218 protein-coding genes, 1 pseudogene, 2 CRISPR repeat arrays and 1 riboswitch (2 of these 222 running past the window's edge) are annotated in these 230,686 nt (G+C 35.5%); of the genes and pseudogenes, 199 read left to right on the forward strand and 20 right to left on the reverse strand.

The features are described 5' to 3' along the window. The 5 genes from glyA to P3F81_RS01160 all read left to right on the forward strand — a co-directional run. On the forward strand, positions 1 to 305 hold the final stretch of the coding sequence (gene glyA / locus P3F81_RS01140) for a serine hydroxymethyltransferase (protein ID WP_147667143.1). It extends 940 nt beyond the left edge of the window; only the last 305 of its 1,245 coding nucleotides appear in the window; its start codon lies off the left edge, out of view; the stop codon is at positions 303 to 305. Positions 306 to 318: 13 nt separating this feature from the next. Further along, positions 319 to 954, forward strand: a complete 636-nt coding sequence (upp, locus tag P3F81_RS01145) for a uracil phosphoribosyltransferase (protein ID WP_147667141.1) — start codon at positions 319 to 321, stop codon at positions 952 to 954. Between the two features lie 202 nt (positions 955 to 1,156). Beyond that, positions 1,157 to 1,609 (forward strand): deoxycytidylate deaminase, encoded by a 453-nt coding sequence (locus tag P3F81_RS01150; protein ID WP_147667139.1) that lies wholly within the window; start codon positions 1,157 to 1,159, stop codon positions 1,607 to 1,609. A 95-nt stretch (positions 1,610 to 1,704) separates the two neighbouring features. Further along, on the forward strand, positions 1,705 to 2,511 hold the full coding sequence (locus P3F81_RS01155) for an undecaprenyl-diphosphate phosphatase (RefSeq protein ID WP_309320774.1): 807 nt from the start codon (positions 1,705 to 1,707) through the stop codon (positions 2,509 to 2,511). Positions 2,512 to 2,762: 251 nt separating this feature from the next. Next, complete coding sequence (locus tag P3F81_RS01160) at positions 2,763 to 5,030, forward strand: bifunctional diguanylate cyclase/phosphodiesterase (protein ID WP_147667135.1); 2,268 nt, start codon at positions 2,763 to 2,765, stop codon at positions 5,028 to 5,030. Between the two features lie 74 nt (positions 5,031 to 5,104). On the opposite strand, the gene P3F81_RS01165 is transcribed toward P3F81_RS01160, so the two are convergent. After that, entirely contained in the window at positions 5,105 to 5,977 is an 873-nt protein-coding gene (locus P3F81_RS01165) for an NAD(P)-dependent oxidoreductase (RefSeq protein WP_309320545.1), read from the reverse strand. A 414-nt stretch (positions 5,978 to 6,391) separates the two neighbouring features. Between P3F81_RS01165 and P3F81_RS01170 the strand changes: the two genes are divergently transcribed. From P3F81_RS01170 to P3F81_RS01250, 17 genes are all read left to right on the forward strand, one after another. Beyond that, a complete protein-coding gene (locus tag P3F81_RS01170) occupies positions 6,392 to 7,426 on the forward strand; it encodes an MraY family glycosyltransferase (RefSeq protein WP_147667498.1) in 1,035 nt (344 codons plus the stop codon). Positions 7,427 to 7,479: 53 nt separating this feature from the next. Next, entirely contained in the window at positions 7,480 to 8,628 is a 1,149-nt protein-coding gene (gene wecB, locus P3F81_RS01175) for a non-hydrolyzing UDP-N-acetylglucosamine 2-epimerase (protein ID WP_147667131.1), read from the forward strand. Positions 8,629 to 8,698: 70 nt separating this feature from the next. Further along, positions 8,699 to 8,917: an AtpZ/AtpI family protein gene (locus tag P3F81_RS01180; protein ID WP_147667129.1), complete on the forward strand. Its 219-nt coding sequence runs from the start codon at positions 8,699 to 8,701 to the stop codon at positions 8,915 to 8,917. 325 nt (positions 8,918 to 9,242) lie between these two features. Further along, complete coding sequence (locus tag P3F81_RS01185) at positions 9,243 to 9,632, forward strand: hypothetical protein (protein ID WP_147667127.1); 390 nt, start codon at positions 9,243 to 9,245, stop codon at positions 9,630 to 9,632. 96 nt (positions 9,633 to 9,728) lie between these two features. Then, positions 9,729 to 10,403 (forward strand): F0F1 ATP synthase subunit A, encoded by a 675-nt coding sequence (atpB, locus tag P3F81_RS01190; RefSeq protein WP_147667496.1) that lies wholly within the window; start codon positions 9,729 to 9,731, stop codon positions 10,401 to 10,403. A gap of 50 nt (positions 10,404 to 10,453) precedes the next feature. Then, positions 10,454 to 10,705 carry a F0F1 ATP synthase subunit C gene (gene atpE / locus P3F81_RS01195; protein ID WP_147667125.1) on the forward strand — a complete coding sequence of 84 codons (252 nt, stop codon included), beginning with the start codon at positions 10,454 to 10,456 and terminating at the stop codon, positions 10,703 to 10,705. A gap of 73 nt (positions 10,706 to 10,778) precedes the next feature. Then, positions 10,779 to 11,282 carry a F0F1 ATP synthase subunit B gene (atpF, locus tag P3F81_RS01200; protein ID WP_147667123.1) on the forward strand — a complete coding sequence of 168 codons (504 nt, stop codon included), beginning with the start codon at positions 10,779 to 10,781 and terminating at the stop codon, positions 11,280 to 11,282. Beyond that, positions 11,276 to 11,842, forward strand: a complete 567-nt coding sequence (locus tag P3F81_RS01205; protein WP_147667121.1) for a F0F1 ATP synthase subunit delta — start codon at positions 11,276 to 11,278, stop codon at positions 11,840 to 11,842. The genes atpF and P3F81_RS01205 overlap by 7 nt, the downstream gene beginning before the upstream one ends. Positions 11,843 to 11,844: 2 nt before the next feature. Next, the gene (atpA, locus tag P3F81_RS01210; RefSeq protein WP_147667118.1) at positions 11,845 to 13,365 is read left to right on the forward strand and encodes a F0F1 ATP synthase subunit alpha; all 1,521 of its coding nucleotides are present in this window, start codon (positions 11,845 to 11,847) and stop codon (positions 13,363 to 13,365) included. A 20-nt stretch (positions 13,366 to 13,385) separates the two neighbouring features. Further along, positions 13,386 to 14,237 carry an ATP synthase F1 subunit gamma gene (gene atpG, locus P3F81_RS01215; RefSeq protein WP_147667116.1) on the forward strand — a complete coding sequence of 284 codons (852 nt, stop codon included), beginning with the start codon at positions 13,386 to 13,388 and terminating at the stop codon, positions 14,235 to 14,237. A 14-nt stretch (positions 14,238 to 14,251) separates the two neighbouring features. Continuing rightward, a complete protein-coding gene (gene atpD / locus P3F81_RS01220) occupies positions 14,252 to 15,661 on the forward strand; it encodes a F0F1 ATP synthase subunit beta (protein ID WP_147667113.1) in 1,410 nt (469 codons plus the stop codon). 3 nt (positions 15,662 to 15,664) lie between these two features. Continuing rightward, positions 15,665 to 16,075, forward strand: coding sequence for a F0F1 ATP synthase subunit epsilon (locus P3F81_RS01225; protein ID WP_147667111.1), 411 nt, complete (start codon positions 15,665 to 15,667; stop codon positions 16,073 to 16,075). 124 nt (positions 16,076 to 16,199) lie between these two features. Next, entirely contained in the window at positions 16,200 to 16,958 is a 759-nt protein-coding gene (locus P3F81_RS01230; RefSeq protein WP_147667109.1) for a YwmB family TATA-box binding protein, read from the forward strand. Between the two features lie 39 nt (positions 16,959 to 16,997). Continuing rightward, entirely contained in the window at positions 16,998 to 18,257 is a 1,260-nt protein-coding gene (gene murA / locus P3F81_RS01235) for a UDP-N-acetylglucosamine 1-carboxyvinyltransferase (RefSeq protein WP_147667106.1), read from the forward strand. 69 nt (positions 18,258 to 18,326) lie between these two features. Further along, positions 18,327 to 18,974 carry an L-fuculose-phosphate aldolase gene (locus tag P3F81_RS01240; protein ID WP_147667104.1) on the forward strand — a complete coding sequence of 216 codons (648 nt, stop codon included), beginning with the start codon at positions 18,327 to 18,329 and terminating at the stop codon, positions 18,972 to 18,974. A gap of 120 nt (positions 18,975 to 19,094) precedes the next feature. After that, the gene (spoIID, locus tag P3F81_RS01245; protein WP_147667102.1) at positions 19,095 to 20,078 is read left to right on the forward strand and encodes a stage II sporulation protein D; all 984 of its coding nucleotides are present in this window, start codon (positions 19,095 to 19,097) and stop codon (positions 20,076 to 20,078) included. 95 nt (positions 20,079 to 20,173) lie between these two features. Next, a complete protein-coding gene (locus tag P3F81_RS01250; RefSeq protein WP_147667100.1) occupies positions 20,174 to 20,563 on the forward strand; it encodes a hypothetical protein in 390 nt (129 codons plus the stop codon). 56 nt (positions 20,564 to 20,619) lie between these two features. Here P3F81_RS01250 and P3F81_RS01255 read toward each other — a convergent pair whose 3' ends face one another. Next, positions 20,620 to 21,066 (reverse strand): RrF2 family transcriptional regulator, encoded by a 447-nt coding sequence (locus P3F81_RS01255; protein ID WP_147667098.1) that lies wholly within the window; start codon positions 21,064 to 21,066, stop codon positions 20,620 to 20,622. Between the two features lie 240 nt (positions 21,067 to 21,306). On the opposite strand from P3F81_RS01255, the gene cysK reads away from it, so the two are divergent. The 5 genes from cysK to P3F81_RS01280 all read left to right on the forward strand — a co-directional run bounded on the left by cysK (position 21,307) and on the right by P3F81_RS01280 (position 25,517). Next, positions 21,307 to 22,236: a cysteine synthase A gene (gene cysK, locus P3F81_RS01260; protein ID WP_147667096.1), complete on the forward strand. Its 930-nt coding sequence runs from the start codon at positions 21,307 to 21,309 to the stop codon at positions 22,234 to 22,236. Positions 22,237 to 22,372: 136 nt separating this feature from the next. Further along, positions 22,373 to 22,822 carry a hypothetical protein gene (locus tag P3F81_RS01265; RefSeq protein ID WP_147667094.1) on the forward strand — a complete coding sequence of 150 codons (450 nt, stop codon included), beginning with the start codon at positions 22,373 to 22,375 and terminating at the stop codon, positions 22,820 to 22,822. A 104-nt stretch (positions 22,823 to 22,926) separates the two neighbouring features. Then, a complete protein-coding gene (locus P3F81_RS01270; protein WP_309320548.1) occupies positions 22,927 to 23,223 on the forward strand; it encodes a Dabb family protein in 297 nt (98 codons plus the stop codon). Between the two features lie 106 nt (positions 23,224 to 23,329). Continuing rightward, the gene (locus P3F81_RS01275; RefSeq protein WP_309320549.1) at positions 23,330 to 24,556 is read left to right on the forward strand and encodes a M20 family metallo-hydrolase; all 1,227 of its coding nucleotides are present in this window, start codon (positions 23,330 to 23,332) and stop codon (positions 24,554 to 24,556) included. A 109-nt stretch (positions 24,557 to 24,665) separates the two neighbouring features. Beyond that, the gene (locus P3F81_RS01280) at positions 24,666 to 25,517 is read left to right on the forward strand and encodes a pyridoxamine kinase (RefSeq protein WP_147667090.1); all 852 of its coding nucleotides are present in this window, start codon (positions 24,666 to 24,668) and stop codon (positions 25,515 to 25,517) included. A gap of 69 nt (positions 25,518 to 25,586) precedes the next feature. Here the strand turns inward: P3F81_RS01280 and P3F81_RS01285 are convergent, their stop codons facing one another. Further along, complete coding sequence (locus P3F81_RS01285) at positions 25,587 to 26,807, reverse strand: MalY/PatB family protein (protein ID WP_309320550.1); 1,221 nt, start codon at positions 26,805 to 26,807, stop codon at positions 25,587 to 25,589. Between the two features lie 181 nt (positions 26,808 to 26,988). Then, positions 26,989 to 28,200 carry a MalY/PatB family protein gene (locus P3F81_RS01290; RefSeq protein WP_147667088.1) on the reverse strand — a complete coding sequence of 404 codons (1,212 nt, stop codon included), beginning with the start codon at positions 28,198 to 28,200 and terminating at the stop codon, positions 26,989 to 26,991. A gap of 248 nt (positions 28,201 to 28,448) precedes the next feature. Here P3F81_RS01290 and P3F81_RS01295 point away from each other — a divergent pair, with 248 nt between their 5' ends. The 4 genes from P3F81_RS01295 to P3F81_RS01310 are packed head-to-tail and all read left to right on the forward strand — an operon-like array spanning position 28,449 to position 31,429. Continuing rightward, positions 28,449 to 29,108 carry an amino acid ABC transporter permease gene (locus P3F81_RS01295; RefSeq protein WP_147667086.1) on the forward strand — a complete coding sequence of 220 codons (660 nt, stop codon included), beginning with the start codon at positions 28,449 to 28,451 and terminating at the stop codon, positions 29,106 to 29,108. Beyond that, on the forward strand, positions 29,089 to 29,769 hold the full coding sequence (locus P3F81_RS01300; RefSeq protein ID WP_147667084.1) for an amino acid ABC transporter permease: 681 nt from the start codon (positions 29,089 to 29,091) through the stop codon (positions 29,767 to 29,769). The genes P3F81_RS01295 and P3F81_RS01300 overlap by 20 nt, the downstream gene beginning before the upstream one ends. Before the next feature lie 20 nt (positions 29,770 to 29,789). Continuing rightward, a complete protein-coding gene (locus tag P3F81_RS01305; protein WP_147667082.1) occupies positions 29,790 to 30,560 on the forward strand; it encodes an amino acid ABC transporter ATP-binding protein in 771 nt (256 codons plus the stop codon). After that, positions 30,557 to 31,429, forward strand: coding sequence for a cysteine ABC transporter substrate-binding protein (locus P3F81_RS01310; protein ID WP_147667081.1), 873 nt, complete (start codon positions 30,557 to 30,559; stop codon positions 31,427 to 31,429). The genes P3F81_RS01305 and P3F81_RS01310 overlap by 4 nt, the downstream gene beginning before the upstream one ends. Before the next feature lie 82 nt (positions 31,430 to 31,511). On the opposite strand, the gene P3F81_RS01315 is transcribed toward P3F81_RS01310, so the two are convergent. After that, positions 31,512 to 32,759: a multidrug effflux MFS transporter gene (locus P3F81_RS01315; RefSeq protein WP_147667079.1), complete on the reverse strand. Its 1,248-nt coding sequence runs from the start codon at positions 32,757 to 32,759 to the stop codon at positions 31,512 to 31,514. Between the two features lie 208 nt (positions 32,760 to 32,967). On the opposite strand from P3F81_RS01315, the gene P3F81_RS01320 reads away from it, so the two are divergent. The 7 genes from P3F81_RS01320 to P3F81_RS01350 all read left to right on the forward strand — a co-directional run bounded on the left by P3F81_RS01320 (position 32,968) and on the right by P3F81_RS01350 (position 40,890). After that, positions 32,968 to 33,405: an RrF2 family transcriptional regulator gene (locus tag P3F81_RS01320; RefSeq protein WP_147667077.1), complete on the forward strand. Its 438-nt coding sequence runs from the start codon at positions 32,968 to 32,970 to the stop codon at positions 33,403 to 33,405. 350 nt (positions 33,406 to 33,755) lie between these two features. Further along, positions 33,756 to 35,051 carry an O-acetylhomoserine aminocarboxypropyltransferase/cysteine synthase family protein gene (locus tag P3F81_RS01325; protein WP_147667074.1) on the forward strand — a complete coding sequence of 432 codons (1,296 nt, stop codon included), beginning with the start codon at positions 33,756 to 33,758 and terminating at the stop codon, positions 35,049 to 35,051. 227 nt (positions 35,052 to 35,278) lie between these two features. Further along, positions 35,279 to 36,361 (forward strand): iron-containing alcohol dehydrogenase family protein, encoded by a 1,083-nt coding sequence (locus tag P3F81_RS01330; RefSeq protein WP_147667072.1) that lies wholly within the window; start codon positions 35,279 to 35,281, stop codon positions 36,359 to 36,361. A gap of 415 nt (positions 36,362 to 36,776) precedes the next feature. Continuing rightward, positions 36,777 to 37,274 carry an NADH-quinone oxidoreductase subunit NuoE family protein gene (locus P3F81_RS01335; protein WP_147667070.1) on the forward strand — a complete coding sequence of 166 codons (498 nt, stop codon included), beginning with the start codon at positions 36,777 to 36,779 and terminating at the stop codon, positions 37,272 to 37,274. 18 nt (positions 37,275 to 37,292) lie between these two features. After that, the gene (locus P3F81_RS01340) at positions 37,293 to 38,534 is read left to right on the forward strand and encodes a complex I 51 kDa subunit family protein (protein WP_147667068.1); all 1,242 of its coding nucleotides are present in this window, start codon (positions 37,293 to 37,295) and stop codon (positions 38,532 to 38,534) included. A gap of 13 nt (positions 38,535 to 38,547) precedes the next feature. Then, positions 38,548 to 40,317: an NADH-dependent [FeFe] hydrogenase, group A6 gene (locus tag P3F81_RS01345; protein ID WP_147667066.1), complete on the forward strand. Its 1,770-nt coding sequence runs from the start codon at positions 38,548 to 38,550 to the stop codon at positions 40,315 to 40,317. Positions 40,318 to 40,449: 132 nt separating this feature from the next. After that, the gene (locus P3F81_RS01350) at positions 40,450 to 40,890 is read left to right on the forward strand and encodes a hypothetical protein (protein WP_147667064.1); all 441 of its coding nucleotides are present in this window, start codon (positions 40,450 to 40,452) and stop codon (positions 40,888 to 40,890) included. Between the two features lie 114 nt (positions 40,891 to 41,004). Here P3F81_RS01350 and P3F81_RS01355 read toward each other — a convergent pair whose 3' ends face one another. Together P3F81_RS01355 and P3F81_RS01360 are read right to left on the reverse strand one after the other, a co-directional pair. Continuing rightward, positions 41,005 to 42,369, reverse strand: a complete 1,365-nt coding sequence (locus tag P3F81_RS01355) for a TrkH family potassium uptake protein (protein ID WP_147667062.1) — start codon at positions 42,367 to 42,369, stop codon at positions 41,005 to 41,007. A 225-nt stretch (positions 42,370 to 42,594) separates the two neighbouring features. Continuing rightward, positions 42,595 to 44,631 (reverse strand): methyl-accepting chemotaxis protein, encoded by a 2,037-nt coding sequence (locus P3F81_RS01360; RefSeq protein ID WP_147667060.1) that lies wholly within the window; start codon positions 44,629 to 44,631, stop codon positions 42,595 to 42,597. Positions 44,632 to 44,966: 335 nt separating this feature from the next. Here P3F81_RS01360 and P3F81_RS01365 point away from each other — a divergent pair, with 335 nt between their 5' ends. From P3F81_RS01365 to P3F81_RS01380, 4 genes are all read left to right on the forward strand, one after another. After that, positions 44,967 to 45,443 carry a hypothetical protein gene (locus tag P3F81_RS01365; RefSeq protein ID WP_147667058.1) on the forward strand — a complete coding sequence of 159 codons (477 nt, stop codon included), beginning with the start codon at positions 44,967 to 44,969 and terminating at the stop codon, positions 45,441 to 45,443. Between the two features lie 142 nt (positions 45,444 to 45,585). Beyond that, positions 45,586 to 45,726 (forward strand): sporulation transcriptional regulator SpoIIID, encoded by a 141-nt coding sequence (locus tag P3F81_RS01370; RefSeq protein WP_309320551.1) that lies wholly within the window; start codon positions 45,586 to 45,588, stop codon positions 45,724 to 45,726. Between the two features lie 160 nt (positions 45,727 to 45,886). Then, positions 45,887 to 46,027: a hypothetical protein gene (locus P3F81_RS01375; protein ID WP_177503729.1), complete on the forward strand. Its 141-nt coding sequence runs from the start codon at positions 45,887 to 45,889 to the stop codon at positions 46,025 to 46,027. Positions 46,028 to 46,063: 36 nt separating this feature from the next. Beyond that, a complete protein-coding gene (locus tag P3F81_RS01380; protein ID WP_147667056.1) occupies positions 46,064 to 47,599 on the forward strand; it encodes a recombinase family protein in 1,536 nt (511 codons plus the stop codon). A 58-nt stretch (positions 47,600 to 47,657) separates the two neighbouring features. Here the strand turns inward: P3F81_RS01380 and P3F81_RS01385 are convergent, their stop codons facing one another. Genes P3F81_RS01385 through P3F81_RS01405 form a run of 5 tightly spaced genes read right to left on the reverse strand, consistent with a single transcriptional unit; the run spans position 47,658 to position 53,162 of the window. Beyond that, entirely contained in the window at positions 47,658 to 48,662 is a 1,005-nt protein-coding gene (locus P3F81_RS01385) for a tripartite tricarboxylate transporter substrate binding protein (protein ID WP_309320552.1), read from the reverse strand. Positions 48,663 to 48,713: 51 nt separating this feature from the next. Beyond that, on the reverse strand, positions 48,714 to 49,718 hold the full coding sequence (locus P3F81_RS01390) for a tripartite tricarboxylate transporter substrate binding protein (protein WP_309320553.1): 1,005 nt from the start codon (positions 49,716 to 49,718) through the stop codon (positions 48,714 to 48,716). Between the two features lie 4 nt (positions 49,719 to 49,722). After that, on the reverse strand, positions 49,723 to 51,237 hold the full coding sequence (locus tag P3F81_RS01395; RefSeq protein ID WP_309320554.1) for a tripartite tricarboxylate transporter permease: 1,515 nt from the start codon (positions 51,235 to 51,237) through the stop codon (positions 49,723 to 49,725). A 40-nt stretch (positions 51,238 to 51,277) separates the two neighbouring features. Further along, positions 51,278 to 51,700, reverse strand: coding sequence for a tripartite tricarboxylate transporter TctB family protein (locus P3F81_RS01400; protein WP_147667051.1), 423 nt, complete (start codon positions 51,698 to 51,700; stop codon positions 51,278 to 51,280). Between the two features lie 13 nt (positions 51,701 to 51,713). Then, positions 51,714 to 53,162 (reverse strand): ATP-binding protein, encoded by a 1,449-nt coding sequence (locus P3F81_RS01405; RefSeq protein ID WP_309320555.1) that lies wholly within the window; start codon positions 53,160 to 53,162, stop codon positions 51,714 to 51,716. Positions 53,163 to 53,409: 247 nt separating this feature from the next. On the opposite strand from P3F81_RS01405, the gene P3F81_RS01410 reads away from it, so the two are divergent. From P3F81_RS01410 to P3F81_RS01730, 65 genes are all read left to right on the forward strand, one after another. Then, positions 53,410 to 53,973, forward strand: a complete 564-nt coding sequence (locus tag P3F81_RS01410; RefSeq protein WP_309320556.1) for a phosphatase PAP2 family protein — start codon at positions 53,410 to 53,412, stop codon at positions 53,971 to 53,973. An 82-nt stretch (positions 53,974 to 54,055) separates the two neighbouring features. Beyond that, positions 54,056 to 54,178 (forward strand): sporulation transcriptional regulator SpoIIID, encoded by a 123-nt coding sequence (locus P3F81_RS01415; RefSeq protein WP_309320557.1) that lies wholly within the window; start codon positions 54,056 to 54,058, stop codon positions 54,176 to 54,178. A 119-nt stretch (positions 54,179 to 54,297) separates the two neighbouring features. Further along, a complete protein-coding gene (locus P3F81_RS01420) occupies positions 54,298 to 55,326 on the forward strand; it encodes a rod shape-determining protein (RefSeq protein WP_147667047.1) in 1,029 nt (342 codons plus the stop codon). 19 nt (positions 55,327 to 55,345) lie between these two features. Beyond that, a complete protein-coding gene (flgF, locus tag P3F81_RS01425; protein WP_147667045.1) occupies positions 55,346 to 56,092 on the forward strand; it encodes a flagellar basal-body rod protein FlgF in 747 nt (248 codons plus the stop codon). Positions 56,093 to 56,192: 100 nt separating this feature from the next. Further along, on the forward strand, positions 56,193 to 56,981 hold the full coding sequence (flgG, locus tag P3F81_RS01430; protein WP_147667043.1) for a flagellar basal-body rod protein FlgG: 789 nt from the start codon (positions 56,193 to 56,195) through the stop codon (positions 56,979 to 56,981). A 9-nt stretch (positions 56,982 to 56,990) separates the two neighbouring features. Next, positions 56,991 to 57,968 carry a flagellar basal body P-ring formation chaperone FlgA gene (flgA, locus tag P3F81_RS01435; RefSeq protein ID WP_147667041.1) on the forward strand — a complete coding sequence of 326 codons (978 nt, stop codon included), beginning with the start codon at positions 56,991 to 56,993 and terminating at the stop codon, positions 57,966 to 57,968. Between the two features lie 16 nt (positions 57,969 to 57,984). Beyond that, positions 57,985 to 58,581: a flagellar basal body L-ring protein FlgH gene (locus P3F81_RS01440; protein WP_147667039.1), complete on the forward strand. Its 597-nt coding sequence runs from the start codon at positions 57,985 to 57,987 to the stop codon at positions 58,579 to 58,581. A 14-nt stretch (positions 58,582 to 58,595) separates the two neighbouring features. Further along, entirely contained in the window at positions 58,596 to 59,711 is a 1,116-nt protein-coding gene (locus P3F81_RS01445) for a flagellar basal body P-ring protein FlgI (protein WP_147667037.1), read from the forward strand. Positions 59,712 to 59,729: 18 nt separating this feature from the next. Beyond that, positions 59,730 to 60,083 (forward strand): rod-binding protein, encoded by a 354-nt coding sequence (locus P3F81_RS01450; RefSeq protein WP_147667034.1) that lies wholly within the window; start codon positions 59,730 to 59,732, stop codon positions 60,081 to 60,083. A 58-nt stretch (positions 60,084 to 60,141) separates the two neighbouring features. After that, positions 60,142 to 61,545 (forward strand): phosphodiester glycosidase family protein, encoded by a 1,404-nt coding sequence (locus P3F81_RS01455; protein WP_147667032.1) that lies wholly within the window; start codon positions 60,142 to 60,144, stop codon positions 61,543 to 61,545. Positions 61,546 to 61,620: 75 nt separating this feature from the next. Beyond that, entirely contained in the window at positions 61,621 to 61,920 is a 300-nt protein-coding gene (locus P3F81_RS01460) for a biotin/lipoyl-containing protein (protein WP_147667030.1), read from the forward strand. 16 nt (positions 61,921 to 61,936) lie between these two features. Next, positions 61,937 to 63,841 carry a SpoIVB peptidase S55 domain-containing protein gene (locus tag P3F81_RS01465; RefSeq protein WP_309320558.1) on the forward strand — a complete coding sequence of 635 codons (1,905 nt, stop codon included), beginning with the start codon at positions 61,937 to 61,939 and terminating at the stop codon, positions 63,839 to 63,841. A gap of 329 nt (positions 63,842 to 64,170) precedes the next feature. After that, positions 64,171 to 64,944, forward strand: a complete 774-nt coding sequence (locus tag P3F81_RS01470; protein ID WP_147667025.1) for an MlaE family ABC transporter permease — start codon at positions 64,171 to 64,173, stop codon at positions 64,942 to 64,944. A gap of 10 nt (positions 64,945 to 64,954) precedes the next feature. Then, positions 64,955 to 65,719, forward strand: coding sequence for an ABC transporter ATP-binding protein (locus tag P3F81_RS01475; RefSeq protein WP_147667023.1), 765 nt, complete (start codon positions 64,955 to 64,957; stop codon positions 65,717 to 65,719). After that, entirely contained in the window at positions 65,703 to 66,974 is a 1,272-nt protein-coding gene (locus P3F81_RS01480; RefSeq protein WP_147667021.1) for an MlaD family protein, read from the forward strand. Before P3F81_RS01475 ends, P3F81_RS01480 begins: the two co-directional genes overlap by 17 nt. 104 nt (positions 66,975 to 67,078) lie before the next feature. After that, complete coding sequence (locus tag P3F81_RS01485; protein ID WP_177503767.1) at positions 67,079 to 68,368, forward strand: TolC family protein; 1,290 nt, start codon at positions 67,079 to 67,081, stop codon at positions 68,366 to 68,368. A gap of 202 nt (positions 68,369 to 68,570) precedes the next feature. Continuing rightward, positions 68,571 to 72,845 carry a translocation/assembly module TamB domain-containing protein gene (locus P3F81_RS01490; RefSeq protein WP_309320559.1) on the forward strand — a complete coding sequence of 1,425 codons (4,275 nt, stop codon included), beginning with the start codon at positions 68,571 to 68,573 and terminating at the stop codon, positions 72,843 to 72,845. 16 nt (positions 72,846 to 72,861) lie between these two features. Continuing rightward, positions 72,862 to 73,503, forward strand: coding sequence for a sigma-70 family RNA polymerase sigma factor (locus tag P3F81_RS01495; protein WP_147667014.1), 642 nt, complete (start codon positions 72,862 to 72,864; stop codon positions 73,501 to 73,503). Positions 73,504 to 73,666: 163 nt separating this feature from the next. Continuing rightward, the gene (locus P3F81_RS01500) at positions 73,667 to 74,257 is read left to right on the forward strand and encodes a hypothetical protein (protein WP_147667011.1); all 591 of its coding nucleotides are present in this window, start codon (positions 73,667 to 73,669) and stop codon (positions 74,255 to 74,257) included. Between the two features lie 21 nt (positions 74,258 to 74,278). After that, the gene (locus tag P3F81_RS01505) at positions 74,279 to 76,057 is read left to right on the forward strand and encodes a BamA/OMP85 family outer membrane protein (protein WP_147667009.1); all 1,779 of its coding nucleotides are present in this window, start codon (positions 74,279 to 74,281) and stop codon (positions 76,055 to 76,057) included. Positions 76,058 to 76,141: 84 nt separating this feature from the next. After that, complete coding sequence (locus P3F81_RS01510) at positions 76,142 to 77,398, forward strand: hypothetical protein (protein ID WP_147667007.1); 1,257 nt, start codon at positions 76,142 to 76,144, stop codon at positions 77,396 to 77,398. A 148-nt stretch (positions 77,399 to 77,546) separates the two neighbouring features. After that, positions 77,547 to 78,014: an OmpH/Skp family outer membrane protein gene (locus P3F81_RS01515; protein ID WP_147667005.1), complete on the forward strand. Its 468-nt coding sequence runs from the start codon at positions 77,547 to 77,549 to the stop codon at positions 78,012 to 78,014. Between the two features lie 81 nt (positions 78,015 to 78,095). After that, positions 78,096 to 79,055: a coiled-coil domain-containing protein gene (locus tag P3F81_RS01520; RefSeq protein WP_147667003.1), complete on the forward strand. Its 960-nt coding sequence runs from the start codon at positions 78,096 to 78,098 to the stop codon at positions 79,053 to 79,055. A 63-nt stretch (positions 79,056 to 79,118) separates the two neighbouring features. Continuing rightward, the gene (locus P3F81_RS01525) at positions 79,119 to 79,544 is read left to right on the forward strand and encodes an OmpH/Skp family outer membrane protein (RefSeq protein ID WP_309320560.1); all 426 of its coding nucleotides are present in this window, start codon (positions 79,119 to 79,121) and stop codon (positions 79,542 to 79,544) included. A gap of 15 nt (positions 79,545 to 79,559) precedes the next feature. After that, positions 79,560 to 80,582, forward strand: coding sequence for a UDP-3-O-(3-hydroxymyristoyl)glucosamine N-acyltransferase (gene lpxD / locus P3F81_RS01530; RefSeq protein WP_147666998.1), 1,023 nt, complete (start codon positions 79,560 to 79,562; stop codon positions 80,580 to 80,582). A 94-nt stretch (positions 80,583 to 80,676) separates the two neighbouring features. Continuing rightward, on the forward strand, positions 80,677 to 81,558 hold the full coding sequence (locus P3F81_RS01535; protein WP_309320562.1) for a lysophospholipid acyltransferase family protein: 882 nt from the start codon (positions 80,677 to 80,679) through the stop codon (positions 81,556 to 81,558). Between the two features lie 269 nt (positions 81,559 to 81,827). After that, on the forward strand, positions 81,828 to 84,104 hold the full coding sequence (locus P3F81_RS01540) for a hypothetical protein (RefSeq protein ID WP_147666996.1): 2,277 nt from the start codon (positions 81,828 to 81,830) through the stop codon (positions 84,102 to 84,104). 13 nt (positions 84,105 to 84,117) lie between these two features. Then, positions 84,118 to 84,861: an amino acid ABC transporter ATP-binding protein gene (locus P3F81_RS01545; protein WP_147666994.1), complete on the forward strand. Its 744-nt coding sequence runs from the start codon at positions 84,118 to 84,120 to the stop codon at positions 84,859 to 84,861. Between the two features lie 123 nt (positions 84,862 to 84,984). Beyond that, on the forward strand, positions 84,985 to 85,809 hold the full coding sequence (gene lpxC, locus P3F81_RS01550; protein ID WP_147666992.1) for a UDP-3-O-acyl-N-acetylglucosamine deacetylase: 825 nt from the start codon (positions 84,985 to 84,987) through the stop codon (positions 85,807 to 85,809). A gap of 14 nt (positions 85,810 to 85,823) precedes the next feature. Then, entirely contained in the window at positions 85,824 to 86,264 is a 441-nt protein-coding gene (gene fabZ, locus P3F81_RS01555) for a 3-hydroxyacyl-ACP dehydratase FabZ (protein WP_177503798.1), read from the forward strand. Between the two features lie 183 nt (positions 86,265 to 86,447). Next, positions 86,448 to 87,266 (forward strand): acyl-ACP--UDP-N-acetylglucosamine O-acyltransferase, encoded by an 819-nt coding sequence (gene lpxA / locus P3F81_RS01560; protein ID WP_147666990.1) that lies wholly within the window; start codon positions 86,448 to 86,450, stop codon positions 87,264 to 87,266. Positions 87,267 to 87,293: 27 nt separating this feature from the next. Next, positions 87,294 to 88,097 carry an LpxI family protein gene (locus tag P3F81_RS01565; RefSeq protein ID WP_147666988.1) on the forward strand — a complete coding sequence of 268 codons (804 nt, stop codon included), beginning with the start codon at positions 87,294 to 87,296 and terminating at the stop codon, positions 88,095 to 88,097. Between the two features lie 97 nt (positions 88,098 to 88,194). Further along, positions 88,195 to 89,331 carry a lipid-A-disaccharide synthase gene (lpxB, locus tag P3F81_RS01570; RefSeq protein ID WP_147666986.1) on the forward strand — a complete coding sequence of 379 codons (1,137 nt, stop codon included), beginning with the start codon at positions 88,195 to 88,197 and terminating at the stop codon, positions 89,329 to 89,331. Between the two features lie 9 nt (positions 89,332 to 89,340). Then, positions 89,341 to 91,068 (forward strand): lipid A export permease/ATP-binding protein MsbA, encoded by a 1,728-nt coding sequence (gene msbA / locus P3F81_RS01575; RefSeq protein ID WP_147666984.1) that lies wholly within the window; start codon positions 89,341 to 89,343, stop codon positions 91,066 to 91,068. 26 nt (positions 91,069 to 91,094) lie between these two features. Next, complete coding sequence (gene lpxK / locus P3F81_RS01580; RefSeq protein WP_147666982.1) at positions 91,095 to 93,575, forward strand: tetraacyldisaccharide 4'-kinase; 2,481 nt, start codon at positions 91,095 to 91,097, stop codon at positions 93,573 to 93,575. Between the two features lie 24 nt (positions 93,576 to 93,599). Continuing rightward, the gene (kdsB, locus tag P3F81_RS01585; protein ID WP_147666980.1) at positions 93,600 to 94,340 is read left to right on the forward strand and encodes a 3-deoxy-manno-octulosonate cytidylyltransferase; all 741 of its coding nucleotides are present in this window, start codon (positions 93,600 to 93,602) and stop codon (positions 94,338 to 94,340) included. Continuing rightward, positions 94,340 to 95,164, forward strand: coding sequence for a 3-deoxy-8-phosphooctulonate synthase (kdsA, locus tag P3F81_RS01590; RefSeq protein WP_147666978.1), 825 nt, complete (start codon positions 94,340 to 94,342; stop codon positions 95,162 to 95,164). Before kdsB ends, kdsA begins: the two co-directional genes overlap by 1 nt. A 36-nt stretch (positions 95,165 to 95,200) precedes the next feature. Next, a complete protein-coding gene (locus P3F81_RS01595) occupies positions 95,201 to 96,169 on the forward strand; it encodes a KpsF/GutQ family sugar-phosphate isomerase (protein WP_147666976.1) in 969 nt (322 codons plus the stop codon). Next, positions 96,169 to 96,717 carry a KdsC family phosphatase gene (locus P3F81_RS01600; RefSeq protein ID WP_147666974.1) on the forward strand — a complete coding sequence of 183 codons (549 nt, stop codon included), beginning with the start codon at positions 96,169 to 96,171 and terminating at the stop codon, positions 96,715 to 96,717. Before P3F81_RS01595 ends, P3F81_RS01600 begins: the two co-directional genes overlap by 1 nt. A gap of 93 nt (positions 96,718 to 96,810) precedes the next feature. After that, positions 96,811 to 97,728, forward strand: coding sequence for a lysophospholipid acyltransferase family protein (locus P3F81_RS01605; RefSeq protein WP_147666971.1), 918 nt, complete (start codon positions 96,811 to 96,813; stop codon positions 97,726 to 97,728). After that, positions 97,721 to 98,269, forward strand: a complete 549-nt coding sequence (gene lptC, locus P3F81_RS01610; RefSeq protein ID WP_309320563.1) for an LPS export ABC transporter periplasmic protein LptC — start codon at positions 97,721 to 97,723, stop codon at positions 98,267 to 98,269. Before P3F81_RS01605 ends, lptC begins: the two co-directional genes overlap by 8 nt. Beyond that, positions 98,269 to 98,982 (forward strand): LptA/OstA family protein, encoded by a 714-nt coding sequence (locus P3F81_RS01615; RefSeq protein WP_147666966.1) that lies wholly within the window; start codon positions 98,269 to 98,271, stop codon positions 98,980 to 98,982. Before lptC ends, P3F81_RS01615 begins: the two co-directional genes overlap by 1 nt. Before the next feature lie 20 nt (positions 98,983 to 99,002). Next, entirely contained in the window at positions 99,003 to 99,722 is a 720-nt protein-coding gene (gene lptB, locus P3F81_RS01620; RefSeq protein WP_147666964.1) for an LPS export ABC transporter ATP-binding protein, read from the forward strand. 217 nt (positions 99,723 to 99,939) lie between these two features. Next, positions 99,940 to 101,028, forward strand: coding sequence for an LptF/LptG family permease (locus tag P3F81_RS01625; protein WP_147666962.1), 1,089 nt, complete (start codon positions 99,940 to 99,942; stop codon positions 101,026 to 101,028). A gap of 25 nt (positions 101,029 to 101,053) precedes the next feature. Further along, the gene (locus P3F81_RS01630) at positions 101,054 to 102,217 is read left to right on the forward strand and encodes a DUF3084 family protein (RefSeq protein WP_147666960.1); all 1,164 of its coding nucleotides are present in this window, start codon (positions 101,054 to 101,056) and stop codon (positions 102,215 to 102,217) included. A gap of 701 nt (positions 102,218 to 102,918) precedes the next feature. Then, positions 102,919 to 104,055, forward strand: coding sequence for an S-layer homology domain-containing protein (locus P3F81_RS01635; RefSeq protein WP_147666957.1), 1,137 nt, complete (start codon positions 102,919 to 102,921; stop codon positions 104,053 to 104,055). 85 nt (positions 104,056 to 104,140) lie between these two features. Continuing rightward, positions 104,141 to 104,545, forward strand: coding sequence for a RuvC family protein (locus tag P3F81_RS01640; protein WP_147666955.1), 405 nt, complete (start codon positions 104,141 to 104,143; stop codon positions 104,543 to 104,545). A 476-nt stretch (positions 104,546 to 105,021) separates the two neighbouring features. Further along, positions 105,022 to 106,368, forward strand: a complete 1,347-nt coding sequence (locus P3F81_RS01645; protein ID WP_147666953.1) for an S-layer homology domain-containing protein — start codon at positions 105,022 to 105,024, stop codon at positions 106,366 to 106,368. A 796-nt stretch (positions 106,369 to 107,164) separates the two neighbouring features. Beyond that, a complete protein-coding gene (locus tag P3F81_RS01650) occupies positions 107,165 to 108,427 on the forward strand; it encodes an S-layer homology domain-containing protein (RefSeq protein ID WP_309320564.1) in 1,263 nt (420 codons plus the stop codon). Positions 108,428 to 108,567: 140 nt separating this feature from the next. After that, positions 108,568 to 109,491, forward strand: coding sequence for a hypothetical protein (locus tag P3F81_RS01655; protein WP_147666950.1), 924 nt, complete (start codon positions 108,568 to 108,570; stop codon positions 109,489 to 109,491). Between the two features lie 181 nt (positions 109,492 to 109,672). Further along, positions 109,673 to 111,193, forward strand: a complete 1,521-nt coding sequence (locus tag P3F81_RS01660; protein ID WP_147666948.1) for an LPS-assembly protein LptD — start codon at positions 109,673 to 109,675, stop codon at positions 111,191 to 111,193. A 24-nt stretch (positions 111,194 to 111,217) separates the two neighbouring features. Beyond that, on the forward strand, positions 111,218 to 112,210 hold the full coding sequence (locus P3F81_RS01665; protein ID WP_147666946.1) for a bifunctional heptose 7-phosphate kinase/heptose 1-phosphate adenyltransferase: 993 nt from the start codon (positions 111,218 to 111,220) through the stop codon (positions 112,208 to 112,210). A 3-nt stretch (positions 112,211 to 112,213) separates the two neighbouring features. Continuing rightward, positions 112,214 to 112,681, forward strand: a complete 468-nt coding sequence (rfaE2, locus tag P3F81_RS01670) for a D-glycero-beta-D-manno-heptose 1-phosphate adenylyltransferase (protein ID WP_147666944.1) — start codon at positions 112,214 to 112,216, stop codon at positions 112,679 to 112,681. Positions 112,682 to 112,729: 48 nt separating this feature from the next. Continuing rightward, on the forward strand, positions 112,730 to 113,752 hold the full coding sequence (locus P3F81_RS01675) for a glycosyltransferase family 9 protein (protein WP_147666942.1): 1,023 nt from the start codon (positions 112,730 to 112,732) through the stop codon (positions 113,750 to 113,752). 14 nt (positions 113,753 to 113,766) lie between these two features. After that, a complete protein-coding gene (locus tag P3F81_RS01680; RefSeq protein ID WP_147666940.1) occupies positions 113,767 to 114,342 on the forward strand; it encodes a hypothetical protein in 576 nt (191 codons plus the stop codon). A gap of 13 nt (positions 114,343 to 114,355) precedes the next feature. Next, on the forward strand, positions 114,356 to 115,465 hold the full coding sequence (locus P3F81_RS01685; RefSeq protein WP_147666938.1) for a glycosyltransferase: 1,110 nt from the start codon (positions 114,356 to 114,358) through the stop codon (positions 115,463 to 115,465). 29 nt (positions 115,466 to 115,494) lie between these two features. Continuing rightward, a complete protein-coding gene (locus tag P3F81_RS01690) occupies positions 115,495 to 116,469 on the forward strand; it encodes a glycosyltransferase family 9 protein (RefSeq protein WP_147666936.1) in 975 nt (324 codons plus the stop codon). Positions 116,470 to 116,477: 8 nt separating this feature from the next. Next, a complete protein-coding gene (locus P3F81_RS01695; RefSeq protein ID WP_147666934.1) occupies positions 116,478 to 117,557 on the forward strand; it encodes a glycosyltransferase family 4 protein in 1,080 nt (359 codons plus the stop codon). A gap of 15 nt (positions 117,558 to 117,572) precedes the next feature. Then, positions 117,573 to 118,589, forward strand: a complete 1,017-nt coding sequence (locus P3F81_RS01700) for a glycosyltransferase (protein ID WP_147666932.1) — start codon at positions 117,573 to 117,575, stop codon at positions 118,587 to 118,589. A 23-nt stretch (positions 118,590 to 118,612) separates the two neighbouring features. Beyond that, positions 118,613 to 119,824 carry an O-antigen ligase family protein gene (locus P3F81_RS01705; protein WP_147666930.1) on the forward strand — a complete coding sequence of 404 codons (1,212 nt, stop codon included), beginning with the start codon at positions 118,613 to 118,615 and terminating at the stop codon, positions 119,822 to 119,824. Positions 119,825 to 119,856: 32 nt separating this feature from the next. Then, positions 119,857 to 120,426, forward strand: coding sequence for a D-sedoheptulose-7-phosphate isomerase (locus P3F81_RS01710; protein ID WP_147666928.1), 570 nt, complete (start codon positions 119,857 to 119,859; stop codon positions 120,424 to 120,426). Next, a complete protein-coding gene (rfaE1, locus tag P3F81_RS01715; RefSeq protein WP_147666926.1) occupies positions 120,416 to 121,429 on the forward strand; it encodes a D-glycero-beta-D-manno-heptose-7-phosphate kinase in 1,014 nt (337 codons plus the stop codon). The genes P3F81_RS01710 and rfaE1 overlap by 11 nt, the downstream gene beginning before the upstream one ends. Before the next feature lies 1 nt (position 121,430). Then, the gene (locus tag P3F81_RS01720) at positions 121,431 to 122,435 is read left to right on the forward strand and encodes a glycosyltransferase family 8 protein (protein WP_147666924.1); all 1,005 of its coding nucleotides are present in this window, start codon (positions 121,431 to 121,433) and stop codon (positions 122,433 to 122,435) included. Between the two features lie 22 nt (positions 122,436 to 122,457). Next, positions 122,458 to 123,342 carry a WlaTC/HtrL family glycosyltransferase gene (locus P3F81_RS01725; RefSeq protein WP_309320566.1) on the forward strand — a complete coding sequence of 295 codons (885 nt, stop codon included), beginning with the start codon at positions 122,458 to 122,460 and terminating at the stop codon, positions 123,340 to 123,342. 156 nt (positions 123,343 to 123,498) lie between these two features. Beyond that, positions 123,499 to 125,469, forward strand: a complete 1,971-nt coding sequence (locus tag P3F81_RS01730) for an LTA synthase family protein (protein WP_309320567.1) — start codon at positions 123,499 to 123,501, stop codon at positions 125,467 to 125,469. Between the two features lie 34 nt (positions 125,470 to 125,503). Here P3F81_RS01730 and P3F81_RS01735 read toward each other — a convergent pair whose 3' ends face one another. Then, positions 125,504 to 126,316, reverse strand: a complete 813-nt coding sequence (locus P3F81_RS01735; RefSeq protein ID WP_309320568.1) for a polysaccharide deacetylase family protein — start codon at positions 126,314 to 126,316, stop codon at positions 125,504 to 125,506. Positions 126,317 to 126,474: 158 nt separating this feature from the next. On the opposite strand from P3F81_RS01735, the gene rfaD reads away from it, so the two are divergent. The 44 genes from rfaD (at position 126,475) to hemL (ending at position 170,707) form a co-directional block, all read left to right on the forward strand. Continuing rightward, the gene (gene rfaD / locus P3F81_RS01740; RefSeq protein ID WP_147666918.1) at positions 126,475 to 127,440 is read left to right on the forward strand and encodes an ADP-glyceromanno-heptose 6-epimerase; all 966 of its coding nucleotides are present in this window, start codon (positions 126,475 to 126,477) and stop codon (positions 127,438 to 127,440) included. Continuing rightward, positions 127,437 to 127,952, forward strand: a complete 516-nt coding sequence (locus P3F81_RS01745) for a D-glycero-alpha-D-manno-heptose-1,7-bisphosphate 7-phosphatase (RefSeq protein WP_147666916.1) — start codon at positions 127,437 to 127,439, stop codon at positions 127,950 to 127,952. Before rfaD ends, P3F81_RS01745 begins: the two co-directional genes overlap by 4 nt. A 41-nt stretch (positions 127,953 to 127,993) precedes the next feature. Next, entirely contained in the window at positions 127,994 to 128,131 is a 138-nt protein-coding gene (locus P3F81_RS01750) for a YvrJ family protein (protein ID WP_434064758.1), read from the forward strand. A 190-nt stretch (positions 128,132 to 128,321) separates the two neighbouring features. Beyond that, positions 128,322 to 129,719, forward strand: coding sequence for a sugar transferase (locus P3F81_RS01755; protein WP_309320569.1), 1,398 nt, complete (start codon positions 128,322 to 128,324; stop codon positions 129,717 to 129,719). Between the two features lie 18 nt (positions 129,720 to 129,737). Beyond that, positions 129,738 to 130,826 (forward strand): GDP-mannose 4,6-dehydratase, encoded by a 1,089-nt coding sequence (gmd, locus tag P3F81_RS01760; RefSeq protein WP_147666910.1) that lies wholly within the window; start codon positions 129,738 to 129,740, stop codon positions 130,824 to 130,826. Positions 130,827 to 130,843: 17 nt separating this feature from the next. Further along, entirely contained in the window at positions 130,844 to 132,580 is a 1,737-nt protein-coding gene (locus P3F81_RS01765; RefSeq protein ID WP_147666908.1) for an ABC transporter ATP-binding protein, read from the forward strand. Positions 132,581 to 132,599: 19 nt separating this feature from the next. Beyond that, the gene (pseB, locus tag P3F81_RS01770) at positions 132,600 to 133,586 is read left to right on the forward strand and encodes a UDP-N-acetylglucosamine 4,6-dehydratase (inverting) (RefSeq protein WP_147666906.1); all 987 of its coding nucleotides are present in this window, start codon (positions 132,600 to 132,602) and stop codon (positions 133,584 to 133,586) included. Next, on the forward strand, positions 133,586 to 134,740 hold the full coding sequence (gene pseC, locus P3F81_RS01775) for a UDP-4-amino-4,6-dideoxy-N-acetyl-beta-L-altrosamine transaminase (protein ID WP_147667467.1): 1,155 nt from the start codon (positions 133,586 to 133,588) through the stop codon (positions 134,738 to 134,740). Before pseB ends, pseC begins: the two co-directional genes overlap by 1 nt. Continuing rightward, positions 134,733 to 135,611 carry an aldo/keto reductase gene (locus P3F81_RS01780; RefSeq protein WP_147666904.1) on the forward strand — a complete coding sequence of 293 codons (879 nt, stop codon included), beginning with the start codon at positions 134,733 to 134,735 and terminating at the stop codon, positions 135,609 to 135,611. Before pseC ends, P3F81_RS01780 begins: the two co-directional genes overlap by 8 nt. A gap of 15 nt (positions 135,612 to 135,626) precedes the next feature. Then, positions 135,627 to 136,418, forward strand: coding sequence for an SDR family oxidoreductase (locus tag P3F81_RS01785; protein ID WP_147666902.1), 792 nt, complete (start codon positions 135,627 to 135,629; stop codon positions 136,416 to 136,418). Then, entirely contained in the window at positions 136,412 to 137,167 is a 756-nt protein-coding gene (locus tag P3F81_RS01790) for a cytidylyltransferase domain-containing protein (protein ID WP_147666899.1), read from the forward strand. Before P3F81_RS01785 ends, P3F81_RS01790 begins: the two co-directional genes overlap by 7 nt. 6 nt (positions 137,168 to 137,173) lie before the next feature. Next, on the forward strand, positions 137,174 to 138,253 hold the full coding sequence (pseG, locus tag P3F81_RS01795) for a UDP-2,4-diacetamido-2,4,6-trideoxy-beta-L-altropyranose hydrolase (RefSeq protein ID WP_147666897.1): 1,080 nt from the start codon (positions 137,174 to 137,176) through the stop codon (positions 138,251 to 138,253). Beyond that, a complete protein-coding gene (locus tag P3F81_RS01800) occupies positions 138,210 to 138,674 on the forward strand; it encodes a GNAT family N-acetyltransferase (protein WP_309320570.1) in 465 nt (154 codons plus the stop codon). Before pseG ends, P3F81_RS01800 begins: the two co-directional genes overlap by 44 nt. A 113-nt stretch (positions 138,675 to 138,787) precedes the next feature. After that, positions 138,788 to 139,771 carry a pseudaminic acid synthase gene (pseI, locus tag P3F81_RS01805; RefSeq protein ID WP_434064763.1) on the forward strand — a complete coding sequence of 328 codons (984 nt, stop codon included), beginning with the start codon at positions 138,788 to 138,790 and terminating at the stop codon, positions 139,769 to 139,771. 16 nt (positions 139,772 to 139,787) lie between these two features. Then, positions 139,788 to 141,068 carry a DUF4910 domain-containing protein gene (locus P3F81_RS01810; RefSeq protein WP_147666891.1) on the forward strand — a complete coding sequence of 427 codons (1,281 nt, stop codon included), beginning with the start codon at positions 139,788 to 139,790 and terminating at the stop codon, positions 141,066 to 141,068. A gap of 9 nt (positions 141,069 to 141,077) precedes the next feature. Beyond that, positions 141,078 to 141,941: a class I SAM-dependent methyltransferase gene (locus P3F81_RS01815; protein WP_147666889.1), complete on the forward strand. Its 864-nt coding sequence runs from the start codon at positions 141,078 to 141,080 to the stop codon at positions 141,939 to 141,941. A 156-nt stretch (positions 141,942 to 142,097) separates the two neighbouring features. After that, entirely contained in the window at positions 142,098 to 142,868 is a 771-nt protein-coding gene (locus P3F81_RS01820; protein WP_309320571.1) for a hypothetical protein, read from the forward strand. Positions 142,869 to 142,881: 13 nt separating this feature from the next. Continuing rightward, positions 142,882 to 144,021: a radical SAM protein gene (locus P3F81_RS01825; protein ID WP_147666885.1), complete on the forward strand. Its 1,140-nt coding sequence runs from the start codon at positions 142,882 to 142,884 to the stop codon at positions 144,019 to 144,021. Position 144,022: 1 nt separating this feature from the next. Continuing rightward, positions 144,023 to 145,186, forward strand: coding sequence for a polysaccharide pyruvyl transferase family protein (locus tag P3F81_RS01830; protein WP_147666883.1), 1,164 nt, complete (start codon positions 144,023 to 144,025; stop codon positions 145,184 to 145,186). Between the two features lie 12 nt (positions 145,187 to 145,198). Then, on the forward strand, positions 145,199 to 146,473 hold the full coding sequence (locus P3F81_RS01835) for a glycosyltransferase family 4 protein (protein WP_147666881.1): 1,275 nt from the start codon (positions 145,199 to 145,201) through the stop codon (positions 146,471 to 146,473). 48 nt (positions 146,474 to 146,521) lie between these two features. Further along, complete coding sequence (locus P3F81_RS01840; protein WP_147666879.1) at positions 146,522 to 147,340, forward strand: glycosyltransferase family 2 protein; 819 nt, start codon at positions 146,522 to 146,524, stop codon at positions 147,338 to 147,340. After that, on the forward strand, positions 147,337 to 148,122 hold the full coding sequence (locus P3F81_RS01845) for a hypothetical protein (protein ID WP_309320572.1): 786 nt from the start codon (positions 147,337 to 147,339) through the stop codon (positions 148,120 to 148,122). Before P3F81_RS01840 ends, P3F81_RS01845 begins: the two co-directional genes overlap by 4 nt. Before the next feature lie 13 nt (positions 148,123 to 148,135). Then, the gene (locus tag P3F81_RS01850) at positions 148,136 to 148,894 is read left to right on the forward strand and encodes a glycosyltransferase family 2 protein (protein ID WP_147666874.1); all 759 of its coding nucleotides are present in this window, start codon (positions 148,136 to 148,138) and stop codon (positions 148,892 to 148,894) included. 48 nt (positions 148,895 to 148,942) lie between these two features. Next, positions 148,943 to 149,869: a GDP-L-fucose synthase gene (gene fcl, locus P3F81_RS01855; RefSeq protein WP_147666872.1), complete on the forward strand. Its 927-nt coding sequence runs from the start codon at positions 148,943 to 148,945 to the stop codon at positions 149,867 to 149,869. Positions 149,870 to 149,967: 98 nt separating this feature from the next. Further along, entirely contained in the window at positions 149,968 to 151,332 is a 1,365-nt protein-coding gene (locus P3F81_RS01860; RefSeq protein WP_147667464.1) for a mannose-1-phosphate guanylyltransferase/mannose-6-phosphate isomerase, read from the forward strand. A gap of 20 nt (positions 151,333 to 151,352) precedes the next feature. Then, complete coding sequence (gene rfbB / locus P3F81_RS01865) at positions 151,353 to 152,414, forward strand: dTDP-glucose 4,6-dehydratase (protein ID WP_147666870.1); 1,062 nt, start codon at positions 151,353 to 151,355, stop codon at positions 152,412 to 152,414. Between the two features lie 12 nt (positions 152,415 to 152,426). Beyond that, positions 152,427 to 153,302: a glucose-1-phosphate thymidylyltransferase RfbA gene (gene rfbA / locus P3F81_RS01870; protein WP_147666868.1), complete on the forward strand. Its 876-nt coding sequence runs from the start codon at positions 152,427 to 152,429 to the stop codon at positions 153,300 to 153,302. A gap of 12 nt (positions 153,303 to 153,314) precedes the next feature. Beyond that, positions 153,315 to 153,887: a dTDP-4-dehydrorhamnose 3,5-epimerase gene (gene rfbC / locus P3F81_RS01875; RefSeq protein WP_147666866.1), complete on the forward strand. Its 573-nt coding sequence runs from the start codon at positions 153,315 to 153,317 to the stop codon at positions 153,885 to 153,887. Next, on the forward strand, positions 153,884 to 154,732 hold the full coding sequence (rfbD, locus tag P3F81_RS01880) for a dTDP-4-dehydrorhamnose reductase (protein ID WP_147666864.1): 849 nt from the start codon (positions 153,884 to 153,886) through the stop codon (positions 154,730 to 154,732). Before rfbC ends, rfbD begins: the two co-directional genes overlap by 4 nt. Before the next feature lie 131 nt (positions 154,733 to 154,863). After that, a complete protein-coding gene (locus P3F81_RS01885; protein WP_147666862.1) occupies positions 154,864 to 155,247 on the forward strand; it encodes a GtrA family protein in 384 nt (127 codons plus the stop codon). Positions 155,248 to 155,389: 142 nt separating this feature from the next. Continuing rightward, positions 155,390 to 156,313 (forward strand): NAD-dependent epimerase/dehydratase family protein, encoded by a 924-nt coding sequence (locus tag P3F81_RS01890; protein WP_147666860.1) that lies wholly within the window; start codon positions 155,390 to 155,392, stop codon positions 156,311 to 156,313. Between the two features lie 122 nt (positions 156,314 to 156,435). After that, complete coding sequence (locus P3F81_RS01895; RefSeq protein ID WP_147666858.1) at positions 156,436 to 156,963, forward strand: N-acetylmuramoyl-L-alanine amidase family protein; 528 nt, start codon at positions 156,436 to 156,438, stop codon at positions 156,961 to 156,963. A 258-nt stretch (positions 156,964 to 157,221) separates the two neighbouring features. Then, a complete protein-coding gene (locus P3F81_RS01900; protein WP_147666855.1) occupies positions 157,222 to 158,577 on the forward strand; it encodes a phosphohexomutase domain-containing protein in 1,356 nt (451 codons plus the stop codon). 15 nt (positions 158,578 to 158,592) lie between these two features. Next, complete coding sequence (gene galU, locus P3F81_RS01905; protein WP_147666853.1) at positions 158,593 to 159,468, forward strand: UTP--glucose-1-phosphate uridylyltransferase GalU; 876 nt, start codon at positions 158,593 to 158,595, stop codon at positions 159,466 to 159,468. A 21-nt stretch (positions 159,469 to 159,489) separates the two neighbouring features. After that, entirely contained in the window at positions 159,490 to 160,959 is a 1,470-nt protein-coding gene (locus P3F81_RS01910) for a phosphoglucose isomerase-related protein (protein WP_147666851.1), read from the forward strand. Between the two features lie 103 nt (positions 160,960 to 161,062). Continuing rightward, positions 161,063 to 161,623, forward strand: coding sequence for a hypothetical protein (locus P3F81_RS01915; protein WP_147666848.1), 561 nt, complete (start codon positions 161,063 to 161,065; stop codon positions 161,621 to 161,623). Next, positions 161,623 to 163,050 (forward strand): secretin GspD/PilQ domain-containing protein, encoded by a 1,428-nt coding sequence (locus tag P3F81_RS01920; RefSeq protein WP_309320574.1) that lies wholly within the window; start codon positions 161,623 to 161,625, stop codon positions 163,048 to 163,050. Before P3F81_RS01915 ends, P3F81_RS01920 begins: the two co-directional genes overlap by 1 nt. Positions 163,051 to 163,064: 14 nt before the next feature. Beyond that, on the forward strand, positions 163,065 to 163,736 hold the full coding sequence (locus P3F81_RS01925) for a response regulator (protein WP_147666843.1): 672 nt from the start codon (positions 163,065 to 163,067) through the stop codon (positions 163,734 to 163,736). Positions 163,737 to 163,891: 155 nt separating this feature from the next. Beyond that, the gene (locus P3F81_RS01930) at positions 163,892 to 164,539 is read left to right on the forward strand and encodes a precorrin-2 dehydrogenase/sirohydrochlorin ferrochelatase family protein (protein ID WP_147666841.1); all 648 of its coding nucleotides are present in this window, start codon (positions 163,892 to 163,894) and stop codon (positions 164,537 to 164,539) included. After that, positions 164,508 to 165,824 carry a glutamyl-tRNA reductase gene (gene hemA / locus P3F81_RS01935; RefSeq protein ID WP_147666839.1) on the forward strand — a complete coding sequence of 439 codons (1,317 nt, stop codon included), beginning with the start codon at positions 164,508 to 164,510 and terminating at the stop codon, positions 165,822 to 165,824. The genes P3F81_RS01930 and hemA overlap by 32 nt, the downstream gene beginning before the upstream one ends. After that, positions 165,787 to 166,719, forward strand: a complete 933-nt coding sequence (gene hemC, locus P3F81_RS01940) for a hydroxymethylbilane synthase (RefSeq protein WP_147666837.1) — start codon at positions 165,787 to 165,789, stop codon at positions 166,717 to 166,719. The genes hemA and hemC overlap by 38 nt, the downstream gene beginning before the upstream one ends. 28 nt (positions 166,720 to 166,747) lie before the next feature. Next, complete coding sequence (gene cobA, locus P3F81_RS01945) at positions 166,748 to 168,259, forward strand: uroporphyrinogen-III C-methyltransferase (RefSeq protein WP_147666835.1); 1,512 nt, start codon at positions 166,748 to 166,750, stop codon at positions 168,257 to 168,259. 136 nt (positions 168,260 to 168,395) lie between these two features. Beyond that, positions 168,396 to 169,370, forward strand: coding sequence for a porphobilinogen synthase (hemB, locus tag P3F81_RS01950; protein WP_147666834.1), 975 nt, complete (start codon positions 168,396 to 168,398; stop codon positions 169,368 to 169,370). A 14-nt stretch (positions 169,371 to 169,384) separates the two neighbouring features. Then, positions 169,385 to 170,707, forward strand: coding sequence for a glutamate-1-semialdehyde 2,1-aminomutase (hemL, locus tag P3F81_RS01955; protein ID WP_147666833.1), 1,323 nt, complete (start codon positions 169,385 to 169,387; stop codon positions 170,705 to 170,707). A 45-nt stretch (positions 170,708 to 170,752) separates the two neighbouring features. Here the strand turns inward: hemL and P3F81_RS01960 are convergent, their stop codons facing one another. After that, positions 170,753 to 172,894 carry a cell division FtsA domain-containing protein gene (locus P3F81_RS01960; RefSeq protein ID WP_147666832.1) on the reverse strand — a complete coding sequence of 714 codons (2,142 nt, stop codon included), beginning with the start codon at positions 172,892 to 172,894 and terminating at the stop codon, positions 170,753 to 170,755. A gap of 349 nt (positions 172,895 to 173,243) precedes the next feature. On the opposite strand from P3F81_RS01960, the gene P3F81_RS01965 reads away from it, so the two are divergent. The 3 genes from P3F81_RS01965 to P3F81_RS01975 all read left to right on the forward strand — a co-directional run bounded on the left by P3F81_RS01965 (position 173,244) and on the right by P3F81_RS01975 (position 176,430). Then, positions 173,244 to 174,086 carry a DegV family protein gene (locus tag P3F81_RS01965; RefSeq protein WP_309320576.1) on the forward strand — a complete coding sequence of 281 codons (843 nt, stop codon included), beginning with the start codon at positions 173,244 to 173,246 and terminating at the stop codon, positions 174,084 to 174,086. A gap of 16 nt (positions 174,087 to 174,102) precedes the next feature. Beyond that, positions 174,103 to 175,722, forward strand: coding sequence for a DAK2 domain-containing protein (locus P3F81_RS01970; RefSeq protein ID WP_147666830.1), 1,620 nt, complete (start codon positions 174,103 to 174,105; stop codon positions 175,720 to 175,722). A gap of 126 nt (positions 175,723 to 175,848) precedes the next feature. After that, complete coding sequence (locus P3F81_RS01975; protein WP_147666828.1) at positions 175,849 to 176,430, forward strand: cyclodeaminase/cyclohydrolase family protein; 582 nt, start codon at positions 175,849 to 175,851, stop codon at positions 176,428 to 176,430. Between the two features lie 52 nt (positions 176,431 to 176,482). On the opposite strand, the gene cobT is transcribed toward P3F81_RS01975, so the two are convergent. Beyond that, a complete protein-coding gene (gene cobT / locus P3F81_RS01980; protein ID WP_147666826.1) occupies positions 176,483 to 178,363 on the reverse strand; it encodes a nicotinate-nucleotide--dimethylbenzimidazole phosphoribosyltransferase in 1,881 nt (626 codons plus the stop codon). 346 nt (positions 178,364 to 178,709) lie between these two features. Here cobT and P3F81_RS01985 point away from each other — a divergent pair, with 346 nt between their 5' ends. The 4 genes from P3F81_RS01985 to P3F81_RS02000 are packed head-to-tail and all read left to right on the forward strand — an operon-like array spanning position 178,710 to position 183,103. Then, a complete protein-coding gene (locus tag P3F81_RS01985; RefSeq protein ID WP_147666824.1) occupies positions 178,710 to 180,587 on the forward strand; it encodes a spore germination protein in 1,878 nt (625 codons plus the stop codon). Continuing rightward, positions 180,587 to 181,723 (forward strand): GerAB/ArcD/ProY family transporter, encoded by a 1,137-nt coding sequence (locus P3F81_RS01990; RefSeq protein WP_309320577.1) that lies wholly within the window; start codon positions 180,587 to 180,589, stop codon positions 181,721 to 181,723. The genes P3F81_RS01985 and P3F81_RS01990 overlap by 1 nt, the downstream gene beginning before the upstream one ends. Beyond that, a complete protein-coding gene (locus tag P3F81_RS01995) occupies positions 181,699 to 182,955 on the forward strand; it encodes a Ger(x)C family spore germination protein (RefSeq protein ID WP_309320579.1) in 1,257 nt (418 codons plus the stop codon). The genes P3F81_RS01990 and P3F81_RS01995 overlap by 25 nt, the downstream gene beginning before the upstream one ends. Further along, positions 182,948 to 183,103 (forward strand): hypothetical protein, encoded by a 156-nt coding sequence (locus P3F81_RS02000; protein WP_177506108.1) that lies wholly within the window; start codon positions 182,948 to 182,950, stop codon positions 183,101 to 183,103. Before P3F81_RS01995 ends, P3F81_RS02000 begins: the two co-directional genes overlap by 8 nt. Positions 183,104 to 183,216: 113 nt before the next feature. Here P3F81_RS02000 and P3F81_RS02005 read toward each other — a convergent pair whose 3' ends face one another. Beyond that, complete coding sequence (locus tag P3F81_RS02005; RefSeq protein ID WP_147666818.1) at positions 183,217 to 185,403, reverse strand: Tex family protein; 2,187 nt, start codon at positions 185,401 to 185,403, stop codon at positions 183,217 to 183,219. A 166-nt stretch (positions 185,404 to 185,569) separates the two neighbouring features. Here P3F81_RS02005 and P3F81_RS02010 point away from each other — a divergent pair, with 166 nt between their 5' ends. The 3 genes from P3F81_RS02010 (at position 185,570) to perR (ending at position 186,684) form a co-directional block, all read left to right on the forward strand. After that, positions 185,570 to 185,767, forward strand: a complete 198-nt coding sequence (locus tag P3F81_RS02010) for a ferritin-like domain-containing protein (RefSeq protein WP_147666816.1) — start codon at positions 185,570 to 185,572, stop codon at positions 185,765 to 185,767. 15 nt (positions 185,768 to 185,782) lie between these two features. Continuing rightward, positions 185,783 to 186,067 (forward strand): spore coat protein, encoded by a 285-nt coding sequence (locus P3F81_RS02015; RefSeq protein WP_147666814.1) that lies wholly within the window; start codon positions 185,783 to 185,785, stop codon positions 186,065 to 186,067. 194 nt (positions 186,068 to 186,261) lie between these two features. Continuing rightward, the gene (gene perR / locus P3F81_RS02020) at positions 186,262 to 186,684 is read left to right on the forward strand and encodes a transcriptional regulator PerR (RefSeq protein WP_147666812.1); all 423 of its coding nucleotides are present in this window, start codon (positions 186,262 to 186,264) and stop codon (positions 186,682 to 186,684) included. 126 nt (positions 186,685 to 186,810) lie between these two features. On the opposite strand, the gene P3F81_RS02025 is transcribed toward perR, so the two are convergent. Further along, positions 186,811 to 186,999, reverse strand: coding sequence for a hypothetical protein (locus tag P3F81_RS02025; RefSeq protein WP_147666810.1), 189 nt, complete (start codon positions 186,997 to 186,999; stop codon positions 186,811 to 186,813). A 275-nt stretch (positions 187,000 to 187,274) separates the two neighbouring features. Between P3F81_RS02025 and P3F81_RS02030 the strand changes: the two genes are divergently transcribed. From P3F81_RS02030 to P3F81_RS02125, 21 genes and pseudogenes are all read left to right on the forward strand, one after another. Then, a complete protein-coding gene (locus tag P3F81_RS02030; protein WP_147666808.1) occupies positions 187,275 to 188,630 on the forward strand; it encodes a phosphomannomutase/phosphoglucomutase in 1,356 nt (451 codons plus the stop codon). A 3-nt stretch (positions 188,631 to 188,633) separates the two neighbouring features. Continuing rightward, the gene (locus P3F81_RS02035; RefSeq protein WP_147666806.1) at positions 188,634 to 189,443 is read left to right on the forward strand and encodes an MBL fold metallo-hydrolase; all 810 of its coding nucleotides are present in this window, start codon (positions 188,634 to 188,636) and stop codon (positions 189,441 to 189,443) included. 2 nt (positions 189,444 to 189,445) lie between these two features. Continuing rightward, positions 189,446 to 190,555, forward strand: coding sequence for a S1C family serine protease (locus tag P3F81_RS02040; protein WP_309320580.1), 1,110 nt, complete (start codon positions 189,446 to 189,448; stop codon positions 190,553 to 190,555). Positions 190,556 to 190,560: 5 nt separating this feature from the next. Further along, positions 190,561 to 191,040 carry a 23S rRNA (pseudouridine(1915)-N(3))-methyltransferase RlmH gene (gene rlmH / locus P3F81_RS02045; RefSeq protein ID WP_147666804.1) on the forward strand — a complete coding sequence of 160 codons (480 nt, stop codon included), beginning with the start codon at positions 190,561 to 190,563 and terminating at the stop codon, positions 191,038 to 191,040. A gap of 349 nt (positions 191,041 to 191,389) precedes the next feature. After that, positions 191,390 to 191,914, forward strand: a complete 525-nt coding sequence (locus P3F81_RS02050) for a helix-turn-helix domain-containing protein (RefSeq protein ID WP_147666802.1) — start codon at positions 191,390 to 191,392, stop codon at positions 191,912 to 191,914. A 217-nt stretch (positions 191,915 to 192,131) separates the two neighbouring features. Further along, positions 192,132 to 192,521 (forward strand): CoA-binding protein, encoded by a 390-nt coding sequence (locus tag P3F81_RS02055; protein ID WP_147666800.1) that lies wholly within the window; start codon positions 192,132 to 192,134, stop codon positions 192,519 to 192,521. Positions 192,522 to 192,840: 319 nt separating this feature from the next. Next, positions 192,841 to 193,965, forward strand: coding sequence for a radical SAM protein (locus P3F81_RS02060; RefSeq protein ID WP_147666798.1), 1,125 nt, complete (start codon positions 192,841 to 192,843; stop codon positions 193,963 to 193,965). A 186-nt stretch (positions 193,966 to 194,151) separates the two neighbouring features. Then, positions 194,152 to 194,778 carry a TraR/DksA C4-type zinc finger protein gene (locus tag P3F81_RS02065; RefSeq protein WP_147666796.1) on the forward strand — a complete coding sequence of 209 codons (627 nt, stop codon included), beginning with the start codon at positions 194,152 to 194,154 and terminating at the stop codon, positions 194,776 to 194,778. A gap of 287 nt (positions 194,779 to 195,065) precedes the next feature. After that, the gene (locus P3F81_RS02070; protein ID WP_147666794.1) at positions 195,066 to 196,130 is read left to right on the forward strand and encodes an HD-GYP domain-containing protein; all 1,065 of its coding nucleotides are present in this window, start codon (positions 195,066 to 195,068) and stop codon (positions 196,128 to 196,130) included. A 136-nt stretch (positions 196,131 to 196,266) separates the two neighbouring features. Further along, a pseudogene (locus P3F81_RS12875) lies at positions 196,267 to 196,404 on the forward strand (hypothetical protein); the annotation flags it as partial. A gap of 281 nt (positions 196,405 to 196,685) precedes the next feature. Next, a CRISPR array of direct repeats spans positions 196,686 to 197,986; the repeat unit is 30 nt; unit sequence ATTACTAGCTTACCTATAAGGAATTGAAAC. Positions 197,987 to 198,098: 112 nt separating this feature from the next. Next, positions 198,099 to 198,824, forward strand: coding sequence for a Fic family protein (locus tag P3F81_RS02075; RefSeq protein ID WP_147666792.1), 726 nt, complete (start codon positions 198,099 to 198,101; stop codon positions 198,822 to 198,824). A 248-nt stretch (positions 198,825 to 199,072) separates the two neighbouring features. Then, positions 199,073 to 199,438 carry a hypothetical protein gene (locus P3F81_RS02080; protein WP_147666790.1) on the forward strand — a complete coding sequence of 122 codons (366 nt, stop codon included), beginning with the start codon at positions 199,073 to 199,075 and terminating at the stop codon, positions 199,436 to 199,438. A gap of 156 nt (positions 199,439 to 199,594) precedes the next feature. Beyond that, positions 199,595 to 200,341, forward strand: a complete 747-nt coding sequence (gene cas6 / locus P3F81_RS02085) for a CRISPR-associated endoribonuclease Cas6 (RefSeq protein ID WP_147666788.1) — start codon at positions 199,595 to 199,597, stop codon at positions 200,339 to 200,341. A gap of 58 nt (positions 200,342 to 200,399) precedes the next feature. Further along, a complete protein-coding gene (locus P3F81_RS02090) occupies positions 200,400 to 202,430 on the forward strand; it encodes a TM1802 family CRISPR-associated protein (protein ID WP_147666786.1) in 2,031 nt (676 codons plus the stop codon). Next, entirely contained in the window at positions 202,411 to 203,325 is a 915-nt protein-coding gene (gene cas7b, locus P3F81_RS02095) for a type I-B CRISPR-associated protein Cas7/Csh2 (RefSeq protein ID WP_147666784.1), read from the forward strand. The genes P3F81_RS02090 and cas7b overlap by 20 nt, the downstream gene beginning before the upstream one ends. 13 nt (positions 203,326 to 203,338) lie before the next feature. Next, positions 203,339 to 204,106 carry a CRISPR-associated protein Cas5 gene (cas5, locus tag P3F81_RS02100; RefSeq protein ID WP_147666782.1) on the forward strand — a complete coding sequence of 256 codons (768 nt, stop codon included), beginning with the start codon at positions 203,339 to 203,341 and terminating at the stop codon, positions 204,104 to 204,106. A gap of 5 nt (positions 204,107 to 204,111) precedes the next feature. Next, positions 204,112 to 206,439, forward strand: a complete 2,328-nt coding sequence (gene cas3, locus P3F81_RS02105; protein ID WP_147666780.1) for a CRISPR-associated helicase Cas3' — start codon at positions 204,112 to 204,114, stop codon at positions 206,437 to 206,439. A 57-nt stretch (positions 206,440 to 206,496) separates the two neighbouring features. Further along, entirely contained in the window at positions 206,497 to 206,994 is a 498-nt protein-coding gene (gene cas4 / locus P3F81_RS02110) for a CRISPR-associated protein Cas4 (RefSeq protein WP_147666778.1), read from the forward strand. Positions 206,995 to 207,007: 13 nt separating this feature from the next. After that, on the forward strand, positions 207,008 to 208,000 hold the full coding sequence (gene cas1b, locus P3F81_RS02115; RefSeq protein WP_147666776.1) for a type I-B CRISPR-associated endonuclease Cas1b: 993 nt from the start codon (positions 207,008 to 207,010) through the stop codon (positions 207,998 to 208,000). A gap of 8 nt (positions 208,001 to 208,008) precedes the next feature. Next, positions 208,009 to 208,275, forward strand: a complete 267-nt coding sequence (gene cas2 / locus P3F81_RS02120; protein WP_309320781.1) for a CRISPR-associated endonuclease Cas2 — start codon at positions 208,009 to 208,011, stop codon at positions 208,273 to 208,275. Between the two features lie 194 nt (positions 208,276 to 208,469). Next, positions 208,470 to 209,445: direct repeats of the CRISPR family, unit length 30 nt; unit sequence GTTATTAGATTACCTATAAGGAATTGAAAC. A gap of 176 nt (positions 209,446 to 209,621) precedes the next feature. Further along, positions 209,622 to 210,554, forward strand: coding sequence for an alpha/beta hydrolase (locus P3F81_RS02125; RefSeq protein WP_147666774.1), 933 nt, complete (start codon positions 209,622 to 209,624; stop codon positions 210,552 to 210,554). 127 nt (positions 210,555 to 210,681) lie between these two features. Here P3F81_RS02125 and P3F81_RS02130 read toward each other — a convergent pair whose 3' ends face one another. Then, a complete protein-coding gene (locus tag P3F81_RS02130) occupies positions 210,682 to 211,161 on the reverse strand; it encodes a spore coat protein (protein ID WP_309320581.1) in 480 nt (159 codons plus the stop codon). A gap of 207 nt (positions 211,162 to 211,368) precedes the next feature. Between P3F81_RS02130 and P3F81_RS02135 the strand changes: the two genes are divergently transcribed. The 3 genes from P3F81_RS02135 (at position 211,369) to P3F81_RS02145 (ending at position 214,134) form a co-directional block, all read left to right on the forward strand. Next, on the forward strand, positions 211,369 to 211,956 hold the full coding sequence (locus P3F81_RS02135) for a cob(I)yrinic acid a,c-diamide adenosyltransferase (protein WP_147666772.1): 588 nt from the start codon (positions 211,369 to 211,371) through the stop codon (positions 211,954 to 211,956). A 245-nt stretch (positions 211,957 to 212,201) separates the two neighbouring features. Further along, positions 212,202 to 213,545, forward strand: a complete 1,344-nt coding sequence (locus tag P3F81_RS02140; RefSeq protein ID WP_147666770.1) for an acetyl-CoA hydrolase/transferase family protein — start codon at positions 212,202 to 212,204, stop codon at positions 213,543 to 213,545. A 196-nt stretch (positions 213,546 to 213,741) separates the two neighbouring features. After that, complete coding sequence (locus P3F81_RS02145) at positions 213,742 to 214,134, forward strand: bacteriohemerythrin (RefSeq protein WP_147666768.1); 393 nt, start codon at positions 213,742 to 213,744, stop codon at positions 214,132 to 214,134. 179 nt (positions 214,135 to 214,313) lie between these two features. Here the strand turns inward: P3F81_RS02145 and P3F81_RS02150 are convergent, their stop codons facing one another. Then, on the reverse strand, positions 214,314 to 216,092 hold the full coding sequence (locus P3F81_RS02150; RefSeq protein ID WP_147666766.1) for a carbon starvation CstA family protein: 1,779 nt from the start codon (positions 216,090 to 216,092) through the stop codon (positions 214,314 to 214,316). A gap of 385 nt (positions 216,093 to 216,477) precedes the next feature. On the opposite strand from P3F81_RS02150, the gene P3F81_RS02155 reads away from it, so the two are divergent. From P3F81_RS02155 to P3F81_RS02210, 12 genes are all read left to right on the forward strand, one after another. After that, a complete protein-coding gene (locus P3F81_RS02155) occupies positions 216,478 to 217,017 on the forward strand; it encodes a V4R domain-containing protein (protein WP_147666764.1) in 540 nt (179 codons plus the stop codon). Positions 217,018 to 217,025: 8 nt separating this feature from the next. After that, positions 217,026 to 218,243 carry a sensor domain-containing diguanylate cyclase gene (locus P3F81_RS02160; protein ID WP_309320582.1) on the forward strand — a complete coding sequence of 406 codons (1,218 nt, stop codon included), beginning with the start codon at positions 217,026 to 217,028 and terminating at the stop codon, positions 218,241 to 218,243. A 179-nt stretch (positions 218,244 to 218,422) separates the two neighbouring features. Then, positions 218,423 to 218,525, forward strand: a riboswitch (THF riboswitch). Between the two features lie 82 nt (positions 218,526 to 218,607). Then, positions 218,608 to 219,123, forward strand: a complete 516-nt coding sequence (locus P3F81_RS02165; RefSeq protein ID WP_147666760.1) for a folate family ECF transporter S component — start codon at positions 218,608 to 218,610, stop codon at positions 219,121 to 219,123. An 85-nt stretch (positions 219,124 to 219,208) separates the two neighbouring features. Continuing rightward, complete coding sequence (locus P3F81_RS02170) at positions 219,209 to 219,550, forward strand: zinc ribbon domain-containing protein YjdM (protein ID WP_147666758.1); 342 nt, start codon at positions 219,209 to 219,211, stop codon at positions 219,548 to 219,550. Positions 219,551 to 219,753: 203 nt separating this feature from the next. Further along, positions 219,754 to 220,701, forward strand: a complete 948-nt coding sequence (locus P3F81_RS02175; protein WP_147666756.1) for a sodium:calcium antiporter — start codon at positions 219,754 to 219,756, stop codon at positions 220,699 to 220,701. A gap of 204 nt (positions 220,702 to 220,905) precedes the next feature. After that, the gene (locus tag P3F81_RS02180; RefSeq protein WP_147666754.1) at positions 220,906 to 221,757 is read left to right on the forward strand and encodes a hypothetical protein; all 852 of its coding nucleotides are present in this window, start codon (positions 220,906 to 220,908) and stop codon (positions 221,755 to 221,757) included. A gap of 199 nt (positions 221,758 to 221,956) precedes the next feature. Then, positions 221,957 to 222,193 carry a hypothetical protein gene (locus P3F81_RS02185; protein WP_147666752.1) on the forward strand — a complete coding sequence of 79 codons (237 nt, stop codon included), beginning with the start codon at positions 221,957 to 221,959 and terminating at the stop codon, positions 222,191 to 222,193. Between the two features lie 162 nt (positions 222,194 to 222,355). Then, positions 222,356 to 223,054, forward strand: a complete 699-nt coding sequence (locus P3F81_RS02190) for an aspartate/glutamate racemase family protein (RefSeq protein WP_147666750.1) — start codon at positions 222,356 to 222,358, stop codon at positions 223,052 to 223,054. Between the two features lie 42 nt (positions 223,055 to 223,096). Beyond that, positions 223,097 to 224,041 carry an ABC transporter substrate-binding protein gene (locus P3F81_RS02195; protein ID WP_147666748.1) on the forward strand — a complete coding sequence of 315 codons (945 nt, stop codon included), beginning with the start codon at positions 223,097 to 223,099 and terminating at the stop codon, positions 224,039 to 224,041. A 2-nt stretch (positions 224,042 to 224,043) separates the two neighbouring features. Next, positions 224,044 to 224,805 carry an ABC transporter ATP-binding protein gene (locus P3F81_RS02200; protein WP_147666746.1) on the forward strand — a complete coding sequence of 254 codons (762 nt, stop codon included), beginning with the start codon at positions 224,044 to 224,046 and terminating at the stop codon, positions 224,803 to 224,805. After that, entirely contained in the window at positions 224,792 to 225,538 is a 747-nt protein-coding gene (locus P3F81_RS02205; protein ID WP_147666744.1) for an ABC transporter permease, read from the forward strand. Before P3F81_RS02200 ends, P3F81_RS02205 begins: the two co-directional genes overlap by 14 nt. Before the next feature lie 101 nt (positions 225,539 to 225,639). Next, positions 225,640 to 226,443, forward strand: coding sequence for a GDSL-type esterase/lipase family protein (locus P3F81_RS02210; RefSeq protein ID WP_309320583.1), 804 nt, complete (start codon positions 225,640 to 225,642; stop codon positions 226,441 to 226,443). A 108-nt stretch (positions 226,444 to 226,551) separates the two neighbouring features. Here the strand turns inward: P3F81_RS02210 and P3F81_RS02215 are convergent, their stop codons facing one another. After that, a complete protein-coding gene (locus P3F81_RS02215; protein WP_147666740.1) occupies positions 226,552 to 227,214 on the reverse strand; it encodes a hypothetical protein in 663 nt (220 codons plus the stop codon). A 353-nt stretch (positions 227,215 to 227,567) separates the two neighbouring features. On the opposite strand from P3F81_RS02215, the gene P3F81_RS02220 reads away from it, so the two are divergent. Continuing rightward, positions 227,568 to 228,407, forward strand: coding sequence for a Cof-type HAD-IIB family hydrolase (locus P3F81_RS02220; protein WP_147666738.1), 840 nt, complete (start codon positions 227,568 to 227,570; stop codon positions 228,405 to 228,407). A gap of 201 nt (positions 228,408 to 228,608) precedes the next feature. After that, on the forward strand, positions 228,609 to 230,686 hold the 5' portion of the coding sequence (locus tag P3F81_RS02225; RefSeq protein WP_147666736.1) for an EAL domain-containing protein. Its footprint extends 37 nt past the window's final position; only the first 2,078 of its 2,115 coding nucleotides appear in the window; its start codon is at positions 228,609 to 228,611; its stop codon lies beyond the right edge, outside the window.

The raw sequence follows: 230,686 nt of genomic DNA on the forward strand, positions 1-230,686 counted from the left end.
ATCATCTAATGCTTGTCGATTTGCGCAGCAAAAATTTAACAGGTAAAGTTGCTGAAAAATTATTAGATGATATTGGAATTACAGCAAATAAAAATACAATTCCATTTGAGCCATTGAGTCCATTTGTAACAAGTGGTATACGTCTTGGCTCGCCTGCACTTACGACTCGTGGTTTTAAAGAAGAAGATATGAAACAAGTTGCAAGCATCATTGCAATGGTACTTGATCATCCGGAAGATGAAAAAGTACATGCGCAGGCGAGAGAGCTTGTAGCTAAACTTTGCACAAAGTATCCATTATATTAGGGGGAAATAGTTGATGTCAGATTTAAAAGTAAATGTAATAGCGCATCCGTTAATTCAACACAAGTTAACGCTTATGCGTGATGAAGAAACGGGAACAAAAGATTTTCGTCAATTATTAGAGGAAATTTCTATGCTTATGGCATATGAAATTACAAGGAATATGCCTTTAACTGAAGTGGATGTAAAAACTCCAGTTACTGTGTGTAAAAGTAAAGTGTTAACTGGCAAGAAAATTGCAGTTGTACCAATTTTACGTGCTGGCCTTGGCATGTTAAATGGTGTTGTAAATTTAATTCCTGCTGCTCGCGTTGGTCATGTAGGGTTATATCGTGATCCAGAAACCTTGAAACCGGTAGAATATTATTGCAAATTACCTAGTGACGTTGGCGAACGTACTTTAGTTGTTGTAGATCCAATGCTTGCAACGGGCGGTTCAGCAGCAGCAGCAATTGATTTATTAAAAGAAAAAGGTGCGAAATCTATTATTTTAATGTGCCTAGTTGCAGCTCCAGAAGGTATTAAAGTAGTGAATGAAGCTCACCCAGATGTAGAGATTTATGTAGCTAGTGTAGATGAATGTCTAAATGATCATGGATACATAGTTCCGGGCTTAGGTGATGCCGGTGATAGAATTTTCGGTACTAAATAATAATTTTTTTGGATACTAGGGCGAAGGCTAACGGCTGGCAAGCTTTCTTATTGTTAGTTTCTATAGTTTTTTTATAAAGAGAGTTTCATTTGCTGAAACTCTCTTTAGTATATAGTTTATTTTGGTTTAATCGGCAAAATAGAAAAAGAAGTATAATTGTATTGGATTTATTCTTATAAGTATATAAATGGAGGAATAGGATATGCGTCCATCTTGGGATGAATATTTTTTAAATATTGCAAAGGCTGTAGGAACGAGGGCAACTTGTTTACGTCGATTGTATGGTGCAGTCATTGTAAAGGATAATATTATTATCAGCACCGGATACAATGGAGCACCGCGTGGTGCTGTAAACTGTGTTGATGCTAAGATGTGCCAAAGGAATCTGCATAACGTACCAAAAGGTGAAAGGTATGAACTTTGTGAAGCGGTACATGCAGAACAAAATGCGATTATCAACGCGGATCCAGAGAAAATGAAGGGTGCAACAATTTATATTGCTGGTGTAAATGCGGATGGTAGTTTAGCATCAGGTAAGCCATGTTTGCTTTGTCGTCGTATGATTTGCAATGCAATGCTCAGCAAAGTTGTTTACTATGAAACGGACGGCAGTATCGTTGAGTGTGAGCCGAAAAATATTACAGATGAAAAATAATTTATTTCTGGATAAATATTGCAAATCAGAAGGATATAGAGTAAAATCTCTTTATGTGTCATTTGAATTTAGGGAGTGAATTTTTCGTGCTTGAGATGTTAAAAGTAATTTTCCTTGGGATAGTAGAAGGAATTACGGAATGGTTGCCAGTAAGTAGTACTGGTCATATGATTCTCGTTGATGAGTTTATTAAACTCAATATTACACCAGCATTTAAAGAAATGTTTTTGGTGGTTATTCAACTCGGTGCTATTTTGGCAGTTGTGATGCTCTATTGGAATAAACTTTGTCCAATTACGGTAAAGCGTGGACTGAAAATTGATCAAGATTCTATTTTATTATGGATGAAGGTAATCGTTGCAGTACTTCCCGCAGCAGTTATTGGGTTACCGTTTGATGATTTGCTTGACGCTTTGTTCTACAATTATCAGACTGTAGCTGTGACGTTGATTTTATACGGGATTTTATTTATTGTTCTGGAAAATCGAAATAAAAAAGTTCGTCCACAGGTGCAGACTTTAGAACAGTTGAGCTTTCTAAAAGCGATAGGGATTGGTTGTTTTCAAGTGTTAGCGCTTATTCCCGGGACATCGCGTTCCGGAGCGACGATTTTAGGTGCGATGCTCATTGGCTGTTCACGTGAAGTCGCAGCTGAGTTTTCTTTTTTCTTAGCAGTCCCTGTTATGTTTGGGGCGAGTTTGCTCAAGATGTATAAGTTTGGTTTAAACTATACAGCGGATGAAATTCAAATTTTAATCGTTGGATTAGTTACGGCATTTGTCGTTTCTGTTTTAACGATTAAATTCTTAATTGCTTATATTAAGACAAGTGATTTTAAGGCTTTCGGCTATTATAGAATTGTACTTGGTATTATTGTATTTGCCTATTTTTTATTTAGCTAAAGTGATCAAAGTTATGTTTTGCAGAAGAATTTGTTACTAAATTTTAATAAAGAGAAAGTCGATAGGGTTTGTGTAGGGATAAACACAAATTCTATCGACTTTTTTTTTCTAAAAACATAGTAAGAGTAGGCAAATATTAAAATATTTAATTATTTTTGATATTGCAGTATAATAAATTATATTACACTTTATTTTAATAAATATATATTTATAACAAAATATGTTAAGTTGAGAAGAGAGAAGGGGATTCTATGAATTGGAAAAATAGTTTGAAATACAAAAAAATTATTGTCTTTCTATTTATAGCGATGTTCCTTCCATTATTTTTACTACTATCCTTTCGTGAAAAAGTTGCGACAATGCTTAATTATGAAGTGGAAATGGGTCTTGTCGAATTAACAAAACAAAACTCTATTTTATTAGAAGGTAAAATAAAGGCAACCTTCTCTTTTCTACATACGATGTCTAATCTGATTACAAAAAGCGCTATAGGTGGAGAAGACATAGTAGAGAAAGATAACTTAATTAATTTTTTAAAAGAGGAATTTCAGAATAATAACTTTACTCGTTTTGGTATTTTAGATACACAAGGGAGAGCCATTTATGGCTTTGATGTAGATTTTCGCAATATGAAATATTTAGAGGAATCCTTACAGGGGGAAAGTAAAGTGACATATGTTCCATGTACACCTTTTCTTGATCTTCACAGTATGGTTTTTTCAGTCCCAATTTATTCGAAGGATAATAAAATTATTGGTGTATTATATGCAATTTATGGGATAGAAGATTTGAAAAAGTTTTTTTCATTTAGTTTTTTTGATGGAAAAGGAGATTGTTTTATTTTAAATCAATCCGGAAACTTATTGATTCCAGTAAAAGACAATGAAAAAAATGATCGTTTGCGTGACTACTTTCACCATTGGCAGGAAAAAACTGAAGTTGAAGATGATAATTTGCATAAATTCATTTTGATGTTAAGAGATGAACAACAAGCGGTAGGAAAAATTCAATTGAAAGGCTTGGGTGAACAATATATTGCCTGTGTCCCTTTAGGAAATATTAATGGAATTTATACCGTTTCTAGTGTTCCGGCAGATTTTATAACAAAAAGGATAGCCAATATTCTTTTTCTAGTAACGATGGTTTTGCTAATTTCTTTGCTCATCTTATTTTGTATATTGATTTATATTGAATTTATAGAAAATAAAAATCGTAAGAATGTTTATCGATTAGCATATATCGATCAGCTTACGAATTTAGGGAATTTTGAAAAGATGAAATTGGATAAAGAAATAACGAAAAAAAATAATAAAGGAAAATATATTTTAGCAGTGGTTGATATTGATAAATTTAAATTGATTAATGAAATGATGAGTTATCAATATGGTTCCGAGCTTTTAACTTTTGTTGCATCAAAAATTGATACTGCTTTAATAGAAAATGAATATGTTTATCGGCTGGGCAACGATTTATTCGGGCTATTGTTAATTTCAAAAGAAAAGGAAGAAAATTTGACTAGACTGACTCAGCTGTTTGATGAAATAAGTGGATATTATAATCATAAACATGCATTAACCTTTTCTTGTGGAATATATCAAATCGGGAAACACGATTTTGATTTGGCAAAATGCATTGATAATGCAAATATTGCGCGTCTGTCGGGAAAAAATTATAGTAATAACTCCTTTATATATTTCGATGATAAAATGTTAATCAAGATGCGGGAGATGAAAGAATTTGAGGATGGCCTGCAACAGGCTATTGAAGAAAAACAATTTGAAATTTATTTACAGCCTAAATATAAAGTTCGCCCCCAAAAATATTTAGGCGGGGCGGAAGCGTTAGTCCGGTGGATTCATCCAACAAAAGGAATGATCTCTCCTGCGAAATTTATTCCTGTATTTGAACAAAATGGGACTATTCAATATTTGGATATGTACGTTTTTGAAGCAGTTTGCCGGCAAATGAGAATTTGGCTTAATCAAGGAATTACACTTGTGCCGATATCAGTGAATATATCTAGACTTACCTTATTAGGGCAAAGCAATTTTATTGAACGGATTGAAGCAATTGCACAAAAATATAATATTGCGCATAGCTTACTTGAACTAGAAATATTAGAGAGTGTATCTTTTAATAATAGCGAAGGTTTGACTGTATTTTTGAAAAAAATCAAAAATCGGGGATTTAAAATTTCTATTGATGATTTTGGAAGTGGATATTCCTCATTGGGTTTATTAAAAAATATGCCAATTGATACATTAAAAATAGATCGTAGCTTTTTTTCAGATTGGCAGCGAGAGCTTTATACAGTTGAAGAAACGAAGGAAAAGAGTATTGTGCGCTCAATAATTGAAATGGCGCAAGGCCTTAATTTGAATACTGTGGCGGAAGGGATTGAAGAAGAATATCAAGTTGAGTTTTTAACAAATGTAGGTTGTGATTTGATTCAAGGATATTATTTTAGCAAGCCATTACCTGTTGAAGCATTTGAAAAACTTTTAAAAAATAAAGAATAATGATCAGAAGTAAAATGTACCCTATAGAATTGACAGGAAAAGGTGTCAACTATAGGGTACATTTCTTTGCTATTTTATTCTTTTTCTAAAACTTTAATTAGAGCTTGTGTACCGTAATTTTCTCCACCCTTGTGTGCAAGTTCTTCATATAAAGTTTTTGCAAGTGTAAGCCCTGGTAAATGAAGATTCATTTCCGCAGCAGAATCTAATGCGATTTTCATATCCTTAATAAAATGCTTGACGAAAAATCCTGGGTTGTAGTCTCCTTTAATAATGCGCGGGGCAAGATTACTTAATGACCAACTGCCTGCTGCGCCAGTTGAAATGCTATCTAGCACTGAGTTTGGGTCAAGACCAACTTTTTTTGCATAAACAATCGCTTCGCATACACCCATCATATTGGAAGCGATGACAATTTGATTGCACATCTTCGTATATTGTCCTGCGCCTGCACTGCCTTGCAGTTTGATATTTGTTCCTAAAAGCTGTAAGATTGGCAAAGCTTTTTCAAATACTTCCCTCTCGCCGCCGACCATAATGGCAAGCTGTCCGTTTTTTGCACCAATGTCGCCGCCAGAAACAGGCGCATCTAGTGCAAATAAATTTTTGTTCTTAGCTGCATTGGCAATTTTTTTTGCAAGAGTAGGGCTGGAAGTTGTCATATCAATACAGTAAGTACCAGGACGGGCATGATCTAAAATACCATCATGAAAATATACTTCTTCGACATCTTTTGGATAGCCAACCATAGTGATGATGAAATTACACTTCTCTGCAATTGCTTTTGATGAATCCGCCCAAACGGCGCCTTTCTCTAAAAGTTCAGCTGCTTTTGTTTTTGTACGTGTATAAACATGTACTTTGTAATTATCGTTGAGTAAATGAGTTGCCATGCTTTTTCCCATAACTCCGATACCGATAAATCCAATTGTTAGATTTTCTTTCATGATAAGATCTCCTCTTTTTCCTTACAACTTAGGATATATAAAGTAAAACTAAATTAAAGGATTAATTCACTTTCAGGTGAAATTTATTTTAGTTAGAATTATACAATAACTTAGAAAAAATGACTAGAAGAGTATGATAAATTTAAAGGATACATGTGGATTTATAAATAGGTTAAAAAGAGATTTATAAAAGAGTAGCAAAGAGTAATCAATTATTTTAGTCATTGTATCAATTTTTTGCTTTTTAGAGAGTTAACAAAAGTTTAAATATTTTCTTTAATAGAAATAAAAGGATTTGACTATTGCTGGGAAGTGTGAGAAAATGTCTTAGTTTACTCTATTTTATTTAATTGACAGTCTAGAATTAGTGATGTACAATGGGGTTGTTGTATAGAAAAGGGGTGCGAAAATATGATGCCGGATTATGTTTTGGCGTTTATTATTGCGATAGTAGTAGCCTATATTTTGACGCCTAGAGTAATTTCTTTAGCGAATAAAACAGGAGCAATGGATGCGCCTGATGAGAGAAAAGTTCATAGTAAACCTATTCCTCGTATAGGTGGGCTTGCGATATATTTTGCTTTTATGGTAGCAGCTTTATTTACGGTGGATTTGACGAAAGAAGTCGTAGGGCTGTTAACTGGTGCTACAGTAATTCTAATTGTAGGGATTATTGACGATTTTAAGTCTTTGCCAGCAAAAGTTAAACTGATGGGGCAGATTATTGCAGCGATTGTATTAGTGTTATTTGATGTTCGAATTGATTGCATTACGAATCCATTTGGTGATATGTTTTTCTTGAGTGAATATTTAGCAATTCCAATTACGATATTTTGGATTGTTGGCTTGACGAATACTGTGAATTTAATTGATGGGTTGGATGGATTAGCAGCTGGTGTATCAACGATTGCTGCGATAACAATATTATTGGTTGCGTTGCAGCAGGGATTCTTACTTGTTGCGGTGCTTACAGCTGCCCTTGCAGGGGCTGCAATGGGATTCTTACAATATAACTTTAATCCAGCTAAGATTTTCATGGGTGATACAGGAAGTATGTTTTTGGGTTATATGTTAGCAGGAATTTCTGTATTAGGAGCGGTAAAAAGTGCAGCAACGATAGCTTTAATCGTGCCGATTTTGGCACTTGGACTTCCGATTCTTGATACGACTTTTGCGATTGTTCGCAGATATTTAAATGGAACACCGATATTTAAGCCGGACAGAGGACATTTACATCATAGACTCTTGGATATGGGCTTTACGCAAAAACAAGCAGTATTGTTGATGTATGTAATTAGCGGTGGGCTTGGGTTAAGTGCGATTGCACTTACGGAAGTGAGCCGAGGTTTTGGCCTTTTAATTATTTTAGCTGTTACCTGCGCTGTTGTTTTTGGCGCGAAAAAGATTGGCATTTTAAAAACGAAGAAATCTATTGAAACGAATCAATAATATTAGGCAGGTGTAGACCTGCCTATTCTTTACAAACTGGAAGGAGTAATGAAATGCTAAAAGTAATGACTGTATTTGGTACGCGTCCGGAAGCAATAAAAATGGCGCCGGTTGTATTGGAATTGACAAAATATCCTGATTTAATTCAGCCGATTGTAGCGGTTACGGCGCAACATCGTGAAATGCTTGATCAGGTGCTTCATTTATTTGATATAAAACCTGATTATGATTTGGATATTATGGCGCAGGGGCAAACTCTCTTTGATATCACTTGTAAAGCTATGCAAGGGTTAAATCGTGTACTCAGTGAGTCAAAACCGGATATTGTATTGGTACATGGCGATACAACGACGACATTTGCAGGAGCCTTGGCAGCGTTTTATCATCAAACTGAAATTGGGCATGTGGAAGCAGGCCTTAGAACGCATAATAAATATTCACCATATCCAGAGGAAATGAATCGCAAGCTTACGGGTTCACTTACAGATATGCATTTTGCTCCTACAGCTACGGCGAGCAATAATTTACGTCAAGAAAATATTAAAGAAGAAGCGATTTTTGTTACAGGTAATACGGTAATTGATGCGCTTCTTGCAACGGTTAACGAAAAATTTGAGTTTTCGAATGAAGTTTTGCGGAAAATCGACTATAAAAATCGTAAAGTTGTTTTAGTTACAACGCATCGCAGGGAAAATCTTGGTGAACCAATGCGTCATGTTTATCAAGCATTGCGTGATTTGGTCAACGAGTTTGAAGACATTGAAATCGTTTTCCCTGTACATAAAAATCCTAAAGTCCGTGAAGTAGTAGAAAGTGAATTAGGCGGACTCGCGCGGGTAAATTTAATTGATCCTCTTGATTATGAACCCTTTGCGAATCTTTTGGCGCGCTCTTATTTAGTACTTACAGATTCAGGTGGAATTCAAGAAGAAGCACCAGCATTAGGTAAGCCTGTATTGGTCCTTCGTGATACAACGGAACGTCCTGAAGCGATTGACGCAGGTACGGTGAAACTCATCGGTACCGATAAAATGAAAATATATAATGAGGCAAAATTATTGCTGTCAAATAAAAAGGAATATGAAAGAATGGCGAATGCTTGTAACCCATATGGTGATGGACAAGCTGCAAGAAGAATCGTTGAGGCTATTTTGTGGAAACATGGCTTACGATCTGAAAAACCTGGGTCGTTTGAGTTTTAAATTTTAGAGTTACTGCTTTTGTAGTAACTCTTTTTTATCTATCTTCGGATAAAAGGAAGGAGGAGATCATATGAAAAAACGTGAAGAATCTACTCTGGCAGCAGCGGGATTTGCATTAGGGATAGGGATTAGCTTTGCAGTGATTATTGGGGTGGGAATTTTTATTGGCAGGTGGATAGATGAGGTATTTTTGTCATCTCCTTGGGGAACAATAATAGGAATTGTTTTAGGTTTTATTACTGGCATGTGGTCAGTGTATAAACGGCTAGTCGGGAAAAGTAAGATTTAAAAATTTTTAGGATGTCGGAAAAAGTGGGCGAATATTTTTTTATTGTAAGAATAGTAAGTTTTTTCAGAAAAAATAAGTTTAATTTATAAAATCATATAGCACAACTATAATCAATCGTGTATAATACAAACATGACAAAAATTCTTGTTTAAAATGTAAAAGAAGAGAGCTTTTTAGCAGAAAAATTTGGTTATTTTATATTTTTGTAAAGGATTTGCTGAGTCTTTGTCGAAGATAAATGGTTGTTATTGTAGATGGTCGCTATATTAATTAAATTTATGTTTTGATTTAATTAGATTATGAGATAGAATTTTGTGGGGGAGATATGGAAAAAGTCTGGTGGGTGCATATTAGCCGAATTATTAAGCAATATTTTATCAGCTTGATTATCGCTTGGGGTATACTTTATGCATATGGAAAACCAAGTTTGACATTTGGTGTTTTTGTTGGCGAATTGATTGGGGCAGTATGTATTTTCATTATGGGAAATCGTATGTTAAAAAGTATTGATTTTTCGCCGGATGCTGCAGTTTTCACGATGAAGATAGGCTGGATGATTCGCTTATTTTTAATTTTGGGATGCTTAGCTGCGGTGATTCAGATTTCCGTATCATTGTTTTGGGCTGTGGTTACAGGATTTTTTTTAGCCGAGGTTATTATGCTGGCAAATGCCGTGTATTGGATCTTGAAAAAAAATTCTGATAAACAAAAATAAATTTATAGACTACATAGCATGGGAGTGATTTGTATGCACGAAATTGGTGCTCGTGTCGTAGAATTTTGCGGATTGAAATTCAATGTGTATAATTCTATGCATGAAATCGGTACTCATAACGTGGTTAATTTTGCAGGGTTTACTTTTAATATGGATACTTTGCAGATGACATGGCTGACTATGGCAATTGTGATCTTGATTGCTTTTCTCGCCACGCGTAGTCTCAGCTTAGTTCCTCGCGGCTGGCAAAATCTGATAGAGATGCTTGTCGTCGCCTTATTGGAACAAGTTGATTCCATCATGGGACCTAAAGGAAGAAAGTTAGCACCACTGATTATTACATTATTTTTATTTATTTTGATTTCAAACTGGCTGGGGCTCGTGCCGGGGTTCACATCACCAACGAATGATGCCAATACCACATTTGGTCTGGCATTGATGGTGGTCATTCTGCTTCATATTCTTGGTGTTTGTTTTAAAGGCGTTGGTTATTTAAAACATTTCTTTGAACCATTTGTGCCGTTTGTTATTATCAATGTTATTGAAGAAATCGCAAAGCCGATTACGCTCGCTTTTCGTCTATTTGGTAATATTCTTGCCGGTGAAATTCTCATTATTATCCTTGGACTTTTGCTTCCGATTTGGATGCCGATTCCAAGTATTGTATGGCTGGCTTTTAGCTTATTTGTCGGCGTTGTTCAGGCATTTATTTTTACGATGTTGTCAATGGCATATTTGTCAAATGGGATAAAAGATAACCATCATGACTAATAAAATCACAAAATGAAAAAATATTTTTAATTCTTAAGGGGGATTTATTCATGGAAAATTCAATTATGGTAATCGGAGCTTTTTTAGCAGCAGGTATTGCTATTGGTCTTGCAGCAGTAGGTGCGAGTATTGGTAATGGTTTAGTTACTTCTAAATTTATTGAAGGTATCTCCAGACAACCAGAAGCAAAAGGAACTTTGCTTGTAAACATGCTTATTTCCGTTGGTTTGATCGAAGCAGTGCCAATCATTGCTACGGTTATTGCAATTGTTCTGTTATATGCTAATCCATTATTAAAATAATGGGAGAGTTTTGTGGATAAGGCGGCTGGTTTTCAGTCGCCTGCTTACCGTCATATAAGGAGGTGCCTAAAAATTGATTGATATTAATATGACTTTGGTTGCCCAGATTTTGAACTTCTTGATCTTGGTAGCTATTTTATATAAAGTGGCTTATAAGCCCTTATTAAAGGTTCTGAATGAACGTGAAGCTAAGATTGCCGGACATATCAACGAGGCAGAAGCACAGCAAAATGCTGCTGAAGAATTAAAGGCAGAATATCAAAAACAATTGGCAAATGCGAGAATTCAGGCACAAGAAATCGTGGATAAAGCGATGAAAGCTGCCGCTGAAGAAAGAGATGCAAGCATTGCTGAAACAAAAGCTGAGACTGCTCGCATGTTAAAAGTTGCCCGTGAAGAAATTGCGCGTGAACAAGCAAAAGCCATTGCTGAGGTACGCGGTCAAGTTGTTGCTTTATCTATGGCAGCGGCTACAAAAGTTATCGGTAACAATATTGATGAAACTGTAGATGCTAAATTAGTAGAAGAGTTCATTGATAAAATTGATGCTGAGAAAATAGGTGGTTTACCATGCTAACCAATCAGTTAGCGATTCGATATGCCAGAGCGATTTATGAGATTGCAAAAGAAACAGCTGCATTAAAAGAGTTTGGCGTGCAAATCAATTTAATTAAAGAAACGATTGCAAGCCAAGAGGATTTAGCTGATTTTATGTATCATCCTCATATTAAGCCGGAGGCAAAAAAAGAAGTGCTGGAAAAGATATTTAAAGGGCAATTGGCTGATGAAGTCTACAAATTTTTAATGCTTCTTGTTGATAAACGCCGTGAAGGATTATTAAAGCAAATTGCTGCTGAATATGAAGTTTTAGCGAATATTGAGCAGAATGTTTTAGAAGCGGAAGTTGTCGTGGCTAGACCGTTATCGAAGGAACAAGAAGCAAAATTAATAAAAAAATTAAGCGATACTACTAGAAAAAGTGTAGTAATTCAAACAAGGATAGATGCGAGTATTTTAGGCGGCGTAATTGTGAAAATTGGTGACAAACTCATTGATGGCAGCGTACTTCGCCAAATGCAAGTGTTGAAGCGTAATTTATTGACAAATGAAGCTGCTAAGATTGGGGTGACAGAGTAGTTATGAAAATGAATCCAGAAGAAATAACTGCGATCATTAAGGAACAGATAAAAAATTATCAAGTTGACCTTAATGTTGATGATATTGGTACTGTTATCGAAGTCGGCGATGGTATAGCTCGTATTCATGGCTTAGAAAAAGCGATGGCAGGGGAACTACTTGAGTTTGATAATGGTGTTTTTGGTTTAGTACAAAATCTTGAGCAAGATAACGTCGGCGGTGTTATTCTTGGTGGTGAAACTTTAGTAAAAGAAGGCGATACAGTTCGTAGAACTGGTCGTATCATGCAAGTACCTGTTGGGGATGCGATGATTGGTCGTGTAGTGAATGCACTTGGTCAACCGATTGACGGTAAAGGGCCAATTGCAACGACAGAAACTCGTCCAGTAGAGTATCCAGCACCTGGGATTGCTGATCGTCAATCTGTAAATGAACCTTTACAAACTGGGATTAAAGCGATTGATGCGTTAGTACCAATTGGTCGTGGTCAACGTGAACTTATTATCGGTGACCGTGGTACAGGTAAAACTGCGATTGCAGTAGACACAATTTTGAATCAAAAAGGGCAAAACGTAATCTGTGTATACGTAGCAATTGGACAAAAAGCATCCACTGTTGCGCGCGTAGTAAAAACATTAGAAGATCATGGTGCAATGAGTTATACAATCGTCGTTGCAGCTACGGCTTCTGACAGTGCACCTCTGCAATATTTAGCACCGTATGCAGGGGTAAGTATTGCCGAATATTTCATGTATAAAGGGCAACATGCGTTATGTGTATATGATGATTTGTCTAAACATGCAATGGCATATCGTGCAATGAGCTTGCTTCTTCGCCGTCCACCAGGACGTGAAGCGTATCCAGGGGATGTATTCTTCTTACATTCTCGCCTGCTTGAACGTGCGGCTAAATTATCAAAGGATTTAGGCGGTGGTTCAATCACAGCTTTACCTATTATTGAAACTTTGGCGGGTGACCTTTCCGGGTATATTCCAACAAACGTTATTTCGATTACAGATGGTCAGATCATGCTGGAAAGTGAAGCTTTCTATTCCGGTATTCGTCCGGCGATTAATGTTGGTTTGTCCGTATCCCGTGTAGGTGGTTCGGCGCAAATCAAGGCGATGAAACAAGTTGCAGGACGTATGCGTCTTGATCTTGCACAATATCGTGAATTGGCAGCGTTTGCGCAGTTCGGTTCTGACTTAGATAAAGATACAAAAGCACAACTTGACCGTGGTGCGAGAATGGTTGAAACATTAAAACAACCACAATATTCGCCACTTGTTGTAGAAGATCAAGTTGTTGTGATTTACTTAGCGGTTAACGGATATTTAGCGGATGTTCCAGTAAACCAAGTCGTTAAATTCCAAAATGATTACTTGAAATTCATGCATTCCAATTATGCAGAAGTAATCAAAGCGATTCGTGAACAAAAGAAACTAGAAAAAGATACGGAAGAAGCACTGAAAAAAGCGATCAAGGATTTCAAAGAGACATTCTCATATGAACAAGAAGCGTAAGTGCAGCGAGGTGATGTGAAATGGCTAGTACACAAGACATCCGTCGGCGTATCAAAAGCGTAAAAAATATTCAGCAAATCACGAAAGCCATGAAAATGGTTGCGGCAGCACGTCTTCGCAGAGCACAGGAAAGTGCGTTAGCGAATAAGCCTTATGCAGAAAAAATGCAGGCAGTATTAAGAGACGTTGCAGGAAGTGCCGGAGATATTAATCATCCGCTTCTTGAAGTTCGTCCAGTTAACAAAAAAGCCTATGTAGTGTTAGCGGCTGATAAAGGGTTAGCTGGTGCATACTCCAGTAATGTATTTAAAGAAGTGATTACGCATTTTTCTAATAAAAGTGATGCGGATTTAATAACTGTGGGAAGAAAAGCGAGGGATTATTTTTTCCATCGTGGCTATAACATAGTTACTGAATACGCAGGCTTTAGTGAAAGACCGACGTATGAACATGCGAAACATGTTGCAATGAAAATTATGGAGTTATTTACTTCTGGTGAATACGATGAAATCCATATGGTATATACGAAGTTTATTTCGCCGATTAATGTCGTTCCAACTACGGTAAAATTATTGCCGATTAGCGATATTGAAGGTGAAGAAAAACAAAGTGGCGGAGAATACATTTATGAACCTAATGCAGGCGAAGTACTTGGACTATTGCTGCCACAGTATTTAGAGACAATGGTTTATGGCGCACTTTTACAGTCAGCGGCGAGTGAGTTAGGCTCTAGAATGACAGCGATGAGTGCAGCAACGGATAATGCTGATGAATTAATTAGCAAACTTGTCTTAAATTATAACAAAGTACGTCAGGCTGGCATTACACGCGAGATCAATGAAATCGTAAGTGGTGCGGAAGCCTTGAAGTAAGGAGGGGTACCGCTTTGGTTAAAGGTAAAGTAGTACAGGTTGTAGGTCCTGTAGTAGATATTGAATTCCCCGTAGATGAGTTACCGGCAATTTATAATGCTGTAACAATCAAAGGCAAATCGGGAGAAATAGACATAGATTTAACGGTTGAAGTAATGCAACATTTGGGTGATAATACGACGCGTTGTATTGCAATGAGTTCCACTGATGGTTTAACGCGTGGAATGGAAGCTGTAGATACTGGTGCGCCAATCAGTGTTCCAGTTGGTGATGGTGTACTGGGACGTATCTTTAATGTATTGGGTGAAACGGTAGATAAAAATCCAGCACCTGTAAAAGCTGATGACAAATGGCCAATTCACCGTCCAGCGCCAACTTTTGATGAGCAGGAAACTGCAACAGAGATTCTTGAAACAGGAATTAAAGTCGTTGACCTTATCGCTCCATATTCCCGTGGTGGTAAAATTGGGTTATTTGGTGGTGCCGGTGTAGGTAAAACCGTATTAATCATGGAATTGATCAATAATATTGCAACACAACATGGTGGGTATTCTGTATTTGCTGGTGTTGGTGAACGTACACGTGAAGGTAATGACCTTTGGTCAGAAATGACAGAATCAGGGGTTATCAATAAAACTGCTTTAGTATATGGTCAGATGAATGAACCACCTGGAGCTCGTATGCGTGTAGCGTTAACGGGTCTTACCATGGCGGAATATTTCCGTGATAAACAAAGCCAAGACGTACTTTTATTCGTTGATAACATCTTCCGCTTTATTCAAGCGGGTTCAGAAGTATCTGCCTTACTTGGTCGTATGCCTTCTGCCGTTGGTTACCAACCAACACTTACAACAGATGTGGGTGCACTACAAGAACGTATTACTTCAACGAAAAAAGGTTCTATTACTTCCGTTCAAGCGGTATATGTACCTGCCGATGACTTGACTGACCCAGCTCCAGCGGCAACTTTCGCCCATTTGGATGCGACAACAGTTCTTTCTCGTCAAATTGCGGAACTTGGTATTTATCCAGCCGTTGACCCACTTGATTCTACTTCTCGTATTGTTGATCCGCATATCATTGGGGAAGAACATTATGAAGTAGCACGTGGTGTACAAGAAATCTTGCAAAAATATAAAGAATTACAAGATATTATTGCAATCTTAGGTATGGAAGAGTTATCTGATGAAGATAAACTCGTTGTAGCTAGAGCGCGTAAAGTCCAAAGATTCTTGAGTCAACCGTTCTTTGTAGCGGAAGCGTTTACTGGTACTCCTGGTAAATATGTTCCATTAAAAGAAACGATTCGTGGATTTAAAGAAATCTTAGAAGGTAAACATGATGAGATTCCAGAAGCTGCTTTCTATATGGTCGGCAGCATTGATGAAGTGTTAGAACAGGCCCGTAAAATGAAGGGGGAATAACAATTGGCTAATAAAATTAAGCTTGAAGTTGTTTCTCCAACTGAGGTCGTTTATACTGCTGATGCCAATATGGTTATCGTTCGCAGTAGCGGCGGAGAACTTGGTATTATGCCAGGACATGCGCCGCTCATTGCTGGACTTATTCCAGCTCCGGTTCGTGTAAAGAATGAAGAAGGTGAAATGCTGCTTGCTGTAAGTGGTGGTTTTATCGAAGTTCAGCCTACGAAAATTACGATTTTGGCTACTTGCGCGGAACTTGGAGATAAAATTGATGTAGAACGTGCCGAGAAAGCACGTCAAAGAGCATTAGAAAGATTAAATAACAAACAAAGTACAATTGATCTTGATCGTGCAGGCTTTGCGCTTAAACGTGCGACTGCTAGATTAAAAGCTGCGGGTAGAATTATACAGTAGTTTTAGTGAAATGAAATAGGAGAAAAAGGCGTTGCTAGATGCAGCGTCTTTTTCTTTTTTCTGTCGTATAGCAATAGAATAAAATGGTAAAAATATACTTAAGAAGTTTTAAGGAGGCTATACGATGAAAAAGTATTTAAAGGTTATTATTTTATTTATTACTATTTTGCTAATACATAATATATGGATGTCGAAAGTAGAGAGTGTTCCAGTGATGACGGAGGAGCCGCTTTACCGCGCGATACAGGCAACAGGTGCGGAAGTTGAATCATTAACCATACATAGCTATGCAGTAGTCACGATGAAAGAAAATGAAGTTGAAAACCTAGACAATGCCATAAATTACTTAGCAGAGCATTTTGAATTAAAGAAAGAAGAAATAGTAAAGGAAATTATTCAAAATAGTAAAGAGCGTAGTATAAAAATATGTGGTAATGTGGATGGTCAAAACATAAGTATTACATTAAAGAAATTATTTGCAGAAAATATCGCTGATAAAATACATTTAAGTATCAAAATAGAGGAAGATCATCCGGAAAGTTATAACTTAACTTATAGAAAAGAAAAATTACTTGAAATTTTTCGAAAATTTTTTGTTGAGCCACACATTACCACTTGCTTGGAAGGGTATCTTGATGGTAAACTAAGGAAGGGTGCGGCTGATTGTTGTATACGGGATGCACTAGATTCTATTGGTGCAGATATGAATAGCCGCGTAGATGGCGGAAACTATATTAGTGTGACTGGATATACATCTCTGATTGATGATAAAATTATAGCAGGTAATATACCAGTGAATATAAATATGGCTATACGATATCATACTTTGGATAATCGAACTTATATAACGATTGGTTCGCCGCTAATTTTAGTTGAGTATTAATGTTGAATACGGGCGCATATGTGTTTGGGAGGATATAAATTGGAAAAGTTAGTTATACATGGTGGCAATAGATTAGAAGGTACTGTAAAAATCAGTGGTGCGAAAAATGCTGTATTACCGATTATTGCAGCATCGCTATTAGGGCAAAGTCCTAGTTTGTTAGAAGAAGTACCTGACTTAGAAGATGTAAGAACGATTTCTAAAGTTCTTTGCCAGCTAGGTGTGAATGTAGTAAATAAAGGCAATGATGTGCTCTATATAGATAGTAGTAAAATAACGAGTTGTGAAGCACCCTATGAATTGGTGCGAAAAATGCGCGCGTCTTTTTTGATTATGGGACCACTTCTTGCTAGATGTGGGCATGCAAAAATTTCTTTACCTGGTGGTTGTGCAATTGGAACTCGTCCAATTGATTTGCATCTAAAAGGGTTTGAAGCTCTTGGTGCAGAGATTGAAATAGGACATGGTTATATTGAAGCAAAAGCGCCAAATGGGTTAATGGGAGCAAAAATATATCTTGATTTTCCGAGTGTTGGTGCAACCGAAAATATTATTATGGCTGCTTCTATGGCGAAAGGTCAAACGATCATTGAAAATCCAGCGCATGAACCAGAAATTATTGACTTGGCGAATTACCTTAACATGATGGGGGCTAATATTCGTGGCGCGGGAACAAATGTAATCAAAATTGAAGGTGTGGAGCGCTTAGAGGGTAAAAACTACACGATTATTCCTGACCGTATTGAAGCTGGGACTTATATGGTTGCAGCGGCAATGACAAAAGGCGATGTATATATTGAAAATGCAATTAGTGAACATTTAAAACCGGTGATTGCCAAATTAAAGGAAGCAAATGTAGAAATTATTGAAGATATTAATGGAATTCGTGTGCGTGGCAATGGACAGATAAAAGCAGTGGACATTAAAACGCTGCCATATCCAGGTTTTCCGACCGATATGCAGGCGCAATTTATGGCAATGAGTACAATTGCCGAAGGTACGAGTGTTGTAAGTGAAACGGTATTTGAAAATCGCTTTATGCATGTGGATGAGTTAAAGCGCATGGGGGCAAATATTAAAATTGAAGGACGTAGTGCAGTTGTTGAAGGCGTAGCCAAATTGACTGGCTGTGAAGTAAAGGCAACAGATTTGCGTGCTGGTGCAGCTATGGTATTAGCTGGACTTGTTGCTGAAGGAGAAACTAGAGTTGGTTGTATTCATCATATTGATCGTGGTTATGATGGTTTGGTAAATAAATTATGTGGTTTAGGTGCAGATATTGCGCGTGTAGATGAATAAAAATAAGAAAGCACCATAACTGATTTTGGTTATGGTGCTTTCTTTGTTATATGTGAAAGGGGCTTTTCTATGATTTTGCGTAAAGAACGTGAGCTTGTTGTAGAATATGGACAAAAGATGGTTACTTCGGGATTAACTACAGGCACAGGGGGAAATCTAAGTATTTTTAATGAAACAGAACAATTATTTGCGATTAGCCCGAGCGGACTTGATTATTTTAAAACGGAACCCGAGGATGTTGTTATTCTTGATTTAGATGGAAATGTTGTAGATGGAAAAAGAAAACCATCAAGCGAATACGACATGCATCGTATTTTTTATGAACGTCGTCCTCAAACAGGTGCTGTTGTACATACGCACTCAAAATATTCTGCGATTCTGGCGTGTTTAAATTGGAGCATTGAACCTGTACATTATTTGATTGGGTTTGCAGGAAAAAATGTTCGTTGTACAGATTATGAACCGTTTGGCAGTAAAAAACTTGCGATAAGTGCCTTTGAAGGAATGAAAGACCGCTATGCGGTTTTGCTGGGGAATCATGGTCTATTAACGATTGGAAATGATATAGATTATGCATTTAATACTGCCGAAGAGATTGAATTTTGTGCTGAAATTTATTATAAAACGAAGTTAGCTGGCAATCCGGTTACTTTATCAAGCGAGCAGATGGATGTTGTTTTAGAAAAATTTAAGACCTACGGACAGAAAAAACGTTAAGAAAAAGCAGTATAAAAATTTTTATACTGCTTTTTCTTAACGTTTTTTCTGTCATATTTATACTCTTTGCTGCATAGAATTTCTAAGGGTAGATGCGATTGTGGCGAAGGGGGCGTTTTTATGCGGCGATTATTGGCATATATGATTGGAATTTTGTCTTTTGCCGTTATCGTTGTACCTGTTTTGATTACAGGGGTAAATTTAGGTAAAGAAAGTGGTGGAAATATGACGAATTTATCAAGCTTAGAAAGCGTGATGATTAACGTATATCTCCATGATAAAAATAAAATTGTTAGTATGACGCTTGAAGAATATGTACAAGGTGTGGTTGGAGCAGAAATGCCGGCGGAATTTTCTAAAGCGGCGTTAGAAGCGCAATCGGTAGCGGCGCGAACTTACGCGGTAAAACACATGCATAAGTTCGGCGGTAGTGGCGTTAGTGATCATCCTGATGCAGATGTGAGCACCGATCATACAGTAAATCAGGCTTGGGTAAGCGATGACGTACTAAAGGAACGATGGGGAAAAAAGTATGATGAATATAAGCAAAAAATTAAATTGGCTGTTTTAAAAACCCAGGGAATGATTTTAACGTATAAAGATGAGCCGATTAATGCGTTATTTCACTCGACGAGTGGCGATAGAACTGCTAGTGCAAAAGAAGTTTGGGGCAATGATTATCCTTATCTACAGAGCGTTGAATGTAAATGGGATACTGCTTCCCCTCGCTATAAAGACAATAAGACGATTAGCGTAGCGAACTTAGCAGAATCATTTGGGCAAGATGCTGTGACGGTTAGTGCCGGTAACGGAGATTTAATAAAAATATTAAGCTTAACGGATTCAGGTCGCGTTGCTCAGATAAAAATAGGGAACAAAAACTTTACAGGGAGTGAGGTTCGTAATACCTTAGGATTACGTTCCGAAAACTTTACGATAGAAAGTAAGGGAGATGAAATCATCTTTCATACGATTGGTTATGGGCATGGTGTAGGGTTATGTCAATATGGCGCTAACGGCATGGCAAAAGAAGGTTGGGCATATCAGGATATATTGAAATATTATTATAAAGGGGTCGAATTAAAAAATATTTATGGCTCTTAATGGAGTAAATTAGCCGCAAGATAAATGTAAGATTTTGCAAGGCAAAGGTTTAATAAATGCATAAAAAGGGAAGGATGATTATTGAGGTGATTTAAATGCTCAATGATCGGAATCCAGTCGTTTTTATTCGAAAAGTCGTTGCTACAGTCCGAGGAATTCGGGCACTCGAAGTTAAATTTATTTATATAGGAATTATAGCGTTATTAGGTGTAATCGTATTATCGTTATTATTACAAGTGAGCTTGCTTTCTCATCAGTTTGTTATTGCTGAAAAGCCGGCTGGCATAGTAAACTTTTCTGATGAGAAAGTGAGGTTAGAGGATAATTTTCCTGAGATGAAGCAGATGAAAACCAAGGACGATGTTACGCATGAAGTGACCAAAGCTAAGGAGGAAACAGCAGCAACTGTTGCTGTTAGTGATAACGTAGTAGAAGAGTGGTACTTTGATGAAGTTTATCAAGAGTGGCGTTATCGTAAAATTTAAGCAAATAACGAAAATACGGGTGGACAAATGATCATTTCGTTTGTCCACCCGTATTTTTAAATAAAGTACATCAATGCTTCTTCGGATTTATTCTTTTCCATTTCAATGACGAGGTCTACTAGAGTAATATTACTTAATAGGTTTTGTACGGAGTTGTCCAATAAAGTGAAAATAGAATTTTGTAATGCTTTATCAATTTCCGGACAATGATTTGAAGTGGCAGCTTCTGTTTTCTCAAATAAAGATAATTCAATTGCTGATAAAACCTCTAATGCATTGATTTTTACTGGTGCTTTTGCCAATTGATATCCGCCTTGGGCACCTTTGATTGATATGACTAAATTAGCTCGTTTTAAAAGCGAAAAAACTTGTTCAAGATAAATTTTTGAAATGCCTAATTTTTCTGCGATGCTGATAATTGTAATTGGAACTCCAGTTTCATATTGCGAGGCAATATGTGTCATTGCGGCTAATCCGTACCGTCCTTTAGCCGAAACTCTCATGTTATCACCCATTCCATACTAAAAATATATGTTTTTTTTAATCATAGACTTATCTAACAAAAATGTCAATCTGCCTTTGTTGCTTCCAATAGTGTATCCTTATTTTTCGAAAACATAAATATAATTTCCATGAAGAAAATTATATTGACTTTTAAAAAATAAAGGAATATAATAAAACATATTAATCATATATGTTTTATATTGGAATAAATTTTAAAATTTGTTTTAGGAGGTTTTATTATGGCAAAAATTTATCAAAGTATAACGGAACTTATTGGCAAGACTCCTTTGTTGGCATTAAATAATTATAAAAAACATTTTGATTTAGAAGCAAATATTTTAGCAAAGTTGGAGTACTTCAATCCAGCTGGTAGTGTAAAAGATAGAATTGGTTTAGCGATGATTGATGATGCAGAGCTTCGTGGAATTTTAAAACCGGGTGCGGTGATTATTGAACCGACAAGCGGTAATACAGGAATCGGGCTTGCAAGCGTAGCTGCAGCACGCGGTTATCGAGCGATTCTTACAATGCCTGAAACAATGAGTGTAGAAAGAAGAAATTTATTAAAAGCTTATGGTGCGGAAGTTGTTTTAACCGATGGTTCCAAAGGAATGAAAGGTGCAATTGAAAAGGCTGAGGAACTTTCTAGAGAAATTCCAAATTCCTTTATTCCATCGCAGTTTACTAATCCCGCGAATCCAGGGGTGCATAAAAAGACAACAGGTCCAGAAATATGGGAAGATACTGATGGGAAAGTAGATATTTTTGTTGCTGGCGTTGGCACTGGTGGTACAGTGAGTGGTATTGGCGAATATTTAAAATCAAAAAATCCTAAAGTGCAAATTGTTGCTGTAGAGCCAGCATCATCACCAGTCTTGACAAAAGGTGAAGCTGGTCCGCATAAAATTCAAGGGATTGGTGCGGGGTTTGTTCCAGAGACATTAAATACGAAGGTTTATGATGAAGTAATTGCCATTCAAAATGAAGATTCTTTTACTTATAGTAAAGCTGTAGCCCGTACAGAAGGTTTTCTTGTTGGAATCTCAGCTGGTGCGGCACTTGCAGCAGCAGTAGAGTTAGCTAAGCGTCCAGAAAATCACGGTAAAAATATCGTTGTGTTATTGCCTGATACGGGAGACCGTTATCTATCTACTGAGTTATTTGCTTAATAAAAATGCTGCTATAGCAAATGTAATTTTGCTATAGCAGCATTTTTTCTTGAATTTACCTTTTTTTAGAGTATAATAAATTTAAATAAATATCAACTTTAGGGGGGATTGGGATGCAATACGGAATAATTTCTTGGTGATGAATCAAAACCAAGAGAAAACTAGTCTGGTTAAACCAGTGCAACAATCAAATACAAATCAGCATATAGCGCAACCTGCCAATTCCGCTGGTTCAGCAGCAGTTTATAATCACCGTAGGGCAGATGACTATGATATGACTAAATTAAATGCTTTAGAAAATAAAATTACTAATCGACAAAAAGAAATTAATTATCAGGTTAACTATACAAGAGCTCCAGAAATACGATTGCAGGGACAAGCGTTAGAGTTAAAAGAGCAGGAAGTTTATCAAATGCAAGATCGTTTGCTGCTAAAAGAAAAAATGCAAGAAGATTTATTAAAAAAAGCGAATCCGGTGTCGGATTCTTCATCAAATCATGAGGAAAGCTTGCGAATTGCCAATCAAGAACTGGAGACTGATGAAAAGGATGAGAAAGCACAAGATAATGTTGCTGACGAATTTTAAATTGTTGAATTAGATAATAGAAAATGGCTGAATCATGTATTGCTTAGTGTTGTATTTGGCAGTAGAATTATAGTGATACATATAAGGTGCAAGGAGAGATGCGTGTGGTTAAACATATTATTTTATGGAAATTGAAAGAAGAAGCTAAGGGCGCAAATTTACAAAAAAACGTAGATTTGTTACAAGGTAAATTTAAGGCATTATTAGGTGTTGTCGATGGATTAACTGCAATTGAAGTAGGAATTAATTATAATGGTGGTCCAGCAGATATTGCTTTGTATTGCGAATTTGAAAGTAAGGAAGCAGAAGTGGGGTATCAGTCTCATCCAGATCATATTGCAATAAAAGCAATTGTAAAAGATTTGGTTTGTGAACGTAATTGCATTGATTATGAAATCTAGAAGTTTTCAATTTAAATATTTTAAAAAATTTTCAATTGGGTTTGCATTTATTCGATAGGTGATGCTCTTTTTTGCATCACTTATTTTATTGGGAGATGATGAAATAATGAACCGTATACGCCTAGAGCGTAACCTCAAAAAATTAGCTGAATTTGGTGCAAAGGAAAACGAAGGAATTACTCGGTTGGCATTTAGTGAAATTGATTGGCAGGCAATTGAATTTATCAAACAATTAATGCTACAGGCGGGAATGGCAGTCCGCATGGATGATTTCGGTAACTTAATCGGAAGTTATCAAGGGAAAGATAGGACATTACCAGTTCTTTTGTTGGGGTCACATATTGACACAGTGCCTAACGGTGGCAAATATGATGGGACAATCGGCGTGATTTCTGCGATTGAAGTAGTACACACTTTATTTGAGCAAAAAAAAGAGCTTGAGCGGACGGTTGAGATTGTTGTATTTCGCGCCGAAGAGTCAAGTCGATTTGGCAGATCCACGTTAGGGAGCAAAGCCTTTTGTGGAAAGCTAAAACAAGAAGATTTGGAAGAATATCATGATAAAGAGGGTTTTTGCTTAAGAGATGCTTTACGCAAGGTGGGATTTAATCGACAAGATATTTGCCTAAATCGTTATGAAAAGCCGATTTATGCATTTTTGGAATTACATATTGAGCAGGGGATTGTATTAGAAAAAGCGCAGATGGAATTAGGTGTAGTAACATGCATTGCAGCACCATCACGGTTTCGATTAATTTTTCACGGCAAGGCTGATCATTCTGGAGCAACACCGATGAAGCTTCGCCATGATGCGTTAGCTGGAATTGCAGAAGTGATTTTACTTGTAGAATCTTTAGCAAAATCAACTGATGATGTTGTAGGGACAGTTGGGACAATCGAGCTTTTAAATGGTGCGATGAACGTTATTCCTGGAGAGGTTAGCATTGGGATAGATATTCGTAGTGGAAATCAAATGAGCAAAGAGCAAGTAGTTGCAAGGCTAAAAGAAAGGATTGATCAAATTGCTAAGTCTCGAGAGCTAACGTATACGCTTTCGTCTTTATCTAATGAAGAACCTGTTTTATTAGATGAACCACTAGGAGATTTACTGTATGAAATAGGAAAAACTAAAAAAAGGCGCATCATGAAAATGATGAGTGGGGCGGGGCATGATGCGATGAATTTGGCGAAAATAGCACCGGCGGCGATGATTTTCGTTCCCTCAAAGGCAGGAATTAGCCACAATCCAGATGAATTTTCTTCTATAGATGAGATTTTTTGTGGAGCGGAACTTTTATATGAGACCGTTCTTCATTTAGAAAATAAACCCTAAATTGTATTAATACAATTTAGGGTTTTTAATTGACATGTTATTTATAGGTTTATATACTAACGTATAGTATAAACTATATCTACTTTGGAGTTTATTTGGAGGATGAAAGATGTTGAGACAAAAACGTGTAGCAGCGATTCATGATATATCTGGTTTTGGGAAGTGTTCACTTACTGTAGCTTTGCCGATTATTTCAGCGACAGGCGTAGAATGTGCTGTTGTGCCTACCGCAGTATTATCCACGCATACAGGTGGGTTTGAAGGCTTTACCTATAGGGATTTAACGGAGGATATTGCGCCGATTGCTTATCATTGGCAATCGCTTAACTTGCATTTTGATGCGATTTATACAGGTTTTCTTGGCTCTTTTGAGCAAATTGAAATTGTATCGAAGGTATTTGATCAATTGCGTGCTAAGGATACGTTGATTATTGCCGATCCTGCGATGGCAGACAATGGTGAGCTATATAAGATTTTTCCGAAAACTTTCCCGCAAGAAATGAAAAAGTTGTGTGCAAAGGCAGATGTTATTGTGCCGAATATGACAGAGGCAGCTTTAATGCTTGGTGAAGAATATCAGGCCGGTCCGTATACAAAAGAATATATTGAGGGCTTATTAAAACGTTTATCTGATATGGGACCTAGCCAGATTGTTTTAACAGGAGTACATTTTGATGATGCACAACTGGGTGCAGCAACTTATGATAAAAATAGTGACAAAATCAACTATCTTTTGGCAAATCGCATTGATGGATACTATCATGGTACGGGCGATGTGTTTGCGAGTGTATTGGTAGGTGCCTTGATGAATGACAAAGACCTTGATACAGCAACGCAAATTGCAGTTGATTTTACGGTGAAAAGCATTGCCTGGACAAAAGAAGCAAAAACAGATGTGCGTTTTGGTGTGAATTTTGAAGCAAGCATTCCAAGTTTAATCCAGGCGCTTGATTTGAAATAAAATAGATAATAAAAGAGAAGCATTGTGCATAGGTCATTGACCTTGCTAAAATGCTTCTCTTTTTTGCGTTTAAAGAGATTTGATTGCTTTTTTTAAATGAATTAACGCTGTTTTTAATGTCTGACGAGGACAGGAAATATTGATTCTTTCAAATTGTTTGCCTTCCTCCCCAAAAATTTCACCAGAAGCCAGCCAAAGCTTTGCTTTATTTACGATAAGGTCTTCTAACTCTTCATCGGATAAATTAAGGTCTGAAAAATCAAGCCAGAGTAAATAAGTGCCTTCAGGTTCAACTAATTTGATTTGTGGCAAATGCTTTGCCAGAAAATCACGTGTGAAGTCTAGATTTCCTTTTAAATATGTTTTTAATTGATTGAGCCATACGCTACCGTACTTATATGCCGCTTGGCAGGCTATAATTCCGAGAGAATTAAGTTCGCTATAACCATTTCGCTCCATTACTTGTACAAATTTTTCTCGAATATTAGGGTTGGCAATAAAAATATTGGAGACTTGTAGCCCTGCGATATTAAAGGTTTTACTTGGGGAAGTACAAGTGAGTGTAATATTATTAAATTCTGGCTTTAAACTCGCTAAAACAAAATGGCGATGATTAGGATAAGTAAAAGCGGAATGAATTTCATCAGAAATGATTTTTACTTGGTGTTTTACGCAAATATCGCCGATCGTTGTTAATTCTTTTTTTGTCCAAACTCTGCCGACAGGATTGTGAGGATTACATAAAATAAATAGTTTTATTTTGTTCGCTATAATTTTTTCTTCAAAGTCAGCGTAATCAATAGAATATTTACCGTTTTTGTAAATGAGAGGATTATTAATAAGCTTTCGATTGTTTTTTTCGATAGAGCTAGAAAACGGATAATAAACAGGACGTTGTATTAAAACAGCATCACCCTCATTTGTTAAAGCTTGAATTGCCGTGCAGAGAGCAAAGACTACGCCTGGAGTTTTTACAAGCCACTCGTCTTTGATTTTCCAATCTAAATTATCATTAAACCATGTTTTTAATGTTTCAACATATTCACCTCGGGTATCAGAATAGCCAAATATTCCATGTGAATTTGATTTAGTTAGTGCATCAATTACTTGCTCAGGTACGCGAAAATCCATATCGGCGATCCATAATGGGAGAATATCTATGGGTTTTCCATGTTTCTGAGTAAAGTCGTATTTGATTGAATTTGTATTTTTTCGGTCAATGATTTGGTCGAAATTATAGCACATAGGTTCCATCCCCTTATCATTGTAAAATAATTTTATTTTTTCCATATATCTATACATATTATTTCTTTTTTGTAAGTTAAAATCCTTTAGGCAAAGCATTGAATTATGATAAATTTTGTAGAAATATACACAAAACAATCCTACCATTTGATAAATAGTAGGATTGTGATTTTTTATAATATATAGATAAAAACACTGATAAAAGATAGTTTTTAAATAGGTGTGATTAGAATTTAGATGAAGTAAAAACTTTGTTTGACTTGAGGTTTTCTTGGTAAATCGCAGATTTTAATTGGAGAAGTGCTTTTTCTAATGTTTGTTGTGGACAGGCAATGTTTATTCGCTGAAATTGTTTTCCTTCGATACCAAACATAACTCCTGCATCAAGCCAAAGTTTTGCTTTATGGGTAATTAAATCTTCTAAAGCTTCATCGGATAATTGGAGTGCAGAGAAATCTAGCCAAAGAAGATAAGTTCCTTCGGGCTCCACTAATTTAATTTCAGGTAGATGTTCCTTTAAAAATTCGCGGACAAAATTTAGATTATGAATTAAATATTGTTTAAGAGACTTTAGCCATTCCTCGCCATAGGTATAAGCTGCTTGGCAGGCTACAATTCCCAAGGTGTTTAAGTGTGAATAGCCATTGCGGTCGATGGTATCAATAAATTGTTTGCGTAAATTTTCATTTGCAATGAAAATGTTAGACACTTGTAATCCTGCAAGGTTGAAGGTTTTGCTTGGAGCGGTGCAGGTTATCGTAATAGCATTAATTTCTGGGCTAAGACTTGCAAAGACAATATGTTGGTGACCAGGATAAGTAAAAGCAGAATGAATTTCATCTGCGATAACGATTACCTGATACTTTAAGCAAATATCGCCGATTTTTGTCAACTCTTCTTTCGTCCAAACTCTGCCAACGGGATTATGAGGACTGCATAAAATAAAGAGTTTGACATTGTTTTCGATAATTTTTTGTTCAAAATCAACGAAATCAATTTGGTATTTATCATTTTTATAAATGAGTGGGCTGTTTACTAATTTACGATGGTTTTTATGAATAAGGCGAGAAAATGGATAATACACAGGGCGCTGAATTAGAACTGCGTCCTCTTCTTTTGTAAAAGATTGAATAGCGATGCTTAACGCGAAAACAACGCCGGGTGTTTTTACTAACCATTCGTCTTTGATATGCCAATTTAAGGTTTTAAAAAACCATTGTTTTAGTGTATGGATATATTCTTGTTTTGTATCAGAATAACCCAAAATTCCATGTTTGCTAGAATTAATTAAGGCATCAATGACTTTATTTGGGACTCGAAAATCCATATCAGCTACCCAAAGTGGTAAAACATCGGCTGGTTTTCCATTTTCTAAAGCAAAATCATATTTTAAAGAATTAGTATTTCTACGATTAATCATTGTATCAAAATTCATCATATACAACTCCTTAATAAAGTTTAATTAAAATAATATGTTACACATATTCAGAAACAAAGCATACTAAAACTATATGTTTAGAAAATAATAGCGGCAAATAGGCGGAAAGTCAATAGAATTTTTACGTGGAAAATTTTGAAAAATAAAACCTTCAAAACCTATATGAAAAGTATTGACAGTTAAAAAATACGTGATATAATCATAAATAAAACAAAACCTATATGATTAATATGAATTGAGGGAGTGTAATGGACTACGATTTTATGATAAAAAGTTTACCTCTGTACGGAAAGGCAATTTTACTTACGTTGGAATTGGCAATTGGCGGAATATTGTTAGCTTTTTTAATTGGAGTTATTTGTAGTGCAATTCTATATTATCGAGTACGCATATTAAAAACGATTGTTAGTTGCTATATAGAAATTGCGCGCAATACGCCATTGCTTATACAACTATTTTTCCTTTATTATGGCTTACCTAAGTTGGGAATAAAAATTGAGGCTTTTACGTGTGCGATTATGGGATTGGCATTTTTAGGGGGCGGCTATATGGCAGAAGCATTGCGTAGTGGATTTGAATCTGTAGAAAAGATTCAAATAGAATCAGGGGCTAGTATTGGGTTAAGTCAGTTCCAGGTGTTTCGTTATATTTTGTTTCCCCAAGCCTTGGCGGTAGCGATACCGGCAGTTGGGGCCAATATTATTTTTTTATTAAAAGAAACTTCAATTGTAAGTGCGATTGCCTTGGCTGATTTGATGTACGTGGCAAAAGATTTAATTGGGATGTATTACAAGACGACAGAAGCATTTGTCTTATTGATTGGGGCGTATTTACTTATTTTATTGCCATTGTCTATATGCATTTCTAAACTGGAAAGGAGACTTCGCTATGCAGGATTTGGGGATTAGTGTAATCTTTGAAGGTTCAAATTTCATTCGGCTATTGGGAGGTCTTTGGATAACGCTTCGCATTGCAATCGTTGCAGTTAGTATTTCTATTATTTTTGGAATTGGACTAGGAATTCTGATGACGAGTAAAAATAAGATCGTTCGTTTACTGACAAAGTTTTATTTAGAAACAGTACGGATTATCCCTATTTTAGTATGGCTCTTTGTATTTTTCTTTACGATTACGAAAGTATTTCAAATCCATTTGCCGGCAGAAGCCTCAGCAATTCTTGTGTTTTCACTCTGGGGAATTGCTGAAATTGGTGATATTGTACGGGGAACGGTTACGTCGTTGCCAAAGCATCAATGGGAAAGTGGGATGTCGTTAGGGCTTACAACGCATCAGATTTATCGTTATATCGTTTTACCACAAATCATCCGGCGTTTTGTGCCAGCCGCGATGAATCTAGTAACAAGAATGATTAAGACGACTTCACTTGTTGTATTAATTGGTGTAGTCGAGGTATTGAAAGTAGGCCAGCAGATTATTGAAGTTTCCATTTTGAAAAATCCGATGGCATCTTTTTGGGTGTATGCAACAATTTTTGCGCTATACTTTATCATTTGCTATCCAATTTCTTTGTGGTCTCGTCATTTAGAAATGAAATGGCAGGGACAGTGATTTTTTAGGAGGTGGTCAGAATGAAAAAGAGTGAAGTAAAGGTTTTAGAAGCTGTGGGATTAACAAAGTATTATACAGAAGAAAAAGTTTTTGATTCGTTTAATTTTTCAGTGCATCAGGGGGAAGTTCTCGTTATCTTAGGGGCTTCTGGTTGTGGGAAAAGTACTTTGTTAAGGTGTTTAAATGGCTTAGAACCTATTCAAGCGGGTGAGATTAAGTTAGATGGAAAAGTGATTGATGGAAAACAAATTACTTGGCAGAAAGCGAGACAAAAAATTGGCATGGTATTTCAAAGCTATGAATTGTTTTCTCATTTAACAATATTAGAAAATATTTTGCTAGGCCCGATGAAAGCACAAGGCAGGGAAAGAAGTGAAGTGATTAAACAAGCGGAATATTTGCTAAATCGCGTTGGCTTAATTCATAAGAAGGATGCTTATCCTAGACAATTATCAGGAGGGCAAAAACAACGTATTGCGATTGTACGGTCACTTTGTATGAATCCGGAAATTATGCTATTTGATGAGGTGACGGCATCGCTTGATCCAGAAATGGTCAGAGAAGTTCTTGATTTAATGCTGGAATTAGCGCGGCAAGGGATGACAATGGTTATTGTTACACATGAAATGGAATTTGCCAAAGCTGTTGCAGACCGAGTGTTATTTTTAGATGGTGGAAAAATTATCGAAGATGCAGTGGCAAAACAATTTTTCACGAGCCCAAAAACTCAGCGTGCCCAACGCTTTTTAAATAGGTTTGATTTTAAAATAGAAAGTGAGAGAGTAGGATGAAAAAGGGATTTAGAACAATTTTATTAGGGTTAACTTTAATTTTATCTTTAGGGATATTGGCGGGCTGCGGATCAGATGCTACGAAAAGCGGCGGTGATAATTCGGTAAAACAATCAACGATTGAACAAATCAAAGAGCGTGGAAAAATTCGTATCGGCGTATTTAGCGATAAACCGCCCTTTGGTTATGTAGATGCAAATGGCAAAAATCAGGGGTATGATGTTTACTTTGCCAAACGCATCGCCAAAGATTTATTGGGAGACGAAAATAAAGTTGAGTTTGTCTTAGTGGAAGCAGTAAGCCGTGTAGAGGTTTTGGAAGCAAATAAAGTGGATATTATTTTGGCTAATTTTACAGTAACGCCAGAGCGTAAAGAAAAAGTAGACTTTGCAAATCCTTATATGAAGGTTGGACTTGGTGTAGTTTCGCCAGATGGTGCTTTGATTACTGATGTAAATCAATTAAAAGGAAAAAAATTAATTGTAAATAAAGGCACGACGGCAGAAACTTATTTTGTACAAAACCATCCGGAAATTGAGCTATTGAAATACGAGCAGAATACAGAAGCTTTTCAAGCGTTAAAAGATGGACGCGGTGCGGCATTAGCACATGACAATACATTACTGTTTGCTTGGGCAAGAGAAAACCAGGGGTATACTACGGGCATAACAAAACTGGGAAGCCTTGATTATATTGCACCTGCTGTCAAAAAAGGAAATATAGAGCTGAAAGATTGGTTAAATGAAGAAATTGAAAAATTAGCGTCAGAACAATTTTTTCATAAAGATTTTGCTGAAACATTACTTCCTGCCTATGGCGAATCCATTCAAGCTGATGATGTAGTAATAGATGGCGGCAAAGTAGAATAAAATGATAGTAATCCTTTAAGGATATAAAAAACACGCAAAATGCAGTTACTAAAATATTTAGAACTGACATCGCGCGTGTTTTTTAATGACTATTTTTATTGTGAATCATCGTCCAGAAAAAGATACCGGCTGCAATTTCACTGCATAGGATTAACAATGCCATCGGAAGGGCGCTGTAACTGCCGCAAATGCCGACAAGCGGCGCCATTGCGCCACCAGTGATATTAGAAAAGAATCCGAGAAGTGCCGCTGCACTGCCTGCCATTTTCCCTTGTGCTTGCATTGCAAGTGAGAAACTGCTGGAACCAACAATAGCCAAACTAGCAACAGTAAAAAATAGTGGGATAAGAATAAACAAAAGTGGAGCGTGATTGAGGAGACTGATTGCTAATAGAGTACTGCCTATAATCGCCTGCCAAACGCCATAATGGAGAATTTTTTCATCGCTGAATCGTCCGGATAAACGTCCGGTCAGTTGTCCTGCAATGACGAGTCCCAATCCGTTGACACCAAAGATTAATCCAAAGGTTTGCGGCGAAACTTTATAGATATTTTGCAAAACGAACGGTGAACCGGAGATGTAAGCAAACAAAGCGGTAAAGGCGCAAGATTGCATAAAACAATGTCCCATAAAATAAGGTTGTTTTAAAAGGGAGAGAAAAGCTTTGAGTGATGAGGTAATTCCGCTGTCTAAACGCCTATTTGCAGGAAGACTTTCCTTACACCAAAAGAATACCGCTAGGAATAAACTAATTCCAATGAGTCCAAGGACAATGAAGACGCCTCGCCAAGAGGATACAGCTAAGACTTGACCACCAAGAACTGGCGCGAATATTGGTGCAACGCCATTGACGAGCATGAGCATGGCAAAAAATTTCGTTAATTCATAACCGGAATATAAATCTCTGGCGATTGCGCGGGCGATAACAATCCCCGCAGACCCTGCTAAACCTTGAATTAAACGCAAAAGCAAAAATGCCCAGATGGAAGTTGCAAATACGCAGGCAAAGGAAGTTAAAGTGAAGATAGCCATGCCGATTAATAAAGGCTTGCGTCGACCCTGCATATCACTGAGTGGACCGGCAAACATCTGTCCGATAGCAATTCCCAGCAAGCAGGCCGTTAAGCTGAGCTGAACGAGGGACGTCGTTGTTACAAATTCTCCAGCCAGTTGTGGCAGTGAAGGTAAGTACATATCGATGGATAAAGGGGCGAGTGCAGTAAGTGCACCTAAAATGACCGGAAGCCATTTAGTAAAAGTTTTTGCAAAACTGCTCTGCCAGATGAGAAACTCTCGCTCTTGGTCAGTTGGAGATGTATGTGATGTCATAAAGGTAATAAATCCTCCTTGATATTTGTTATATTTGATGAAATAAATGTTACATTGATAATAAAGATGATTATAATTAGCTGAGCTTTTTATGTCAATCAAATAAAAGCTATAGATTTAGGATAAAGTTGAATTAAAAAAATGTAGGGTAGAGGAGAATTGTAAAGCATAGAAAACCTATGGTATAATAGGGAAAAGAGGTGGTTAGGTGAAAATTTCGACAAAGGGAAGATATGCTTTACGGTTATTGCTCGATTTGGCTGAGCATAAAGAGGATGGATATATTGCGTTAAAGGATATTGCAGAGCGTCAAGAGATATCAAAAAAATATTTAGAACAGATTGTAGGGAGTCTAAATAGAGCGGAAATATTGAGAACGAATCGTGGATTTCAGGGTGGTTACATGTTGGCGAAGTCACCTGATCAATATACGGTTGCAGATATCTTGCGTATCACTGAGGGAAGCCTTGCACCGATTGCTTGCTTAGAGCAAGAGAAAAATCCATGTGGACGCAGTAAGAGCTGTATGACATTAGGGGTATGGAAAGGCTTAAATAAAGTAATGATTGATTATCTTGAGGGCATTACTTTACAAGATATTCTTGATAAACATCAAACAGCGGATGCTGTTGAATATTATATTTAAAGTAAAAACGAGCAGAAATCTCTGGATTTCTGCTCGTTTTTCTATAGAGAAAGCTACAGTTTTTTTGCTAAATTAGCAATCGGCTCTGCATGGTAAAAGTACAGATGGTTGTTAAATAAAACTTTAAAGTGTAAAGAGATTCAAAAAATACTTGAATTTTTGTATTGACAAAGATTTTTGTAAAGCATATAATGTAAAACATATCAAGACTATAGGTTTTATATACTTTTTAAAAAGGAGTAGTTGCGTATGTACTTGATTTTTAAGATGTTGCGTCATAATTATCGAAATGGACGAATGTGTCATTGTAAGTAACCTTAGAAATAAATAAATGAAAAGGAATGTTTACAATGGCAAATAAAAATTATAAATTTGAAACTTTACAATTACATGTGGGGCAGGAAGAAGCTGATCCGGTGACGGATTCGCGGGCGGTTCCGATTTATCAGACAACATCCTATGTATTTAAAAATTCAGCGCATGCGGCAGCTCGCTTTGGTCTTGCCGATGCTGGCAATATTTATGGGAGGCTCACCAATTCTACACAAGATGTTTTTGAAAAGAGGGTCGCTGCGCTTGAAGGTGGCGTTGCTGCACTTGGTGTAGCTTCTGGAGCCGCTGCGCTTACTTATACTTTTTTAAACTTAGCACAAGCTGGCGATAATATTGTATCGGCGCAGACAATTTATGGTGGAACCTATAATTTACTTGCGCATACGTTACCGCAATATGGGATAACGACAACGTTTGTTGATGCGGATGGCGAAAGTTCTTTTCGTCAAGCGATAAACGAAAATACAAAAGCTATTTTTGTCGAAACAATTGGCAATCCGAATGCAACGCTGATTGATCTTGAAAAGGTTGCTGCGATTGCCCATGCGCATAAGGTTCCATTAGTTGTAGACAACACGTTTGCGACGCCTTATTTAGTCCGTCCGTTTGAGCATGGCGCTGATATCGTTGTACATTCAGCGACGAAATTTATTGGGGGACATGGTACGGCAATTGGTGGTGTAATTGTCGATAGTGGCAATTTTGATTGGGAAGCAAGCGGAAAATTTGCTTCACTTGTTGCGCCTAATCCGAGTTATCATGGTGTAAGCTTTACAAAAGTGGTAGGAAAAGCGGCGTTTGTGACGAAGATTCGGGCGATATTGCTTCGTGATACAGGAGCGACGATTGCGCCATTCCATGCATTTTTATTTTTACAAGGGCTTGAGACGTTGTCGCTTCGCGTGGAGCGCCATGTAGAAAATGCATTAAAAGTAGTCGACTACTTAGCGCATCATCCACAAGTAGAAAAGGTAAATCATCCATCGCTTAATAGTCATCCCCATCATGCGCTTTATCAAAAATATTTTCCTAACGGTGGCGTTTCTATCTTTACCTTTGATATTAAAGGCGGCGTAAAGGAAGCACAGAAATTTATTGATCGTTTAGAGATCTTTTCACTATTAGCGAATGTTGCTGATGTAAAATCTCTTGTTATTCATCCTGCCTCTACCACGCATTCGCAGCTTTCTGAGGCTGAATTGTTAGAGCAGGGAATACACCCAAATACAATTCGTTTGTCAATTGGTACAGAGCATATTGATGACATTATTGCTGATTTAAATCAGGCTTTTGGCAAAGATGCAGAATGTTAAGCAAAATATATAGTTTAATAAAATGTTAAAATTAATGATAGCAGTAAACTGAAAATTGCCCTCAATACTTTGGATAAATGTATTGAGGGCAATTTTTGTTGATGTAAAACGGAAAAAATAATTTTTCGTGTAAAGCTGTAAATATTCCGCATTGATATTTAAAGATGACAATGCTAAACTATTAAAAATGGAAATAAAGTAAGACTGATTTTGAATGGAGTGCTGAGATGAGTACATATAGTATAAATTTACCGAGTTATACCATTGGTGTAGCTGCATACGAAAAAATACAAACAGTTTGTCCGACTTATGGGAAAAAAGTAGTTGCTATTGGTGGGAAAACTGCGATAAGTAAGGCAAAAGATTTGATTTGTTCGGCGATAAAGGATTCTGAGCTCAGGGTTTTAGATTTTGTTTGGTATGGCGGTGAAGCTTCTTATGAAAATATGGAAGCTCTGAAAGTGCTGCAAAGCGTACAAGAGGCGGATATGATTTTTGCAATTGGCGGAGGCAAAGTAATGGATACTTGCAAACTACTGGCACGAGCTTTACATAAACCCTTATTTACTTTTCCGACGATTGCAAGTAATTGTGCCTGCCTAACTGCGCTTAGTGTCGTTTATTATCCCGATGGAACTTTTCGTGAATTAAATGTATCTGATATTCCTCCGGTACATGTATTTATTCATACACAAATAGCAGTAGAAGCACCCAAGCAGTTTTTATGGGCGGGAATGGGCGATACGATTGCGAAATATTACGAATCGAATCTAGCTGCACAAAATGTAGAATTAGAGCATTTTAATGCAGTAGGTATACAGCTTAGCCGACTGTGTGCCGACCCAATTTTAGAATATGGAATGAAAGCATTAAAAGACAATGAAAATCATGTGCTAAGTAAAGAGTTTGAACAAGTTGTTTTAGCGATTGTGGTAAGCACAGGATTAGTATCTAACTTCGTTGAGTCGGATTATAACGGACATATTGCACATGCATTTTATTGCACGATTACGATGTTGCCGCAAATTGAAGAGAAGCATTTACATGGCGAAGTTGTTGCTTATGGCGTTTTATTGCTGTTGATGTGCGATGGTCAAGAAAAAGAATTAGCAAAGGTATTTAGCTTCTGTCGTGATCTGGGCTTGCCAACTTGTTTGGCAGATCTTGATGTAACGTTAGCAGAGTTAGACGGTGTATTTGATGAAACGGTAAAAAGCGGTGAGTTAACACGCTCGCCGTATCTTGTAACAAAGGAAATGCTCTATACGGGTGTTTTAAAATTAGAAGAATATCATGAAAAAAATTGTTAATAAATCATGACAGCTGAAAACGCGTACGGCTATTAGGAAAACAATAGTAGGGTGCGCGGTTTTCGCGTGGTTTTCTAATTTGCTACAATTTTTAGTAGCATTTCTAGACTTGTAAACAATTACATTGTGATTTATCAATAGGAATGTTATAATTCGTACAAGGTTTGATAGATTAAATTTATCCGATGGCTAACGGGGGCTAACTCCCGCCTCTTTAGGTGGAGACCTCGTAAGCCCCTGGATTACGTGTCTGATTTTAGTGGGAGTTAAAACTCCTAATGAAACAGCATTGTTTATCCCTTAAAACTAGGAAGGGAATTGGTTTAGATGTTAAAAGGCGTTGCAAAATCATTTGCAGCGCCTTTTGTATTAGATAGTTCAAGATGTAACAAAGTGATAGAGAGGGCTTGAAATAATGGATTTTAAAATGAAGGAGCAAATCCTTACAAAAGAATTAGCAGAACAGATTGATTTGATTTTATTTTCCCATAACAATGATGCTTCACAATTGGTGGGAATTTTGCTTGATATCCAAGTGATTATTCCGCGTCAGTATATTCCGGAGCAAGTGGCATATTATTTGGCGGAGAAACTCAATACAAAAATTACAAATGTTTATGATGTGATTTCTTTTTATGCAGCGCTATCTGATAAACCGCGAGCAAAATACCCGATTCAGATTTGTGATAGTATCGTTTGTAAAATTAATGATAATACGACAATATTTACAGTGCTAAAAGAAATTTTAGGTATAGAGATCAATGAAGTAACGTATGATGGTAGATTTACGATAGAAAAGGTTCCCTGCTTTGGTGCTTGTGATGTTGCTCCTGCGGTTAGAATCAATGGAAAAGTCTATGGGCACTTAACGAGTCGAGAAAAAATTATTGCACTGCTTGATGCATTAGGATAGAAGATAGGAGTGACAAAGATGACGAAGACAGTAGCGTTTATGACAAGAAATTTTGGGAAATATGATCCAATGTCGATTGGTGCTTATATGAGGATTGGTGGCTTTCATGCATTAAAGAAAGCGGTGAACATGGAAGGGGAAGCGATTGCGGCAATAATTGCGGCGGCTGAGGTAAAAGGGCGCGGTGGCGCAGGCTATGATATGGGGCGCAAGTGGTCGCAGGCAAAAGCGGTAATTGATGATAATAAAGTTGTCGTGTGCAATGCCGATGAAGGAGAGCCGTGTACGTTTAAGGATCGGACGCTAATTGAGCATGACCCATTTAATTTAATTGAGGGAATGATTATCGCTGGCTACACGGTAGATGCGGAAAATGGATACATTTATTTAAGGGAAGAATACAGCCATTTGCGTCCGTTGCTTTTAAATGCGATAAAACAGGCGCGTGTCTATGGCTTTTTAGGAAAGAATATTCTTGGCAAAGGATTTAATTTCGATATTCATTTATATTCCGGTGCAGGGGCATATGTCTGTGGCGAAGGTACGGCACTCGTGGAATCTATTGAAGGTAAAAGCGGTAGACCGAGAATGAAACCGCCATTTATTAAACAATGCGGCTTATATAATTTACCCACGTGTGTAAATAATGTGGAGAGTCTATCTTTAGTTACCGGAATTCTACTTGATGATCAGAACGTTTATCAAAGTTATGGGACGGAAAAATCAAAAGGGACAAAACTGGTTAGTGTGGGTGGCAATGTAAACTGTCCTGGCGTTTTTGAAATTCCGTTCGGGGTTACGGTACGAGAGCTTATTTATGATTTGGCTGGGGGAATTCAGGGAAATCGTGCGATTCGGTTGATTCAATTTGGTGGTGCATCAGGGAAAATTGCTTCAACGGATATTTTAGATACACCTTATACGTATGAAGCTCTACAAAAAGCTGGTGTTGGTGTCGGTTCGGGGGCAATCTTGGTGGTAGATGAGCGAACGACCGTTATGGAATTTTTAGTGGCAACGCAGGAATTCTTTTCTCATGAGAGTTGTGGACAATGCACACCTTGCCGTGAGGGCAATCGTCATATGCGGATTTTACTTGATAAGGTAGCGCAAGGAACGCATACAGAAAGTGATGTAACCTCCATGAAAAAAATTGCGAAGTTGATGGCGATGTCTTCGATGTGTGGTTTAGGAGAAACGGCGCAAAGTGCATTCGTTTCTGCGATTGAAGTATTCCCGGAATGTTTTATAGTAAAATGAATGAGGTGACTTTATGGACAATATGGTGCATATTAAAATAAATAATATTCCTGTTGAAGTGGAAAAAGGAACGAAAATTCTAGAAGCGGCAAAGAAGATTAATATCAATATTCCCCATCTTTGCTATCATCCGGATCAAACAATCAAAGCGCATTGCAGAATTTGTACCGTTGAAGTTGTCGGCGGAAGAAGATTATTTGCGGCATGCTCTACGGACGTATGGGAAGGTATGGAGATTTTAACGGATACAAAACTAGTTCGCGATACGCAAGTGGGAATTTTAGAATTGATTTTAGCAAATCATGAGCAAAATTGCTTATCCTGTGCGCGCAATGGTAAATGTGATTTACAAAAGCTATGCAGTCGATTTAATGTTTTAAAGCCAAATTTGCCAAATGTGGCAAAACATATTCCGATTAATGATAACAATCCGAGTTTGGTGCGTGATTTATCAAAATGTGTGAAGTGTGGTCGATGCGTTAAAGCCTGTCAGGAAGTGCAAGGCGTAGCAGCGCTATCGCATGCGGGGCGGTCAGAAGATTATATGATTACGACAGCTTATCATAAGCCATTAGAAGAAACGGATTGCATTTTATGTGGGCAATGCAGCGCTGTTTGTCCAGTTGGTGCAATTGTAGAAAGAGATGATACGCAAAAGGTATTAGATGTATTACAAGATCCCCAAAAGCATGTAATCGTGCAAGTAGCGCCATCGGTGCGTGTTGCTTTGGGAGATGAATTTGGATTGCCAAAGGGCGAAGTGGTAACGGGGAAAATGGTAACTGCTTTACGGATGCTTGGCTTTAACCGTGTATTTGATACGAATTTTGCAGCAGATGTAACAATTATGGAAGAAGGAAATGAGCTTTTACAAAGGTTAAAGCAAAATGAAAGCTTACCGATGCTTACTTCATGCAGCTCCGGATGGGTAAATTATATGGAGAAGCATCATGGCGATTATCTCGAACATCTTTCCAGTGTAAAATCACCCCAGCAGATTTTTGGTGCGTTATCAAAATCGTATTATCCAGCAGCTACGGGAATAGATGTTAAAGATATTGTTACGGTATCAATCATGCCATGTACGGCGAAAAAATACGAAGCATCTAGACCGGAAATGCAGCAGAGTGGAGTCAGGGATGTTGATATCGTTTTAACGACACGTGAATTAACAAAATTAATTAACTATGTGGGGATTGATTTTAATCATTTAGCAGAGGGGGAATTTGATAGCCCTATGGGGATGGGAACTGGTGCTGGAGCGATTTTTGGTACGAGTGGCGGTGTAATGGAAGCTGCACTTCGTACGGTGTATGAAGTATATACAGGGAAAGAGCTCGTAAATTTGGATTTTGAAAATGTACGTGGATTTAAAGGGATTAAAGAAGCAATCATTGATTTGGGAGATCGAGAAATTAAAGTCGCAATCGCACATGGCTTAAGAAATGCTGAGAAGATTATGAAGCAGATTAAAGCGGGAACTTGTGAATATCATTTTGTTGAAGTAATGGCTTGTCCAGGAGGCTGTATTGGAGGTGGTGGACAGCCGATTAAAAGTACCAACGATGTGAAAATTATGCGCATGGATGCAATTTACTCGATTGATAAGTCAATGAAAATTCGTAAATCACATCAAAACCCAGAAGTGATTCGTTTATATAAAGAGTATTTAGCACATCCATTGAGCGAAAAAGCACACCGACTTCTTCATACGCGTTACAATAAAATAAAAAAAGAATATGAATTTGCTTATTTAAATGATGATCCCGTGTATTCGTTATAAAAAAATCGGTATTGCATATATGCAATACCGATTTTTTTATTTAGAGAAATATTTCCTTAAAAAGAATGGAAAAATAACGATATTATAAGTAGGATTTGTTGTAGAAGGATAGATTTGTGTGGAGGGAAAGAAATGAATGAATTTGAGAAAGTTCAATATAAGGCGTATAGAGAACAATTAGCTAAAGCACAGATGAAAAGTATGCAGGAGACAAAAGAGTTTAAGTCGATGTTAACAAAGTTGAATAATAGTAAAAGGGATGTAACTGATACAATTTTTCGTACGAGTCTTACTGTTGATCCCGATGGTACGGAGTTTCTTATTATTAGAGAGGTAACGACAGGGAGAAATGGGAAGTTGGTAGAGTCGAAAGTAATTAGTAAGCAGAAAGTTGCTGAACCTGTGATGATAAAAGAGGAGAAGGAAGAAATCGTGGTTGAAAAACTAAAAAAACTGCCTAGTAATGGTACCAATGAAAGCCTAGTCAATATTATGGCGAAACAGGGATTTAGCTGCTATAAAGTTGCAAAGCGGCGTAGAAAAATTACCACGCTTTCTTTAGAACATTTCTAAGCGAGAAGAATAAGACTCCCGCTTGGAAAAAGTGGGAGTCTGTAAAGTCGGGAAACAGAGTAGCTGATTCCCTATAAACATTTATTTTGTTAGTGGTGTAGATGCATCGTTGCATTACCCAATCATGATTTTACCTTCTGGATATTTAATTTTTGTTTTTTGACTTTTTAATGCTAAGGCTAGAGCAAATGTAACAGGTCCAATACGACCAATGAGCATCATGATGGTGAGAACATATTTACTAAATGAATCTAACGTTGGTGTAATGCCCATACTGAGACCGCAAGTAGAAAAGGCGGAAATCACTTCAAAGAAAAGAGGAATACTTTCTGTATTTGCATTATCCATGGTAAGTAGCATAATCGCAAGGCAATTTAAAGCGGCAGAAATAAAAGTAAAAGTATAGGCTTTTTGGATCATAGCATTGGGAATTTTGCGATAAAACAATACGGTATCTTCGTGTCCGCGAATTTGGCTCCAGATGGAAGCGATTACGACTGCAAAGGTCGTTGTTTTAATACCGCCGCCAGTCGAGCTTGGCGATGCGCCGATAAACATAAGAATCATCATAGCAAATATTGAAGCATTCGTTAATTCACCGATTGGTAAAGTTGCAAATCCAGCTGTACGGAGTGTTACTGATTGAAAGTAACTAGCCAGCAATTTTCCTGTCAATGATAAGCCACCAAGTGTTTCTGAGTTGTAGTAGTCCATAAGTAAAATGTAAAACATGCCACCAAAAACGAGAAAGGCAGTAGTGGCAAGAACAATTTTTGTATGTAAAGCAAAAAAATTGAATTTCTTCGTTGCAGTAATGTCGGCAATTACGGCAAAGCCAAGACCGCCAAGAATAATGAGCGAGGTTAGAGTAATATTCACGATAAAATCATCTACATACGGAAATAAATTTCCATTTTTACTGCCGATAATATCAAAGCCTGCATTACAAAAGGCAGAAATTGCGTGCCAATATCCGTAATAAATACCGGTGGCCCCAAAATCAACATAAAAGCGTATTGCAAGGATTGTACCACCGATGAACTCGATGAGAAGCGTAGATTTTATAATATACTTTACGAGCTTTACGATACCCGCAAGTGTTAACTGATTTAATGCTTCCTGCATAATAAGACGATTACGTAAATGGACTTTTTTTCGCATGAGAAGTGCCATAAGTGTTGCCATCGTCATAAACCCTAAAGCACCACATTGGATAAGAAAAATAATGACTAGCTGCCCGAATAGCGAAAAATAATTCCCTGTGTCAACAACGACAAGACCAGTTACGCAAACAGCAGAGGTTGCTGTAAATAAAGCGTCAACAAATGACATGGATTCTCCACTTTGGCTGGAGAGGGGGAGCATGAGTAAAAAAGCCCCGCTTAATACGAGGGCAGCGATACCTAATGATAAAATTTGATATGGGGTTAAACGCCATTCGCTAATATTTAAAAAATTACGATTTGAATTTATATTCACCTTTTATCCTCACTTCTGCCTTTTAAATATATTGAGTATATCATAAATTTTGGAATGTGAATAGGTGATTTGTAGAGTAAAATATAAGAGAAAAGCTTTAGTGAGATAATATATAAGATGTCATAAAAGATTACATTTTACAAGATTTAAATCAGAAGTCTACTTTATAGGGACAAGTATAAGAAAACGGTATTGTTGTAGAGCCCAACAATACCGTTTTTATTTTTAGAACTTAAAATTATGGGCTGTGTCTTGCAACTCTTGCGCGAGGTTTGCAAGACTTTGGCTTGAAGAGGCGATTTGTTCCATGGAAGCAGATTGCTCTTCCGTCGCAGCCGAAACAGTTTGTGTTTGTTCGGCTACCTTTTGACTTTCAGTATCTATTGATTGAATAGAAGAAACAATAGCTGTCGTTCCATTGGCGATGTCTCCGGCAGTTGCTGACAAATTGGTAATTTGGGTTGCAACCTGTTCTACCAGATTAACAATCTCTATGAAAATGCTTCCAGCATTGCTTACAGCAGAAGTACCTATTTTTACTTCCTCTGTGCCAGCGTTCATAGAAACTACAGCATTATTGGTTTCTATTTGAATTTCGCCGATTAAAGCAGCTATCTGTTCGGCAGCTTTTTGGGATTGTTCAGCAAGTTTTCTTACTTCTTCAGCAACAACTGCAAAACCGCGTCCGTGGTCTCCGGCGCGAGCCGCCTCAATTGCTGCATTCAATGCAAGAAGATTGGTCTGTGCTGCAATGGCAGATATCGTTTCGATGATTTGGCCAATTTCTTTTGAACGATCGCCAAGTCTACTTACTACGGATGCCGAGGCTGTTACAGTATCTTGAATTTGTTGCATTTGAATAACCGCTTTATTTACGAATTCATTGCCGTTTTGTGCTTTTGTTACAGCATCTTGTGCATAATTTTCGGAATTATTTGCCATTATGGAAACAGCGTGAATTTCAGATGTAATATTTTCAATGACTTTGGTGGATTTGTTTATTGATGCTACTTGTGCATTTGAAGATGTGGCGACATCCGCAATTGATTGAGCCACTTGGACTGTAACTTGGGCTGATTGATCAGCGCTGGCTGTAAGTTCTTCTGATGCAGCTGCAACCTGTTCAACAGTTTTTTGGATTTGATGTAATAAAGTTTTTAGGTCTTCAATCATTTTGTTACATGCATGGGCTAAATCTCCTAATTCATTTTTGCTATTAATGTTTAGTTTAGGTAAGCCTAAATTACCTGAGGCTAATTGATTTAATTGTTCTTTAATTTGAATAATTGGATTTGCTAATTTTTCGCTTAGATACATTGCGATAATCATTGCAATAATTATACAAATAATTGTAATTAAAATAATATTGCGCGTTAAAGTATTAATTGGTTCATTTACTTCCGATTCAGGAGCAACAATTGCTAAAGTCCATTTCTTCCCTCCGGGTAGATCAATTGTTGAAAAAGTTCCAAACTGTAAATCATTATTACCAAAATTAAAAACACCAGATACAAGTTCGGAGGTTTTAAGAGAATTTGTATAGAGCTGAGTTAATCGAGAATCAATTGGGATTTCATTTTTAATTTTTGCTGGATTGTTCTCTCCGTTTAAATTTATTTTTTTTACTAGTTCAGGGTTTTTACTATGAACGATAATCGTTCCCGTTTCATCAAGTAGATAAGCGGAACCTGTTTTTGCAAAATTTATATCATTAACAAAACTCTGAAGATCGCTTAGCTCAAGGGAACCATAAACCATGCCAGTTATTTTACCATTATTCATTACAGGTACAATCAAAATAGTAGCTGGTTGATTTGTTGTTGAAGAAATGAGAACTTCTGATATGTATTTTTCTTTTGTTTGCATGATATGTTTAAAATATTCGCGATTTAAAACAGAGGAAATCTCACCGTTTTGACGAATGGCGTTACCGTTTAAATCAACATAAGCAACGACTGAAAAATCTTTTGCTCGAATCATACAATCGTTTAGGGCTGATAATATAGTATCTTTATCTTTTGCATTTTTTAACCGCGCTGTGTCAGCAGCTGACTCTAAATAACCGATTAATTCATTTAAACGGGTATTGACTTTGATGTGAGAATTTTCAGACATTAATTTAATTGAGTTATTTTCGCTTTCTTGGAGATATTTGTTTGCATAATAGTAACTGGAAACACCGAGAATTACCATTGCGATGAAAATTAGCAAGCCACCAATAAACATACATTGAGCGCGAAGACTTCGAAAATTGAATGACATAGGAATCCCTCACTTTTGCAAATATTTATTTAATTAATAGAATAATACTAGAAAAAAGAAATATTTTCCTTTGAAAATTCTACAAAAATTTACAAAAAGCTTTGTAATTTTCACAATATAGAGAAAATAAGATTTATAAATTAAGGGGATCTTTTTAGTTAAAATAACAAAATCTTAATTTTGGCTTGTATTAACAAAACTGAGGTTGTTTCCTATAAGTTATGCTAATAATAAAATTATGAAAAATACTTAAAGTTTCTTCAGTTTTTTCGATAAATTAAATGAGGGAACGAGAATTTGATCGAATGGATTCCTTATTTAGGAGAGATTAAAAAATGAGCAGTATTCAAGGAGTAAATCACAATTTATGGAATACAGCTACTTCTGCTTCAACATCTTCTGTAAATAAAATGGATGATGTAGCTGAACAGTTCAAAAAAACATTAGCTGGAGAGACTAATTCTTCAAAAAGTCAAGGGAAAGATGGCAGTGCTGAGGAGACGACAACGACTATTCAACGGAGTGTAATTACGGCTGATGATGGCTCGCAGATTGTAGTATTGACACAAATTACTGTTGATTCTTCAGGAAAGCAAATCGAATCCAAAGTAATCAGTAAACAAAAAATAAGTACAGGAAATGATAAACAGTCTCAACACGGCAGTAATGCATTCAACATAGGGAAATCCCAAGATAAAGATGATGATAAGACTACCTTGAATGCAATGGCAGACAGAGCTAGAAAAGAATATGAAGATAATAGTGTGATAAATTCTTCGCAATTAGAAAATATTTTTAAGGCGAATATATAATTGCAGCAAATTTATTAATGGATAGTTAGATTATCACTTTAATTTTATACACTGGTGAATTTGTAGGGAATAACCTCTACGGCTATCAGTTCTGTCAATGTAGATTTTTGCATATACATTTGATAGCAAAGTCATTGGGGGAATGGACAGGATGAAAGAATATATTCGCAAACGTGTATTAGAGATTTGTGCGCATATTTTAGAGACCAAACATACAGTAAGGCAGGCTGCCAACGTTTTTGGTGTTAGTAAATCTACTGTACATAAAGATAATATAAAATAGAACGATAAAAAAGAATTTTCAACTTATAGCTGGGAATTCTTTTTTATCATTGTAGGGTTAAAATATAAAGCAGAGTAGTCAGCGGATAAAAATAAATAGGGAATTTTTTATTGATGAAGATAATATTTATTAGTACAAGCATTAGAGGGAGATGAAAAAAGTGAAAATTCAATTTGAAAACTGCAATTCAAGTAGTGAGATAGAAAAATTTTTACCGTTAATTCTTGCAGAAGCATTGATGATGAAAATCAAGTGCGATTTAGAACAAAGTAAATCAAAACCAGAAGAAATGATGGGGTAAACTAGACACAGAATCTTTACTGTTTGGAGGAATCATATGCTGAATGATCAAGTGAAATCAAAGATTGCAGCCTATTGTAGGGTATCAACGGATAAAGATGAACAGATTATGAGTTTACAAGCCCAGAAAGAATTTTTTATGGAATATGCAAATCGTAACCATTTAGAACTGGTTGAGGTATATGCGGATGAGGGAATTAGTGGAACAAAATTAAAAAATCGTCGTGAATTTAAGCGAATGATGAAAGATGCAGAACGTGGAAGATTTTCCTCGGTGCACGTAAAAGACGTTTCTAGGCTTGCTCGTAATGTAGTAGATTTTTTGCAAAGTATTCGTAAACTCAAATCTTTAAATGTTGATTGTCGATTTGTTACGGCGAATATGTCCAGCAATGATGGTGAGCTTACATTGACCATTTTAGCTGCTGTTGCCCAAGAAGAAAGTGCTAATATTTCCAAAAGAGTTAAATTTGGCAAAAAGCGTAATGCAGAGAAAGGGCGTGTACCTAATTTAGTTTATGGATATGATAAAATTCATGGGGAATATTTCGATTTAAAAGTTAATCCATATGAAGCAAGGATCATTCGAAAAATGTTTGATTTGTATCTAAATCAAGGATTTGGTTTTTTTAAAATTGCAAATTTTTTAAACAAAGAAGGGATAAAGACAAAGCGAGATTGTAAATGGCATCCATATTCAGTAGGAAAAGTTCTAAGCAATCAACTTTATATGGGAAGAGTAATAAATGGAAAATCCTATGTGAAAGACTTTCTAACTGGTGAACGGGGCGTGAATCGCGAAGCGGATTTTTTTATTGCAAACAAACCAGATTTAATGATTGTTGATGAATATACATTTAAAAAAGCGCAAAAAATTATGAAAAAACGAAATGAAGATTTTCGACATAAAAAGGAGCGGCAATCGAATAAGTATTGCTTTAGTACATTGATTCAATGTGAGAGCTGTGGATACAGTTTTCGTCGGATGTATAGAAAGTATACAAAAGAATATATACGATGGGTTTGTACAGGGCGTAACTCTCAAGGAAAAGACTTTTGTAATAATGGAACTACGATTGATGAAGCAGAACTGCTAACTGCTATTCAAGATTATTTTTCAGAAATGATAGATTCACAAAAAAATTTAATGGGGAAAGTTATTCATTTACTAAAAAGAAAATGGAGTAAAGAGGATTTTACTTGTAATACAAATAAAATTCAAAAAGAAATTGTTCGACTAAAACGGATAAAGCGCAAGCAAACTGAAATGTATGAATTTGAGATTATTTCGATAGAGGAATTAAAAGAGCGTGTGGGCGAGATTAATAGGCAAATTGAGTCGTATGAAAAGGAGATGAAAAGTTTTAAACAAGAAGAAAATATTCACATGCAAATTGATATGCTAGTGCAAAGATATTGTGTAAATATAAAAGAAATTTTAAGCAGTGGTGAGTGTGGCAATATGTTATTAAAAAACTTAATTGAAAAAATTTTAGTTAGTGAACAAGGCAATATAAAAGTTAAATTAAATTTATTTTCAGAAGTAGACATAATGAATATATGTAGTGGCTAATAAAAATGGCAGAACTCAGTGGTTGAGTCCTGCCATTTTTATTGTTGAATATGATAAACTATTGTTTTTGTGCTTGGATTTGCTCAATAATATCAGTTTCTTTTAATATGTTAGTCAACTTTTCAGTGTCGGATATCCATTTCTTTTTAGTTTCTTCAGAATTTAAATAACTGACTTCCATGCCTAACTGGTCAAGATTTGTTTTAAAATCAGGGTCGCTAATCATATTTTTTAGTGATTCAGCAAGTTTATTCTTTGTTTTTGCGTCAATTTCTTTTGGTGCGGCTATACCATACCAATTTTCTAAAACAATATCAAATCCTAATTCTTGAAAAGTAGGTATTTTGCTAAGTGCAGAATTGGATAAATGTTTTTCTCCAGATATGGCTAATGCTTTTAATTTACCGCTTTTAATTTGTTCAGTTAAAGCACCAGGGCTGGCAATGATAAATTGGACATGATCACCTAGTAATGCAGATATTGATTCACTTGCTCCGCGAAAGGGCACTTGTTCGATTTCAATATTCGCTTTTTTGGCAAATATTTCACCAATAATGTGGCTAGAGTCACCAATTCCTGAATGCCCGAACTTGATTTCCCTAGGGTGTTGATTACAGTATGTAATTAAATCATCTAATGTCTCCCAAGAGTGATTGGCGTTTACAACTAAAATTGAAGGGGTTGTTGAGATTTGTACGATTGGCTCAAGTGCAGTTGGGTAATGATATTTTGTAGCTCCATATAATGGTTGCAAAATTAAATTTAAAGGACTTAATCCAATTGTATATCCATCAGGAGATGCAGTAACTAATTCATTAAGACCAATTGTACAACTTCCACCAGGTTTATTAAGAATAATAAAATTTTGATTAAGATATTTTGGAGCTAATTTTTCCAATGCCCTTGCTTGTAAATCAGTTCCGCCGCCGGCACTAAATGGGACAATTACATTTATAGGCTTATTAGGGTAATCATTTTTTTCTTCAGTCATTGTACATCCAGCCATTGTAATTCCTGTAATGAATATACTCATCATAAGAAATACTAGTGATTTTTTTTGCATGTCTTTACATCTCCTTTTTATTATTCATTAAGTTTTTAATTACTTTAAAAATTATTTTTTCTGTGCTTGAATTTGTTCAATAATATCAGTCTCTTTTAACATGTTAGATAGCTTTTCATTATCAGCAATCCATTTTTTTTTCGAGTCTTCGGAATTTAAATAACTTACTTCCATGCCAAGCTTTTCAATATTTACTTTAAATTCTGGGTCTGCAATCATTTTGGTTAATCCTGCTTCTAATTTCTTTTTTGTCTCAGAAGTAATTTCTTTTGGTGCAATAATGCCGAACCAATTTTCTAAAACTATATTATATCCTAGTTCTTTAAAAGTTGGTGTTTGCGCAAAAATAGGATTAGTAGAGCGATTTTCGCTTGATATAGCCAATGCTCGTAATTTTCCACTTGCGATTTGCTCCGTTAAAGCACCTGGGCTCGCAACTACGATTTGAATATGTCCCCCTAACAAAGCAGCTGTAGACTCACTTGCACCTTTAAATGGAATTTGATTAATGCTGATATCAGCTTCTTTGGCAAATATTTCTCCGATTATATGGCTTATATCTCCGATTCCGGCATGCCCTAAATTTATTTTATTAGGATTCTGCTTACTAAATTTAATTAAATCATCAAGTGTTTGCCATGGTTGGTCTGTATTTACTACAAATAATAAAGGAGTAGTAGAAAACTGAACTATTGGTTCAAGTGCAGTTGGATAATGGTATTTTGTTGATCCATATAAAGGTTGCAAAAGTAAAGCTGCGTAACTGATCCCGATGTTATATCCATCGGATGGTGAAGTTACTAGTTCATTCCAAGCAACACTTCCACCACCACCAGGTTTATTAAGAATAATAAAATTTTGGTCAAGATATTTAGGTGCTAATTTTTCTAGAGTTCTAGCTTGTAAGTCGGAACTTCCTCCAGCTGTAAATGGGACAATTACATTTATAGGCTTATTAGGGTAATCGTTTTTTTCTTCGGTCATTGTACATCCAGTCATTGTAATTCCTGTAATAAATAAACCCATCATAAGAAATACTAGTGATTTTTTTTGCATGTCTTTACATCTCCTTTTTATTATTATCGTGACACTTTTTTGTGTACGATATTTGAAAATTTTTGAACCATTTAAACAAATTATAGATAGCAAAAAGAAGCCCGACACATATAATTGTTGCGGAAATCGGTCGTGTTAGCATGTCTAGTAAACTGCCGTCACAGATAATTAATCCTTGAATTAATCTTTGTTCAAGTTCAGGGCCAATGACTATTCCAATGATGAGTGGTGCTGGCTCAAAGCCTGTACGATTTAGGAAGAATCCTAGTACGCCAAATAATAAAATGCATATTAGATCAAATACACTATTGTTAACCGCATACGCTCCGGTTAATGTTAGTACAATAACTAATGGCATTAGTATATATAACGGTGTTCGTAATAGTTGGACGAAAACACCAACCAAGGGCAAATTGATAATAAGCAGCATAACATTACCTACGTACATACTGGCGATAAGACCCCAAAATAAGTCTGGATATTGTGTAATTAAGGAAGGTCCCGGAAGAATTCCGTGGACCATGAATCCGCTTAGTAAAATTGCGGTACCGCCACAAAACGGCAATCCTAAAGATAAAAGAGGAATCATGCTTGCGGAACTAGCTGAATTGTTTGCAGACTCAGGACCGGCGACACCTTCAATTGCACCATGACCAAATTCAGCAGGATTTTTGCTGCAATATTTTTCTAATGCATAGGAGACAAACGTTGAGATTGTTGATGAAGGCCCTGGCATTAATCCGACTAAAAAGCCCGAAATACTGCCGCGGAAAATTGGGGCTATAGAGCGCCGGCATTCCTCGTGTGTTGGATATAAATCGCGAAATTTAAATTTTTGAATAGCTGATGGCGGGGCGGAGGAGGCCATGACAGTTAGAATTTCACCGATGCCGAATATTCCCATAGCTAGAAGGGATAAATCAAATCCACGGTCTAGCTCATCAATACCAAAAGTAAATCGGCTAATTCCTGACAGGGAGTCTAATCCAGCCGTACCAAGCATAATTCCTAAAGTAACCATTAACGTGGATTTTAGCATAGAAGTCCCTGTTAGTTTTGTTAAAAAAAATAAGGCGACAATTGATAAGGCAAAGTATTCTGGTGGTCCAAAGCTTAAGGCAAGGTTGGCTAAAGGTGGAGCAAACAAGGTGAGCCCGATGACGCCGATAGTGCCAGCAATAAATGAACCTATTGCTGAGACTGTTAAAGCAGCACCTGCTCTTCCACGTTGTGCCATGGCATAGCCATCGATACAGGTTACAACAGATGCTGTTTCTCCGGGGACATTCATCAAAATAGAGGTAGTCGATCCGCCATATTTAGAACCGTAATAAATTCCTGCAAACATAATTAAAGATGAGGTAGGATCCATCGTATAACTAAATGGCAGTAATAAAGAAATTGCACCGATTGTTCCAATTCCAGGCAAAACTCCGACGAGTGTTCCTAATAAAACTCCTATGGCACATGCTACTAGATTTGCTGGCATCATGCTGACGGTAAAACCGTGTAATAGCATATCGAAAGTTTCCAAGGTAAAACCTCCTTAGCTGTTTTGATTAAGGTAATGTTACATCTAGGTAGTATTTAAAAAGTAAATAAAAAGAGGTTGAACTGATAAAAGAAATGATAAATGGATTCCACCGATCTGTTTTTTCTGATGCAATTTTAAGTAGATAGAATAGAAAAAATAAGGTTGAGAAGAAGTAGCCCAAAAATTTAAAAAACAAGATATAAAAAATCAATCCTAAAAGTATAAATGTAAATTTTGTCCAGTTTACTGATTCTGCAGACTCTGCTTTGGTTGAACGGAGTTGTTTGATAATTAATATGAAAGACAAAATTATAGCGATAATTCCAATGGTTATTGGCAAAAAACCAGACTGAGGATTTTGAAGCGAGCCAAAGGATAATTGATGAGCAAAATAAAGATAGAGTAAACTTACTATTGCAAACATAGCGGTAAGTATTTTCTCGGTCATAGCAATACTCCTTTTAGTTTTTATTATTTGAATCTATGGAGGGGAAGGTAACGATGAAGGTTGTACCTTCTCCTATTTGACTGTTGAATGTTAGAGTGGCTTTATGACGATGAATAATCCGAGAGCAAATCGCTAGGCCAAGTCCTGTTCCTTTATCCTTGGTTGTAAAAAATGGTGTAAATAAATGATCTCGAATGTCTTTTGAAATCCCAATTCCAGAATCTTTAATTGTTAGAACTACATTATTGCTAGTTGATACTGTTGAGATATGGATTGATCCTCCATCAGGCATAGCATCAATGCTGTTTTGAATCATATTAAGAATAAATTGATGAATGCTATTTTTATCTAAAAGTAAATTTGGAATATCGCTTAAGTCTAAATAAACTTTACAGTCATAATATAGTGCATTTGCGTGAAGTAAAGGATAGATATCTTGTAAAATGGTATTTAAATTCATTTTTTGAAAGTTCATTGCTTTATTTTTTGATAGGGATAAAAACTCAGTAATAATCGCATTGGCACGATTAATTTCGGTAATCATTAAATCAAAATTTTCTTTATGTTTATTGAATTCATTCTTTCGGCTCATGAATTGAAGCAGACCTTTTACGGTTGTAAGTGGATTGCGAATTTCATGCGCGATTCCAGCGGCCATTTCGCCCACGATATTTAATCGGTCTAATTGTGTCATTTTTTCTGTTTGTTTGCTTATATAATTTAAAATTGGAGCAAATTCTGAAAAGGAAATATCTATATCGTGAGAGTTCCCCGAAGAGATGGATTTAGCAAATTTAATCAAATCTTCTTTCAATCTAAGGCATAGTTCATGAAAAGCAATAACACAAAATAAAAGCATAACAAATGTGATTAAAAAGGTGTCCATTGTTCTTTGCCATAGGATTTTATATACTTTACTTTGATTAACGCTAGCGAAAGCCTGGGCAACGATAACTCCATTCTCTTTAATTGGAATACAGTAAGTAATTGATTTTTCACCATGCCATAAAGAGGAAAACTCCTCTTCAATGAGTGACGTTGTAGTCACATCATGGATGGGATTTGCTTTATTTAGTGACATGTCGATAAGTAAAGATTCATCAAATTTTGACCCAATAGCAACTACATTTTTACAGTTTTTCGAATAGTAGCCAAATTGAATTCGTTTATAAGGCATACAAACTTCATCAATTATTGGTTGGAGCTTTTGGTTAAGAGAATAAATAGTCAATTGATTTGATTGATTTAGAGCTGTAGCTTGTATATAAGTTTCTGAAAAAAGATTAGGGGGGCTTTTCTCAGCTAAAAATTCTGTGATTGAAGTTAAATAACGTAAATTTTGTTTATTTTCAGCTTGTAACAAAAGCCAGTCGTTATAAATGGTAATTACCAGTATAACGAGAAAAACAACACTGACTATTTTAATATTAAACTTCGTTGTTAAATTGATCACCTTCATCATGTGAAACCTTTCTTGTCTACAAGTTATTTTCGACAACAAACGACAAAAATAAACAATAATGTAAAATAATTGTTGCAGTATTAAGGTTTCGCTATTGGGGATTAAACTCCTGCAAAAAATGTAAATTGGTAATTCTTTTTATCTTTTTAGAGAAGGATTTTTGAAACAAAGGTTGAACATTGATAAACTTCATATAGGATTTCTAATTTAAAAATATGTTTCGATATTTAGAAGGATGGTAAAGAATATGGTTTATGAAGTAGCTTTATTGGATACAAAAATTTTATTTCTGTTGCAAGAAGAGGTTAGAAATGAATATTTAACACCAGTTTTTAAATTGATTACGCACAGTGGTGATATGGGGATCATTTGGATTATAAGTGCTATCGTATTGTCGATTTATAAAAAAACAAGGACGATTGGCATATTGGCATTTATGGCCATGTTGCTATATGCTTTAATAGGGAGTGGATTTTTAAAGAATATTGTTCAGAGAACGCGCCCGTTTGATGCGCTAGATGGATTATCTTTATTGACGGGGCGTCCATCAGGATATTCTTTTCCGTCAGGACATACTGGAATTGCATTTGCAGCAGCAGGTATTTATCTGAGGTATCTTCCACTAAAATATGGAATAGGTGCAATGGTTTTAGCAGGTTTAATAGGATTTTCTCGCCTATATTTGGGGGCACATTATCCAAGTGATGTTATCACTGCTGCTTTTATTGGAAGCGTATCGGCGCTTTTGATTATTAAATTGAGTCGATATATAAATGAAAAAACGAATTTTAAATATAATAAAGTGACCTGAGATAGAGAGTGTGTGGAAATGTAAAAATTTTACGTTCCATTTTTTATTATCTGTACATAAGGATATGATAGAAAGATTGCCCATGTTGAATAAAGCTTTGTCGGACAGAGTGAGAATTGTCTTGGAAAAAAATAAGGCGGAACGCCATATTCGGGGTGGCGAAGCGACGCGAAAGAAATATAAATATTATAAAGAAAATCTTTAATTATAAAGGATTTAATTGTAAAATGTAGAATAAAGCATGTTGAGTAAAATTTTCTGTAATTGATATTAGAATGCTTTACGATTTTGCTGACTGAATGTAGTTTTGGAAGGGGATTTTCAATGTTGGGAATGTCAATGGATATTGGTGTGGATTTGGGAACGGCCAATGTTTTGGTTTATATAAAAGGCAAAGGGGTTGTTTTAAACGAGCCTTCTGTTGTAGCTATTGATAAAGATTCAGATAGGGTTCTTGCTATAGGTGAAGAGGCACGTCGTATGATTGGGCGTACGCCTGGAAATATTGTTGCGATCCGTCCGCTTCGTGAAGGGGTTATTGCGGATTATGATACAACGGAAAGTATGCTTCGCCATTTTATTGAAAAAGTTGCGGGAAAAAGCTTTTTGTTTAAGCCTCGTATTATGGTATGTATTCCATCTGGAGTAACGACTGTTGAAAAACGTGCTGTATTAGAGGCAGCTGTACAAGCGGGCGCGCGTAAAACTTATTTAATTGAGGAACCGCTTGCAGCAGCTTTAGGAGCTGGGCTTGAAATTTCTGAGCCATATGGTGCGATGGTGGTGGATATCGGTGGTGGAACTACCGATGTTGCTGTGATTAGCTTGGGTGGAATTGTTATAAGCGATTCGTTAAGAATCGGTGGTGACAAATTTGATGAAGCGATTATTCGTTATGTGAAAAATGAGTATAATATCATGATCGGGGAGCGTACGGCAGAGGATATTAAGGTTAATATTGGAGCGGCGATGCGCGATGCCCGTAGTGGTTCGCTCGAGGTACGTGGGCGTGATTTATTAACGGGATTGCCAAAAACGATAAAGATGGAAGTAAATGAAACTTGTGAGGCTCTCAATGAACCTGTTAGCCGAATTATCCAATGTGTCAAGAAGGTGCTTGAAGACACACCACCTGAACTCGCGGCTGATATTATGGATCGTGGTATTGTCATGACGGGTGGGGGCTCAATGCTTTTTGCATTGGATCGCTTAATTCAAAAAGAAACAGGAATTCCAACGTATTTAGCAGATGATGCATTGTCTTGTGTTGCGCTTGGAACAGGCAAGGCATTGGATTCCATAGATAAATTGGAAGATAGTTTAACTACACTGAAAAATACAAGTATAAGATAATTCTAGGAGGTGTCTTAATTTGATACGTGGGCTTTATACAGCGGCATCAGGAATGATTACAGAGACTACGCGTACGGATGTTATTTCAAATAATTTAGCAAACGTAACCACTACTGGTTATAAAAAAGATGAAACGGTGAGTTCTGAATTTGAACGAGTTCTAATTCGACGTATCAATGATGGACAAGTAGCACCTCAAATTGGCGAGTTGGGTCGTGGTTCGAAAATTGATGAAATTTATACACAACATGAACAGGGGTCAACGCAGCAAACAGGGAACACTTTTGACCTTGCGATTGAAGGAAAAGGTTACTTTGTAGTTGATACTCCTCAAGGGACAAGGTATACCCGTAATGGGTCTTTTAATTTAGCTGAGAATGGACAACTTGTTACGAATGAAGGATTTCCTGTTTTAGCAGAAGGTCGTCCAGTGCAAATTAATGGAAACGGCAATGTAACTATTGGCGCCGATGGGCGAATCGCATTGGATAATGAGCAAATTGCAACACTTGATTTTGTTGAGTTCGATGATGATAGAGTTTTGAAAAAAGAAGGTAACAGCATGTATGTTGCTCCGCAAGGAGAGCGTTCTAGACAAGCTACGGGGAAAATTAGTCAAGGCCAGCTGGAACTGTCAAATGTCAATGTTGTATCAGAGATGGTTAAACTGATTAATGCATATCGAGCATATGAAACGAATGCAAAGGCATTGCAATCAGAAGATTCAATGTTAGAAAAAGCAGTGAATGAAGTTGGCAGAGGATAATTGTACTTAACATTTTCGTTTATTATTACGATATAATATTGAAAAGTGTTTTAAATTGACTGAATTTGCAAGAAATATTTTTTGATGGGAGTTTTTTATTATGATGCGTGCATTGTGGACTGCAGCTTCAGGGATGAATGCGCAACAGAGTAACATGGATGTTATTTCTAATAATTTAGCGAACGTAAATACAACAGGACATAAAAAACATCGGGCTGAATTTCAGGATTTAATGTATCAAACGCTTCGTCAAGCGGGTGCTGATTCTGGCCCAGATACACAATTGCCTACTGGCTTACAAATGGGGCATGGCGTTCGTATGGTAGCTACGAATACAATACATACACAAGGAAGTTTTCAAAGCACGGGAAATCCATTGGATGTTGCAATTGAAGGTGAAGGCTATTTTCAGATTGAGCTGCCTGATGGGACAACAGCATATACGCGAGATGGTTCTTTCAAACGTGATAATACTGGTCGTATGACTACTTCAGAAGGATACTTATTAACGCCAGAAATTGTAATTCCGGATAATGCTACAGATATTACGATTTCAGGTGAAGGACGCGTTTTTGCGGCTATTCCTGGACAAAATGAACCAGAAGAATGTGGACAAATTGAACTTGCTCGTTTTACGAATCCATCTGGGTTGTCGAGCATGGGGAAAAACTTGTATTTGGAAACAGCGGCTTCAGGAGTGCCCGTTACAGGTAATCCAGGCGAAGACGGTGCTGGTACACTTGTTCAATCGTATTTAGAAATGTCAAATGTGCAAATCGTTGAAGAAATGGTGAATATGATTGTTGCGCAACGTGCTTATGAAACAAATTCAAAAGCGATTACAACGTCTGACTCTATGTTAGAAGTAGCAAATGGATTAAAACGGTAGAGTGAGATAATGAGAAAAATTTTACTTAGTCTGCTGATTTTACTTGGAATATTACAAGGGTTAGCATGTGCTGAGGAATCTTCGATTACGATTAATGTATATGATACTTGCAATATTAGTGGACCAGATGTTTTATTGGGCGATATCGCAGATATTTTTGGCTACGATAATTCTAGGATAGAACAATTACGAAATTTAAAAGTTGCAAATGCAGCTGCACCCGGAGAAGATTTAGTCTTAACGAGTGAATTGCTGGGAATAAGGCTTAGTTCAGCTGGGGTGGATTTTTCAGGTATTGCTTGGAATATCCCCCCCACTATTAAAATTAAGACAGAATCACAGTTAATATCTGGGGATTCATTGGTGCAAATTGCAAAGAATTTTGTTTATGGTCAAATAGATTTATCTTCGTCAGAGCGTATATATACGGTTGAAGCCTCTAATCTTCCGAGAAATTGTTTTTTGCCGTTAGGTGATGTTCAATATAAAGTTGATCTGCCCTATGGAGTTCGTTATAGTGCACCTACAAATGTGGTCGTTAATATTTATATTAACGGTGCATTTTATACGAAAAGTATGCTTCGTTTACAAGTTACAATGCAGGAACCTGTAGTTATGGCAACACGTAGTATTGCGAAAGGTGAAATGCTTACAGCAGGAGATTTGCATTTAGTCACTGTTGATACAAGTCGATTACCAGCAGGGTATTTAACGAATACGAATGATGCGGTTGGTTTAGTTGCCCGGCGAAATATTAATATAGGGGTTCCGATTACCAAAAGTTTGCTTGATAAAGAAATACTGATTAAGCGTTCTGATATGATTAATCTTCTTTCAAAGGTAAATGGTGTAGAAATTGTTGTTCCTGGAATGGCAATGCAAAATGGTCGTGTAGGAGATAGAATTCGTGTGAAGAATACGTTGTCTAACAAGATTGTAATGGGACGAGTAATTGATGAAAAAACGGTACAAGTTGGGACTCATTGAAGGCAGGTGTAGATAAATGAAAAAAATGAATAAATTATGTGCAATGCTGATTTTATGCACAGTTATCCTTATGAGTTTTCCACTACAGGTAAATGCGGAGTCCTTATGGGTAGATGATTCAAGTGGGCTTAATCTGTTTGCCGATAGAAAAGCACGGTTAGTAGGAGATTCCTTAACGATTATTATTAAAGAAAGTTCTAATGCTTCACGCTCAGGAAGTAGTAATAATTCTAAATCGGGATCAAATACTTTAGCGGCAGGAACGGGAATTTTTGATTTTTTGGCTGCTGCAAGCGCAAGTGGTGAGGATAAATTTCAATCTTCAGGGAAGATTACAAATACGAATACCGTTACAGGAAAAATTACTGTGCAGGTAACGGAAGTTAAGCCTAATGGAAATCTAGTGGTTTCGGGTACACAGTCTATTAAACAAAATACCGATTTACATACGATTACGATTACAGGGATTGTGCGTCCTGATGATATTGCAGCAGATAATACTGTATTATCTTCTTATGTTGCAAATGCAGAAATGAAGTTTGATGGAAAAGGTCCAATTAATGCAAAACAACGTCAAGGTATATTGACGCAGATATTTAATATTTTATTTTAATTTTGGAGGCTATTATGCAAAAAAAGATAGCGACAATCGCATTATTAGTTATCCTCTGTTTTATGACTACAACTGTTTTTGCTGCCTCGACTACAGTGAGTACGAGAATAAAAGATATTGCTAAAGTACAAGGCGTTCGTTCAAATCAGCTAATTGGTTATGGACTTGTTGTTGGTTTAGCTGGAACTGGAGATTCAAATAAGACTTTAGAAACATTACAATCTGTGGGGAATATGTTAAAAGCATTTGGTGTTAGTATAGATTCTTCACAGTTGAAAACGAAAAATGTTGCTGCTGTTATGGTAACCGCAAATTTACCGGCATTTGCTAGACCGGGAGATACGATTGATTTAACAATTTCATCTATGGGGGATGCGAAAAGTATCCAAGGTGGTACTTTGTTACAGACTCCGCTAAAAGCAGCGAATGGGCAAGTTTATGCTGTAGGACAAGGTGCTGTTTCAACAGGGGGGTTTGCGACTTCTTCTGGAGGTGGTGGTACTAGCAAGAATTTTACGACAGTAGGACTTTCACCAAATGGTGGAATTGTTGAGCGCGATGTTGAGGCAAAATTAGGCTCCGATGGTACGATTTCCTTATCATTAGCAAAACCAGATTTTACAACAGCCGCAAGAATTACAAATGCGATTAATTCTAGATTTGGTAATATTGCTGGAGCGAATAATCCTGGTACGGTAAAGATTACGGTCCCCTATATGTATCAAAATAATTTAATTGGTTTTGTTGCGGAGCTGGAGGATTTATATGTTACGCCTGATAGTATTGCAAAAGTTGTTGTAAATGAACGAACTGGAACGATTGTTATGGGCGGTAATGTTGCAGTAGATGAAGTTGCCATTGCACAAGGTGGTTTAAATGTAAATATAGTGAAAACGACTTCTGTGAATCAGCCACAACCATTCTCATTGGGGGAAACGATTGTATCGAAGGATACTGACGTACAAGTTACTGAAGATAAGGCACATACGATTGTCCTTTCGGCAACGGCAAATGTGAGTGATGTTGTAGGGGCGTTAAATGCAATTGGAGCAACACCACGTGATATCATTTCTATATTACAAGCGATGAAAGCTGCTGGAGCGCTTCATGCAGATTTAGAGATTATTTAAAATTAGGGGTGAAGCATAGTGCAAATTGATGCGATTTCTTCATCGGTAGCGATGAGCGAATATAATAATGCAAAATCAAAAAGCAGTACGGATTTTGCCCAACATTTAGAAGAAGCAACAAAAACGGCAAAAGAAAAACAAGATGATAAGAAACTAAAATCGGCTTGTAAGGATTTTGAAGCGATGTTTTTGAATTTAATGTATACAAAAATGCGTGAGACTGTTCCTAAAAATACTTTATTTGGCGATTCGAATGAAGAGCAAATTCTGCAGTCAATGCTGGATACAGAATTGACAAAAAAAATGGCGGATGCCGGGGGCATGGGATTAGCTGATATGTTGTATCGACAATTATCATTATCGAAAAAATAATAGTTGCCAGGCTCCGAGTAGCCTGGCTTTTCTAATATAGTATAGGAAGTGTGGTTAAATGAAGCGGTTTAATAAATATAGTGCTGTAATATTCCTTGTATTAGTCATGTTTATGCAAGTTGTTTTTGCAGCCCCGGCTAGTTCGGTAACGAATATTCGTTTTAGTCAAAAAGCTGAGGCTGTTCGTATTGTGTTTGATGTTGATTCAGTTCCTTCTTATGAAGTGAAACAAGAGGTAAATGGCACAAAAATTATTTTGAATATGCCAAATACAATGAATAAAGCGAATTTAACATCTTTACCAATTAAAGATACGGCTATAAAGAGTATTGATTTTGCAATGGATGCAAAAAACAATTTCAGTACGATTATCACATTGAATAGAAATGCAGTTTACAAAGTTAATACACTAAAAAATCCTAATAGAGTCTATATTGATATTATCAAAAATTATGATCAAAAGATTGTAGACCAAATTGCGCCAGGATTTCAGCATATAACGCTAATGCGAGGAAATGAAAAAGGGATGATTACTGCGCATGTGTTAGATATAGATTTGAAAAAGGGATACCAGATAAAACCTGCGTTAGCGAACGGGGTGATTGCAGGGCGGCAGACGGTTAGTGGTATTGCGAAAGACAATAATGCGATTGCGGCGATAAATGCTTCCTATTTTGCTTTAAATGGTGAAATACTTGGCTTGACCAAAATAGATTCAACGATTGTTAGTACAGCCGGATTGGCGCGTAGTGCATTAGGAATTGCGGAAGATGGAACCCCTTTTATTGGGACTGTTGATTATCAAGGTTTGGTAAAATTGCGTGACGGTGAAACTTTACCGATTTCAGGTGTGAATTCTGAACGTGGTGAAAATGGAGCAGTACTCTATAACCAATATTATGATAAAACCACGAAGACGAATATTTATGGCAGGGAATATGTAATTAAAGATAATGAAGTGATTGCAATTAATCCTAATAATTCCGCCTTGAAAAAAGGTGAAGTAGTTTTATCTGTTCATGGATCAAGTGCAGATAGGTTAGCCAATCTACAAGTTGGTCAGGATTGTGTCATTACAGAGGATTTGGGAGAGCCTTGGAATAAAGCGAAAGATATTCTGGGGGTTGGCCCATTGCTTGTACAAAATGGTAGTGTATATTTGACGACAAAAATAGAGCAGTTTGGTCCTGACGTTGCAAGTGGCAGGGCGCCTAGAACTGCTGTTGGGTTAACAAAAGATGGACATGTTTTACTAGCGGTTATCGACGGCAGGCAAAGCCATAGTATTGGATACACTTTATTAGAATTAGCTTTATTTATGCAGGAAATGGGTGCGGTAAGTGCTGTTAATTTTGATGGTGGTGGTTCAAGTGAAATGGTAATTGGTAAAGATATTATAAATTCTCCATCAGACGGTGGGGAACGAAAAGTTGGTTCTGCATTGGTGGTTTTAGGAAAATAGACTAAATACTTGCGATTACTTATAGTTAAGGTATAATGGAAATATAGACGGAATCTTTAGAAAGAGGTGTTTCGTATGCTTCATAAGAAAAGTATATTACTCATAATATTTAGCTTATTATTTGTATTTGGTGTTTGGACGGTTGCTGCTGGATCTTTAGTAAATCAGCAAGCAGTTTTGTCAGGAGAAGTTGTTAGTGCTGTAGCTGTTGGAGAGCATGTAGTAGAAGGAAGTGAACTGGTAAGAGTAAAAACTCTTGCAGGATCAAATACTGCTGCTCGTTCGAATACAAGTGGAATTGTTCGAGAGGTTTTAGTAACTCCAGGTAATAAAATTAATAGTGGTGATGTAGTGGTTCGTATTGAGGCACAATAATGAGAGGATGAATAGGTTGGTACAATTTTTAAAAAATATGGTATGGGCAATTTTATTGCTTATATATATGCCCATCGCTTGTGTACAAGCATCCCCAGAGATTATGACGGTTGATCAATTGCAGCCGGGTATGCATGGAGTTGCAAAGACAGTGATTAGAGGAACTGCTGTAGAAAGTTTTGCTGTAGAGATTATTGGAGTATTACGCGATGGTGCGCCAGAAGGTATGATTTTAGGTCGTGTATCAGGTGATGTGATCAATCAGACTGCTGGTGTATTACAAGGAATGAGTGGGAGTCCAGTATATATTGATGGAAAACTAGTTGGAGCAATTTCTGGCGGTTGGCCGAGTATTGATGCAAGAGTTTGTGCAATTACGCCAATTGCGGAAATGCTAAAAATATGGGATATGCCAGATGATAAAGGCGAGAAAAAGATTCATCAAGTAGAAGTGAATGCGCCTTTGGAAACTGCAAATGTAGAAAAGGATAAAGTTTCCGCACTGGAAAGCAAAGAGGAAAGTAAGGATTTATTTTTAGAAAAAGAAAAAGAAGTTGTTGAGGCAGTTAAGCAAGTAGACCCGGAAAAGGCTTCAACTATGTTAGTTGCTACAGGTTTTACTCCAGCGGCATTCTCGATGCTTGAGGAGAAGTTGGCACCTTTGGGAATGAAACCATACCAAGGAATTGGCTCGGCGAATGATTCGTATGCTCCAATTCAATTAGAACCGGGAAGTGCTTTGGGTGTTGCGCTGGTTCGAGGCGATTTTAGTTTGGCTGCTACTGGCACAGTTACTGCAATTGAGGGAAATAAGCTTGTTGCTTTTGGACATCCTTTTTATCGTCGCGGTAATGTAAATTATTTTTTAACGGATGCAGTTGTATTGACATCAGAGCATGGATTAAATGGTGGTTTTAAATTCGGGCAGACAGGAAATTTAATCGGTGTAATTAATCAGGATCGTACTGCGGGAATTGGTGGCGTCATTGGCAAATACCCTAGCGTAATTCCGATGCAGATTACGGTAAAAGATAAACAATTAAATAAAGATAGTGTTTATAACCTTCAACTGGCATATGATGAGGAGCTTACTGCGCCATTAGCCGCGTCTATGGTGTATAATGCAATTGATAAAACGATGGATCGTATAGGCGAAAGCACGGCAAAAATTGATTTTGAAATACAAGCAAATTCGGTTCCGGGTGGAGTTATTAAGCGTGATAATATGTATTATAGTATGCAAGACTCTGGACAGTTAGCCGTTGGGGAGCTGTTTCAAGCGTTGAATATGTTAAGCACAAATACGTTCCATGAAATTGATATTTTTAGTGTAAAAGCAAATGTTGAAATTGATCAAACGCGTCGTACGGCATCTATTATTAGTGCTATACCGAAAAAGACAGCGGTTAAGCCAGGTGAGACTGTAGATATAGCAGTGAAATTGAAGCCTTATCGTTCAGAGGAAGTCACTGTGAATGTTCCTTATACTGTTCCTGCAAAACAACCGAAAGGAACAATGATGCTTGAGGTGCGTGGGGGCGGATTGATTTCGCTGGCGCAGCTTATGATGAAACAGCAGGGAATTGACCTCAGCGCAGAAGAAGACAAAACGAGACCTTTAGAAGAAGATATTAAAAAATTCTTGGAAGCAAATAAAAATAATGAAATTGTTGTGGCCCCTGGCGTTATGAATCCAAATTTACCAAATCAAAATAAGCCAATCCAAGAACCTCAACAAGTCCAAGAGCCAATAAATCCAGTAGTCCCGGAGGAAAGTTCTAAGACAGAAGATGTTTCGGAAAGAAAAATGGGGACGATTGGAGATGAAAAATTAGAAGAAGAGAATGTGCAATCTAAGAACAGGAAAACCGTTGATTATATTATTGATAACATTCAAAGGATTTCGCTAAAAGTAGAATAATAAAGCCAAACCGAAGAATAAATAAACATTCTTCGGTTTTTTTTGCCAAAAATTAATATTTTTTTTATTAAAATGCCAAAAAAATATTTTGCTTAGCAGGGATATGATAAAAAAAATTGAATTAAATATAGGATAATAGTAAATAGTAGTTTACTATTATTATTTTTGTTCTGTAATTCGTCAGCTGTTATAAACAAGGCTGTTTCAGTGGAAATTTTAACTTCCGCTGAAACAGATACGTAATCCGAGACTTACGAGGTCTTTGCTTTCGCTTGAAGAAGGTAGATCACGTTCGCTAGCGGATAAATGAAATAAGAGAGCGGGGATAGATGGTGATAGCCTTTCTGGAAAGGATTGGACGAGAGGTTTTAAAATTTATTGAAGGCTTTGGTTCTGTACTAATGCTTGGTTATGAAACGATATGTCAATTTAAGAAGCCTCCGAAATTTAAACATGTTTTAGAGCAAATGGCGCATTTGGGAGTAGATACATTACCGATTGTTACATTAACGATTCTGTTTACAGGAATGGTAATTACGCTCCAAACAGCAACGGAATTTATTAAATTTGGTGCACAATCTACGGTAGGTGGAATTGTTGCAATTGCGATGGGGCGTGAATTAGCGCCTGTTTTAACAGGTGTAGTTGCGGCTGGGCGCGTTGGTGCAGCAATTACTGCAGAAATCAGCTCAATGAAAGTGACGGAGCAGATTGATGCATTAAGAGTAATGGCAACAAATCCTATAGCCTATTTGGTCGTTCCTAGGCTTTTGGCTTGTATGATCATGATTCCGTTATTGACTATTTTCGCTAATGTAATTGGTAGTTTTGGTGGCTATCTTGTAGCAACTTTATATGCGGGAATCAACTCAATAACGTATACCCAATCCATACAAAACTTCACTGTTCCTTATGATATTACTGGTGGATTGATTAAGTCGGTATTTTTTGGCGCTGTAATTGCAATTATTGGATGTTACAAAGGGTTGAATGCACCAAATGGAGCTGTTGGTGTTGGTAAAGCTACGACTGGGTCGGTTGTGGGTTCAATTATTACAATCTTTATTTCCAATTGTTTTTTATCATTGATTTTATATCGTTAGGAGTAGTGAAATGATTGAATTAAAGGGTGTAAATAAGAGCTTTCAACAGCGTAGAATTTTGAAAAATATTAATCTGGAAATTACAAAGGGGGAAACTCTGGCAATTATTGGTGCTAGTGGCTCTGGAAAAAGTACGTTGTTGCGTTTGATTATTGGCTTATTAAAACCAGATAATGGAGAGATCTGGATTAAAAATAAGGAGATTAGTAATCTTTCAGAAAAAGAATTGAATGAAGTTCGTTTGAATATGGGAATGGTCTTTCAATATTCAGCGCTATTTGATTCTATGACAATAGGAGATAACGTTGCCTTTGGACTGAGGGAGCATACAACCTTGTCTGAAGCGGAAATCAAGGAGATTGTACAAGAAAATTTGCGAATGGTTGATTTAGAAGGTTTTGAAAATATGATGCCAAATGAGTTGTCGGGTGGAATGAAAAAACGTGTTAGTCTAGCTAGAGCTATCGCATTTAAACCAGAAATTTTGCTTTATGATGAACCTAGCGCGGGATTGGATCCGATGATGAGTGCGAAAATTGATGAATTGATTTACCATATGCAGCAAAAATTAGGTGTTACTTCAATTGTTGTTACGCATCACATGAATAGTGCTTTTGCAATTGCCGATCGAATTGCGATGATTCATGAAGGAGAAATTATTGCAATTGGAGATGTTGAAATGATACAAAATCTAGAAAATCCCATTGTACAAAATTTTATTCATGGATCGAAACGATTTACAGGAGGTGATAGAGGAAATGACAACAGAAGCTAAAGTAGGTTCTTTTTCGCTAGGCGCATTAGCTGTATTAGTTTTTATTATTGTTCATTTAAGTGGTGCCAGCTGGGAAGAAAAGGGCTATAATATAGAAGCTGTTTTTGCTCATGTAGATGGATTAAAAGCTGGGAATATGGTTCGTTATGCCGGAGTTGAAGTTGGAAAAATTACTGGAGTGGAGCCTGTCATTGATGGAGCAAAAGCTCATTTAATGATTAATAAAAACGTGAAGATTCCTCACGGATCTATTTTCGTTGTTAGTACAGATGGCTTCATGGGAGAAAAGTTTATTAGCATTTTACCGAATAGTGAGGCGGAAAATTTTTTGAAGCCCAATGACGTTGTAGAAGGGAAATCACAAAAAAGTTTAGACGATTTAATTGCTAGAGCTGATCTTGTTATGGCGGATATGGAAACGCTATTGTCCTCGCTTAACACAATTTTTGGTGATGAAAGAGTGCAGCAGTCATTTATTGAATCTGCAATTAATATCAAGGAATTAACGGCTAATTTGAATAAGATGAGTCTTGTTTTAGCTAGGATGGCGGTTGATAATGAAGGAGATATTCGCGTGATGGTCAATAATTTGAAATTGATGAGTGCGAATATGTTAAATGCCTCTGCAAGAGTAGATGCCATGATTACCGATTTCGATAACAATGGACAAACTACTGCTGACTTAAAGGAAGCGATTGCGAATTTGAATGTGACAAGTAAGCGGGTAGAGCATATGGCTGCTTCACTAGAAGGCGTAGTGACCGACCCTAAAACGGCAGAAAATATTAAAGTGACATTACAAAATGCTAGAAATGTTAGTGAAAAAGCTGATAAAATGATGACGCGGGTTTCAAATATTAAAACCGAGTTTGGGGCAGAGCTGCTTTATCATGGAGGTGAAAGACGTTATTTAAGCAATGCAGATTTTAAGATTTTTACAAATCCAAATAGCTTTCTTCTATTAGGGGTTAGTGATATTGGAGAAGAGAATAAAACAAACTTGCAAATTGGGTCAGGGAATGATAAATTTACAGGTAGAGTTGGTTTAATAGAAAGCAAAGCTGGTATCGGAATCGATACAAAACTGGGGGAAGATGTTAAATTCTCTGTAGATGCATATGACCCGAATGACTTTCGTGTAAAACTAAGGGCTCAGTATGAATTTGCACCCAATACTTTTTTAGTCAGTCAAACCGATAATATTAATAAAAGTGAAGAACGAGAAACGTTTGTCGGTTTGCGAAAAACTTTCTAAGAAATTGGAAATCTATTCGATTGACAGAAAACTAAAAGAAATCATATAATGGAAAACAGAACATGACTGAATAGTCAATGTTTAGTTTAAGGAGGAAAACTAGCGTGTCAAAAAAATATAATTGGAAAAAACATTTAGCGGTGGTATTAGCAGGGGGAATCTTTACGCTTGCAAGTACATCGGTATGGGCTAATGCAATAGATTTAACATTAGAAGAAAGTATTAATATGGCACTTAATAATAATAAGTCCATAAAAATATCTGGTACTGAAGTGGATAGTGCAAAATGGGCAGTGGAAGAAGCGAAAGGGAACAAAGGGTTTAGTTTAGGGTATATACACACAGATGGCCGTGCAAAAACCAGTTCTTCTCAGGGTTCTGTAATTGGGAACTCTTTTAAAAATCAGATTAAAGCCCAATTGCCAGTATATACTGGTGGGGCTTTAGAGGGAACGATCAATAAAGCTGAGATTGGAGCAGAATCAGCAGAGTTATCTTTAGAAAATACTAAGCAACAGGTAAAGCTAGACACGACAACAGCATATTTTAATATTTTAAAAACAGCAAATTTAGTACAAGTTGGGCAAGAGTCTGTAAACAGTTTGAACGGTCATTTAAAAAATGTTAATGCACAGTATGCGGTAGGAACTGTTGCAAAATCCGATGTATTGCGTTCTGAAGTTGAATTGGCAGATGCACAACAAAATCTTATTGTATATCAAAATAATTATGATTTAGCGATGTCTAACTTTAATAATATTGTTGGTTTAGAGTTGGATACGATAGTGAATATTAGTGATAAATTGCAATATACAGAGAATGATTTATCTTTAGAAGATAGCATTGCTTATGCATTAACACATCGTCCTGATGGAATTATGGCAGAAAAGAATATTGCAATGGCGCAAGAACAATTAAATGTGGCTAAAGCTGGCGGACGCCCAAATGTTTATTTGGGAGCTGAACAATCTTGGCTTAGTGATAAATTTCCTGGTGATGACGACAATGGCTGGAGCGTTGGGGTAACAACGAGCTGGAATGTTTTTGACAGCAATGTTACTCGTTCACAAATTAAACAAGCAGAAGCTGCAGTAATGAAAACAATGGAGCAAGAACAACAGAAAAAAGATGCAATTCAGCTAGAAGTGCGTCAAGCGTATTTAAATATGCGAGAAGCTGAAAAACGTATTCAAACAAATCAAGTAAGTGTAGAAAAAGCTGAAGAAGATTTTAAAATTGCACAAGTTCGCTACAGCGCAGGTGTAGGTACAAACCTTGATGTAATTGATGCACAAGTGGCATTAACTTCTGCAAGAACAAACTACATTGTATCTTTGTATGATTACAATACAAGCAAGGCAAGTCTAGATAAAGCAATGGGCGTTGGAATTTAATTTAGAAAATTAGGATTCAGATGAAGTTGTAATTTTATCTGAATCCAAGTTTTTCTTTATTTTCATGGATGTGTAAAGTTGAGATAGGGATATTGTTAAACAATATCCCTATGATTTTTAGATGGGAAAATTCTCTACAGGAAGTCTCTATTGCTGTGTAGAATCTTGTATTATTAACAGTAGTGACGATGGAGGAGAAATTATGAGGCAAAGGTTATTCGTTGCAGTTTTATTGGTAATTGCTTTAACCATAGGAGCTTGCTTTTGGTATATAAAAAGCCAGGCTTTTACGACTTCGGCTGCAAATGTAATAGCTGGAGAAATAACAAGAACATTAGATACGCGGGTGGATATAGCGTCAGTTACTGTAGACTCGCCGACGACGCTTGCGTTAACGAATGTTACAATACAAGATAAAATGGGCACTGCTATTTTGGAAAGTGGGAGAATAGAGGTTTCTTTTAGTCCTTTAGCAGTACTTATGGGAGAATCTGTAGTTAAGAGTATTAGTCAAGTAGAAGTTGACTCCCCAGAAGTCAATTTAGTTCGTCGCAATAATCAAGAGTGGAATTACATGGACTTTATGAATAGTGACGAGAAAAGTGAGCTTGATTTTTATGGGAAAGTTAAGTTTAGTCAGGCGATAATTAATGTGGAAATCGATAAAAAAAGATTGAAGCTAGAGGATATCAGCGGTAGTCTAGATTTAGCTAATCAGCCATCCATTCATTTTGATATTATAGCTAAACAAGCAGATGGAGATATCAAATTCAATGGAGTATGGGGTGGAAAAAACAAAGCAGTGAGTGTAGAAGCTAATAATTTTACACTGGATAACTACTTAGAATTTTTGCCAGAAGAGTTTGCAATTCAGGTTAATAGTGGGAAGTTGACTTCTTTTAAAGCGACGGTAACAAGTGATGATAATGGAAATCTGAAGGTTAATGGCGAAGCATTATTGCTAGGTATAAGTTTAACTGTTGAGAAAACGGAGGTTGATCATATTGATGGATTCGTTTTATTCAATGAGTCTGAAATAAGAATTTTTAGCCGTGGGCAGATCGCTAAGCAGCCAATTGTACTAAAAGGAACTACAGATCTGAATATGATTGAGCCGATGCTTAATCTAGAATTAAGTTCTAAATCGTTTGATGTTACTAAAGTGCTTGAAAATTTCCCCGTTAAAGGGACGTTTAATTTTGTTGCAAATATTCAGGGCAATTTTAAAGAACCTCTCATCACGGGCAATTTTTCATCAGAAGAACTCATCTATCAAGAGTATATTGCTCATAACGTTGTAGCAGATTTGCGATTTGGTGATGATGTTTTATATATTGATTCATTAACTACAGATTTGTGTGAGGGAAAGGCGAACATACAAGGCGAGTTCAATACAAAAACAGAAAAATATGGAATAACGTTGATGGGGAAAAATATAAATCTCGATTTGTTGCCCGAATATAATCAAGGATTATCAGGTTATATGGATCTTGACGTTAGGGCAAAGGGACAGGGATTAAATGATATCAATAATGTAATTGTATCTGGCAAAACGACTGTTCATGATGGTTCGTATGCAGGTGTTAATTTTACTGGCGTTGATGCTGGATTTTATAAAGATGCTAATTATATCGCCGTAGATTATGTAAATGTAAATTTGCCACAAGGGCAAGTGACATTAACAGGGCAAATCAATGAGCAAAATATTAATCTTGTTATGCAAGGAAATAATGTAGCTTTAGCACAATTTTTGCAAAATAGATCAGAATTTGATTTGAGCGGTAATGCATCTTTTCATGGAAATATAAGAGGGACACTTGAGGCCCCTACAGTTTTTGTAAATGTTTTAGCTGAAAATGGAAGTCTACTTTATCAGCCATATCAGAAATTGACGGGAATTTTGGAAAGTGACTTTGAAACGATAAATATAAAAAATATTGAAATGACAGATGGAATAAGTACACATAAAGTTCAAGGGAGTATTGGTTTAAAAAATGAGAATCCTTTGAATTTGACGGTTGTTTCAACTCAGGCTAGAGCAGAAAATCTAATAAAAATCTTATTGCCGGGAGAGGATTTAACTGGAAATATTGATAATACAGTTGTTTTGCGTGGAACGTTAGAGAATATTGATGCGGAAGGAAATATTTTCTTTAATGATGGAAGTTACAGGGGAATGCTGTTGCGTGAGGCGCACGGTAAGTATAAACGTAAAGATGGGGTAACTTCTATTGAAGATTTCTCAATAAGTTCACCAAACTTGAATGTAAAAATAAGTGGATTGATTTCAGCGGGTAATGCGCTAGATTTTGATATTATTGCTGATGATATTGATTTAGTTCAGCTTAAATTAAACTTACCATATAAGGCAGAAGGAAAAGCAAAATTTGTTGGTAAGTTAAAAGGTCATGTAGATAATCCTAATTTTTATGGAACTTTAACGGCAGATCGCACTGTTTTTAATCAAAATGAATTGCGAAACATAAACGGAAAAATACGTTATGCAAATGATGAAATCGAACTGGACTCCTTTAACTTCATGCAAGGAGATGGAAGTTTTGATTTATCCGCAAACTTTAATTTATCAACCAAAAGGGTCCGTGGGGATTTGGTTGTAAAAAACTCTGATGTTGCTGGTCTGTTAGAAATTTTAAATGTAAAACAAGATTGGCTTTTCGGGAAATTAAATGGTGACATCCATCTAGAAGGAAGTACTGAAAAACCGAAAGTCAGAATCAATGGAACAATTGAAAATGGATTTTTAAAGAAATACCCACTAGATGATGTCTCCTTAGATGTTTTTGTTGATGGAAGAGTCATTAATATTGAAAAGTTTTATGCAAAACAAGGACAAGGGATTCTTGTCGCAAAAGGGACAGCAGATTTAGATGGTGACCTTAACTTTGAAGTTGCAGGGCAGTCTATACACGCTGCTTTATTAACAGATCTAATGGATCTGGATATTGATACAAAAGGAACATTGGATTTTGGCAGCCAAGTATTTGGTACTGCTTCATCACCGAAAGCAAATCTATCTATGGAGATTAAAGGTGGGGGAATTGGTGGAGCGACTTTTGATTCTTTATACGGTATGTGTACGCTAAATGAAGGAATTATTGATGTTCAACAGATATTGTTGACGAAAGGCGAATATAAAGCTAGTGCGTATGGTATTGTCCCATTGGCGGCATTAACAAAAACAGATAATGTTGATGTAAAAGAGCAAATGAATTTGAAAGTTTCATTAGATCAGGCCGATTTAAGTATTTTACCGTTTTTGACGAAAGAAATAGAATGGGGCAGGGGAAATACAAATGGAAATTTAGTTATCACAGGAAGTTTATTGCAACCGTTAATTAATGGAAACATTACCGTGAATGATGGGACTCTAAAATTGAAACATTTGGGGAAACCAATCCAAAAAATGGCGGTTGATATTCAATTTCTAAATGATAGAATAGATGTACAAACTTTTGATGGTGTTATGGGAGATGGATCTTATCAATTGCGTGGACGCGCTTTTATTGGTGCTAACGGGCTAAAAGATTATTCCCTCACTCTAAATTTAAATGATTTAGACATTGTGAATAAGTATTATACGGGTCCATTGAATGGTTTGCTATCATTAGAGGATGATAAAGGAGTTCCTAAAGTTGTCGGAAATGTCGATTTAGCAAATTGTACAGTTGATATACCGATGCTTCCGGATACAGAAGATGGTTTTCCTAATGTGAAATTGGATGTTACTGTTAATGCAGGTAAAAAAGTTCGTCTTTATAACTCAATGTTATATGATATTTTAGTTGAAGGACATGCTAATTTTAGTGGATCAACGCAGCATCCACGGGCATCGGGGGAATTTTCTGCAATTCGAGGCAATGTAAACTATTTAAAGACTTCGTTTAAAATTCGTGAAGGCACCGTGTTATTTAATCAAGCGGGTTCCTTTATTCCAAGTATTAGGCTAAGCTCTGATACGCAATTGCAACGAACAAAAATTTATTTGGATATAGATGGTCCTGTTTCAAATATGCAGGTCAAATTATATTCTAATCCAGAGTTAAGTGAACAAGAAATCTTATCGCTGCTTACTTTAAGAAGTGCTTATGACAGCAAAGAGGAATCTGGAATTGGTAAAGACGAGTTGAATGCAATTGTTAATCTAGGTCTAAGTGCAAGCTTTTTTAGTGAGTTAGAGAACATTGCAAAGAGTGCATTAGGTGTAGATGAGTTTAATGTTGTTAGGGATACTTTATCGTATACTGAAAATGGAAGTAATTATAATCGTGAAGTGTATAATTTAGAAATAGGTAAATATGTTACAGATAAAATGATGCTAAAATATACTACAGGAATTGATCATGAAGACTATTACTTTGGTATACGATATGATTTTAGTAATAGAATTAGTTTTACAAGTGATATTGATCAAGATAATAATAAACGATTTGGTATTGAGGCTAGATTTAAATTCTAGCGGAATGGATGAGAAGATGGATTTACGTAATTATTTAGAGGAATTAAATAAAATACGGCTATTAGAACAAGAGGAAGAACTAGAACTTTGGAAGAGCTATAAGCAGCAAAATGATTTGTCATCACGTGAATTATTAATATCTTCTTATCAGCCTTTGATATTTAAAGTAGTTACACAACTGCATTTAAATGACAGTCTTCTTATGGATGTTATTCAGGAAGGGACTGTCGGGTTGATTGAGGCGGTAGAACGCTATGAATATGAGCGAGGCGTAGCATTTAGTTTATATGCTACGCATCGTATTCGTGGAAGAATGTTGAATTTTATTCAGAAGGAATATAAGCGTAATTTGACTTATATTGACAATCCAATGTATAATGAGGATTGTGTTTTGGACTGGAGGGAGTCTTTAGTTGATGATGCCTTGCCAGTCTGTGAGCAAGTTGAAGATCATGTTCTTATGGAGCAGATAAAAAGTGCTGTAAGCCGCTTGCCGCGAAAAGAGCAGCTTGTCATTGATAGTGTTTATCTTAAGGAACAGGAAACGAAGACAATTGCCCAAAATATGGAGCTAAGTACTACTCATATTTATCGTTTGCAAAAGCAAGGGATACGTCGAATTCGTGGAATGCTATCAAAGTTTATGCAGCATTGGTAAATTGAAGATAAACGATGTAAATAGGTTATTTTTAAATGATATTTAATTAAAATGTTTAAATTTGACCTATTTTCTGCTTTTTTTTCATGAATTTATGAGTGGAAAAGACTGTCCTTATATTGATTGTATTTTATGTAGTGCGTAAAGAGGGCGGGGATGAGGTATGACTGATTTAAAAAAGAAGTTAAAAGGTCATCTTTGTTCTGCTAGACATTGGTTAGGCAAGGCCGAAGAATCTCTTGAAAAAGATAGAGACATTCGTGCAGAGTTAAATCTAATGTTAGCGCAAGCAGAGATTACTCATGCGAAGGAAGTTAAGAGTGAAAGCAAAGATAGAAGAATAAATTATCGAGGTCTGCTGATTCGCAGTATACTTTTAATAGGGCTTATAAGTTTTGGGATAGTATCTGGTTTTGGTGGATTTATTGGGACTCAGCAGAAACTGTCTAATGAGTCACAGGAAATAGTGCCGAACTATAGGTCGACACTGTCGGAAGAAGTCCCTTTAAATGGACAAGTTGTACCTAAAATACAGGAAACTTCGTCGTTTGATTCTGGAGGACCTGATTTAGCGGGGCAACATAATGAAATTGAATCGGCTAAAAAAATGCCGATGAAGCAAACGGTAGTTGTTGAAGAAACTATACCTAAAGCTGAGGCAAAGGTTTCGGTATCAGAACAGCCAGTACGGCTGCAACCGCGTGAAATGCAAGAATTGATTAGTGCGGCTGGAAAATCTTTACGTGGAGAATAAGAGAACTTTAGGAGGTTATGTATGAAAATTAAATTAAATCATAGATGTATTTTATGTGCCTTGATGCTAACGACAAGTTTTGTAACTGTAAATTTACCTATAACGTTTGCTGAATCTAACCCTCAGGTTGCAAATGAAGCTCCGGCTCCAGCAGCAAATGAATTGATTGGTAAACCGGTTACAAGTGTAATTATTCAAGGGGTAAATAGCGAAGATTCTGTAGGGCTAATGGAGTTATTGAATACGAAAGTTGGCGATTCACTAACTGAGGAAGCTGTAAAAAATGATATGAAAGCACTTTATGATACAGGGAATTTTATTGATGTATCAACTGATTTTGTTAGAGTTCCAGAGGGTGTAAAAGTTGTTTATACAGCAATGGAGAATCCTATATTAGATCGTGTTGTGATTACGGGGAATGTTAAGTTTGATGAAAGCAAAATTTTAAGTTTCATTAAAGTTGAGCCAGGCAAAACTTTAAATACAAAAACTTTACATGAAAACATCCGTGAGCTTGAACAAGCTTATCGTGAGGAAGGTTATATTTTTAGTAAGGTAAGCAATGTTGATATGAGTAAAGACGGTGTTTTAACATTATCAATTAACGAAGGAATATTAGAGGGATTTGCTGTTAAAGGAAATGAAAAAACAAAAGATTATGTTATTACACGAGAAATGCGTTTAAAGCCAGGTGAACCTTTTAATGCAAAAGATGCTCGCCGTAGTATGCAACGTGTTTACAATTTAGGATTTTTTGATGATGTAAATATGAAAATTAATCCTGGTGTTGAACCAAATGCTGTAGTACTGGAAACCGATGTTGTGGAGCGCCGTACGGGAACTTTTGCAATTGGTGGCGGTTACAGTCAAAGTGATGGTTTAATTGGGATTATTGAAGTCGGGGATACTAACTTCCGCGGCACTGGTGATAACGCGAAAATCCATTGGGAGTTTGGCGGTGATGCAGATAGTTATGACAACTATGAATTTAGCTATACGCGTCCATGGATTGACAAAAAGGAAACGAGTGCTGGAATTAGAATTTATGATATGACAAAAGAGTTTGATGATTACGATAATGGCGGCGAGAGAGTTGCAACGTATGATAAAAACTATAAAGGAATTGATTTGTTCTTTAGTCGTCCAATGAGTGAATATTCGACAAACAGTGTAACACTTAGATATCGTGATGATGCTTATGTTGAATGGGTTGACGGTAGACATTACGATGATGCAACCTTATATCCAAACTATTTAGATGATAACTTTGGTAATACGCGTAGTATTATTTTAGGACACGTTACAGATACACGTGATAATGTGTATAATCCAACAGATGGTGCCAGAGCCTCTTTGCAAGCTGAGTTTGCTGGCTGGCTTGGCGGTGATTTTGATTATAATAAATATACGTTTGAAGATCGTCACTACTTTAAAGTTGGTCGAAACCATGTTATTGCTACACGTGGAACTATTGGTTTAGCCGATGGATCGATGCCGGAAAGCGCGCTCTTCTCTGTTGGTGGACAGAGTACTTTGCGTGGCTATGAAGATAGACAGTTTGAAGGGAAATATATGCTTTTAGGAAGTGTTGAATATCGATTCCCAGTTGTGAATAAAATACAGGCTGCCGTATTTACTGATTTTGGTGGTGCTTGGGAAAATAAATACGATTTCTCTGATATGCATGCCAGTGTTGGTGTAGGGATACAGGTTGAAACTCCAATTGGACCAATTCGCCTTGATTATGGACGAGGTGAAGATGGTGGTAAAACACACTTTACTTTTGGGGGTAATTTCTAGGTAAATGCTTTCTAGTATAATTATCATGGGGTGATCATAATTGTAAGGAAAATAATAGCTCAAATTTTTTATGTTTGTTTTATCATGCTATCAGCAGTTGCCGTTGTGTCAGCTGCTGATAGTGCAAGTGTTATAGAGACAATCGAAGTACAGGTTATACCCTTACAAGAAGAGCATCCTATTTCAGATAAAATTGCTAGACGAATGCAAGCTAGTGTTTATACTATTGGGGACAATGTATTAAATGGGCATAGAGTAGAGGAAATTGAAAATAATAAATTAGGTTATGAAGTTTTAATACAGGATGTTTTTAATCGAATTTTGATTGGCTACTCTGTACAAAAAGTCAATTTGGAAATTGGTAATCATACAGTGATAAAAGTCATGGTATTTCCTTGGCATAATGTGATTCATAATGTTAATGTTGATGTTGAAATAAATGGAGTAAGTGAAGATATTAAACCGTTAATTATGCAAGATATACAAGGAATTGAGAAAATCTTTTTGAATGTATTGCAAGAGTTACCTATTGACGCAGTAGAATGGGTAAATGGGATATTAAGGACAGGGCTAAATGAATTTTTATCTAGTCGTATTCCAGAGTTTAATGCATCTTTTACTCTTGTTGCTGATGAAAACAATAGAGTGGATATAAAAGTTGATTTATATCCTAAAGGACAATTGATCCGAGAGACCAATTTACAAATAAAGTCTGGTACAATTCCGAATACGATCAGGCTAATGTTTCGTCCAGAATTAAATAAGCAACTTGAAGGTTTAGTTGGTTTACCGGTAAGGTTTGTTCAACGACATCAAAGCTATTTTATTGATAAATTAAATTCAGTTACTTTTGATAATAAAAATTTACAAAAGTATAAAGTCAAATCAGCGGTTGAAATGGTTGCTGATCATCAAACGCAAGTTTTGTATACGATGGACAGCAGTGAGTATATTTTAACAGTTGAAGGATATTTAGATGTTGGCAAGGAGGAACGCAATACCTCTATTAAAGCGCATGCAGGAAGAATGTTAGACAAAGAAAATGAGTTGTTTTTAGAAATGGATTTTTTCCCGCATCAAATGGAATGGGATTTTTATCCGGGTATTTTGCATAGCCTTACGTCAAAAACTAAAATTGGATTTAAATATGACATTGATGAGCGTAGAGGAATTCTTTTGGCGAATCAGATACTCAGCGATCGATTTTCAGCTAGAGTAGAACATGTGCCAAGCATCCAATTTACTGAGTTTGGGCTCAGATATCATTTGCATGATTTTTTTGATGTGGAATATGTAATTAATGATGATGAAAAATGGCTTAGGCTAATTGGAGTTTTATAAAAATAACATTATGTATTCTTAGAACCATAGATAAACTTTCTTGTATAATGAAAACGGGTTTGATATAATAAATTATGCTTTTGGCCTATTGGCAAAGCAATTTAAATTTCATATTTTATGCCTTGAAGGGCAGGAGGAGAATCTTAGAATGATTAAATTTGAGAAAAAACAGATTAAATTTATTAGCATCGGTATTGCTTTGGTTTTTGTTTTTAGTGTGGTTGCTCTTGCAGTATCCCAGTCTTCTGTAGGATTTGCCGCAGCAGGCAATTCTTCGAATGTTGGTGTAGTAAATCATCAACTACTTGTGTCCCAGCATCCTGACATGGCAACTGCTAAAACTGCAATGGAAGCTGAAGTTGAACAAGCAAAAAAAGATTTTGAAACAAAATCTGCAAATATGAATGACCAAGAAAAACAAGCTTATTATCAACAAACACAACAACGTTTGGCGAATAAAGAAAGAGAATTGATTGCTCCTATTTTTGATAAAGTAGATGCAGCAATCAAAGCAGTTGCTGAAGCTAAAGGATTATCTGTTGTTTTAGATAAAGGCACTGTTGTTTATGGTGGACAAGATATTACAGATGAAGTTGTAAAAAAGTTTTCTAAATAATTAATGGTAATAAAATAAAATTTAGAGTTTATGCCGAGCTGGGGAGACCTCGCTCGGCAATTTATTAGAAAGGGTGGGCAGATGGAAAAGCGTAAATGGATGATCGTTGCTTTAATTGCTATAGTTGCTTTTGGGGTAGTAGGTTATGCTGTATCCTTACAATCGAATAAGAATTCGACAAAACCTGATGCGCAAGCGGTTGAGAATCAGACCGATATTGGTGTTATTGATATGAGTCAAGTCCTTAAAGCTCACCCGAAATATGGTCAAACTATAGAGTTGCAAAAAGAGCTAAATACACTTAAGGCAGAAATTGATAATAAATTGAATTTTATCAATCATCAAGCTATGCCGAATTCTATTGCAGTTGACGAGAAAGCAATTTTATCGTCGCAAAACCAACTTGGACAACAACAGCTTATTGCTAAACATGCAGAGCTCAATGAAAAGCTACAAAAAAAAGAAGATGAATTACGGCAGAATTTTAATGAGCAAATGAACAAAGATGTAGCGGTTATTGATGAAGAATATATGCCTGAAATTTTTAATTTAAAGTTAAAAATGAAAACTTTGCAGATGACGGAAGATGCTTTTAATCAGATGCAAGCAAAGATTAATGAGTTGCAAGAGGCTCGCAATAAGAAAGTCCATGAAAAACAGCAGCAGTATTTAAGTCAGCTTGGGGAACAGATGAAGGCTGAGCAACTGAAAGCAACAGAAGAGTTTAACCTTTTTGCGCAGCAAGTTGAAAAAGAAAATAAAGAATTTAGCAGTCAAAAAACAGCAGGCTTAACTGAGCGTAACAATAATGTGGAGAATCAAGGAAATGAAAGCGTTGCTCAAATTGCAGAATTAAAACAGCAAGTTGCAGACAAAGAAGTTGAATTACAAAAAATTCAGAATGAAATTCTTGATGAAGCGACAAGTCTCGTTGCTAAAGTTGCGTTAGAAAATAATCTATCAGTGGTTATTAATAAGGTGAAAGTTAATATTAATGGATTAGATATTACTGATTTGGTAATTCAAGGGTTTAACAAATAAATAAAACGTATATAATAATTAAATATAAATAAATTTTTTATGGATAGAAATGGAGATGGAATAATGAACTTACATTTAAAACGTTTATTATTATTAGTTGTAGTTGTTATTATGGCTGTTTTTATTGGGGGATGCTCAAATGAAAAAGTCGGTGTCGTTGATGGCAGTAAAATTTCCGATACCCCAAAAATTCAAGAAATGCAAAAGGATTTACAAGCAAAATTAGATGAAAAAGCAAAAGAGTTGTCTACGCAACTTGAGCAAGAAAAGGCTAACCTTAGCCCAGAAGATTATCAAAAACGTTATGTATCACTTCGCACGGAATTTAATACGCTACAAGAGTCTTATCAAAAAGATATTTTAAATGCTGTAAATGAAGCGATTTCTGCTGTTGCAAAAGAAAAGAGTATTTCTACAGTGTTATACAAAGACGCGGTAGTACATGGCGGAATTGATATCACAGATGATGTCGTGAAAAAATTACAGTAACAGGAGGTTGTACTCTTGGAAAAAACATTAAGAGAAATTGCTGCATTAGTAGACGGCAATATATTAGGTGAGAGTGAAATAAAATTTACTGGAGCAACAAGCATTGAACAGGCTAATTTAACGGATATTACCTTTGCTGTAGAGCCACATTTACAAGAAGCTGAGGGGTGTAATGCAGGTGCAGTAATTATTCCAAAACATGTTACGGTATTTGCTAAACCTGCAATTCAGGTAGAGAATCCACGAGTTGCTTTTACAAAATTATTGGAGTTGTTTACTCCTCCGTTAAAGATTAAGAGGGAAGTTCATTCTACTGTAATCGTTAGAGATAATGTAAAAATCGGTAAAAATGTTGCGATTATGCCATATGTAGTGATTGATGATGATGCAGTGATTGAAGATAATGCAGTGCTTTATCCTTATGTATATGTTGGACAAGGTGCTAGAGTTGGTGAATCAAGTACAATTTATCCTAATGTAACAATTCGTGAGTTTTGTGAAGTTGGGAAAAGAGATATCATTCATAGTGGGGCTGTAATTGGTAGTGACGGATTTGGTTTTGTCACGCAAAATGGTACGCATAACAAAGTGCCCCAGGTGGGGAATGTAGTTTTAGAAGATGATGTTGAAATTGGTGCAAATGTTGGCATTGATCGTGCGACTACTGGATCTACGCGAGTAAAACGAGGAACTAAAGTGGATAATTTAGTTCATCTTGGGCACAATGTACAAATTGGTGAAGGTGGATTAATTGTAGCACAAACGGGAATTGCGGGGAGTACGAAAGTTGGACATCATGTAACTTTTGCCGGACAATGTGGTTGTGTGGGGCATATTGAAATTGGTGATAATTGTACTTTTGCAGCGCGTACGGCGCCGATAAACAACGTTCCATCAGGATCTTTTTATGCTGGTTTTCCAGCACGTCCGCATAAAGAGTGGTTAAGAGTGCAGGCAAGTTTGCATAAGGCTCCCAATATGATGAAAAAAATGCGTGAATTAGAAAAACGTTTGGCTGAACTAGAAAAAAATAAATAAACAGAGGGCACTGATTTCAGCTGGTTTAAAAAATCAAAGAACGCAGTGCCTCCTTTATTATTTATTTGGTTATTGAGAAATGTGTGGTGATATCATGTATGGAGTAATGATAATTTTAAGTAAATTTGTTTGCGTTTTGCCGTTAAAGCTGCGAATGTGGATTGGAAATTTGATCGGGAATCTTACATGGCTACTTGTACCTAAAAAACGTAAGATAATGGCAATGAGAAATATTCAATTGTCACTTAATACAACTCTGCAAGAAACGCAAATCATTGCAAAGGCAAGTTGGACGCGATTTGGCAGAATGATTATGGATGTTTTGGCAATTCCAATTTTACCAAAGGAAATTAAGCAACGTGTTCGTTTTATCGGGATAGAAAATATGGACAAGGCTTTAGTTGATGGGAATGGTGTAGTTTTAGCTACTTCCCATAGTGGAAACTGGGAAATGCTTGGAGCGGCATTAGCTACGAGTGGATACCCGTTAGTTGGGGTTGCACAGAAACAGGCGAATTTGGCAATGGATAGGTTTATTAACGAATATCGTACATTGTCGGGGATGCATGTTACATATAAGAGCGGTGTCAGGGAAATGATTCGATTAATGGGTCAAGGTATGATCATTGGAATATTAATGGATCAAGATGCAGCGGAAGATGGCGTTATTCTGCCGTTTTTTCATCGAGAGGCATCTTGCCCACAGGGGACAGCTTTTTTGGCGAGAATGAAAAAAGCACCGATTGTGCCAACTTTTATTACGGAAGATAAAGATGGATATTATACGATAACTTGTCAGGTGCCTGTTTATGTAGAAGAAACAAATGATAAAACTAAAGACATAATCAGGACGATACAGTTATTGAATACGATTATTGAAAGTCATATTCGGAAACATCCTGAAGAATGGTTCTGGCTTCATAATCGCTGGAAATATACTGAGGAAACGCTAAAAAATAAAGTAGACTTGATTTAGATAGAGTTTTCACTCCACCTAGATTTTAACCGATCTTATCCAGGGGCTTAGCTGCTCGCCTGTGCTCTGGAATATACTCCTACTATAGAAGTTGGGAATCTTAGAGCAGGTTAGCCGTCGGCTAAAAAAATACCAATCCGCTAAAAATATGGATTGGTATTTTTTTACTTTTTAAATCGTGTAAATATTGTGTATCGAATCCAGCAGATTTATCAAAACTATAATGAAGTAAAATTATCTTGTTTTGATTTGGAAATGGAGTGCTGGGGATGAAAAATAATTTTTTTCGTAACGATATATTTATCTTATTGTTAGTTAGCATATTATTAAGTGCTTTAGTTGCTAAAGGAATATCTTTGGGTGCTAATTTTTACTTTCAGGAAACACTGACAAGTTTAACCGGGGACTATGGAGAATACGATTTGCTTGTTCAAGTTAGAGAAGAGAGTAGAGAAGAAGGGAAAATACAAATGCAACAGATGCTGGAGACAAATTTTCCTGGATCAAAATTTAAAGAGGCACCATCGATTGGAGGTAAAGCCAATTTTTTCATTGCATTGCCTCCAGGAGGCAAAACGAAAGAAATTTATGAAAATATTGATCGTTTATTTTCAGCGATTTATGGAGTTACGGGTGTAAGTATTATAACTGAGCCACGCCTAAGCATTCGTGGGGTTCCAAATGGTGCTGTAGATATGCTGATGAAACGATTTGAGGCAATTGATGGTGTCAATTTTGTCTATCGACTTGGGACATCGATTGGAATTGTCTTAGAGGGTGTTGACAAAATTGCGGCGGCAACTGAGCGGGTGGAGAATGAATTAAACTCTTATCAAGTACTAGAAGTCAATTTTCCGGCAGGGGCAGAGGCTGAAAATCCAGTTCGTTTGGCAGGAATTATTGTCGATGATATAACAGAAAAATTACATCCTACGATGCTTCATTATGTTTCTATTGATGAAAAAGCAGATGAGATGGCTTATGCTGTAAGCACGATGCAGGAAATGAGAAAGTTTTTTCTTGCCTATATGACGAAGATTACGATCTATCCTGGGGAGTCAGGTAAAATTCGCAAAGGTGATTTGATGCTTCTGCAAGGGACCTCGCTTCGTGAACCGCAAATTGGCGATGATTTTTTGCGAGGAAATATTATTGCAATTGTAGAAGAATTAAATAATGATGGTACAGCACAGGCTGTAATCACGCAAGGGGATTCTGAAAAGATAAAGGATCATCGAATTTATAAAATGGAAGGGGAAAAAGTACAAGGCTTTGTAGGGAAAGTTGAATATCAAAATCCTCGGATAAGATTAGCAAATGCAATTGAAAAAGCAGCTGGATTATTTGAAAAAGTTCCCGATCTAGCAAAAGATACTGTGCAGGTCAGTAAAACAGTGCGGCAGGCGATTGACGGATATAATAACAATAACCAGCGTTTAGAAAAAACATTGAATAGAATGAATGATGCAGTAGCCATATTAAATAAAACCACGATTGATATTAGTTCTATTGATGTAAAAGGCGTCAAGAATCAATTGGAGAGTTCTATAAATTCTATTAAAACATTGCATACAGGGTTGAAATTGATTCAAATTTTTAATGCCGACGTTACCTCCTCTGTACAAGCATTGGAGGTAACAAAAAATAAATTAGAAAATTTTCAGCAATTGTTAACCGGCATGGATGAGATGCATGATGATGCAGTAAAGGCACAAAGCGTTCTTAATGGATTAGCACAGGAAGGAAAAGGCATTACAGAAATCTTAAAAAGCATTAACCATAGTTCGGCTGAAAATAATTTGATGAACTTAGAAACAAAACTTACGGATATTGCCGAAGCTGATTTAAAGCAAGCAGCAACAGAATTGCGTTATATGGCAGCATCAATTCCCAATATGAAAGATGAAGAAATTTATGCTTCTGTTAAGTTATTGGATAAATTAATGGCGGGACATTTTTCTTTGGGGCAAAGATTACAATTCCTTTTAGATCGTAATATTGCATTAACAGATTTAAAACCAATCGTTATTCAGTCGATAGGTCATGAAAATGTTGGTGTATTGCAAGCTGATTTAGGCGTTATAGAGCCCAATATTTACTTGCAGGTATACCAAGTCTTAAATGAAGTTCAAGCAGTTTTAGCCGGGCTTACAGCGCTTGTGTTGACATTGGTTTTACTGGCGCTAGATCATACCTCTATCATGGCAGCGCTAAAGATGCGAAGAGATGATAAAAAAAATGGGTTCTTCACGACTGATAAAATTTATGGAATGGCTGTAGGCGCAATTCTGCTAAGTACGATATTTTTATTAGCGGGTGGTGGAATCCCGTATGTTCCATTTTATATGATCCCAATGATTGGTGCTTTGTTAGGTATATTTATGGATTTTTATAGTGAAAAAATAAGTCCAATAGAAAGAGAGGAAATATTAGCAGCAGAATCCCTAGGGATGAGCTTTGATGAAATCATGCGAGAAATTGTTATTCCAAATGCAAGACCGGGATTATTACAGAAATTGAATCGTCGGAGATTGTTATTCAAATAGAGGGGATGATTTTTTGCTGGAAATCAGAGATTTGACAAAAGACTTTGGTGATATTAGGGCTGTTGATCACTTAGCATTACATGCGGACAAAGGAGAAACAGTTGTGATTATGGGGCCGTCTGGCTGTGGGAAGTCTACAACAATCCGAATGATCAATCGTCTAGTTGAACCTGACTTTGGCACTGTTTTTTTCGATGGCATAGATATTACGGGGTTGCATAAAAATGAATTATTGGCAATGCGAAAACGAATTGGGTATGTTTTTCAGCATTTTAATTTGATTGCTAGGCTTACTGCACTGGAAAATGTGATGCTAGGATTAGTGATGGGGCGGGTTTCTTATGATGAGGCAAAAAAACGTGCTGTTGCAATTTTAGAAAAAGTGGGGCTGGGAAGATATATGGATTATAAACCGAGCGAACTATCGGGTGGGCAGCAGCAACGCGTCGCAATCGCTAGGGCTTTAGCCTTTGAACCAGAATTAATTTTATGGGATGAACCAACTGCTTCGCTTGATCCAATTTTAGTTCGGGAAGTTTTAGTCATCATGGAAGAACTGGCAAAATATAGAGCTAGTACAATGCTCGTAGTAACGCATGAGTTGTCTTTTGCATTAAAAGTGGCTGATCGTATTCTTCTCATGAATAAAGGGAAGATTGTAGAGAGTGGAAAACCTATTGAGATTTTCACGAATCCACAGTCGACAATAGGAAAAACATACAAAGATCTCATTGATTATCAAATGAATACAATTTAAAGTTAATGATTGGTTTTATTTAGAATATTTACGTATTTTTATTCATTTTTCAAGGTAAAGCTTGCAGTAGTCGCTAATATTTTGTAGAATAAACAAAGGTTATCATGTCAGGAGGATTTTTTTATGCAGTATCAAACTACGATTGCAAAGAATGCGACATATACAGGTATTGGTTTGCACTCGGGATGTGAAGTGACGGTTACAATAAAACCAGCGCCTGCAAATACGGGAATTGTTTTCGTTCGCGTAGATTTGCCAGGATGTCCACACGTTGCTGCTATTTCTGACAATGTTACTGCTACAATGCGAGCAACAACGTTGGAAAATGGCGAGGCAAAAGTTTTTACGGTGGAACATTTGTTGGCGGCATGCAATGCAATGCAGTTGGACAACTGCTATATAGAAATGAATGCACCAGAACCACCGGTGGCGGATGGAAGTGCGATTGTTTTTGTTAATTTAATTAAAGATGTAGGACTTGTAGAGCAAGAGGCCAAGCGTCAGGTTATTGTAATTGATAAAGTGTATACAGCACGCGAAAAAGATAAATTTATTACGGTTATTCCTTATGATGGTTTTAGAATTTCATTTACTTCAGTAAATCCACATCCGATGTTGGGTGTACAGTATTGTGATATTGAGATCAACGCGGAGACTTTTACTAAGGAAATTGCACCAGCACGTACGATTGCCTTTACAAAGGAAATTGAAGCATTGCAAAAGATGGGGTTAGGTTTAGGTGGTTCTATTGAGAATGTCATTGTATATGATGAGGTAAAAGCGTTAAATCCACTTAGATATGAAGATGAGTTGGTTCGCCATAAAGTCTTAGATGTTGTCGGGGATATGCGTTTAGCTGGAAATATACGTGGGCATATCATTGCAGTGAAGTCAAGTCATGCGCTTAATACATCATTGGCAAGAAAAATAAAAGGTTTCGTGGAGTAAGGAGAGGATTTTAAATGGTGTTAAATGTAACGGAAATACAAGAAATTTTACCACATCGTTATCCATTTTTATTAGTGGATAGAATTATTGAATTAGAGCCGATGAAAAGAGCTGTAGGCATTAAAAATGTTACAATGACTGAAGCTCATTTCCAAGGGCATTTTCCGGGGCAGCCGGTCATGCCGGGAGTACTTATTCTGGAAGCAATGGCGCAAGTTGGTGGAGTGGCAATGCTTTATCCAGAAGAGAATCGCGGAAAAATTGCTTATTTTGGAGCGATGGAGCGCGTGAAATTTAGAAAACCTGCGATTCCAGGAGATCAATTACGTATGGTGGCTGAATTGATAAAAGTGCGTGGTTCTATTGGAAAGATTTTTTGCCAAGCTTATGTAGAGGAACAATTGGTAGCAGAAGGAGAATTTACTTTTGCATTAAAAGCGCCAGAAAAGAAATAAATTCAAGATATTTGGTGGATTTTTGGTGAAAACGTTAGCAATAATAGAAATTATTCGCAAAAATGACGAATTAAGCCGGTTTATTGGATGTTTAATTTAGACTGACTAGCTGGACTATATAAACGTTAAAGAAAATGATACGTTAGACGTTCACATACTATTTTAAGAAGGAGTGACATGGTGATGAAAGCAGAAAAGGTTATCGCATTGCATAAGATACATGAAGCTGCCGTAGTTCATCCAATGGCGCGTATTGGCAAGGATGTTGAAATTGGACCGTACGCGGTAATTGGAGAAAATGTCGTTATTGACGATGGAACAAAGATAGGGGCTCATGTTGTAATAGATGGGTGGACAAGCATCGGCAAAAATTGCGTTATTTTCCCAGGTGCGTCAATTGGTGCAGAACCACAAGATTTGAAATTTGCTGGTGAAAAATCTTATGTATTTATTGGTGATAATACAAAAATTCGCGAATGTGCAACGGTAAACCGTGCAACTGGTGAAGGTGAAGAAACACGAATTGGCAGCAGCTGTCTAATGATGGCTTATACGCATGTTGCGCATAATTGTGTCGTTGGTAACAATGTAATTATGTCAAACGCAGCTACACTTGCTGGACATGTAACCGTAGAAGATCGCGCTGTTATCGGTGGACTGACTGGTGTACATCAGTTTGTAAAAGTTGGACGAAATGCAATGATTGGTGGGGCATCGAAAGTAGTGCAGGATGTTGTACCTTATACAATCGTTGATGGACATCCGGCAAAGGTTTCAGGATTAAACAGCGTTGGTATGTCAAGGGCGGGTATTCCGATTGCATCAAGGCGCAGCATAAAAAAAGCTTATAAATTATTGTATCGTTCGGGATTGAGCTTAGCACAAGCGATTGCTATGATTGAACAGGAAGTGGATTCTTGCTCGGAAGTGGATCATTTTTTAAGATTCTTGCGTAATGCTGAACGGGGAATTTGCCGCGGACGTAAAGAAGTTGGCGAATAAAAACTGTTTTATTCGGAGGATAAGAATGTGGAGAAAATAGGTTTACTAGCAGGCATTGGCAAGTTGCCAGTAGAAATTGCTTGTGCAGCGCGTAAAATGGGGTTTTCGATAGTCACAGTAGGGCTAGTAGAGGGTGTAGATGCAAGACTAGCTCAAGTTTCAGATACATTTGCACAAATTCAGGTTGGCGATCTTGAGAGAATCTTTGCTTTTTTAAAAGAAAACGAAGTTGAAAAAGTTACGATGATTGGCAAAGTAACGAAAGAATTGATGTTTAATGGTAAAGTTATCTTGGATGCACGTATGCAAAAGTTATTGTCATCTTTACCTGACAATAGTGATGATACATTAATGTTAGCGTTTGTTCGTGAATTAGCAGCAGAAGGAATGACGGCGTTTGATCAAACAGCGCTTATTCGGTTTTTAATGCCGGCACCAGGAGTGTTGACAAAACGTGAGCCTACGCAAGCAGAAAAAGATGATATGCAATTTGGATTTAAAATGGCAAAGGCCATTGGCGGATTAGACATTGGACAAACAGTCGTTGTTAAAGATTTGGCTGTTATGGCAGTGGAGGCAATTGAAGGCACGGATGAATGTATTAAACGTGGTGGGCAATTAGGACGCGGCAAAGTAACTGTAGCTAAAGTTGCAAAGCCAAAGCAAGACAATCGTTTTGATGTTCCAGCGGTTGGTCTTGATACATTGAAATCTATGTGCGAGGCGAAAGCTGTAGCACTTGTAATAGAGGCTGGAAAAACACTTGTTGTGGATAGAGAAAAAGTTATTCAATTTGCGGATGAAAATGGAATAACAATTCTAGCGATGTAAATAATGATAATAGGGCGCGAAGGATGCTAAAAGCGTAGCGTCCTTTTGCGCTTTTTTGATTATAGTAAAAAGATTGAAACAATGGAGGGGAAATAAGATGCACAAGGTCATGATATCGGTAGGTGAAGCTTCCGGTGATTTGCATGGTGCTAGTATTGCAGATGCATTAAAAGAATTAGAGCCAGATATTCGTATTTTTGGTATGGGTGGGCAGGCCATGCGTAAGGCGGGAGTTGAGATTGTACACGATATTGCTGATCTTGGTATTATTGGATTTGTCGAGGTAGTAAAAAATTTACCTAGATTTTTTCGTTTGCGTGATGAGCTTATTGATTTAATGAAAAAAGAGCAACCGGATGTATTATTAGTAATTGATTATCCGGATTTTAACATGAGATTGGCGCCAAAAGCTCGTGAATTAGGTATCCCTGTAGTTTCTTATATTCCCCCATCTGCTTGGGCTTGGCGAAAAGGACGGGCAAAGTCGGTAGCGAAGATTGTAGACAAGATTGCTTCCATTTTCCCATTTGAAGCTGAGGTATATCAAAAAGCTGGTGCGGATGTAGAGTTTGTTGGCCATCCTTTAATTGATATCATAAAACCTTCGATGGATAAAGAAACGGCGTATAAGTTTTTTGGTATCAATCCGAATCAGCCCGTTATTTTATTATTGCCTGGAAGCCGCAAGCATGAAATTGAGAATTTGTTGCCGGTGATGCTCAAAAGTGCCGAAAAAATAAAATTAATTTATCCAGAATGTCAATTTATATTGCCTGTAGCATCGACAATTTCCCAGGAAATGTTGCAAGGTATGATAAAACAATACAGCGTGAATGTAAAATTGACGTTTGAAAATACATATGATTTAATGGCGATTGCTGATTCGGCAATTGCAGCTTCAGGGACGGTTACGCTTGAAGCTGCAATTTTAGGTTTACCAACGGTCGTCATTTACAAAATGGCAGCGATGACGTATTTTATCGGTCGATTACTGGTGAAAATACCAAATATCAGTTTGCCGAATATTGTCGCTGGCAAACGTATTATTCCTGAATTATTGCAATATGAAGTCAATGCTGATAATATTGCAAGAGAGACTTTGGCACTTTTACCTTTAAGTGAACAAGGGGAAAAGGTGCGTAAAGAATTACTAGCAGTAAAAGAGAAACTTGGTGCTGGTGGGGCGGTAAAACGAGCAGCACAAGTTGTATTGAATGCAGCGAAAAAAAGATAGGAGAATTTTATGAATACTTATAAACGGTTACTGATGTATGCAAAACCATATATTCCACGCTTTTTATTAGCTGTTGTTTGTATTGTTTTAGCTGCTGCGGCAAATTTATATGTTCCTTGGGTAGTAAAAGATGTTATTGATGAAGTGTTGGCACAGCGTAATTTAATGATGCTCAATAGCATAGCGATAGGAATCGTAGTTGTATTTTTCTTTCGTGGAATTTTCTTTTATGGGCAGACTTATTTAATGAGTTACATTGCACAAAAAATTATTATTGATATCCGCGAAGTATTATATCGGCATTTACAAAAGTTATCGCTTTCTTATTATGAGAAACGCAAAACTGGTACGATCATGAGTTATGTTACAAATGATGTAGCTGCCTTGCAAACTGCCCTTGTTGACAGTATGGTTGAGTTGGTTACGGAAGGGGCTATTTTAATCGGCTCCTTAGGGACAATGTTTTACTTGCATTGGAAACTTTCTTTGCTGACTCTGATTACTATGCCGGTAATTGCACATGCAATGAAGATTTTTGGGAGACGTCTAAAACAGACTAGCTTTGTTATGCAAGAAAGAATTGCTGATATTACCTCTGTTTTACAGGAGGCTATTTCATCGGTTCGTGTAGTAAAATCCTTTGTTCGGGAAGACTATGAAATAGAACGGTTTAAAAAAGAAAATTATTCTAATTTCGCGGCACAAATGAAAAATACGCAGATTATGGCAACGTTAACGCCCGTGGTTGAGTTTTTAGCAGCGATTGGTGTTATGGTTATCATTTGGTATGGTGGACTTGAAGTAATCAATGGTAACTTAACGGCAGGAGCTTTGATGGCATTTTTAATTTATGCGGTAAACTTAGCAAATCCAATTAAACGTTTAAGTCGTGTGTTTGGGAATATTCAAAAAGCAATGGCAGCGGCTGAACGTGTATTTGAAGTACTTGATACAACTCCAGAGATTATAGATAAACCGAATGCTAAACCATTAGCAAAAATTGAAGGCAAGGTTAGTTTTAAAGAGGTGAGCTTTGCCTATAAAGAAGGCGAAATGGCTTTGGATAATGTAAGCTTAGAGGCAAAAGCTGGGCAGATGGTTGCGATCGTCGGCCCAAGTGGCGCAGGCAAAACGACGATTGCAAATTTATTACCGCGTTTTTATGATCCAACGGCTGGGGCGATTTTTGTAGATGATATAGATATTCGAGAGGTAACGATGCATTCGCTACGAGAACAAATTGGGATTGTACCGCAGGAAACTGTTTTATTTAATGGAACAGTTTATGAAAATATACTCTACGGTGATTTAAATGCGACAGAAGAAGAAGTGATTGCAGCAACTAAAGCGGCAAATGCCCATGAGTTTGTTATGGCAATGCCGGAAGGGTATCAAACGCAGATTGGTGAACGTGGGTCTAGTTTGTCAGGCGGTCAAAGACAGAGGCTGGCGATTGCGCGTGCTATTTTAAAAAATCCTCGTATCTTAGTTCTTGACGAAGCAACATCTGCACTTGATACAGAGAGTGAAAAGCTGGTACAGGCCGCTTTGGATCAATTGATGGTTGGCCGTACTTCTTTTGTAATTGCGCATAGATTATCAACGATTTTAAAAGCGAATATGATTTTGGTTATGGAGAAAGGTAAGATTGTAGAACGTGGTACACACGAGGAGTTGCTTGCTTTAGGCGGATTGTATAGCAGTTTGTATCAGATTCAGTTTAATAAGAGCAGATAAGTCGATGAGAATTGTGAGGTAAAAACATGCAAATAATATACAATATAGCTGCTATTCTATTGGTTGTAATTGCATTGCCGATTTTTGCAATTCGGACGATGCGGGAAGATGGTTTTTGGGAACGGCTTAAGCAGAGCTTTGGTCTTTTGCCACCGCATATTCTTGACCCTGTTGCTAAGAAAAATTGTATATGGGTACACGCAGCATCTGTAGGAGAAATCGTAGCAGCGAGCCCATTAATTAAGGAATTCCGCAAAGAGTTTCCGAAAAAACCAATTTTAGTTTCAGTTGTGACGAATAACGGTTATGCGATGGCAAAGCGGATTGTAAAAGATGCGGACAGCATTATTTATTTTCCATTAGATTTACCATGGCTTAGCAGCGGAGTAGTAAGGAAAGTTATGCCGAGTGTATTTTTACCTGTAGAAACAGAACTGTGGCCGAATTTCTTAAAAGCAGCGCGTAAGTATAAGATTCCGGTGATGATGGTGAATGGGCGGATTAGTGACAAGAGTGTAAGACGATACCATCATTTGCGCGGTGTATTAAAGGATATGATTGGAACAGTAAGCAAGTTTTGCATGCAGTCGGATATTGATGCACAGTATATCGTTCAACTAGGCGCACCACCAGAGCTTGTTACGGTAACAGGCAATACAAAATTTGATCAAACCTATACCGATATCACGGAAAATGAAAAAAAGATATTGCGTGAGGAAATGGGACTTGCCAATTGTGAGATGATTTTGCTTGCTGGTAGTACGCATAATGGCGAAGAAGAAGTTATTTTTAAATCGTTTAGTAGGATTCGTGAACGGTTTCCAAAAGTGAAATTAATTATTGCGCCGCGTAATATTATGAGAGCGGATGAGATCGTTGACTTAGCACAACATTATCATTTTCGAGCATCGAAACGGACTGCATTAAAAGAAAAACTAACGAATCAGCATGATATTGTTATCTTAGATACGATTGGTGAATTGGGTAAAATTTATGGTGTTGGAGATATTGTTTATGTGGGAGGAAGTCTAGTTTCGCATGGTGGACACAATATATTAGAGCCAGCGGCGCATGGTAAAGCGATTATTGTTGGGCCTAATATGTTTAACTTTAAAGATACGTATGCGTTATTTTCAGCGCGTAAAGCATGTCTAACAGTAAAGAATGCAGAAGATTTAACTCAAGCCGTGCTTAGATTGTTAGAACAGCCTGAGGCAAAAAAAGCGATGGAAGATGAAACGTTATCAATTGTACGTGAAAATCAAGGTGCATCACGTAAGAGTGCAGTAATTTTGCGTGAGGTGCTTGAAGAATATAAAAGGAAATCTACTGTACACAATATTAATAAAAGTGATGATATTATCGAAAATATTCAGAGTTACTTATATAAGCTGGTACATGGTGAAACAAAAGGGGTTATTGCAAATATTTTCATGAGGGTGCTATACTTTTTTTCTTTCATTTATTGTCAGCTCTTAGATTTAAAGCTAGCGTTTTATCGCTGGGGGGTGCTAAAACAATATAAACTCGATTGTCATGTCATCAGTTTAGGAAATATCACAGTTGGTGGGACGGGGAAAACGCCAACTGCACAGCGATTGGCTGTAGCGATTCGCGATATGGGATATAAGGTAGTGATTTTAAATCGCGGGTATCGGGCAAAATGGAAAGGCGAAGTTGGCGTTGTTTCTGATGGGGAAAAAATTTACATGTCAGCAACTGAAGCTGGTGATGAAGCTTTTCTTTTAGCGAAAAACTTACCAAAGGTTCCTGTGTTAATTGGGGCGGATAGAGCCGTTACAGGACAATATGCTGTTGAACAGCTTCACGCTGACGTCGTTATTCTTGATGATGGTTATCAACATTGGCGATTGGTTCGCGATTTAGATATTTTGCTCATTGATGCCATTAATATTTTCGGTAATAATTACATGTTGCCGCGAGGCACTTTACGTGAGCCGTTAAACCATTTAAATCGAGCCGATGTTTGCTTATTGACAAAAGTTGACCAAGCAGATCCTGATGCTTGTAACATCATTAAAAATACAGTGAAAAAATATAATGAAAAAGCATTAATTGTGACAAGTGTGCATAGTCCAAAATACTTTGTTGAAGTTGCTGATTGGTATAAGGGCGCTTCAACGCATATCACTTCAATTGATAGTTTACGAGGGAAAAAGGTTACAGCAGTATCGGCTATAGGAAATCCAGCATCCTTTGAACAGACGATTAACGACGTTGGTGCACAAGTGATTGAAAGCGTCAGATTTGCTGATCACCATGATTATACGATGGCAGAAATGCAAATTATTATGGATAATGCCATTGAATCTGGGTCGGAAGCACTTATTATAACAGAAAAAGATTTAGTAAAAATACCATCTGAATTCATTCATTCTAGCCGTGATTTGCCAGTCTATGTGTTAAGTATGGAAATTGGATTTATTGATGGCTATCATGAATTTATTGAATTGATTGGAACAAGTTTAAAAAACAAAAAGCGATAAGCTTTATTTTTCGGAGATGAAACGATGAAGATTTTATGTGTAATTCCTGCGCGATACGCATCTACACGTCTGCCAGGTAAGCCACTTGCTGATATTGCAGGTAAACCGATGATTCAACGTGTATATGAACGCGCAAGCCTAGCAAAGTTACCAAATGAAGTTTTAGTTGCTACGGACAATGAAAAAGTTTTTGCAGCAGTGAAAAATTTTGGGGGATCTGTTGTTATGACATCGGCTGAGCATGCGACGGGAACGGATAGATTGGCAGAAGTAGCGCAAAAATATCCTGATGTTGATGTAATCATTAATGTACAAGGCGATGAACCATTAATCGAACCTAGCATTATTGATAATTTAGCTGAAGTTTTTGAAAAAGATAGTGAATTAAATATGGCTACCTTAATGACGCCTATTCCAGAGGCAGAGCAAAATAATCCAAACAATGTAAAGGTAGTGACGGATTTACAAGGCTATGCTTTATATTTTTCCAGGTCGCTTTTACCATATCCGCGTAAGGCAGATGAAATTCCTGTTTATAAACACATTGGCATTTATGCATATCGTCGTGATTTTTTACTTAAATTTGCAGCTATGCCATCAACTCCGCTAGAGAAAAGCGAATCACTAGAGCAGCTTCGGGCCTTGGAAAATGGCTATAAAATTAAAGTGTTAAAAACAGATTTTCATTTCATTGGTGTAGATACTGTGGAAGATTTAGAAAAAGTGAATCAATTATTAAAAAAAGAAATCGTGGAGGGATTATAATGAATACAGTTCAAATTGGCTCAGTAAAGATTGGTGCGGGACAACCTCTTGCGCTTTTGGCAGGACCTTGTGTAATAGAAGGACTAGAGCGAAGTTTAAAGATTGGACGTGCAATAAAGGAAATTACGACTCGTTTAGGGATTCCGTATATTTTCAAAGCTTCGTTTGATAAAGCGAATCGTTCTTCCTATACAGCTTTTCGCGGACCGGGACTTGAAGAAGGTCTTAAAATTTTAAAAACGATTAAAGACGAGTTACAAGTTCCAATCGTTAGTGATATTCATTGTATAACACAAGTAGAAGCTGCTGCTGAAGTACTTGATGTATTGCAGATTCCAGCCTTTTTATGCCGACAGACGGATTTATTAAATGCGGCGGCTAAAACAGGGAAAACGGTAAATATTAAGAAAGGTCAATTCTTATCGCCGAAAGATATGGAGAATGCAGCACGTAAAATTCGTGAGGCTGGCAATGAAAATATTTTATTAACTGAACGGGGCGCAAGCTTTGGTTATAACAATCTAGTTGTAGATATGCGCAGCTTCCCGATTATGCGTTCTTTTGGGTATCCGGTAGTTTTTGACGCGACGCATAGCGTTCAGTTGCCAGGTGGAGCCGGAACATCTTCTGCTGGACAACGTGAGTTTGTTGAATACTTAACACGTGGCGCTGTAGCTGTAGGCGTTGATGCACTCTTTATGGAGGTACATGACAATCCAGAAGAGGCACTTTGTGATGGGCCGAACATGGTTTATGTAGATAAGTTAGAAGCGCTTTTAAAAGATGCATTAGCAATTGATGAAGTTGTACGTAAACATAAGTAATAAAAGTTTAAAAATATCTATAGGGAGCGGAGAAAAATGTCTAATAAACAAGCAATAGATGTTTTAAATATTGAAGCTGAAGCAATAAAAGCATTAATTCCTCGAATTGATGAAGAGTTCAATAGAGCTGTAGAAATGATTCTGGCTTGTAAGGGAAAAGTTATTGTAACAGGCATGGGGAAATCGGGAATCATTGGCAGAAAGATTGCTGCATCGTTTGCGAGTACGGGAACCCCATCCTTCTTTCTTCATCCAGCAGAAGCTTTTCATGGCGATTTAGGGATGGTGACTTGCCATGATATCGTCATTGCGATATCGAACAGCGGTGAAAGTGCTGAAGTGGTAAATATTTTACCGATTATTCAGCGCATTGGCGCACCGATTATCGCGATGTGTGGACGCAGAAAATCTACGATGGTTGATCATGCAGAAGTGTTTATAGATATTAGTGTAGAGCGTGAAGCCTGTCCTTTGGGATTAGCTCCAACGGCTAGCACGACAGCTACACTTGCGATGGGAGATGCATTAGCTGTTGCTTTGCTATCAGAACGCAATTTTACTCCACAAGATTTTGCATTATTTCATCCGGGTGGTGCGCTAGGGAAAAAGCTGTTGTTAAATGTGGAACATGCAATGCATAGTGGCGAAGATAATCCTGTCATTGGTCGAGATAAAACAGTAAAAGAAGCTATCTTTACAATGACGGAAAAAGGATTGGGTGCGACTTCTATTGTTGATGAAAATGGTATTTTAGTTGGAATTGTAACAGATGGAGACATTCGTCGCAGCATTGAAAAGGGACATCAATTCCTTGATGAAGCCGTTGCAAAAATCATGACGCCAAATCCAAAAACGATTACAAAAGAAAAACTGGCTGCTGCTGCACTTCATCTTATGGAAAAGCACCAGCCAAGACCAATTACAGTACTACCAGTGATCAATGAGAAAAAAGAACCGATTGGTATTTTGCATCTTACTGACTTATTGCGTCAAGGAGTGGTATAATGTACTATAGTAAACGTGCCACTCGGATAAAAATGGTGATTTTTGATGTAGATGGCGTACTTACTGATGGAACTATTGTAGTAGGAACTACAGGGGAATTTATGAAGAACTTTAACTGCCAAGATGGACTTGGAATTAGCTTGTTGCATAAAGCAGGAATAAAGACAGCGATTATTACTGGAAGAACTTCGGAAATTGTCAAAATACGTAGTCAAGAGCTCAATATTACGGAAGTGTATCAAGGGGTGGCAAATAAATTATCAGCCTTTCATATGTTGAAAGAAAAGTATCATCTAGAAGATGATACGATCGCATATGTTGGGGATGATTTAATCGATTTGCCGGTAATGCTTCAAGTAGGACTTGCCTGTGCAGTAGATAATGCTGCATATGAGGTAAAAGAAGTTGCGCATTATGTCGCAAGAAAAGAAGGCGGCAAAGGTGCAGTAAGAGAAATTGTTGAAATGATTTTAAAATCACAAGGAAAATGGGACAGTCTCATTGAAACTTATTTTACAAGACAGCCATTGCTGGAAACAAAACAATAGTTGAAATAAGATTACGATTCATTGATTTGTTGGTTATGGTGTGGGCGGGGTTTCTCGCCCTGATTTTTGTATATTGGAAAGGATGGCGGTTATATGCAATATTGGTTTTTTAAAGCACTCAGCCGCTTTTTGTGTTTATTACCTTATGGTTTAGTTCTAAGTACTGGACGAATATTAGGCAAGTTGTATTATTATATTGCGGCGAAACAACGAAATCGTGCGACAAGGCAAATGATGCGTAGTTTAAATATCTCAAAAGTAGAGGCCGATAGTTTAGCAAGAAAGATGTTCGATAATATTGGGAAGAATTTTGTAGAGATACTTAGAACGCCTAAATTAACAAAAGACAATTATCAAGATTTTATTACAATAAATCACTTAGAACGTTTTGAGGACGCTTTAGCAAAAGGACATGGTGTTGTTTTGTTAACGGCGCATATTGGTAACTGGGAATGGCTCGGTGCAGCGCTTGCTTATGCGGGATTACCTTTGTCAAGTGTTATTAAACGCCAACCCAATGATCAGCATACAAGACTTTTAAATGAGTATCGCGAAATGGTGGGTATGGAAATATTTTCGCGTGGGACAACAGAATTAGTAGGAGCGGCAAAAGCGTTGAAAAAAGGCAGAGTATTAGCCTTCTTAGCCGATCAAGATGCAGGTCCAGGAGGGGCATTTATTGATTTTCTTGGCATCCCAGCATCAACGCCTTTAGGACCAGCGGTTTTTGCGAAACGATTTAAATCGCCAATTGTACCTGTATTCATGTTAAGGGATAAAGATGGAAAACATATAGCACAGGTGCATGAACCATTTTATTTTAATGACACAGGAAATGAAGAACAAGATTTATATAACATTACAGTAAAAATGACAAATTTGATTGAATCGGTAATTCGCGAGAATCCAAGTCAATGGATGTGGTTTCAAAAGCGTTGGAACACGCCGCTAAATGAAGAAAAACAAGCGGGAAAACATCATGCGAAGAAGGGAGCAGGTAAGCATGAATAAATCAGTAATGACATTGTTTATCTGTACTTTTTTGGCTGTTGGTGGTGTTTTGTATTGGGCTTTTTCTGACAACACGCAAATTCATGTTCAAAAGGAAGAAGATGAAGCTCAAAAAATCCTAACATATGAAGGGAATACATTGAGCGAAGAAAAAGATGGCAAAAAGATTTGGGATCTTACAGCTGAAACGATCACGATTGATCCACAAACGAAAAATATTACATTGAAAAATATTCAAGGCGTTTTTTATCAAGACGATGGGAATAACATTAACTTGACAGCACCGACTGCAGTGTATGATAATAAAACGCATGATATTATTATTACAGAAAAAGTAATTGCGACCAGAAATGATGGATCTAACTTTACTGCAGATCAGGTTTTATGGCAAAATAGTATCCAAAAATTCTCCGGAGAGGGAAATATTAAAATTGTTCAAGCAGATACTGTGATTACTGGTGATAAAATGGAAACCGATTCGGGCATGAATAAAGTAAAAGTAGAAGGAAATGCTCATGTAATAAAAGGTGGTGCAGAGTAATGAATTTGAAAAAAATGTGTTTAACAACAATGTTATGTATGGCTATTGCCTCACCCTTATATGCCGCAAATGATAAGCCTATAGACTTATCGGCAGATGTGATTGAGTATGATTCAACAACTGGTATGATGACAGCTACGGGCTCTGTAAAAATGGTACAGGAGAACGCGGTCATAACAGGCATGAAAGCAACTTATAATACAAAAAGTAAGGAAGCTGAAATCGATGGCGGTGTCCGTATGGTTAAAGAGGATATGGATTTAACGGCAGCAAATGTTAGGTCTATTGACAATAAACATGTTATAGCAGTTGGAGATGTTGTACTCGTGAAAGGAACAAGTACGCTAACTGGACCGCAGGTGGACTATTTCTTAGACCAAGATTATGTGTTGATTAATAGCAATGCTAAGATTTCTATGCCAGACGGAGTAATGACCTCTGAGAAGCTAGAGCATTTTGTCAAAGAAAATCGAGCTGTTGCTACTGAAAACGTTCATATTGTAAGCCAAACGCGCAATCTTGATGCTACGGGCGATGTTGCAACTTATTATGGTGGAGAAGGACAGCAAGGAAAGATTGTCCTTTCTGGTAATGCAGTGGCTGTTCAAGACAATAATACTTTACGAGGTAAAACATTAACGATGTATTTGGAAGAAAAGCCAGCCTCACAAAGTAATCAGAGTGAATTAGTGATTAAACCAAATGAAAAATAACCGCAAAGTGAGGCGGATTCATGTTTATTGAGACTGCAAATTTAATTAAAACTTTCAAAAAACGTAATGTTGTTGATGGAGTTTCCATTCGGGTTGAAAAAGGGGAAGTTGTTGGTTTGTTGGGGCCAAATGGAGCTGGAAAGACGACGACATTCTATATGATTGTTGGACTAGAAAGACCCACCAGTGGAGATGTTTCTATTTCAGGAGAAAGTGTTACGCATTTACCTATGTATAAGCGCTCTAAATATGGGGTGGGATACTTGGCACAAGAGGCTTCTATTTTTAAGAAGCTTACTGTTGAAGATAATCTTATGGCGATACTTGAAACAACGCCAATGAGTAGAAATGACAGAAAAATAAAAGTGGAAGATTTATTAAAGGAATTTCATGTGCTTCATGTGCGTGATAGAAAAGGAACTGAACTATCGGGTGGGGAGCGTAGACGGGTGGAAATTGCTCGTTGCTTAGCTACAGACCCTAATTTTATCCTTTTAGATGAACCTTTTGCTGGAGTCGATCCGATTGCAGTTGCAGATATTCAAGATATTATTGCCTATCTGCGCGAACGTGGAATTGGGATATTAATCACTGATCATAATGTAAGAGAGACGCTTAGCATTGTGGATCGTGCTTATATATTAAATCAGGGAAAAATATTAATTGAGGGAGATAGACAAACGATTGCATCTAGTGAAATTGCACGGAAATTCTATCTCGGTGAGAAATTTAGTCTATAGTAAATTTTGGTTTGTATTAAGTTTAGAAAGTATCTAAAAGGTAAACCGTTAAAAATAAGAAACTGTTTACGTCTAGGATAAACACGGCTATTCAGTGAGAGTTTTAACTCTTCTGCGAGCAGATAAGTAGTCCAGAGGCTTACGGTGGTCTTTACTTCTATATTAAAGAGAGGGGCGCCCGTTAGTCATCGGATAAAACCCTATGAGGGAGAAGAATATGCGGATTTTAGACAAATATATCATCAAAGAAATGTTAGGTACTTTTATTTTTGGGATTTTTGCCTTTTCTAGCGTTTTTATTGGTTCAAGTACACTTTTTAGAATTGCGCAATATGTAACGAATTACGGTGCTTCTATTCAGGCGGTTATTAAGCTTTTTATTTATAGTTTGCCTAGCATTGTTGTTTTGACTTTTCCTATGTCGATGTTACTAGCAACGCTATTGTCATTTGGCAGGCTTTCGGCAAGTAGCGAAATAACAGCGATGAAGTCAGGTGGAATTAGTTTTTATCGCATCGCTATGCCTGTATTTATTATTGCACTTGTAGTTAGTATCTTTGCTATTTTATTTAATGAGCATGTAGTACCCAGAGCCAATGAAGGATATAGTTATGTTGTTAACTTTGAAATAAAAGGCAATACTGCGCCAAAATCACAAGATCATGTCGTATTGAAAGAGATAAAAGAAGGACAGATTAATCGATTGACTTATGCACGACGTTATGATGCGCAAACAATGGCGATGTATGGTGTTTCTATACAAGAGTTTGAAAATGATACGCTTGTGCGGGTGCAAAATGCTGAGAAGGCTGACTGGAGTAATGATCACTGGACGATGCATAATGGAATTCTTTATGATTTATCGGCAGAGGGGAATGTACAACGTACATTAAAATTCTCGCAGCAAATTTTGCCGATTTCGCAGTCGCCAAATGAAATTATACGCTCTCAGAAAAAACCTGATGAAATGACGATGCGAGAGCTACGGCATCAAATTAAAGCTATGCAGATGCAATCTGTAGATACAAATGAATTGGAAGTAGAGTTGTATAAGCGAATTACGATTCCCTTTGCAACGTTTATTTTTGCTTTAATTGGGACGCCTTTGGGTTTACAACCAAATCGGACGAGCTCATCTATTGGGTTTGGGATAAGTATTATTATTATTTTTGTTTACTATACAATTATGACAATTTCCTCGACGCTTGCACAAGGCGGTTCGGTAAATCCTTTAGTTGCCGCTTGGATGCCGAATACCATAGGATTAATTGTCGGGATTTCTTTAATGCGTAAAGCGGCAAAATAGATAAGAATAAAAGGAGGGAGAGTCAGTGTACGGTATTGTTTTAGTAGTTATTCTAATTGTTATGGGCGGCGCAATTGCTTACATTGGTGATAAACTGGGAAGCAAAGTCGGCAAGAGAAAACTATCTATATTTGGATTAAGACCGAAGCATACTTCGATTATTGTAACGATTATTACAGGAATACTGATTACTTCCTCAACGCTTGCAGTTTTAGCAATGACCTCTGAAAATGTTCGCGTTGCTTTGTTTGGAATGGAAGCATTAAATAAACAAATTCGGGAAACTGAATTTAATTTAAATACAATTCAAGCAGAGTTGGATAATGCCAATCAACAGAGGCAGAAAACAGTTGCAGAGCTTGAAAAGGTGACTGCTGCGTATGAAAAGGCAAATCAAGATATAGCGCAGTCGCAGGAACAAATTAGAGCATTAGAAGTTACAAAAAATACATTGGAAGAAGCTAAAACAGCTTTGGACGCAAAAGTTGCAACTTTGACAGAAGAACAATCTGTGCGTGAAGCAGATATTGAACGACTTAATATTTTGACAGAAAAACTTAATAAAGGTATTTTATTTGTCAGAGAAGGACAAATTATTTTTCGGGCTGGTGAAGTTATTACTAATGTCGTTGTTCCATATATCGATAATGAAGATAAACGCATGCATATGCTTTCTGACATCGTTTATCAGGCAAATAAGCAAATCCTAGAACGATTGGCTATTAAGGAAGATATTGAGGTTTTGTGGCTATCTCAAGCTGAATTTAATGAGGCGACGAGGCAATTATCATCTTTAGGACAAAAAGAAGCTGTGGTACGAATCATAGCGGCGGGAAATATCGTCTATGGTGAACCAGTTAGGGTACAAATCAAGTTATATCCTAACCATCGTATCTATAATCAAAATGACTTTGTTTACAGTGAAGTTGTTTCAGTTGAAAAAGGGGATAATGCGGAGCAGGTTGTATTGGATTTTCTAGCGGATGTAAATGAAAAGGCGATTGCTAAGGGAATATTGCCAGATCCAATTCGAAGGACTGTTGGAAGCATGACGGGGTCGCAATTTTATGATATTGTGAATAATATAGAAAATTTAAACGGAAAAATTGAAATTTCAGCGTATGCTGGAGATGATGTTAATGCAGCAGGTCCATTACGCTTAAATGTCTACGTAAAAACGCTAAATTAAATAACAAATGAAATACAGTGTAGATTTTTATTTAAATTAAAAATGGAAAGTTGTTAAAATAAATGCCCTTTAAGGTATTGTTTTAGCAACTTTTTTATTTTTAAAATTTATTCGATAACTAACGTGGTGTTTGGTAAATCATTTATAATACTACAAATGGTTACAAAAAAGAAAACGTATAACTGAAGACTGATATAATTTATCATACTTGGTAGAATTTTAAACTAGATAAAAGTCGTTTTAAGAAGTATAGTAATAGTACTAGAAGGAGCTAACTTAGGTAAGAGTTGAATAGATTTATCTAGATATGTTAATTTTAAAGCTTTATCTTGAGTTTTGTCGAAATTGGTAAAAATTTAAACTAGACGGAAGTGAGTTTTGACGGTATAGTAAGTATATCGGGTGACCTGATACAAAAGAAAAATAAATTTAAAACATATTACGAAAAAGATTTGCAAAAATCTTTTTTAAAAAATCATGAATGACTGACTAGTCTACACACATATGACAATCCTACCGATGAATTTAATTTAGTCTACATACCTGCGAAATGCTGCAGGGACATAAAAGGGACTTAGTGAGTTGGAAGCTTTGAGGAAACGTGGATACTCGGAGTGGATGCCAATAAACGAAATACCTTGAATGTCGGTGCTTGCACCAGCAAAAAAACATTTAAATTTATTCAAGGGGGATTTCCGAAAATGAACAAAAAATTATTAAAGGTTGCCGTTACAAGTGCATTAACTGTTGCATTTGCTGTACCAGCATTTGCAAATCCATTCGTTGATGTATCTAAAGATCATTGGGCATATGATGCAGTTGTTGAGTTAGCTAAAGAAGGTGTAATTGAAGGTTATGGCGATAACACTTTCCGTGGTGAGCAAAACATTACTCGTTATGAAATGGCTCAAATGGTAGCAAAAGCTATGGATCAAGATCTAACTGGTGAACAAAAAGCCACTGTTGAAAAACTAGCGAGAGAATTTGCTAAAGAATTAAACTCTTTAGGTAAAGATGTTAAAAATCTTAAAGCTGAACAAGAACGTGTAAAAATTTCCGGTGATGCTCGTGTTCGTTATGGTTCTAACGATGAAAGCGACAAAACTGACTTCAGAGCACGTGTTACTCTTGACGGAAAAATTTCTGACAACTTAAAATTCAACACTCGTGTATCCAGTGGTGACATTAGTTATGACGAAAATAGTGAAGGCATCGTTTTAGATACTGCAAACTTAAGCTTTAATGCACTTGGCTTAGAAAATACAGTTGGTCGCCAAGACTTAACTTTAGGTACTGGTACAATCATTGACGATACAATGACTGGTATTAGCTCTGAAGTTGGCGGTTTAAAAGTATTCTATGGCAACCATGCATCTGAAGAACAAGACTTATTTGGTGCTGAATACGGTACTGAATTGTTTGGTGCAGATGTGAACCTTGATTATATGAAAGCTGATGCTAAACAAGGTGAAGATAAAGAGTTCTATGGCGTGAATACTTCTTTCGGTATCACAAAAAATATCAGCATGAACGCTGAATATGCAAAAGAAAATAAATCCGGTGATGATGCAGTAGCTTATGGTATCAAATTCGATAAATTAGGTTTATCTGCAACTTACAAAGATGTAGAATCTGGTGCAGCTACTAACTATGGTACACAAGCATACGATATCAATAACGTATCTTTCTTAAGTGAAGGTTACAAAGGTATGGAATACAAACTTGAAAGAGAATTAAATGAAAATACTCTATTCACTGTAAAATACCAAGACTTTGAAAACCAAGCTGGTACAAAAGATGATAACCGTACTTCTGCTTACTTGAATGTTAAATTCTAATTATTAAAAGAGTTAGTTTCTGAAAACAGCCGCCTTGCGATTGCAAGGTGGCTGTTTTATACTGTAGGCAGAGAGAGGTGAGTTGATGAATATTTTATCTATTGATCCAGGACGAGAAAAGAGCGGTGTAGCTATTTTAAATCAAGATGAAATTTTGCTGCATCAAGTAATAGAAAGTGAGATATTAATAGAATTTTGTATCGCAAATATCAAAAAATTTAAGATTTTAGCAATTGTTATTGGAGATGGAACCTCTTCAAAAGAAGCAATAAAAAATCTGAAAAATGAGATAAAGGAAATGCCTATTTATAAAATCAATGAGTATCGTACAACTGATGCGGCAAAAATTCGTTATTGGAAGGATAATCCCCCAAAGGGGTTGAAAAGATTTTTTCCTAAAGGTCTGTTAGTTCCTCCGCGCCCTATAGATGATTATGCAGCAATTATTTTAGGTGAACGATATTTGGAAAATAATAAAAAGAAAAAGTAGCAAAATAAATTTATTTTGCTACTTTTTCTTTTTATCCTATTTTGTCGAAAAAAGAAGAATGTAAATGACCTTTATTAAGTTTTTTAAGATTTAAAAACTTAAATAATGAGGTTTTTGGTGATAAATATGATTTTAAACTTGCTTTTTCGACAAAATGAATTATAATATAGATAAGATTTCGACAAAATATACATAATAAATTGACGAAAAAAGTCGAAAATTTATAAAATGTAGAAAAAAATATTAATTTAGGGTATTGTGTCGAAATATGAAATGGGTTATAATAAACCCGTAAAGAAAATACAGCACAGGATTTATATGGCTGTAAATGAAGAGTTTACATATTTGGGATTGAATTCAAGTAAGGAAATATAATTGAAGAGGAAACGTGGATACTCTTGAAACGTATTTTCTGAAAAAATTTTTTTCTGGAAACGAAACTCGAAAAAATAATTTATTTTGAGGGGGATTTTCTCATGAAAAAAACACTTGCTGCTGCAATTACTTCAGCATTAGTTATCGGCGTAGCTGGTACAACTTTTGCTGCTGCAAATCCATTTTCCGATGTAAAGGCTGATCATTGGTCTTTCGACGCTGTTGCTAAATTAGCACAAGAAGGCGTTATTGAAGGTTATGGCGACAACTCTTTCCGCGGTGATTCTCACATCACTCGTTATGAAATGGCTCAAATGGTAGCAAAAGCTATGGCAAAAGAAGACAAAGTGAATAAACAACAAAAAGCTATGATTGACAAATTGGCTGCAGAATATGCTGCAGAATTAGATAATCTTGGCGTTCGCGTTGCTAACTTAGAAAGCAAAATTGATAATGTAACTTGGAACGGACAACTTCGTCTTCGTACACAAAAATGGGAAACAGAAGGTTCAGATGCTGCTTCCCAAAATCAAGTGTATTACGATTTAAATCTATCTGCAAAAATTAATGATGCATGGACAGGTCATGTTGAATTAGAAGGCGAACGTGTAATGAATGGCGTGGAATCTAATCCAATGGCAGATGATGATGGTTATGCAACTTCTAATGTTTATGTAGAAGGTCCTTTATTTGGGGCAAATGCAAAAATTGGTAAATTTGATTCTTGGTCTGCACAAGGTCATGTATTAGATGATGCTATGCGTGGTATTGAATTAAACTATACTAGTGATAAATTAGATACTGTTATTAGAGCTGGACGTATAAACGGTGGTAACGATGATTACTATACTTGGCAACATGATAGAGGAGACAAAGGTGGAGACGGTTTAAATAACATGTCAGAACCAGCGAATTATGCAGCTATTGAATTTGATTATCGCACATCTCCTGCAACTACTTTACAATTAGGTTATCATCATTTAACATCTGCAAATAAATTTGCTACTGTAAATGGAACTTTTGATGGTATGAAAGATGATACAAATAATATCTTTACTGCTGGTTTCCAAACTAAATTAACTAATGATTTAAAATTAGATGCTATTTATGCTAAATCAAGTACTGACAGCAATGTTCCACAAACTGCTGATTCTTGGGGTTATAATTACGACGACAACGATGGTTATGCTGTTTATTTAAGATATAAAGGTGCTGATATTTCTGACAAAGGAAGTTATGGTATGTGGGTTGGATATTTTGATATTCCAATTTCTACAGTAATTTCTCCAACATACTATCTAGGTCATAGCTATGAAGCATTAGAAGTTGGTGTAGGTTACGTTCCTGCTGAAAACGTATTAGCAAAAGTTTACTACTGGGATGCAAAAGGTATTGGCGATACTCCAGATGCTGATATGTATCGTGCTCAAGTACAATTCTTCTTCTAATCCTAAAATTAAAAAATTATTGCGCGATAATTTTACAAGGCTCTTGCAGATGCAAGAGCCTTTTTTATTTAAAAAATAAAAAAAGTTTTTGGAAATTTTTTAAAATAAAATAAAATTTAAATTTTTATTATAAATTTAGAAAAACACCTTATCAATATTATGATTTTAGGTGTTTTTTTTTATTTTATAAATTTAAAATTCTTCATTAATATGTAAAAAAACTTTATTTCCATTTATGAAAATTAAATGGAAATAAATTGATTATATTTCCAAATTAAAAGAAGGAGTTTTATTTTAGTTGGAGAATCTTACAAAATCAAAGAGTTAAATTGCCAAATATAAGAAGTAAAAAGGAGCTCATTATAAATACTTTACAAAAAAGAAATATTTTAACATGAATAAAATTGCTTAAAAAGCAATAAATTGATATTGCTGGAATTTAAAATAAAAGTATAAAATTCAAATAAAAATAACATCATAATAAAAATTCCCAGTAAATTAAAGGATTTAAAGTATGTTTAATACATTTTATCAGTAAAATTCTAAAAAAAATATTTATTTCAAGTATTGCAAAAAAAATCTTTTAAATGTATAATATGCCATGTAAAAGCTTGGAAAGCTATTAGCGCGAAATATTCGCGTTATAATAGAGAGTTACATATTTTGGATAAATTGAAGAAGGAAATAATATTTGATGAGGAAACGTGGATACTCTTAAATTGAATTTCTAACTGAGATTTTTTCTGAAAATGAACTCAAAAAATAAAAAAATATTTATTTTAAGGGGGATTTTCTCATGAAAAAAACACTTGCTGCTGCAATCACTTCAGCACTAGTAATCGGTGCGGCTAGCACAACATTTGCTGCTGCAAATCCATTCTCTGATGTTGCAACTGACCATTGGTCTTTCGACGCTGTTGCTAAATTAGCTCAAGAAGGCGTTATCGAAGGTTATGGCGACAACACTTTCCGTGGTGATTCTCATATCACTCGTTATGAAATGGCTCAAATGGTAGCAAAAGCTATGGCTAAAGAAGACAAAGCTAATGCACAACAAAAAGCTATGATTGATAAATTAGCTGCTGAATATGCTGCTGAATTAGACAATCTTGGTGTTCGTGTAGCAAACTTAGAAGAAAAAGTTGGCAACGTAACTTGGGGTGGTAAAGTTCGTTTGCGTTTAATTTCTGATGATCCAAGTGATGGTGACAGAAACACTACAACTAGCCAATCATATGCTGAATTATGGGCAAATGCAAAAATTAATAGTGATTGGTCAGCTCATGTAAAAGTTACATCTGATCGCACAATGGATAAAGAGGAAACTCATTTAATTGGGAATGATGCTTCTTCTAACAATGTGTTTGTTGAGGGGCCTTTATTTGGTGCAGATGCTAAATTTGGTAAATTTGATGTATTTACAAACAACTATGGTTATGTAATGGATGATCCTATGACTGGTGCTCAATTGACTTGGAAAGGTGATAAACTTACAACTACTGTACGTGCAGGACGTTTAACAGATGAATTTTGGGTAAATGAAAAATATGATGATGCTGACAATTTCTTGGGTTATGACAATGCAGATACTCAATCCATTGAATTAACTTACGGGTTGAGCAATTCAGCGAATGTAAATGCTGCTTATTATAATGTATCAACTCAAAATTGGGATGATGAGAATCTTCACATTTGGACATTGGGATTTGACAGTAAACTAGGGGAAGATTGGAAAATTGATGCTGTTTATGCAAAATCTAATGCTGATGGAGACGATATCAAAGATAACGGTTATTCTGTAAACTTAACTTATAAAGGTGCTGATATCAAAACAGTAGGTTCTTATGACGTTTGGTTAGGATACCGTAACACTCCTGTTTCAACACAAATTAGCACAACTAACTTTGGTAAAAAAGATTATAAAGGTTGGGAACTTGGTTTTGATTACGTTCCTGCTGAAAATATTCAATTCCAAGCTAGATATTTTGATTCTAAAAATATCTACGATAGCGATATCAAAGATAAACAAGTTCGTGCGCAAGTTGAATTTTTCTTCTAATTTGAACGAACAAAAGGCAGTACTCGCTGGCTTTCGAAAGACTCCTGCATTTGCAGGAGTCTTTTTTATTTTCCTTTTTGCAGGATTTTCACGATTCATTTAGAATTATGATAGAAAAAGGAAATATAGGAGGAAAAGGAATGTTACGTAAACCAATTGCAGTATTACTTATGCTAGTATTTTGTTTTTCTAGTATAGCTTTAGCCGCGGAAAATAAAGCGGAAATGACGGTATTAGGAAAAGTTATTGCTGTTGAAAATGCATTTTATGGAAGTGAGCAAACTGGCTCACTATTAGAGCGTATCGGAAAATTGGAACGCGATTTATATGGTGCAGAAACAAATAATGCGATGGTAGCAAAAATGGATGCAATATATGATAATGTGTTTCATAATACAAGTGGACCATCTTTAATTATGAAAGCCAATTCTGTGGAATGGGCAATTATGCACGAGGTGTCAACGGCACCAATTAAAACTCGTATAGAACAAATGGAAATGATGATTCATGGCACAGCAAATATGGGATCGTATACAGAGCGACTAAGCTCTCTTATGCAACTATCATTTGTTGATGGTGATGTCACTTTAGTAAATAAATTTGTAGAACCAGATACATTGGTGAAAATAAAATTGGTTACTTCTATTGATAGTAAAACATCTCGCGTAGGAGATGCTGTGCATTATGTAGCTGCTGAAGATGTAGTTTATCAAGGGGCTTTATTAGTTGCAAAAGGAGCAGAGGGAACTGGCATAATTACAAAAGTTTCTCAAGCACAGAATTTTGGACGTGATGCAAAAATAGATATTGATTTTCAAAATATTACTACCCTTGATGGTACAAAAATGAACACTTTCCTAGGGGAAAAAGCGCAAAAAGAAACTGAAACAATGGTAATTGCAGCAGGTGCAACTGTGGCAGGACTCGCTATTTTGGGACCTGTAGGTATCGTGACTGGTGCCTTTGTTAAAGGGAAAAATATAGAAATTCCGGAAGGCACTGAAATATATATTCAAACGAAAAATGAGTCTTCTGTTGACGGAATTCAAATAGAGGCACTGTAATTTTGTCATTGATAAAATAGCCATACATATTTTGTGTATGGTTATTTTCTATTTACATATATTAACATAAGAGCTAAGAAGGAAATAGGCGATAATTGTAGAATAATAAATAGTTAATAAATTAACACTAATTAGATTTCTGCTAGGAAAATCCTAGATTAGAGTAGGAGTAATATTTATTATGAATAAGCCAGTAAAGGCATTGTGTGCAGCAATTACGTTGTCGATTTTTTTAGGAACAAGTGTAGTTGTTTTAGCAGCAGAAGAAATAAATGAAAATATTGATACAGTGCAAGAGGTAGAGATTGCAACAAGTCAGCAAAATACTTCAAAAAATCAAGACAATCATAAAGTAAAAAATAAAGATAAGAAAAGTAAAAAAAATGAGAATAAAAAAATAGAACAGGAAGCTGCTCCACCAGCCCCTGTATTTTTTGATGGGGATGATATTTCTTTTGATAGTAATAGTGGAGATGTTTACGCACGTGGAAATGTAATAATTATTCAAGAACCTGCGAAAATTATCACTGATGAAGTAGAAGGTAATACAAAAACAAATGAAGTTTGGATCAAAGATTGGGCAAATATAAAACAGCCGAATGTAGATTTAAATGGGCATGATATTTTTTATAACTATCAACAAAAGACCGGGAAAATGGGGAAAACTGATGGTGTTGTAGATAAAAAGTTCATTCATGGGGAGAATGTTGAAGTATCTCCAGAAATGATCACTATTTATAATGGAACTATCACAAAATGTCCTGCAAAGAAACCAGATTATCGTATTAGTGCTGAGAAAATTGAAGTTTGGCCAAATGATAAGCTGATTGCTTATAATGCGAAATTTTGGGTGAAAGATGTAGTAATTTATAGTACAAAGAAGTATACAACTGAAATAGGCGAAAATCGCGAAGATGCTGTTTTCCCAGAAATGGGGTATAATAGTAGTGATGGCTTCTTCATCAAGCAAACTTTTACTGAGCCAATAGGGGGAGAGGATTCTTCAGTATCAGCCTTTTTTGACTTTGGATACTATACAAAACATGAGTTGAAAAATAGTTATGGCTTTGTGCAGAGAAAGCCTAACTATACCTTGCTGTTACAACAAGGTCACTTTATGGATGATGATGATGAATGGATAAAAAAGGAGCCTGAGATTAAGTTTAATTATGCAACACAGCGTATTGGTGATGGCCCTTGGAAATATGATTTTGAAGCTATTTATGGTAAGTGGAAGGATGAAGATAAATCAAGTTGGCATCAAGACTATACGATTTATTTTTCTCGTGATGTGATAAAATTAAGTGACACCTTAAATCTTTATGTAGGAGCTGGGTATGAAATAGTTAGAGAAAGTTATGATCATTCTCAAACGAACAGTCTAAAGTATGATGTAACTTTTGTGAATAGATTTAGCGATAAGCTTACAGGCTGGTCAGGATATCACTATACGCAAAATAATAATAGTTTGTTTGATTATGACAGTACTGATGTAGCGAAAGAATTAGCAAGCGGAATAAACTATAAGCTTGATGATAAAAATTCTATTACGCTTGAGCAAAGTTATGATTTAGAAAATAAAAGAGTTGCAGATATGGATTATACATTATCTCATGATTTACATTGCTGGGGTATGGATATAACGTATCGAGAAAAACGTGATGAATGGAAATTTATGCTTAAGACAAAACATTGGTTCTAGAAAATTTGATGGGGTGCACAGCGAATGAAAGATGATTTAGTTGAAATAGTTGAGCAAATTCAAAGACAATGTATTTTGGTTATTGGGGATATGGTTGCAGATGTATATTTAGATGGAAGAATCTCAAGAATTTCGCGTGAGGCACCTGTACTTGTTCTTGAACAGGAAAAAGAAAATTTTGTTCCAGGCGGGGCTGCAAATGTTGTTCACAATGTGGCAACTTTGGGTGGCTTAGTTTGGGCTGTAGGTATATTGGGATCTGATGAGCAGGGGAGAGGCCTTCGGTTAGTATTGGAAGAGAAAGGTGTGAATACCGAAGGTCTTGTCCATGACAGTAGTCGATTAACGATTAGTAAAACTAGGGTTGTTGCTGGTGGGGCTGGAACGGTGAGTCAGCAAATTGTGCGAATTGATCGAGAAACAAAAGCTCCTTTAAGTCAATTTGTAGAGGCTGAATTGAGTAAAGTTCTAGCAGAATTACTACCTAAAGTTAAAGGCGTTGTGCTCAGCGATTATGGAAGTGGAACGATTACAGAAGCTTTGCGGAAACAGGTGATTGAATTCTGTGATAACAATGTGATTCCTTGTGTTGTGGATTCAAGATATGACTTGTTGTCCTTTAAAGGAGTACACTATATTAAACAAAATGATGCAGAAGCTGCAAAAGTTGCTGGATTTGAGATAACAAATGATGAACTTTTACTGAAAGCAGGAGCAATTATTTTAGAAAAAATGAATGCAAAAGGTGTGCTTATTACTCGTGGAAGTAAGGGTATGACGTTGTTTGAAAATAATGGAGCTATTCACCATGTTCCGGTAACGAATAAAAGTGAGGTATTCGATGTAAGTGGAGCTGGCGATACGGCGGTAGCGACGTTTATTTTATGTTTGGCATCAGGTGTAGAGCCTGTTCTAGCTGCGGAACTTGCTAATTTTGCTTCTGGAATTGCAGTGCGAAAGTTTGGTACAGCGGCGGTTACGGCGAAAGAATTAAAACAAGTGATAGGAGCGAATTGACAAATGTTAATACCTAGACGTGATATTGGTGTTCTTGCTGATCAGATTCATATGGCAAAACAAAAAATCGTATTTACTAATGGTTGTTTTGATATACTCCATGCAGGACATGTCCGTTATTTAAAGAATGCGAAGTGCTTTGGGGATGTTTTAATTATTGGGCTAAATAGTGATAAATCAGTGCGCGCGCTAAAAGGAATGGGGCGACCTGTGAATGGAGAACAAGATCGTGTTGAAGTTCTCGGAGCATTAAAACCTGTAGATTATGTTGTTTTGTTTGATGATGAAACAGCGGAATCATTGATTGAAGAAATTGAACCTGATATTTATGTAAAGGGTGGAGATTATACACTTGATACTTTGCCGGAAGCTAAGGTTGTAGAATCTTATGGTGGAGAAACCAAGCTAATTCCATTAGTCCCAGGGCGATCTTCAACTAATATTATTAATCGTATAAAAGCTTGTAAATAGAGTAATTAGACTAAACTTAAAATATTTCATAGGTTGAGGATTTTAGCTATGACAATAAATAATATTATGGTTGTAAAATTAAGCGCGATTGGCGATGTGATTCATGCATTGCCAGTTTCTTATGCAATAAAAGAAAGTTTTCCAAATTGTAGATTAACGTGGGTAGTTGAGCCACCTGCCTATGATTTATTAAGAAATAATCCATATATTGATAAAATTATTGTATTTGAAAAGAAAAAATTTAAATCATTGGGAGGGTTTTTGAAAAATATACCCTCTTTTTCTTCTGTTATACGGCAAGAAAAATATGATGTAGTTTTGGATTTACAAGGACTTGGGAAAAGTGCAGCTATTGCATATTTAAGTAATGCACCAATAAAATTAGGGTGTGCTAATATGCGTGAATTCAGTGGCTGGGTGAGCAAACCAGTTTGTGGGCGAAATCAAAATGGCCATATTGTTGAGCGTTATCTTGATGTAGCAAGGGAGCTTGGGTGCAAGGTGAATCAAGTGGTTTTCCCTGTGAAAATTACGCAAGAAGAATCTGAATTGGCAGAACGTATTGCTCAGCAGGCAGGAATGAATATTGAAAATAAATATGTTGTGTTAGCTGTTGGTGCAAATTGGCCGAATAAACGCTGGCCGACAAGTTATTATGCGAAACTGGTGGATTGGTTGTATGATAAAAATATCATTCCTGTTGTAATTGGCGGTGGAGTAGTAGATGATAGGCTTATCGCTGAAATTAACGAAAAGTCAGAAATCCCTCCAATTGATTTAGTTGGAAAAACGACATTGAAACAGTTAGCGTATTTAATAAAAAAATCCGTTGCCTTAGTCGGTGGTGATACAGGCCCAATGCATTTAGCGGCGGGGCTTGGAAAATCTGTAGTTGCATTAATGGGGCCGACAGACGCAAATCGTAATGGTCCATATGGACAATTGGGGAATATAATTGAAATAGATGCAGATTGTAAATATTGTTGGAAAAGAAAGTGTCCATTAGATAAAGATTGTTTAGCACAAATTAGCGTTGAACAAGTGAAAGAAAAATTAATTCATTTTATTTAGGAGATAGATTAGAGATGAAATTTGCTATTGTAGAAGGTACCGTTATTTTTAATAAGGAACAAAAACAAGAGATTGATCAAATTGCCGGTGATTTAATTAATATGGGACATGAAGTTGAGGTTTTTGTTGCGGAAGATTCGAAGTTTTGCAGTACCGCCAATGGCTTAGTAGTAAATAAACTTTCTGGTGTTTTTTCATATAATACGGAGAAAACTATATTAAACTCACTTTTTGTTTCTGTAAAGCGTGAATTATCTTTACGTTCTTTATATAATAAAGTAATGCAGATTGCAAAACCAAATAGATTTGATGCTGTAGTCTTCCCAGAAGCCACATGCTCTTATATGCGTGTACTCAGCATGCATGAGCTAAAACGAGGACAAGTGCCGATGGTTTTTATTATACAGGGATTAGTACCGCGGGATTGCAAAAATCTTGGGTCTTACTCAGATCGCCTATTATTAAAAACGAATATACGGATTGCAGTACCACGGTCAGGTAAATATGGATTTGAAGTTGCTGTTCCCAATATTGAACTGATTTATTCTAGAAAATTGGCTGAGCATATAGTAACTTTAGCAACGGATTAAATGGGGGAAAACCATGAATATTTTGATTTTATTTTCACAACCGTGGCGTGTTGGTGGTGCTGAAACACATACAGAAGCCTTAATTAAAGGACTTGTTGGACACGACGTTTATCTCGTTGTTAATCATGGAAGCGATGAAAAAAAACTGGGGAAAATAAAAGAACTGTATCCATATACTAAGATTACAAGGATTCAAACGCGCGGTGCAAATTTATTTAAGTGGCGACGAGACTTTCAAAAACTTTGTGCTTTAATTAAAGAGAAGCGTATCGAAATTATTAGTGCGCAACAGCGAACTTCTGGAATATGGGCTCATTTGCTAAAGCGAAACTTAAAAATTCCTTATACTGTTACGATGCATGACCCATGGCATCGGGCTTTTCTTAAACCTTTGTATGCAAACGTATTTTCAGAAGTGTTTGCTATTAGTGAGAATTTAGCAAATACCTTAGCGCAAGATTTTAAGATACCTAGAGAGTCGATTCATCTGATTAATAATGGAATTGATTTTTCTTCTTTTTATCCGCTAAATAAATATGCGTGTCGAGAAAAATTGGGATTAAGTGCAAATGATAAGATTATTTTACATGTAAGCCGATTAAGTAGGATAAAAGGTGCTGTATCACTACGTATTATTGAAGGTATGGAAAAGGTTCTCGAGCATTGTCCAACGGCAAAGTTGGTCATTATTGGTGAAGGTCCGTTACGTTTAGAGATAGAAAAGAAAATAAATGAGCTAAAAAGCAAATTTGAAAATCGGTTTGAAATTCATAATTTTGTAGATAATATTCTCGAATGGTATAATGCTTCAGACATTCTAGTTGGTGAGGGGCGTGTTGCAATGGAGACACTAGCCTGTGAAAAACCGATTGTAGCGATTCGCAATGCAGAATCATTTATTGGTGTAATCACCATGAAAAATATTGCCTATGCGTGTGATGTAAATTTTGATGGACGAGATAGGGATGCTTGTACTCAACAAGTGGCGCTAGAAATAGAAAAAGCTTTTGCTGTGACGAACGAGGAATGCAAGCAGATTGCAAACTATATTAAAACGCGTCTTAGTATTGAAACAATGGTAAACAAATATTTGACTGTATTTGAGAGCTTGACTAAAAAATAATGCGATTGTCGTATGTTTTGGAGTAAATGATGAGAAAAATTTTAGTTTTTAATCGGTTAGGAATTGGCGATGTCGTAGTTACGACACCTCTAGCACAATTGATAAAAGAAAATTTTGATGCAAAAGTTGGTTTTGTTGTGGCAGCGAAATCAGCAGATATATTAAAAAATCATGACTATATTGATGATGTTTTCCCTTATACAAAACGGACGAAACGAGAAGTCATTTCACAAATTAAAGCAAAATGTTATAATGAAGCAATTATTGTGGATGAAAGATTTAGCTCGTCACTCTTGGCTTGGAAATCAGGCGCAAAATTATTAAATGTAGGAAAAGAAATGTCTGTCGGGATAAAACGCATTTTTATTCGTAAACAACATGAATTACGCGCGAGTGAAGATTTTGGCAGTTATATAAAATTATTAAGTCCAACAATTCAATACAAAGGGATATTACCTAAAGTCGGTAATATGGATGAGACGAGAGCTGAGTATGTGAAGGATTGGTTGAATAAAATTTTTGCAATGAGTAAACAGCTAGTCTTGATCGTACCGCGAAGTGCAGCTGATAATAAAAATTGGCCGCGTGAATCTTTTGCTGAATTGAATCGTTATTTAAATCAACGAGGTGTTGTTCCTGCATATATTGGATCGCCGGCAGATAAAGAATATATTGATCAAATCGGCGGTAAAAAGTATAATGCGGCTGGTGAGTTATCACTCAGGGAATTGCCAGTCATCGCAAAAAAAGCTGCTTTTGCAGTCTCAGTTTGTACAGGACCACTACATATTATTGGAACCGCAAATATACCGATTTTAGCGATCTATGGACAAGGCGAGCCAAAACGATGGGCACCAGCGAGTGCGATTGTTGTACAAAGTAAATTGCCTTGTGTACCATGTCTAAGATTGGATTGCTCACAGCCAAAAGGACAAACGTGTATGGATGAGATTTTACCATCTAGATTAGTCGATATTATTGAAACTAATAAACTGCTTCAGTAGGTGAAGATATGGGGAAACGAATATTACTAGTTGTACCGCGTTTTAATATTGGTGGTGCTGAATCTTATGTATTAACGATTGCTTTAGCCTTAAGAAAGGCAGGTTTTATCGTTTTTGTTGCATCGGGTGGAGGGATGTTAGTAAAGCGATTAGAAGAAGTACAAATTAAACATTTTTTTGTACCAATTCGCTTGAATGCAAAGTTTGCAGCTACACTATTAAAGAGAATCGTTAAACGATATGAAATTGATATTATCCATGCGAATTCTGCCGCTGCTGGAATTGCAGCTGTTTTAGTGAAAAAAGAGATTTCTGTTCCAGTTGTTTACACTGCACACGGCGTGTTTGGGCATAATCAGGCAGAAATGACACTCAACGAATGTGATAAAATAATTTGTGTAAGTGAATTCGTTCGTGAGTCAGCAATTTCACGTGGATTTAATAAAGATAAATTAGTTACAATTTATAATGGAATAGATATTGACAAATTTAATCCTAAAAAGGAAAATAATAATATTATTAGAAATAAATTTAATATACCCGAAGCTGCCTTCACGATTGCGATTGTATCACGTATCAAGAATTTGCGGGATAAGGGACACGGAGATTTACTCAATATATTAAACCGTTATAAAGATGCTGAGAATTGGCATCTACTTGTGATTGGTAAAGGTAAAGCTCTTTGGAAATTAAGGTATGAGTCGTGGAGGCTGGGAATCAGCGATCGCGTACATTTAGCTGGACATATTGTCGATGTACAGAAAGTTTTAGATGGCATTGATGTAGTGGCTTTGCCCTCACAATTTGAAACTTTTGGTTTGGTTTTGACCGAAGCAATGGCAATGGAAAAACCGGTAATTACTTATGCTGTAGGTGGCACACCTGAGGTATTGGAAAATGGGAAAGAAGGTTTTCTCGTTGGGAAAAATAATTTGGATGCATTATTTGAACGATTAAAATTTTTATCCAAAGCAAATGAAGAAAGGCTTGTTATGGGGCAAGCAGGGCGAAATCGCGTTGTAGAATATTTTACAAGTGAAGTGATGCTTGAAAAGTTGTTACGACTCTACTCGGAATTAAAGAGATAATTTGGATGTGAAACAATGAAACAAAAAATTTTAAACATCGTATCTGGTGCAAAATCAGGAGCATTAAATGTCGCTGTAACTATTGGTGATTTTCTAAAATGCGAAGGATTTGAAGTAAAGCTGATCTTGCGAAAGTATAATAAAGCAGGGATAGCTGAAGCTGATGTAATAAAAGATTGTTGTACTGTAGATTATATTTATTGCTTGGCAAAGCTTATTGATGCAGAAAAACCTGATATTATTATGGTGCATGGATATAGTACGCACTTATGGACAAAACTTGCATTATTAAAAGCAAATCACAGAGCGAGGCTAATTCATATTGAGCATAATGTAGAACGTTATACAAAGTTTAGGGCGTATTTATTAAAAAAATTAGATTGTTGTACGGAAAAATATATTTGTGTCTCAGAAGGCGTTGCAAATTCGTTGCGAAAGTTTAATCTTCCAGATGAAAAGATACAAGTGATTTATAATGGAATTGATATAAACAAATTTGCGATAGAAAAGCAACCTCACTCTGAATTTACAATTGGTATGGTCGCGCGTTTTACGAAGCAGAAAGATCAAATGACACTGATAAAAGCAGTAGAAATACTTACCAAAATAAAAAAAATCCCAGTAAAGTTAATTTTAATGGGAGAAGGAAAGTTAAAGGAACAATGCATGGAATATGTAAAAAAACATAATTTAGCAGAAACTATTTCCTTTGAAACAGGTTTTTTTACGGATTTAATTCCAAGGATTGATTTATTTGTTTTATCGACACATTATGAAGGCTTGCCGCTGGTTTTGTGCGAAGCTATGGCTGCAAAATTGCCAGTGATAGCAACCAATGTGGCTGGTGTAAATGAAATTGTAATTTCGAAAGAAACAGGTATGTTAGTAAAGGAAAATAACAGCGTAGATTTAGCTGAAAAAATAGAAGAAGCAAGGCAGGGAAAAAACTTATACATAGAAAAAGCTTATCAAAAAGTAAATGAGCAATTTTCTTTTAAAAATATGTGCGAAGAATATAAAAAAATTATTTAAATTAGTAAAAAGGGGTTATTTATTTGAGTTCTAATATTGGAAAATTGGATAGATATATATATATTATTATATGCTTATTTGCTGTTACTTCATGTATTAATAATGTCATTGCGAATAATATATTAGCAATTGGAGTTTTACTTGGAATAATAAGATGTTACAAAGAACGACTAAATATAAAAATTTACAAGGGATATATACAGGCAATACTAATTTTTTTTGGATTTATATTTATTTCTATTTTTGTTAGTCCGGATATATTAAAATCATCAAAAGAGTTTTGGCGATACTTTAATAGAATGTTTGCATTTTTATTAATTTTATTTTTTGCTCGAGAAAAGAAGCAAATATTAACTATTTTTTTTGCTTTTTTACTTTCTATGTTTATTAATAATTTGTATGCTGCTTATAAGGGAGCTTTTTTTATCTATAATGGTGTACAAAATATGCGTATAACTGGATTTGAAAATGGCATCATAATTTTTGCTGGACATTTATTAATTATGTTACCAATTTTATTCATTTTAATATTTAACAAGCAAATAAAGAACAAAGGATATTTAAAATATATCCTTTTAGCATTTATTATTAGTTTTATTGCATTATTAGAAAATGGAACGAGAATAGCATGGCTTGCGATGGGGATTATTTTACCATTAATCTTTATTTTAAAAGTGCAAAATCTTAAAAAAATTTTATTTACGGGTTGTATTGGTTTGCTCTTTGTGGGAATATTCGTTTATATGAGTCCTTTTTTACAAACGAGATTATATAGTTTTATTGATTATAAAAACACATCTAATCAGGGGCATTATATGATTGCTCGGGATTCGATAGAATTGATAAAAGATAATCCAATAATGGGAGTCGGATTAGGGCGTTATAAAGAAGTTTTTAATGAGGAGTATCGATCAGAAGAGCACTTTAGATTAGAGGATGGATTTACACCTCATGCTCATAATAATACCTTAACACTTTGGGCAGAAACAGGAATTTTTGGTTGTATGACCTTTTGGTATATGTATTTGTCTTTTTTATATTATAGTTTTAGAAGATGGCTAAAAGAAAAAAATGATTCAGATCTAATGTTTTTTATGATAACATTAGCTACAGTTTTACAAGGAATAACAGACTATAGCTTTGGCTTAAATCAAGTGGTGAAAATTTATTTCTGTATGTTAGCTATATATTTAAATTATCAAATATATGAAAAGCAAGTGGAAACAATTAAATAAAATTTTTGAATCAAAATATGGAGATTATGCAAATGGATTTTAAAGCAATAATAAGGGAACATCAAGAGACTGTTGAACAATTGCTTCAGCAATCTATTCCTACAATAGAGAACATTGCAAAAAAATGTAGTGATGCATTGAAAGATGGTCATATGATATTTTTATGTGGTAATGGGGGAAGTGCAGCAGATTGCCAACATATTGCAGCTGAATTAGTCGGTAGATTTGTAAATGAGCGTTGCAGTTTGCCAGCGATTGCATTAACTACAGATACATCAAATTTAACAGCAATTGCCAATGATTATGGGTATGAATATGTATTTGCACGTCAAGTAGAATCTTTAGTGCGTGAAGGTGACGTTGTTATTGGAATTTCTACTTCTGGAAATAGCAAAAACATTGTACGAGCTTTTGAAGTTGCAAAAGAAAAGGGAGCAACCCTTATTGGTATGACTGGAAAAAAGGATGGAGAAATTGAAAGACTGGCGGATATTTGTTTAAAAGTTCCATCGATAGTTACTGCAAGAATTCAAGAATGTCATATTATGGTTGGTCATATGATTTGTGCCTATATTGACGAGGTGATTGGGCTTGAACCGTAAAGAAATCTTAGCAACAAAGGAATTTGTTTTAGGTAAAGTTAATCAGTGTAGAATTCTTGTTGTAGGCGATGTGATGCTTGATAAATATTATTTTGGGGAAGTTAAGCGCATTTCTCCAGAGGCGCCAGTGCCGATTACTCGCGTAATTAGACAAAAGGAAGCATTAGGTGGTGCAGCAAATGTTGCACACAATTTATCTTTATTAGGTTGCCAGACTTTTTTAGCTGGAATTGTTGGTGATGATATACATTGCCTGAGTCTTGAGAATGAGTTGAAAAAAGAAAAAATTTATGCAGGTGGACTTATCAAAACAAAACGTCCGACCACAACAAAATTGCGTGTGATGGGCGGTCATCAACAAATGCTCAGATTGGACTTTGAAGAAAATCATGCTTTAGAAACTGAATATGAAATAAGTTTGATTCAATATATTTCTGATTTACTCAAGAAAGGAATAAATTGTGTAATTATTTCGGATTATGCAAAGGGCGTTTGCACGTATAGTTTTTGTCAACAAATAATCCAATTATCTGCGATGCATCAAGTGCCTGTAATTATAGATCCTAAAGGAGATAATTGGAGTAAATATAAAAATGCAGATTACTTAACGCCTAACTTAAAAGAACTTAATGAAGTTTTAGTGGAGTCAATTATAAATGAAGACGAGGCGGTTAAAACATCAGGGCAAATTGTAAAACGCAAATTTAAGATTAAGAATATTATTGTTACGCGTTCTGAACGTGGACTAAGTTTAATTGGAAATAGGCAAGTTGTCCATATTCCAACGGTTGCACAAGAAGTTTTTGATGTATCTGGTGCGGGGGATACGGTAATCGCAGTATTTGGGGCATCAATTAGTGCAGGACTTTCGCCTAAAGTGGCTGCATCTTTAGCGAATATAGCAGCTGGAATTGTTGTGGGTAAATTAGGAACGTATGCAGTTAGTCAAGAAGAGTTATTGCAGAAATTAGAGGAATTAACTAGAGTGGAAAAAGGGGAATAAAATGGATTTTTCATTTTTGGATGATGCCATAAAAAAACGTGAATGTATTACTTATACAGATACAGAGCCGAAAATAAATGATAATGTGTTTCATATTGCGTATGGAATTGATGCGAATTTTGTTCGCCCAATGGGAGTGGCAATGACATCCATCGTTGAAAATAATCAAGAATCTGAATTCGTTTTTCATGTATTAACTGATGGATTAGATGATGAAGGAAAAGCTTCATTGCGGGAATTTGCAAAGCAATATAAACAGCATATTTTTTTATACTATATAAATAGTATTGTATTTGATCGTTTGCCATCGACTGCACATTTTACAAAAGCAACCTATAATCGCTTTTTGTTACCCAAAGCCTTAGCGAAAATTGCAAAACGAGTTATTTATTTAGATGCTGATATTTTATGTCTTGCCAATTTTACGGATCTGTTGAATTTAGATTTTAAAGATAAAGTTGTTAGTGTTGTTCATGATATAGATGCAGTTGCAAAACGGCAAATTCGCAGTTTAGGTTTAAAGGAAAATCAATATTTTAATGCCGGATTCCTTTATATTGATATAGAAGCATGGAATCGTGAACACATATCGGAAAAAGCTTTAGAGGTATCTTTTGCACGGTTAGGGCAGCTTGACTGGCTTGATCAAGATGCTCTGAATATTGTCTTAGAGGGAAAAGTCCAATATATTGATCAAAAATACGATTATATTTTTGATTTGGGAGGAAATAAATCTATAGAAAATTTGCCTCAAAATACGGTTTTTGTACATTATGCAGGAAGGTTTAAGCCTTGGCACGAATGGTGTATGCATCCATTAAAGGATGATTTTATACATTATGCTGTATTATCTCCATGGGCAGATGTTCCATTGGTACAACCGCAAAGCTATAAAGATATGAAGAAAATGGCGAAGTCATATTTTTACTACAACAAAGTTATCGATGGGTTGCTATGGTACGCAAAATATTCATTATATAAAATAAAAGCTAAAATAGGTATGTAATATGTACGATGGAGTGGATTTCATGGAAGAAGAGATTACATTAGTCACGGCTTATTTTGATATTGGTCGCGGTGAATGGGGAAAGTTTAAACGTGGCGATAACAAATATATTTCGTACTTTAAACTTTGGGCAAGAATGAAGAATAAACTAATTGTTTATACCAATGCTGAAGTTGCCAAAGAAGTATTGGCGATTCGAGAATCTTATGGCTTGAGAGATCAAACGCAAGTTATTGTTGTTGATGATGTTAGAAGTTGTGACATGGATATTTATCAAAAAATAGAAAAAACAATGCAGCATCCTGTATCGAGAAGATTTCATCGACATCCAAATTATCCAGAATCTTTTTCCCCTATTTTTAATTATGTAGTTTTGTTAAAACCTTATTTTGTCGCTGATGCGGTAAAGCGTAATTTAGTTACTGGGACCGCTGCTTGGATTGATTTTGGCTTTAACCATGGGGGGGAATTATTTTATAAGGCGGAAGAATTTGATTACATATGGAAGTATGATTTTACTGATAAAATACATATTTTTACTGCACGTGAATTAGATGATGAACCTATATTTCAAGTTGTGAAATATATGGATGTTTACATACGAGGAAATTTAATTATTGCTCAGGATTATCATTGGGCGGAGTTATGGCAGCTATGGCGTAATGCAATGGTATCTTTAACAGATGTTGGTTTGTCAGACGACGATCAGACGATTAGCTTAATGGCATATCGGGCTAAGCCTGAATTATTTGAGGCGCATTATATGCAGACTTGGTGTTTACCATTAAAATTATATGGTGGGGAACATTTTACGATGCGTGAAGAAAAAAAACGTAGTAAAGTAAGTTTGTTTTTCCGTAACTTAGAAAAAAAAGTAAAACTAAAATTACGAGAACATGATTTATAACTCGGAATAAGATTTTTCCCACAGCTACAGGCGGCGGGAACTGTAACTAGGTGGATATTACCTCCTGCCTCGTTGAAACGTCGAGTGGTAGGTTTTCCAGAGGAAAACTTTGAACAATGACGTTATAAGTTTTTTGATGAAATGAGTAGAGTTAAAATGAAGTGGACGAATTTTTTTAATCAATTACAACAAGATTTAAAAGTATTTTTTAGTATTTGGCTGTTGCTTTGTTTATTTCGTATCGGATTTATCTTATGTATGAATCGCTATATTAGTCCTAGTTCAGATTGGACGGATTTTGTTTTAAATTTTTACTATGGAATGAAAATGAGTTTAAAAAGTGCGGGGGTAGCTTTATTATTTACATTTTTATTTTCAACACTGCCACAACTTGTACTAAACAGAACAAATTTTCAATATATCCGCTATTTTATAGGAAATGTGTTTATCATACTTATCTGCATATTATTTATGGCAAGATTTGCTTTCTATGAAGAATTCCATGTTGGTTTTAATCAATTTGTTTTTAACGCAGTGAATGATGATATGCAGGCATTGTTTATGACGATAATTGATCAGTATCAGTTGGTATGGCGCTTGGCAGGTGCTATATTATTCTCGGGGATTTTTATTTGGCTGTTCAAACGTATTTTAGCTTTACCTGTTTATCAATGGACAGGTAGTAGCGTAAAATGGCGAGAATATGGAAAACGTATTGGAGTTGTTACCACATTTATATTATTTGCATTATTTATTCGCTTCGGGGGAAGCTTTAGTTACGCATCGTCGCTTCATTGGGAAAATTGTGCGAAAACAAAAGATGATTTTCTGAATGAAATGATTCTTGATGATATCCAAGCGATGTATCGTGGTTATAGTATCAATGAGCGAATTACCCATGGCATTATGACAGGCGTAGAAAAAGATAAGATAAAGGTATTTGCCGCACAAATGAATCAAGGGGATACCGCCGGGGAAAAACTAGAGGATTGTTTATTACATAAAGCAAATGGTGCTGTGATTGAAAGGCCAAATAAAATTTTTATTATCGTCGGTGAAAGCTATGCGCAATGGCCTCTATTGGAAAAGTATAAAGAGTTAAATTTATACCCCAACTTACGCAAGTTAATGCTGCAAGAGAATGCAGATAGTGTCTCGACCTTCTTACCAAATGGGGCCTTCACACCTATGGCTGTAAATGCGCTTATTAGTGGATTGTCTGATGTAAACATTTATCCCAATCAGCAGGCTGAATCCTATAAATCTGTTTATGCATCAGGTTTAGCTCCACAAATGAAAAAACTAGGCTATAAAACAGAGTTTTGGTATGCTGGATTTAGTTCATGGGAACGTATTAAGGATTTTGCACTAGCGCAGGGTTTTGATTCATTTTATAGCTGTTCTGACTACCCTTATGAAAAAGGCAATGTTTGGGGAGCTGATGATCGGTTTATGTTTCAAGCGGTGACTAAAAAAATTCAAGCTGAAAATGAGCCTATGGTATCTGTGATTTTAACTGTTTCAAACCATGCTCCTTATAGTGTAGATTTAGTAAGTGAGGGATTTCCAAAAGAAGCGGTTCGTTCGTTGTTACCGGAAGAGTGCCGCCAAAATGAAGATTTATTGAATAGATTAGGACATCTTTGGTATACGGATAAAATGATTGGTGAATTTATTGAAAAAACTGAACGTCAATATCCTGACAGTCTATTTATTATTACTGGAGATCATGCAGACCGAACGAATATTGAGGATAAGCCTAGTTTATATGAACGCTATACTATACCTTTTGTCATATATGGAAAAGGTGTACATAAAGGTTTATTAGGAGAAAATATTGCAGGAAGTCATGTGAATATTATTCCGACACTAATTGAATTAATTGCACCAAAAGATTTTGCTTACTACGCGGTTTCGGATAGTTTAACAGAAGATGCACCAGTAGGATTTAACCATAATCTTTGGATTACATCTAAAGCAATCGGGAAGATTGAGGATGATACTGTAGAAATATTACAAAATGCCAATGTTAATATAGAGAACGAACATGAAAAAGCAATGGATGAAATGCATCGAATGAGAACGATTTCCTGGTGGAGAACGATGAAGGGAAATGATTTAAATTAATAAAAGAACGCAAACAAAAAATGTTTGCGTTCTTTTATTTCTGTCTTAAATTTTTTATCCAACGCTCTAGTTGGCGCATAACGATAAAAATTGTATGGATTTTACTTACTTTTAACTTAAATTCATTTAGTGATTGACGAGAGGAAATTTGAATTCGTGGTAATGCAAAAAGATTAATGTTCCAAAGTGGAACTTGATCAAAAATTGCAAATGCTGCTTTATAACCAACATTTTTGGCTATCAGCATAGTTTCTTTATTAAAATTTCCATAGGGATAGCAAAGAAAATCAATAGATGTGTTTAACTCTTTACTAAGATAGTTTTTACTTTCTAGAAGCTCTGCTTGTAATTGACTTCCTTTACAGGTAGATAGAAAAGGATGGTTTACTGTATGCGAAGCAATTTCCATACCATTTTTTTGCCATGATTTTAATTCGTCTAGAGTCATGGTTAGCGTTGCAGCTTTATGAAAGTCTTCCCATTGGTTTTCTCGCCCAATCCAATTAGAAATAGGGAAAACGACAGCGCTCATTTTATATTTTTTTAGTAGGGGCAAAGCTGTTATATAATTATCCTTATAGCCATCATCAAAAGTTAATAAGACGGATTTTGTGGGGAGCTTTTTTTGTTTAGTATAATGCATATAAACATCGTTCATTGTGACAGTTTGGTAGCCGTTGTGATATAGATATTCAAGTTGTTCAATAAATTTTTCAACAGGTAAAGAATTTCTATCCCCGGGAATGTCAGCAATACGATGGTACATTAATATAGGAATACGTGTAGAAAAACGTAAGTATAGCCATACTATGAAGCAAAAGATGAGAAATAATAAAAGATAGGACAAAAAATCACCTCAAACAAGTTATCGTAATTATTTAAATATAGTATACCGTAAGGTAGCTGTTTAACAAAGAAATATTTAAAAAATATTGCTTTTATAGTAGTATAATAAGTAGATGAATAAAAATGTATATAAATTTCGTTGGAAAGGATAGATAATAGATGATTATAGTAACTGGTGGTGCCGGATTTATTGGCAGCAATATTGTTAAGACGTTAAATGAAGAAGGATATGAAGAAATCCTTATTGTAGATGATTTAGGAACGGGAGAAAAATTTAAAAATCTTATTGGGTTAAAATACTTTGATTATCGCCATAAAGATGATTTTTTGCGTGACATTGAAGAGGGGCTTTATGACGGTGCAAATATTGATGCAGTCTTTCATGAAGGTGCTTGCTCTGATACGATGGAATATGATTGTAACTTTATGATGGAAACTAATTACGAGTATTCAAAAACATTGTTACATTTTTGCTTGGACCGTAGAATTCCATTTTTGTATGCCTCTTCTGCATCGACATACGGAAGCGGAAAAAATGGATTTATTGAAGGCGATCAATGCGAAGATGCGTTAAATATTTATGCCTTTTCAAAATTAGCGTTTGATCGCTATGTTCGTCAAATGCTTCCAGAAGCAAAGAGCCAAGTTGTGGGATTAAAGTACTTTAATGTCTATGGACCACAAGAACATCATAAAGGGAAAATGGCATCTATTGTTTATCAATTGTATAATCAAATGAAATCAAATGGTTATGTGAAATTGTTTAAAGGAATAGATGGTTATGCTGATGGAGAGCAACTTCGTGATTTTGTTTATGTGAAAGACTTAGTAAAGGTAAATCTTTGGTTTTGGAAGAATAACGCGCCGAGTGGAATTTATAATTGTGGAACAGGAAAGGCTCATACTTTTAAAGCTGTAGCAGAAACAATTATTGCGCATTTTAATAAAGGAAGAATTGAATATATTGATTTTCCAGAGGTTTTAAAAGGAAAATATCAAAACTATACGCAAGCTGATTTAGCGAAACTTGAAGCGGCAGGATATGACGGTGGTTTTTATTCATTAGAAGATGCTGTAAGAGAATATTGCGAGTTTCTTGATGCGGGCGGTTACTTTACGCGATGAAAAAACGAGCCGTTTTTTTTGACCGTGATGGTGTCCTGAACCAAGATATTGGTTATTTGTATAAAAAAGCAGACTTTGTTTGGATGCCAAATGCGATTGAAGCAATTCGCTACATAAATCAAAAGCAGATTTATGTTTTTGTCATTACCAATCAAAGCGGTATAGCGCGAGGCTACTATGAAGAAGAGGATGTAAAGCAACTTCATCAGTGGATGAATGAAGAGCTAGCGAAATATGATGCACATATTGATGATTTCTTTTACTGTCCGCATTATGAAAACGGCAATGTTGAAAAATATGCGATATCATGCAATTGTCGTAAGCCTAAAACAGGATTAATTGAACAAGCTTTTAGCAAATATGAGGATGTTGATAGGCAAAATAGTATAATGATTGGTGACAAGTTATCTGATGTAGAATGTGCTGAAACTGCAGGATTAAGAGGAATCCACTATAAGGGGGAAAATTTGCTAAATTTGGTGCAATGCGAATTGAGAAATAGAAACTCTTAATATTTAGATTATCTTCTATTTAGAATGTACCTAAATAGGAGGTGTATGGATTTCCAATGGTAGTATCAGCTTATTTGCTGGTACGCATAGAAGGAAAACTAGAGCAGTTGCAACAAAGTATCCATGAATTACTCGAACAATTGAAAAATGGTGATATAAGGATTCGTTGCGTTATATGAATAATGCAACGAATCTTTATATATAAGTGGTATGATTATTAAATCAAAAATATAGCTTGCAAATTTTTACTGAAAATACATTTGTATATGTAACTTAGTGCGATAATATGTTATAATAAAAAACACATAAAATCGTTATATTATATAATAATTTATGTGTTTTTTGATTTTAAATAAAAGGGTGTTTTGTGTGCAAAAAAACTTTCCCACATTACGAAAATTGATTTTGCTGGTTGGGGATATAAGTGCCACTGTAGTTGCAACGTATTTAGCTGTTAATGTTGTTTTCATCTTTATGCCTGAACAAGCGAATATGAAAATATATTATGATATGATGCCGATTAATGTGATATTAATGGGAATGTTATTTAATGTATATGGATTGTTTTCGTTAAAGAAAAAACGCTATGGCGAGATTTTTTTAGGCATATTGATATCAGTATTTTATAGCTTAGTTATTATGATGGCGATTAGCTTTTTTTTACGTGAATTTGCGTATTCAAGAAGTGTACTACTTCTCACTGCGATAGGACAACTATTCCTCTTGAATTTTTGGCAATATAGTATGTGGCGGATAGAAATGATGTTATCCGCGCCGCAAAGGGCTTTAATTATTGGGAGCCAAGAGGAAGCGGTACGTGTTTTAGCTAGGCTCAGCATATCGCCGCAATTGAAATATGAGGTTAGCTATGTATCGACAGATAGTGATAGTGATGAATGGAAAGATGTTATCTATACCATAGATCTCATTATTATTTGTTCTGATTTGCCATTAAAAAAGAAAGAAAATATCGTGAATTTTTGTCAGCAACTAGATAAACAGGTACTGTTAATGCCATCTGTATATGAATTGTTCTGTAGTGGTTTGGAGATAGATAAAATAGATGATATTCCATTTTTTCAGCCTAAATATTTAAAGCTAACGCTAGAAAAAAGATCGTTAAAAAGAATCGTTGATTTAATCATATCTAGTTTAGCGATTATTTTATTAAGCCCAATTATGGTTTTAATAGCGATTACCATTAAGCTGGATAGCAAAGGTCCTATTTTATATAGTCAAGTCCGTACTGGCAGGTATGAAAATGAATTTAAAGTATATAAATTCCGTAGTATGAAGCAAGATGCTGAACGGAATTCTGGGCCAGTTATGGCGCAAGAGCAAGATGCACGTATTACGAAAGTAGGAAAGTTTATTCGTGCTACTAGGTTAGATGAATTACCACAGCTATTTAACGTTCTCATGGGGGATATGAGTATTGTAGGGCCAAGACCAGAACGTCCGTTTTTTGTAAAACAGTTTAAAAAGGAGATTACAGAATATTTATATCGACACAATGTAAAACCAGGGATAACTGGAATGGCACAAGTATATGGGAAGTATAACACGACGGTCTACGATAAATTGATTTATGACTTAATGTACATTCAAAAATGTGATTTGTTTATGGATTTTGTGATTATGATACAAACCGTACGAGTACTTTTAATGAAAAGTAGTACTGAAGGTGTGAGTGAAAGTAAAGGAAAACATGGAGTAAGGAATAATTTGAAGAAATATAGAATTAAAGAAGATTTAAATAAAGGATAAGATGGAGGCATTTATTAGATGGAGAAAGTAGCGTTAATAACAGGAATTACGGGACAAGATGGTGCATATTTAGCAGAACTTTTGCTTGAAAAGGGCTATGAAGTACATGGAATCAAGCGCAGATCATCTTTATTTAATACGGATAGAATTGACCATTTATATAAAGATTTACATGAAAAAAATGTGAAATTCTTTTTGCACTATGGAGATTTAACTGATTCGACGAATTTAATTCGTATTATTCAACAGGTACAGCCGGATGAAATTTATAATCTTGCAGCACAAAGTCATGTCCAAGTTTCCTTTGACACACCAGAATATACGGCAAATGCTGATGCACTTGGAACACTTAGGATTTTAGAAGCAATTCGAATTTTGAAACTAGAGAAGAAGACAAAATTTTATCAAGCATCTACGAGTGAGTTGTATGGCTTGGTACAAGAAACTCCACAGAAAGAAACGACTCCGTTTTATCCTCGTAGTCCGTATGCAGTTGCTAAACTGTATGGCTATTGGATAACAGTAAACTATAGGGAAGCATATGGAATCTATGCTTGTAATGGGATTCTTTTCAATCATGAATCGCCACTTCGCGGGGAAACCTTTGTAACGCGGAAGATTACAAGAGCGGTTGCTAGAATAAAACTTGGACTTCAAGAAAAGCTATACTTAGGAAATCTCAGTGCAAAACGTGACTGGGGCTATGCCAAAGACTATGTTGAAGCGATGTGGCTAATGCTTCAACAAGATAAACCAGAAGACTTTGTTGTTGCAACAGGAGAGACACATAAAGTGCGAGAGTTTGTTACACTTGCGTTTAAAGAAGTAGGAATAAATATTAAGTGGCAAGGTACAGGTATTGATGAAAAAGGGATTGATGAAGCTACAGGAAAAACTATTATTGAGGTAGATCCTAGATATTTTAGACCAACAGAAGTAGAACTACTACTAGGGGATGCGACAAAAGCACAACAAAAATTAGGCTGGGAGCCAAAAACTAACTTAGCAGAGCTTTGTGCAATGATGGTAAAAGAAGATTTAACGAGTGCGAAACGAGATTTGCTTTGTGAACAACATGGCTTTGAAACGCACCAATATAATGAGTAATTGAGGGGTTAATTTTAATGAAAGATATCTTTAAGATATTTACTATATTTACACCGAAACAACAACGATATTGTGGAGTTATTGTCTTTTGTATGGTGATAGGTGCAATGCTTGAAGCCGTTGGAATAGGTGCAATATTGCCACTGATTTCGATTATGGGGGATGAGGGCTTTTTAGATAAGCATATCGTTGTAAAACAGTATGCAGAAATTCTAAATATAACCACGCATACATCGTTTATTATCTTTTCCTCCGCATTGTTGATTATATTGTATGTGTTGAAAAATCTATATATGGCATGGTTAACTAAGTTGCAAATTAACTTTTCAACGCAAAATCAAATTGTTTATGCAGAGGGATTATTAGAAGGGTATATAAGTAAGCCATATTTATATCATTTAGATCAAAACTCTGCAACACTTTTACGCAATGTATCAAGTGGTCCCATCCTTATTTTTACGGGGATATTGATTCCGACATTCACCTTACTTACAGAAGCCATAACGGCAGTTACCATATGGAGCATGCTTATATTGGTAGATGCATTTACAGCTATCATTGTAGCTGGTTTGCTAGGTGCTATGATGTATGCAATTTTAAAGACGTTTCGTAAAAAAATTGCTAAACGAGGAGAAGTTCAAAACAAGTATTCAGCACTTTATATGAAGTGGCTAAATCAAGGGTTAGGAGCAATTAAAGAGACAAAGGTACTCAGAAAAGAAAAATATTTCTTGGACGAATTCGTTGGAGCCTATCAAAAATATGGACAAGCAAATGGTGATTTTAACTTTATTAATCAGTTGCCAAGAATGTTTATTGAAACTATGGTTACGAGTACTTTATTGATTTTGATTATTGTGAAATTAATGATGGGGATACAGCCCATGGAGATTGTACCGATTCTTGGAGTACTTGCGTTAGCTGCATTTCGACTAATGCCTTGTGCAAATCGTATTGTAAACTTATCGAATGGTATCAAATTTCAAATGCCGTTATTTAATCTTCTTTATGATGAATTAATAGCGATAAAAGAAAGAAAGTTGCAATACGAAGCTAAGACGTGTGAGGAAAAAGAACAACTAGGCTTTAATAAAGAAATAAAAGTAGAAAAATTAACGTTTAGATATCCGCAAGGGAAAAAAGAAGTACTAAAACAAATTTCTTTTAGTATTCCCAAAGGTTGTTTTGTTGGAATTGTTGGCCAATCTGGTGCCGGGAAAACAACATTTGTTGATATTATGCTTGGGTTATTAAACCCATCCAATGGAAAAATTCTTGTGGATAGTGTTGATATATTTGAAAATATACGTGCTTGGCAGGCGAACTTGTCCTATGTCCCCCAGAGTATTTATTTAATTGATGGTAGTATACGCGAAAATATAGCGTTAGGTATTCCAGAACAAGAAATAGATGATGATAAAATAGATAAGGTTCTTAAAATGGCAGAACTTTATGAATTTGTTGAAGAGTTACCAGAAAAAAGCTATACGTATGTTGGTGAACGTGGTGTAAAACTATCCGGAGGACAGAGACAAAGAATAGGGATAGCCAGAGCACTATACTATGAGCCAGAAGTTTTAATTCTTGATGAAGCGACTTCGGCATTAGATAATGAAACAGAAAAAAGTATCACACATACGATATTAAAATTAAAAGGGCAGATAACAATTATCGCGATTGCTCATCGTGTTAGTACGTTGGAAGAGTGTGATTTTAAGATAAAGTTTAATGAAGGACAGGTAGAACGTATATAAAATAAGTTGGAGTGAGAAGATGTTTAATAATAAATCAATACTAATTACTGGTGGAACAGGCTCATTTGGGAAAAAGTTTATTCAAATATTGTTTGAAAAATATCAACCTAAGAAAGTAATTGTGTTTTCACGTGATGAATTGAAGCAATTTGAAATGCAACAAGTATTTAATGAGCCTTGTATGCGTTATTTTATTGGCGATGTGCGTGATGTTGAACGATTAAAAAAAGCAATGTATAAGGTGGATTATGTAGTACATGCAGCCGCACTAAAACAAGTTCCGGCAGCTGAATATAACCCAATGGAGTGTATTAAAACTAATATTCATGGAGCGCAAAATGTAATTGATGCAGCGATTGCTTGCAATGTTGAAAAAGTAATTGCTTTATCGACGGATAAAGCGGCAAATCCGATTAATCTATATGGTGCAACAAAACTTGCCTCGGACAAATTGTTTACAGCAGCGAATAATTTAGTTGGTGATCGAAAAACTAGATTTTCTGTAGTACGATATGGAAATGTTGTAGGTTCACGTGGTTCAGTAGTGCCATTTTTTAAAAAGATTGTTGCAAATGGAGCAACAGAAATACCAATTACGGATGAAAGAATGACAAGATTTTGGCTTAAACTTGAAGATGGTGTGAACTTTGTATTGAAAAATTTCGAACGAATGCAAGGAGGAGAAATATTTATCCCGAAGATCCCTTCGATGCGAATTCTGGATTTAGCAAAAGCAATTGCGCCCGATTTATACACAAAGGTTATAGGGATTCGTCCTGGGGAAAAATTGCATGAAATCATGTGTCCAGCAGATACATATTATGAAACTTTAGAATTTGCAGATCATTATGTAATTAAACCTTCAATTAGTTTTAGTTATGCAGTTGATTATGAACACAATGCAATCGGTGAAATAGGTTTTCCTGTCGCTGATGGATTTGAATATAATTCTGGAACAAATCCACACTTTCTTACTGTAGAAGAATTAAGGGAGATGAATCCTTGATGATTTCGTATGGAAAACAAAATATTTCGCAAAAAGATATTGATAATGTTATTGAAGTTTTAAAATCAGATTTTTTAACGCAAGGACCGACTATAGAAAATTTTGAACGATATGTGGCTAATTATTGTGGGGCGAAGTATGCAGTCGCAGTTACTAATGCAACATCAGCACTTCACATTGCCTGTTTAGCAGCAGGGCTTAAAAAAGGTGATATTCTTTGGACAAGTCCAAATACTTTTGTTGCATCTGCTAATTGTGGATTGTATTGTGGAGCTGACATTGACTTTGTTGATATTGATGATAATACATATAACATGAGCATAGCGGAATTAGAACAAAAACTAAAAGAAACAAAAATAAAACCGAAGGTAGTCATTCCAGTACATTTTGCTGGTCAATCATGTGATATGTTGAGATTAAAAGAGTTGGCAGAAAAATATGGTTTTATGATTATTGAGGATGCATCACATGCAACTGGTGCAGATTATCTGAAGACTAAAATTGGCTCATGTCAATATTCTGATATGACGGTTTTTAGCTTTCATCCTGTCAAGATTGTTACGACTGGTGAAGGGGGAATGGTTTTAACTAACAGTAAAGAGTTATATGACAAACTTATTTTATTTCGTAGTCATGGAATAACCCGTAATAAAGATTTTATGAAGCGTGAATCTGATGGTCCTTGGTATTATGAGCAAGTGGATTTAGGGTTTAACTATCGGATGACTGATATACAGGCGGCGTTAGGAATAAGTCAAATGGCGCGAATTGATGAGTTTGTGGCAAAAAGAAGATATCTAGCAAATCGTTATAATGAATTATTGAAAAATATGCCACTAAAACTTCCATATCAATCGCAGAATACAAATTCATCTTGGCATATTTACGTTGTAAGAGCAGATTTTTCTAAATTGAAAATAACAAAACAAGAGTTGTTTGCTAAAATGCGTGAAAAGGGGATTAATTTAAACCTTCATTATATTCCAGTACATACTCAGCCATATTATATAAAACTTGGTTTTAATAAAGGTGATTTCCCTATTAGTGAAAAATATTATGAAGAAGTATTTACATTGCCACTATTTTATGATTTAACAGATAAACAGCAAGAATATGTTGTGAAATGTTTAGGTGGGATTCTAAAAAATGCCTAGTAAGCTTTGCTTAGGAACCGTTCAATTTGGATTGAAGTATGGAATTAATAATGCAATAGGCAGACAGCCAGTTAAAACAGAAACTTTTGACTTGTTAAAAAAAGCAATAGATTTAGGTATTACTACATTTGACACAGCAAGTGTTTATGGAAATGCAGAAGATTTATTAGGCGATTTTAATATTGCTAAAGATTCTGTAAAGGTAATATCTAAATTGAAGCCTAATATAATGGATGATATTGTGAACAATGTAATAAAGGAAGTCGAAAGATCATTAAAACGTTTAAAGTTGGCACTTATAGATGGATATTTATTACATGATGCAAAAGATTTTTATCGACAGGAAATTATGAAAGGGTTACAAATTTGTAAAGAAAAAAGTTTAGTCAAAAATATCGGAGTATCTGTTTATGGTGTAGAAGATGCTCTTAATGCAGTGAAAAGTGGACTAATTGATTACATACAAATACCTTATAATGTTTTTGATCAGCGACTAAATGAAACTGATTTTTTTGAATTAGCTGACAAAAATAAAGTGAAAGTTTTTGCAAGAAGTGCATTTTTACAAGGTTTATTATTAATGGATATAGATAAATTGCCTGCACATTTAATTGAAGCAAGACCTTATTTGGAAAAATTTAATAATATTACAAACGACTATGGATACTCACGGAGTGAAGCTGCTTTTTTATTTAGTTATTGTAATCCATCAATAGATAAAGTTGTTTTTGGTGTAGAAACTAAACAGCAATTAGAATTTAATCTAAAGATTGTCTCGGAAAGTGATGGCTTTAAAGGTTGTTATGATGAGTTATATAACAGATTCAATAAAATTGAACGAAAAATAATTGTTCCAAGTCTATGGAATTAAAGAGGTTAAAGTTATATGATTGATAATATTTTTTCTTTAAAAAATAAAACAATTGTCATTACAGGAGGTGCTGGTCACTTAGGGAAAGCAATGAGTGAAGCATTGGCCGCGTTTGGTGCAAATTTATTTATAGTAGGATATGATGAAGATAAAAATAAAAAATATGCTATGAATTTAAAAGATAAATATAAATTAGATGTATGTATTGGTGGTAATATTGATTTAAAAGATGAAGACTCAATAAAAATACAATTGGCTAATATCATAGATAAAACAGGGAAAATTGATATTTTGATTAATAATGCTGCATTTAGTTGTGCTGGTAAAGTAGAAAATATGACGAATGATGACTGGTGCAAAGGGATAGATGGAACGATTAATGGTGTATTTCGTGTTACTAAATATACTTTGCAACAGATGATAAAGCAACAATATGGCAATATTATAAATATTGCGTCTATGTATGGTATGGTGGCTCCTGATTCAAGAATCTATGGGAATAGCGGTTTTAATAATCCGGCAAATTATGGTGCGGGTAAAGCTGCTATTATACAATTTACGAAATATCTTGCAACCACGTATGGTAATAAAAACATTCGAGCGAATTCTATTTCTCCAGGACCTTTTCCAAGTTGTGAAGTGCAAAAAAATAAGGAATTTATTAAAAATTTATCTAGCAAAAATCCACTGGGCCGTATTGGACGACCAGAAGATTTACAAGGTATTATTGTTTTGTTAGCTTCTGATGCTAGTTCATATTTGACAGGACAGAATATAGCAGTTGATGGAGGTTGGACAGCATGGTAGCTAAAATTGGGTGTATCATCCAGGCAAGAATGGGATCAACTCGTTTGCCAGGTAAAGTATTAATGAAGTTAGAAGACAAAACTGTGCTAGGTCATATATTAACGAGATTAAAGCAAGTAAAAAATGCGGATGTGATTATCGTTGCAACTAGTACAAGCATTGAGGATAATAAAATTAAAGATGAATGTAATAAATATGGTGTGGAGTGCTTTAGAGGCGAGCTAAAGAATGTTTTATCACGATATTATCATGCTGCTACGTTATACGGGTTAACGGATATTGTTCGTATATGTGCTGATAATACAATACTTAATTGGGAAATTATAGATAAACAGATTGAAGCGTATTTGAAAAGTAAACCCGATATCTTATGTTGTGGAGAGAATATCACGTTGGGAACTGGCGGTGAGATATTTTCCTATGATATGCTGAAACAGGCATATTTAAATGCAAAAGAAGATTATCAATACGAACATGTAACACCATATATTTATGAAAATAGTAATCATATTGTACGTTACGATATTGAAGAAGATTTATCAAAATATCGTTTCACTTTAGATACACAAGATGATTGGGCTTTGATTCAAAAAATTTATGAGCATTTATATAAAAAAAATGCATTATTTACGTTGGAAGAAGCTATTGAGCTGATAAATACACATCCTGAGTTATATAGGATTAATGAGAATATAAAACAAATAAAAGTACTCAAAATGAATAGAGATAATAAATATGTGAAGGTGTAATATTCTATGCGATATATTATTTTTCGAGTAGATTCATCAACACAAATAGGTAGCGGTCATCTAATGAGATGCCTTACACTAGCAAATCAATTAAAAACAAAAGCTGAAATTCGTTTTATTTCACGTAATTTAGTAGGTAACTTAAATTATTTAATAACACAGAATGGGTTTAAATGTATAGAACTTTTACCTGCTAATGATAGAAATAATGTATTGTGTGGTTATGAGAAGTGGCTGACAGTTAAGCAGGAACAAGATGCAAAAGAAGTAAAAGAAATATTAAAAAATTTGGATACTGAATTGTTAGTAGTAGATAGTTATGCTATTGATGAAACTTGGGAGAAAGCTATTCGACCATTTGTAAAAAAGATTGTGGTGATTGATGACTTGGCAAATCGAAAGCATGAGTGTGATATATTGCTTGACCAAAACTATTATATTGATATGAATAATAGATATAAAGGTCTGGTAAGTGGTAAGTGTAAGTTGCTATTAGGTCCGACCTATGCACTACTTAGAGAAGAATTTTATATAGAAAAGAAAAAACAACGACAACGGAATGGGCGAATAAAAAATATTCTCGTATTTTTTGGTGGTAGTGACTTAACCAATGAAACAATGAAAACTTTAAAAGCATTGGTCTTATTAAATAAAGAAGATATTACTGTGAATGTTGTTGTGGGTGGAAGCAATCAGTATAAAGAAGAAGTAAAAGAATTTTGTCAGCGATATCACTGGATGAATTATTATTGCCAAATAAATAATATGGCAGAAATGATGAATCAAGCAGATTTAGCAATCGGTGCTGGTGGAACTACTATGTGGGAGAGATGCTTTTTAGGATTGCCAGCGATTGTAATTACTGTAGCAGAAAATCAGATTAAGATTGCCCAAGATTGTGATGAAAGCGGGTTTATTAAGTATTTAGGTAAAAGCTCTTTGGTAACCGAGCTTGTTATTTTCGAAGTCATATTAAGCTTGCATGGGGAAAAATATAAAAAATTGGAATACAATTGTACTAGGTTCAGGAGAGATAAAAATAATGAATGGATTAAATTGTTATTTGCGGGCAGTGGAATTGGATGATGCTAAGTTATTGTATATATGGCGCAATGAAAAAGAGACTCGTAAGAATTCATTTAATAGTAATTTGATAGATTTTAATGAACATTTAAATTGGTTGGAAAAAAAACTAGAGAATAATGCAAGACTATTTTATATTTTAGTGTGTGATGGTATGGAAGTAGGACAGGTTCGTGTAGATATAGAAGGAAAAATAGGTGTGGTTAATTATAGTATTGATTCAAAATATAGAAAAATGGGTTATGGCAAGCGTGTATTAGAGTTGGCGGAACAGGAATTATTAAAAAGTACTGCCAATTTAAAAAAAATAGTTGGTTATGTGAAATCGGAAAATGTAGCATCGCGACATATTTTTCAAATTCTTAATTATCAGGAAGAGTTAAAAGGTAATATGTGTATCTACACGAAATCGTTAATTGATTAAAGTATATATGGTGAATTTTAATAACATTTTTTATGAAGGCTTTTTTGAATTGGATGTGAATGCAAGTGAATATAACTAAGAAAAATATAGAAAAACCTTTTATTATTGCTGAAATGTCAGGCAATCATAATCAGTCTCTAGATAGAGCATTAGAAATTGTAGAGTTGTCTGCAAAAGCTGGTGTTGATGCACTTAAATTACAAACATATACAGCAGATACAATGACATTAAACATTGCAGAACGGGAGTTTTTCATTAAAGATAAAAACAGTTTGTGGGGTGGTACTTCATTATATGATTTATACAAAAAAGCTTATACTCCATGGGAATGGCATGGGCCAATTTTTAAACGATGTAAGGAACTTGGAATTCTAGGATTTAGTACACCTTTTGATTCTACATCGGTTGAATTTTTAGAATCACTAGATGTTCCAATGTACAAAATTGCTTCATTTGAAAATATAGATTTACCGTTAATCAAAAAAGTGGCTCAAACAGGTAAGCCGATAATTGCCTCTACAGGAATGGCAAGTATTGCTGAACTAGATGAATTAGTCAGGACAGCTAGAGAAAATGGTTGCAGGGATTTAACATTATTAAAATGTACAAGTAATTATCCATCAACTCCAGAAGGAACAAATTTGCTAACAATACCACATATGAGGGAGTTATTTAATTGTAAAGTAGGCTTATCTGATCATACGTTAGGAATAGGAGCGGCTGTTGCAAGCGTCGCTTTGGGGGCAGCTGTAATTGAGAAACATTTTACAATTTCTCGTGCCGATGGTGGAGTAGATTCAGTTTTTTCATTAGAGCCAACCGAAATGAAAATGTTAGTAGAAGAAGCAAACAGAGCATATGAAGCATTGGGTGAGATTCATTATGGAATTAGTGAGCAAGAAAAGAAGTCATTACAGTTTAGAAGAAGTTTATATATTGTAGAAGATATGAAAGCAGGAGATGTAATAACGGAAAAGAATATGAGAAGTATTAGACCAGGGGTAGGATTGAGCCCGAAGTATTATGATGTATTGATAGGGAAAACGGTAAAGTCAGATGTAAAAAAAGGAACACCACTATCCTTTGAAGTGCTTTAGGAGGGTGAATAGTGTAATGAATACAGATGGTCAAAATATGTATCATTTAGCAGAAAGGTTATTCCCAATCTGCCGAAGTATTACGGGAAATGGTGTGCGAGATACTTTAGATATTTTAAAAAGTATTTATGTAAATATGAATATTTACGAAGTAGCAACTGGTACAAAAGTTTTTGATTGGACTGTGCCAAAAGAATGGAATATCTATGATGCATACATTGCAAATGCTAAAGGTGAAAAAATTATTGATTTCAAACAACAAAATCTTCATGTAGTTGGTTATTCCCTACCTGTCGATAAAAAAGTTTCTCTAAATGAATTAAAAACAATAATTTATACACAGTCTGATCAGCCAGATGTAATTCCCTATGTAACATCTTATTACAAAGAAAGATATGGTTTTTGTATGTCAGAAAATCAAAAACAATCTTTAGTAGAAGATGAATATCATATATTTATTGATAGTAAACTAAAAGATGGCAATTTAACATATGGAGAAATCATTATTCCTGGAGAAACTAAGGAAGAAGTTTTTTTATCTACTTATATATGTCATCCTTCTATGGCAAATAATGAATTATCTGGTCCAGTAGTAGCAATTCATTTAGCAAAATGGCTAGCTAGTTTAGAAAAACGACGTTATACATATCGAATTATTTTCATTCCGGAAACTATTGGCTCTATTACATATTTAAGTAGAAATTTAGATTATCTAAAACAAAATGTAATCGCAGGATTTAATTTATCTTGTGTAGGCGATAATAGAACCTTTTCTTATGTAGAATCACGTTACGGAAATACATTAGCAGATAAGGTTGCAAAAAATATATTAAAATACTATTATCCGGATTATAAAACATACACATTTTTACAACGAGGCTCAGATGAAAGACAGTATAATGCTCCAGGGGTTGATTTGCCATTATGTGCTATTTGTCGTTCGAAATATGGTGAATATCCGGAATATCATACATCAAAAGATGATATGACTTTGATTTCTCCAGATGGTTTGCAGGGGGCTTATGAGGTTTATCAAGAGTGTATTATGGGATTAGAATATAATGATAAATATAAAATAAATTGTTTATGTGAACCTCAACTTGGCAAGCGAGGATTGTATCCAACGATTAGCCAAAAGGACACTTATAATGAAGTTAGGACAATGACTGATTTTATTGCATATGCAGATGGTAGTAATGATTTATTTGATATAAGTAATATTATTGGGGTGCCAGTAAAAAAAATAATATCAGTTGTTGATAAACTGATACAAAATAATTTAATTATGAAAGTGTAGTTGGCGACAATGAATAAATTAACAGAAGAAGATTTTGAATTATTAAACACTTGCCCATGGCATTTAGATAATGATCAAAGTATTGATTTTTTATATAAAGACAATATGGGGTGCAATATAGTAAAATGCAAGAAATGTGGGATAGTATTTGCACAGAAAAGACTAAATAAAAATGGGTTAAAAAAATATTGGGATGATTATCTAAGTCGAATTCATGTACATGACGATGAATTAGTAGAAAAAAGAAATAAAATGTATAAAATAGATTTTAGTTTTATTCAACAATATAAAAAGAATGGAAAGGTTTTAGATGTTGGTTGTGGAAATGGTTCATTTTTAGATTTATTTAATGAGTATGGATATAAAACTTTTGGTGTAGAGTTTGGAAGAGAAGCAGCAGAAAAGGCAGAAAAGAAACATAATATATATTGTGGAGAATTTTCTAAACTTGATTTGAAAGAAAAATATGATTTGATTATTTTTCGTGGAGTTTTACAATATGTACCTAATTCTAGAGAATACCTAGATAAAGCAGTTTCCTTATTAAATGACGGTGGATGTATTTTTATTACAGCACAACCGAACATGGATTCATTTTGTTTTAAATTATTTAAAGAGAAATTTACGCAACCAGTTACTGGTGTGGATTTTATAGGATACACAGAAAAAGTTTTAACACATTTTTTTGAATATAGAAATTTTAAAAAAGTAGGAGAAAAATATTTTTATGAAGAAACTCCATATGCTGATATTGAAAATGATATATTGATAGTAGCAAAGGCAATTCAGATAAAAGAAAGTAATGAAAAAATAACATTTAGAGCACCAGCTTTTTGGGGAAATATGATGAGTGTAGTCTATCGAAAGTATTAATTATTGAAGGAGGAAATTGTGAAATTGAAAAAGTTCTTAGAAAAAATAATTAAAACTTTATTGATTTTTTTGCCATATGGGGTTGTTAAATTTTTATATTCCAGAAAAGCGTATATAAAAAAAATGTTTCAAAATCCGGTTCTTTTATTTAGGACGTTGAGAATTTTAAAAAAAAATAAAGTTTATAATAATGTCCATAAAGGGCAGCGCTGTTTCATTTTATGTACTGGTCCTTCGATAAAAGAACAAAATTTAAAAGTTTTAAAAAATGAGATTGTATTTTCTGTTTCTGACGGGTATTTGTGTCGGGATTACGCGGATATATCGCCGAAATATCATTGTTCGGTTCAATTTACTTATATGGATGAATTTGACGAACAAGTTGCTTTAGAAAGATTAAAGACTATGGAGCAAAAGGTTACGAGTAAAGAATTGTTTTTTAATATATCTGAAAGGTGTTTAATTGAAAAACATCATTTATTTCAAAATAAAAATGTGAACTATGTATGCTTGGAAAAAATTTTTGAACAAGATAGAAAAAAAATATATTCAATTGAAAATATTATTCCTAGTGTGAAGTCTGTACCTATTATGGTACTTATGATCGCTATGTATATGGGATTTAAAGAAATATTTTTAATAGGGACAGAACATGATGCAGGGTTAGTCAAGGAAAAATACGAGCATGCGTTTAAAGAATCTTCAAATAGATTTTACAGTAAACACATTAGCAAAAATAATGTCTTATTAGCAAAAAAGGTTGATATTGTAAAAAGCAGGGCAGAATTATTTCATCAGTATGCTTGTTTAAATAAAATTGCGAGTTATAATGAGGTGAAAATATATAATGCGACAAACGGAGGAATTTTAGATGAGTTTGAACGAGTAGAATTTGATAGGATATTTTTGCAGCATGTTAGCAATTAAGGAGTAAAATTTAATGACCTTTAAAGTTAAAAATCACCTTAAAAAACACCCTAAAGTTTATAAAGTTTTGCAATTGATTAATTTTGTATTAAGAAGTAAGTGGTTTCCTAAAAGTTTTAAAAAAAATCGATATCCCGAAATATTACAATTCCCTATCACTAATCGTTGTAATGCGAAGTGCGTAATGTGCAATGTTCATCAACTATCTTCTAAAAAAGAAATGAATTTAGAGGAATTTAAAAAAGTTATAAACGATGATGTTTTTAAAGATATTCGTACGGTGGGAATAAATGGCGGAGAACCTTTTTTAAAGCCGGATTTAATAATGTTTATTGAAGAAATATTAAAAATGGAAAAAATAGAATCATTAAATATTATCTCTAATGGATTTTTAACAAATTTTATTTTAACACAAATAGAGGCTATTTATTTGAAGTGTAAAGAAAAAAATGTTCATTTTCATATATCTATTTCGTTGGACGGATATGGACAAATTCATGATAAAGTTAGAGGGGTAAATCAATCATTTGAAAAGACACTGATGACAATTCAAGAGATTGCAAAAAATTCAACTAAGTATTGTGATACATATGATATTGGTTGTACTATTGTAAAACAAAATGTAGACTATTTAGTGGAGTTGGATAGTTTTGCAGCGCGAAAAGGATTTAAAATAAAATATCGCTTAGGAATTGAAAATAATAGATTAAATAATCAAGAATTAAAGGATAAATATAGCGTCATAGATGATCCGCACTTTAAGCAAAGTTCAGCTGAATTTTTATTTTCAATGATTTTTAAGGCGGAAACCATATATGAGAAATTTAAATATTATTCATTATTTTCTTTTTTATCTCATAGTTCAAAACGAAAACTAGGATGTGACTGGAAAGAGAAGGGCATAACTTTAGATGGAGAAGGTAATATTTACTATTGTGCAGTAAAAAGCCCTTGCCTTGCAAATTTAAAAGAAAGAAGAGGTAAAGAAGTATTATTTTCATCTAAAGCTGTAAAAGAAAAAAAGAAAATCATGGATTTGTATTGCGAAAACTGTATTCATGACTATTATGGAACTCCAGATTTAAAAAATGTACTAAGGTTTTTAAAATTTATCTATCAGAATAAAATGTGGATAAAAAAATATAGGAGGTAAAATGAAAATATGTGTTTTAGGTTGGTATGGAACTGAAACCATTGGTGATAGAGCTATTTTGGCAGGAATTATTTCTTTAATAAATCAAAAAAATAATGAGTATAAAATTTATTTAGGTAGTTTATACCCATTTTATTCAAAACGCATGTTGAAAGAAGATTATAAATTATATGAATTATTGTTAAATAGAAAACTAGAGATTGAATTGTTTAATAGTAAGGATATATGTGAGTTAGAATTAAAAATTGAAGCTTCAGATGTTGTTATGATTGCTGGAGGGCCCCTGATGGATTTGCCCGAACTACATATGCTGAAGTACGCTTTTCGATATGCACATAAAAAAAATAAAAAAAATATTATTTTTGGGTGTGGCATAGGGCCTTTATTTTGTGAAGAATTTCGGCAATGTGTTTTAGATATTACAAAAATGGCAGATGTTATTATATTAAGAGATACTATATCTAAAAGAAATTTATTAGATATATCGCAAAAATATAATTATAATATTGACATAACAAAGATATTTGTAAGTTTTGATCCGGCTGTTGAGTGTGCATGGAAATATAAAATAAATAATTCTTATAGTAAAAATGCAAAAAAAAATACAATTGTTGTAAATTTAAGAGAATTCCCAATGGAATATTCAAAAGATAAAAGCATCAAAGATCAAGTAAATAAAAGGATAATTAATTTCTTATATGAAATAGTGCAGAACAACAGGGATAAGAGTATATTGTTATTGCCAATGCATTATTTTTTTATTGGCAATGATGATAGATATTATTTAAATTATTTACTTCAAACTCATATGAAAAATTATAAAAATATCTTTGTTCAAAATAAACCATTAAGTTTAGTTGAAACTATGGATAAATTTATAGATGCAGATTATGCAATTGGAATGAGGTTCCATTCTATTGTATTGGAGACTATTTTAAACGGAAACAACTATATATTAGATTATACAGAATTTAAAAAAGGAAAAATATCAGGATTCATTGATGATTGTGACAAAAATGGATTTTATAATGAAAGATATGTATGCTTACAAAATGAATTTAGTAAAATTGATTTGCGATTTAGTAAAAATGTATTCGAAATGTCAGATTCATATTATTTATCAAATAGAAGGATTTATATGAAAGCAATGAGTTCTATCTTTTAAAAAGGTGATAAAATGAAAATATTACACGTAAATACAAATGATGTTGAAGGTGGGGCAGCTCGAGCTGCATATAGAATTCATAAAGGATTAATACAAAATGAGGTCGCTTCTATGCTAATCGTTCAAAATAAAAAAACAGATGATTATACTGTGAAAAGTTTAGCTCAGAATAAATTTGTTAAGTTAAGAGATAAAGTGGTACCAAAAATTGATAATGGTATAAAAAGTTTTTATCAGAACAAGTTAGATCTTCCTTGGAGCGTAAATTTTTTTGATAATAAAAAAATTGTGGATTTTATAAATAGGTCGGATGCTGATATTGTACATTTTCATTGGGTTAATAATGCATTTATATCTATTGATGATATTGCTTCTTTGAATAAACCTATTGTGTGGACACTACATGACACTTGGGCATTTACTGGTGGATGTCATTATTTTGGTAATTGTTTAAGATATAAAAAGGGATGCGGACTTTGTAATCAACTAAAGAGTTCTCAAAAGTTTGATTTAAGTAAAATTTTATTTATAAAAAAGAAAAAAAGCTATTTGAAAAGTAATATTACAGTTGTAACGCCTAGTAAATGGATGGGAAACTGTGCTTCAGAAAGTTTATTACTAGCAGATAAAAAAATAAAGGTAATTCCAAATGGAATTGATTTAAACTTGTATAAAATGATTCGCAAGGAAACATTTCGGGAAATATTTGGTTTGAAGAATAATGATATTGTTATAATGTTTGGTGCGATGCAATCTACAAGTGATCCAAGAAAAGGATATTTTTACTTAAAAGAAGCATTAGTAAAGCTAAAAGAAAAAATAGGACTTGAGGCTAATTATAGAATAAAAATTCTTGTATTTGGAGCTGACAAACCCGAATATGAATTATTTCCGGATTATCAAACCATATATACAGGACATATTTATGATGATATAAGTTTAACTTTGCTATATAATTGTGCAGATGTGTTTGTTGCACCTTCTAAAGAAGATAATTTACCGAATACGGTTGTAGAAGCTTTGGCATGTGGTACTCCTTGTGTTGCATTTCAGATTGGTGGCATGCCAGATATGATTACTCATAAGTTAAATGGATATTTAGCAAAACCTTTTGATACAGATGATTTAGCTCAAGGAATAGCCTTTGTAATAGAAGATCAAGAAAGAAGAAATTTATTATCTATAGAAGCTAGAAAAAAGGCTGAAGAAGAATATGATATTAATGTGATTATTAAGAAGTATTTAGATTTATATAGAGAAATTTTAAAAAGTAGGATTAATAATTAGTTCAAATTTGAATACGGAGATATTTTTTAGTAGTTATGAGGTACGGATATGGACAAGGATAAAACCCTTAAAATTACAATTATAACAGTATCATATAATGCTGCTGAAACAATAGAACAAACAATTCTTAGTGTAGTCAATCAAACCTATGATAATATTGAATACATTATTATTGATGGTGGATCAACTGATGGAACAGTTGATATTATAAAAAAATATGAAGATCAGATTGCTCATTGGGAAAGTGAGCCTGATAAGGGCATTTATGATGCAATGAATAAGGGAATAGATGCGGCAATAGGCGAGTATATTTATTTTATTGGTGCAGATGATGAACTTTATGATGTAAATGCAATTGATAAAATTTGTAGAGAACTTTTAAAATTTCCTAGAATTGATGTGTGCTGTGGATGTGTAATAGCGGTTGATAATAAATTAAAGTTGCAGAAAAATATGGGTGGACATATTTTAAAAAAAGACATTTTATGTGGGATAATGACTCCGCATCAAGGTATGTTTGTAAAACGGACATTGTTATTAAAATATAAATTTAATTGTGATTATAAAATTGCTGCTGATTTTGATGTATTTATTCAGTTAGCAATAAAGAACTCAATAATACATTTTTCAGATATCATAGTAGCAAAATATAATATTGGTGGATATAGTTCAAATTTTAATTTGCTATATCATGAATATGAACAGATTTTATATAAACGTAGTACTATCGATTCAATGAGAAGATTTTCGGTGAGAAAAAGGAAGAATCTTTTTAAATTTAAATTAGAGTGTATTTTACCGAGACGTTTAGTATATTTTTTAAAAAAGATGAATGGATGGAAAGATAGGATATTGGTGAAAAGATGACGTTTCAAGTGCTATTATCAATGATGAATAAAAATGACAACAGCTTTATAGAAAAAATGAATATACATAGTGATTTATTAGTAATTAACCAGAGTGATGAAAATGAACTTGAGAATTTTAAATATAATAACTATGAAATAAAAATTTTTTCTTTTGCTGAAAAAGGTGTTGGTTTAAGTAGAAATAATGCTTTAATGAGGACTAATGCTGATATTGCGTTAGTTGCAGATGATGATTGTGTATATGTGAACAATTATAAAAATTTAATTATAGACTCCTTTAAAAAATATCCAATGGCTGATGTTATTTTTTTTAATATGATATCTAAGAATCAAAAGCGTGTAGAAAAATTAACAGGAAAAGCATATAGAGTTCGATGGTATAATTGTTTGAAATTTGGTGCATTTCGTATGGCTATAAAGGTTCAAAAAATTAGAAAGATGAATATCAATTTTTCATTATTATTTGGGGGTGGGGCAAGATATAGTTGTGGAGAGGATACCTTATTTATTGTAGAGTGCTTAAAAAAAGGATTGAAACTATATGCCGTTCCAGTTGAAATTGGAACTGTAGAACAAAAGGAATCTACTTGGTTTAAAGGCTATACAGAAAAATATTTTTTTGATAAGGGTGCATTATTTGCGGCAATTTCTAAACAGTGGGCCTGGTTATTATGCTTACAATTCCTATTTAGATATAGACATTTTTATAAAAAGTTAGGAAGTTTTTTTTATGTTTTTAAACTGATGACTCGAGGGGGAAAGGACTTCAACAAGTTATAAAATGGAGAAAATAATGTACAAATCTTTTGATTTGGGAAGAATTTCTATAATTATGCCGGTATATAATAATTTAGATTATATACAAGATAGTATATTGTCAGTAATTAATCAAACCTATAATAATTGGGAATTAATTATTATAGATGATGCGTCTAATGTGGATATAAAATCAGCAATCGGTCAATATTTGAAAGAATATTGCATTATCTATTTTAAGTTAGAAGAAAATTTAGGTGTAGCTGCGGCAAGAAATCGTGGGATAGAAATAGCAAATGGGCAATATCTTGCTTTTTTAGATAGTGATGATATTTGGCATCCACAAAAGCTTGAAAAGCAAATTTCTTTTATGAAGAAAAATGATATTGCATTTTCATATACACAGTATAGGCATTTTTCGGAGAAAGATAAATATGAAGGGAAACTTATAGATGTAAAAGAGCGTGTTACATATAAAGAGCTTTTAAAAGGTAATATAATTGGATGTTTGACTGTAGTTATTGATCGTGAAAAAATAAAAAACATTATGATGCGAAGTGAGAGGCATGAAGATTATATTTTATGGCTTCAGATATTAAAAAGTGGATATGAAGCTTATGGGTTGAAAGAAGATTTGGCTAGGTATCGTATTTCGTCGAATTCTTTAAGTGGAAATAAATTCAAAAGTGCAATTTGGACGTGGAGGATTTATAGAAATATTGAAAAATTAAATTTGTGGGAATCATTATATTATTTTTTGCATTATTTATTAAGAGGTGTCTTAAAACGATTATAGCATTTAGATAAGACAGTGTTTCTTACCTAGATAATTAGAGGTGTTACAATGGACAAGCAAGCGAAAATATATGTTGCTGGGCATCGAGGATTGGTTGGATCGGCACTAATTAGAGAACTTCATAGACAGGGTTATACGAACATTGTGGTGAAGACACATGCTGAGTTAGATTTAATTAATCAAGAGGCTGTGAATGCTTTTTTTATGGTTGAAAAGCCCGACTATGTATTTTTATCTGCAGCTAAAGTTGGTGGAATTGGCGCGAATTCTACCTATCCAGCAGAGTTTATTTATCAGAATCTCATGATTACTACTAATATTATTCATGCAGCATATAAGAACAATGTGAAAAAACTCCTGTTTTTGGGTAGTTCCTGCATTTATCCTAAAATGGCGGAGCAGCCGATAAAAGAGGAAAGTTTATTGACTGGAGCTTTAGAGTCGACAAATGAAGCGTATGCTTTAGCAAAGATTACAGGGATAAAAATGTGCCAAGCTTATAATCAGCAATATGGAACGAAATATATTTCTGTAATGCCGACGAATCTTTATGGGATTAATGATAATTTTGACTTAGAAACATCACATGTCTTTCCCGCATTGATTCGGAAATTCCATCAAGCCAAAATAAATAATGAACCTATAGTAACGATTTGGGGTACTGGTGCGCCTATTCGTGAATTTTTATTTGTAGATGATTTAGCAGAGGCTTGCATATATCTGATGAATACATATGAAGAAGATAAGATCGTAAATATAGGAACTGGCGTTGGGGTAACAATTAAAGAATTAGCGGAATCCATAATGCAAGTTGTCGGGTACAAAGGAGAGCTAGTCTTTGATACAAGCAAACCGGATGGTACACCAATAAAAATAAATGATGTAAGTTATTTAAATAGCCTTGGGTGGAAAGCTAAAGTTAGTTTGCTAGATGGCATTAAAAGGACGTATGAATGGTATAAAAGTAAATCATGATTAAGTTTATAACTCGTACTGTATTGGTGCGAGTTATTTATTTTTATGGTAAGATAATATTAAAAGTATTTGTGAAATTTAGAGAGGTTGAGCGACAGGTGAAAGTTGTTATTTTAGCTGGCGGGGGTGGTACGAGGTTATTTCCTTTATCGCGTCCTTCTTTTCCAAAGCAATTTTTAAAAATAGATGGGGAAAATTCTCTGCTGGGACAAACTGTAGCGAGGTTTTTATCTAGAGTAGAGGCGAAGGATATTCTTGTTGTTACAAATCAAGAGTATCTTTATCATGTGCAGAGTGAACTTGCTGATTGCGGGGCATCGGATGCTCATGTTATTTTGGAGCCAATTGGAAGAAATACAGCGCCGGCGATTGCTTTGGCGGTGAAGTATTGTACGGATGTATTAGATTGCAATCACAATGAGGTTATTTTTGTATCGCCGGCTGATCATGTGATTCGCTCGGGAAAAGAATTTTTACAGTGTGTAGATTTTGCTATTACCTTAGCACGGCGAGATAAACTTGTCACTTTTGGTATTTTGCCAAGTAAGCCTGAAACTGGTTATGGATATATAGAGGCGGAAGAGAAAAATAATAATGAATATGAAGTGATTTCCTTTAAAGAAAAGCCAGAACTTGCTTTAGCTAAGGCGTATCTTAAAGCTGGTAATTATTATTGGAATTCAGGGATGTTTGCTTTTACTATTGGTCTGATGTTAGCAGAGTTAAATCGGTATCAACCTGAAATTGTTAAGTTGTTAGAAGCGGATTATGAAAAAGTTATCGGAAATTTTGGCGCTATGCCAAATATATCGATTGACTATGCAATTGCAGAACGTTCAACATCAGTTATGATGGTGCCGTTGACTTGCTATTGGAATGATATCGGTTCATGGGATGCGATTTATGAAGTGCTGGAGAAAGATGAAGCAGGAAATTCATTAGATGGTGATTGTTTAGCTGTGGATTGCAAAAACTCTCTGTTTATGGGAAGAGATCGATTAATTGTTGGTATTGGATTAGATGATATTTTGTTAGTGGAAACAAATGATGTCATCGTGGCTGCGAAAAAGGGTGAGTCGCAAAAGGTCAAAGATGTAGTTGATGAATTAAAACGTCATAATCGTAAAGAAGCGTATGAGCATACTACTCTTTATCGCTCTTGGGGGAATACTAGTTTGCTTGGTGAAGGTAGTAGTTATCGGATGAAGAAAATCCATGTAAAACCTGGCGGTAAACTAAGCTTGCAGATGCATTATCATCGCAGTGAACATTGGATTGTGATTTCTGGGACGGCAAAGGTAACCATGGGAGAGGAAGTACACTTAATTCATGAAAATGAATCAGTATTTATTCCGCAAAATGTGAAACATCGTTTAGAGAATCCAGGAAAGATTCCATTAGAGATTATTGAAGTGCAGAATGGTAGTTATATTGGTGAAGATGATATTGTACGATTTGATTAACGTAGATTGAAGGTGAAACTATGAAAACAATTATTGTAACAGGTGGGGCTGGTTTTATTGGCTCAAACTTTGTCCATACAGTTTTAGAAGCTCAAAAAGATGTTCAGGTAATTAATTTGGATAAATTGACTTATGCGGGGAATTTGGATTCACTTAAAGATATTGAGGATGATTCTAGATATACTTTTGTGAAGGGGGATATTTGTGACAGTTCGTTAGTTGAGGATCTTTTTGGGAAGTATGAGCCCGATGCAATTGTACATTTTGCGGCGGAGTCGCATGTGGATCGTTCAATCGATGGGCCGGCGGAGTTTATTCGAACAAATATTAATGGAACGTTTAATCTTTTAGAAAATACGAGAAAGTATTGGTTGAAACTAGAGCGGGCGAAAAAGGATAGTTTTCGTTTTGTTCATATTTCCACGGATGAGGTATATGGCAGTCTTGGAAGTACGGGCTATTTTACTGAAGAAACTGCTTATGCACCGAACTCCCCTTATTCAGCATCAAAGGCGTCGGCAGACTTATTAGTTCGTTCTTATTATCATACATATGGATTGCCTACGATTATTACGAATTGTTCAAATAATTATGGTCCTTATCATTTCCCTGAAAAGTTAATTCCCTTGATTTTACTCAACGCCTTAGAAGGAAAAGATTTGCCTATCTATGGAAATGGATTAAATGTACGAGACTGGTTATATGTAAAAGATCATTGTGAGGCAATTTGGCAAGTATTAACGCAGGGGAAAATAGGAGAAAAATATAATATTGGTGGACATAATGAAAAAACGAACTTGTGTATTGTTGAAACTTTATGCGATATTTTAGATGGGAGAGTACCAAAGGAAAATGGAAAATCATATCGTGAGCAGATTGTATTTGTAAAAGACCGTCCAGGACATGATTTACGTTATGCGATTGATGCGTCTAAAATAGAAAAAGAGCTTGGATGGGTACCCAAAGAAACTTTTGATACAGGAATTGTTAGAACGGTAGATTGGTATTTGGAAAATAGAGATTGGTGTAATCGGGTGCTAGATGGTAGTTATCAATGTGAACGACTTGGACTTGTAGAATAGGAGGAAGCTATTATGGCAATTCGTAAAGGCATTATTTTAGCAGGTGGATCTGGCACGCGCCTTTATCCAATTACAAAGGGCATAAGTAAGCAGTTAGTTCCCGTTTATGATAAACCTATGATCTATTATCCATTGACGACTTTGATGTTAGCGGGAATTCGTGATATTTTGATTATTACGACTCCTGAAGATTGTCGTACGTTTCAAACTTTATTAAAGGATGGGAGTCAGTGGGGAATTCAATTATCTTATGAAGTTCAGCCGAGTCCTGATGGCTTGGTACAGGCTTTTTTGATTGGTGAGGACTTCATTGGCGATGAAGGGTGTGCTTTAGTATTAGGGGATAACATCTTTTACGGCTATGGATTTACGAAGAAGCTGCAAGAAGCGGTACAAAGAGAAAGTGGAGCAACCGTTTTTGCTTATTGGGTGAAAGACCCACAGCGATATGGTGTTGTGGGGTTTGATAATAAGGAGCAGGCAATAAGTATTGAAGAAAAACCGCAAATGCCCAAATCAAATTATGCAGTTACAGGTCTGTATTTTTATGATAAAAATGTAGTGAAGCTTGCAAAACAGATTCGCCCATCAGCGCGAGGGGAACTTGAGATTACGGATTTAAATCGTCTATATTTAGAACAGAAAAATCTGTATGTAGAGACTTTGGGACGCGGTTATGCTTGGCTTGATACGGGTACATATGATTCTTTATTACAGGCATCAAACTATATTGCAACACTGCAAGAACGACAAGGGTTAATGGTTTCTTGCCCAGAGGAAATTGCTTATCATAATGGTTATATTACAAAAGAAGAATTAATCACACTGGCAAATACGATGAAGAAGAATGCATATGGTGAGTACTTAATGTCTTTGGTGAAAGAGTAGGTGATTTGCAAGATGAAAGTAGAAGAGACGAGATTGGAAGGTGTACTATTAATTACACCTAAAGTTTTTGGGGATTCGCGCGGTTTCTTTTTAGAAACTTGGAGTAGGGATAGATATAAAGAGGTCGGAATTTCTTTAGAATTTGTGCAAGACAATCAATCTTTTTCAACGAAGAACGTATTACGCGGATTACATTTTCAAAATCCGCATGCGCAGGGAAAACTTGTATCAGTGGTTAAAGGTTGCGTATTTGATGTAGCAGTAGATATTAGACGAGGTTCAAGAACATTCGGTGAATGGGTGGGAGTCGAGTTATCGGAAGAAAATCATCAACAGTTATGGGTGCCACCAGGATTTGCGCATGGATTTTGTGTGTTGAGCGATACGACGCTTTTCACTTATAAATGTACGGATGTATATACACCTTCAGCAGAGGGAGGAATCCTTTGGAACGATCCTGAAATTGGAATTGAGTGGCCGGTAGAAAATCCAATTTTATCGGATAAAGATCAAGTGTATCCACAATTACGCGATTTACCAGAAGGTCGGTTGTTTACTTATGTACAGAAAGAAGCGATAAAATGAAGATTGTAGTTACAGGATCGAATGGACAACTTGGTAGAGAGATTGCTATGCAAGGTCATGCTCATGAACTTATTTTGACGGATTATGATAATTTAGATATTACGAATGCAAAAGAAACACAGTCATTTTTTCGTGAGGTAAAGCCAGATGCAGTGATTCATTGTGCAGCCTATACGAATGTAGATAAAGCTGAAAATGATTTTGATGGCGCTTATAAAGTAAATGTGATAGGGGCACAAAATGTTGCCGCTGGATGTTTAGAATGTGGTGCGCGGATGGTATATGTAAGTACGGATTATGTTTTTGATGGTTTAGAAAATAAGGTTTACCGTGAGTACGATACAGTAAATCCGCAGAGTGTTTATGGAAAGACGAAACAGCTTGGAGAACAGATGGTTCGAGATATTTTAGGACGTCACTATATTACGCGGACAGCCTGGCTCTATGGAGAGGGAAATAATTTTGTTCGGACGATGCTAAACCTTGCGAAAACAAATCCAGAATTACGAGTAGTAAATGATCAAATAGGCACTCCGACATCGACAACGGAATTAGCAAGGAGTATTTTTAGATTATTAAATACGGATGCATATGGGACGTATCATACGACGTGCAAGGGGCAATGTTCTTGGCACGATTTTGCGTGTGAGATTTTTCGCCAAGCTAATTTAGATGTTAAGGTTATGCCAGTATCAACTTCAGAGTTTCCGCGTCCAGCAAAACGTCCGCCGTTTGCAGTATTAGACAATTATCTGCTGGAAATGACGATTGGGGATGAGATGTGTCAATGGAAAGAAGCTTTGAAAGTGTACTTGGAAAAAGAAAAGCGTAATAAAGGTATTTAAATAAGAAAGCATCAATTTATTATAAAAATAAATAGTTGACCAGTATAAATTTGCTATCTATAATACATAATGAGATTGGTTAATTTTTAATCCTCTTTGCGTAAGAGGATTTTATTTTTGGGAGTTATTATATGAAAAACAAAAGAATAGCAGAAATTTTACGCTTCTTATTTGTTGGAGGAGTATGTTTTTTTATTGATTATTTTTTACTTTATGCATTTACTGAGTACTGTGGAGTTTCTTATTTAGCTTCATCTGGATTATCGTTTACAATTTCTTTCATTTTGAACTATTTTCTTTGTATAGTATGGGTGTTTTCAAAGGTAAAGAAACAAAATGTTAAGCAAGGGATTGTTTTTATTGGTTCGAGTTTAGCAGGGCTTGGAATTAATCAGCTTTGCATGTGGGGTTTTGTGGAGTTTTTGGCCATGCATTATATGGTTGCTAAAATTTTTGCGGCAGCGATTGTAATGGTATGGAATTATATATTGAAGCGAAGGGCTGTACAAATGTAAAAGGCAAAGAAATAATTATGAATATCATTTCTTTGTCTTTAATTATATTTTAGTATTGATCATTCAGTATAAATTCATAATTTAATCTTATAATTGTGGTATACTGTAAGAGTAAAAATTTAATTTTATTGAGGTTGTTATCATGAAAAAAATATTAATTACAGGTGGAGCTGGATTTATTGGTTCACATATTATAGAACTTTTACAGAAAGAAAACTGTGATATTACGGTTTTAGATAATTTACATACAGGGCTTAGAGAAAATGTTCCAGAAAATGTTCGCTTGATTGAAATGGATATACGCGATAAAAGAGTGATCGATGTATTTGAAAAATACCAATTTGATGTGGTACTTCATTTAGCAGGACAAACGATGGTGAATGTTTCAGTCGATGATCCTTTTTATGATGCAGATGTAAATATTATGGGTACAGTGAATATCTTAGAAGCATGTCGTAAAACAGGTGTAAAACGTATTGTATTTTCATCGACTGCCGCGACATATGGTGATATAGAAGAAGTCCCAATTCGTGAAGAATTTTCAGTCAATCCATTATCTTTTTATGGATTGAGCAAATTAACAGTAGAGAAATATTTAAAACTTTATCATGATTTATATGGATTAGAGTATGTGATTTTGCGTTATGCAAATGTATATGGAGAACGTCAAGGGGATGGCGGTGAAGGTGGCGTAATCAGCATTTTCACGAAAAAGATTGCAAAAGATGAATCGTTTGTCATTCATGGTGATGGTAAACAGACGCGCGATTTTGTCTATGCTGGTGATGTCGCAAGAGCGAATTGGTATGCTGCGAATACTGAGTATTGTAATACAATTTATAATGTAAGTACGAATAGTGAAACGAGTATTCGTGAGTTGGTAGATTTATTGGAAAGTGCATCGGGAAAAACTATTGATCGACAATATGGTGAGCGTCGTGAAGGTGATATTTATCGTTCAGTATTAGATAATTCAAAAATAGTTACTAACTTAAATTGGAGGCCGATGATAAACTTACAAGAAGGTCTAAGGCGGACCTACGATTATTTTGTAAAAAGTAAATAAGTGTGGATTTGTTTTATAAAATGTTGTTGATTTTACATTAACAACATTTTATTTTTTTTGCATTGAAGAATAGCGCTTTTCATAATGTATAGCATTAAATAAAATTGAAGGAGAGAGTTGTGATGAGAATTGTGATTAATGGTGGGCATTGCCCAGGCCGAGATTGTGGTGCACTTGGGCGGATTAGCCAAGAGGCAGAGATAACGAGGGAGTTAATGGCAGCTGTGGCCGGATATTTACGTGCAGTTGGATATGAAGTCCTAGAAGTGCAGGAAAATGACCTAAGTCAGGTGGTGAAGGAAAGCAATGATTTTGAGGCGGACCTATTTGTGGCGATTCATTGTAATGGTGCAGCAAATCGGAATGCTCGTGGTACAGAGGTTTATTATTTTAGTCCTAAAGGAGCTATTGTGGCTCAATGTATTCAAAAACAAATTGTAAATTCATTGGAAACTTTAGATCGAGGGATAAAAGAATCTGCTACTTTTTATGTATTGAAGCAGACAAATTGTATAGCTGTTCTTGTTGAAACGGCATTTATAACCAATGAAGAAGATGAAAAATTTTTACTTGTAAAACGAAATGAATTTGCGAGGGCGATTGCAAGAGGAATTACAGATTATCATGTAATTTTAGTGCAGGAGGGATAAGAAGCGCGAATTGCTGAATGGATAGTATACTACTAAAAGAAAAATACGTTATCTTTGGAATATTTGTAAATATTGATGCAATTTATACAGGACTTTTGGAAGTTTAGAAAGAATATTTAATATTATTAAAATAATCAATATTGAGTCTAAAAATAATAGACATAAATTTTTACTTTATATCATAGATTGATCAGGTAGTTACTTTTTAGCTACTCAAACAATATAAAAATATGATGGAAAGATATGGAGTTGATTTGTATGGAATTAAAACGAACTGCATTTAAAGCTTATGATATTCGAGGGAAGTTTCCAGAAGAAGTAAATGAAGAACTTGCTTATCGTATAGGACGCTCTTACGTAGATTTGTTTAATGCGAAGAAAGTAGCTGTTGGGCATGATATCCGTTTATCTGGAAAAGATATTCGCAATGCGTTGGTACTTGGACTTACTGAAGCTGGTTGTGATGTTGTCGATATTGGTATGTGTGGCACTGAAATGATTTATTTTGCAACTGCACATCTAAAATTAGATGGCGGTATTATGATAACGGCAAGTCATAATCCAAAGGATTATAATGGGATGAAATTGGTTCGTGAGGAAGCCCGTCCGATTAGTGCTGATACAGGATTGAAAGATATTGAGAATATGGCGATAGCAGGTAGCTTTAAATCTACAGAGGGTGTTGCCTTTGGAAAGATTGCTTACGTTGATATTATGGATGATTACATAGAGCATTTACTTACCTATGTGGATCTAAAATCATTGAAACCTTTAAAGGTGGTTGTAAATGCGGGAAATGGCGCCGCAGGGCCTGTATTAGACCGATTGGAAAAAGTCTTACCATTTGAGTTTATAAAAATATACAATGAACCGGATGGAAACTTCCCAAATGGTGTACCAAATCCTATTTTATTTGAAAATCGTGAAGCTACGGCGAAAGTGGTTCGCAAGCATCATGCAGATGTGGGAATTGCGTGGGATGGTGACTTTGATCGTTGTTTCTTATTTGATGAAAAGGGCGGATTTATTGAAGGTTACTATATGGTTGGATTCCTTGCACAGGCTTTTTTAAGTAAGAATCCTGGGGCGAAGATTATTTATGATCCTCGCATGATCTGGAATACAATTGAGCTAGTAGAAGGTGCTGGTGGAGAAGCTGTGATGTGTAAGAGTGGTCACGCTTTTATCAAAGAAAAAATGCGCAATGTAGGTGCTGTGTATGGTGGAGAAATGTCAGCCCATCATTATTTTAAAGATTTTTCTTATTGTGATAGTGGAATGATTACCTGGTTGCTGGTTGTAGAATTGATGTGTAAAGCAAACAAATCGCTCTCTTCTTTAATGGCAGAACGTATGGAACGTTATCCAATTAGCGGTGAGATTAATAATACCGTAAAAGATGGGAAAGCTGTGCTTGCTGCGCTTGAGGAAAAGTATGGAAAAGAAGGAAAAGTTGTAAAAGTAGATGGACTTAGCGTTGATTTTCCAGAGTGGCGCTTCAATGTGCGGATTTCTAATACGGAGCCAGTATTGCGCTTGAATGTAGAGGTACGTCAAGATAAAGCGTTATTAAAAGAAAAAACAGAAGAATTATTAGAAATTATTAAGGCATAGAAAAAGGGGAGCAAAATGCAACAGATTCGTAAAGCAATTATTCCGGCGGCAGGACTTGGAACAAGATTCTTGCCAGCGACAAAAGCACAACCGAAGGAAATGCTACCGATTGTGGATAAACCTGCAATTCAGTATATTATTGAGGAAGCAGTAGAATCGGGAATTGAGGAAATTCTGATTATTACAGGACGAAATAAACGTTCGATAGAGGATCATTTTGATCGCTCTATCGAATTGGAATTACAGTTGAAAGAGCAAGGCAAATATGATTTGCTTGGCTTAATTGAAGATATTTCAAAAGTTACGATTCACTTTATTCGTCAGAAAGAGGCGAAGGGATTGGGACATGCTGTGCTTTGTGCGAAACAATTTGTTGGCAATGAACCGTTTGCGGTAATGCTTGGTGATGATATCGTTGATGCTGAAGTTCCATGTTTAAAACAGTTGATGGATGTTTATAAAGATTGTCATGGCAGTATTCTTGGAGTGCAGGAAGTTGCAAAAGATAAGGTTTCCAGCTATGGAATTGTCAATCCAAAAGCAGTAAAACAAAATATTTGGCAAGCGATTGATTTAATTGAAAAACCGTCAGTGGAAGAAGCGCCGTCACAATTGGCTGTATTGGGACGTTATATTTTAGAACCGGAAATTTTTGAGCTTTTAGAAAAAACGGAGCCTGGACGAGGAAATGAAATTCAGTTAACTGATGCGATTTGCCGCTTGGCAGTAGATCATAAAGTTTATGCATATAACTTTAAAGGACGTCGTTATGATATTGGCGATAAGCAAGGCTATTTAGAGGCCACTGTTGAATATGCATTAAAACGTCCGGATTTAAGAGATAAATTTTTAACTTATTTAACGAAAACGGTAGGGCCATTAATTAAGTAATATTGGAGATGAATTTTTGTTATGACATGTGTAAATGCGAAAAAATTAGTGTTAGAAACAGGATTCACGTTTGATTATGAAAATTTAGTGGGAAGCGGAAAAGTTACAATAGATGATGTAGTGTCGTTAGAAGAGAAAATTAATGACGCACAGGCTGCGATTCAGGTGATGCGTAAAACCGGTGTAATTCGCGGACATTTATCAAAAGATGGAGAGCCGGAAAAGGTACTCTTTAGTCAATTGCCCTATATAAAAGCAGAAAATCTAAATTCTCCCGCTATAATTCGAAAACTCAAAGATTTCTCTGCCTCAATAAAAGATCGCGTAGATGCAGTAATATCCTTTGGAATTGGTGGGTCTTTTCTTGGAAATAAAGTTCTTTTTGATATACATTGTGGTGAGTTTTGGAACGGAATGTCAAATGCGGAACGCAATGGTTATCCACGGATGTATTTTAGTGGGAATAGTATTGACCCGCGTCGGACAAGTGAATTAGTTGAAAATATTGAACGGATGGCAAAAACATATCACAAGCATGCAGGAAAAAAGTTTTGTTTAATGATGATTGTCATTTCGAAATCAGGTGGAACACTTGATACCATGTCAAATTTTATGGTGGTTTATGAAGCGTTAAAGAACCATGAGCATATTGATATTGAGATTGTTGCTGTTACCGATCCGAATGAAGAAAAGAAAACGTTATTAAAAAAATTAGCGGAAGAAAATCATTGGCCGACTTTTGCTGTGCCGGATGGTGTTGGCGGACGGTTTAGTATTTTTTCTGAGGTAGGTCTTATTACTGGTGCTTGTATTGGTTTTGATATTGAAGCGTTTTTAGCTGGGGCGAAATCAATGGATGAAGCATGTCAAAGGGCTGACGTATGGCAGAATCCTGCATTATTAAATGCAACACTAAAATATTTGGCGGCAGAAAAATATGGCAGGGATATAGAAGTATTAATGCCTTATGCAGATTATTTAAAATCTACGTCGGAATGGTATATTCAACTTTTAGCGGAATCGCTTGGGAAAAAATATGATCGCAATGGTAAGATTGTAAATTATGGACGCACACCGATTGTAGCGGTGGGAACAACGGATATGCACGCGCAGACGCAGCAACATCAAGAAGGAGCATTGAATAAAGTTATTCAGTTTATTCGCGTAAATGAATGGGATATTGATCCTGTAATTGGTGATATGTTCCCATCGGCGCAGAAGTTGACAGATATTTCGGGGATTAGAATGAGTCAAGCCCTTGATGTTGCCTTGGCTTCAAATGCGCAGGCTCTAATTTCAGACTATCGATTTAATGCGACGTTTACGATGCCGAAAATGAATGCATTTCATTTGGGTGAATTACTGTATATGCTAGCAATATCGATTGCTTATGAGGGTGAGCTTGCAGATGTAGACGCATTTGATCAGCCTGGAGTGGAAGCGTACAAACGAATTATGGGACCTAGCTTGCAAAAATTAAAAGTTAAATAGTACAAAAAATACAAAAAAAAGAAAAATCCTGATTTTTGACAGGATTTTTCTTTTTTTTGTAGAATGAATTAGGCGTATAGTTTAAAAAGGCAGGAAAAGTATAATGAAAGAAAAATTTGAGGAGTTTTGGAAAGAACCAAAGCATAAAGTTTTGGTTTTAATTCTTGTAGTTTTGCTCGCTTATTTATCTGTGGAGGGTCTACTAAATAAAAATGTTGAAGTTGTTAACGTAGGGCAAAATAATTTAATAGCAACGGATGCGAAAAGTCAAAATAAGTTGGCGTCTACAACGATGCATGAGGTAGATATGCAAAAAGCAAATTTGCAGGAAGTCACGGATAATACGAAAGTGCCTAAGCGCAATCCGTTTGAAGTACCGGTTGCATATAGGGAGGTCAAGCCGATGCTGAGTCCGGAGGGGAAAAGTGGTGCACCTCTAAACGAACAAGCCCAAAATCCTGCACCAGTTAATCATGAAAAACCAATTGCTAAAGGGCTTATTGGGACTTCCGACCAATCAATTGCTATTTTAGAATATAATACGGAACGGAAGCAATGTATGGTTGGAGAATATATAGGACCTTATAAGGTAGCTGGTATGTATTCTGATTTGGTAACTCTAGAAGGGCCGGAAGGCACGATATCTTTAAAGGTGGGACAATGATGTTTTTGCAAAAAAAAATGTTTGCGTTGGTTTTTGTTCTTGTTTTTAGTCTGATGGGGGTAGTTCAGGCTGGACCACAGGTATCTTTAAATGTAGTTGATACGGATGTACGTGATGTGCTTAATTCATTGGCGCGTTTAGGTAATGCGAATATTGTGACTGATGGCGATATAAAAGGAAATATCACGATACAGATTCATTCACTTGATTTTGATTCTGCGCTAGATTTAGTAACAAAGATGAAGGGGCTTACCTATCATAAAGCGGGGGATGTTATCTTAGTTGGTCCGAAAGATAATATGAGCTCTAATTTCGGCTCTATGCATATTTTTCAATTGAAATATGCAAATCCAAGTACTGTAATTTCGGCAGCTTCTTTAGCTTTAGGATATACAGAAAGTAATGCGAAGACTCCTGCAAGCACTTCGAGCAGTGACTCTGTCTCAACTTCCGGAACTGATGGTATTGCTACGACAAAGGTAATCGATCGTGCAAAGGAAGAGTCAAACCTTGTTCAAGTGAATAACGGGATTACCAATCGTCTATCTATAGATAAGGCAACAAATTCTTTATTATTTTATGGCACGGATGAAGAGGCAAATAAAATTGCACAAATGCTAACATCTATTGATATTCCATATCAACAAGTATCTGTAGAGGCAGAAATTGTTGCAATTAATAAAGATGCATCAAAAAATCTTGGAATTGAGTGGAATTGGTCATCCTTGCCTCAATATCCAGAATATGAAACGGAATATAAAACTTTGACTAATAGCTATACCGATAGTAGTGGAAAGGAATATCAATTTTCTACGCAAGTCCCAAAACAGACGATTACACGTAAATGGGGAGCTAGTGACGGACAATTGGCTGGAGGGATAGTTAGTTTTGGACGTACACCGGAAGGACATTCGTATGAATTTTATTATTCGGCAACGATTAATGCATTAGTTACTGATGGAAAAGCAAATATTTTAGCTCGTCCCAATATACAGACGATGAATGGAAGAGAAGCGGTTATTAATATTGGTGGACAGATTCCGATTTCAACAGTGACAATGAATGATAACACATCTACGACTAGTATTGAATATAAAGACACTGGTATTATCTTACGTTATACACCGCAGATTAACCCAGATGGATATATTACAGCAAATGTATATACGGAAGTAAGTTCACCGGTTTATGTAGAAGATTTGAAAGCGTATCGATTTAATAAACGTTCTGCTGATACTGTAGTCAGGTTAAAAGATGGAGAAACGATGGTGATTGGTGGGCTTATTGGCAGTGAAGAAAGCAAATCCTATAGTAAAATACCATTCTTAGGCGATTTGCCGATACTAGGTAAATTTTTTAGCAATCATAACAATACAAAAAATGAATCAGAAGTAATGATTTTCTTAACAGCACGTATTATCAAATAGGATGTGGTATAGAGATGAAAATAAGGGTATTGATTGCAGATGATCATTTGCTCTTGCGGCAAGGAATTCGAAAAGTACTTGAGCTAGAACCTGATTTTGAGGTTGTTGACGAAGCAATAAATGGACAAGAGGCATTATCGAAAACATTGATATTAGAACCAGATATTTTATTATTAGATTTAAATATGCCGATGTTAAATGGTGTAGAAGTTGCTAGGCAGTTAAAATCAGCGAAGGCAAAGACAAAGATTATTGTTTTGACTATGCACGATGATGACAATTATGTCATAGAGTTATTGAGAAGTGGTGCAGCGGGATATTTATTAAAAGATGTGGAACCATCTATTTTAATTAAAGCGATTCGCATGGTGAAAAATGGAGAATCGTTTATATATCCTGAAGCAGCAGAAAGCCTTTTTGGTGTAACGCAGTGTTCAGGAAATATTGGCGCACAGGCAGAGCAAATTTGGCGTGAACGCCGTAGTGAGCGATTAACGGCACGGGAATTAGATGTTTTACGCTGTATAGCGCAAGGCTTTAGCAATCAAGATATCGCGAAGACGTTATTTGTTAGTGAGAAAACAGTAAAGAATCATTTAACAAATATTTTTCGTAAAATTAATGTCAATGATCGTACGCAGGCTTTGTTATATGTACTAAAAAATAAAATTATGACGTTGGAATAAAAAGAGACTCCTAATGGCGATACTTGCTATAGGGAGTCTCTTTTTTATAAATTTATGAATTAAATTCAACTTTTTTTGAAAATAGGATAGAAAAACGTTTAAAAAAGCGCTATGATAATAGATATGTTATTTTTTAATAGGGAAAGGGTGGCAGTATGGCTTCCTATCCGATCAATCTTAATTTAAAAGATCGATTATGTATTGTTATAGGTGGTGGGCGTGTTGCTTGGCGAAAAGTCAATACGCTTTTAGATACAGGTGCAAAGCTGCGTATCGTTAGTCCGCATGTTATTGAGGAGTTAACGGAGCTAATTAGATTAAACAAAATTGAATATTATCAAAAATTTTATGAAAAAAAAGATATCATGGGAGCTTTTTTAGTGATTTGTGCAACGGACAATAAACAAGTAAATGCTTTGATAGGAGAAGATGCACAAAAAAATGGTGCACTTGTTAATGTTGTGGATGATAGTTATCCGAGCGATTTTACGGTTCCTGCGCAGATAAAGCAAGGGGATTTGTTGCTTACTGTATCAACGAGTGGGAAAAGTCCGGAGATATCACGGCAACTTAGAATGGAACTTGAATCCACATATGGTCGTAAGTCTTATGCGGATTTTATTACGTTAGTTGCTTCTTTTCGTGAAAAATTAAAACACATGGATATACCGTCTCGTCAGCGTGAGTTATTTTGGCGGCAGATGATAAATCGCGAAGTATTAGAATTCGTGCGAAATGGTGAAATTAGCATTGTGGAGGCAAGATTTAAAAATGCAATTAGTAGTTTTAGGGCTGAATCATAAAACCGCGCCGGTTGATGTAAGAGAACGTTTTTCATTTTCAGAAGATCAAGTGCGATTAGGATTGCGTAATATGGATCTTTATGAAGGCATTAATGAAGCTGTTATTATTTCGACGTGCAATCGTACAGAAATGTATGCAGTTGTTGATGATTCAGATGATGGATTACCGGTATTGAAAGAGTTTTTTTATGATATGGCAAGTAGTGATGAAAATATTGATGAGTACTTATTTTTTTATGAAAATGATGAATGCATTCGTCACTTGTTTCGTGTAGCAGCAAGTTTAGATTCCCTGGTCATTGGTGAGGGGCAGATATTAAGTCAGGTAAAGAAAAGTTATGCGATTGCGCGAGAAATGGGCATGGCGAGTACCGTAATTAATACGTTATTTCATCGTGCGATTGCTGTCGGTAAGCGCGTTCGCACGGAAACGCGAATTGCCTACAGCGCAGTGTCTGTGAGTTATGCGGCAGTTGAACTCGCAAAAAATGTGATTGGAGATTTGGCGAAAGTTAATGTTCTTTTACTAGGCGCTGGGCAAATGGGTGAATTAACAGCCAGACACTTGGCTGATGCAGGTGTAAATCAAGTTTTGGTAGCAAATCGCCGTTATGAGCGAGCCGTTGAACTAGCAGCTCAATTTAATGGACGAGCTGTTGAATTTGATAAATTTATGACTGAAGCACTTGATACGGATATCGTAATTACCTCTACTGGAGCACCACATTATGTGGTGAAGAAATGGGAAACTTCGCAGTTGATGAAAAAACGTAAGGGACGACCGCTAATTTTTATCGATATTGCAGTACCACGTGATGTTGAGCCAGAGGTTGCGAATTTAAATGGTGTTGAACTATATAATATTGATGATTTGGAAGCTGTAGTGGATTCTAATATAAAAATTCGTGAGCAGGAAGCAAAAGAGGCAGAGCGTATTGTAGAAGAGGAAGTTGTTGAACTTGTAAATAAATTTCGTTATTTGTCTTTCCGACCAGTGATGGCTCTTTTAACGGATAAAGCAAATCGGATTCGTGAACGTGAAGTGAAACGAGCAATGAGCAAATTTGAAGATATTACACCTGAAGAACGCAGGATTGTTGAAAATATGTCAAAGATGATTATTCGTAAATTACTGCGTGAGCCGATGGTGCGGATGAATAGTGCTGCAGGAACGGGACATGAGCAGTATTATATGAAAGCAATGAGCGATTTATTTAAATTAGATACAATAGGGGAGAGTCGTAAAATTGAGAAAATCAGTAGTTATCGGTACGCGCGGCAGTAAGTTAGCGCTTTGGCAGGCAAATTACATCGCCGATTGTTTAAGAAAGCAGTATCCGGATTTGACGGTTGAGCTAAAGCAAATCACAACGATGGGAGATAAGATTCTTGATGTGCCGTTGGCGAAAATCGGTGGCAAGGGTTTGTTTACAAAAGAGTTAGAGAATGAAATGTTATCTGGGACGATTGATTTGGCAGTGCATAGTTTAAAAGATATGCCAACAGAGCTTCCAGAAGGTCTTACTTTAGCTGCAATTACTGAACGCATAGCTTCTGGTGATGCGCTTGTGAGCAATCATTTTTCATCGCTTCAGGCATTGCCCAAAGGTGCTAGAGTCGGAACTTCAAGCTTGCGTAGAAAAGCACAGCTTTTAGCATACCGACCGGATTTAATTATTTCTGATTTAAGAGGAAATGTAGATACGCGGCTTAAAAAACTTGATGATGGCGAATTTGATGCTATTGTTTTAGCTGCAGCGGGATTAAAGCGTTTAGGTTGGGAGAAAAGAATTGCAGAAATTCTTGACACGAAGGTTTGTTTACCTGCGGTTGGCCAGGGGGCATTAGCAATTGAGACGCGTGCAGATGATCAAACTATTTTAGATTTATTAGCCTTTCTAAATGACGAAGAAACGCGTGTGACGACAACAGCGGAACGAGCTTTTTTACGTACGGTAGAAGGCGGCTGCCAAGTTCCAGTTGGTGTCTATGGAACGGTGGTTGGTGAAAATCAAATGCAAGTAGAGGCATTGATTGCAAGCCTTGATGGCAAGGTTGTTGTACGTGATACATTGCGAGGATCGTTTGCAGATGCAGAAATATTGGGGATACGTTTAGCGAAGAGCTTATTAGCGCGTGGCGGGCGCGAAATTATGATTAGCGTAGGCTGTATGGTATAAAGTAAGACTTGATTCAGGAGGATGAGACATGGCTGGAATGGTTTATTTAGTGGGTGCAGGACCTGGAGATTATAAATTAATTAGTATGAAAGCATGTGAATGCATACAGAAAGCCGATACGATTGTTTATGATCGCTTGGCGGATGATCGCTTACTTTCTTATGCACGTAAAGATGTTGAACTTATTTATGTAGGAAAAGCATCGAGCAATCATACGATGAAGCAGGAAGACATTAATCAATTGCTCGTGGATAAAGCAAAAGAGGGCAAAATTGTTACACGATTAAAGGGCGGAGATCCTTTTGTATTTGGCAGAGGCGGCGAAGAGGCTTTATTACTGGAAGAAAATCATTTGCCGTTTGAAGTCGTACCAGGGATTACTTCGGCGATTTCAGTTCCGGCATATGCAGGGATTCCAGTAACGCATCGTGGCATTGCAACGTCGTTTGCCGTGGTAACGGGGCATGAAGATCCGACGAAAGCAAAATCCAATATGCGTTGGGAGAAGTTAGCGACAGCTGTAGACACATTGGTATTTTTAATGGGAGTAGAAAATTTACCGCATATTACATCAAAGTTGATTGAAAATGGACGCAGTGCAGATACACCAGCGGCAGTGATTCGCTGGGGAACTAAGCTTGATCAGCGTACATTAATTACAACGGTCGGAAAAGCGGCGGAAGATGTAAAGCTAAATGATATTAAACCACCTGCAATATTTATTGTCGGTGATGTAGTGAATTTACGCGAAAAATTAGCGTGGTTTGATAACAAACCGCTGTTTGGTAAGACGGTATTAGTTACTAGAGCACGCGAACAAGCAAGCTTACTTACCGGCAAATTAGAAGAGTTAGGTGCAAGATGCATTGAAGCTCCAGCAATTCGCATTGTAGAACCTGATACTTATGAAGCAATGGATACGGCGATTGAGAATTTAAGCGATTATCAATGGCTCATTTTTACGAGTACAAATGGTGTGGAAAGATTTTTTAACCGTTTAAATAGCAAGCAGCTAGATGCTAGAGCGATTCGAGGTAAAGTAGCAGCCATTGGAGTTTCTACGGCAAATGCTTTACGCAGTTATGGTGTTTTAGCTGATTTGATTCCAGTGGAGTTCCGTGCCGAAGGCATCGTTGAACTTATGCAGGATATGGTAAAACCGGGCGATAAAATTTTGATTCCTCGCGCAAAAGTTGCCAGAGAAATTTTGCCGCAAAAATTACGTGAACTTGGAGCGATAGTTGATGTCGTAACTGCTTATCAAACGGTAAGCGGTGATGTAGACAAAGACGCGTTAAAAGCAATGTTTGTAAATAATGAAATAGATTTAGTTACGTTTACAAGTTCTTCTACCGTAACAAATTTACTTGATATTTTAGGTGAAGATGGTGCGAAAATGATTTCTAGTGTAAAGACAGCTTGTATTGGCCCAATTACAATGCTGACTTGTGAAGATCATAAAATTACACCAACGATTGTTGCCGAAGAATATACAATTTCTGGGCTTGTTGAATCCATTAAAAAAATGTTCAAAATATAATAAATACCCTATGACTAAACGATGGTCATAGGGTATTTCACTAGGATTATTGCATTTCTATGGATTACTGGGTATAATTTTTTAGATGAAGGTTTTTAGATATAAATTTAAAATTTCTATATAGGGGATGACGTAAATGAAACAGACATTGAGACCGCGTCGAATGCGTATTTCGGAAGGGGTTCGCAGTTTGGTTCGTGAAACTTCTTTATCAGTAAAAGATTTTGTTTATCCAATTTTCGTTGTACCAGGGGAAAAAGTCAAAGAAGAAATTTCCTCTTTGCCAGGTTGCTATCATTTATCAGTGGATGAAGCGCTAAAGGTAGCAGAGGAAGTCGTAAGCCTTGGCATTCCATCAGTTGAGGTGTTTGGATTGCCAGCATATAAAGATGAAATAGGTTCAAGTGCGTGGGACATGACAAGTCCTGTGCAACAGGCGATAAAAGCAATCAAAGAAAAATTTCCAGAGCTTGTGATTATTGGCGATGTTTGTTTATGTCAGTATACAAGTCATGGTCATTGCGGACAGTTATGCGGACAATATGTGGATAATGATGAAACCTTGAAGCTATTGGCGAAGGTTGCAGTAAGTCAAGCTAAGGCTGGTGCGGATATGGTTGCGCCATCTGATATGATGGATGGCAGGGTTGCAGCAATTCGTCAGGCTCTTGATGAATCAGGGTACCAAAATGTATCGATTATGTCTTATGCGGTAAAATATGCTTCGGCTTATTATGGACCGTTTAGAGATGCAGCGCATAGTACACCGCAATTTGGTGATCGTCGTTCTTACCAAATGGATCCGGCAAATTCGCGTGAAGCGTTAAAAGAAGTAGCACTTGATACGGCAGAAGGTGCAGATATTATTATGGTTAAACCAGCGTTATCATACCTTGATATCGTTCGTCAGGTACGTGGTACTACGCATTTGCCAGTAGCCGTATATAATGTAAGTGGTGAATATGCAATGGTGAAAGCGGCGGCTGCAAATGGTTGGATTGATGAAAAGCGAATCGTACTAGAAACATTATTGAGTATGAAACGTGCCGGCGCGGACATGATTATTACATACCATGCATTAGATGCAGCGCGCTGGTTAGCTGAAAAATAGGAGGCTGAGGAAAGATGGCTTTAAATTTAGAAAAATCCGCAGCAGCATTTGCTGAGGCAAAACAATATATCCCTGGTGGAGTAAATAGTCCGGTCCGTTCTTTTCGTAATGTTGGTGGCACTCCGCCGTTTATTACGAAAGCAAAAGGCAGCAGGATTTATGATATTGATGGCAATGAATATATTGATTATATCGGTTCATGGGGCCCAATGATTGTTGGACATGCTAATGATGAAGTCGTAGCTGCACTAAAAGAAGCAGTTGATCGTGGGACAAGTTATGGTGCACCAACTTTGCTTGAAACGGAATTAGCAAAGTTAATTAATCAGATTATGCCATCGATGGAATTGATTCGCATGGTGAACTCCGGAACAGAAGCGACGATGAGTGCGCTTCGCTTAGCAAGAGGCTATACTGGTCGCGATAAAATTGTAAAATTTGAAGGCTGTTATCACGGGCATCATGATAGTTTACTGGTAAAAGCAGGTTCTGGTGCGGCGACTTTTGGTGTACCTGATAGTCCTGGTGTTCCTTCTAGTATTGCGAATAATACGTTGACGATTCCATATAACGATATTGATGCTGCAGAAAAAATTTTTAGTGAGGTTGGCAGTGAAATTGCGGCAGTCATTATTGAACCGGTTGCCGGGAATATGGGATTAGTATTACCTCGCCAAGGATATTTACGTAAATTGCGTGAAATTACCACGAAATATGGTGCGCTATTAATTTTTGATGAGGTAATGTGTGGTTTTAGAGCTGCGCTTGGCGGAGCGCAAGCGGCTTATGGGATTACGCCTGATTTAACTTGTTTAGGCAAAATTATTGGTGGTGGTCTTCCAGTTGGGGCTTATGGTGGTAGACGTGATATCATGGAACAGATTTCACCGGCTGGACCAATTTATCAGGCAGGTACACTTAGTGGCAATCCACTTGCGATGACCGCAGGAATTGCAACGATGAAAATTATTTCTCGTGAACCTGAATATAAACAACCTGACTATAGTCGTCGGTTAACGATTAAGACAAAACAGTTGACAACGGGTATGGAAGAAATGGTGAAAAAAGCAGGGCTTAAATTGCAATTCCATCAAGCTGGTTCAATGTTTGGCTTATTCTTTAATGAAAATGAAGTATATGATTATGCGACATCGGCGCAGTCTGATCAAGAAGCATATAAAATTTATTTCCATAGTATGTTAGAGCAAGGAATTTATTTAGCGCCGTCTCAATTTGAAACAGCATTTATGTCTGGTGCACATACAGAGGAAGATATTCAAAAAACAATTGTAGCGAGTGAAGTGGCTTTTGCAAAAGTTGCAGCGTGGAAAAAGTAAAAAGAACTTAACAAAAGAAGCAGACTCATTTTGAGTCTGCTTCTTTTATCCTTTTAATGGGGTTGTAATTACTTCGATATTATCGCCGCTTTTTACAGGTGTTATATATTCGGCTGGTTGATTGTTGAGTAAAATTTCTACACTGACTTTGCTAAAGGCGCTAGGTGCTTTATAGCCGACAGTGAATAAAATGTCGCTAAGTATTGGCGTCCCTTTATCTATTAGCTCATAAGTAATTTCAGCGCCATCTTTTGCAACGTCATCGAGAAGTGCATTATTTCCATTCATTTTTATGGTATAATGACTCGTTGGAATAAAATGTTTTTTCTTATTAAAATATATGTAGATTCCCTTATCAATCGTTTCGAGTTGAAGGACTTTACCTAATTGGGGGACTTTCGGTTCGATTAAAGTAATTTCATCATTTGGTTCAATTGGATGTGATACTGTTGCCGGCTCATCATTTACGAGTATCGTCGTCGATACGCTATGTTGAGTTTTAACCCCATTTACTGTATAGGTAAATCGATGGGGTTGCGGAGAATAACCTACGCTTACAAGTATTTCACCCAAATTTTTCAAATTGCGATAGGTAACGATATCACGGTCTTTTAATTGCTGATCTAATTTGGCAGGTTTATCATTTACTAAGAGAATTGGTGATACAGTGTAATTTTCATTATTAATCAAAACGCTCATATCTTCTGCTGGTTCTACGACATCTTTTAAATACACAGTAGGTGCTTTACCATTAATTCCGCACACTACAGATATTTTATCCCCATCTTTAATTTCCGTATCTAATGTTGTTTTCTCGTTATTTAAAAGTAATTCAGCTGCTGTTCCCATTGTGCCAGGAATAAATTTTGTTTGTTTATTGATAGTAACGGTAATCGCAAGACCGGGTTTACCATTTAAGTCTTTTAGGCCAATGCCAGCAGCAAGTAATGCATCTGAGAGGGTTAGTTTTCCAATATTAAATAGACGATAAGGGGTATTGTTTACATGTACTGTAATAAAATGCAAACTTTGAGAAGCTGCTACTTTTAAAATCCCAAGTGGGGTTACGTTATCCGGCTGTTTTAACTCATCGGGAAACTCCATTCCATGAATTGTATCGGGTCGCCGTACGGCAACTCTTGGGGCAGGAATTTCTAACGCTTGTGCGAGCATTTCTGGTAAAAGCGGGGTTAAGGACCCACCACCAACTAATAATACAGCTTGGGGTGATTCTTTATTTAATGCAATGATTTGGTTGGCAATAGCCTGTGCCAGTTCACCGACATTCGGCTTAACTTGTTCAACGATTTCCGTAGGTGACAAATTGTATTCAATTCCAAGAATATCTGAAAAAGTGATTGTAGTTTCCGTGGATGTTTTTTGCATAGTTAATTCGCGTTTAATTCTTTCGGCGACATTGAAATCTAAGAGATACGCTTGCGAAAGTGCTTCTGTAATTTCATCTCCGGCAAGTGGAACCATGCCGTAACCAATAATCGTACCATTTTTTGTTATCGCAACGTCGGAGGTGCCTGCACCAATATCTACGAGAACTAGATTTAAATGGCGCATTGTTGGTGGGATTAATACGTTAATCGCAGCAATTGGTTCTAAGGTTAATGCTGACATCTCTAAATTGGCCGCTATTAGTGCCGATTGCATTGAGTCGATAACTTGGCGAGGCAAAAACGTTGCAATTACTTCTATATGTGCTTTTTTCCCGCGTTGTCCTACTAATGTTTTTAAAGGAACGTTATCAAGCTTATAGGTTATGGTGCTATAGCCGACACAATAATATAATGTCGGATCGTCTACTGTATTAGAAGTAGCAAGTTTTTTTTGTGCGGCTTGAATGGCGGAAAGTTCTAAGGTGCGTTCATTTTCTGGAGTGATGATTTCTGATATTTCCATTTCTGCTTCGGCAGTAATCGTATAGAGTGCACGCCCTGCTGCTGCAACCGCAGCATGATTTAGTGTTCCAACGCGATCTTCAAGTTTTAATTTTACTTCTTCTAGTATTGCAGCAACTTCGGGGACATCGTGAATTTGACCATCTAGCATTGCTCTGGTATTATGTTCTTTACGTTCTGCTGCAATAATTTTTATATCTTTACCGATTTTTTCGGCTACGATGCCAATGACACTTCGTGTTCCAATATCTAGTGAAAATAATAGATTTTTATTCATAGGTGAGCTCCTTTATCTAAAGTAAAAAATAAAGTAAGAGTTGACTCAAGTGGAATTTTTACTCTATTTGAGTTCTGGTTATCAGGTAACAATGGATTATTTCGAGAATTTGTGTGATTATTCCTTTGATTTTTAGCAAAATATATAATATTATTAGTAATTGATTTTGATTTTATTGTTTTATACTGTATTTTGCTGTGGAAATTTAGTACAATATAAATATGAATGTTTAACTGGAAGTTTATACTTTCAACTGAAAAATAAAAAAAGAGATAGTAGGCCTTTGGGTTTGAAGGCTGATAAATTGAAAAAGCAATATATTGGGATGTTGTTTTTGAGGAGGATTGTCGTGAATAATATTCATGTAGTTTTAGATAGTACTGCGAGAATTCCAGCAGAATTATTGAAACAACATAAAAACTTGCATAAAGTATCTTTAAAAATTAGAGTTGCCGATAAAGAGTGGAATGAAGATGAATTACCATATCAGCAGTTATTTGCTGAGTTAGATAAAGCGAAGACAATGCCACAAACTTCACAACCTCCACTTGGTGAGTTTGTAGAGTTATTTCAAAAGCTTGTTGATGAAGATGCAGAAGTCATCGTAATTACTGTTTCTGGAGCGCTCAGTGGTACAGCCGAAGGGGCACGAACTGCGGCGCGCAGTGTAGATGCGAAAAAAATTCATGTCATTGATTCGGAAACTGCCGATATTGGTCAGCTAGGAATAGCAGAAGCTGCACTTCAAATGATTGCAGAGGGGCTTGATTGTGTAGAAATTGTTCAAGGTCTAAAAGATAGAGTAAGAGCTACGCATACGATGATTTTACCTGATTCTTTGGAACATTTGCATAAAGGTGGTAGAATTGGCGGTGCCGCAACATTGCTTGGTACAATTTTGCAAATTAAACCAGTACTTTATTTAACCGAAGGAAAAATTTCGGTTTTAGATAAAGTAAGAACACGCAAACGTGCTATGAATCGAATGATTGATGAAATCGCAAAGTGTGAACGTATTGAATATGTTGGTGTAGTTCATGCTGGAGCATCTGAAGAAGATTGTTTAGAATTAAAAAAACGTGTACAGGAATTATATCCATATATGAAAGTTACGTTAACGGAGACTAGTTCAGTAGTAGCTGCACATACAGGGCCAAAAGCGTTAGCACTAATATATCAGGAAAAGTTATAGGAAGGAGTGCAATCGATTGGCGGGAAATAAAGAGATTATTACCGGTAATGATTTTAAATGCATGATTGCAGGTGCGTATAATGCATTTTCATTAGAACATGAAAATATTAATCGTTTAAATGTATTTCCAGTACCGGATGGCGATACGGGAACAAATATGCTTCGAACCTTGGGAGCAGTTGCAAGAGCTGTAGCTGAAGCGTCAGAAACTTCTATTGGAGAATTGAGTAAAAAAGCAGCTACAAGTGCGATTATGGGAGCGAGAGGAAATTCCGGGGTTATTTTATCGCAGATTTTTCGCGGTTTAGCACGTGGGTTGGAAGGAAAAGATACCGTTTGTTCAGCTGGTCTGGGGAAAGCGTTTCAATATGGTGTTTTATATGCATATCGTTCAGTATCTAAACCTGTAGAAGGGACGATTTTGACTGTTGCAAAAGGGATTGCAAAAGGTGCTCATCATGCAGTACGCGCTGATTTGCCTATTATGGAGATATTAAAAGAAGCTGTCGCAGGTGGAAATCGTGAATTAGCAAGAACACCTGACTTATTACCAGCACTTAAAGCTGCAGGTGTGGTTGATGCTGGTGGTAAAGGGCTGATTGTTTTTTTAGAAGGATGCATTGCTGGGTTGGGTGGTGACTTACCGACGGCTCCAGAGGTTACTTTTGAAAAAAGTTTTAAAGCAGCAGCAAAGATGCCAGCGGAAGATTTTGAGATTACACGTCCATATTGTACAGAGTTTATGGTAAAAGATTCTACGGTAAAGGCTGTAGAAGCGCGAAAAGTCTTAATGAAAATGGGAGATTCTCTAGTTGTTGCTGATGGCGGCGAAATACTAAAAATTCATATTCATACAGATAATCCAGGCAAAGTATTGGCACAAGGAATTTCTTGGGGTTCTTTACATGATATTAAAGTGGATAATATGGCAGATCAACATCGTAGTTTGGTTATTGATGAAGAAGCAAAAGAACCTGAGCTAAAGGTAGCTGTAATTAGTGTGGCTGCTGGTGAAGGACTGGCTGAGATTATGAAGGGATTAGGTGCCTCGATTATTATTTCGGGTGGACAGTCGATGAATCCGTCAGTAGAGGAATTTGTTGATGCAATCAATAGTAATATTGCTGAAAAATATATTATTTTACCAAATAACAGCAATATCGTTTTGGCGGCGGCTCAAGTAAAGAAAATGCTTGGGGACCGAGTTGAAATTGTTCCTACAGTAAATACTCCGCAAGGGCTATCTGTGCTCATGGCGTTTGATCCATCATTAGATATTATGGAAAGTGTAAATCATATGACTGAAGCGATGCAAGGTGTACGTGAAGCGGCGATTACACAAGCAGTTCGTGATAGTAAAGTCGATGGTGTTTTAGTAGAAGAAGGCGCTTATCTTGGTGTAATTGGTGGTAAAGTAAAATTATATGGTGATAATATTAATAAAGTGATTGTAGACACCGTTAAAAAAATTTCTGATGACGAATGTGAAGTTGTCAGTTTATATTATGGAAAAAATATTAAGACAGAGGATGCAGAAGCTTTTGCTGAAATGTTAGAAGATATTTTTCCAGATTTAGAAGTTGAGATTTATGCTGGTGGACAGCCACATTATCATTTATTGATTAGCGTTGAATAATAAGATAGGGATGTTGCATTGTAGCGACATCCCTATTCTTCTAATGAATTTTTGGAAAATAAAATTTTTATAATGGAAAGTATTTTATTTTTGGTCATACAATAGAGATAGATAGGAGGAGTGAATATGTTGACGGAACTTTCTATCCATGATTTTTTTACAAAAATGGCTGGGAAAGAAGCTCCAGGTGGTGGAAGCGGAGCGGCAATGACGGGGCTTAATGGTGTATGCTTATTAGAAATGGCAGTCAAAGTATCGAAAGTATCTTTAACAGAAACTGAATTTTCAGGGGCATTAGATGAGCTGACTCGACTACATCAAGAATTGGAAAATTTAATTAATGCAGATGCGGAAGTCTTAGCAAGAGCTCTTCCTGCGTTAACGAGAGTTGGACCAGATGGAAGTCAAGAAGAATGGAATGAAATTTTGTTAGAAGCGGTACATATACCGTTTGAGATTGCACAGGCTTGTATAGATGCATTAGTGGTCGCAAAACAAATGAAGGATAAATTGCACCAAAATGTTGTTTGTGATGCGACCTTTGGTGCGATGAGCTGCAATACGGCATTGCAAGGTGCAGTGCTTTTGGCAGAGCTCAACATATCTTTGTTGCGCGGTGATGCAGAGTTAATGGAAAAATTAAAAATAGACATGATGAATTTTGCAGAGAGAAGTGATATGTTAATCGATGCTATATTGTGTAAATAAAAATAGCAGGAAGAAATCTTCCTGCTATTTTTATTTGGAATCCTAGCTTAATTTATATGTCTAAGCTTTGTCTGTTTGCTCCGGGGCCGTCGTTTGCAATAGCTACAGCCGCTTGTTTAAATGTTTTCATATCGTTGACCATATGCAAACAGGCATCAAGGAGTGTCATGCCGAGGGCTGCTTGGCAGCCTTCATAGAGCGTTGAATCAAGATAAAGATAAGCATTTAGATTTAGAGATTCAATTGCTTCTTTATGAAGTGGTTCAGGTGAAAGAGAAGCGTTAATTAAGTAATTATTAATTTCCTTATTCATGCTTACAGCAATTCGTGCGGCTAATGCAGTAAGTGGCCCGTCAAGCATGATTGCACATTTATTTGCAGCGGCAGCGATGATTGCTCCAGTAATAGCCGCTAATTCCACGTTATCTATATTAGTGAATGACTCTAGGGATTTATTGGCGAATCTATTTGGCACTTGCTGACCATATGGAGTGAGGTTTAAGCTTTCACCAATTCCAAGAATTCTGCTACCTTTTTTAAATTCTTGATCGGCGACTTGCATACCTAATGCTAATGCTTGCCCGCAATTCATTTTACTATTGTCTAGATCAGCAATTGTAAGATTCGCCTTTGTATGTGAAGCAAAGGCGTAAATCAATGAATTTTTAGGTGTAGAAAATAGAAGTATACTTTTTTTCAAATTCTTTGGTTTAGACATTTCAGTTATACCCGCAAGCTGGACAGCTAATTTTTCAAGATGTCCAAGACTGCCAAGCGGTTTTGTAAGATTATCAATATGTAATTGGCACGCTTGCATTGCTTCATTATCTAATGAAGCGGCAATATAACGATCAGGCAATATTTCAGATAACATCTGATCTGGATCAACGATTGTTGTGTTTTCAGGATTAGATTCATGCAGATAGGATTTTATCGTAGCGTCAAGGATTGACATGGCAAGTGCGGCTCCAGTCGCTTCCCCAAAACGAAAATGCATATCAATATATGCTTTTAATTCTAATATTTCGAGGGCTTTGCTATGTGCAGGCTCAGCTGATAGGTGTGAGCCAATTAAGAATTTTTTAGATAGTGGACAAAGACTCGCTGCAATTAAAGCGGCTGCACTTGCATTAAATCCATCGATGACAACAGCAGCACGGTTCGCTGCACAACCGAGGATAACCCCTGCCAAGCAACCAAGTTCAAAACCACCAACTTTTTTCAAAACGTCTAGGCCATCATTTGAATTTGGTTTATTTACCGCTAATCCTTTTTCTACGACTTGGATTTTTTTTAGTAATCGTTCATCAGAAATATTAGTTCCACGACCAGTTGCCTTTTTGGGAGCTAGCTTAGCAAAAGCTGCGACAATTGCTGCACTAGAGGTTGTATTGGCGATGCCCATTTCCCCCAAACAAAAACAACGATAGCCTTCAGCAATTTTTTGCGTGGCAATTTCAATTCCAATTTCAAGTGAACGAATTGCTTCGCTTTCGGTCATTGCAGGGCCTTTTGTAAAGTTTTTTGTGCCGTAATTGATTTTTCTATCAATAAGTCCCTCGATTTTTTCCATAGGCGCAGCAATGCCAACATCGACTACGACTAAATCAGCACCACAATGCAAGGCCATTGCGTTAGCACCTGCACCTTTAGCGACTAAATAATTACGTGTCATTTGTACTGTCGTTTCAACTGGATAGGCACTTACACCTTCCTCAGCGACGCCATGATCTGCACAAGCGACTACCATACATTTTTTTGGTACTGACGGGGTAATCTCATTGGTAATACCGACGTATTTTTGTAATATAGTTTCAAGATAACCAAGGCAGCCTTCAGGTGTAATTAAATTATGGCTAGCCTTTTTTATTTTTGCCATTGCTAAATCATTCAGAGGTGTAACTTTAGCAATTGTACTTTTTAATAAATCCATAATAACCTCACTTTAATTTCTTTAGATGTTACGATTAACTATCGGATAAAAATATAGAAGGTGCAGCCGGTAGACAGTTTGCACCGATTTTTTATGAAAATATAAGTTGTAAATTAGATAAATGAAGGTTGGATTGTATTCACTTTGGTTATTTTCATAAGAAAATTAATCACTACAAATACCTTGAAACTTATTATAACATGGAGATATAGGAGAGTAAACTAATGAAAAGCTTGAATTTTATGCCTAAAGGGTAAGATGAAATTCAAGTTTTTTGCATAAAAATTTGTTAATATTCTGTAATTTGGTCATACTAATTCCAAGTATCTGGAAGGAAGGTGTTTTTGTGGAACAAAACCAAAAAGGTTCTTTATATAAAAAGATATTTGAATATATTCAATATAAACCTAAAACGGAAGAAACTACTTTTGTTTTGCCAGAAACGGAAGAAGAACAATGGATTGCATATAACAAAACAAAAGCAAAAGCAAGTGTTTTAGATTGTCTATCGGATGTTACAAATGGAATAAAATCTTTATCTGAGGTTATTGAATTAGCGAAAGAAAAATGTGCGTCGGGAAAGTGGACAAAAGAAGATATAGAAATATTAAAAATTCGGTTAGAAATGTTAGAAATGCGAGCTGATGAATTAGAGCCAATTATTCTTGCCTATGAGCATGGCAATATGGACCGGGGAAGAATTAGTGTCAGCAGTAGTTTGATTGAGAACAAAACGACAATAGAAAGACTATACCATTTACCAAAAAATAAAGACATTCAAACTCGCGAATTTGAATTAAAAGGAAAAATCCCCGTTAAAATGATGTTAAATTACATTGATGGTATGGTTGATAAGCAATTGTTAACCTTGGCATTATTACAACCATTGATGCTTTTCGAATATGAAAAGGAAGGGTTGATTGGTGAAACTTTAACTGATAAATTGGTAAATAATCTTATTCCACACTTGCAGCCGCTTAAAATAACGACTTATCAAGATGTGACAAAAAGTATCAATGCTGGCGATTGTGTTTTATTTATTGAGGGTTCAAAAGAGGCATTGGGAATTGATGTAAAGGGATATAAAAGCCGTGGGATTGGAAAAGCGGAGATTGAGAAAACCACACGTGGTTCGCAAGCTGCGTTTGCTGAAGCATTGCGTCCAAATACTGCACTGATTCATGCTATGCTGCAAAGTACGAATCTAGTAACAGAATTATTTCCTTTAGGAAAAGTAAATGCGAAAAATTGTGCGGTAATGTATGTTGATGGAATCGTAAATGAAACGGCGAAAAAAGAATTAATTCGACGCATCAAAGGGGTAAAGCGTGATGATGTCTTTGATGCAGGATCGTTTAGTCAAATGATTTCAGATAATAAACTTCAGTTTCCTGAAAATTTATCTACTGAGCGTCCTGATCGTGTAGTTGCAGCACTTATGCAAGGAAGAATTGCCTTTATGGTAGATGGAGATCCCTTTGCTTATATTGCGCCAGTTAATTTATGGGATTTTTTTCATAATCCGGAGGATTATGAAATGCGATTACCAGCGGCTATGTTTATGCGTATCTTGCGCTATACGGGTTTACTTTTAGCATTTTTTTTACCAAGTATATATATTGCGCTAGTATTATTTCATTATGAAGCAATACCAACAGAAATTCTTTTAGCGATATCTGGTTACAGGCAGTTTGTTCCATTTACTTCTGTCTTAGAGTTATTGATGATGATTTTTTCCTTTGAATTGATTCGGGAGGCAACGCTACGTGTACCAGGTCAGCTTGGAGGATCTATCGGTATTGTGGGGGCAATTATTCTTGGGCAGGCGGCAATCTCAGCAAAGTTAGTTAGTCCGCTATTAGTGGTTGTTGTTGCAATTACGGGACTAGCTTCCTATGTCATTCCTGAATATCGATTTGGATTTGCAGTGAGAATTACGCAATATGCAATGCTCCTTTCAGCTGCGATGATGGGCTTGGTTGGCGTAAGTATTGTACTTCTTTTAATCTTATTAGAAATGGTAGGATTAAAATCTTTAGGCGTTCCATTTTTATCACCAATCATCCCCAAAACGTCGACAGTTACAGATATTTTACGGGTGCCTAATTCATATGAGAATGATTTATGGCGTCCAGATGAATTAAATACTGAGCGGGTACAGCGCAAATCAACAGCAAGTGAGTCATGGCGAGAAGAGAAGCCTACACAAAAGGAGGAAGAATAGTGAGTTATGGCATTGGAAAAATAAGTGCAGTAGAAGGCATGACCTTAGTAGCAATGTTGATTGTTCCGAGTATTTATCTCACAGAGCCTAGTTTATCTATTGGGTTTGTGGGAAACTCAGCTTGGCTGTTGAAAATTTGCAGTGGTTTGCTATTGCTAGGTCTTTTATTAGCAATCTTGAAAATCTATCAAAACTATATTGATAAATTTTGTAATGGACGAATGATCACATTTTTTAGTTTTGTACAAGGGGTATTAGGTCGTAGTGGGGGAATGATATTCTTTATTTTATGGGCAGTTTTGTTTCACCTTTCTACGGTTTTGATGATTAGAGAATTTACAGACCATACATTAATGACAACTTTAAAAACGGGAAATTTAAAATTAGTTTTACTTATTTTTGCTGTTGCTATTTTTTTTATGATGCGCTATGGGTTAGAGGTAATTTTACGCTGTGCATATCTTTTGTTAGTTGTACGGGCGATTACTTTAATCATTTTACTTTTTTTGTTATTTTCCTCTTACGATGTTACGCAATTATTGCCATGGCAAGGCTATGGCATGGGGAGTTTAGCAAAATATTCTTTTCTAGACATTGGTACAGGAGCAACCTCGATGGCGATTTTTTTCATTATTCCGCATTTGCAAAATATTGCTACAATGAAAAAAAGTATTTTATATGGAATGGCATACGTAACCTTTTTTAAGATGATTTTAATTCTCATGATGATTATGACGTTTGGAATTATTGTTTCGCCAGAGCGCGTGTTGCTCTTTTATGAATTGGTTCGGTGTGTGAATTTATCGCAATATGTGCAGCGAGTGGACTCAATTTTTATTTTGATGTGGTTGACAGCAGGTTTGATGTCAATTGTAGTAACGCAATATTTATCGGTAATGATTTATTGTGAAGCTTTTAAATTAACGGATAGTAAAGCTTTAATGGCGATTGCAATGTTATTGACTACGAGTATAGCGATGTTGCCTGATTCAACAATTACCGCATTAACAATGAGTGGATTTTTTATTTATCAATGGTCAACGGCTTTTATGGTGTTTAGCTTTATTATTTTGGGGATTGGGTATTATGTGAAATGTCGGAGGAACAGCTCATGTGTTGGACAAGGCCTAAGATAATTATTGTAGTAAGTTTATTATTTGTTATTTTTTTATGTAGCGGTTGTATGGGCGGACAAGAGGTAGATGATTTATCATTTATTTTGACCATTGGAATTGATAAGTCAGATGAACCTGATATGAATATATTTACTTTTCGCATTGCTATGCCTAGATCTTTTACGGGAGATTCTGGGGGAGAGAATAAAGATAAAACAAAACTTGTCAGTGTAAAATCGCCTAACATTACAGAAGCAATTCGACAACTTGGGATTGCGTTGAATCGTAATCCTGAGTTAAGCCATACCTCTGCTTTATTTATTAGTGAGGAGGTTGCAAAAGAAGGAATTTATCCATATTTGACGATGTTTCTACGTGAACAAGTATATTTAAATACAATGTCAATTTTAATTATTGAAGGTGAGGCAAAGGAGGCTTTGAAAAAAAATACGGCTCCTTTTGAGCTTTTTCAATATCGATGGATAGATAGTTTAAAAAGAGTGCAGAAATTTGCCGCTAGTTCTCTAATTAATGATGTAAATCAATTTTATATGCAGATTAAGGAACCCACACATGCAGTTGCAACCGGATATGGAACCATTATTGATAATAGCTTACAAAAGAAATCCCCGATGCCATTACCGCATCAATCCATTCCACAGTATGGAGTGGAGGATTTTCCAAGAGAAGGCGGGACAGAATTAATTGTTGTTGGCTCAGCTATTTTTCGTGATTGGAAAATGGTTGGTAAGTTAAATATGAGTGAAGCGTTTGGCGCGGTGTTATTAAATAAAGGGATACAAACTACATTAACAGTTGAAGATCCATTTGTTGAAGAAAGAAAAATAAGTTTAGGTATAGATGTAAAAAATCCTAAAGTCGATGTTGATGTAGTTGATGAGAAAATGAAAATTGATATTAATATTATAGCGAATTGTGAGTTATCAGATGTTGTAACGGATATGGATTATACGAACAAAGAAAATCGTCAGATTATTGAGAAAAAAATTAATGAGGCAATAGAAAGTGGTGTTCAGGCCTATTTTAATGCAACACAGCCATTCGGTGCAGATTGTATTGAAATTAGCAATCAGTATCGAGCGAAGGTAGGAACATGGCAAGAATGGTCAAGCCATGATTGGCCGAGCTTATATAGGAATGCAGAAGTTCATATTAAGGTGAATTCTAAATTAAAGCGCTCTGGTTTATTATGGAGAGAAGTAGATGAAAGAGGAGCAGGAGATAATGTATAAGTTATTTTTGGTTCTTTGGCTAGTTATGGCCGGAAATTTGGCTCTTGGATATGCGCGTTATGTTCATGATGATGAAAACAATAAGGCTGGTGCATTTGCAGTTTTTGCTTTGGTTATATTGGCCGCTGGGGCAGTATATATGGCTTAATAAAAAAATGCTGACTTCAAATAATATTTTTATTTGAAGTCAGCATTTTTTATTTTCTATCCGATGACGGGAACTCTAATAGAGTAAAAAATCCACCTGAATTAGGTCCACTTTTATTTTGAGGATACTTGATCTTCTACTTGTTTTAAACTTAGTCCAATACGGTTTCTTTCCGCATCAATGGAGATAATCATAACATCAATAATATCGCCTACAGAAAGCACATCAAGTGGATGTTTAAAGTACTTGTGGCTGAGCTCGGAACGATGAATTAATCCAGCTGTCTTAATTCCAATGTCGACAAATGCACCAAAATCAGTAATGTTGTGAACGGTTCCTTTAACTATTGTACCAACAGTTAAATCGGTCAGCTTTACGATACTTTTACGGGTAAGTGGTGCAGGCAAATCTTCGCGAGGATCGCGTCCGGGTTTGGCAAGAGCGGAAATAATATCGCGAATTGTTGGAAGACCTGCATCTAAAGTTTTCGCTAATTCTTCAGCGTTGATATTTTGTAATTTTTCCTGTAAATCAGCAAGTTTATTTCTATTGGTTAAATCTTCAAGTGAAAATCCGAGTTCTGTTAATAAAGCTTTAGCTAGATCGTAGGATTCTGGATGAACTGGTGTATGGTCAAGTGGCATGTCACTGCCATTAATTCTTAAAAAACCTGCACATTGGGTAAAGGCAGCTTGTCCGAGACGCGCGACTTTTAATAATTCTTTACGGCTTTTAAACGCTTGGTGTTCATCGCGATAAGCAACAATATTTTTAGCAACTGATGCGTTAATGCCAGAGACATGCTTTAATAATTCAATAGAAGCTGTGTTTAGCTCGACACCAACATGATTTACGGCAGATTCAACAACTGTCGTTAATGTTGTTGTAAGTTCCTTTTGATTTACATCGTGTTGATATTGGCCAACACCAATGGATTTTGGATCAATTTTTACAAGTTCGGCCAGCGGATCTTGTATACGGCGGGCAATAGAGACAGCTCCGCGAATTGTTACATCGTATTCGGGCAATTCCTCTTTGGCGAGTTTTGAAGCGGAGTAAACGGAAGCTCCAGCTTCATTAGTAATTAAGTAATGCACGGCAAGGTTGTGATCTGCAATTAATTTTGCCGTGAATTCTTCTGTTTCATAAGAGGCTGTACCATTACCAATCGAGATAAGGGTAATCTGATGCTTTTTGATTAGGTTAAGGATTTTCTCGGCGGCTTGCTTACGTTGTTCATCGCTTGCAGTAACATAAATTACCCCGTGGTCTAGCACTGTTCCCGTTGGACCGATTACCGCGAGCTTACAACCCGTTCGATAGCCTGGATCTAGTCCAAGTACAGTATGCCCGGCGAGTGGCTGCTGTAATAAAAGTTGTTTCAAATTCAAACCAAAGACACGGATTGCTTGTTTTTCTGCGTTTTCAGTTAACTGTGTACGAATTTCACGTTCAAGTGCAGGAAATAGTAATCGTTTATATCCATCTGTGATTGCGGCAAGAATAGTGTCCGCAAAAATAGAAGAACCTCTGATGATTTGTTTGGCAATTAAATCAATATTCGTATCGTGATTTGTTGCTAATTTTACTTTCAGCAGCGATTTTTTTTCACCGCGATTAATCGCTAGAATGCGATGCGATGGCAAACGATTTACGGGTTCACTATATTCACTGTACATCAAAAAGGCTTTGCTTTCCTCGTTATCTGTAACAAGTGTTGTAGAGATTTGCCCGTATTGCCATAATTGGCGGCGAAGCATTGCGCGGATTTTTGCTTGTTCGCACACTGTTTCAGCGATGATATCCATAGCGCCGCTTAATGCATCTTCAGCGGTATGAATTTCTTTTTCTTCATTGATATATTGTACAGCATAATCCAAAGGATTGCCCTCAACTATCTTCTGCAAAAGGATAAGCTCAGCGAGTGGTTCAAGACCTTTTTCGCGAGCAATTTGTGCACGGGTCCGTTTTTTGGGTTTATAAGGTAAATAGAGATCTTCTAACTCTTGTAATTTCGTCGTTTTCTCAATCGCTGTTTTTAATTCAGGGGTAAGTTTTTCTTGTTCCTGAATACTGACGATGATATCTTCCTGGCGTTTGATTAGATTACGGAGATATTGCACACGCTCTTCAATAGAGCGAACTTTTTCTTCGTCTAATTCACCAGTAACCTCTTTGCGATATCTAGAAATAAAAGGAACTGTATTTCCCTCGTCGAGCAATTTTATTGTCGCATTTACTTGAACTGGTTTAACATTTAGTTCACGAGCAATAAAATTAGGGATTTCTGCTAAAATCATATAGTCACCAACTTTTCTTTTAATAGGAGTATTATAGCATAATTTAAAAATAAAATGAGGACTGAATCATTGATAAGAAAAATCTTCTTTGTAAAAAATGCACAATGTTTTGTGTATGATTTTACTTGATGTGTACAAAATAATGATGCAGGAAAGGAGGGGTAAAATGTTAACAGAAAAAGAGTTGCTTTTAATGGAAGATTTTTTAAATGCAGCACAAAGTTCATCTGATAGTATGAACAACTTGGCTAACTCATTGCAGGATGCGCAAACAAAACAATTATTTCAACAAATTTCACAGAAAAATAGTCAAAATGCACAGATGATTAGCAAGCATTTGAATGCAGGACAAAATATTCAATAATGTGGAGGTGTAAGAATGCCAAGCAAAATGAATGGTGAGGCAGATCAGTTTTCTGAACAAAATGTATTGCAGATAGCATTAAATGAAACAAAATTAATGGCAAATGGGATAAATACATGTATTTTAGAAGCAAGTGACGATCAACTCCGTCGCGATTACATGACTGTGCTAGGTGATGTATATTGCCAGCAAAAACAAATCTACGATATTATGGAGCAAAAAGGTTATTATCAAACACAACAGGCAAAACCAGAAGCTGTTAATCAAGCAAAATCAAAATTTATGTCGCAAAGCAACTAATTCACAAAAACCCTTACATTAAAAATGTAAGGGTTTTTGTGAATTAGACAAATGTACATATTGACAAAAAATGAATGTTTCAGTTATGATATAAGCAGATAAAAATAAACGATAATTTTTGTTATTAAGGAAAATATATTAGATGATATTAAACTTGATAAATGCAGTAAATCGATAGAGAGGAGGAAAATAGAATGGATGAACAAAGTGTTACGAATTTACTAAGAGAAAAAGGTTTTAAAGTTACACCACAAAGATTGGCAATTTACGATGTATTGGCGAAGACCAAAGAACATCCGAGTGCCGAAATGATTTTTAATCAATTACAGGAGTATTATCCAACGATGAGTTTGGCAACTGTTTATAAAACGATTGAAATACTAAAAGAAATCGGTTTAGTTCAGGTATTAAATGTTGGTGAAGACAGCTTCCGTTATGATGCAATCGTTGAAAATCATCCGCATATTCGTTGTATGGTATGTAAACGTGTAGATGATGTGGAAGAAGTGGATTCCAGTGATTTTATTGAAAAAATTAAAGAAAAAACCGCTTATCAATTAACAGGACAACAATTTTATTTTTATGGAATTTGTCCAAAATGTATGGTGAAACATTAGGTTATAGCGATTAAACACAAAATATGCGCAGAAAAGTATTTTCTGCGCATATTTTGTGTGTTCAATTAAAAATAAAATGCTCCCTTGGAGGAGGGAGGTGCCACAGCGTGATGGCGCTAATCTGAATTATTCTTCACCGATTTGTGCTGGATTCATTTTGCTGCTGATACAACCAAGTAATTCAATAATTTTTTGATTTTGAGCGATAATCACTTCTTGATTTTTTAATGCGCATGCAGCTTTTACATTTAACTCTTCTCTCGTGTCACTCAATTCATGAGCTAAGGATTTTGCCATTTTTTCAACGTTAGGCATAAAGAACCTCCCTATATCAAAGTTTTGATTATTTGATTTGTGCTTGGTAGAAGTCTTTTTTTCTTGCTCATTTATGGGGCGAAGTTTTTTGGACATGACAACACATCCTCTATTTGTATTTAATTCATTTTATGCAAGAGTTAGAAAAATAGTTACGATATCCTATGTGCTTGTATTGTTTTTACGAAAAGGATAAAATAGATTTAAGTTTTGTTTATCTAAAGAGAGTATTGCTAGTCTGGGTTGAAATGTATTTGAGAAGGGATTTTAAATAGATGAGTGTTTTTAAAGCATGTGATATTCGTGGAATTGCAGAGAAGGATTTAACAGATGACGTTGCAACGCAGATTGCAAAAGCAGTTGGTGTAAAACTGAGTGGAAAGCGTATTGTGGTAGGGAATGATGTAAGGCTGTCATCACCTCGTCTTAAAGAGATCGCAGTCAGGGAGTTGGCTGCATCAGGGTGCGAAGTTGTTGATATTGGTACGGTAGCAACGCCAATGTTTTACTATGCAGCAAAACATTGCAATGCTACTGGTGGGGTAATGATTACGGCATCACATAATCCTGCACCTTATAATGGATTTAAGTTACTGCTAGGTGATCGGCCGATTCGTGAAGCGGATATCTTAGCGATTAAAGATTTGTATGAGAAAAAAAGTGAGATTAGAAAAAATGGTAGTATTGAAAAATTTGATATTATCGATACGTATATTGCAGACATGGCAAAAAAAGCCGCGCCAGGCAGGTTGAAAATTGTTCTTGATGCAGGCAATGGCGCAGTTTCGGATTTTGCACCGAAGTTTTATCGTGCTTGTGGCTATGAAGTCGTTGAATTATTTTGTACGCCGGATGGTAATTTCCCTAATCGACCGCCAGATCCTGCATTGCCGGAAAACTTAAGATTATTATGTGAAAAGGTAAAGGAATGTAAAGCTGATCTTGGAATTGCTTTTGACGGCGATGGAGACAGAGCGGGATTTGTCGATGAGACTGGACGAGCTGTAGATAATGATGACATTCTAGTATTATTGGCGCGTAATTTTCTTGAGCAAGAAAAGGGAACAGTTGTATATGATGCAAAATGTTCTATGGTAGTACCAGAGCAGATTGCGCTTGCGGGTGGAACTCCTTTGATGGCGAGAGCAGGGCATACGTTTATCAAAGAAAAGTTTTTACAAGAAAAGGCGGTATTTGCCGGTGAACTTAGCGGACATTTTTTCTTTTGTGAACTAGGGTATGATGATGGAATGTTTGCTGGTACAAAGGTTTGTGAATATGTCATGCATCATGGTAAGTTGTCTCAATTGATAGACGCGATACCAAACTATATGTTAACGACGGAAATTAGAATAGAGTACTTACCGGATAATAAGGAAGAAGTCTTAGCTGAAATTGCAGCAAGGCTAAAAGAATATCAGGTGAATTTAATTGATGGCGTACGTGTAGAATTTTCTGATGGATGGGGCATGATTCGCTCTTCTGTGACTCAGCCGTTATTCACGCTTCGTTTTGAAGCGCATACACAACCTCGATTGCTTGAGATTGAAGAAGTTTTATTAAAAGCCTTACCATTAAATTTGCGTGAAGAGGTACGTGAAAAATTGCTAGATGTAAATGAGGGAAAATAATTTATGCGGGTTTCAGTATTAGCAAGTGGCAGTTCGGGAAATGCTACTTTTATTCAGATGGGCGAAACGAAGTTACTCGTTGATGCAGGGATTAGTGCTAGACGAATTAAAAAATCTTTAGCTGAAATTGGCGTAGCAATTGAAGAATTGCAAGGCATTTTAATTACACATGAGCATCGCGATCATATTAATGGATTGGTTACGTTGACGAAAAAATATCAATTACCAATTTATTCGCGAGCGAATACATTTCGCCAGATGTATTGCCGGGATTTATTGGCAGATCATTGTTGTAATGCAATTGTCGATTGTCTGGCGATTGGTGATATTCGGATTGAATCATTTAGCATCTCCCATGATGCGGCTGATCCAGTCGGATATTCTTTGTATCGCCAAGGATTAAAGTGTACAGTAGCAACGGACTTAGGTTTCGTTACAACTGGGGTACAAAAAGCTTTAGATGATTCTGATGTGGTTGTGCTAGAGGCGAATCATGATGTAGATTTATTGCAGCAAAATCCAGCGTATCCACAAACACTTAAACAGCGAATTTTAAGTAACCGCGGTCATTTATCCAATCAAGATGCGGCGTGGGCATTGGTGAAGATGCGCAAGAAAAAGCAGTGCAAAGTGTTATTAGCGCACTTGAGTGATGAAAATAATAAACCAGATTTAGCATATGATACAATCTGCAAGATAGTAAGTAAACAAGGCTGCGATTTAATAGCAAATATGGATATTAAAGTAACAAAACCGGATGAAACGGTGAGTTTAGATGATGGGTATAATTTGCGAAGTGAAGGAGTTGGATAGGAATGAATCAATGGAAAAAATTTAGACCTTATATACTTACTTTAGTAATTGGAATTATGTTTGGTGCAACATTATTAGCGGGATGTTCTAGTAAATTTTTTGCAAGTGAAGCACCAAAAGAAAAAGCGGAAGCGAGCAATTTGGCTGCTCCGACACCTGCTGATTTATCCGATGCAAGAAATACACCAATCGTACGGGCGGCACATAGTGTAGCTCCAGCAGTTGTTGGTATTACGAATAAAGCAGTAGCAAGAGATTGGTTCAATCGCAAAGTTATCGTTGACCAAGGGACCGGATCAGGGGTTATTTTTGATGCGAATGGTTATATTGTAACGAATAATCATGTGGTAGAAAATGCACAAGAGATTGTTGTTTCTTTATCCGATGGCAGAACGTTGAATGGTAAGGTTGTAGGTACGGATCCAGCAACGGATTTAGCAGTAGTCAAAGTAGAGGAAACGGGACTACCAACCGCTACTTTTGGAGATTCTGATGGAATTATGGTAGGCGAACCCGCGATTGCAATCGGAAATCCATTGGGGTTAGAGTTTCAAGGAAGTGTAACGACGGGGGTAATCAGTGCGCTTAATCGTTCTATTGAAATTGGCGAACGTCGGTTTAAATTGATTCAGACCGATGCGGCGATTAATCCAGGAAACTCTGGAGGTGCTTTAGTCAATGCAGATGGGCAGGTAATCGGGATTAACAGTGCGAAAATTTCTGTAAGTGGTGTGGAAGGCATTGGACTTGCGATACCAATCAATACAGCAAGACCAATTATCCAAGCATTGATTGATCAAGGTAAAGTAGTGAGACCATATCTTGGGGTAGGTGTCTTTGATAAAGCGACAGCGGCACAGAATGGATATCAATTAAATATTAATGCTGGTGTTTATGTCATGAACGTAACTTTAGGTTCACCTGCAGATAAATTGGGAATTAAAAAAGGCGATATTATATTAAAAATTAATGATACGGAAACGAATAGCGTTGTTGATTTAAGAACGGCGATTGCTGAATGTGCGGTTGGCGATACAGTAAAAGTAACCTTTGTGCGTAAAGGAAATCAACATACGGAATCCGTTCAATTAGAAGAAATGCCAACGGAATAACAAAGATGAAAATAACAATCGTAGCCGCTGGCAAGATTAAAGAAAAATATTTGACGGCTGGAATTAGTGAGTTTACAAAACGCATTACGCCTTATGCAAAGTTAAACATTGTAGAAATTGATGAAGAAAAAATGCCGGAAAATCCGTCAGAAGCGGAAAAACAAAAGACGCTTACCAAAGAAGGTGAGCGTCTACTAAAGCAGGTTCCAGAAGGAAGTTATCTCGTTGTACTTGATGTGTTTGGGAAAAATATATCCTCAGAAGAATTAGCAGGAAATATTGAGCAATTAGGAGTGCAAGGAACGAGCCATATTACCTTTTTAATTGGTGGAGCCTTTGGCTTATCCAAAGCAGTCCGCCAAGCTGCAAAAGAAAAATTAAGCTTTTCAAAAATGACATTTACCCATCAAATGGTAAGATTGCTACTCGTCGAACAAGTTTATCGCGCCTTTAAAATTATGCGTGGTGAAAAGTATCATTGGTAGAAGAAAAGGTGTTAAGACTTTTAGGGTCTTAGCACCTTTTTTTGTATGGTAATATAAAGTAGAATATGGTAATTATAGAAATGCAAAAACTCTTAAATAATTTTACAATTGAATAAAATAAAGAAACATTTATGAAGAACCTTAGTATAATAAATTCTCACACAAAATCTCATAAGGAGTACATAAATGTTTCAGAACACAATTATATCAAATAATTTAGGCTCTATAATAAATGTTGTGGTCTTGATGAAAATCAAGGTTACAACATTTATTTTTTTGCGAACTAAAAAACATGACAAATTCCTGATAAAATATTAATCGCCAAACCAATACTTTAAGGAGAGTTGTCATGTCTAAACTAGATTTTATCACATCTATTCTTCATTTACCAGAACGTAGTTTTCGCCTTATAAAGGATAATACTTTTATTCTCACACTTCCTGGTATTTCACATAAATGTCCTCGTTGTAACAAACCTACTACCGGGATTCACAGTTATCGTAATCAATCAGTAAAATCTGTTTTTCTTTTTAACATCAATTACTCGCTTATTTACCGTAAACATCGTTACTTTTGTACTCATTGTTTAAAACCATTTTTTGAATTAAATAACTTTATTTCTAGATATCAGCGTATGTCAAAAGCTACTATCGCTTCACTTGTTAATGAACACGGTTTTCTTATGTCTTTAACCGACATTGCAAGACGCTTTAATATATCTACTACTACAGTTCAACATATATTCAAATATATTGCACCTGATTCAAATAACCTTTCTTCTGCTATATCTATTGATGAATTTAAAGGCAATGCTGCACCCTTTCCCGATTTGGCGGACACAAAAATAAGTTATATAATAAAGAGAAAGAGGTAATTGATATATCTAGTGGACACCACATTGACCAAAAGAAGCAAATTAAGAATGCTATACTAGGGGATTGTACGCTGGTGCTATAATAGTAAATGAGAAATATTTTCTTTTGAATATAAAAATTTGAAAATAAAAATATTTCTAGTGTCACTGTGGACAAAATAGCTAGAACAGCAGATAATGGTGAAATTAACTGCAAATAATAGGGAGGCAACAATTGATGGGGATTGTAAATATGCTACAGGTTAAAAGCTGGGCAGTTGTAGGAGCAACAGGGAATAAAGAAAAGTTTGGGTACAAAATTTTCAAAGTAATGACAGAAGCTGGACTTGAAGTCTATCCGGTAAATCGGGGAGTGGAGGAAGTTCTGGGGAAAAAGTGCTATGCTAAATTAGCTGATTTGCCCGTGGTGCCGGAGGCTGTAAATATTGTTGTACCGCCAAGTGTAGGTACAAAGATTGTACGCCAGTGTGCTAAGCTTGGAATAAAAAAGATTTGGTTGCAACCAGGGTCTGAAAACGCTGAGCTTATTCGATTGGCTGATGAACTTGGCTTGGAGGTAGTATGCCAGTCTTGTATTATGATTGAGTTAAAAAAATCTAAAGGATAATTACTAAATAGGGTATTTTCAGATAGAACGGGCGATGTGGGAAGACTTCATCGCCCTTTTTTTGTCGTTTGACCTGATACGGAGAGAAGGATAAGACAAAGATACAAAAGTGGCGGTTTGCAGTGTGCCAAATAGGCGTGTATCTTAGAGCGCAAAATAAATAATTTTAAGCTAACGATGTAGCAAAAGTAGATGGGATAAAATTTAAAAATATTTATCTCATCTACTTTTTTATAAGGAGGAAATTTTAGAGTAGTGCAATATTTACGCATTTGACGTATAATTTGAAGTATTAGATTAAGCAGATAGGCGGTATATTATGAAAATTTCTAAGCAAGATGCGTTGATTTGGTTTGACTTTTTTGCGCAATTACCAGAGGATGAAGAGATTACTGTAAAACATGAAGAAATCATTTACGCTACTTTTGCGCAAATTGAAGAAGCGATTGATGATAGAAATGATAAGTTGATGTCTCAAATTAAAGGGTTAAAAACGTTAGAAAATAGAACTCTTTTTGTGGGGAATGAAAGCAAATTTCCGCAAGGCTGTCGCTCTTGTCTATTAGGTACTGGGTTAAGTGCGATTAGGAAAACGAACAAGTGTAACTTGGAGTGTAAATTCTGTTACAATTATGGCGAACTAGACGATATTCATCCGGTTGGCGAAGGTATGTGGGAAATTGGTGGAACAAAATTCTACGAAAAGGATATTGATTTGCTTCTTTCCATTCACCAAAAACCTACGGGAATTTCCTATGTTTATTTAGAACCCTTTATAGAAATTGAAAAGTATTATTCGGTGATAAAGAAATTTGCCGCGGCAAACATTCATCAGCATTTATACACCAATGGAACTTTGGCTACAGAAGAGACCTTGAAAGCATTAGGAGAAGCTGGGCTTGATGAGATACGTTTCAACCTAGGTGCATCTAATTGCGCGGATAAAGTTATTGAAAATATTGGACTTGCTAAAAAATACATTAAAAATGTAGGGATTGAAACGCCAATGACGCCTGAGTTTTTCGAATCATTTTTCAATAAAAAGCAAGCGATCTTTGCAACCAAACTTGATTTTATCAACTGTGCGGAATTGCATTTGAATGAGAATAATATCAACAATTATTATGGGGAAAATATGTACATTTCAAGACATGGCTATATATCGCCAATTTGGAGTAGAGAGCTAACTTTGAAATTCATGAAAGTAGCGGCTGATGAAAACTGGGATTTAGCAGTTCATGATTGTTCAAACAATACAAAGTTTGCTAGAAGTCTAAACTTGAGCAGTAAATCGGATATGTGGTTTGGCGCTAGTAACTATGCCAGTGAATTTTCTATGATTCCCTATGAAATATTTATCCCGATCTTAAATGATGATAATTTTAAATTTTTAAAAGAAGAAGAACTGCCTGAAGATTACAAACCCGAACTTATAGAATTTTAGAATATGGGATTGTTTACTTTTTAAAATTTAATGAGTAATAAAAAATAAATGCATGTAAACATTTTTACATGCATTTATTTTGAGTATTGGCATTTTTAATTTGGAAATATTTTAGTTGAAATTTATGTTTTATTATTTAAAACTCTCGGAGATGATATTAATAAATCCACGAGAGGAGATTTTATAATGCCTAAATTTTCAAAAGAAAAATTAAAAGTGTTTGAAAGCAAGCTTCTTTCAGAAAAAGAACAACTTTTAAAGACGGTATCGGCAATAGAGGAAGCCGGGCTAAAAGATACAATGGCAGATACATCGACAGAACTTTCTATGTATGATAATCATCCTGCAGATATAAGCGATCAGGTTTTTGAACGCAGTAAAGATGTAGCGCTAATAGATAATGCAAATGTTGCATTAAAAAGAATAGAAATGGCGTTAGATAAAATACAAGAAGGAACTTATGGAGAGTGTAATCATTGTGGAAAATCTATTGCGGTAGAACGGCTCGAAGTTTTGCCGTCTGCTACTTTATGCATATCATGTCAGGAAGAAGCTGATGAAAGAGAGTTAACCTTACGTCCTTTGGAAGAAGAGGTTTTAGTTCCACCTTTCTATCAAAACTATTTAGTGTATGACCGATCATATGATGATGGCGTTGAACCAATAGATATTTTACAATCGGTAATGAAATATGGAAGTTCAGATTCACCTGCTGATACCCCAAATATAGATGACGATGATCGATACCCAAGTAGTAATGATGAACAATTACACATTATTAGGGACTCTGATCCTATAATTGATGATGATTAAAACGAAAAATGACAATAATCTTAAAATAGATTGTTGTCATTTTTCTTATTTTTTTGGGTGTAAATGAATGATTAAAAAGGTGATCGATTCAATCATTTCTATTTCTAGAATAAGATAGATGATAAATATATGGGACTTAAGGTCGTTTCTTTTTTATTGGCTGTTAAAGTATAATTAATGCAGGGATATCAATTAGATAATGAGTGAGTGTCCTTTATATTGAAGATAAGCTACTAAAAATAGTACATCTTTATTGGATTTTACTGGATTAAGGGAGAAGTTGTATTATGGCTAAAATGGTGGCAGTAAAAGATTTAGTACCAGGCGATATTCTTGCAGATGAAGTTTTGTCTATCTCGGGGAAAGTGCTTCTTGGAAAAGAAGTTGCATTGACTAATCGACACATTTCTTTGTTGAATACTTGGGATATTCAAAGCGTATTTATTGACTCTGATGAAGAAGAGATGGAAGAAGCTGAAAATGAAGATTTTGTAAGTAATCAATTTATAGTAAAAGAGGATCAGCCATCTTCTAGTGAATATGTAAGATTTAATCAAGACTATGATTCGATAATAACCAATATTGTACAATCTTTTGATATTATAAAACAGCATAGAATTATACCGGTTTCTCAAATGAGGGGCAATGCAGAAAAAATATATTCCTCTATTGCGAGCAATTTTGAAATATTGAATCATTTGCTTGTTAGTGATAACAAGTTAGCGGATTGCATTTCTAGGCATTCTGTGATGGTCGCTTATTTTTCTGGTATAATCGCTAGGCAGATGAATTGGACTAAGAAAGATATAGAAGGTGTAACCGTTGCAGCGTTATTGCATGATATAGGAAGTTTGGTTGTAGATAGAAAACCAATTTCCCATAAAAGTGCGTATCTTTCAGAGACTGCAGGTTTGCTTAAATTGGCGAATGGGTTGTCTGCGGAAATCATATTGGGAATCGTACAACATCGGGAATATATGAATGGAACCGGTTTTCCGAGAGGAACTAAGGGACTTCAGATTCATCCATATGCTAGGATTCTTTCAATCGCTGATAACTTTCACAATTCTACATATAATGAAAGCGGAATAAATCCATTTCCTATATTAGAATTGCTTAAGCGTGAAATGTATGGAAAATTTGATACGGATATATGTCAGACATTTATTTCGCGTATTAAAGATACGCTGATATTAAATAAAGTTATCTTATCCAATAATCAAGAAGCAGAAGTTATTTTTTTTAATAAGAATAATTATGAAGAGCCAGTCGTAAAGTGCTTAGATAATCAAATTATTGATTTATCAAAAAGAAAAGATTTAAGAATTTCTCGAATTGTTACTTTCAATTAGCGTGGATCAGCAATAATTGATGAAGAATTTTTGAAAGTTGAATAGTTCATAAAAGTTGTCAATGAAAATTGGTTAAACTTATTACTCCCTAGGGTAATTAGTTATAATGCGATGGAAAACATAATTAGTATTAAATTTAAGTTGGATTATAGTATTTTTAAATGCAGTTAGAGTATTAATCATTTTTCTTTTAATCTTTAGTGTATTTTATATGATGAAAAAGTTTCAGCGTATTTCGAATATGGCGATGTATTTATTACTTCCTTATCTTTAGACAATAAATTGATTTCTGGCAAACAAATTATTGAATAAGGTAAAGAAATTCTTGAATTAAAATGAATTTTAGAGATAAAATAGGGATAGAGTTTTATAAATATACAATAAACCATTTATTAAAAGTCGTCGACCGACAGTAGTGTAAAAAATACTAGGCATCGACGACTTTTTTAGGTCGATTTTAAATAGATGACGAGTAAAAGATAAAAAACTTTATGCTTTTTTATCTTTATGCACTAGAAAATGTATGATTTTACATGTTTTTTATTATATAATAGGATTACTAGCTTACCTATAAGGAATTGAAACTTTGGCTACCTTTAGTAAGATTATTGCCAATTATCTCCATTACTAGCTTACCTATAAGGAATTGAAACCGCAAAAACTTCAAATAATGTCTTACTGCAGAATCTATATTACTAGCTTACCTATAAGGAATTGAAACAAACATTCGGAGTGTGTAAGGCTGTCATTATCAATCATTACTAGCTTACCTATAAGGAATTGAAACTCTCACAAAGAGCGTTGATGATGGGTTCATTGAACATTACTAGCTTACCTATAAGGAATTGAAACCATACTTCCCACATTGATTGTTCGTTGCGAATTTTATATTACTAGCTTACCTATAAGGAATTGAAACTGAAGTAGAATTACAGCGATACAAGGAAGCTAAAGAAGATTACTAGCTTACCTATAAGGAATTGAAACCTGAATAGAAAGAATGAGTCATTAGAAAAAGGCAGGGATTACTAGCTTACCTATAAGGAATTGAAACCTCTATATAATGCTAAAGGAAAAGCAACAATTGAATTACTAGCTTACCTATAAGGAATTGAAACCCGCGATATTTACATCCGGTGCATTGTCGATAATGCATTACTAGCTTACCTATAAGGAATTGAAACGAAAAAATGATGTGGAAAGATTGGCTAAACATCTTAGGATTACTAGCTTACCTATAAGGAATTGAAACTTAGTAATGGAGATACTAATAAAGTTAGGGTTGAGATTACTAGCTTACCTATAAGGAATTGAAACACACGTCACATCCTAATACTGTTCATGGTGGCTGTGAATATTACTAGCTTACCTATAAGGAATTGAAACCCTATACCTATTGAGAACAGTTATCAATTAGTATGTATATTACTAGCTTACCTATAAGGAATTGAAACTCATCAATAATGAATGTCCCGTCTCGAATCGTGAGATTACTAGCTTACCTATAAGGAATTGAAACTAAGGAGTGATGTGATGGAAAGAGATGCTTTTACAGAATTACTAGCTTACCTATAAGGAATTGAAACCCGCTTGACCGTCTGTAAAGTCTTGTGACCAGCCATGCATTACTAGCTTACCTATAAGGAATTGAAACTTCGATATTGACCGCGAAAAGAATGAGGCAATTGCGGATTACTAGCTTACCTATAAGGAATTGAAACCGGAGAAAGTCGAGATTGGGAGCAACTTGTTGAGTTAGATTACTAGCTTACCTATAAGGAATTGAAACCCATCACTCCAGTTATATATCCCAGCTATTCTTCTACATTACTAGCTTATCTATGAGAAATTGAAACTCTGTGTTATCTGCATTTTGATAATTAACTTTTATTGTATGGAATGAAGTGTACAGAATTGGTAAAATTATATATACTTTTATTATTAAAGCTTTATAAGGAGGGGTAATCATTGTTCGAAAAAATAGATGAAAAGCAATTAGAAATAAATCGCTATAGACCGCTGAATCATATACAGTTAAATGAATTAAAAGATTATTATAAAATTGGTTTGGTGTATTCATCTAATGCTATCGAAGGCAATACATTAGACATATCTGAGACGAAGGTTGTTCTCGAAGATGGTATTACTATTGGTGGAAAGCCAATGAAAGATCATCTGGAGGTAATTGGGAGTGGTGCAGCTTTTGATGAGATGATACATATGATTAATGATAAAAAAGAATTAACAGAGCAGTCAATAAAGCGATTACATAAAGTATTGTACGCGCCTATCGATATAAAAAATGCTGGTGTTTATAGAAAAAAACAAGTATATATTAGTGGCTCAGAATACAGCGTAGCAACTGCTAGTGAGATTGCTTTAAAAATGAAAGAGTTTATATTGAAAATGACTGAAATCAAAGATACTATACATCCTGTTGAGTATGCAGCAAGATTTCATCAGGAATTAGTATATATACATCCATTTATTGATGGGAACGGACGATTATGTAGGACGCTTATGAATTTGATTTTCTTGCAATATGGGTATCCAATCGTATGTATTTCTCCAATTGTAAAAGTTGATTATATTAGAGCCTTAGAGCAGGGACATAAAAATCCAAATCTATTTATTAAATTTATCGCAGAGCAAGTAATAGAAGGTCAAAAAGATTATCTTAGATTGGTAAAGTAAAGAACAAAAATCATCAAGTTCTAGCACTATAAAAATGCTAAACCTTGATGATTTTTTTGTTTCAAAGATAAAATAGGTATCTCCTTAATGAATTATATAGTATGCAATAGTTAAACAATTTATGTATTATCACATAGGAAAAACAAGGCAAATGTAGAATTTATTATTAAATGTTAATTTAAACGATAATTTTGTAATATATCATATCGAAGCGGATAGAAAACAGGTGAGATGAAGGAGGATGAAGTATGAGTTCATGGAAGTATGAAGTTAAATTACGTCAACTAACCCCGCTTATTCATTTTCAAGCGGAGCAACCTCAGGCAACGTTACGGGCAACAGAGGTAAAACCCAAATTAGATAGATTCTTATTATGGTATCTCGCTCCGGAGCGGTTTAGTGGGATACTGTCAGGAAAAGATGAAAAAAAATTATTATTGGAAATTGCTCGTTCAAAAAAATGGTTGCTTCCGATGGTACAAGGAGATGGTAGCGCTGCTTTAAATTATAAAATGCAAATTAGTGCTGATGAAAAGGACAAGATTGACTTAGATGGTATAGGTGCATATTTTTCAGTGGGGCAAGATGATAAAAAGTTAGTAGCTTACCTATAAGGAATTGAAACCTATTTTTCCACAGATTGATAGCAATTTTATAAATTGGTTGTAGAGTTCAAACAAAAATAAAATATTTGTGGAAATAGAAGGATATATTTGTAAATATGTCGAATTTACGTTTTCATAAGATGATTTTATAGGGGCGTATTTTTTATGAGAATGGTGATTACTTTAAAAGCGGAAAATAGCATTGACTTGCCAATTGACCATAATCATATTATTCAGAGTTGGATTTATAGTTCAATTAGTAAAGAACTGGCGACTTTTTTACATGATGAAGGCTTTGTTGTGAATGGGCGGACGTTTAAATTATTTTGTTTTTCTCGTCTTATGGGCAATTTTTCATTATTTCCTGCCAGACAGAGGATTCTTTATAGTGGAATGGTTCAGCTTGTGATTACTTCACCGCTGAATTATTTTATAGAAGAATTGGCAAATGGGATGCTTTTAAGCCCTAGTGTGAGATTGGGTAGTAATGATTTAATTGTGGAACGTGTGGACGTTTATGATGAAGAGATTACACAAGATGAAATTATCGTAAAGACTTTGTCACCGATTACTGTGTATTCGACGTTGCTTCGCATGGATGGGCGGAAGTATACTGCCTATTTTGCACCGCGTGACCCGGAATACAATGAGATGATTACAAATAACCTTATCAAGAAATGTCAGGCGATTTTAAATTCTTCAAGGGAGTTCCAAGTAGGTGATGTTTTGGTTACACCAATTGGTATGGGGAAAATGAATATTGTTCGCTATAAAAATATTATTATTAAAGGCTATTCGGGGCGGTTAAAATTATCTGGTCCGAAAAATTTGTTGCAAACTGCTATTGAATGTGGGCTAGGCAGTAAAAATTCACAGGGATTTGGTTGTATCGAAATAGCAAGAAGGCATTAATGCATACGTGTGTGCATTAATGCCTTCTTCTGCAATCTAGTAAAGGTGGTGGATAATCATGGACATACCAAAATTGTTGAGCAATATGTGTGGTGAGGGTGCTGAAAATTTATTTTCGGCACTCATCAAACCAGCTTCGATTATGGCAAAAGATCGAAAAAAAGATTTGTTGAATATTTTTATGAATTTTGATTTAGATCAAAAGAAAATCTTTTTTGATGCAGTGCCGTATAGCGGAGATATGGTTGATGAACAAAAATACCATTATTTCGGTAACAATCCTGCTGCTGCTAAGCAGACATATGTTGTTCGTGATGCGGGGAGTATGCTGAATTTTTGGCTGGGCAAGTCAAAGGGAATTATGCAAAATCTTTATGAATTTATTGGTGATGGCAAATTAAAAGAGTTACTTAAAGAATGTCAAGAGAGTCAGCTGTTTGATGAAAAAGGAATTTGTGAAGCAACGATTCAGTTTCGTGAAGCGTTGGGCGAAGTGGAGTTTGAAGTCAAACGTGATAAGGCTGATAAAGGGCTATATATCAACGGCGATAAAGTCAGTCCGGATAAGTTTATTAATTTTTGCTTAGAAGATGAAAGCAATGGAAAATTTGTATTGGTGATTCCGCAGATTATAAAAGATGGTGAAACTATTTGCATTTCGCAGGATGAAGGTTATTTAACAGCGATTACTGAATCGTTGCAAGGGGAGAGTAGCGGAAGTATAGCAGTTTGTCATTTGTGTGGGAAAAGTAAACATGATATTAACACGGTAGAGTATTCGACAAAATTGAGTAAATCGAGTATCGGGAAAGTATTTGTAACGACAACGGTCAATTATAGTCCGCTGTTTAATAAGAGTAATCATCAGAAAAACTATAGCCTTTGTAAAGCTTGTTATGAAAAGATATTGTTTGGTGAAAAGGCTGTGATGCGGGACTACAAAATCCGGATAGCCGGTGAAGATTGCGTGCTATTATTTGCTGGAATAACGGATAAGCTAGAGACAAAATTTTTACCTGCATTAAAAGCTAATATTGATGCCGTATTTAATCATAAGGAACTTGATCAAGCAGTCAAAGACTTAATTAACGAATTTGACTGCCAAGGGATGGCGACGTATCTCGGTAAAAAAATTCATTTATATGAATTTCATATGGTGTTTTATCGGACGGATGGTAAATCAACCAGTGTAGTAAAAACGATTGAAAGTGTATCGCGAATTCGGTTTAAAGAAGTAAATGAGGCATTTGAAAAGATTCTTCAAGAGCGATTTGATAAATTTTTAACGTCTTTTTCTTTAGCGAATATTTATCGGATGATTCCTGTCGCGACGAATTCTAAAGGAGAACAATTAGATATTGGGCGGGTTTTAGATTTTTACAGTGGCATTTTAAAAGGGGAAGCTATTGCGAGAAATGTTATTTTTGATTTTGCAACGGAAGCATTAGAAAAGGGGATACGTGAGCTAAATTCAGCAAAATTGCGCAATTATAAAAATTTGCACCGTTTAGAAGCTTTATATGGGAAAGATTACGGCAAAGATTTTTATAGTGCGGAAATGGTCATGATGTATTTGGCTTTGATTGAGGTATTGCAAGAGTTAAAGATTTTAAATGAGGAGGTAGTTATGATGGAGAAAATAGGTAGTCCAATGGTACAGTATCCAGAGTATATTCAAGAGATGGAACAGTTTTTAACAGCACATCATTTTAATATGGCACAGAAAAAATTGTTTTACATGGGTGTATTAATGCATTTGATTGGAAGGGCACAATATAAACAAGACCATAAAACAAAACCAATCCTTGATAAAATAACGTATTCAGGGATGACTGATAAAGAGGTGCTGGAGTTCTATTTAGAACTTCAGGCAAAAGGGAGACAATATCAAAGTATTTTGTTAAAAAATAAAATTTTAGGTGTTTTTGAACAAATTGAAGGTTGTGTAACGAGAAACTTGGGAGAAGTCGATAAGAAAAATCAATTAACAGAGAAAGAAAATGTGTTTTTCATTAAAGCGGGGTACAGTTTTTGTGTATTAAATTATAAGAATAAAGGGGCGGATAATAATGACAGTAGTGAAGAATAATAGTGATTTCTTATTTATTTTTGATGCGACGAATACGAATCCGAATGGAGACGCGGATCAAGAAAACAAACCACGGATGGATAATGAAACAAAAACATTGTTAGTGAGTGATGTTCGCCGGAAACGTGATGTCCGTGATTTTTTAGCGAATAAAGGGTATGGGATTTTTGTTAATACGTTGAATGATAAAAAAGTGACAATGGACAAGATGTTTGAAGAAGTGATGAAAGATCATGACTTGTCTAAAACATCAACCGAAGAGGAACAAACAAAATGTATTTTGGAGAATATGATTGATATTCGTTTATTTGGTAGTGCAATGGCGGTGAAAAGTAATATTACGAAGACATTCACTGGCCCGGTGCAATTAACTTGGGGGTACTCACTTCATCCCGTCGATTTAGTGAAATCAAATTCCATTGTAACGATTATGAATGATGATAATTCGACATTTGGCAAGATGTATAAAGCGCATTATGCAATGGTTGCGCATAGTGGAACGATAAATAAATTTGCCGCAACGAAAACAGGAGTGACGGAAGAAGATTGTGAAGTATTTCGCAGGGCGTTAGTGCAGTCTTTGATGAATAATCTAACGCATAGCAAACAAGGGCAACAGCCGTTACTTTATTTAGAAGTTGTATATCACGAGGATTTTGATGGATATTTAGGTGATTTACGCAGATTTGTTGAAGCTAAACTCAAGAAAGAATCAGCGATTCGTGGGATAGCAGATATATCCTTGGACTTTGCAAATTTAGTGCAAGCGATTGCAGAGTTAAAAGGTAAGGGGTATGTTAAAGAAGTGCGAATTTGGCAGAGTCCATTATTCAAACAGGTGGAAAACTTACCGGACGGAGTAAGACTTGATTTATTGAAACCGATTGTTAAATAAGGTGGTGAAAGTCATGCAGGCGATTTCCTTTTGCCTTAACGGCAAGATGGCACATTTTAGAAAATACTATAGCAATTCAACTGCACTTTCACATTTAGTTCCACCTGTGGCGACGATAAAGGGAATCATTGCTGGTTTATTGGGGTATGAACGTGACAGTTATTATGAAGAGTTTTCCGATAAACGTTGCAAAGTTGCTTTGTGCGTAAAATCACCGCTGAAGAAAATCACGCAAACAATGAATTTGTTAAAGGTGGAAAGCTTAAATCATTTAAATGGAGCAGGCTTAAATCGTACGCAAAATCATACAGAGTTTGTCGTGCCGAAAAATCTACAAAGTGAAAATATCTGTTATGAAGTAATTTTTTATCATGAAGATAGAAGTGTGATGGAAAAATTAACAGCAATGCTTTGTTTGCCTTCGTCGGCCTATTTGTCGCAAGGAATTAGTGTTGCCTTGGGAAGTGCACAATGTTTAGGGTGGATTAGTCAGGGCAAAGTAGTGGACTTAGAAAAACGCTTAAGTGATGATGCTGTTATTGCGATTTGTAGTGCAGTTGTTCTAAACCGAATTGAAAAGATTTGTTTGGAAAAAGAAATCTGCAGCAATTTTTTTAAGGAAGAAACGATTACGGAGTTTGATGAACATCGGTTGATTACGGAAGGTTCACGTAAAGAGATTTTATTTAACTTGGAAGATACCGCATTGTCATTGATTTTAAAACAAGCTACACCGTATTATGTAATGGATGCAAAAGAGAATATTGTATTTTTGGAGTGATTGCGTTGTTGTATGCACATTACGATAAAACTTCTCAAACCGGACAAGCGTTAACAGAGCATCTTGAAGTGGTAGCAAAGAAGATGGGGGAGAACATTTCCCCACTTCATTTTAAATGTTCGTCCAATGACAGATTAAAGCAACTGTTGTCCCAGACAGGCTACTATCATGATGTCGGTAAACTCATGAAGAGTTTTCAACGGTATCTTAAAACGGATAAAGGTGGACATGAAAAAGATCATGCATTGATTTCGGCGGGGCTGTTTAGCACAAACTATAAAGCTAGAGAAATTGACGGCTATTTAGCAATGCTAGCAATCGCTAAACATCATGGCGATTTGAATAATGATATCGCAATGGAGAATAACTTGTTTTCTCAGCTTACTAATCAGTACGAAGATATTTGTCAGCAAATTGAAGCTTATCCAGAGTATAAGGAGAAATTAAGCACAACTTTTGATTTAGCTGTGTATCAAAAATTTATACAAGATAATGTTAGCTATATAAGAAGTAAACGAAATTTATCGATGAATGGTGTAGAATCGTTTTTCTTGCTGCAATATATTTTTTCTAAGCTGATTTGGGCAGATAAATTAAATTCTGCTGGATTAGACAAAAAAGAAAGCGTGAATACGACTAAGCTGGCTGATATCGAACGTTATATTCGGGAAAAAAATCAGCAAGCCATGGCGGTAAATGAAAAGCGGGAAACGATTCGGCGTAGTGTACTAGAGAAAGTGGATGCGTTAACGGAGGAAGAGTTTGGTAAAACGCGGATTTTTCAATTAACTGCACCGACGGGAACAGGCAAAACCTTGACGAGTATTTGTGCGGGATTAAAGATTATGGAGCGGATGCAAAAGCTTTATCAGTGCCGCGGACAAATTATTACAGCATTGCCGTTTATCAATATTTTAGAGCAGACGAAAATAGATTATGAAGCATTTTTTGCTGATGTATTGGTGCATTATAGTGGGGCGGATTTGAATGCTACAGCGGAAAATAAATCTGAGCATGAGACTGATTTGCAGAAAAAACTGCTGTTAATGTCAGCGTGGGAAAGTCCAGTCGTGATTACTACCTTCGTACAATTTTTTGAATCTATTTTAACGGATAAGAATAAGCGATTGATAAAGCTTCACAAATTGGCGGGCAGTGTTGTCATCTTAGATGAGGTGCAAACGATTCCGTTTTACTATGCACCGCTTTTAGGGGCGGTGATTCAGCATTTGGCGGATTTTTATGGAACTCGGTTTATTTTAATGACCGCAACGCAGCCGGAAATTGTAACTATGGCAAATCGGTTTTTGCCTAAGGACAATCCTATGCATACCTATGAATTGTTGCCGAGCTACCAAGAGTACTATTCGGAGTTAAAGCGAACGAAGATTATTCCCGTCTTTGATAAGGTCGAAGATAATGAAGCGCTTGTCGAATTTATCAAAGCGACGAAAGAAGAGGATCAATCCGCATTGGTAGTGGTCAATACGATTCGGCAGAGTATCGAAGTTTATCAACTGTTAAAGGAAGATTACCAAGTGCTTTACCTATCAACGAATTTAATTCCTGTCGATAGAAAAGCGGTAATCAAAGAAGCAAAAGCTTTATTAAAGCAGAAAGTGCCGTTTATTTTAGTGTCAACACAAACGATTGAAGCTGGCGTTGATTTAGATTTTGACATCGGGTATCGGGATTTAGCACCGCTAGAATCGATTATTCAAGTTGCCGGCAGAATCAATCGGGCTGGTGATAAAGGGGAGTATCTGCCGTTATATGTATTTGATACAGGGAGTGCAAAATCTGTTTATGACCAGTATCCAAGGCAAGAAACGAGTAAAATGCTAAAAGCATGCGAAAGTATCGGTGAAGATAAATACTTATCTTTGATTAAGCAGTATTATCAACGAATTGCTAAATCGGAGCAGCATGAACGGCAGATTTATCGAGCAATGCATGTATTGGAGTATAAAACCGAGGTGAAGGATTGCCTGGCAATTCGTGATTTTTCGCTGATTGAGAATCAAGATAATGTTAAAACAGTTTTGATTACTAAAACAGCACAAGTACAGGAAAAAGCAGAAGAATATGCGCAGTTATTAGAAGAAGAACATTTAGATTTTGCACAAAAGGCCAAATTAAAACAACTCCTTACGGAATTGAGTCGCTATACGGTGGATATTCGCGTGGCGAATTTAGCTAAAAATATACCGTGTAAATTTGCCGATGTACATAGAGTCGAGCTGGATTGGTATGTCGTACAATTGGATGAAGTAAAAAACTATTATAATGAGACGGGATTTATGACAGAGAGCCCGCAAGCGTTTGTTTATTGATAAAAATCCCGATGGTTGCTAAAAACCGTCGGGATTTTTTATCGGGGAGGGATAGGAATGGACGTTAAAGTAAATGGAACCTTGATTTGGTATTACTATATTTGCAAGCGTGAAGTTTGGCTTATGGGGCATCAAATTGTGCCAGATCAAGAAAATGATAATGTGTTGATTGGTAAAAGTATCGCTGAATATTCGTATGCCCGTGAGAAAAAAGAAATTGTTGTTGATAACATTAAAATTGACGTTTTGGAACTAGCTGATGGGAAATTTTGCATTAGTGAAGTAAAGAAAAGCTCACGTTATAAGCAAAGTGCCAGGATGCAATTGGCATTTTACATGAGTAAATTGAAGGAACGTGGCATAGAGGCGAAAGGCGAATTAAGATTTCCTAAAGAGAAAATTCGGGAAGAAGTTGTCCTCGATGCACAAACAGAAGCAGAACTATTAAAAATAATAGAAGATATTTCAGTCATCTTAAATGAAGAAAAACCATTGCCGCCGGAAAAACAGAAGTTTTGCCGCAATTGTGCATATGCAGAATTTTGTTGGTGCTAAAGGGGGATAAATGATGAAAAAGACACTATACTTTTTCTCAGATGGGGTCTTGCAACGTAAAGATAATACGATATTTTTTGAAACGGCGGAGGGCAGAAGGTTTTTGCCGGTTGAAGATGTTGGCGAAATTATGGTATTTGGAGAAGTAAATTTTAATAAAGCGCTTGTGGAATTACTATCGCAAAAAGAAATTATTTTGCACTACTTTAATTATTATGGCTATTATATGGGAAGTTTTTATCCGCGCGAGCATTTGAATTCAGGGTATACGATTTTAAAGCAGGCTGAGTTTTATATGGATGAAGCGAAACGATTAGCATTAGCAAAATTGTTTGTAAGTGGGGCGGCGAAAAACATTCGGCAGATTCTAAAATATTATTTGAATCGTGGACGCGATTTAACGGAGATTTTAGAAACAGTTGGGAAGTTATTTCCGAGTATTGAAAGTTCAGAAACGATTCCGGAATTAATGGCGATAGAAGGGAATATTCGTGAAACATATTATAAGGCGTTTGATACGATTATCGATGATAAAGATTTTGTATTTCAGGAGCGAACTCGCCGACCTCCGAAGAATTATTTGAATACATTAATTAGTTTTGGCAATACATTAGCATATACTGTTTGTTTAAGTGAAATTTATAAAACTCATTTAGATCCACGTATAGGATATTTACATAGTACGAATTTTCGTAGATTTTCACTTAACTTAGATGTTTCGGAAATTTTTAAGCCTATTTTAGTAGATAGAATTATCTTTAGTTGTATTGCTAAAAAGATGATTACCAAGAAAGATTTTGTCAGTGATACCGAAGGGATTATTTTAAAAGAGAAAGGCAAGAAATGTTTTATTGAAAATTGGGAAGAAAAATTGAAAACGACATTCCAACATCGAGAAATTGGCAAATCTGTATCATATCGTCGCTTGATAAGGTTGGAATTATACAAAATTGAAAAGCACATTATGGGCGAAAAAACATATGAACCATTTATAGCTAAGTGGTAGTAGAGGTGATGATTTTGTTTGTGATACTAGTTTATGATATTCACGTAAAACGAGTGGCAAAAGTATTAAAAAAATGTCGTCAATATCTTAATTGGGTACAAAACTCAGTCTTTGAAGGAGAAATCTCCGATGGCAATTATAAAAAATTGATGATAGAATTGAATCATATTATAAAAGAGCAAGATTCGGTTATTATTTATAATATGAGGACAACAAGATATTACTCCAGAGCCATATTAGGTGTAGAAAGGTGCGAAACGGGTAATATATTGTAACGTAATGAATAAAAATTAAAAAAGTATGCAAGAAAAAAGTCGTCGACCATAGATAGTGTAAAAACACCTAGGGGTCGACGACTTTTTGTATGAGATTTTTTGATTGAAATAAAATTAAAAATAAAATTTCGCCAGAAAAAGTTGATTTTGCATAAATATTAGTGATTTTAGTAGAATTTTAATGTATAATATGGGTTATTAGATTACCTATAAGGAATTGAAACTCCGATACTTTCCATCGCCGCATGGAGTTACAATTAGTTATTAGATTACCTATAAGGAATTGAAACGCTTCTGCTTGTGCTTTCGTATAAACCTCTTTTTTCTCTGGTTATTAGATTACCTATAAGGAATTGAAACTTTCGAGATTGGCGGATGCTATCAAAATTGCCCCGGAGTTATTAGATTACCTATAAGGAATTGAAACGAAGGCTCAAGCGATCTGGACTTGATAAGGTTGTTCAGTTATTAGATTACCTATAAGGAATTGAAACCATCTTGCAACGCCCTAATGAATCCAGATGCCGTATTTGTTATTAGATTACCTATAAGGAATTGAAACCAACTATGAAGCCTTAGGAATCAAGCCATACGTACAAACGTTATTAGATTACCTATAAGGAATTGAAACACCTCACTCATGACTACATCACCCTGCGCCCCTACAGCAGTTATTAGATTACCTATAAGGAATTGAAACTTTATTAGTTCACCCTATTGACATGTAGTACATATTGGTTATTAGATTACCTATAAGGAATTGAAACAGCGTTTCAAGTTGCTTGTCACGTTCTTTTACTTGTTCGTTATTAGATTACCTATAAGGAATTGAAACCATTTACAGACAACCAGAGAAGGCTTCACAAAGAGTTATTAGATTACCTATAAGGAATTGAAACTATGCATTAGGAACCGTTTTATCGTACGCTGGCCGAGGTTATTAGATTACCTATAAGGAATTGAAACTCCCCATCATATCATTAATATAAAAAATTGTTCTTTCGTTATTAGATTACCTATAAGGAATTGAAACAAGCGAGAATACAACTTGCTCCGGAAAGCTTTACTACCGTTATTAGATTACCTATAAGGAATTGAAACCTTGCCAAAGGGAATCACCCCTTCCTTTTGTTCATTGCCGTTATTAGATTACCTATAAGGAATTGAAACATTGGCTTGTCATTACAGATGTAGCAGCCCCCACAGCAGTTATTAGATTACCTATAAGGATATTGTGATGAATAGGTGCGACGTTAATCATGATCGTGAAGGAGAGTTAGCAGGATTTTTGTCGCTTTAACTCGAATTTTAACATAATAGTATATTTACAATAGTAGGAGTCGAAAGTGAAAAATAAGAAAATGTTAGCTTGGATATTTACAGTTCTTTTTGTTTTGGGAGCAATTGGAATATACATAGGCAATTACTTTATTAATTTTGCTTTGCAAAGAGGAAATGATCAGGACAAAACAGCGGTACCTGTTGCTTGTATGCAAATTTTAGATCCACGAGTAAAAAAACAAGATGAGCCGTCGGTTGTAAAAGAAAATTGGACAATAGCATCATTGGATGGATTAAAGTTAGTTGGGACACACTTTGCGCCTAATGTTTCCAGCGATAAATGGGTGATTGTTGTGCATGGTTATGGTAGAGAGCAAAATAGCGTTTGGGATATTGCTACAAAGTATTTAAGTGAAGGGTATCATGTATTAACGCCAGATTTACGTGCAAGTGGAAAAAGTGAAGGAATTTATTTAAGTATGGGGCTTTTAGAAAGCGATGATATCAAACTATGGATTGATGAAATTATAGCGAAAGACCCACAGGCGAAAATTATATTACATGGGGTATCTATGGGAGCGGCAACTCTTATGTTAACCGCTGAAAAGGATCTACCTAGTCAAGTTAAAGTTTTAATTGAAGATTGTGGTTATACTAGTGCGTATACGATGTTTATAATGCAACTTGAAAAGATGTTTGGTTTACCATCGTTTCCGATTATGAATATTGTCGATGGTGTTGGACGTCTAAAAGCAGGCTATTTTATATCGGATGCAGCACCAATAAAAGTCATGGGAAAAATAAAAATTCCAACGTTGTTCATTCATGGCGAAGATGATGAACTTGCACCTGTATCTATGGTAGATGAGTTATATAGTGCGGCAACTTGTGAAAAACAAATTTTAAGAGTGCAAAATGCAGAACATGCGGATGCAAGAAAAGTAGATGCAGATAGATATTACGGTACAATTTTCAAATTTATTAATGATAAATTATAAAAGACATTTGCAAGAGCTATAGTAAATGATTTTCTAAGTAAAAAGAGTGTAAGAGTGTCCAATGAGTCTTTCGACTGCAGAGGAACACCTTACACTCTTTTTATAGATTTTTTAAGTTAAATAGTCTTTAGTTATACATTCCGTTTTGAGCCATATAATCATAAATAGCTTTTCCATGCTCTTGTTCTTCTTTTTGAATATGATTTAGTACATCCCTAATATTGTTTTCGGTGAATTCAAAAATAGAAATATTATAGTCAGAGGAAACATATTTTTCTGTAGTTAATGCATCTGAGCATAGATAAGCATCATTTTGTTTGTTCATTGTATTATCGTAGTATGCGGCTTGTGAAGAAGGTTGTTGTAAAGTATTTGAATTATTATTACTACTACTACTACTACTATTAGCATTCATAGTTGGGACAGAGCCATTTAGAATTTGATCAATGCTGTTTAGATGTTGCTGCTCTTTTTGACTGATTTGCTGAAATAAAGATTTTAATGATGGTGAGGAAGCTGATTGAGCGTATTTATTGTATTTTTGAACGCAAACTTCTTCACATTTTTTTAAGTCTGTTAACAAATTCACTTCTTTTTGTGTTAACAAAAAAATCACCCCTTCAATAGTATGACTGTTAAAAGCATAACTATACTACTGTATTTTTAGTTGAGATTTTGATAATCTTAGTTTATTTATCATTATATTAAAATATTTATGATTATTGCTAAAATAAAAAAATATCGTTTAAGTAAACAAGGATTCATTGTTAATATATAGAAGTTTCACTGTAGAACTATTTACGGAGGGGTGCTCATGAAATTTAAAGGGTATGTTCAAGTCTACACTGGTGATGGAAAAGGAAAAACAACTGCGGCAATAGGTTTAGCAATTCGAGCATTAGGCGCAGGTAAAAGAGTTTGTTTCTTACAATTTATGAAGAACAAGTCGTATAGTGAACATTGTATATTAAACAATTTATCTAGAAATTTGACGGTTAAAACGTTTGGGAAACCTTTTTTTATTGCTAAAAAAGAAGAATTTGACCGATTGAAAGAGGAGGTCATCGGTGAAGAAATTGTTGTCTTTAAAAGTGGTTTTCCACCGCGAGAATATGTAGCTTTAATTCATGAAGGAATGGAGGTGGCAAAGCGAGCAGTACAAAGTGGCGATTATGATATTGTTATTCTTGATGAAGTCATTGTAGCGGTATATTTTGAATTAATTGCAGGGAGTGAGTTGGATTTTTTAATTCAAAATAAATTAGATTCTGTTGAACTTGTTTTGACAGGACGCAAAGCGTCTAAGGAATTAATTGAAAAAGCCGATCTGGTTACAGAGATGAAGGAGATAAAACATTATTATACTAATGGAATTGAAGCGCGTGTGGGTATTGAAAATTAGTTTTTTAGAATTATCAAAATGTGTAGCTAGGGTGAACGATAGGGTTACTATTAATTCAGAAGAATAATTTTAATTCTGGTAAATTTTTATCTAGAAAGAAAATATTCTTTATAGTATAATAATCGCTATCTATGGGATTGTATTATCTTTGTTAGCATTATCAGAATTTAATGAAAATTAGGGAGAGTAAAAGGTTAGCAGAAATATTACCACACCCCAATTTGATAGGATTTGGAGGCGGTTTTATGAGTTTGAAACAAGAGTACAAAAAGAAAATAGTATCTGCTAATGAAGCAGTAAAAGTTGTGAAATCTGGAGACTGGGTAGATTATAGTTTTTGCTTAGGGCAACCAGTTGCGCTTGATCAAGCATTGGCATTAAGAAAAGAGGAGCTTTTTGATGTAAAAATTCGGGGCGGATTACGGATGGCTCCATTAGCTGTGGTTGATGTTGATCCTGAGCGTGAACATTTTTGTTATAATAGCTGGCATTTTAGCGGACTTGAACGGCAATTAAGTGATAAAGGTTTGTGTAACTATATTCCGATGATTTATCGCAACAAACCTTTACATTATCGTAAGAGTTTAGAAGTTGATGTGGCAATGATTATGGTTACACCGATGGATGAGTACGGGAATTTTAACTTTTCTTTTACGAATTCAGCAACGAAAGCAATTGTTGAGAAAGCAAAAATTGTTATTGTTGAGGTAAATGAGAATTTGCCGAGGGTTATTGGAGGAAAAGAAAACTCCATTCATCTTAGTGAAATTGATTTTATTGTTGAGGGGAATCATCCTGATATCCCGGTCATTAATCCAGGGAAAATCTCGGAAGAGGAGATTAAGATTGCAGCGCTTATTGCAGCAGAAATTCCTAATGGGGCTACGATTCAACTCGGCATTGGCGGATTGCCAAATGCAGTAGGAACAATGATTGCAGAATCGGATTTGAAGGACCTTGGTTTTCATACGGAAATGCTAGTAGATGCCTATATGGTGATCGATAAGGCTGGAAAAATGACAAACAAAAAGAAGAATATTAATATGGGGAAAGGTGTTTTTTCTTTTTGTGCGGGAAGCAGTGATTTATATGAATGGGTGAGAGGCAATAGACAGATTGAGTCTTATCCGATTAATTATGTAAATGATCCAGCAGTTATGTCACAAATTGATCACTTTATTACAATTAATAATTGCATTGAAGTAGATTTATACGGTCAGGTTGCCTCAGAATCGGCAGGTAAACGTCATATTAGTGGCACTGGAGGACAGTTAGATTTTGTAACTGGAGGATATTTGTCTAATGGTGGCAAGAGCTTTATTGCGCTTACCTCTACGTTTGTTGATAAAAAATCCGGTGAACTTAAATCGCGTTTAGTACCGAGTTTAATGGAAAGTACAGCAATAACCAATCCACGGTCGCAAGCACATTGTTTAGTTACTGAATGGGGTATTGCTGACTTAGCTGGAAGGACGACATGGGAACGTGCAGAAAGAATTATTCAAATCTCGCATCCTAGTTTTCATGATGAATTAATAAAACAGGCAGAAAAATTAGGGATTTGGCGCAAAACAAATAAGCGTATGTAATAAGCCTTGATTTAGGTGGAGTTTAAACTTCAGTTGAATCGGCAGATAACATGGAGGCATCCTATTGAAGTATCATAGGGTGCTTTTTATTATTAAATACTGGAATAATTATTATTAATAAAAACATTTCAAAAGATAGTGATTTTTGCTTGAGGTTGTTATATTATAAAATAGATTATTGTTAGAGGAGAGATGTATGATGTATGAATTTACAGATGATTATTTAACTGGTGTAGAGCAAATTGATAATGAACATAGAAAGCTTTTTGCAATCGCTAATGAAGCATACGAATTGTTGAAAGATAATTTTGTTTCTGATAAGTATGATTATATTAGAGAAATACTTGAAGAACTTCGAGGATATACGAAAACCCATTTTGCGCATGAAGAAGAATATATGGATAAGATTCAATATCGGAGAAGATTTTCGCAAAAAATTCAACATGCAGAATTTATAAAAAAATTAGAGGATATTGATTTAGATGGAATTGATGAAAATCAACAAGAGACTTTATTGGAAATTTTGGATTTTCTCGCAAATTGGTTAGTTTCCCATATTAAAAAAAGTGATACGTTGATTAATAAATAAAATTTGAAACTAAAAATGCAAAGAATATCCTGTAACATTACATATGGTAGATAATGGTGTATATCTTTTATGATTATCACAACTTGCAAAAATATAGAGCTTTTGAAAGCTAAATAGAAACAAAAACAACATTACTTTTTAAGTAATGTTGTTTTTGTTTCTATTTAAGAAGTCATATTTTAAACTGAAACTTTTGTAGTATTTTTATCTTTGATTAATGAAGACCATTTTTTGATAGAGCTAAATATGATGAATATAATAAGTAACATCATTATTGCACTTGATCCAGCTAATAATAATTGATTTTTAGGAAGATAGAATTCAAAAATATTATAAAAACCAGCTGTTAAAGCAGTTGCAATCATAAAGCATAATGGAATAACTGTTGTCCAGATATATTTAAGTTTCCCCATACGAATTAACATTGTTGTTCCGATTGCTAAAGTCATGCTGGCTAAAAGTTGATTTGATAAACCAAACAGTGGCCAGATGGAAGAAATTGAACCGCCAAATACAAGATACCCCCAAGCAAAGGAGATAAGTGCACTGGTAAATATAATTCCTGGCATCCAATGAACATTTCCAAGTGGTTTATATACAAGTCCACCAACTTCTTGAAGCAAATAACGACCAACGCGGGTTCCAGCATCGATGATTGTCAAGATGAAAAGTGCTTCAAACATAATAGCAAAGTGATACAAAAAGGACATCAATGATTCAAGACCAGGGATTTTTGCAAAAATATGTGCCATGCCGACAGCTAAAGATACTGCTCCGCCAGGACGTCCAGCGATATCTTCACTTACCATTTGCGATAAGAATGGCAATTCTTTAACTGCCATATCTAACTTTTCAAATACGGCAGGTGCGCTATTAATTGCAAAATAATCAGGCGGGAATAGGCTTGTTGCTGCAATTAATGCCATGATACCAACAAAGGATTCAGCGAGCATAGCGCCAAAGCCAATAGGTAAAATTTCTCTTTCATTTGTAATCATTTTTGGTGTAGTTCCGGTAGAGATAATGGAATGGAATCCAGAAATTGCGCCGCAAGCAATAGTAATACAGATAAACGGCCATACTGGACCTGGTACTACGGGACCGCCACCATGGATGAATTCTGTTATTGGAGGCATGTGAATTTCTGGTTGTACAATAATAATTCCTAAGGCTAGAGCACCAATTGTTCCAATTTTCATATAGGTGCTTAAATAATCACGAGGTGCAAGTAATAACCAAACAGGAAGAGCTGCGGCAATGAAACCATATAAAGGTAGAATAAGATCAAGTTGAACTCTGCTCAAGGTAAAATAAGGTGCAAATGATGAATGCTGAATCAAGGAACCGCCAAAAACTGCTGCTAATACTAAAACAACTCCAATGAAAGAAGCTTCGCCGATATGACCAGGACGAAGAAAACGCATATAAACTCCAATGAATAAAGCAATTGGAATTGTTGCACCGACGGTAAAAGTTCCCCAAGGACTATTAAATAATGCATTTGCTACAGCAATAGCCATACCTGCCATAGTAATGATCAAGATAAAAATTACAGCAATGGAAGCTGCGAGCCCTGTAGATTTACTGATTTCTGCTTTTGCAATTTCGGCGATAGAAAGGCCATCGTGACGGATTGAAGCAAATAAAATTACAATATCATGAACCGCTCCACCAATACAAGCGCCGACTAACAGCCAGATCATACCGGGTAAATATCCAAATTGTGCAGCTAAAACCGGCCCAACTAAAGGACCTGCTCCGGCGATTGCGGCAAAATGATGCCCAAAGGTTACCCATTTGTTTGTAGGAACATAATCGTGCCCATCTTCGTGGATGATTGCAGGGGTTGGTCGATTTGGATCTAATGCTAAAACTTTTGCGGCTATAAAGGCACCATAAAACCGATAACAAATTACAAGAATTAATGCTGAAATAATAACCATGTAAAGTCCGTTCATAAAGATTCCCCCAATGTGAATTTTATAAGAGCGTAAATAAATTTATAAAAACCCAAAACATTTTGAATTTTTGAAATTTTCATTATAGAAATAGTTGATTAAAACATAGTGACAAACAATTCATATGTTTTGGATAATTTTTCATGTTAAGTATAGCAGAAAAAATTTTCTTTCTCAATGAATTTGCAGTTAAAACTTATAAAAATAACGCAAGCTAGAGAATTAAATAAATAATAACAATTTCTGAATAAATATAATTATAAAAATGTATTTATTTAAGTTGTTTTGTATAGATATGTAAAATGTTTTGATGTAGAATAGAATTTATTAATATTTTACTAATAAATCTTAAAACCTAATATTTAAAAAGAGATTGGTGATAAAAATGATAAAATTTTTACAAGATGGTAATGGAAAATTTTCTTGGAATAGCATTAGTAATATTTCAAAGAGGAGAAACAATCTTGGTGATGAGATGCCAGTATTTATGTATAGATTATTTCAATATACGCTGCGTGACGAATTGATAGCACGATTTGGTAAAGAAGTTACAATTGATATTTTTCGCAAATCTGGTGAACGTGCTGGTTGTGAATTTGCCCAAAATATATTGGATTTGGCACTTCCATTTAATGAGTTTTTTGCGCAATTGCAAGAGGTTTTGCAAGAAAAGAAAATTGGTATTTTACGAATCGAAAAATTTGATTCTTCAACAGGGCATATAGTTTTAACGATAAGTGAAGATTTAGATTGTTCTGGATTACCGGTTGTAGGTGAAACGGTTTGTAATTATGACGAGGGATTGTTAGCTGGAATATTAAAAAGCTATACAAAAAAATCTTATCAGGTCGTGGAAGTAGATTGTTGGTCAACAGGTTCTAGGGTATGTAGATTTGAAGGGTTTTTAATAAATGAGAAAGAGTAATGAGGAAAATGAGCAGTTCGCGTGATATTCAAAGTTTAACTGAACAATTAAAAAATATCATATTAAATAAACCATTATTAACAATAGAAAAGGTTAAATCACCTAAACTTGACAGAATACAAGAGATGGTTACTTACTTAGGACAGTGTTTGAGTGAATCAAATGAATTTTTGCAACAATTATCTATAGGAAATTTAGAGGCAAAGGTGCCAAATCGGTATAATTTTTTAGCAAGTGGATTAAAAGAAATTCATGCAGGATTAAGACACTTAAGCTGGCAAGCTACCCAAGTAGCAAAAGGTGATTATAAACAGCGTGTGAAATTTCTGGGTGATTTTTCTACAGCTTTTAATTCTATGATAGAGCAATTGGAGGAACGAGAAAAAAGATTGAAAGATAAAACTGTAGCTTTAGAGCAGTCAAGAAATCTTTTAATATCAATTATCAATGGGATTGAAGAGTGGATTGTTGTTATTGATAAAGTGGAGAAGAAAGTAATCTATTCTAATCAAGCTGTACGATGTTTAGGTTGTGATGTTAAAAATAATCGAAATTTTTGTGGATACACTTGTGGAGTCATTGAAAAATTAATTGACAAAATGTCCAAAGATGAAAATGATGTAATCGAATTGGAATGTGAATATAATGCAAAATTTGTGGAAGCAAAAGCATATCCTATTGAGTGGAATGAAGTTGCTGCTTGTGCATACTTAATTAGGGATATTACAAATCGCAAACGAGAGCAGGAAGAAATGGAAAATGCCGTTTTTAAAGATGAATTGACGGGCGTTTATAATCGTAGATACTGCATGAAATTATTAAGTGAATTACAACAAGGACACAAAGGGTTTTCAGTTTGTTTTATAGATTTAGATGGACTTAAATATGTTAATGATAATTTTGGACATCATACTGGTGATCGATATATAAAGTTTGTTGCAAAAGAATTTTTTGAGCATACGCGAGATTCTGACCGATTATGCAGAATTGGTGGGGATGAATTTATCGTACTTTTCCCTAATTGCACACCAAAAAAAATTCGAGGGAAATTAGCTGAATTGTATGAAAAAATTTCACATAAAGATACAGAGTATCCTATGTCAATTAGTTATGGTCTTATTTATATTTGTAAAGATAATCAATTGTTGCCGCAAGAAATTTTGGCAAAGGCGGATAAAAAAATGTATCATTGGAAGAACCGAAAGAAAAATAGGAAAATGATATAAAAAAAGTATATGTTCATTCATGAAGGTTTTTTATTTTGATTTCATTGATAAAAATCTAAATTATTAAATGATAGATATACTAAAAATTTGTACTTATAGTCTTCTAGTAATTTACGGATTTATGAGGACATAACTAGTAATTGATAAATGAATAGGCTATAATATTATACTGAAGGAATAGCAGAGTAAACATTTGTGCGTTAAGTGTCAGATGAACGGGGAGTTGTCACTGAACGAAAAACTTAAGTTAAGTTTGCGGTACAAATGTTGCATCCCGCTGCTGCATAGAAAGGAACTCCTCTATATGTAGCAACGATGTGTTGATGAATTTATCAACATAAATTTCATATGGAGGTGTATTTTTTTGCAAAAAAACAAAAAGACAGAGGTTATTGTTTTTGCTGGCGTCTTTATCGCTTTGACGATTATTTTTACTCATGTTTTTGCTATTCAAACTATTTTTATGCGGGTGAGCTTTGGATTTTTACCGATTGCTTTATTTGCAATGAAGTTTGGTCGTTGGCAGGGAGCTGTTATGGCTGCTATTGCTGATGTATTGGGGGGCGTGATTTTCTTCCCAGGATTATTCTTCCCTGGATTTACAGTGAGTGCATTTTGCACAGGATGGATTTTTGGACATTTTTTTTATGAGAAAAAAATCTCTTTCAGCCATATTCTTATTACGGTTACATTGATTACTTTATTCGTTGATTTAGGGCTGAATACAGTTTGGCTTGCTTTGTTATACAATAAAGCTGCTGCTACTTTTTTTGTTAGTCGCCTGCTTAAAGCAATCGTGTTCTTACCAATAGAGGCTTGTTTAATTCATATCATGTATAAGCAGGTTGGACACTTTACTTTATTTCAGAGGCAAGTTTGAATACTGGTTTGTCAATAGGATAAAACTATGGTAATATCAATAACGATAACGAAAAACCTATAGATGAATGGAGAATGAAAAGTTTATGAGTGATTTCCCAAATTGTCCAAAATGTAATTCTGAATTTACGTATGAAGATAGAGGACTTTTTATTTGTCCCGAATGTGCACATGAATGGAATGACATGGATACTTCTGCGGAAAATGATGAAAATGTAATAAAAGATGCGAATGGAAATGTTCTGCAGGATGGTGACACAGTAACAGTAATTAAAGATTTAAAAGTAAAAGGTACTTCCTCTGTTGTGAAGATGGGGACAAAAGTAAAATCAATTCGTTTAGTATTTGAAGGTGACCACAATATTGATTGCAAAATTGATGGAATTGGTGCAATGAAATTGAAATCTGAGTTTGTGAAAAAGATTTAAATATATATTTGACATAAACTTTGTAAGTATGATATATTGCGTCATAGAACATATTAATTCCTGTGAGGGAGTAGTTTGCAGCAAGAGCTGTGGTAATGCCAACATCATGATGAAAATCTGGTATTATCTTAAAAAACGAGACTCATGGACAATGACTATTTTAGTCAGCGTCTATGAGTCTTTTATTTTGAAGGGAAGAAATTATGATTTATTTATTTTATTTAATTGTAGCAGCAGGAGTGGTTTATTTATCGCAAAAAGCTTCAGAGTATGTGGATTTAATTGATAAGACAACGAAACTTTCGGGGGCTTTTATTGGCGGGATTATGTTATCGGCAGTTACTTCATTGCCAGAACTTTTTACAAGTGTTTCAGCTACCCTTTTCTTGAATAAGCCTGGATTATGTATGGGAAATATTTTAGGCAGCAATTTATTTAATTTGGCTGTTTTAGGTAGCCTAATTTTGATTTTTTTAAAATCTTTTTGCAAAGCGAGGATTTCATCAGGCCATTTAGCTGTTACATTTTCAACGACATTGATTTATATAGCGATAATGTTGAACATGAATCATATATTAAATTTTGAAATCATGACAGTTAGTATTACTTCCTTTATTATATTGGCATTATATTTATTTACATTAAAAAATTTATCGGCAGAAAATGGTGGTAGTGAAGAACAACAACAATTAACTGTTACAGATCTAACGCTAAAACAAATTGTAACAAGATTTATTCTTGTAAGTATAGGGATTATTGTCCTAAGTATTATTATTACCTACATTACGGATGATATTGCAGAGCGTCTTAATTTAGGTGAAGGATTAGCCGGAGCCATCTTTTTAGGAGTAGCAACATCTCTTCCGGAAGTGTCATCCACAATTGCTTTATTTAGAATGAGAAGTTATGACATTGCGATTGGTAATATTATAGGCAGCAACATTTTTAATTTCTTGGTATTATGCATTGCTGATATACTATATATTGGACAAGGAATCTATGATTTTTCTGATCCAAAAACTTTAAGTCTACTTGTCTATGGTGCTGTAGCTACACCATTATTTATGATTTTATTAAAAGCTAGAAATAAAACAACACAAGTTCTTTGCCCGTTTGCTATGGTGGTTTGTTATATAGCATTTTTATTGTAATTGAATGAACCCCGTAATTTTTGCATAGATCATTCCATAAATAAATTTGATGATTAAGAAACTAAAAAATAATTGTTCTCGTTTCTCTAAAGAAAAGGATAGGAATTTAGACCTATTTTTAGTATAATGAAATTAGTAAGAATGAGGAATAAAGTTTAGTTTTAAATTAACTTCTATTGAGCGCAATAGAATGGGGTGACCAGAATGAAAACGAGTAGTGAACGGATAAAAAAAGATATTGGAATAGCTTTTTTGCTTGAATTTTTGATAGGAATAAATTGTTGGTTTTCTGAAGTGTATGTATATGAAGAAATTGCTTATGGGTTGAGTGTGTTGCTTTGCGTTCCGCTGTTTTTTGTTTTAAAACGAATTGTTTTTTTGAGCACATTATCTGATAAAAAAGTCATAGATACTGTAATGGCTGAAAAAGAAGATACTCTTGCAGAGCTACCACTACAGCTGGAAAATGAAAATGTTGATTTATTTTTAGATAAAGTAGTAGAGCATTCAGGGCAATATCAAGAAAAAAGTGAAATTGATGAATGGTTTAAGCTCCATATTAAAAAGGTAAAAGAGAATGAAAAAGAAAATATGGATGAATTTTATGTAGGTAGCAATCGAGAAACTGTAACTGAATTTGAAAAAGAAGTTGGAGAAACTGTAGAGAATGTGTGTGGGGAAGAAATTGAAATACTCTTTAATCAGCACTTATCCAATAGTGAAGCGAACCCAGAGAAAATGGATGACTTATATATAGGGGCTAAACAAGAAGTAGAGGTACAGTCTGAGCAATTAGTTGCAGAACCAGTACAGAATGTATGTAGAGAAGAAGTTGAAGTATTATTTAGTGAGCTTTTGACTAGATTAGATATAGAGCCAGAGAATATGAATGAATGCTTGGCAGATAATAAGCTTGAAGGAATGAGGAGCGAAGAGGTTGCTGTTCATTCGGTAGAGAATATATATGGAGAAGAAATTGAAGTATTGTTTGAAAAGCATGTTCAAACAGAAAAGTTGAACCCAAAGTGCTATGAACAGTATGCGTATTGTGTATGATGGATAAGTAGGCAAGAATTTATGAGAAATAATTATCATAAATTTTTGCCTATTGTTATGTAGTGAAAGAAACATTCGGTGACTGAGAGTCAAAGAATTTAGTTCTATTTTTACAGATTATTTATATTGTATTGAATTATCTAATATTCTTTTATAAAATAAGATAAAAGTATGGATAAGTTAAAGTGAGGAGAGAGCAGTGCAGAAGAAAGGGTTAATCTTATTTTCGATAATTGCTGTAATCGTTGGTCTAGTAGCAATTTCAGATGAAAGTTCTAGTCAAGGGCGTTCTGAAAAAACACTAAGTTATGATTATGACAATAATGATGAATATTATGAAAATGACTTTATTAATCCAGATAGCTCGAAAAAGGAAGAAGAAGAAAATGAGGATTCAGATAATGAAAAAGAAAATATGGCAGGGATGATTTTGTAAGTTTAAAAATAGAAGAAGAATAATAAAAACCAGTAGAATATTCTACTGGTTTTTATTATATGAAAGTTGCTGTATTTTTGTGAATGAATTATACTTATAAGGTAGAAAAATGTAAATTGCTAAAAAACAATATGGCGTTTAGCTTCGATAAAGGGGGATCGTATGAAAGTTATAGGGCTTATTGGCGGTATGAGTTGGGAGAGTACATCAATGTATTATCAAATCATCAATCGCACAATAAAAGAAAACCTAGGAGGATTGCATTCGGCGAAATGTATTCTTTATAGTGTAGATTTTGCTGAAATTGAAGCCTGCCAATCTAGCGGAGATTGGGAAAAATGTGCAGCGATTTTATCGGGTGCAGCGCGGAGCTTAGAACGAGCTGGAGCGGATTGTATCGTAATTTGTACAAATACAATGCATAAGATAGCAAAACAAGTAGAAATGGCTGTAAAAATTCCTTTGTTACATATTGCGACATTAACCGCAAAGGTTTTACTTACTGAAAATATTTGCAAGGTTGCGTTGCTGGGGACAAAATATACAATGGAACAGAATTTTTATAAAGATAAATTAATTGAAAAAAATATACAAGTTTTGATTCCAAATGACATAGATCGAGAATTAGTTCATCGAGTGATTTATGATGAATTATGTTTAGGAAGTATATCGGAAATATCAAGACGAAAAATCCTGAAGATTATTGACAAATTAGCAGCCGCTGGCGCGGAAGGTGTCATTTTAGGGTGTACGGAAATTGGTTTGCTTGTCAAACAAAAGGATACAAGTATAAAATTATTTGATACAACGCAGATTCATGCGCGAAATGCAGCGCTTTATGCGATTGACATGCAAAAATAATATTTTGCTACGGTAAAGATTTTAAATTTGGAGGGAATCGAATTGAAAAAAATAATGGCAGTAATTTTAATGGGTATGATGATTATGATGTTAGGTGGATGTGGTAATTCGTCTGCGCCGAAAACAGGAAAATTACAAGAGCTGACGATTGGAACGATGCCTGATGTTGATTCAATTCCATTCATTATTGCCCAGGAAAAGGGGTATTTTGCTCAAGAGGGATTGACAGTTCAGATTAAACCATTTAAAAGTGCGATGGATCGTGATAGTGCATTACAGAGTGGGAATTTAGATGGAGCAATTTCTGATATGTTAGCGGTAGCTTTTGCTAAAGAGGGTGGATTTAATGTCAAGATTACCTCTTTAACAAATGGAAGTTACAAATTAATTGCTTCACCAAATGAAAAAGCTGAAACTATGGCGGATTTGGCGGGAAAAGATATTGCCGTGTCAAAAAATACAATCATTGAGTATGTAACAGATAAAATCCTTGTAGAAAACAAAATGAATGAGGAACAAATTAATAAAGTTGTTATTCCACAAATTCCGACACGCTTAGAAATGTTGTCAAATGGTAAGTTAGCAGCGGCAACTTTACCAGAACCTATGGCAAGTATTGCAATGAAAAATGGTGGCAAATTAATCAATAGCTCTGATAAATTGGGGATCAATCCGGGGGTTTTGATGTTTACAACAAAGTCGGTTCATGAGAAGAAAGCAGAATTGGAAGCAATGTATAGAGCCTACAATAAAGCGATTGATTACTTGAATAATGAGCCTAAGGAAAAATATATTGATTTATTAATTGAAAAGGGTGGATTCCCACCAAGCGTTAAAGATTCTTTAGTATTGCCAACATATAAAAAGGCAAATAAACCAACTGAAACAGATATAGATTCTTGTATTGCGTGGTTAAAAGGCAAGAATTTAATAAAGCAAATGTATAGCTATCAAGATCTTGTTGATGATACGTTTATTCAGGATTAATCATGCTGGAAATCAAAGACTTATCAGTAACCTATCAGAGTTCAGATGAATCCTATATCGCTTTGCAGAATATTAACTTATCTCTGCCAAGCGGTGGTACTTGTGCCATTATTGGACCATCTGGTTGTGGCAAATCTACCTTACTAAAAGTATTGGCAGGCATTATTACTGATTATGAAGGAACGGTTTTGTTTGATGGAAACCCAATTTTACCATCAAAGCAGAAAATTGGCTTTATTCCGCAAAATTATGGATTATTGCCCTGGAAAAATGTCTATGAAAATATTTGTTTAGGTGTAAAATTAAAAAATCGTCAATTAAAAGTGAATAAAAGCTCCGTAGAATTCATGATGCGACAATTGGGAATTGATGGTTTGGAAAAGCGCTATCCTGGAGAATTAAGTGGTGGGCAGCAGCAACGTGTAAGTTTGGCGCGTTCGTTTTTATTAAAACCAGATTTATTGTTAATGGATGAGCCTTTTTCTGCTTTAGATGCGATAACAAGAGAAGAGATTCAAGATGTGTTCCTAGAGGTTTGGAAAAGGCAAGCAGTTTCTACCATTTTAGTTACACATTATGTAGAAGAAGCAGTTTACTTAGGACAAAAGATTATTATTCTCTCCAGTCACTTGGGGCAGGTGAGCAAGATCATTGATAATCCCTTATTTGGCGGAAAAGATATTCGAAAGGATAAGGGGTTTTTTGAATTAAGTCTATATCTCAGAAATTTTATTAAAAAGGACTGGGCAGATGTTGGGGAATAAAACATGGACATATTATCTTATTGGTATTGTGACTTTTATTGGTTTGTGGCAGATGATTGCTGTTTTAGTTGATTTACCGATTATTCCTTCGCCATTTAAAGTGATGGATAATTTAGTGAATATTTTTATGAAATATATTGCGATTCATGGTTTTTATAGCTTGTGGAGAATTATCGGTGGCGTTTTTTTAGCAATTGTGATTGGTGTCCCAATTGGGCTATGTATGGGATATTTCCCAACATGTGATAAGTTTTTAGCACCACTTGTTTATTTAACTTATCCAATTCCTAAAATCGCACTTATGCCGATTCTCATGTTGATTTTTGGTCTAGGAGAAATATCGAAAGTACTGATGATTTTCTTGATTATTGTATTTCAAGTAATTGTTGCTGTTCGTGATGGAATTAAAAGCATTCCAAAAGAAACATATTATCCGTTGTACTCTTTAGGAGCTGGCTTTTGGGATGTCTGTCGAGAAATTTTAATTGAGGCATCGATGCCAAAATTTTTAACTTCTGTTCGTGTAGCAATGGCGACTTCTATTTCAGTACTTTTTTTTACGGAAACCTTTGGTACGGAATACGGAATGGGCTATTTTATTATGGATGCATGGCTGCGTGTAAATTATCTTGAAATGTATTCGGGAATTGTTGTTTTAAGTTTTATTGGATTATTCTTATTTGCGATGATCGACCTCATTGAAAAGAAAATCTGTCATTGGCAATATAAATAGAAGCTAATATAGAAATAGCAATATTTACTATCAACAAAACGACAAAAAACGACATAATATTTTAAATATTGACAATGGTTTTTCGTGGGAGTACACTTATAATGATATTTATAATCTTTATGAAAGAAGCGTGTATTTTTATGAGATTAAAAAAGTCTATCACCGTTGGATTAGTAATAATGTTGATTTTAGCATTATCGGGGACGATTTGTCTGGCATCAGAAGGTGGTGCAGGGGAAAAAATTCGCATTATGTGTTACGGAGATTCGAATACTTGGGGATTTACGCAGCGTCCAAATGTAAAGCGCTATCCGAGCGATGTACGATGGACTGGGGTATTGCAAAATAATTTAGGGAATGACTATCAAATTATTGAAGAAGGATTAAGTAGCCGTACAGCAGGAATTGATGATTATAAAAATGGATTAAATGAGTATATTCAATACGATATGAACTTTAATGGGCGTCCAACATTATTACCCTTGTTAAAAAGTCATATTCCATTAGATGTTGTGGTGATAATGCTTGGAACGAATGATTTTAAGGTTAAGTTTCGCCAAACACCAGAAATGGTTGCTGAATCTATGGATAAATTAGTAAAACTCGTTACAAATAGCGTTGATCCGGAACAAGAATGGTATGGCTATAGTGTACCGAAAGTCTTAATTGTTGCTCCAACTCCGTTAAATGCGACAAAGGAATCTTTTGCTGCGAATAATGGTCCATCACATGAATTAGCTAAACTGTATGAAAAAGTTGCACAAGCTAATGGAGTAGATTTTTTTGATGCTGGAAAAGTTGTACCAGTTCCAGGGATGAAAGATGGAATTCATTTAACAGCAAATCAGCATAAAATCTTGGGAGATGCACTTACTCAAAAAATAAGATCTATGTTAAACGAATAAAAAATGATTATATAGAATACATAAAAACGACTACAGTAAGCGATTAAATCTAAGTACTGTAGCCGTTTTTTATTTATAGGGATAAATACTTTATTCTGAGAATATGATTTATTTTATATTTACTACCTCAATATCATAGCCATTAATATAATAGTCACTATCGTTATAGCCATAGGTTTCGCCATGGTAACCGTAATAATCACCAAAGTTAGCACGGTCAGCAAATACTGTGTTGATTGCCTGAATTACTTCATCTATATCAGCTCTAGATAATCCGATTTGGCTACCGACATCATACCAAGAAACGAAACTTTTTTTGGACATAACGATTTCTAGGTCTGCATTTGCTTTTTGTGATAATGCAGAAGCTAAAGCAACTGCTTTAGGGTGATACTGTTGTTTTAATAAACTCATAACGATTGTTTTATCTACATCGAATAAATTGTGAAGCTGGTTTGCCATTAAAGCATGTTGTCCATACCGAATATGCCAGTCGGTAAGTCCTGCAAGTGACGCAGTGCCATTCCAGTCTCCGGCAATCGTTTTGTATTTAATCACTTGTTCTAAACTCTGGTTTGTTGCTAGCGCGATAAAGGATGCGCGATTAATATCTTGGAAGCTGAAGCCTTCGCTTTGGGCATTGATGATATCGGTTTGACTAACATTATAATCTTCCGCAATGATTTGTGTCGGAGATTGATTCGCAAAAGAAATGGAAGAAAAGATAAGCAAAAAGATTGATAGTAATGTTAGAAATCTAATTTTGTTCATATAAATCCTCCTGTAAGTTATTATTATATTTAGTGTAAATTTAACATTGAATTGCTGATATTGTCAATTTGTTTATTTTGGCAAAATGTAGATAAGTTTATTCTGGGGAATAATTGCGTAGTATTTTGGATTGTTTAGAAAATCTGAAAATAATATAATGGATATAATAAAACTAAAAAATGAAGAGAGGGAGGCATTATAAAGGAGGTAATATCTTTAGTGCTCATAGTAGTCATTAATTGAAGAGTATCAAGATCAATTGTCTGAACGTTTTAGGAAGTGTAGCTTTCAGATGGAGTAAAAGCTCATCTGAATCAAGTATCATTTTATTAATGGTTAGAAAGTAGGAGATTATGATTCATTATCAAGATTGTATTCTAGTTACGGATATGGATGGGACTTTACTCAATAGTAACAGCAAAATATCAGAAAAAAATTGTAAGGCAATTGAGTTTTTTAAAATGCATGGAGGAAAATTTGCCATTGCAACTGGGAGGACAGAAAAATCTGTTGCAACATTCTTTAAACAAGCAAAACCAAATGCACCTTGCATTTTTTATAATGGTGCAGTCCTTTATGATTGGGATGAACAAAAGTTTTTAAAGATGCAAAATGTAAAAAGTAAAGAATTGATAGAATTTTTAGAAGACTGTATGGAGATATATCCCACGCTTTGTATTCGTGTATATACGCCAGATAAAAATTACATCGTTACAGGAGAGAAATCTTTAAATCGTTTTGTAGTAGGAAGCACAATGGAGTTTATTTTTGCCAATTTATCAGAAATATTAAATAAAAGCTGGTTAAAAGTGCTGCTCGCAGAGGAAAGAGATATTTTAGAAACCTGTAAAGCAAAGTTGAATAAATATCATCTAGAAGATACAACAAATCACTTTTTTTCGGCTGATTATTATTTTGAATTTGTTGATAAAGGTGTATCGAAAGGTGCAATGGTAAAGATGATGAAATCATTAAATGAATTTGAAGGTAAAATTGTATTTGCCACCGGGGATTTTCATAATGATATTGAAATGCTGCAAGTTGCTGATGTTGGCATAGCTCCTGCAAATGCCGAGCCAGAAGTAAAAGCTGTAGCTGATATGATTTCAGTAACAAATGATAATGATTTAATACATCAGATTATTTATCATATCATACCGGATTATTTCAATAAAAGGATGAAAGGTCAATAAAAATTTTCGGATAACCTATCTTTCTTGCTTAATTATAGAAATTTGAACTTTAAATATTGAATATAGAATATTGTCGTTTTTTGAATAAATAACGACAATTTTATATAAAATGGTAGAATTTTATAGGAAAAGTTTAGTATAATTAATTATATAAATTTATATAAGATTGTATAAAATAATATAAGCAAGAAGGTGAACGAAATGAAGGGGAATTTAGAAAATACAAGTTCATTCTATATAAATGTAGAGAACCGTAATATGTATCAATATTTAAATTTAATGCCGATTGCATTTACGGCTATACGAGTTATTGTTGATGAAGTCGGAGCGCCGATTGACTTTATTTGCGAGTTTGCAAATAAAGAATTTGCTATCTTAGAAAATAAGAACTTAAAGGAAATTATCGGGAAGTCATTTTATGAAATATCCCCTGATGTTTCACAAAAATGGTTAAGAGGCTGTTGGGAAGTCGCTTATAAAGGGATAATAAGAGAATGGAAGGATTATAGTTCAGGGCTTGGAAAATATTTATCCATTTATTGCTATCAGCCGAAAAAAGGTTTGTGTGCATGCATCATAAGAGATATAACGCATGATGTTGATATAGCAAATGAATTAAAATATTTGTCTGAATATGATGATTTAACTTGTATCTATAATAAAAGAAGTTTTTATGAAAAAACACATGACTTGATAATGAACAATTTTGATACGCAATATGTAGTTGGTAGAATTGATATAGAAAAATTTAAGATTGTTAATGATGTTTTTGGAGCGGAAGAAGGCGATCTTTTACTAAAATATCTTGCAACAAAGATTAAACATTACGTGCAGGATTTTGGTACATATGGTAGATTGGATGCGGATATTTTTGCGGTATGTTTTCCTTGGTCGCTAAATAATGTAGAACGGTTTGTCAATTATATGCAAACACAGGTAAAGGAATATCCACTTGACTTTGATGTGATTCCTTGTTTTGGTTTTTATATTGTTGACGTTGTGACTTTGCCAGTGGATATTATGTGCGATCGAGCAAACCTAGCGTTGCGCACAATTAAAGGGAATTATGTAAAAAGCTACGCTATATACGATGATAGATTGCGGAGAAGTCTGATAGAGGAGCAATCTATTGTCAGTCAGATGAATAGTGCTTTGGAGTCTGGTCAATTTGAGTTTTATTTGCAACCTAAATGCAGCATTGATACAGGCAATATTGTCGGCGCGGAAGCATTAGTGCGTTGGCGGCATCCGATGAAAGGCTTAATTTCGCCAGGAAAATTTATTCCTGTTTTTGAGAAGAATGGCTTTATTTTAAAATTGGATGTGTATATATGGGAATCTGTATGTAAGTTGTTGCGGCAATGGATAGATGAAGGGCGTCAGCCAATGCCGATATCGGTAAATGTATCTAGAATTAATTTGTATAATCCAAAGCTATGTGATATCTTAATTGGTTTGGTTGAGAAGTATCAATTAGAACCTTATCTATTAGAGTTAGAACTAACAGAAAGTGCCTATACAGAGAATGAGAAGCTATTGGTTTCTATTATTGAAAGATTAAGAGGATATGGTTTTCGAATATTGATGGATGATTTTGGAAGTGGATATTCGTCCTTAAATATTTTAAAAAACTTGCCAGTTGATGTGTTGAAAATTGATTTACATTTTCTTGGCGGCAGTGATAAATTTAATCGAGGGGGGAATATACTTACTTCGGTTGTTCGTATGGCAAAGTGGATGGCGCTTCCTGTTATTGTTGAAGGGGTAGAAACGCGTGAACAAGTGGATTTCCTCTGCAGTATTGCTTGTACAACAGCACAGGGGTATTATTTCTCGCCGCCGATTCCAGTACTTGATTATGAAAAAATGTTGGATTCTTTAGTGAAATGTAATGAAAATTTAAGTATAACGTTTGAAACAGATATACAATTAAAGGATTTTTGGGATCAGAATTCTGGGAAAAATGTATTATTCAATACGTTAATTGGGGCAGTAGCAATTTATGAGCTCTGTCAGGATAATCTTGAAATGTTGCGTGCAAATGACGACTATTTTAAAATGGTAGAATGGTCAAGAGAGGACTTTTTTGCCAAAAGTCATAAAATGCTCGACTATATTCATCATGAGGATCGAAAGCGTATTTTAAAAATATTTTATGAAGCTGTAGGAAGGCGTGAAATTTTAACTTGTAAATTTCGTCGGTTTATATCAGAGGACAAGTATATTTCGATATATGCCAAAATAAGATTTATCGCAGGCAGTCATGACAGGTTTCTATT

This window comes from Selenobaculum gibii (genome assembly GCF_030273445.1).
In the GTDB taxonomy this organism is placed as follows: Bacteria; Bacillota; Negativicutes; order ICN-92133; family ICN-92133; genus Selenobaculum; species Selenobaculum gibii.

Excerpts from the sequence above, each read along its gene's own strand:
- upp (WP_147667141.1), top strand. The coding sequence starts at position 319 with ATGTCAGATTTAAAAGTAAATGTAATAGCGCATCCGTTAATTCAACAC.
- P3F81_RS01150 (WP_147667139.1), top strand. The coding sequence starts at position 1,157 with ATGCGTCCATCTTGGGATGAATATTTTTTAAATATTGCAAAGGCTGTA.
- P3F81_RS01155 (WP_309320774.1), top strand. The coding sequence starts at position 1,705 with ATGTTAAAAGTAATTTTCCTTGGGATAGTAGAAGGAATTACGGAATGG.
- P3F81_RS01160 (WP_147667135.1), top strand. The coding sequence starts at position 2,763 with ATGAATTGGAAAAATAGTTTGAAATACAAAAAAATTATTGTCTTTCTA.
- P3F81_RS01165 (WP_309320545.1), bottom strand. The coding sequence starts at position 5,977 with ATGAAAGAAAATCTAACAATTGGATTTATCGGTATCGGAGTTATGGGA.
- P3F81_RS01170 (WP_147667498.1), top strand. The coding sequence starts at position 6,392 with ATGCCGGATTATGTTTTGGCGTTTATTATTGCGATAGTAGTAGCCTAT.
- wecB (WP_147667131.1), top strand. The coding sequence starts at position 7,480 with ATGCTAAAAGTAATGACTGTATTTGGTACGCGTCCGGAAGCAATAAAA.
- P3F81_RS01180 (WP_147667129.1), top strand. The coding sequence starts at position 8,699 with ATGAAAAAACGTGAAGAATCTACTCTGGCAGCAGCGGGATTTGCATTA.
- P3F81_RS01185 (WP_147667127.1), top strand. The coding sequence starts at position 9,243 with ATGGAAAAAGTCTGGTGGGTGCATATTAGCCGAATTATTAAGCAATAT.
- atpB (WP_147667496.1), top strand. The coding sequence starts at position 9,729 with ATGCATGAAATCGGTACTCATAACGTGGTTAATTTTGCAGGGTTTACT.
- atpE (WP_147667125.1), top strand. The coding sequence starts at position 10,454 with ATGGAAAATTCAATTATGGTAATCGGAGCTTTTTTAGCAGCAGGTATT.
- P3F81_RS01205 (WP_147667121.1), top strand. The coding sequence starts at position 11,276 with ATGCTAACCAATCAGTTAGCGATTCGATATGCCAGAGCGATTTATGAG.
- atpA (WP_147667118.1), top strand. The coding sequence starts at position 11,845 with ATGAAAATGAATCCAGAAGAAATAACTGCGATCATTAAGGAACAGATA.
- atpG (WP_147667116.1), top strand. The coding sequence starts at position 13,386 with ATGGCTAGTACACAAGACATCCGTCGGCGTATCAAAAGCGTAAAAAAT.
- P3F81_RS01230 (WP_147667109.1), top strand. The coding sequence starts at position 16,200 with ATGAAAAAGTATTTAAAGGTTATTATTTTATTTATTACTATTTTGCTA.
- P3F81_RS01240 (WP_147667104.1), top strand. The coding sequence starts at position 18,327 with ATGATTTTGCGTAAAGAACGTGAGCTTGTTGTAGAATATGGACAAAAG.
- spoIID (WP_147667102.1), top strand. The coding sequence starts at position 19,095 with ATGCGGCGATTATTGGCATATATGATTGGAATTTTGTCTTTTGCCGTT.
- P3F81_RS01250 (WP_147667100.1), top strand. The coding sequence starts at position 20,174 with ATGCTCAATGATCGGAATCCAGTCGTTTTTATTCGAAAAGTCGTTGCT.
- P3F81_RS01255 (WP_147667098.1), bottom strand. The coding sequence starts at position 21,066 with ATGAGAGTTTCGGCTAAAGGACGGTACGGATTAGCCGCAATGACACAT.
- cysK (WP_147667096.1), top strand. The coding sequence starts at position 21,307 with ATGGCAAAAATTTATCAAAGTATAACGGAACTTATTGGCAAGACTCCT.
- P3F81_RS01275 (WP_309320549.1), top strand. The coding sequence starts at position 23,330 with ATGAACCGTATACGCCTAGAGCGTAACCTCAAAAAATTAGCTGAATTT.
- P3F81_RS01280 (WP_147667090.1), top strand. The coding sequence starts at position 24,666 with ATGTTGAGACAAAAACGTGTAGCAGCGATTCATGATATATCTGGTTTT.
- P3F81_RS01285 (WP_309320550.1), bottom strand. The coding sequence starts at position 26,807 with ATGGAAAAAATAAAATTATTTTACAATGATAAGGGGATGGAACCTATG.
- P3F81_RS01290 (WP_147667088.1), bottom strand. The coding sequence starts at position 28,200 with ATGATGAATTTTGATACAATGATTAATCGTAGAAATACTAATTCTTTA.
- P3F81_RS01295 (WP_147667086.1), top strand. The coding sequence starts at position 28,449 with ATGGACTACGATTTTATGATAAAAAGTTTACCTCTGTACGGAAAGGCA.
- P3F81_RS01300 (WP_147667084.1), top strand. The coding sequence starts at position 29,089 with ATGCAGGATTTGGGGATTAGTGTAATCTTTGAAGGTTCAAATTTCATT.
- P3F81_RS01305 (WP_147667082.1), top strand. The coding sequence starts at position 29,790 with ATGAAAAAGAGTGAAGTAAAGGTTTTAGAAGCTGTGGGATTAACAAAG.
- P3F81_RS01310 (WP_147667081.1), top strand. The coding sequence starts at position 30,557 with ATGAAAAAGGGATTTAGAACAATTTTATTAGGGTTAACTTTAATTTTA.
- P3F81_RS01315 (WP_147667079.1), bottom strand. The coding sequence starts at position 32,759 with ATGACATCACATACATCTCCAACTGACCAAGAGCGAGAGTTTCTCATC.
- P3F81_RS01325 (WP_147667074.1), top strand. The coding sequence starts at position 33,756 with ATGGCAAATAAAAATTATAAATTTGAAACTTTACAATTACATGTGGGG.
- P3F81_RS01330 (WP_147667072.1), top strand. The coding sequence starts at position 35,279 with ATGAGTACATATAGTATAAATTTACCGAGTTATACCATTGGTGTAGCT.
- P3F81_RS01335 (WP_147667070.1), top strand. The coding sequence starts at position 36,777 with ATGGATTTTAAAATGAAGGAGCAAATCCTTACAAAAGAATTAGCAGAA.
- P3F81_RS01340 (WP_147667068.1), top strand. The coding sequence starts at position 37,293 with ATGACGAAGACAGTAGCGTTTATGACAAGAAATTTTGGGAAATATGAT.
- P3F81_RS01345 (WP_147667066.1), top strand. The coding sequence starts at position 38,548 with ATGGACAATATGGTGCATATTAAAATAAATAATATTCCTGTTGAAGTG.
- P3F81_RS01350 (WP_147667064.1), top strand. The coding sequence starts at position 40,450 with ATGAATGAATTTGAGAAAGTTCAATATAAGGCGTATAGAGAACAATTA.
- P3F81_RS01360 (WP_147667060.1), bottom strand. The coding sequence starts at position 44,631 with ATGTCATTCAATTTTCGAAGTCTTCGCGCTCAATGTATGTTTATTGGT.
- P3F81_RS01365 (WP_147667058.1), top strand. The coding sequence starts at position 44,967 with ATGAGCAGTATTCAAGGAGTAAATCACAATTTATGGAATACAGCTACT.
- P3F81_RS01370 (WP_309320551.1), top strand. The coding sequence starts at position 45,586 with ATGGACAGGATGAAAGAATATATTCGCAAACGTGTATTAGAGATTTGT.
- P3F81_RS01380 (WP_147667056.1), top strand. The coding sequence starts at position 46,064 with ATGCTGAATGATCAAGTGAAATCAAAGATTGCAGCCTATTGTAGGGTA.
- P3F81_RS01385 (WP_309320552.1), bottom strand. The coding sequence starts at position 48,662 with ATGCAAAAAAAATCACTAGTATTTCTTATGATGAGTATATTCATTACA.
- P3F81_RS01390 (WP_309320553.1), bottom strand. The coding sequence starts at position 49,718 with ATGCAAAAAAAATCACTAGTATTTCTTATGATGGGTTTATTTATTACA.
- P3F81_RS01395 (WP_309320554.1), bottom strand. The coding sequence starts at position 51,237 with ATGCTATTACACGGTTTTACCGTCAGCATGATGCCAGCAAATCTAGTA.
- P3F81_RS01400 (WP_147667051.1), bottom strand. The coding sequence starts at position 51,700 with ATGACCGAGAAAATACTTACCGCTATGTTTGCAATAGTAAGTTTACTC.
- P3F81_RS01405 (WP_309320555.1), bottom strand. The coding sequence starts at position 53,162 with ATGATGAAGGTGATCAATTTAACAACGAAGTTTAATATTAAAATAGTC.
- P3F81_RS01410 (WP_309320556.1), top strand. The coding sequence starts at position 53,410 with ATGGTTTATGAAGTAGCTTTATTGGATACAAAAATTTTATTTCTGTTG.
- P3F81_RS01415 (WP_309320557.1), top strand. The coding sequence starts at position 54,056 with ATGTTGAATAAAGCTTTGTCGGACAGAGTGAGAATTGTCTTGGAAAAA.
- P3F81_RS01420 (WP_147667047.1), top strand. The coding sequence starts at position 54,298 with ATGTTGGGAATGTCAATGGATATTGGTGTGGATTTGGGAACGGCCAAT.
- flgG (WP_147667043.1), top strand. The coding sequence starts at position 56,193 with ATGATGCGTGCATTGTGGACTGCAGCTTCAGGGATGAATGCGCAACAG.
- flgA (WP_147667041.1), top strand. The coding sequence starts at position 56,991 with ATGAGAAAAATTTTACTTAGTCTGCTGATTTTACTTGGAATATTACAA.
- P3F81_RS01440 (WP_147667039.1), top strand. The coding sequence starts at position 57,985 with ATGAAAAAAATGAATAAATTATGTGCAATGCTGATTTTATGCACAGTT.
- P3F81_RS01445 (WP_147667037.1), top strand. The coding sequence starts at position 58,596 with ATGCAAAAAAAGATAGCGACAATCGCATTATTAGTTATCCTCTGTTTT.
- P3F81_RS01455 (WP_147667032.1), top strand. The coding sequence starts at position 60,142 with ATGAAGCGGTTTAATAAATATAGTGCTGTAATATTCCTTGTATTAGTC.
- P3F81_RS01460 (WP_147667030.1), top strand. The coding sequence starts at position 61,621 with ATGCTTCATAAGAAAAGTATATTACTCATAATATTTAGCTTATTATTT.
- P3F81_RS01470 (WP_147667025.1), top strand. The coding sequence starts at position 64,171 with ATGGTGATAGCCTTTCTGGAAAGGATTGGACGAGAGGTTTTAAAATTT.
- P3F81_RS01475 (WP_147667023.1), top strand. The coding sequence starts at position 64,955 with ATGATTGAATTAAAGGGTGTAAATAAGAGCTTTCAACAGCGTAGAATT.
- P3F81_RS01480 (WP_147667021.1), top strand. The coding sequence starts at position 65,703 with ATGACAACAGAAGCTAAAGTAGGTTCTTTTTCGCTAGGCGCATTAGCT.
- P3F81_RS01490 (WP_309320559.1), top strand. The coding sequence starts at position 68,571 with ATGAGGCAAAGGTTATTCGTTGCAGTTTTATTGGTAATTGCTTTAACC.
- P3F81_RS01495 (WP_147667014.1), top strand. The coding sequence starts at position 72,862 with ATGGATTTACGTAATTATTTAGAGGAATTAAATAAAATACGGCTATTA.
- P3F81_RS01500 (WP_147667011.1), top strand. The coding sequence starts at position 73,667 with ATGACTGATTTAAAAAAGAAGTTAAAAGGTCATCTTTGTTCTGCTAGA.
- P3F81_RS01505 (WP_147667009.1), top strand. The coding sequence starts at position 74,279 with ATGAAAATTAAATTAAATCATAGATGTATTTTATGTGCCTTGATGCTA.
- P3F81_RS01510 (WP_147667007.1), top strand. The coding sequence starts at position 76,142 with ATGCTATCAGCAGTTGCCGTTGTGTCAGCTGCTGATAGTGCAAGTGTT.
- P3F81_RS01515 (WP_147667005.1), top strand. The coding sequence starts at position 77,547 with ATGATTAAATTTGAGAAAAAACAGATTAAATTTATTAGCATCGGTATT.
- P3F81_RS01520 (WP_147667003.1), top strand. The coding sequence starts at position 78,096 with ATGGAAAAGCGTAAATGGATGATCGTTGCTTTAATTGCTATAGTTGCT.
- P3F81_RS01525 (WP_309320560.1), top strand. The coding sequence starts at position 79,119 with ATGAACTTACATTTAAAACGTTTATTATTATTAGTTGTAGTTGTTATT.
- P3F81_RS01535 (WP_309320562.1), top strand. The coding sequence starts at position 80,677 with ATGTATGGAGTAATGATAATTTTAAGTAAATTTGTTTGCGTTTTGCCG.
- P3F81_RS01540 (WP_147666996.1), top strand. The coding sequence starts at position 81,828 with ATGAAAAATAATTTTTTTCGTAACGATATATTTATCTTATTGTTAGTT.
- lpxC (WP_147666992.1), top strand. The coding sequence starts at position 84,985 with ATGCAGTATCAAACTACGATTGCAAAGAATGCGACATATACAGGTATT.
- fabZ (WP_177503798.1), top strand. The coding sequence starts at position 85,824 with ATGGTGTTAAATGTAACGGAAATACAAGAAATTTTACCACATCGTTAT.
- lpxA (WP_147666990.1), top strand. The coding sequence starts at position 86,448 with ATGAAAGCAGAAAAGGTTATCGCATTGCATAAGATACATGAAGCTGCC.
- lpxB (WP_147666986.1), top strand. The coding sequence starts at position 88,195 with ATGCACAAGGTCATGATATCGGTAGGTGAAGCTTCCGGTGATTTGCAT.
- msbA (WP_147666984.1), top strand. The coding sequence starts at position 89,341 with ATGAATACTTATAAACGGTTACTGATGTATGCAAAACCATATATTCCA.
- lpxK (WP_147666982.1), top strand. The coding sequence starts at position 91,095 with ATGCAAATAATATACAATATAGCTGCTATTCTATTGGTTGTAATTGCA.
- kdsB (WP_147666980.1), top strand. The coding sequence starts at position 93,600 with ATGAAGATTTTATGTGTAATTCCTGCGCGATACGCATCTACACGTCTG.
- kdsA (WP_147666978.1), top strand. The coding sequence starts at position 94,340 with ATGAATACAGTTCAAATTGGCTCAGTAAAGATTGGTGCGGGACAACCT.
- P3F81_RS01595 (WP_147666976.1), top strand. The coding sequence starts at position 95,201 with ATGTCTAATAAACAAGCAATAGATGTTTTAAATATTGAAGCTGAAGCA.
- P3F81_RS01600 (WP_147666974.1), top strand. The coding sequence starts at position 96,169 with ATGTACTATAGTAAACGTGCCACTCGGATAAAAATGGTGATTTTTGAT.
- P3F81_RS01605 (WP_147666971.1), top strand. The coding sequence starts at position 96,811 with ATGCAATATTGGTTTTTTAAAGCACTCAGCCGCTTTTTGTGTTTATTA.
- lptC (WP_309320563.1), top strand. The coding sequence starts at position 97,721 with ATGAATAAATCAGTAATGACATTGTTTATCTGTACTTTTTTGGCTGTT.
- P3F81_RS01615 (WP_147666966.1), top strand. The coding sequence starts at position 98,269 with ATGAATTTGAAAAAAATGTGTTTAACAACAATGTTATGTATGGCTATT.
- lptB (WP_147666964.1), top strand. The coding sequence starts at position 99,003 with ATGTTTATTGAGACTGCAAATTTAATTAAAACTTTCAAAAAACGTAAT.
- P3F81_RS01625 (WP_147666962.1), top strand. The coding sequence starts at position 99,940 with ATGCGGATTTTAGACAAATATATCATCAAAGAAATGTTAGGTACTTTT.
- P3F81_RS01635 (WP_147666957.1), top strand. The coding sequence starts at position 102,919 with ATGAACAAAAAATTATTAAAGGTTGCCGTTACAAGTGCATTAACTGTT.
- P3F81_RS01640 (WP_147666955.1), top strand. The coding sequence starts at position 104,141 with ATGAATATTTTATCTATTGATCCAGGACGAGAAAAGAGCGGTGTAGCT.
- P3F81_RS01645 (WP_147666953.1), top strand. The coding sequence starts at position 105,022 with ATGAAAAAAACACTTGCTGCTGCAATTACTTCAGCATTAGTTATCGGC.
- P3F81_RS01650 (WP_309320564.1), top strand. The coding sequence starts at position 107,165 with ATGAAAAAAACACTTGCTGCTGCAATCACTTCAGCACTAGTAATCGGT.
- P3F81_RS01655 (WP_147666950.1), top strand. The coding sequence starts at position 108,568 with ATGTTACGTAAACCAATTGCAGTATTACTTATGCTAGTATTTTGTTTT.
- P3F81_RS01660 (WP_147666948.1), top strand. The coding sequence starts at position 109,673 with ATGAATAAGCCAGTAAAGGCATTGTGTGCAGCAATTACGTTGTCGATT.
- P3F81_RS01665 (WP_147666946.1), top strand. The coding sequence starts at position 111,218 with ATGAAAGATGATTTAGTTGAAATAGTTGAGCAAATTCAAAGACAATGT.
- rfaE2 (WP_147666944.1), top strand. The coding sequence starts at position 112,214 with ATGTTAATACCTAGACGTGATATTGGTGTTCTTGCTGATCAGATTCAT.
- P3F81_RS01675 (WP_147666942.1), top strand. The coding sequence starts at position 112,730 with ATGACAATAAATAATATTATGGTTGTAAAATTAAGCGCGATTGGCGAT.
- P3F81_RS01680 (WP_147666940.1), top strand. The coding sequence starts at position 113,767 with ATGAAATTTGCTATTGTAGAAGGTACCGTTATTTTTAATAAGGAACAA.
- P3F81_RS01685 (WP_147666938.1), top strand. The coding sequence starts at position 114,356 with ATGAATATTTTGATTTTATTTTCACAACCGTGGCGTGTTGGTGGTGCT.
- P3F81_RS01690 (WP_147666936.1), top strand. The coding sequence starts at position 115,495 with ATGAGAAAAATTTTAGTTTTTAATCGGTTAGGAATTGGCGATGTCGTA.
- P3F81_RS01695 (WP_147666934.1), top strand. The coding sequence starts at position 116,478 with ATGGGGAAACGAATATTACTAGTTGTACCGCGTTTTAATATTGGTGGT.
- P3F81_RS01700 (WP_147666932.1), top strand. The coding sequence starts at position 117,573 with ATGAAACAAAAAATTTTAAACATCGTATCTGGTGCAAAATCAGGAGCA.
- P3F81_RS01710 (WP_147666928.1), top strand. The coding sequence starts at position 119,857 with ATGGATTTTAAAGCAATAATAAGGGAACATCAAGAGACTGTTGAACAA.
- P3F81_RS01720 (WP_147666924.1), top strand. The coding sequence starts at position 121,431 with ATGGATTTTTCATTTTTGGATGATGCCATAAAAAAACGTGAATGTATT.
- P3F81_RS01725 (WP_309320566.1), top strand. The coding sequence starts at position 122,458 with ATGGAAGAAGAGATTACATTAGTCACGGCTTATTTTGATATTGGTCGC.
- P3F81_RS01730 (WP_309320567.1), top strand. The coding sequence starts at position 123,499 with ATGAAGTGGACGAATTTTTTTAATCAATTACAACAAGATTTAAAAGTA.
- rfaD (WP_147666918.1), top strand. The coding sequence starts at position 126,475 with ATGATTATAGTAACTGGTGGTGCCGGATTTATTGGCAGCAATATTGTT.
- P3F81_RS01745 (WP_147666916.1), top strand. The coding sequence starts at position 127,437 with ATGAAAAAACGAGCCGTTTTTTTTGACCGTGATGGTGTCCTGAACCAA.
- gmd (WP_147666910.1), top strand. The coding sequence starts at position 129,738 with ATGGAGAAAGTAGCGTTAATAACAGGAATTACGGGACAAGATGGTGCA.
- P3F81_RS01765 (WP_147666908.1), top strand. The coding sequence starts at position 130,844 with ATGAAAGATATCTTTAAGATATTTACTATATTTACACCGAAACAACAA.
- pseB (WP_147666906.1), top strand. The coding sequence starts at position 132,600 with ATGTTTAATAATAAATCAATACTAATTACTGGTGGAACAGGCTCATTT.
- pseC (WP_147667467.1), top strand. The coding sequence starts at position 133,586 with ATGATTTCGTATGGAAAACAAAATATTTCGCAAAAAGATATTGATAAT.
- P3F81_RS01780 (WP_147666904.1), top strand. The coding sequence starts at position 134,733 with ATGCCTAGTAAGCTTTGCTTAGGAACCGTTCAATTTGGATTGAAGTAT.
- P3F81_RS01785 (WP_147666902.1), top strand. The coding sequence starts at position 135,627 with ATGATTGATAATATTTTTTCTTTAAAAAATAAAACAATTGTCATTACA.
- P3F81_RS01790 (WP_147666899.1), top strand. The coding sequence starts at position 136,412 with ATGGTAGCTAAAATTGGGTGTATCATCCAGGCAAGAATGGGATCAACT.
- pseG (WP_147666897.1), top strand. The coding sequence starts at position 137,174 with ATGCGATATATTATTTTTCGAGTAGATTCATCAACACAAATAGGTAGC.
- P3F81_RS01800 (WP_309320570.1), top strand. The coding sequence starts at position 138,210 with ATGAATGGATTAAATTGTTATTTGCGGGCAGTGGAATTGGATGATGCT.
- pseI (WP_434064763.1), top strand. The coding sequence starts at position 138,788 with ATGTCAGGCAATCATAATCAGTCTCTAGATAGAGCATTAGAAATTGTA.
- P3F81_RS01810 (WP_147666891.1), top strand. The coding sequence starts at position 139,788 with ATGAATACAGATGGTCAAAATATGTATCATTTAGCAGAAAGGTTATTC.
- P3F81_RS01815 (WP_147666889.1), top strand. The coding sequence starts at position 141,078 with ATGAATAAATTAACAGAAGAAGATTTTGAATTATTAAACACTTGCCCA.
- P3F81_RS01825 (WP_147666885.1), top strand. The coding sequence starts at position 142,882 with ATGACCTTTAAAGTTAAAAATCACCTTAAAAAACACCCTAAAGTTTAT.
- P3F81_RS01830 (WP_147666883.1), top strand. The coding sequence starts at position 144,023 with ATGAAAATATGTGTTTTAGGTTGGTATGGAACTGAAACCATTGGTGAT.
- P3F81_RS01835 (WP_147666881.1), top strand. The coding sequence starts at position 145,199 with ATGAAAATATTACACGTAAATACAAATGATGTTGAAGGTGGGGCAGCT.
- P3F81_RS01840 (WP_147666879.1), top strand. The coding sequence starts at position 146,522 with ATGGACAAGGATAAAACCCTTAAAATTACAATTATAACAGTATCATAT.
- P3F81_RS01845 (WP_309320572.1), top strand. The coding sequence starts at position 147,337 with ATGACGTTTCAAGTGCTATTATCAATGATGAATAAAAATGACAACAGC.
- P3F81_RS01850 (WP_147666874.1), top strand. The coding sequence starts at position 148,136 with ATGTACAAATCTTTTGATTTGGGAAGAATTTCTATAATTATGCCGGTA.
- fcl (WP_147666872.1), top strand. The coding sequence starts at position 148,943 with ATGGACAAGCAAGCGAAAATATATGTTGCTGGGCATCGAGGATTGGTT.
- rfbB (WP_147666870.1), top strand. The coding sequence starts at position 151,353 with ATGAAAACAATTATTGTAACAGGTGGGGCTGGTTTTATTGGCTCAAAC.
- rfbA (WP_147666868.1), top strand. The coding sequence starts at position 152,427 with ATGGCAATTCGTAAAGGCATTATTTTAGCAGGTGGATCTGGCACGCGC.
- rfbC (WP_147666866.1), top strand. The coding sequence starts at position 153,315 with ATGAAAGTAGAAGAGACGAGATTGGAAGGTGTACTATTAATTACACCT.
- rfbD (WP_147666864.1), top strand. The coding sequence starts at position 153,884 with ATGAAGATTGTAGTTACAGGATCGAATGGACAACTTGGTAGAGAGATT.
- P3F81_RS01885 (WP_147666862.1), top strand. The coding sequence starts at position 154,864 with ATGAAAAACAAAAGAATAGCAGAAATTTTACGCTTCTTATTTGTTGGA.
- P3F81_RS01890 (WP_147666860.1), top strand. The coding sequence starts at position 155,390 with ATGAAAAAAATATTAATTACAGGTGGAGCTGGATTTATTGGTTCACAT.
- P3F81_RS01895 (WP_147666858.1), top strand. The coding sequence starts at position 156,436 with ATGAGAATTGTGATTAATGGTGGGCATTGCCCAGGCCGAGATTGTGGT.
- P3F81_RS01900 (WP_147666855.1), top strand. The coding sequence starts at position 157,222 with ATGGAATTAAAACGAACTGCATTTAAAGCTTATGATATTCGAGGGAAG.
- galU (WP_147666853.1), top strand. The coding sequence starts at position 158,593 with ATGCAACAGATTCGTAAAGCAATTATTCCGGCGGCAGGACTTGGAACA.
- P3F81_RS01910 (WP_147666851.1), top strand. The coding sequence starts at position 159,490 with ATGACATGTGTAAATGCGAAAAAATTAGTGTTAGAAACAGGATTCACG.
- P3F81_RS01915 (WP_147666848.1), top strand. The coding sequence starts at position 161,063 with ATGAAAGAAAAATTTGAGGAGTTTTGGAAAGAACCAAAGCATAAAGTT.
- P3F81_RS01920 (WP_309320574.1), top strand. The coding sequence starts at position 161,623 with ATGTTTTTGCAAAAAAAAATGTTTGCGTTGGTTTTTGTTCTTGTTTTT.
- P3F81_RS01925 (WP_147666843.1), top strand. The coding sequence starts at position 163,065 with ATGAAAATAAGGGTATTGATTGCAGATGATCATTTGCTCTTGCGGCAA.
- P3F81_RS01930 (WP_147666841.1), top strand. The coding sequence starts at position 163,892 with ATGGCTTCCTATCCGATCAATCTTAATTTAAAAGATCGATTATGTATT.
- hemA (WP_147666839.1), top strand. The coding sequence starts at position 164,508 with ATGCAATTAGTAGTTTTAGGGCTGAATCATAAAACCGCGCCGGTTGAT.
- cobA (WP_147666835.1), top strand. The coding sequence starts at position 166,748 with ATGGCTGGAATGGTTTATTTAGTGGGTGCAGGACCTGGAGATTATAAA.
- hemB (WP_147666834.1), top strand. The coding sequence starts at position 168,396 with ATGAAACAGACATTGAGACCGCGTCGAATGCGTATTTCGGAAGGGGTT.
- hemL (WP_147666833.1), top strand. The coding sequence starts at position 169,385 with ATGGCTTTAAATTTAGAAAAATCCGCAGCAGCATTTGCTGAGGCAAAA.
- P3F81_RS01960 (WP_147666832.1), bottom strand. The coding sequence starts at position 172,894 with ATGAATAAAAATCTATTATTTTCACTAGATATTGGAACACGAAGTGTC.
- P3F81_RS01975 (WP_147666828.1), top strand. The coding sequence starts at position 175,849 with ATGTTGACGGAACTTTCTATCCATGATTTTTTTACAAAAATGGCTGGG.
- cobT (WP_147666826.1), bottom strand. The coding sequence starts at position 178,363 with ATGGATTTATTAAAAAGTACAATTGCTAAAGTTACACCTCTGAATGAT.
- P3F81_RS01995 (WP_309320579.1), top strand. The coding sequence starts at position 181,699 with ATGTGTTGGACAAGGCCTAAGATAATTATTGTAGTAAGTTTATTATTT.
- P3F81_RS02000 (WP_177506108.1), top strand. The coding sequence starts at position 182,948 with ATGTATAAGTTATTTTTGGTTCTTTGGCTAGTTATGGCCGGAAATTTG.
- P3F81_RS02005 (WP_147666818.1), bottom strand. The coding sequence starts at position 185,403 with ATGATTTTAGCAGAAATCCCTAATTTTATTGCTCGTGAACTAAATGTT.
- P3F81_RS02010 (WP_147666816.1), top strand. The coding sequence starts at position 185,570 with ATGTTAACAGAAAAAGAGTTGCTTTTAATGGAAGATTTTTTAAATGCA.
- P3F81_RS02015 (WP_147666814.1), top strand. The coding sequence starts at position 185,783 with ATGCCAAGCAAAATGAATGGTGAGGCAGATCAGTTTTCTGAACAAAAT.
- perR (WP_147666812.1), top strand. The coding sequence starts at position 186,262 with ATGGATGAACAAAGTGTTACGAATTTACTAAGAGAAAAAGGTTTTAAA.
- P3F81_RS02025 (WP_147666810.1), bottom strand. The coding sequence starts at position 186,999 with ATGCCTAACGTTGAAAAAATGGCAAAATCCTTAGCTCATGAATTGAGT.
- P3F81_RS02030 (WP_147666808.1), top strand. The coding sequence starts at position 187,275 with ATGAGTGTTTTTAAAGCATGTGATATTCGTGGAATTGCAGAGAAGGAT.
- P3F81_RS02035 (WP_147666806.1), top strand. The coding sequence starts at position 188,634 with ATGCGGGTTTCAGTATTAGCAAGTGGCAGTTCGGGAAATGCTACTTTT.
- P3F81_RS02040 (WP_309320580.1), top strand. The coding sequence starts at position 189,446 with ATGAATCAATGGAAAAAATTTAGACCTTATATACTTACTTTAGTAATT.
- rlmH (WP_147666804.1), top strand. The coding sequence starts at position 190,561 with ATGAAAATAACAATCGTAGCCGCTGGCAAGATTAAAGAAAAATATTTG.
- P3F81_RS02050 (WP_147666802.1), top strand. The coding sequence starts at position 191,390 with ATGTCTAAACTAGATTTTATCACATCTATTCTTCATTTACCAGAACGT.
- P3F81_RS02055 (WP_147666800.1), top strand. The coding sequence starts at position 192,132 with ATGGGGATTGTAAATATGCTACAGGTTAAAAGCTGGGCAGTTGTAGGA.
- P3F81_RS02060 (WP_147666798.1), top strand. The coding sequence starts at position 192,841 with ATGAAAATTTCTAAGCAAGATGCGTTGATTTGGTTTGACTTTTTTGCG.
- P3F81_RS02065 (WP_147666796.1), top strand. The coding sequence starts at position 194,152 with ATGCCTAAATTTTCAAAAGAAAAATTAAAAGTGTTTGAAAGCAAGCTT.
- P3F81_RS02070 (WP_147666794.1), top strand. The coding sequence starts at position 195,066 with ATGGCTAAAATGGTGGCAGTAAAAGATTTAGTACCAGGCGATATTCTT.
- P3F81_RS02080 (WP_147666790.1), top strand. The coding sequence starts at position 199,073 with ATGAGTTCATGGAAGTATGAAGTTAAATTACGTCAACTAACCCCGCTT.
- cas6 (WP_147666788.1), top strand. The coding sequence starts at position 199,595 with ATGAGAATGGTGATTACTTTAAAAGCGGAAAATAGCATTGACTTGCCA.
- P3F81_RS02090 (WP_147666786.1), top strand. The coding sequence starts at position 200,400 with ATGGACATACCAAAATTGTTGAGCAATATGTGTGGTGAGGGTGCTGAA.
- cas7b (WP_147666784.1), top strand. The coding sequence starts at position 202,411 with ATGACAGTAGTGAAGAATAATAGTGATTTCTTATTTATTTTTGATGCG.
- cas5 (WP_147666782.1), top strand. The coding sequence starts at position 203,339 with ATGCAGGCGATTTCCTTTTGCCTTAACGGCAAGATGGCACATTTTAGA.
- cas4 (WP_147666778.1), top strand. The coding sequence starts at position 206,497 with ATGGACGTTAAAGTAAATGGAACCTTGATTTGGTATTACTATATTTGC.
- cas1b (WP_147666776.1), top strand. The coding sequence starts at position 207,008 with ATGAAAAAGACACTATACTTTTTCTCAGATGGGGTCTTGCAACGTAAA.
- cas2 (WP_309320781.1), top strand. The coding sequence starts at position 208,009 with ATGATTTTGTTTGTGATACTAGTTTATGATATTCACGTAAAACGAGTG.
- P3F81_RS02135 (WP_147666772.1), top strand. The coding sequence starts at position 211,369 with ATGAAATTTAAAGGGTATGTTCAAGTCTACACTGGTGATGGAAAAGGA.
- P3F81_RS02140 (WP_147666770.1), top strand. The coding sequence starts at position 212,202 with ATGAGTTTGAAACAAGAGTACAAAAAGAAAATAGTATCTGCTAATGAA.
- P3F81_RS02145 (WP_147666768.1), top strand. The coding sequence starts at position 213,742 with ATGATGTATGAATTTACAGATGATTATTTAACTGGTGTAGAGCAAATT.
- P3F81_RS02150 (WP_147666766.1), bottom strand. The coding sequence starts at position 216,092 with ATGAACGGACTTTACATGGTTATTATTTCAGCATTAATTCTTGTAATT.
- P3F81_RS02155 (WP_147666764.1), top strand. The coding sequence starts at position 216,478 with ATGATAAAATTTTTACAAGATGGTAATGGAAAATTTTCTTGGAATAGC.
- P3F81_RS02160 (WP_309320582.1), top strand. The coding sequence starts at position 217,026 with ATGAGCAGTTCGCGTGATATTCAAAGTTTAACTGAACAATTAAAAAAT.
- P3F81_RS02170 (WP_147666758.1), top strand. The coding sequence starts at position 219,209 with ATGAGTGATTTCCCAAATTGTCCAAAATGTAATTCTGAATTTACGTAT.
- P3F81_RS02175 (WP_147666756.1), top strand. The coding sequence starts at position 219,754 with ATGATTTATTTATTTTATTTAATTGTAGCAGCAGGAGTGGTTTATTTA.
- P3F81_RS02180 (WP_147666754.1), top strand. The coding sequence starts at position 220,906 with ATGAAAACGAGTAGTGAACGGATAAAAAAAGATATTGGAATAGCTTTT.
- P3F81_RS02190 (WP_147666750.1), top strand. The coding sequence starts at position 222,356 with ATGAAAGTTATAGGGCTTATTGGCGGTATGAGTTGGGAGAGTACATCA.
- P3F81_RS02200 (WP_147666746.1), top strand. The coding sequence starts at position 224,044 with ATGCTGGAAATCAAAGACTTATCAGTAACCTATCAGAGTTCAGATGAA.
- P3F81_RS02205 (WP_147666744.1), top strand. The coding sequence starts at position 224,792 with ATGTTGGGGAATAAAACATGGACATATTATCTTATTGGTATTGTGACT.
- P3F81_RS02210 (WP_309320583.1), top strand. The coding sequence starts at position 225,640 with ATGATATTTATAATCTTTATGAAAGAAGCGTGTATTTTTATGAGATTA.
- P3F81_RS02215 (WP_147666740.1), bottom strand. The coding sequence starts at position 227,214 with ATGAACAAAATTAGATTTCTAACATTACTATCAATCTTTTTGCTTATC.
- P3F81_RS02220 (WP_147666738.1), top strand. The coding sequence starts at position 227,568 with ATGATTCATTATCAAGATTGTATTCTAGTTACGGATATGGATGGGACT.